Source organism: Kitasatospora sp. NPDC089509 (assembly GCF_044749365.1).
Taxonomy (GTDB): Bacteria; Actinomycetota; Actinomycetes; order Streptomycetales; family Streptomycetaceae; genus Kitasatospora.
On sequence record NZ_JBIVHS010000014.1, the window covers coordinates 1 to 219,698 of the forward strand.

Below are 219,698 nucleotides of genomic sequence, written 5' to 3' on the forward strand. Positions count from 1 at the left end.
GGAGCCATGAGAACAGGTCCCGGCAGCCGGACAGAACAACCCGAGGACAGCCCAGCAGGGCGTCAGTCAGTGGCAGAGCCACGACCACCGGAACCCGAGTATCAGCATCAATGTCAGTGGTGACCGGGATCTTCATGGGTGTTGACTCCTCGTCAGGGACCGCCCCTCGGCCCCGCCCGAGCAAGCACACCGTGCGGTCGGGTAATCACGCAAGGTCGTTTGCCGAAGATCACCTGCGTCTGGTAATGGCATGGCCCCGCCACCCCGGGGAGGGGTGGCGGGGCCATGAACTGGGGTCAGCGGGTGTCGAATTCGCCGGTGCGGACGGCGGTGACGAAGGACTGCCAGGCGGTGGCGGAGAAGATCAGGGCGGGGCCGGAGGGGTCCTTGGAGTCGCGGACTGGCATGACGCCGGCGAAGTTGTCAGCGACCTCGACGCAATTCCCGCCGCCTCCGCCACTGAACGTACTCTTCCGCCAGGACGCGCGAGTCAGGTTGACATCCATTCGAGGTTCCTCCGTACCGAGCGGAACTTTGCGACTGAGTCGGCCCGATTCATGGCCTCGATCAGCAAGTGATCGTAGTCCCCGGTCAGGGAAGAGATCGACGCTTGATCTTCACGTTGTGCCAGGGGCCGCGTTGCGCCTGGTGAAGCTCACCGATCTCCTACGCATGGCCCCGCCACCCCGGGGGAGGGGTGGCGGGGCCGTCAAGTGCGCTCAGCGGGAGACGAATTCGCCGGAGCGGACGGCGGTGACGAAGGACTGCCAGGCGGTGGCGGAGAAGATCAGGGCGGGGCCGGAGGGGTCCTTGGAGTCGCGGACGGGCATGACGCCGGCGAAGTCGTCAGCGACTTCGACGCAAGCGCCGCCGTTCGCGCCGCTGTACGAACTCTTCCGCCAGGAAGCCTCGGTCAGGTCGACATCCACTCCAGATCCCTTCTCACTGCACGCATGAAAGCCAGCGAATCAGCCCGGCCGTGGGCTTCGATCGCAAGCCGATCGTAACTGCTGTCCAGTGCGGCAACTGACTTGGTGTCGCGGTCGATGTAGCCACGCTGCTCAGTTTCTCCGTAAGCGAGAACTTTGCGGTTCTGCATGGTAAGGAGATGCGTTGCCTGCGTAAACGGTCTGTTCTCGCCCAGGCTGAATGGCGCCACCTGGATGACGATGTTGGGGCGGGTGGCCAGTTGTTCAAGGTGCAGCAACTGTTCAATCATGACGTCGCGTCCCCCGATCACCCGCCTGAGGCAGCTCTCGTCCAGCACTACATGGACGAGCGGAGGGGGAGTCCGTTCGAGGACTCGCTGACGGGCAAGCCGGAATGCGATGCGATCTTCGGCGAGTTTGTGGGTCGAACCGCCTTGCCGGACATCGCCCATCTGGATCGCCGTTGCGTAGGCCCTGGTCTGCAGAAGCCCGGCGATGAGGTTGATCTCGAAGATCCTGATTTGTTCGGCGAGAGCTTCGTAGCGCGCGTACTCCGGGAAGCCCTCCAGGATCGCCGCGTTCTTCAGCTGATACCACATCAGCAGCATGGTGCCGCCGGTGTCGAGTGCGATGTCCGCCAGTTCAGCGAGCTTGCGACTCGGCGGCCGGTGCGCAAGTTCGATGTAGGAGAGGTGCGAGGCGGAGCACTCCAGGAGCGGCGCGAGCTCCTCCTGCAGCAGGTCCCTGGCCTCGCGGAAGTTGCGAAGTTGGATCCCGAAGGGGGCCCACGGGCTCGACTCCGGGTCAATCTTCTTCTTGTTCATGGCAGTCCTCAACTTCCAAGGAACCCCGAGGCATGTAGCAGGTCGCTTCCGATGCTAGGGGGCGTCGGGCCACCATGTGCAACAGAACGTGAAACTCCCGTCGCAGAGAGTTCTATTCCCATGGCCCATGCCCAAGTCCCCCGCCTCCACGGCTACGGCGTCCTCTGGGACACCGGCGCCCGGTGCTACCGGGTCCGCAACGAGACGACCGGGGAGTGGCTGCTCGACGCCGCCACCGGCGACCGCGCCCGCTACTCCTCCTTCAACGATGCCTTCACGGCCTGGCGTTGCTTCGAGGTCCACCACCGCCCGGGGGAGCAGTGACCCTCTCCCGCATCACCGCCGAGCAGCGCCGCCAGGCCGCCGCCGTCCTGGACGACCTCACCACCGTCCTCGCCCTGGGCCGCGTCCAACTCCCCACCCTCGAAGTGGACTGGGACACCGGCCGCCAGTCCTGCGAGTACCTGCTCCACCTCACCGCCCGCCCCCTCGACCTGCTGCGCATCGTCGACCTGCTGCGCAAGGGCCTGCGCTACGAGCGCCTCACCTATGACGACTGAACTCCTCGCCCGCATCCTCTGGTGGGCCTGCTTCGCCCTCGTCCTGCTGTACGCCCTCAGAAAGTGAACCCCCCGTGCACGACCCCCGACTGCTCGCCAAGCCCCCCATCTGCCGCCTCGGCTGCCTCGTCCTGCTGCGCAACCAGCGCGGTGACGTCCTCCTCGTGGACCCCGACTACCTGGACGGCATGATCATGCCCGGCGGCCCCGGCAAGGCCAACGAGCCCCCGCACCGCGCCGCCGCCCGCCACCTGCACGCCCAGACCGGCATCATCGCGCGCCTGACCCACGTCACGGCCCTGGACTACAACCCCGCCGACCGCAACCTCGAACGCCTGGCCCTGGTCTTCGACGGCGGCACCGTGCGCGACGAACACCCCGTCACCGTCCCGCCCCAGCACCGCAGCCGCCTGCACGGCGCCCGCTTCGTGCCCGTGCGCGAACTCCCGCGCCACATGGCCCCCTCCCAGGCAGCCCGCGTCACTGAAGCACTCGCCGGCCGCACCCTGCCCATCCTCCAACACGGCCAACGCCCCGACTGAAAGACCAGGGCCCTGGAGCGCACTGGGGCGCGCTCCAGGGCCGATCGGGGGGATATCCCCATGGCGCTGACCAGCAGGATTCTGCCTATACCCTTAACTCCCTTACCCTGCAAGGAAATTGAGGGTTCTTTCGGGGTCCGCCTCAGGGTTCGCCCGGATGCCCGCCGCCGTCGGGGCGGCCGAGACTCGGGACATGCGCAGCATCACTCGGGCCGGCTGGGCCGTCATGACCGTGCTCTCCGCACTGGTCGTCCTCATCTCCGCCAGGTACCTGACCTTCAACCCGGACACCTTCTCCGGCAACCAACGCGCCACCTACCTGGCCCACGAACTCCCCCTCTACATCCACATCTTCGGCGCGATCACCGCCCTGGCCCTCGGGCCCTGGCAGTTCTCCGCCCGGCTGCGCCGGCGCTCGCCGCGCTGGCACCGCCGCATCGGCCGCGGGTACCTGCTGGGCTGCCTGGTCGGCGGGATCGGCGCGCTGCTGCTGGCGCCCCTCGCCTACGGCGGGCCGGTCGCCCAACTCGGCTTCGCCGGCCTGGGCGTGGCCTGGCTGATCACCGGCGGCACCGGACTGCGGATGATCCTGCACCGCCGGGTGGAGGACCACCGCCGCTGGATGATCCGCAGCTTCGCGCTCACCTTCGCCGCCGTCACCCTGCGGTTGATGCTGCCGGTCGGCCAGGCGGCCCACCTGGACTTCCGTACCTCCTACATGGTGATCGCCTGGCTGTGCTGGGTGCCCAACCTCCTGCTGGCCTGGTGGTTCACCCGCGCGCGCCCCGCCCGGCAGCCGCTCCAGGAGTCCCCGGTGCCCCCGGCACTGGCCGGCCGCCGGTCCTGAGGCCGGAGCCGCCGGGCCGCCGGAGGGAAAACCACGGCCGCCCGCGGATCACCGCGGGCGGCCGGGCCGTACCTGTGACGCCTACACGAACAACCGCCGGGATGGCCGACTCCGCCCGCGAACAGGGGGCGTCCTCACGGTCATCGCCGTCCCGCCGCGGAGAAGGCGTAGACCGCGGAGGTGCCCAGCCCGCTGGGCCCCCCGAGCGGCCCGGCCGCCGCCGTCGTGCCGAAGCGGCCGGTCAGTTCGTGCCAGCGGTAGGAGCCCGCCAGCGCCTCCTGGAGGGCCTCGACGAACGGCACGGCCCCCACCGGTACGGCCGCCGGGGCGGCGGCCAGGGTGTCGACCCGGGCGGTGAGCAGGTCGTCGATCAGGGTGGTGGCCTCGCCCCGGCCCAGTCCGAGCGCCACGCGGGCGACCTCCACGCCGTTGTTGCCGACCGTGCCCTCCTCCACCTCCCGGTCGTAGGACACGATGTCGTTGTGCAGGCTGACGCCGTCCACGAACGCGTCGACGGCGGTGCGCACACCCCGGTCGCGCAGCAGCTCCGGGTGCAGCTCGCCGAGCCCGTGCTCCATCAGGATCGCGGTGAACTGCAGGCCGCCGAAGTCCCGTCGCGCGCCCAGGTATTCGATCAGGTCGGCGACGGCGTGGTCGACGTGCTCCAGCTCCCACAGCACCCCCTCCAGGAAGCGCCGCACGCTGGCGGTGAACCGTTCGCGCCACAGCGGGCTCATGGTCGCCGCGGTGCCGGTCCACAGGTCGGCGAAGGCCCGCTCGACCGGGTTGTCCGGGATCAGCGGGCGCGGCAGTCCGTCCAGCGGCAGGAACTGCATCAGCCGCTCCACCTGGGCGCCGGCCGAGGCCCGGTCGTGGCCGCGGCGGTAGAGCGGCAGGAAGAGGTCGTCGACGAACCAGAGGGCGACGTGCCAGTCCGTCACCACCTCCAGCTCGCGGGCGTCGGCGTCCGGGTGGGTCAGTGCGATGAACAGCGGGAAGTCGGCCTGCTCGAACTTCTCCTCGCTCCACCGGCCGGGCCACTGCACGTACTTGGCGTCGAACATGCCCATCTTCCGGGCCCACTGCCGGGTGTGGGCGCGGGCCCGGTCGAGGTGCGGGTTGAGGCGGGCTTCGAAGGGCATGTGGAACTGCTGCCGCGATAGGGAATCCATGATCCGTTGGCTTCCCCGCCGGGGCCCCGATGATGCCGGGAATCGCGGCGGATGTCCCTTCCGGGCAGGGGAGTTCAGGTGTTCGAGGCCGGTGGGCGGGGGCCGGGGAACGCCCGGTCCCGGTGGCCGAGGAGTTTCGCCTGCTGGCCCTTGAGGTGGTCGAAGCAGTCGCGGACGTAGCGGGTCATGGCGCCCACGGGATACTCCTGCCGCAGTTCGCGGCGGGTGCCCTCGGCCCACTGCCGGGGGAACTCGACCTCGTCGACGGCGGTGAAGACGTACAACTCCAGCAGGACGCCCGGCATCTCGGGTCCGATCAGGAGGTCCGCCTTGGTGGTGAGCACCTCCCGCACGGCCCGCTGGTTGGGCAGGATGATCGCCTCCACCCACTTCCGCCACTCCGCCAGCTCCTCCCCGGTGGGGGGCCGGTCGCCCGGCCGGTCGGGGCGGTGCTGGAAGAGGTTGCGGCCGTCGTCACGGGGGTGGAGCTCGGTGAAGGCGCGGTAGGCGCGGTGGTTGGCCTCGACGAGCGCGAGGAGCGGGCCGTACAGCTCGGCCAGTTGGCGGTTGACCCGCTCCAGGCGCCGTTCGCGCTGCGACAGGCGCAGGTTGTTGACGTAGGTCGCTAGGTATCCGAAGAAGGCCACGGCGAGGGTGACTATGACGGTCGTCATACCAACCGGATCCTACGGCCCGGCAGTTCGGCCGACTCAGTCGACGCAGAACTCGTTGCCCTCGATGTCCTGCATCGAGATGCACGAATCCGTGCCGTCGTACAGCACCTGCACCCGCACCGCGCCGAGGGCCTCCAGCCGGGTGGCCTCCGCCTCCAGCACGGCGAGGCGCTCCTCGCCCACCAGGCCGGTGCCCACCCGCACGTCCAGGTGCAGCCGGTTCTTGGCGGTCCTGCCCTCGGGGACGCGCTGGATGTAGATCCGCGGGCCCTCGCCGGACGGGTCGGTGAGGGCGAACCAGGAGCCCCGCTTGTCCTCGGGCTCGGACTGCCGGAAGTCCTCCCAGCTGTCGAAGCCCTTCGGCGGCGGAGCGGTGTACCCCAGCACCTCGCACCAGAAGCGGCCCAGGCGCTCCGGCTCCGCGGCGTCGAAGGTGACTTGGAACTTCCTGATCACGGCAGACATGGTGCGCACCGTAGCAGGGGGCGTACGGGCGCTCACCGCAATATTGTCGGGTGGCCGTACCGGCCCGGCTACCGCGACCCCGTGAGCGCCTCCACGACCGCGCCGAGCCGGCCCAGCTCGTACGCGCCGCGCAACGCGTCGGCGTAGTCCCGGACATGAACGATCCGGCCCGCGCGCACCCGCAGCACGAGCAGGAACGGCAGCGTGAACGCGTGGCCCGTCCCGGTGACCACGGCCGCCGCCCGCTGCTCGGCGACGATCACCTCCGGGTCCGTCGTCTCGTGGACGACGACGTCGCGGATCTCCTCGACCCGCACCGGGGCGCCGGCCCAGGCGGCGCCGAAGCCCGCCCGGATCTCCGCCCGGCCCCGGTAGCGCTCCGGCCGGCCGGGCGTCAGCAGCGGGAACTCGTACACCGCGTCCTCGGCGTGCAGTTCGGCCAGCTCGTCGGCCGAGAAGTCCACCATCGCCCGGTGGAACGCCGCGAGCAGCTCGCGGGGACCTGCGCCGTCGTCCGTCATCGCCGCTCCCTGCCGCACTGTTCCCGGTTGCGTGTCCGACCCCAGCCTACGAGGAGTCGGAACACCGGCCCGCAGCCGGTCAGTTCGCGGCGGGCGGGGCTGCGAAGGTGCGCCGGTAGGCCTGCGGGGTGGTGCCCAGGCGGCGGGCGAAGTGGTGGCGCAGGGTGTCGATGCTGCCGAAGCCGGTGCGGTGGGCGACGGCGGCGATCGGCTCGTCCGTGGTCTCCAGGTGGTACTGGGCGAGCAGGACGCGCTGCCCGGTGAGCCACTGCAGCGGGGTGGTGCCGGTCTCCTGGCGGAAGCGGCGGGCGAAGGTGCGCGGGGACAGGTGGGCGTGGCGGGCCATCGCCTCGACGGTCAGCTCCTGGTCGAGGTTGGCCTCGATCCAGGCCAGCACGGGGGCCAGCGAACCCGTCCCGGGGCGGGGGAGCGGGCGTTCGCGGTACTGGCGCTGCCCGCCGTCGCGGTGCGGGGGTGCGACCATGCGGCGGGCGATCGCGTTGGCGACGGCGCTGCCGTGCTCCTTGCGGACCAGATGGAGGCAGGTGTCGACGCCGGCGGCGGTGCCGGCGCCGGTGAAGACCGGGTCCTCGTCGACGTAGAGCACGTCCGACTCGACCCGGGCCAGCGGGTGGCGGCGGGCGAGTTCGTCGGTGTAGCGCCAGTGGGTGGTGCAGCGCCGCCCGTCCAGCAGTCCGGCCGCGCCGAGCAGGAACGCCCCGGTGCAGATGCTCAGCACGCGGGCGCCGCGCTCGACGGCGGCCCGCAGCTCCTCGGCCAGGCGCTGCGGCTGGCGCAGCTGCGGGTCGTAGGCCGGGACGCAGATGAGGTCCGCGGAGGCCAGCCGGTCCGGGCCGTACCGGGTCCGCACCTCGAAGCCGTGCCGCATCGGGACGTCGGCGCCGGTCGCCGAGACGAGGGCGAAGTCGTAGCGGGGGAGCGCGTCGTCGCTGCGGTCGATGCCGAAGACCTCGCAGAACACGCCCAGTTCGAAGGCGTGGGCGCCGGGGAGGGCGAGCACGGCGACATCGCGGAGCACGGCTTCCCCTTTCCCTTCGCACGGTGGTGGCAGGAATTGCAGCCTACCGGTCGTTCCTGCCACTCCCGGCGGGTGCCCCCGCCCTGGCAGGCTCGCAGGCGTCTCCCACCAGCACCACGCGAACGGCCAGGCACCCCGATGACCCTGAACACCAACGACCCCGACCTCTCCGCACAGGCGGCCCAGGTCCTGCGCACCCTGGCGCTCGACGAGGAACTGAAGTGGCGCATCCCCGCCGACCCGGTGCTGGGCCCGGTGGCCCGCAAGGTCGCCCGCCGGTACGTGGCCGGCGCGACCCTCCCCGAGGCCGTCGAGCGCGCACACCGGATCCAGGCCGCCGGCCACCGCGTCAACGTCGAGTACATGGGCGAGAGCTGCCGCGATGCGCAGCGGGCCGTCGAGGAGACCGACACCTTCCTCGCCGCCGCCCGCCTCCTGCCGCCCGGGTGCTCGATCTCCCTCGACCTGTCCCACATCGGCCTCGCCGTCGACCCCGGCCTCGCCCTGGCCAACGCCACCCGCATCGCCGAGGCCACCGCCGCCACCGGACGGGAGATGATGATCTCGGCCGAGGGCTCCGACCGCACCGACGCCGTACTGGACCTGCACCGCACGCTGGGCGAGCGCTTCGACCACGTGGGCGTCACCGTCCAGGCCCGCCTGCACCGCACCGCGGACGACCTGCCGGAACTGCTCACCCGGCCCGGCCGGATCCGCCTGGTCAAGGGCGCCTTCCTCGAACCGGAGAGCATCGCCCTCCCGCGCGAGGCCCCGGCCCTGACCACCGCCTACCTGACGTACGCGCGGCAGCTGGCCGACTCGGGCCACCTGTGCTCCTTCGCCACCCACGACCGGGACCTGATCGACCGCATCGACCACCACCTCGGCGACAGGCAACGGGAGGGCGCCGCCTGGGAGTTCGAGACCCTCCTCGGTCTCGGGCCCGACCGTCTCGACGCGATGGCCGAGCGCGGCCACCCCACCCGCGAGTACGTCGTCTTCGGCACCGAGTGGTGGCTCTACGTCTGCAACCGCCTCGCCGAGGACCCGCAGCGCCTGCTCCAGGCCCTGGTCGACGCGGCTGCCTGAGCCCGGTCCGTACGGTCAGAACACCGGCTCGCAGCCGGTCAGTTCGCGGCTCGCCTCCCACAGCCGGGCCGCCGTGACCGGGTCGGCCAGGTGCTCCCACAGCGGCTCGGGCCGCGGCTCGCCGCGCAGCCCGAACGCCCGGGGGCCCCACAGCACCGGGCCGCCGCGCACCCCCGGGTCGAGCACCGCCCGCACGGCGGGCCAGGCGGCGGCGTCCTTGCCCTGGACGGCCAGGGCGAGCGGCAGGTGGGCCAGGCGCCGGCCGGTGGCGGGGGCGGGCAGGTGCGGGCGCGCGGGGGTGAGGGCGTCCAGCGCGCCGCCGGGGTGGACCAGGATGCTCAGCGTGGTGCTGCCGGCGGCGTGCAGTCGGCGGTCGAGCTCGACGGCGAACAGCATCTGGGCCAGCTTGGAGCGGGCGTAGGCGCGCTTGGGCCGGTAGTCGCGGGCGCTCTGCAGGTCGGCCAGATCCAGGCGCTCCGACTTGGCGGCGAAGCTGCCGGTGGTGACGACCCGGCTGCCCGGGGTGGCTTGGAGCAGCGGGGCGAGGTGGTGGGTCAGGGCGAAGTGGCCCAGGTGGTTGGTGGCGAACATCAGCTCGTGGCCGTGCGCGTCCGTGCGGCGCGGCGGGTGGTCGAACGCGATGCCCGCGTTGTGGACGACCGCGTCGAGGCGCTCCAGGGTGAGCGCGTGGGGGGCTGCCGCGACGGAGGCCGGGTCGGCCAGGTCCAGCGGCAGGTGCCGCACCCGGGCGCCGGGCACCCGCGCGCCGATCGAGGCCATCGCGGCCCCGGCCTTCGCGCGGTCACGGCTGCCCAGGACGACGACGGCCCCGGCGCCGGCCAGCTGCTCGGCGACGAAGTAGCCGATGCCCGCGTTGCCGCCGGTGACCAGGACGACCCGGCCGTCGGCCCGGGGCAGGCGGTGGACGTCCCACGGCGGGGTGCGGAGTGTGGAGGAGGAGGGCATGACGGGCTCCCGGTGGTTGTGCTCGGTGTGGTCCCCAGGGTTCCGTGCGCCGCTCACGCCCCACCGGCAGCCCGCTGTCCCCGCTGTCACGGGACCGGCACCGGGCCTTCACGGCGCCTCGGTGACGACCCAGTCCGCGGAGGGGGTGGTGCCGCCGGGCTGGGCGCCGAGAAGGCCCTCCTGGGTCTCCGTCAGGTAGAGGTCGTTGTCGTTGAGGTCCGAGGCCGAGCGGACCCGGGAGCGGCCGTCGTCCTCCGGGATGCGCCACGCCGACTCGGTGGCGCGGCACTGGCCGTAACGGATGGTCCAGTTGTCGCCGATGGCTACGCAGCCCCAGGCGTTCTTCTCCGGGTCGAAGTCCGCCACGTTGACCGACGTCCCCATCGGGCGCAGCTGCCACCGCTGCTCGGGCACCGCCTCGCACGGCTCCAGCCGCACCTGGGCGGTGCCGAAGGTGTGGTGCAGACAGGTGCCGGTGCGGGCGTTGCGCAGGGTATACGCGGCCGGCTCCGCCACGGCGTGCGGAGCGGCCAGCAGCAGGAACAGCGGCAGGGCGGCCGCGGCCGCCGCGCGCCAGGGGCGAACGGGCATGGGAGGGCTCTCCGTTGCGGCCCTGTGGGGGAGGGGCGTGATCGTCGGTAGGTGGTACAGCGGTTCGTACAGCGATCAACGATTCACGCCGGGCCGGGAAACGAGCCACCGGGCCCTGACATGCGAAAGCGCGGGAAGTCGGCCCGTCCGACTTCCCGCGCTGTGCGGTGGGGGTGCTACGACTGCCCGGGGACGCGGTACGGCTTGGAGGCCAGGCTGCAGGCCTCGGCTGCGAGCTCGGCGCCGACGTCGTGGCGCGTCATCTCCGAGACGCACTCCCGGATCGCCTCCTCGGTGCCGGCCTCGCCGATCCTGCAGGCGCGCTCGATGGCCTGCCCGTCACGGATCTTGATGTGGTACATCACGTCGGCGAAGCACGTTCCCGGCAGGGCGTGCGCGGCCGGGGCGAGGGCGACGGCACCGCCCAGGGCGAGGGCGAGGGTGCAGCCGGCGGCGGCCGCTCGTCGTACCAGATTCATGGTCGGTCGATCCTTTCGGCGGGCGTGGAGTTGACGACCGGGCGCGGGCATCCTTCGCCCACGAACCCGGCCGCCCGCCCATGCCTACCGGAAGGCCAGCCCTCTCCGGCCGGGCGCCGCGCCGACGCCCGGTCCGGATCACTCCCACGAGGGGCGCGCCGCCGGGGCGCGCGCTACAGCACCTCGGCCGGGTCGGCGTGGGCGTGCATCCGCACCACCCGGCCCTCGCGGACGGTGAACACGTCGGCGGCGGTGAGCTCCAGCGGGACGCCGTCCGTCTGCACGCCGCGCATGTGGTGGACGATCACGATCTCCTCGCCGCGCCGGTACGCGGTGCGCTCGGAGACGAGCTCGCTCCACATCGCGTACGCGGCACTCAGGTACTTGTGCACGGCGTCCCGGCCGTGGTGCGCACCGCCGTTGGGGAACTCCTCGGGCTCGACCCAGTCCACGTCGGGGTCCAGGTCGGCGACGGCGGCGTCGATGTCGCCCCGGGCGTAGGCGGTGTAGGCGGCGAGCACCAGGGCGACGTCGGGATCGGTGGGGTCTGCGGGAGAGGTGGTGGTCATGGGCGGGACGCTATCCCGGGCATCCGCGCCGGACGGCGCTCGTTCGTGGCACCGGCGAAGCGCGCCGGGCCGCCCGGCGTGAACGGGGTCGTGAACACCCTTGCCGGGCGCCCCTGCCCGGTCAGGGCCGCCGCGCCAGGAACACCAGCTCCCGCCCCGGCCGGTCCGGCGCGCCGCGCACCTCCTCCAGCACGAACCCGGCGGCGGCCAGGTCCCGTTCGACCTCCTCGCGCTCCCGGAAACGCAGCGTCGAGTCCGAGGTCAGCACCTGCCCGTCCGCACCGAACACGTACGTCTGACGGAACGTCACCAGCGGCCCGCGCACCTCCAGCAGCTCCACCCAGTTCTCCACCGCGCCCACGCCCGCCAACTCCGTGACCCGGTGCGAGCGTTCGCGGGTCCACTCCTCCCAGCCCCGGGCCGCCGGGTCACGGGTCTCGAAGACCAGGTGCCCGCCCGGGCGCAGCGCCCGCCGGGCGCCTAGCAGGGTGCGCCGCCAGTCCTGCGGATCGGCGATCGCCTGCGCGACGTTCGCCGTCATCGTCGCCAAGTCGACCTGCAGCGTCGGGAGTTCGTCGACGTCGCCGTGGATCCACTGCACCCGCTCGCCGCCCGGCTTGGCCCGGGCCACCTCGACCGAGGCCGCGGCCGGATCGACGCCGACCACCTCGATCCCGCGCCCGGCCAGCAGCAGCGCGAACACCCCCGTGCCGCAGCCGATGTCCAGCACCCGGCGCGCCCCGAACTCCTCGGCCAGGCCCAGGTAGGCGTCCAGGTCGGGGCGGTCGGGGTCCAGCGGGTCGTAGACGGCGGCCAGTTGCGGGTGCCCGTAGCATTCGTCTGCCATGCGAAGCAGCCTATGGTGCGCCCAGCTTCCGGCGGGCCCCGAACGCCCGGCCGAACGGGTGCGAGAGTGTGGGCATGGAGCTTGCCAACCGCACGCTGACGGCGGACGTGATCGCGGCACTGAGGTACTGGCCCGGCATCATCTGGGGAGGCCAGAAGAACCCTCCGGACCCGGTGGACATCACCGTGCTGCCCCCCTTCTTCAACGAGGTGCTGCAGGACCTTCCCTGGTGGAACCGCGACTGGAGGGTCGACCACGTCGAACCGGGCAAGCCCCTGGATACCGGTCGCGGCCGCTACGGCCTCCTGTCGACGTACGTCGAGGTGTTCGTGCCGGGCACGGTCGGCTCCTCCGGTGGCGAGAGCCTGCCCTTCGTCGCGAAGGTCGGGTTCGCGGGAGAACGACTGGTCGGGTTCCAGGCCAAGATCGGCGACGTGGTCCTCGGCCCCGCCACCGTTCCCGCCGGGCGGCCGGAGCCGCACCCGTTCGCCCGGCTGTTCACCGGGTTGATGGACCTGCGCGGGATCTCGGTCAGGGAGATGGCGCTGGCGACCGAGCGATCGATGTCCACCATCCGCATGCTCCGCGGGGGAGGCACCAACCCGGATCCGGAGCTCGTCCAGGAGGTCGCCTGGGCCCTGGGCATGACCGAAGCGGACGTCAGGGTCATCGCCGGACTCGACGGCGGCGGTACGGGCTGACCCCGTCGGCCGGCGGGGCGACCCGCGGGAGGCGGCCCGGCGCGGCGCTCGGCTGCGGCCGTGCTGTCGCCGGTTCGGGCGATTGCGGTATCCGGCCCGGTGCCGTGAAGATCCTGTCGTACGGGCGCCGTCGCCGGGCGGCGCGCCCCCATGCAACGGGAGGAACCCCATGCGTCGCCGGATCTTCGCCCCCTTCCTGCTCGCCGCCGCCGGCCTGTTCGCCGTCGCCGTCCCCGCCCAGGCGGCCACCGGGGTGCTGGTGGTCAACGGCGTGCCGCACGAGAACCCGCAGCGCGGCTGCTACCCGGTGCCCTCCTCCCCGGTGTCCGTCGAGAACTTCACCACCTCCGTGGTCCTGGTGCACTCGGCGGCGAACTGCCAGGGCCCGGTCACGGCCCAGGTCGAGCCCGGGCAGTCCGTCAAGGCCTTCGGCGGGAGCTACTTCGTCTTCTGAACCCGGCTCGTTCCGCTGACGGCGAGGACCTGCCCCACCGGCACCGGCCTCCGACCCGCCGTCCTGATCGCCGAATGCCTGCCCGTGGAAGGGTGAACTACCACCCCTGCCAGACCAGTTCGGTGTTCGAACGCTCGGCGGGTCACGGCCGGCGCCCGCCGGGCTCAGTCCGGGACGCACATCGCGAAGGACTGGATCTTGCCGAGGTCCATCTTGACGACCCAGGAGTTCGGCTTCGCACCCGAGGGCCCGTTGGTGGCCACGGTGTCGGCGTTGACGCCGTTGCCGGTGTGCACGGGCTGCGAGTCGTAGCCCCCTCCGCTCAGCTGGGTGCCGTTCGGGCAGGTCGCGTAGGCGGCCGTTTTGTCGGCGGACCAGGCGGAGGTGACGACGGTGGGCGCGGTGGAGGAGGCCTTGCTGCACATGGCGATCGCCTTGGCCTTGCCCTGGTCCATCTTGATCACCCAGGTGTTGGGCTTCGAGGCCGAGGGGGCGTTGGTGTTCACCGCGTCGGCCACCGCCCCGCTGCCCAGGTGCGCGGGCTGGGAGTCGTAGCCGCCGCCGACCAGCTGAGTGCCGCTGGGACAGGTCGCGGTGGCCGCGGCCTTGGACGCGGACCAGTCGGAGATCACGACCACCGGTGCGTCGGCCTGGGCGGCCGTCACCGAACCCGACACCCCCAGCAGTGCCGCGGAGCAGGCCAGGACCGCCGGGACGGCCAGGGGGCGGCGCAGGGTGCGCAACAACATGGGAATCTCCATCGAGAGAAGGGATGGGAACGTTCCAACGGCATGGTTTTACCGTTCTTTTGATGTCTTTTGGTCTCATGTGAAGGGGTTTCACCCGAAGGAGTTGGTGCTTGACCTCAAGTCGACTTCAACTACAACACTGGGCGGCATGCCGAACGACACCGCAACCAGCAGCCGCCCCGCCGACACCGCCGCCGCCCTCCCGCTCTCCGCCGCCGAGCTCGACCGGATCGCCGCACAACTGGCCGACGGCGCGACGGTGGTGGGCATCGGGGAGTCCACCCGCTTCGCCCGGGAGACCTCCGAGGTGCGCGACCGGCTGTCCCGCCGGCTCGTCCGGGAGCACGGCTTCCGCGCCCTCGCCGTCCAGGACGACGCCGCCGTCGGCGCCGCCCTCGACGCGTACGTGCGCGACGGCGAGGGGACGGCCGAGACCGCGCTCGCCGGAGCCTGGCGGCCGTGGCGCACCGCCGAGACGGCCGCCGCCCTGGAGTGGATCCGGGCGTACAACCGCGACCACGCCGACGACCCGGTCCGGATCTACGGCGTGAAGCCCGCCCAGGCCCGACCCGCCGACTACGACGCCGTCCTGGCCCACGTCCGCGACCTCGCACCGGAGCGCCTCGCCGAGCTGGCGGCCCACCTGGACCCGATCCGCACCGCCCACGAGGTGGACGAACATGTGCAGCGGGCCCGGGGCATCCACCCGGGCCGGCCGTTCGCCGAACACGCCCGCGACGCCCTCGCGTTGGTCGAGTCCGCCACGTCCGAGGGCGACACGCTCGCGCGGATGCGGCTGATCGCGGCCTACCACGAACACAGCGTCGCCGGCCGCGCCAACTACGCGGGCGAGGCCGAGAGTTGGGCCGAGGCCCTCGCGGACACCCAGCAGCGCACCGGCCTGCGTACCGTGTACTGGGACGGCATCGCCCACACCTCGGCCGCCCCGACCGTGCTCGGCGTGGCCCCCGAACGCGGCCCCCAGCCCACCGTCGGCAGCCTGCTGCGCGAGCGCTACGGTGCGCGGTACGTCAGCGCGGCGATCGGCTTCCACCACGGCGACCTGGGAGTCGCCGTCGTCCCCGACCCGGCCCCCGACCTGCTCGACGCCCGCCTCGGCGAGGCCGAACTGCCCGCTCGCTGGCTCGACCTGCGCGAGGCGGACGCGCGCCGGGAGTGGGCCGGCCCGGCCAAGGCCCGCGTCATCAGCGGCGTCTACACCCCGCAGCGCGACCGCGCCGAACACCTCACGGTCGCCTCCCTCCCCGAGGCCTTCGACGTCCTCGTCCACCTGCGCGAGGTCACCCCGGTGCACCGCCTGCCGTGACCGCAACTTCCCTGCTGCGCCTGCCCGTCGTCGCGGAGCGCGGTGGTCCGGCGGGCGGCCGGACCACCGCGTCCGCTGGTGTCAGCCGAGCTCCCTGGCCACTGCCGCCGCGAAGTGGTCCCACTCCTCCCGGAGCTGCTTCTCCAGGGTGCTCTCCATCAGGCCGCCGACGCCGAACACCTTGATCTCCACCGCGAACTCGATGGTCATCCGGCACCGGCCGCCGTCAACCGGTTCGATCCGGATCGCCGCCTCCTCGCGCCACTTGTCGGCCAGGGTCGAGGGGACGCGCCGCCACTTTCCGGTGCCGTCCGCCGGCGCGAACGTCCCGTCCTCGGTCTGCCGGAAGCCCGACCCGAGCAGCTTCGCCACCGGCCCCGGCAGGTCCCGTCGCGGCTGCATCGTCACTTTCCGGGTGACCTCTTCGCCGGTTTGCGTCTGCTCGATGACCTCCCACTGCGGGAAGCCGAGTTCCTCCCGGTAGAACCGCTCGTTGAAGGCGCGGTCCAGGAACAGTGCCCAGACCCGCTCGGGGGTTGCTGCGAACTCGTGTGTGGTCGTGAATTTACCCATGCGGGCACGCTAGAAGCCGCCCTGCCGCGAGGGCCTTCGCGACATGTTCAAACCACTCGAACGAGTGCCCACGGCCGATCCCAGCAGCCTTGACCTCAAGGCGGCTTGAGGTCCTAGGCTCGGTCGCATGATCTTCACCGAGGCAGAACACGCCTACCTCACCGGCCAGTTGCTGGCCCGGCTGGCCACCACCGGACCCGACGGCGCCCCGCAGGTGCGGCCGGTGGGCTTCCGGCTCAACGAGGACGGCACCATCGACATCGGTGGGCCCGCGATGGCGCGCAGCCGCAAGTACCGCAACGCCCAGGCGAGGCCCGAGGTCTCGGTGCTGGTGGACGACATGGCCCCGGCCGACGACCCGGTCGCGCCCGGGTGGGGGCGCGGGGTCGAGATCCGGGGCCGGGCCGAGGTGCTGGCCGTGGAGGTGCCGCCGGTGGCGCCCGGGCGCTTCAGCCAGGACATCATCCGCGTCCACCCGCGCCGGATCATCACCTGGAACCTGGAGGCGCTGGGCAGCCGTGCCCGCGACGCCGGGTGACGGTCCGTCAGTCCAGCGGCAGGAAGCTGCCGACGTTCGCGGTCCGGGACTCGCCCGCGCCGAGCGGGTCGAAGATGGCCGCCGTGCAGTTCTTGTCGGGGAACAGCAGGATCGTGCCGGTGGTGAAGTTGGTGATCTCGGTGCCGTCGCCGAGGCCGGTGTAGCACTGCCCGGCCTTCGGGTCGGCGATGTCGATGTGCAGCAGCGCGCGGTCCATCCGCACGTAGCCGGGGGCGGCGGAGGCGCTGGACAGGTTGACGAAGGACAGGGCGAGCACGCCGGCCGTGACGGCCAGCAGCGCGCGGGAGCGCAGGCGCATGGGGGACTCCTGGGGGGGAGGGGGAGGGATCACGGAGCGCAGGGCCCGCACCGGTACGGGCCCTGCGCTCCAGGTGACGGGTTACCCCCGCCGGGCCCCGTCGCCACGACGGGGGAAGGCGGTTCACCCGATCGGGATTCGTATGTCTACCGCTCCCGCGGCCGCTGCCGAAGCCCCAGGTCGGAGACCTCGCCCAGGTGGGCGAGCTTGTCGGGGTTGGACACGGCGTGCAGGGCTCGGATCGCGCCGTCGACGACGTGCAGCTCCAGGACGGAGACGACGCGCCCCTGCGGGTCGTAGGAGACCGCGCCGGGGCGGCCGTTGACCAGGGCGAGGCGCCGGGTGATGCCCAGTTCGCGGTTGCGCTCGAAGCCGAAGGCGAGCACCCGCAGGACGCGCTCCAGGCCGGTGACCGCCTTGCCGACCGACTGCCCCTTGCCGCCGCCGTCGCCGTGGAAGACCACGTCGGGGGCGAGCAGGCCGAGCAGCTGGGAGAGGTCCCCGCCGTCGGCCACCTCGAAGAAGCGGCGGGCGAGTTCGTCGCCCTCCGCGCGCCGCCCGGGCGCGGCAGCGGAGTCGGCAGCGGAGTCGGCAGGGGCGTTGGCGCCGGCGGCCAGGTGCTTGCGGGCCCGGGCGAGGATCTGACGGCAGTTGGCCTCGGACTTGCCGGTCAGCCGCGCGACCTCCGGGTAGCCGTAGCCGAGGGCCTCGCGCAGCAGGAACACCGCCCGCTCCACCGGGGAGAGGGCCTCCAGCATCAGCAGGAAGGCCATCGACAGCGAGTCGGCCAGTTCGGCGTGCTCGGCCGGGGCGTCGTCGGGGCGCTCGGCGAAGGCGACCACGGGCTCGGGCAGCCACTCCCCGACGTAGCGCTCGCGCCGCACCCGGGCCGAGTCCAGGTGGTTGATGCCCAGGCGGGTGACCGAGGTGGTCAGGTACGCCTTGAGGTTGGTGACGGTGGTGCCGGCCTGTTCGGCGCGGGTGAGGTTGAGGAACGTGTCCTGGACGAGGTCCTCGGCGTCGCCGACCGAGCCCGTCATGCCGTAGGCGATCGAGAACAGCAGCGGCCGGTAGCCGGCCGCCTCCGCCACATCCGTCGGACCGGCCATGGAACGCCCCTCCCTCTGCGCCGCCCCTCGCGGGGTGGCGCGCCTCACAGCGGCGGCTGTCACGGGCCGCGCTGCTGCCCTGTCCTGGAGGGCAGCAGCGGACAACGTACCGAGGAGCACGCATGAACCCCGCACTGTGGACCGTCACCGCCCTGCTGGCCGCCGCCTACCTGCTCGGCGGCGCCTTCAAGGTGCTGGTGCCGAAGGCGCGGATCGCCGCCGTCGGCGCGAGCGCCCGCTGGGTCGAGGACTTCGGCGCCGGCGCGGTGAAGGCGATCGGCGCCGTCGAAGTGCTGGCCTCGGCGGGGCTGGTGCTGCCGGGGCTGCTCGGCGTCGCGCCGGTGCTGGTGCCGCTGGCCGCGCTCGGGCTGGTGCTGCTGATGGCCGGTGCGGCCGCGGTGCGGGTGCGGCGCGGGGAGTACCCGTTGGCGGCGGTGGACGTGCTCTACCTCCTGCTGGCCGCCTTCGTCGCCTGGGGGCGGCTGGGGCCCGCGCCGTTCGCGGCCTGACCCGGCTCATCGCCCTGACCCGGCTCCTCGCCCGGGTGCGGTCAGCGGCCCGGCCACCGTTGGTCGGTGGGCGGCGGGAACGGGGCCGGGGCCGGCTGGCGCGGGGGGTGCGGCGGCGGGACCTGCGGGCCCGGGGGCTGGGGCGGGGCGCCGGTGCGCCCGGCGACGGCGGCCGCGAGCGCGAGGATCGCCTCGACCTGGGCCATCTCGACCCGGATCTCGGGGGTGATGCCGAGGACCTTCGACTGGAGCTGCGCGAGGATCGTCTCGGCCCGGGAGGCGTGGGTGTGGTAGTCGGACATGGCGGCACGGTAGCGGGTCGGCCCCAACCGCCCGCACGGCAGGGCGTTTTCGGACGGTCCGACGGCCCAGGGGCCGGGGTCAGCGCGGCGGCGGCGGTGCGTCGCCGCAGTGGGTGACGCCGTCGCCGGTGAGCAGCCAGGAGCGGCGGTGCGTGGACAGCCGCCAGGCCTCGGGTGCCTGCCGGGCCGCGCGGATCCAGGCGGCGAGCTCGGGCAGGGCGCTCTGCCGCAGGGCGTGCCGGGTGGCGGCGCGTTCGGTGCCCGGGACGGTGCCGACGCTGATCCGCACGGGGGTCCACCAGGACGGGCGGGTGCCGCTGAAGGTGTAGTTGGAGGAGGGCCGTGGTTCCCAACTGACCGTCAGCAGGGGTCCGTCACCGGGCGGGAGCGTGCCGAAGTGCACGTCGGCGGCGTCCGACTCCTGCGTCTCCGGCGCGCCGAGGGCCTCGCGCAGGTCGGTCGGGGTGAGGGGCCACGAAAGGTGGCGCGGCAGGCGGCGGTTGCGGGCGGGCACGGGCCCGAGGATGGCACGGGCCCCGGCCTCCGGGCACCCGGTTATCCGGCCCGTCCCGGACCCGGCGCCCCCGTCGCCACCGCACCCCGGGCGACGTCACCCGCACGGGTGCGGGCCCCGGCCGGGGGGTCCCCCGTCCCGGTACTTCCTGCCACCGCCCCCGGACGGTCCCCGCCTCACCCCAGCAGCGCCGCCACCGCCGCCACCGTCCAGTGCCCCGCCGCGCCCGGCCGGGTGGCGAGGTACCCGGCGGCGCGCCACGGCCCCCAGCCGTGGGCCTCGGCGAGCCCGGCGCCCAGGGTGCGCAGGTAGGCGGCGGTGGGGGCGGCGAGCCGGGCGTCGGCGAGGCCGGTGGGGGAGGTGAAGGTGAGCACCGGGCGCCCCCCGAGTGACCCGACGCGCAGCAGGGTCTCGTAGCGGCCCGGTCCGGCCCGGTCGCGTCCGGTGGCCAGGACCCGGGTGAGGTCGAGGTCGGTGCCCGGCGGGCGGTGCATCTCCTGGGCGGCGACGTCGCTGAACTGGCCGGGGGTGAGGAGGTGGCCGCGGGCGGGCACCGGCCCGGGGCCGGCCGGGTCGTAGAAGGCGGTGGCGCCGCCCCAGGTGGGGGAGGAACCCGCGAAGTAGAGGGTGCCGGGCAGGGTGAGGGCGGCGGTTTCGCGGGGCGGGCGGCGGTCGCGGCAGCCCGGGCAGCCGAGGGCCGCGCCCTCCGGACGGCCGCCGTACAGGTAGCAGGCGAAGCGGGCGGCGTGCAGGTTGGACCCGTACGCCGCGTACCAGAGGAGTGGAATCCCGCCGTCCGGTCCGGAACCGACGACCCCGGTCCCCACCGTCTTCACAGGAATGGTCCGATTGTTGGACGGCGGCTGGAGAGTCTCACACAAACGTGAGACTGACGTGAACGGGACGAGCATCCGACCAAAACCCCCCGATTCGGTAGCCAACCCCTCACTACCGGTACCGTTCCGGACGCCATGGTGTTCATCACTCTTCCCTTCGACGTCACACCCCTCCGGTTTTCACTGACTAGCCTTCACCAGCGAAAACACACGGAAATCTCCGAATCGACATTCGAATCGCATCGTCATAGGGCCGATTGGCATCGATGATGAGAATTCTCTTTGACCGCACCTTCACTGCATCCAGCAGACGCACAGTGGAGTCATGGTGAGTGGGCGCGCCCCACCACGTGACAACGACGTCACAGCACGTAGCAAGTCAAACGCGCCTCCCAAGGACAAACGGAGCCGAGGAACCCACCCCTATGGACGCACGCCACGAGATGGCTGGCCCACGCACGCTGCACCGACCCGACCCCGGGCAGGCCGCGGGCTGGCCGGTGGCCCAGCCCGCACACCCGCGCAGTCTCCTCGACGTCATCGCCGCCACGGCCGACGCGCACCCGCACGCGCCGGCCCTGGACACCGGCGACGCGGTGCTCGACTACAGAACGCTGCTGCAGGAGGTCGACGCCCTCGCCGGCGTGCTGGCCGGCCACGGCATCGGCACCGGCGACCGGGTGGGCGTACGCATCCCCTCCGGCACCGCCGACCTGTACGTCGCCATCCTCGCCGTGCTGCGCTGCGGTGCCGCCTACGTGCCGGTGGACGCCGACGACCCCGACGAGCGCGCCGAGATGATCTGGCAGGACGCCCAGGTCTGCGCCGTCCTGGGCGCCGAGCGCCGACTGGCCGCCGGCCCCGCCGCCCGCCCCTCCGGACGCCCCGCCTGGCCCACCCCGGCCGACGACGCCTGGATCATCTTCACCTCCGGCACCACCGGCCGCCCCAAGGGCGTGGCGGTCACCCACCGCAGCGCCGCGGCCTTCGTCGACGCCGAGGCCCGGATCTTCCTGCGCTCCCAGCCGCTGGGCCCCGGCGACCGCGTCCTCGCGGGCCTGTCGGTGGCCTTCGACGCCTCCTGCGAGGAGATGTGGCTGGCCTGGCGCCACGGCGCCTGCCTCGTCCCGGCCCCCCGCTCCCTGGTCAAGGCCGGCACCGACCTCGGCCCCTGGCTCGTGAGCCGCCGGATCACCGCGATCTCCACCGTCCCCACCCTGCTCGCCCTGTGGCCCCAGGAGTGCCTGGACCAGGTGCGCCTGATCATCGTCGGCGGCGAGGCCTGCCCGGCCGAACTGGTCGAGCGCCTGGCCGTGCCCGGCCGCGAGTTCTGGAACACCTACGGCCCCACCGAGACCACCGTGGTCGCCACCGCCGCCCGGATGCTGCCCGGCGAGCCGGTGCGCATCGGCGCCCCGCTGGACGGCTGGGAGATCGCCGTCGTCGACCAGGCCGGCCACCCCGTGCCCTGGTACGAGAGCGGCGAACTGCTGATCAGCGGCATCGGCACCGCCCGCTACCTCGACCCCGCCAAGGACGCCGAGAAGTACAGCCCCCACCCGGCGATCGCCTCCCCGCGCGTCTACCGCAGCGGCGACCTGGTCCGCAACGACCCCGAGGGCCTGGTCTTCCTCGGCCGCGCCGACGACCAGATCAAACTCGGCGGCCGCCGCATCGAACTCGGCGAGATCGACTCCGCCCTCCAGGCCCTGCCCGGCATCCGCGCCGCGGCCGCCGCCGTGCGCAAGACCCCGGCCGGCGCCGACCTGCTGGTCGGCTACCTGGTCGCCCAGCCCGGCACCACCCCCGACCTGGCCGACGCCCGCCAGCAGCTGCTGGAGCGCCTGCCCGCCCCGCTGGTGCCCGTCCTCGCCGTGGTCGACTCCCTGCCCACCAAGACCTCCGGCAAGGTCGACCGCAACGCCCTGCCCTGGCCGCTGGCCACCACCGGCGGCGCCGACCGACCCGCCGAGACCCTGGAGGGCACCGCCGGCTGGCTCGCCACCCAGTGGGAGCGCCTGCTCGGCATGGCCCCCGGCAGCGGCGACGACTTCTTCGCCCTCGGCGGCTCCAGCCTCACCGCCGCCCGCCTGGTCTCCGAACTGCGCACCCGCCACGGCGGCGTCTCCGTCGCCGACCTCTACGCCCACCCGGTACTCGGCGACCTCGCCGGCTACCTCGACTCGCTCGCCCCGGCCCCCCGGGCCCAGGCGGCCGCGGCAGGGCCGGAAGCCGCCGCGACCGCCGGACCCGCCCGCCGGGTGCGCCCCACCCCGCGCAGCGCCGGGTTCTGGCAGACCCTGATGCTGCTGGCCATGTTCGCCCTGTCCGGACTGCGCTGGGTCGTCGTCCTGATCGCCGTCGACAACCTCCTGGGCAGCAACATCCCCTGGGCCCCGCACAGCTCCTGGTGGCCGGTCGCCGCCGGCGCCGCCCTCTTCTTCACCGCCCCCGGCCGCACCCTGGTCGCCGCCGCCGGCGCCCGCCTGATCACCGCCGGCATCCGACCCGGCAGCCACCCCCGCGGCGGCCAGGTCCACCTGCGGCTGTGGGCCGCCGAGCGCTACACCGCCATGTTCGGCACCGGCAACCTCTCCGGCACCCCCTGGGCCCCGCGCTACGCCCGGATGCTCGGCTGCCGCGTCGGCAAGGGCGTCCAGCTGCACACCGCGCCCCCCGTCACCGGCCTGGCCCGGATCGGCAACGGCGCCACCCTCGAACCCGAGGCCGACATCGCCGGCTGGTGGCTGGACGGCGACATCCTCCAGCTCGGCCACATCGACATCGGCGAGGGCGCCAGCATCGGCCACCGCGCCACCCTGATGCCCGGCGCCCGCATCGGCGCCGACGCCGAGATCGCCCCCGGCAGCTGCGTCACCGGCACCGTCCCGCCCGGCGAACACTGGCACGGCTCCCCGGCCCGCCCCTCCGGCGAGGCCCCCACCCCCTGGCCCGCCGGCCCCGCCAAGGCCTCCCGGGCCTGGAACCCCGCCTACGGCCTCGCCTTCGTGCTCTTCGGCCTCACCCCGGTCATCGCCGCCCTGCCGGCCCTGTTCATCGTCTACCCGATGGCCGACGGCACCCGCACCCTGGCCGACGTCCTGCTCCGGGTGCTGCCGCTGACCGTCCCGCTGACCCTGCTGTCCTTCCTCTGCTACGCCACGCTGATAGCCCTGCAGATCCGGCTCTTCTCGCTCCCGCTGCGCCCGGGCCACCACCCGGCCACCGGCAAGGTCGCCTTCTGCGCCTGGGCGGTCTCCCACCTCAGCGACGGCGCCCGCCGCACCCTGTTCCCCTTCTACGCGAGCCTCTTCACCCCGGTGTGGCTGCGCCTGCTCGGCGCCCGCATCGGCCACCGCGTGGAGGCCTCCACCGTGCTCGCCCTGCCGAGCCTGATGCGGGTCGAGGACGGCGCCTTCCTGGCCGACGACACCCTGGTGGCCCCCTACGAGCTGCGCGGCACCTGGCTGCGCCTGGGCCGCGCGCACGTCGGACGCCGCTCCTTCGTCGGCAACTCCGGCATCGTCGGCCCCGACCGCTCGCTGCCGGACAACTCCCTGGTCGGCGTGCTCTCCGACACCCCCGCCCAGGCCCCCGAGGGCTCCTCCTGGCTGGGCCGGCCCGCCTTCGCGCTGCCCCGGGTGGCCGACACCGGCGGCGAGGCCCGCACCTACGACCCGCCCCGGCGCCTGATGTGGGCCCGCGCCGCCGTCGAGGTCTGCCGGCTCCTGCCGATCCTCATCGCCGCCCTGCTGGCCGACCTGATCTTCGCCGCCCTCCAGGCGATCCGGGACGACTACGGGCTCGGCACCGCCGTCGGCGCGGCCGGCCTGGTGCTGGTCGCCGCCGCCGTCGTGGCCTGCGCCATCGCCACCCTCGCCAAGTGGCTGCTGGTCGGACGCTTCCGGGTCGCCGAGCACCCGCTCTGGTCGTCATTCGTCTGGCGCAACGAGCTCTACGACACCTTCGTCGAGGAACTCGCCATGCCCTTCGGCGGCGGCGCCATGACCGGCACCCCGTACCTGAACCTGTGGCTGCGCAGCCTCGGCGCCAGGATCGGGCGCGGCGCCTGGTGCGAGACCCACTGGCTGCCCGAGAGCGACCTGGTCACCGTCGGGGCGGGCGCCAGCGTCAACCGCGGCACCGTGCTGCAGACCCACCTGTTCCACGACCGGGTGATGCGCCTGGGCCCGGTCCACCTGGGCACCGGCTCCACCACCGGGCCGCACTCGATCGTGCTGCTCAACTCCTCCCTCGGCGACACCACCACGGTCGGCCCGGCCTCCCTGGTGATGCGCGGCGAGAACGTCCCCGGCGACACCCGCTGGCTCGGCAACCCGGTCGCCGCCTGGAGCGGCGACCCCGTCCCGCCGGCCGGCCGCCGCGCGGCCCGCGGCCGCCGGCGGGCGGGTGTGAACTAGCCCACTCGGAGCAGTCGATCAGGTAGCGGTGCGGTCACGGTTCACCCCGTGACCGCACCGCTTCGTTTTGCCCGCGCTTGGCAGGACGGCGGGCATGATCACGGCAACTGTGAAGACCGCGGCCGCCGCCGGGGCGCCGGACCGTACCGTGGGAGGTGTGCAGTACCGGCCGGGTGCGGAGTTCCACGCGCTGGTGGTGGCGACCGCGGTGGTGTGGCTGGTCGCGGAGGCGCGGCAGTCGCGCCGCCGGCGGCCGCAGGCCCGCGCGGCCGCGCACGGCGGTGCCGGGGTGCTGCAGCTCCTGGGGGCGGCCGGGTTCGGCGCCGCCTACGCGCTGGCGGCCGGGGTGCCGCAGGCCGATCTCGGGCGCGGCTGGGCCTGGGCCGGGCTGGCGCTGTGGTGGTGCGGCCTGGCGCTGCGCGGCTGGTCCTTCCACACGCTGGGCCGGTACTTCACCTTCACCGTGCGCACCAGCGCCGACCAGCCGGTGATCGACACCGGCCCCTACCGCCACGTCCGCCATCCGAGCTACACCGGGCTGCTGCTCGCCGTCGCCGGAGTGGGCCTGGTGATCGGCAACTGGCTCGCGCTGCTCGCCCTGCTCGCGGCCGTCACCGTCGCGGTGGTGTACCGGATCCGGGTGGAGGAGCGCGCCCTGCTGCGCGACCTCGGCGAGCGCTACCGCTCCTACGCGCGCACCCGCAAACGCCTGGTTCCGGGCCTGTGGTGACGGGGCGTCCGAACGCGCCGGGCGGGTGACAGGGGCCGGGGCCGCCACCGGCACGATCAGGACGGGCGGCGGCCCCGGCCCCGGTCCGTGTTCCGTACGGGCGGGGCATCGACCGCGGAAGCCCGTACGGCTGCGGTCGGCACCCATTGGACGACTTCAACAGGACTTGAAGTCAAGCCCCGGTGCCCGGATGCCGTTCCCGTCCCGTTTCGCCCACCCGCCCGTCGGCCCCCGACAGGAAACCGGACACCCGCGCGGGGTAGCCTCGCTCCCGGCGGGGGCCGAGCAGGCGGAACGGGACAGGGGCGGACGGATGGCGCAGCAGCAGCGGGGCTACTGGCGGGACTCGGACGGCACGGTCGTCGCCGTCAGCCAGGCCCACATCGTGTGGACCAGGGCGGCCTACCCCGCCCTGGTGGACGTGGCGCGCCGCTACCACGCGGTGATCACCTACGCCGACCTCGCCGAGGCCGTCCAGCAGGCCTCCGGGGTGCGCACCAGCGTCAACCAGCGGCACTGGATCGGCAAGGTGCTGGCCCTGGTGGTGCGCGAGGCCCACCGGCGCGGCGACCCGCCGCTGACCGCGCTGGTGGTGCACGCCACCGACGGCATGGTCGGTGCGGGCTACCAGGACGTGCTGGCGGTGGCCGGGCAGCCGCCGATCCTGGACGAGATGGACCGCGAGCAGCACGCCGCCGCCGCCCGGCTGGCCTGTTACCGGCACTTCGGCGCCGACCTGCCCGAGGACGGCGGCATCCCGGCGCTGGCGCCGCGGCTGACGACCACGGTCACCCGCCGCAAGGCCGCCGCCGCCACCGGCTCCACCGGCGCCAGGAGCGCCGCCAAGACCTCCGCCACCGCGGCGGCGGAGCGCCCGCCGGCGATCTGCCCGACCTGCTTCCTCCAGCTGCCCGCGACCCGGGTGTGCGACTCCTGCGGGGAGACCATCCCGGCCTGACGCCCCTTCGAGCCGTCCGCCGGACCGCGTCCGTCTGACCGGGTCCGTCGGGCAGCGTCCGTCGGGCAGCGGCCGTCAGACCGCGGCCGGCAGCCGGCCGGGCATCCGCCAGCCCTCGGCCAGCCGCGAGGGGGTCAGCCGCCGGCCCTCGCCGAAGAACTCGCAGAACTTCATGATCAGCGGGTCCCAGCCGACCGGGTCCACGTAGTGGTCGCTGCCCGGCACCAGCAGGCGCTCGTCCACGTGCGCGCGCACCACGGTGACCTCGAAGGCGGTGCACCCCTCGTTGCCCGCCAGCGGCCGGGCCTCCTCCAGCCGGCACTCCAGCTGCACCGGGCACTCGGCCGCGCGCGGCGCCCGCACCAGCTCCCCGGGCAGCTCGGTCATCCCGGCGGCGCCGAACTTGTCCCGCTCGTAGCGGTAGCCCTGCGCGCGCCGGTACTCGGCGATCCGCGGATTGGCGGTCAGCAGCGCGAGCCGGTCGACCGCGTCGACCTGCGCCGCCGAGGGCAGGTTGAGCACGCACTCGCCCTCGCGGCGCAGGTTGACCGAGGTCTGGGAGCTGTTGCCCAGGCCCAGCACGCAGGTGTGGCCCAGCCACCAGGCCGAGGACATCGGCATCAGATTGGCGCCGCCGTCCTCGTTGCGCGAGCCGATCAGCACCACCGGGGTGCCGAAGTAGAGGACCTTGAGATCGGTGACCTTGTGCACGGGAGGAGCCGTCCTTGCGGGTTGGTGAGCCGGGTCGATCCGCTGTCGGCCACCGACTCTGCCCCCGCCCGCGCACCGGCGCTGGCGGGGATCGGACGTCCAGTTCCCGCCCCCGGGCCCTCGTCAGGTCCCGCGCCCGGGGCCTCAGTCCAGGCCGGGGTGCGCCACACCGCGGACGGCGACGGTACGGGCCTGGCCGTCGCGCAGCCGGTAGGACAGGCCCACCACCGCGACCCGCCCCTCCGCGACCCGGGCGGCCAGCAGCTGGGAGCGCTCCACCAGCAGGTCCACGGTCTGGCGGATGTGCTCGTCCACGATCGCGTCCGGGTCCTCGATGCCCGCCGCCCGCGCCGACAGCACGCTCGGCGTCACCCGCTCCACCACGTCCCGCACGAAGCCGCCCGGCAGCCGGCCCTGCTCCAGCGAGTCCAGGGCCGCCGCCACCGCGCCGCAGGAGTCGTGGCCGAGCACCACCACCAGCGGGCAGTCCAGCACCGCCACCCCGTACTCGATGCTGCCCAGCGCCTCCGCGCCGGTCACGTGCCCGGCGGTGCGCACCACGAACAGGTCGCCCAGACCCCGGTCGAAGATGATCTCGGCGGCCAGCCGGGAGTCCGAACAGCCGAACAGCACCGCGAACGGCTTCTGCGCCGGGGCCAGCGCCGCCCGCCGCCCCGCGTCCTGGTTGGGGTGCTCGGGGCTGCCCTCGACGAACCGGACGTTGCCCTCCAGCAGCACCCGCAGGGCCTCGGCGGGGTCGGAGATCGGGTCGGACACCGGGTCGGGGGCCGGGCCGGATATCGGGTCGGGGGTCGGGCCGGATATCGGAGAAGAGATCATGCGGCCACCCTAGATCGCCGCTGGTGGCGGCCGCAGCCGGGGGCCTGGCGGCCGCAGCCGGGGCCGACCGCGCTCAGGGGCCGCCCGCCCGGCGCAGGGCCAGCACGGTGACGTCGTCACGGCTGCGCCCGCCGCTCCACCGCCGGGCCCGCCCGTCCAGGGCCTCCGGCAGGGCCTCGGCCCCCGCGCCCGCCAGCTCGGCCAGGCCGCGTTCGGCCGGGTAGAAGGCGCCGGAGGCGTCCTGGGCCTCGGTGATCCCGTCGGTCAGCAGCACCAGCACCCCGTCCGCGGGCAGCACGAAGCACCCCACCGCGCGCGGCTCGCCGACCAGGTCCGCCAGACCCAGCGGGACCCCGGCGGGCAGCTCGACCGCCTCCACCCGGCCGTCGGCGTGCAGCAGGCACGGCGCGAGGTGACCGCAGTCCACCGCCCGCACCCGGGTCCGCCCGTCCCGGTCCCGCCGGACGCACAGCACCGTCGCGGTGACGAACCGCTCCGGCTCCCCGCCCTGTGCCGCGTAGGCGTTGTGCCGCCCCACCGCCGCCTCCAGCGCGTCCGCCACGGCCGTCAGCTCCGCCTCCCGGAACGCCGCCTCCCGGAAGGCGCTCAGCACCGCGAAGCCCGTGCCGATCGCCCGCAGGCCCTTGCCCTGCACGTCGCCCACCAGCACCCGGGTGCCGAACGGGGTGTCCGCCACGTCGTACAGGTCCCCGCCGATCAGGGTGTCCTCCTCCACCGGCCGGTACAGCCCGAACAGCTCCAGCTCCGCCGTGCGTACCGGCAGCGGGCGCAGCAGCTGGCGCTGCAGGGCCACCGCGCTCTGGCGCATCCGGAACAGCCGCCGCTCGCGCCGCACCCGCCGGGCGCACAGCGCGATGACGACGGCCTCGGCGGTCACCACCCCCAGCAGGGTGCCCAGCCGGGCCGGCAGGTCGGCGGGCGGGTACAGCGCCGAGTGCACCGCCACCACCGCCGTCACCCACACCGAGGCCGCCACCGTCTGCGCCACCGTGCCCAGACCCGCCAGCAGCGCGGGCACGAACACCAGCAGCAGCACCAGCCGCGAACCCGCGCCGCTGGCCGCCTGCGCCAGCAGCACCGGCACGGTGGCGGCCAGCACCCCCAGCGCCACCGCCCGGTTGCCGGGCGCGCGCGGGGCGGACGGTTCGTCGTCGGAGGCCACCCTCCAGGGTGGTCGGCCCCGCCCGGCCGGCGCGAGCGGGCCGCCGCCGGGCGGGGGAGGACGGTCACCGGGCGGGGCAGGCCTGTCGGCGGCGCTCGGTACGGTTGCCGGTATGCCCACCCGAGTGCCCCTCGACGACCTCGTCCGGCTGCGCCGGGCCCGCGACCGGATGGACCGCGACTACGACCAGCCGCTGGACGTGCCCGCGCTGGCCGCCACCGCCCTGATGTCCCCGGGCCACTTCTCCCGCAGCTTCCGCACCGCCTACGGGGAGACCCCGTACAGCTACCTCATGACCCGCCGGATCGAACGGGCCAAGGCCCTGCTGCGGCGCGGCGACCTGAGCGTCACCGACGTCTGCATGGCGGTCGGCTGCACCTCGCTGGGCTCCTTCAGCACCCGCTTCACCGAACTCGTCGGCGAGAGCCCCAGCGCCTACCGCGCCCGCGACCACGCCGACGGCGAACCGATCCCCGCCTGCGTCGCCAAGATCCGCACCCGCCCGGTCCGGCGGACGTGAGGGCTGGTTCCCGCTAGTTTGACGGGCATGAGCATCGAACTCGCGCAGTGCTTCATCGCCGTCGACGACCACGACCGGGCGCTCGCCTTCTACCGCGACGTCCTCGGCTTCGAGGTCCGCAACGACGTCGGCTTCGAGGGGATGCGCTGGGTCACCGTCGGCTCGCCCGACCAGCCCGGCGTCGAGATCGTCCTGGAACCCCCGCTGGCCGACCCGCACGCCTCCGAGGACGACCGCCTCGCCGCCGCCGAACTCCTCGCCAAGGGCCTGCTGCGCGGCGTCATCTTCCGCACCGACGACTGCGACGCCACCTTCGAGCGCATCCGCGCCGCCGGCGCCGAGGTCCTCCAGGAACCGATGGACCAGCCCTACGGCGTCCGCGACTGCGCCTTCCGCGACCCGGCGGGCAACATGCTGCGCTTCAACCAGCCGCGCACCGCGTAGGCCCGGTCCGGCCGGGGCGCTCAGGGGTGGTTCGCCCCGCGGCCGAGGCGGTGGAAGACCAGGCAGGCCTGGAGGGCCTGGGCCAGGGCCACGGCGGGCAGGACGGACCAGGGCAGCAGGCCGGCCAGGGCCAGCGGCGGCAGCGCCAGAGCGGCCACGGCCAGGACCGGCAGGGTGCTCGACAGGCCGACGCGCAGGCGGACACGGCGGGGGATCACGACGCGGCCCGCCGGGCGTGGTCGAGGAAGGCGCGCAGGTCGGCCCAGGCGTCGGCGGGGGCCTGGGGGTCGCCGGACAGGGCGGCCGGGTCCTCGCGCCAGGCGGTGCGTACGGCGGCGGACAGGGTGGCGTCCCCGCCGGAGAAGAGCCGGGAGAGCTCGTCCAGGCGCTCCACCACGCGCCGCACCCGGGGGTCGGCGGGGTCGGTGCCGGTGCGGCGCAGCTCCTCGGCGCGGCGGTAGAGCTGGGGCCACTCGACCTCCAGCAGGTAGTGGGCGGCCGGGCCGAGCGCGGCGGCGTGGTCGGCGAGGGCGTGCAGCTGGTCGTCGTCGAGGTGGCGGCGCAGCGCCTGGTCGGCGGCCGGGCCGGTGGCGCCGACGGCCCGCAGCAGGCGCAGCAGGTCGGCGGTGCCGGGTTCGCGTTCGGCGGCCAGATCGGTGTGCAGCCGGGCGAGGCGCTCGCGCAGGTCGTGCAGCGCGGCCAGCGAGGCGTCGGTGGCGGCCAGGTGCTCGCGCACCAGCCGCAGCGGGTCGACGCCGGCGTCCAGGCAGGTGGCGACGGTCTCCAGCCCCAGGCCCAGGCGGCGCAGCGCGAGGATCTGGTACAGCCGTACGACGTCCTGCTCGGTGTAGGCGCGGTGGCCGGAGGCGGTGCGCCGGGAGGGGGTCAGCAGGCCGATCTGGTCCCAGTGGTGCAGGGTGCGTACGGTCAGTCCGCTCGCCTCGGCGAGCGGGCCGACCTTCCAGGTCTGTTCTTCGGTGGGCATGGCACCAGGATTCCTCCTGACGCGGCGTGAGGTTCAAGTCCCCTGCTCAGCGGTGGGCGGGCAGTGGGTAGTCGGGCAGGACGATGTCGCCGGCCTTGGCGAACTGGGCGGCCAGGATCGGGCGCAGCGGCCAGCGGCCCATCCAGCGCATGGAGGCCGCGCGCAGGCGGATCATCAGGGCGCTGTCCGGGGCGTAGCCCTGCACGCCGCCGGGCGGCAGCTCCTGGGCGCGGGCCACGTAGGGGCGCATCAGCTCCTCGTAGCGGGCGTAGGCGGTGCGGAAGTCGCCCGCGGCGGCGGCGAGTTCGCCGGCCAGCAGGTAGCCGCCGACCAGGGCGAGGCTGGTGCCCAGGCCGGTGAGCGGGCTGGGGCTGTAGCCGGCGTCGCCGAGCAGGGCCACGCGCCCGCGGCTGTAGTGGTCGAGGTGGATCTGGCCGAAGGAGTCGAAGGCGAAGTCGTCCGCGCCGGCCATCCCGGTGAGCAGTCGGTCCACCTCCCAGCCGGCGCCGGCGAAGCGCTCGGCGAGCAGTCGGCGCTGGGCGGCGCCGTCGCGCCGGTCCAGGGCCAGCGGGTCGGAGCGGAAGCTCAGCGAGGCCTTGACCTCGCCGGGCAGCCGGCCCGGCCGGGCGGAGGCGACCAGCCCGCCGGGGGCGTTGTACATCAGGAACCAGCTGTCCAACTCCCGGGCGAACGCCGGGTCGTGGACGGTGAACCAGGCGTGGTAGCCGCCGAGCGGGCGGTAGTGCGCCTCCGGCCCGCCGCCGTGGGCGAAGGCCAGCCGCCGCACCGCCGAGTGCAGCCCGTCGGCGCCGATGACCAAGCCGAAGCGGCGGGCGGGGGAGTTCTCGAAGTGGACGGTGACGCCGTCGGCGTCCTCGGCCAGCGCGGTGATCGTGTCGCCGTAGCGGTACTCGACGCCGTCGGTGGCCTCCCGGAGCAGGTCGGCGAGGTCGCCGCGCAGGATCTCGATCTCGGAGACGATGCCCTCGCCCCCGAACAGCTCCACGGGCATCCGGGCGGCGTGCCGGCCGCGGCGGTCCACCAGGGCGATGCCGCGCTGCTCCACGCACAGGGCGCGGGTGCGCTCCATCAGGCCCATCCGCTCGACGACGGTGCGTCCGGCGCCGCGCAGGTCGACGGCCTGCCCGCCGGGGCGCGGGGCGGGGGCGCGCTCGACGACGACGGGGCGGAAGCCGTGGCGGCGCAGCCAGTAGGCGAGGGCGGGGCCGGCGATGCCGGCGCCGGAGATGAGGATGTCGGTGTTCTCCATGTCCGCAACCGTACGCCGTACGCGTTGGGGCCAACAAGGCTTGTACTGCGGTTATTTGGGGGTGGCGCCCTAGTGCACTAGGGCGGGTCGGGGGCGGTTCGGGGGAGGTTCCCCGGCCCTGGCGCGGGGCTTCGCGCAGGTCGGCGGCGTCCGGTGGCGTCCGGCGGTGCACTAGTGCGTGCGACGGGGGTGCGGCGGTGTCGGAGGCGGGTCGGGGTGGGATCAGGGGCGGGTCAGGGTCAGGGTCAGGGTCAGGACGTCGGGGCGGCCGCCGCCGAGGCGGGCGGGACGGTCGAGGGGGTGGCGGCGGTGGGGGAGTCGGAGGTGCCCATCAGGGTGTGCAGCAGGTCCTCGCCCAGGCCCAGGCCGGTCTGCGACTCGTCCGGCAGGTCGTAGTCCCGGTACCACTCCGAGGGGGCCTCCGGGTGCGGGCCGCTGACCGCCACCCGCCCGGCGCCGTAGGAGGCGACCACGGCCGCGGCCCGGTCGTTGGTGTAGCGGGCCAGCACGTCGGCGTCCGGGCCGTGCACGTCGAAGTAGGGGCCGTCCTGGAAGTACATCCGCTGCGGCTGCCCGCGCCAGGAGACGTCGACCAGGTGGTCCTCCTCGTCGGTGACGGTGGCGCCGTCGGAGCTGATGTACTGCCCGGAGTCGCCCGGCAGGAGGCCGTAGCCGGGGTTGCGGCCGGCCAGGTAGCCGCCCATGCACAGGCCCAGGTAGTGCCCGCCGCCGCGCACGTAGGCGCGCACCAGCTCCGGGGAGAAGCCCGGCTCGCGCTGCAGTCCGCGCCAGGCGGTGGTCACCTCCTGCCCGTTGGTGCCGCCCGGCTGCACGTACAGCGCGACGCCGGACAGCGCGTCCGGACCCCAGTGGTCCTGCTCCTTGGGGCCGATGTAGCGCACCGCGAAGCCGTCGTGCTCCAGCATGTCGTGCGCCGCCTCCGGACAGCCGTCGCAGGCCGCCGGGCCCCGGTAGACCAGGGCCAGCGGGCGGCCGTCGGGGTCCGGTGCCGGCCTGCCCCCCTGGTCGGGCGCGGCGCTGGCACGGTCCCCGCCGCCGCTCGGGGAGGGGGCCCCGCACGCCGTCGCCGTCAGCACCACCGCCGCCAGCGCCGCTGCCGCCGCGCCCCGTCCAACCCTCATGACCTGCACTCCCGCCGCCCTCCCGGGGCCGTTCACCGTCCGTCGTCCGCCGCCACGACGCTACGTCCCTCCTGTCCCAGTACGCACACCAGCCCCCCTGATCGGGTGACGAGGCGGCGGCAGTTGACGGAACCGGCGGGGAGGGAGGGCTGCGGGGAGGGCGGCCCGGGGCGGGGTGGCCCGAGGCGGGGGCGGGGTGGGGTGGCCCGGGGCCGGGGCCGCTCCGGGCGGGGGAGCGGCCCCGGTGGACGTCAGCGGACGCCGAAGTCGGCGTTCCAGGAGGCCGAGCCCGTACGGGCCAGGCCGACCTCGGTGTAGTTGCCGTCGAGCATGATGTCCAGGTGGTGCTGGGAGTTGATCCAGCCGTCGACGGCCGCGTCGATGTTCGTCGGCCCGTAGAAGGCGATCTCGCCGAAGCCCCGCCAGCTGTAGCCGAGGCCCCGCGCGATGTCCGAGGAGTTGCAGAAGTGCCCGGAGACCCGGCGCTGGTTCATCTGGTCGGCGTTGCACTGCGCGGACTGGGACAGCGTCGCGTTGAACCGCACCGGCGCCCGGCCGTACTGGGCGCGCAGGGCGTTCACCCGGTCCAGGAAGCGCTGCTGGTCGGAGGTGACCGGGCCGGTGCCCGGGTCGGTGCCGCCGCCCGTGCCGGTGATGTCGAAGCGCTGGGACATGCTGCCGTTGCAGCCCTCGACGGTGACCTCCTGGTCGACACCGTGGTAGGTCAGGCAGCCGTTGGTCGCGGCGTTGTGCAGGTAGGTGCCGCCCTCGGCGGCGTTCTCCAGGGTCCACTGCTGGTTGTCGCCGGCCCACCAGTGGATGAACTGGGTGGACCGGTTGTCCCGGCTGTCCATCTCCAGCACGCGCTCGGTGCCGTTGACGTTGCGGACGAAGTCGACCCGGCCGCCGGGCTTGTTGGAGATCCAGAACGAGGTGGAGGCGTCCTGGTAGCCGCGGGCGATGATCCGTGAGCCCTCGCCGTCGGAGCTGGCCAGCGCGTGGTGGTCCTGGTGGTCCTGGATCGTGACCATCTGCTCGACCACGTTCGCGGCCGAGGCGGGCGCGGCGCTCGCCGGCGCCGCCAGCAGCGTGGCGCCGCTCGCGGATATCGCGGTGACGGCGAGCGCCAGGGCCGCCGGCCGGGTGCGGCGGCGGGCGCCGCCGGTGGTCGGACGGGGGGTGCGGGTGGGCGTCTGGGACACGGGCATCTCCTGCGCTCGGTGGGCCGCCCGCGGAGGTGCGGGCGGACGCAGGGCAGGACATCAGCGTCCGGTTGACAACCGATCAACGCCACGTCGACGCGGCGACCGGGCCGGGCGCGGTGAGGCCAGGCCCGGCGCGACCGGGCCCGGCCCGCGCGCGCTAACCCCGCGCCGCGCCCACCACCGCCGACAGGTCCCGCTCCGCGACCGACGGGTCCGCCAGCAGCGCCCGCCGGGCCGCCGCCAGCACCGGCCCGTCGCCCGCCAGGGCGAGGTCCTTGGCCGCCAGCCGCACCGGGAAGTCCGACTCGGTGCTGCGCGCCCGGGCCACCACCCCCGCGAGCGGCCCGGCCGCCAGCACCTCCAGCGCCTCCTCCCGCGGCACGCCCAACTCCTCTGCCACCGCGACCACTTCGCCCAGCACGGTGACCGAGGCCACGATCGCCGAGATCACCACGGTCTTCAGCGCCGCCCCCGTCCCCGGGCCGCCGCAGCGCCGGACCCGGCCCAGCCGGGCCAGCACGGGTTCGGCGCGGTCCAGGTCGGCGTCCTCGCCGCCCGCGAAGACGCCCAGGTCGCCGGTGGCCGCCGGGCCCACGCTGCCGACCACCGGGGCGTCCACCAGGCCCACCCCGTCGGGCAGTCGGGCGTGCAGCCCGGCGACGGCGCGCGGGCCGATCGAGGACATCTCGATCCACAGCGTGCCCGGGGCCAGGTGCGCGGTGAACCGCCCGGCGACGTCGGCCACGGCCCCGGGGTCGGACAGCATGGTGACGACGATGTCGGCCCCCGCCACGGCCTCGGCCGGGCTCGCGGCCTCGGTGAGGTCCCCGGCGCGGCCGGGGGAGCGGTTCCAGACGGTCAGCGGGTGGCCGGCGGCGGCCAGCCGGCGGGCCATCGGCAGGCCCATCCGGCCCAGACCCAGAAAGGCGATCTTCTCCATCTTTTCCATGGCCATCACGCTAGGCACCGAGGAGCCAGGCGACAAACGAATGTCCCGCATGATAGCCATGCGTAATGGACATGGCTTGGCTGGACGTCTTCCGCACCGTCGCGCACCTGGGTTCCTTCACCGCCGCCGGGGAGCGCCTGGGCTTCACCCAGTCCGCCGTCTCCCGCCAGATCGCCACCCTGGAAGCCGAGTTGGGCGCCCCGCTGTTCGACCGGCTGGCCCGCGGGGTGCGGCTGACCGAACACGGACGGGCCCTGCTCCCGCACGCCGAAGCCCTGCTGGAGCGCCTGGACACCACCCGGCGCGACCTGGTGGCGCTCACCGAACTCAGCGCCGGACGCCTGCGGGTGGGCGCCTTCGACAGCGCCAACGCCGCACTCGTCCCCGGCGCGCTCGCCGCCTTCCACGCCGCCCACCCGCAGGTGGAGACCACCCTCACCGAGGGGCTGACCGCCGACCTGCTGGAGCGGCTCGCCGAGGGCGCCATCGACCTCGCGGTGGTCGCCTCCTACGCCGAACGCCCCGAAGACGCCTACGACACCGAACGGTTCGACCTGCACCCGCTGCTGGACGACCCGGTCCTGGTCGCCCTGCCGCGCGGGCACCGGCTGGCCGGACGGCGCCGCCTGCGACTGGCCGAACTCGCCGACGAACCCTGGATCGCGGCCCGCCGCCACCCCGAGACCACCCTCCTCGCGGCCTGCCTGCGCAGCGGCTTCCGGCCCCGGATCGAGTACGCCGTCGCCGCCTGGACCGCCAAACTCGGCCTGGTCGCAGCCGGATTGGGACCCACCCTGATCCCCTCCCTGGCCGCCCGCGCGGTGCGCCCGGACGTCGTCCTGATCCCGCTCCACCCCCAGGACACCCCGGTGCGCCGGGTCTGCACCGCCACCCGCCGCGGCCACCGGGTGACGCCCGCGGTGACGGGCTTCCTCGGCCACCTCCGGGCGGCGGCGCGCGGCTGAACACCCCGGCGCGAGGTCAGGATCACGGGACTTCTCCCAGGAAGCCCCGGCCTTCAGGGCGGGGAGGAATGGGTCCTTGACTCGAAGCCGCGAAGCGGCGGAGTTCTCTGCGTATCGGTTCTGGCCTCTCTCGTTGTCAGTGGGGTCCGGTAGGTTTTGAGTCATGACGGCACAACAGATCGCGGGAGAGGCCGGCCATGCCCGGTGGACGTTCCGCCTGCGTGTGTCGAAGACCGCTTCCGGGCTGCTGGAAGCGGAGTGGGGCCGGTGCCGGTGGCTGTGGAACGAGTGCGTTCACATGTCCCGCAGGATTCACATGGCGAACCGGAGCGGTGCTGGGAGGCGCACGTGTGGTCCGGCCGATCTTGACAAGCTCCTCACCGAGGCCCGCGGTGCGACGGCGTGGTTGCGTGAGGGTGCGTCGGTGCCGCAGCAGCAGACGATCCGGGACTTCGCGAAGGCCCGCGCGAAGGCACTCAAAGATGTCAGGGCGCGACTGCCGCATCATCAGCGGGCGGGGATGCCCCGGCCGAGGAAGAAGCGCGCTTCGCGTCCCAGTCTGAACTACTCCCGGCGCGGTTTCCGGATCAAGGACGGACGGCTGCACCTGGCGGGTGGCATCGTCCTGACCGTGGTGTGGTCCCGCGATCTGGCTGTTGATCCGTCCTCGGTGCGCGTGTTCCAGGACGCTCTCGGGCACTGGTACTGCTCGTTCGTCGTTCCCGCCACAGTTGAGCCGCTGCCGAGGACCGGCGCGGTGGTGGGCATCGACTGGGGCGTGGGGGAGATCGCCACCACCACCAGCGACATCCACGACCTGCCACACCCTCAGCACGGGAGGACCTGCGCGCAGCGGCTCGCGCACTACCAGCGACAGATGGCCCGCAGGCGTCAGCCGAAGGGGAAGGCGCAGACGCGGGGCTATCGAAAGGCCCAGCGGCAGGCCGCCAAGGTGCATCGGAAGATCGCCGACCAGCGGATCGATACCGCCCGGAAGTGGGCCAAGTCCGTCGTCCGCGACCATGACGCCCTGGCCGTGGAGGACTTCAAGCCGAAGTTCCTGGCTAAGACCACCATGGCTCGCAAGGCCGCCGACGCGGCAATCGGCGCGACGAAGACAGCACTGATCGAGCAGGCCCGCAAGCATGCGCGAAGCGTGCACCTCGTCAACCCCGCGTACACCACGATGGATTGCGCGCACTGCGGTGTGAGAGCCAAGCACCGTCTCCCCCTGTCCGAAAGGATCTATACGTGCACCGCGTGCGGAGTCTCGTCGCCCCGCGACAAGAACTCCGCCCGCGTGATGCTCGTCCGGGCTGGTCTCAACCCGGCTGGTGTTGATCGTGGAAGCCCGCACAGTCCGATGGACGTTGCGGCAGCGTGAGCCAGGAATCCCCGTCCTTCAAGGCGGGGAGGATGTCAAGTCAGGAAGACCTCGGCCACCGACGGCCGTACGGCTCGCTAAGGTGCAGGACGGGACGTCATCCGCCCACGAAGCAGAAGGAGCCACCGGTGGACCCGACCCACGACCAGAACGGCCCGGCCCGGACGGCCACGACCCCCGCCGCCGTCTCCTTCTTCTCGCGCAGGCGCCGGCCGCCGGGCGGCCCCCGACGGCCGGGCACCCGCCGCCCGCCCGGCATCCGCCGACGCCCGAGCGGGCGTACCGGGGCTAACTCGGTGGCGGGAGCGGCCCGTTGCGGGTGAGGATGCCCGGATGACCACTGAGCGACCCGAGCGCTGGACCCAGGCCACCGTCTACCCCGACATGTGGGCCGACCCGGCCGACGACCCCCGCAACAGCGAAGGCCCCTCCCCGGACGGCGAAGCCGCCACCCTGGAGGACTACCTCACCAACTACCGCCACACCCTGCGGATGAAGTGCGAGGGCCTGGACGCCGAGCAGCTCGCCCGCCGCTCCGTCCCGCCGTCCACCATGTCCCTGCTCGGCCTGGTACGCCACCTGGCCCGCGCGGAACGGGACTGGCGCAACTGGATCACCGACGGCGAGCCGCTGCCCAAGCTCTACGGCGCGCGCGACGCCGACTTCGACGGCGCCCTGCCCGACCCCGCCCTGGTCGAGGCCGCCTGGCAGGACCTGACCCGCGAACAGGCCGCCCTGGACGCCGAGTTGGCCGCCCACCCGGACCTCGGCGAGCGCCTCGGCGCGCAGCGGCTCTCGGTCCGCGAGGTGCAGGTCCACCGCATCGAGGAGTACGCCCGCCACTGCGGCCACGCCGACCTGCTGCGCGAGTGCGTCGACGGCCGCGTCGGCCAGTAACGGGCGCCCGTGACGTGCCAGGGGGTGCGGGCCGCGCGGCCCACACCCCCCGTGTCACACGCCCGCCCGGCTCAGCAGGAGGCGTCGGCGCCCGGCAGCGTGCCGTCCGACAGGTAGGCGTCCACCGCCCGCTGGGCGCAGTCGCTGTACCCGTTGAGGACGACGGTGTGCACCCGGCCGGGGACGGTGAGCAGCCGGGAACCGGTCAGCCGGGCGTGCAGGGCCAGGGCGCCCGGGTACGGGGCGTGGGTGTCACCGGTGGCCTGGATCTGCAGCGCGGGCACCGCGTTGTGCACCCGGACGAACGGCTCCTGCGGGGCGCTGCGCCAACTCGCGCACGGGGTCGGACCGTTGAACACCGGACCGAACACCGGCTCGGCGGGCAGAGCGCGTTGGACGGCGGCGCGGTACCACCCGGGCGAGCGCGGCGCGGCGACGTCGTCGCACAGGTAGGCCATCGCGCCCGCCAGATCGGCCCCGGCGCCCGGGTCGGGGGCCAGCACGCTCGTCAGCAGCTCGTGCAGCGCCGGCGACACCTGCACCGGCTTGCCGTCGGCCGCGTCCAGCAACTGCCGCAGCACGTCCGCGTAGTCGGCGCTGTCCCGGTCGTCCCCCTGGCAGACCGAGAGCAGGAACGGCAGCAGCGCGCCGTCCAGCCGGAAGCCGTCCACCGCGATCGGCGCCGCCGAGGCCCGGCGCACCAGCCCCTCCACGGTGGCCCGCACCGCGGCCGGGTCGGCGCCCAGCCCGTACGTGCCGTTGCGCGGCGCCGCCCAGGCGGCGAAGTCGTCCAGCGCCCGCTCGTTGGCCGCGCCCATGTCCTGGAACGCCCCCACCCCGAACCGGGCCGGATCCAGCGCGCTGTCCAGCACCAGCCGGTCCACCCGCTGCGGGTACAGCTGGGCGTACACCGCGCCCAGCAGCCCGCCGTAGGACTGCCCGAAGAAGGAGGTGCGCTGCTCGCCCAGGGCCGCGCGCAGCACGTCCATGTCCCGGGCGGTGTTGCGGGTGGTCAGCTGCGGCAGCAGGTCCGGGTACTTGGCCCAGCAGGCGTCGGCGTCGGCCTTGGCCAGCCGCCAGGCCTCCGGGAAGCCGGACAGGTCGCCGCCCACCGAGCGCAGCCAACTGCCCCGGTTCAGGCCGCAGTCCAGGCCGCCGCTGGCGCCCACCCCGCGCGGGTCCATGCCGATCAGGTCGTAGCGGGCGGCCGCGGCCGGTGCCAGCCGGGCGCGCAGCGCCACCGGCAGGTCCAGCCCGCGGTTGCCCGGCCCGCCCGGGTTGGTCTGCAGGATGCCGCGCCGCCCGGCCGGGTCGGCGGCGCGGATCCGGGAGACGGCGAGCGCGAGGGTGCGGCCGTCCTGCGGGGTGCGGTAGTCCAGCGGGACGGTGAGTGTGGCGCACTGGGCGCCGGCGGCGGCCAACTGCGCATCCTGGCACGGGGACCAGGTGAGGTTCTGGTGCTGGAAACGCTCCAGCGGGTCGGGCGCGGGGGAGGCCGCGGCGGCGGCGGGAACGGCGGCCGAGGACAGGGCCAGGGCGGCGGCGAGGGCCAGGGCGGGCTTCATGCCGCCCACCCTAGAGACCGCCCCAAGGGCGCTGCACCGCAGGGTCGTTGGTGTGCTGTCCGCCGCTGCCTTCTCCTGGCTGTTGCTGCCTGCTCCTGCCCGCCTTCGCGGCCACCGACCGGTGGCCGGCGGCGCGGCAGCTCCCCGCCGGTGATCATCGGGCCGGTTCGCCGGGGCGGGGTCGTCTGCCGGGGCGGGGCCGTCCGTCGGGGCCGGTGCGGGGCCCGGTGCGGGGCCCGCTCGACGGGCCGGGACGGGCGGGGTGTGGAACGGTGGAAGACCGGGGGAGACCCGGGGAGCCTCGGGGCCGGTTGCGAGAGGAGTCGCCATGTCGTCGAAGCGCCGCCGCAAGAAGAAGGCCCGGGCCAGGCGCGGGGCCAACCACGGCCGCCGCCCCCAGTGCTGAACGGCTGACCCCGCCCGACCGTACGGCTCTCGCGGCCCCGTACGGTCAGGCGGGCCCGTGCCCGCTGTTCCCACTGTTCCCGCTGTTCCCGCTTTGGTTCCGCCCGCGCCAGGCCGGGCCGCCGCGCCGCACCGTGTAGTACGTGCAGGCCGCGCGCCAGTCGGTGCGCAGGTCCAGCTGCAGGACCAGGCCGCGCCCGCCGGCCCGGGCGGCGCGCAGCAGTTCGGCCGCGTCCGCCTCCGGCGGGCTCTGCTCGTTGCCCAGGCGCACCCGGCTGCCGACGCGCTCCCAGCGCGGGTCCGGGCGCAGGGTGGCGGAGTCCCTGAGGTCCCAGTGCAGGGCGGCGTCCGGGCTGCTCAGGTGGGGGCCGGTCATCCGCCAGCCGTCGGGGTCGACCCGCCAGCCGTCCTCGGCGCGCTCGGCGCCCTCCCAGCGCAGCGCGTACTCGACGGTGCCGGTCCGCTCGCCCGGGGAGCCCCACGCGGCCAGGCCCGCGTCCAGGCCTGCGGCCTCGATCCGGGGCAGCAGCACGGTGAGGTCCTCCCGGGTGGCGAAGTAGGCGCTCGCGCGCATCCGGCAGACCAGGGCGAGGCGCCCCTGCGGGCCGGGGGCGTGGATGTCGAAGGCCTGCGGCCGGTCGCAGTGGTCGCTGATCCGGGTCAGCAGGTGCTCCACCCCCGCCACCGCCCCCAGCGCCGCCACCGTGCGCTCGATCCGCCGCCGCTCCGCCTCCCGTGCGGCCCGGGCCGGCGGGGAGTCCGCCAGGGCGCGCAGCCGCCGGTCGGTGGGCCAGGCCCGGCGGGTCGCCTCCAGGGCCTTGCCGGGCAGGCTCAGCAGATGGCCCAGGACGTACGTGAAGCTGTTCACCGGCCGGTGGGTCCTCTCGGTCCTTACGCGGGGGTTGCGGGATCGCGGTGCCGGACCACACCCTGGCCCGGCACCGCTGCGCCCCGCAATCCGCTCCCGTACTCAACTCCCGTGCGTCGCCGTCCGGTTACCCTTCGGCGTCGAGGGCGGCGGCCTTGCGCAGCAGCACCGCCCGCTCGCGCCCGTTGCGGCACAGCCGGGCGGCGAGCTCCAGCTCGGCCTGGGCCTCGGCGGTGCGCCCGAGCCGGGTCAGCAGCTCCCCGCGCACCCCCGGCAGCAGGTGCGAGCCGGACAGCCGGCCGGAGACGACCAGCTCGTCGACCAGGGCGAGCGCCGGCCCCGGCCCCTCGGCCATCGCGACGGCCACCGCCCGGTTGAGCTCGACCACCGGCGAGGGCGCCACCCGGCCCAGCGCCTCGTAGAGCAGCACGATCCGCTCCCAGTCGGTGTCCGCCACCGAGGCCGCCCCCGCGTGGCAGGCGGCGATCGCGGCCTGCAGCCCGTACGGCCCCAGGCCCCGCCCCAGGGCGGCGGCCCGGCCCAGCGCGGCCAGGCCGCGGCGGATCGCCGAGCGGTCCCAGCGCCGCCGGTCCTGGTCCTCCAGCAGCACCGCCTCCCCGTCCGGCCCGGTGCGGGCCGGGAAGCGCGAGGCGGTCAGCTCGAACAGGGCCAGCTGCCCGTGCACCTCCGGCTCGGCGGGCAGCAGCGCGGCCAGCATCCGGGCCAGCCGCACCGCCTCGTAGGCGAGGTCGGGGCGCAGCAGGTCCTCGCCGGCCGTCGCCGTCGAACCCTCCGTGAAGATCACGTACAGCACGCTCAGCACGGCGCCCAGCCGGGCCCGCCGCTCCCGCGGGGGCGGCAGCCCGAAGGGCACCCGGGCGGCGGCGATGGTCTTCTTGGCGCGGGTGATCCGGGCCTGGACGGTGGGCACCGGCACCAGGAACGCCCGGGCGACCTCCTCGCTGGACAGGCCGCCCACCACCCGCAGGGTCAGCGCCACCCGGGCCTCGGGGGAGAGCACCGGGTGGCAGGCGGTGAACATCAGGGCCAGCACGTCGTCGTCCACCCGGTCCGGGTCGAACGGCAGGTCCGGCGGGCCGGCCGGGGCGCCCGCCGCGCCGGTGCTGAACTCGCCCTCGGCCAGCGGGCCGGCCAGTGCGGCGTAGCGCTCGCCCAGCGCCGAGGAGCGGCGGAAGGCGTCCACGGCCCGGCGCCGCGCCGTCGCCAGCAGCCAGCCCACCGGGCTGGCCGGGACGCCGTCGCGGGCCCAGCCGACCAGGGCCTCCGCCAGCGCCTCCTGGGCGACGTCCTCGGCCAGCGCGAAGTCCCCGGTCCAGCGGGCGAGCGCGCCGACGATCCGCGGCGCCTCGATCCGCCACACCGCCTCGACGGCCCGCCGGGCGGCCTCCGCGCCCGGCGGGCCGTCAGTCGGTGTGGGCATCAGAGCTGGCCGGTCCGCTCGCGCCAGGCCCGCTCCTTGACGATCCACTCGTTGTCCTGCGGGAACTCCTCGATGCCCGGCACCCGGCGGATCTCGCACTTGGAGCCGGGGATCGCGGGCATCCGCCGGGCCCACTCGACGGCCTCCTCCTTCGAGGCGACGTCGATCAGGTAGAAACCGCCGAACAGCTCCCTGGTCTCCCCGTACGGGCCGTCGGTGACCACCGGCGTCTCCCCGCTGTAGTCGACCACCACGCCCTGCGACGGATCGTCCAGCCCCTCGGCGGCGACCAGCACACCGGCCCGGATCAGCTCCTCGTTGAACCGGCCCACGGTCTCCAGCATCTCCTCGAACGGCGTCGCCATCATCGTCGCCGTCGACTCGTCGGTGCCCCGCATGATGAGCATGTACTTCGCCATCTCGACCTCCTCGACGGGGCCGCCTGCCGGCCCCTTCCACTCCAAGGTCGAACGGCGCGGCGCCGGATCGACACGGTGGACGAGGACGGACGATATTCCCCTCCTCCGACAATCCCGCCCAGCCCCGCCGACGTCCCGTCGCCGGGCGTCCCGCCGGCTAGCCTCCGCAGGTCAGGTCCTTCGCGGGCAGCCGCCCGGTGGTCAGGTAGCGGTTGACGCTGTCGTCCGCGCAGGACGGGCCCGCCACCACCACGCCGTGGCCCTCGCCGCCGGCCACCGTGACCATCCGCGCGCCGTGCAGGGCCCGCCGCATGCCCCGGGCCATGGCCAGCGTCGCCTGCGGGTCCCACTCGTTCTGCACGATCAGCGCATTGACCTCGTTGTCCACCACCGTGGCCGGCTCGGCGGCCGGCCGCTTCCAGAACGCGCACGGCTGGACGGTGGCCCCCAGGTCGCCGGCCAGCGGGTACCTGGCCCGGTCCCGGACGGCGTCCCGCCGGTACTGCTCGGGGTCGCGCGGCCAGCTGCGGGTGTCGCCGCAGAAGAGGGCCCAGGTGACGGAGGCCGCGTTGTCCGAGGCGACGCCCGCCGGCACCGCCGGGGCCGCCGGCCCGCCCGCCGCCGCTGCCCTCAGTGCGACGATCCAGTGGGTGGCGGCCTCGACGTGCACGAACGCGGCGTACCCGGACCGGATGGCGTCGCCGTCCAGCGCCGTCCCGTCCGCGGTCGGCACGGGCGTGCGGTCGGCGCGGGCGACCAGGTCCCAGTACGCCGTGCGGACCTGCGCCGCCGTGGCGCCCAGCCCGTACGAGGCGTCGCGGGCCGCGACCCACTCCGTCCAGCGGGTGAAGGCGAGTTCGGCCCCCGCCGACCACCCGCGGAACGACTCCCGCCAGGCGAGCGCCGGGTCGAGCGCGCTGTCGAGCACGAACCGGTCCGCGCGCCGGGGGAACATCTGGGTGTAGACGGCGCCCAGGTACGTGCCGTACGAGTACCCGAAGTAGGAGATCCTCTTCTCACCCAGGGCGGCTCTGATGACGTCCATGTCCCGGGCCGTGTTGCGGGTGGTGATGTGCGGCAGCACGTCCCCCGCCTTGGCCCAGCACTTGTCGGCCACCGACCGGGCCCGCGCCACGTCCTTCACGAACGTCCCTGCCGCGTAAGGGTGTTGGACGCCGCGCTCGTCCTCCGTCAGGTCACAGCCGATCGGCGCGCTGCGCCCGACCCCGCGCGGGTCGAACCCGACCAGGTCGAAGCGCGCCCGCACCTGCTCCGACAGCAGCGGCTCCATCTCCACGGGCATGGTCAGCCCCGGGCCGCCCGGGCCCCCGGGATTGATCAGCAGCGCGCCGTGCCGCTCCTTCGCGCTGCCCGCCCTCACCCGCGACACCGCGATGTCGATCGTCCGGCCGTCGGGGTCGCCGTAGTCCAGCGGCACCGTGACCTTCGCGCACTCGAACGCCGCCGGGTGCTCCGCATCGCAGCGCTCCCACCGCAGTTGCTGCCGCGCGTACGCCTGCGGCGGTTCGTCCGCCGCGAACGCCGTCGCGGGGGTGAGCGCCGCCAGCACGGCGGCCACCGCCCCGGTCGTCATCACGGAAGTCGCTCGCCCGTCTCGCAGAACCATGCCAGTCCTCTGTCGTCAGTGCCTCGGAGTGCCTCCAGTCTCTGGTCCTGCGTACCCGCACCACGTACGGCCCGGGAACGGGATCAAGATCCAACCTGCGAAGGACGGCCAGGCCCCGACGCGCCGCCGGAACCCCAATTCCCCCCTAAGGCCCGGCCCCCGCTGAACCCCCGTCCGCCCCCGGCCCGTTCGCCGAGGCTGCCCCATCGACCCCGTGCGGGGACGCAGTGCAGCCGAAGACGAAACCACGCCCAGAACTCCGAGCCGCCCGAGGGAGCGGCGAGGAGGTCATGCAGGAACCAACGAATGATCAAGATGGGCAGGCCCCCGCCCAAGGTCGCGGGCCTGCCCACCCACCCCTCTTCTGGGAAGCGCAAAGCAACGGCGGCCCCGGCCAAGGTTGGCCGGAGCCGCCGAAGCAACAGCAATATGACCCGGATCTTCTGCGCAGGAAGTCGGCCGGGCCGACTTCCTGCGCAGAAGCGGTCGAATCTTCGATGTGAAGAGCTGGCAGTCCTGCAACGATGTGCGTTTGCCCGACTACCGTGCGCTCTTGACGGTTTGCCAGTCCACGCGTGAGGGTTCAGGCGCAACTGTGTGCAACTGGGTTGATGCGGGAGGGCGCCATGGAGCTAGATTTCATCGGAATCGACCCCGAGACCGGCAAGGACGGCTCGCCGGCCGTCCCGCACGACCGATACGCCGTTTGACCGCTGAGGCACTGAGCAGGCACTCCATGGCCGTATCCCCGTCCTCCAGCGCCCAAGCGGCTCGGGCCGCCGTAGCCACTCGCCTGCGTGACCTGATGCTGGATGCCCGGATCGACGGCAAGGAGCTTTCCGCCCGGTGCCAGTGGCATCCGTCGAAGACCTCGCGGATCCTGAGCGGGAAGTCCGTCCCTTCCGAGGGCGACATCCGCTCGTGGTGCGCGGCCTGCGGCGCCGACGGGCAGGCCGCGGACCTGATCGCCGCCTCGCGCGCGGTGGAGCTGATGTACCAGGAGTGGCGCAAGCTCCACCGCAACGGAATGCGCCAGGTGCAGGAGGACTCCCTGGCCCAGTACACGAGTACGGCGACATGCCGGGCCTACGTCTCGAACGTGGTGCCCGGCTTCCTTCAGACCGAGGCGTACGCGACCGCACTCATGCGCAGCATCACGGACTTCCAAGGCACGCCGGACGACGTCGCCGACGCGGTGGGGCCCGCCTGGAGCGCGGCAGGCTGCTGCACGAGGGCAACCACCGCTTCGTCGTGCTGGCCGAGGAGGCGGTCCTGCGCTACCGCATCGGCGACCCGGAGACCATGGCCGGCCAACTCGGCCACCTGCTCGCGGTGATGCCGCTGCCATCCGTCTCCCTCGGCATCATCCCGTTCACCGCGCGGCGCCGGATCTGGCCGTTGGAGGCGTTCTACCTGTTCGACGGCCAGGAGGCGTCGGTCGAGACGCTGACGGCGGGGATCAACGTCGTCCAGCCACGCGAACTCGCGGACTACCACCGGGCTTTCGCCGAGCTGGCCAAGATGGCGGTCCACGGGGCCCGGGCCCGCGCACTGATCGCCTCCGCGATCGCCGCACTCGGCTGACGGCCCGCAATCACCCGCAATCGCGTTGAGCGTCCACGTGCTCACTCCCTACCGTCGAACCACCCGGTCGTCCACCCCTCCGTGTGACCGGCCGATTCGAACGAGGGAGCACAGCATGAGCCCCGTGAGCACCGAACGGATCGCAGGACGAGCCCTGGTCGACGACGCCCTGTTCGGGCGCCTGGCCCACCGGGTCGCCCACGACCAGGCCATGGAGCAGCAGCTCGCGGAGCGGGTCGTGGACCAGGCGCTCGCGTTCCTCGCCACCTGCGCCGCCAACCCCGCGGCCCGGCTCGCGCCGTCGCGGCTGGTCGACCACGGGTGGCACGCCTTCCTGGCGTACACCCGCGAGTACGCCGGGTTCTGCGACCGCGTCGCGGGCAGGTTCCTCCACCACAATCCGGAGGACGGCGACCACCAGGTGAAGGGCACGAGCGTCGCCGCCACCATGGCGGCGCTCGCGGAGGTCGGCTACCAGGTGGACGCCGAGCTGTGGGCCTCGGCCGCCGACTGCTCCGAGGGCAGCGGCGGCGACGGATCCGACAGCAGCGGAAGCGGCAGCTGCTCGCAGTGCCACCAGGGTTGCCACAACTCCAACTGACCTCCGGCCGGGGCGGACGGCTCGTCCGCCCCGGCCCGATCCTGAGGAAGCGCCATGCGCCACCAGTGGGCCGACCTGCCCGCCGAAGTCCGTGACCTGATCGGCGGGCGCTGCGGCACCGTCACCAGGGTGACGGTGCCGGACGCCGGAGAGGTCGCCGAGTTCGCCGCCGCCCTGGAGGCCGACACGGGCCGCCTGTTCGTGAAGGCCGCGCGGCTGGACAGTCCGAACCTGTGGATGGCCCGCAAGGAAGCCCAGGCCGCACCGGCGGTGAAGGGGATCGGCGCGGCGTTGCTGTGGCAGGAGGAAGCCGACGGCTGGCTGGTCACCGCGTTCGAGTACGTACCCGGGCGGCACGCCGACCTGTCCCCGGGCTCGTCCGACCTGCCGATGATCGCCGGAACGCTCACCGGCCTCGCAGACCGGCTGACCCCGGCGCCCGCGCTGAAGACGTTCAGCCTCGCGCGACGGTGGGCGGGGTCGGCGCTGTGGTCCGAGATCGCGGCCACCGGCGGCCTGACACCGTGGCAGGCCGAGCACCTGGAGCGACTCAGGGAGTTGGAGAGCCGGGTGTCGGACGCGGTGGCGGGTGAAACGCTGGCCCACACCGACATGACCGGCCCGAACATCCTGGTCGACGGCGCCCGGGTGCGGGTCATCGACTGGTCCTGGCCGGCCCCGGCCGCTCCCTGGGTCGACACCGCCTCGCTGGTGCCCCGCCTGATCGCCGCCGGCCACAGTGCTGCGGGGGCGCACCGGTGGGCGACGACGGTCCCGCACTACGCCGCCGCCGACCCGGTGGACCTGGCCGCCCTGGCGGCCGTCATCGCGGCCCGCTGGCGGCTGCGCGCGCTCCGGGACGGCGGCGTGTGGGATGCGCTGTCGGCGGCGGCCGAGGCGTGGGTCGCCGATCTGCTGGGAGTCAGTGCCCCGGGCGGAGGTCTCCCGCGCGAACGGCGGCGATGAATGCCGCCCAGGCGTCGGCGGTGAAGTGGAGGGCAGGCCCCTGCGGGTCCTTGGAGTCCCGGACGGGAAGCACTCCCGGGAACCCGTCCGCGACCTCGACGCAGGCCCCGGTCTCCCCACTGAACGAGCTCTTTCGCCAGTTCGCACCACTGAGATCGGGAGTGGACACCTTCAGTACCTCCGGTTGGCACGGCTACAGCTCTCGTATGACCCGGGTGAGCAGGTCGAGGCTCTCGGAGGAACTCAACGCACTCGAACACAACGAGTCGAAGGTGAGCGTATAGGCAGACGTCTCCTCGGGCTCCTCCATGTAGATCATGCCTGCTTGGTGCTCCACGCACGCCACATCGGAGAAGGCCGTGGTGGAGAAGCCGAAGAGTACGAACGAGCCCATGATCCCGGCATGGGCTCCCGCACTGAACGGCAGAACCTGCAGCTCGATGTTCGGGCGGTCGCCCAACTCCCGTAGATGGTCCAACTGTTTCCGCAGGACATCCACGCCGCCTACGTGCCCTCGAAGCGCGGCTTCTCCCAGGATCACGCTGAATCGCGGGGGCTCGGCGCGATCCAGCACCTTCTGCCGTTCCAGGCGAACGGCCACGAGCTCCTCGATGCGCTCCCGGGAGATGTCGAACGGCGATGCCCGGTACACGGCTCGCGCGTAGTCCGCCGTCTGCAACAGCCCTGCCACCATCATCGGTTGGAACGAGCGGATGTGGCTGGCGCTCTCCTCGTAGTCGATGTAATCGACGTACGACGGTGGCGTGATGTCGAACCGTTGTGCCCAACCGCGCTCGGAGCAGAGGCGGTTGAGCGCGACCACTTCCTCCACGTACGTCGGATCGTCCACCCCGTAGAACGTCAGCAGATCCCGCAACTCGCTGCTGGAGACCGGAAGCCAGGCGTTCTCGACCCGACTGATCTTGGATCGATGGCAGTCGATGCGCAGCGCGGCTTCGTCCGGCGTCTTGCCTGCCGCCTCGCGGTGGCGGATGAGCAAGCTCGCAACGCGGCGACGGCGGACCGAGGGGCGCGGTTGGCCCATGTGATCAACTCCACGTGATGGAAGCGGAACTGATGCCACATTACTCGTGAATCAAGATCGGAAAATGTTCCGCAGAGAAATCTTGCTAACGATCTTTCGCTGGGCGCATGCTACTCACGGTCGATGAGATGAACACTCTCCGCTATCGACTGCCGGGCATTCCTTTGCCCGATCCCCAACCCCCATCGGAGGTCTCTCCGCCATGCCTGAAACCGACGAGCCCGCCGGCCCCAGCGTCGCCCGGGGCTGCTGGTTCCCGCGTTCCCACCGTTCTCCCTTGCTCGCGCGGCGGATGCTGCGCGAACTGCTCGCCACCGTGCCGGAGGGCCACCGCTACCGCGAGGTCGGCGAGTTGCTCACCTCGGAGCTGGTCGGCAATGCCGTCCTCTACTCGGGTCTGCCCGGGCGGCTGATCTGGGTGTCCTTCGACCTGAACGCCATCCGGTTGCGCATCGAGGTGCACGATGCCGGCGACCGGCCGCCCGTTCCCCAGCGGCCCGACCCCGCCGCTACGCGTGGGCGCGGGCTGCTGCTGGTGGAGGCCCTGGCTGCCGGGTGGGGGCACTTCCCGCGACCGGGCGGGGTCGGCAAGGTGGTCTGGTGCGAGTGCGCCCCGGCGCCGACGCCGGAACCGTTCGGTGTGAAGGCGTGAGCGCGATACGCCCGAGGGCGGGGCCGTGGATCCACGGCCCCGCCCTCTGCATGAGAAGTCGGCCTGGCCGACGTCTGCGCGAGTGCTTCCCTGGCAGCCGGTTCAGGCGCCGTCGGCGTCCAGGTGCTCGGCCGAGTCGAGCATGTACGCAGGCAGCTTGGCGCGGGCGTCCAGGATCTCGATGCCGATGAGGCGGCCCTGGTCGTCGAAGTCGAGGTTGATCATGCCGTCGACCGCCACCGGATCGCAGGGGTACGTGTGCGAGGAAAGGGCCTGGACCTGCGGATCGGTGAAGTAGACGTACGCGGCGTCCGCCGTCGCGTCGTAGGTGACTTTGAGATCTGCCACCGCTGGCATGCCCCCTTGGTGAGTTCCGTTCCGGCGCGAAGAGGATCTTCGACCACGGAGATCCTGCCAGGCCGGTCAGGCCTGGGCCGCGTCCTTTTCCAGGGCGGCGCCGAGGGCGGTGGCGTCGGCGGCGATGCGTTGGAGTTCGGCGAGGTGGGAGGCCAGGGCGTGGCGGCCCTCGGGGGTCAGGCGCAGCCAGGTGCGGGGGCGCTTGCCGACGTAGCCGCGGCGGATCCGCAGGTAGGCGGCGGCCTCCAGGGTGGCGGCCACCTTGCTCAGCGCCGACTCCGACACCCCGCAGCCCTCCCGCACCGCGCGGAACTCCGCCTCGGCGCAGCCCGAGAGGAAGGCCACCACGGCCAGCCGGGTGGGCTGGTGGATCAGTTCGTCGAAGGCCGGGACCACCGGCCGGTCGGCGCTCATCTGGCACCCGCCCGCGCCCGCTTGCGGCGCAGCACCAGGAAGTGGACGAGGCCGCCGGTGGCGCCGAGGGCGAGCAGGAAGCCGGCCCAGCCGAACGGCAGGGCGAGCGCCCCGGCGGCCGGCAGTGGCAGCAGGTGGACGGCCGGGGACGGGACGGCGGGGACGATGCCGGGCCGGTGCTCGACGCGTCGGCCGAGCGCCACGTGGCCGACCAGGAGCAGCGCCGCGGCCAGCTGAAGGGTCGCGGCCGGCAGCCAGAGCTGCTCCGGCAGCAGTGCCGACAGGCCGAGCAGTACGAAGCCCGCCCCGAACAGCCCGGCGGCCGTGGCCGGGTACCAGGGCGGCAGCGGGCCGGGGTGGCGGGCGGCCGCCCGGGCCCGGGCGGCGGTGCGCAAGGACGCGAGGGCGTCCTCGGGGGCGATGTCGTGGACGGTCACCTGGTGCTCCAACTCCCCGGTCCCGGAAGGCTCCTGACAGCACCGGAGATCCTGGCATTTACTTTCCCGCCCGGCAAGTACTAGCGTGGCGGGCATGTGCAAGGGGGAGGCAGAGACATGACCGTGACACCGACGCCGCAGACCACCGCGGCCGACCGGTCCGGAAGCGAACGACCCGGGGCGGGACCGGCGATCCTGACCTCCGGGCTGCGGATGCGCTACGGCAGCCGGGACGTCCTGGACGGCCTGGACCTGAGGGTCGAGCGCGCCGAACTGTTCGCCCTGCTCGGCCCCAACGGCGCCGGCAAGAGCACCACCATCGAGATCCTGGAGGGCTACCGGCTGCGCTCCGCCGGCGAGGTCTCCGTCCTCGGCCGCGACCCGGCCCGCGACGACCCCGCCTGGCGCGCCCGGGTCGGGATCGTCCTGCAGTCCAGCCGCGACCACGGCCGCTGGCGCGTCGCCGAACTCCTCGGCCACCTGGCCCGCTACTACCCCGACCCCTACGAGCCGGCCGAACTGCTCGAACGGGTCGGCCTGACCGGCCAGGCCGACCGCACCGCGGCCACCCTCTCCGGCGGACAGCGCCGCCGCCTCGACGTCGCCCTCGGCCTGGTCGGCCGCCCCGAACTGCTCTTCCTGGACGAACCGACCGCCGGCTTCGACCCCGAGGCGCGCCGCGACTTCCACGCCCTGCTGCGCGAACTGCGCGACGAACGCGCCACCACCATCCTGCTGACCACCCACGACCTCACCGAGGCCCAGCAGTTGGCCGACCGGATCGGCATCCTGGAGGCCGGCCGGCTCACCGCCTGCGGCACCCTGGCCGAACTCGCCGAGGCCGCCCGGGCCGAGTCCGAGGTGCGCTGGAGCGAACCCGACGGCACCCCGCGCAGCCTGCGCACCGCCGACCCCTCGCAGACCGTGTGGGAACTGCACCAGCGGATCGGCGGACCGATCCCCGACCTGGAGGTGCGCCGCCCCAGCCTGGAGGACACCTACCTCGGCATGGTCGGCACCACCCCTGCGACGAACCCGGCGGAGGCGTCGTGAAGCCCGTGAACCCGTACGTCCTCGGCCTGCGCCGCGGTGCGATCGAACTGCGCCAGATCCTGCGCAGCCGCAAGGACCTCTACTCCTACCTGACCACGCCGCTGGTCTTCCTCGGCATCTCCTACTGGCGCTCCAGCTCCTCCGGCGGCGACGGCGGCCTGACCCAGCTGAGCCTGGCCGGCGGCATCGCCTCCACCGTCTTCATGTTCGGCCTGCTGACCGTCCCCCAGTTCCTCTCCGGCGACCGCGAGGACGGCACCCTGCTGCGACTGCGCGGCGTACCCGGGGCGATGCCCGCCTACCTGGTCGCCAAGGCGCTGTTCGTCCTGGTCACCATGGGCGCCTCGATCCTCCTGCTGCTGTTCGGCGGCGCCCTGCTGCTGCACGCCGACCTGCCCGCCACCCCCGGACAGTGGCTCACCCTGGCCGGGGTCCTGCTGCTCGGCACCGCCGCCGTCGTCCCGATGGGCGCCGCGATCGGCGCACTCCTGCCGCCGGCCCGCGAGGCACTCGCGCTCTACATGATGCCCATGCTCGGGCTGATGTTCATCTCCGGCGCCTTCGCCCCGCTGCGCAACCTGCCCACCGCCCTGCAGATCCTCGGCTCGGTCTTCCCGCTGCGCTGGATCGCCCAGGGCGTGCGCTCCGCGCTCCTGCCCGACAGCGCCAAGGCCCTTGAGGTGTCGGGCAGTTGGCAGTACCTGCCGACCATCGGCGTGCTGCTGTGCTGGGCCGTCGCGGGCTTCCTGCTGGCCCCCGGGCTGCTGCGCCGGATGGCCCGCCGGGAGTCCGGCTCCAGCCTCTCCGAGCGTGAGCGCAAGCGCCTGGCGAAGACCGCCTACTGACCTCGAAGACCCGAAGACCCGAAGACCCGAAGTCCGAACACCGCACCGCGATCAGAGAAGAGTCGACCACCGTGTTCAAGTCGCTGTCCGACACCCCGAAGCCCTCCGACCTCGACGTCCTCAGGACGGCCCTGCAGACCGCACTGGACACCGCCGCCGAGGAGGAGCGCCCCGGCCTGCGCCGCGCGCTCGGCCTCGTCGAGGACTTCGTGCCCGGCGTCGGCCCCGACGGGGTGGCGCGGACCCGCACGCTGCTGGCGGCCGCCGGCATCGACCCCCGCACGGCCGAGGTCAAGGCGGTGCGGGAGGTGCGCAGGGCCCACCCCGGGCTCAGCCTCCAGGAGGCGGTCGACCTGGTCCGGCTGCTCGTCGCCCAGGCCGGCTGACCTGCGGGGTCACGGCTGCGCGAGGTAGCCGGCGACGAAGCCGTCCAGGTCGGTGAGGGCGGCCGCCAGGTCCGCCCGGGAGAGCTGCTTGGCAGCGGCGCCGGTCGCCAGCAGGTGGCCCAGGGCGGCCTGGCAGAGCGGCACGGACGCGGCGGACGCGGGGACGGTGCAGCTGATCTCCTGGGCCGGGCCGCCGGGGGACTGGAAGGTGACCAGCGCGACGGTGCGGTTCGGCCCGCCGGTGGTCGGCAGGTTGGGCTCACGGGTGTTCGCCGGGACGCCGACGGCGGTCAGCAGCAGGCCCGGGGCCCGGGTGGGTACGGCGTGCACCCGGGTCGCGGGCAGCCGGGCCGGGGCGTCGCAGGTGTTGGGGGCGGCCCCGGCGGCGGGGACCAGACCGCAGGCCAGGTCGACGTCCGTCTGCGCGCCGCCGCTCACGAAGACGGCCCGCACCACCGCGTCGAAGCGGGTGTCCGCCGGGTCGGCGGCCGGGGCGCCGGGGTGCACGTAGGCCTGCTGGCCGCCGTCCCCGGCGAAGAACACGGTGTCGCAGGTCCAGCCGGCCGGCGCGACCAGGAAGTACGTCTCGCCCGGGTACCGGGCGCCGTACACCGCCGCCGTCGCCGGCACGACCACCCCGTCCGGCACCGCCACCGCGGCCGGTACGGCGCCCGGCGGCGGCAGCCCCGGTGCGCTCGCCCGCGCGGGGCAGGCCCGCACCGGCGCGCTGCCGGCCGCCACGGCCGGCCCCGCCCCGGACGTGAGCGAACCGCCCGCGACGAGCAGCCCCACCGCCGCCAGCACCCCCAGCCGTCCGGGACCGGCCGTGCCGTGCATGCTCCACCTCCAGGCACACCGCGCAGGACCCCCGGGGCCGCGTCCGAGACCCCGCCGCACCCCTCCCACCAGCCTAGGTCCGCCGTCCGGCCCCGGCGCGGCGGTCAGTCCTCCGGTTCGACCCGGTGCGGCAGCGCCGTCCAGCGGGGGAGCCAGTCCGCCGCCACCCGGCCGGTCAGCGCACGGTGCAGCCAGTCGCCGAACTCCAGGTCGGAGTCGTACCAGTGCTCGGCGTCGAGGCGGCGGAACGCCGACACCGTCCACCTCCCGTCGGGCCGCGGCACCAGGAAGAACTGGTCGCCGTCGATGGTGTTCCCCCACAGCAGGGCACCGCCGGCGGCCGGCAGGACGCGGTGGGGCACCGGCCCGGCCTGCTCCAACACCCCGCCCATCAGGGCGGCGTACGAGCGCAGGCTGCGGGCTCCGCAGAGGAAGAGCCGCTCCGCGACGGCCGAATCGCCGTACGCGCCGACGATCGCGACGAAGTCCTCGGGGAACGTCACCGACCAGGCCGCGCCGACCTGCGCCACCAGCGGCCCCTCACCCGTGCGTACGGGCGGTCCGAGCAGCGGAACGAAGTCGCCGACGGTCCTCACCAGTTTCTCCTTCCCCAACGGTCGGGACGGAGGTTAACCCGGGGTACCGACACTCGCCCCCGCGCAGTGTCGGTGCGTACCCCTACCGTGGGCAGGTGATCGATTCCCAGCTCCTCCGTGACCTGCGCCGACGCTTCCCCGACCGCAGCGCCGAGCGCCGTCCGGCACCGCCGCTGCCGGGGCGTCAGGTGACGCCCGGGCTGTGGGTGAGCGACGGGCCGGCGCCGAAGGGGGCGTGGCAGCGGCTGCACCGGGAGCACGCGGGGTCGGGGCTGTGGCCGCTGCTGCTGGCGCCGGGGCGGGACGTCCCGGCGCTGGAGGAGCGGGACCTGGGCTTGGAACCTGCGGGGGAGACGGCGCCGGACGGGTACGACCCCGGGGCGCTGCTGCGCGCCTGGTGGGAGAGCGCCGTGCTGTGGTGCCCGGGCGGCGACCCGCAGGACCAGGCGGAGCTGCTGGCGGAGCTGGCGCCCTTCGGCGCCGAGTGGCCGGGCCCGGCCCCGAGCCCGGCCCCCGCCCCGGACGCGTCGCCGCGCCGGGATCCGGAGGACTGCGCAGACGCCCTGGCCCGGGCGCTGCTGCGGGCCCGGCCGCGCCTGCGGATCGGGCTGGTACGCGCGGAGGACGGCGCGCAGGCGCTGGCCGCCTGCGGCTGGAACGGCACCAACGGGCACGGCGACAGCGGTGAGATCGCCGCCGTCGTGCGCGACTGGCAGCGGCGTTTCGGCGCCCGGGTCGTCGAAGTCGGGGCCGCCACGCTGGGGTTGAGCGTCGCCGAGCCGCCGGCCTCCCGGTCGCAGGCGCTGCGGGTGGCGGCCGAGCACGCGGCGTTCTGCCCGGACAACGTCTTCCAACGCGGTGAAGGGGGTTTGTCCGGGTACGCGGAGGAGCTGGTCGGTGCGAACAACTGGGGCTTCTGGTGGGACTGATGGGCCGCCGCTAGCCTGGGCGGCCGTGAGCACGGACATCTACGGCGGCATCGAGTACCGCCACCCCGGCGTCGGCGGCGACTACTACGAGGGCGAGCCGTGGATCGCCACGCTCGACCTGTGGCCGCTGTACGACCAGGTCGACTACGCGGCGTTCGGCTGCCTGTTCGGGGTGCGCAACAACGCCGGCTTCCGTCCTCTGGCGGCCGGGCGCGGACTGCCGGAGGACGTGTCGAGCCGGCTGCGCGAGCAGCTGGAGCCGTGGCTGTCCAACGGCGGTCTGGTCGAGGCGAGTTGGGTGACCTGGGCCGAGCTGGCCGGGCTGGATCCGACGACCCGCTCGGAGCGGTTCGCGGGGCGGCTGAGCTGGTCGACGGCATCCCCGGGGCGGACGTCGCAGCGCTACGTGCCCGCCGACTGGCCCGCCGAGGTGACCGACCAACTCGGCGCGCCGCCGCACGGGTTGGCGCAGGCCGAGAGCCCGGTGGAGTGGACGGCGGGGGAGTACCGCTGCCGCTACGAGCCGCTGACCGTCGGCACCGTCCTGGGGGAGGGGACGGGCTGGCCGCACGTGTTCGCGGTGATGAAGGCGCTGGCGGACCGCTTCGGGGACGAGGCCGTACGGCTGGTCGTGGCCTTCGGCTGACCTGCCTGCGGTGGAACCGCCGTCGGGTCGGCGGCCCGGCTCAGCTGAGTGCCCCCTGAGCCACCTGGGCGCGGGCCCGTTCGGCGCGGGCGCGGGTGCGGACCTCGGCGACGGCCGGGCAGGTGGCGTAGACGAGGGCCAGTTGGGCGAGGTGGTCGGCCTCGCCGTCCATGGTGTCCGTCGTGGTCGTGGTCGTGCCCGTGGGGGGCGCGGGGGCCTCGGCGGAGGTGGCGTCCGGCTCGGGGTGGGCGCCGGCCGCGGCCAGTTCCAGGGCGGCGGCCAGGGCGGCCGCCTCGGCGGTGGCGGCGGCGTGGGCGGAGGGCGGCGGGAAGCGGCGGGTGGCGCCGTCGAGCCACTGCGCGGTGCGCGGGTCGAGGTGCTGGCGCAGGATCAGCCGGGCGTCGTGGATCTCGATGATCCGCCGGTAGAGCGCGAACCGCGGGTCGCGCGGGGGCAGCGGCAGGCGGCGGGCCGGGTCGAGGGCGATCTCCGGCAGCACGGTGTGCAGGTCGCGCCAGAGCGGGGTGAGCGCCCGGTAGCGGCGGTGGGCGCGCAGCCAGCCGCGGACCGCCCCGGTCGCCGCGGGCCACAGGGTGCTGCCCAGACCCGCCGCGATCAGCGCCGCGCACAGCCCGCCCAGGACGGCGCACAGCAGGTCCTCGGGGCCGTCCTGGCTGCCGGTGACGGCCGCGCGCAGCACGTCGTCCACGCTCCAGGCGTTCCACAGCAGCCCGGCCACCAGTCCGCCGGTCAGCAGCCGCAGCCCGGTGCCCAGCCGCCCGGGGCCGGCCGCGCGGGCGCGCCGCACCAGTTCGCGCAGCAGCGCGGTGAGGCACACGGTGATGTGGAGCATCCCCACGGCGGTGTACCCGGCGAGCGCCAGGCGTGCGGACAGCGTGGGCCCGACGACCAGGTCCCCGCCGGTCAGGCCCGGCGCGGCGGCGGTGATCAGCGCCAGCCGCAGGCCCAGCACCCCGGCCAGCAGGGCCAGTCCGCCGCGCACCTCGCGCCGCAGGAACTCCGAGAGGGTGGGCCCGGCCCGTCCGGCCTGCCCGGCGTCGGCCTCGCGCAGGGCCGGGGCCAGCAGCCGCATCGCCGCGGCCGCGCCGTCGCGCAGCCCGTCGCCGAGCACGATCACCAGCACCGCCAGCACCGGCATCCCGGTGTCCTGCACCGCCCCCACGGTCGGCGGGGCGAGCACCAGCAGGGCGGCGCCCAGCAGGGCCGTGCCGTAGCAGGTGAAGCGGGCGGCGGCGCGGGAGTCGATCCGGCTGCGGGCGAAGTGGAAGGCGCTCAGGACGAAGAACAACCCGACGGGGTAGAGGGCGAGTTCGCTCACGGCCGGCCGTCCTTCCGTGCGTCGTCCCGCTGTTCGTCCTCTCCGGCTCCTGTTCCGGTTCCGGCTCCGGTTCCGGCTCCGGTTCCGGTTCCGGCTCCGGACTCGGATGCGGACCCGGGCGAGGTCCCCGCCCCCAGCAGGAACCCCAGTGCGTCCAGCGACCCGCGGGAGGGCGCCGGACCCGGCAGGCCGGCCGCGTCCTCCCGCTCCGCCCGGCTCAGGATCAGCGAGGCCAGCAGCTCCGCCTCCCGCTCCTGCGGCTCGTCGTAGCTGGTGCGCCCGAGCACCCGCTGCACCAGAGCGGGGGAGAGGTTGGGCAGCAGCGCGGCGGCCGGGGCCAGCGGCGCGGAGCCGGCGTGGTCGAGCAGCAGGTGCGCGATCTCGTGCACCAGGATGTGCCGCTGGTGCAGCACGCCGGTGTCCGCCGCGTACAGGATGTAGTCCGCCGCCACGGTGGAGACCAGCAGCCCGCAGGGGGCGTGCGGACGGGCCGGCACCGGCAGCAGCTCGATCGGCCGTCCGCGCCGCGCCGCCAGCTGCTCCAGCAGCACCACCGGGTCGAACGGGCTCGGCAGTTCCAGCTGTTCGGCCATCCGGCGACAGCGCCGCAGCGTGGACCGGTAGTCCCGGCCACCCCTCAAGTCACCCCACAAGCCGATGCTCCTATCCCCGCTGCACCCCAACGGTTCCACCGCCGACGCATCCGCACGTGCGTCCGGCGGTCCTGTGCCCCGCGCGTCCCGCCCGCCCGTCGGCGGTCACCGGGGCCCGAAGGTCCGGCTGTCCGGCCGGCCCGGCGCTCAGGGCGAGGGGCGTTTGCGCGCCGAGTCCCGGCGGGCGATCACGTCGACCAGCTCGCTGACGGTGTCCAGGCCCTCCGGCGACAGGCCCACCGCCCGCAGCGCCAGGCTGCGCACGCCCGCGTCGCGCAGCGCGCCGAGCAGGGCCAGCTCCTTGGCGATCTCGGCGCCCTGCCGCTCGTCGAAGAAGTACGCGGGCGGGACCTGGAAGAACTGGGCCAGCGCCTCCAGGTGGCGCTTGGTCGGATTGTCCCGGCGCCCGGTGCGCAGCTGCCACAGGTAGGTGGTGGAGAAGGACTCCCCGGTCGCCTCACGGCAGGCCCGGGCCACCTCCTCGTTGGTGTACTGCTCGCGGTCGGGACGGCGGACGGTGTGGAACAGCGCCTCGATCCGGGACGCCAGCCCGCTCGCCTCGGCGCCCCCGCCGTCGGGCTGCCCGTCCGGGTGCTCCTGGCCGTCCGGGTACTCCTGGCCGTCCTCGGGCCCGCCCGGCTCGCCACCCGGCTCGCCGCCCGGACGTCCGTTCAGCTCCGGTGAAGTGCCCACCGGTTCCATCTGAACGTCGTCCCCCGTCGACTCCGTCATTCCCCACCTTCCTCACACCCGGGCCCTCCGCGCCGCGACCTCGACGGACGGGGCAGGGCCGGCCAGGTCACGATAGCCGAACGGCATCAGCTGGCGTGGATCCGAAGATACCCGTAATCAACGCCAGTTGACCCGCGTAGCGTCGGCTGACATCCTGGACCGGCAGGCCCGCAAGCGCCGCCGAGCCGATCTGACGCGCCCTCACACCACATCGCCCCGGCAGCGCCCGACGTTTCCGCCGGACCGTCCGAACGACCTCGGCGCCCCGGCCGGCAGGGCCGACTCCCGTGAGACCGAACGGCGTCGACACACCGCACCGGACCCTGGCACCCGCAGCACACCCACGACACCCGGCCGCACCGTGTCGCACCGCCGTACCGCCACCCGGCGGGGACGGCCCGACCGGCCGGCACCCCCGACGGCACGACGCGAGAAGGGGGCACCCGTGGACACCACACCGCCACGGCACACCGCACCGCCACGGCACACCGTGCAGCTCGGACACACCGCGCAACTCGGGCCCACCGCACAGCCGGAACACCCCACCGGGCCGCAGACCGTACGACTGGCCTTCCTGTGGCGCGCCGCCGGAGCACCCGTCGGCTGCGTCCTCGCCCTCGCCATGGGCATCGTGCTCGCCCAGACCGGCGTCGCCGGCCGCCTCGGCGCCGTCCCCGCCCTGCTGCTGTCCGGCACCGCCGTCCTCGGCATCGCCCTGCCCGTCCCGTACGGCTTCTGGCTGCGCGCCGACACCGACGGCCTCACCCTGGTGCGGGCCTTCCTCCCGCGCCGCTACCGCTGGCAGGACATCGTCGCCCTCACCATGGAGGCCGACGAGGACCCCGACTCCGGCGCCGCCCGGCTGGTCCTCCTGCTGCGCCTGGTCCCCGCCCGGACCGTCCGGACCGCCCGCACGGCCCGGACGGTCCGGACGGCCCGCTCCGAAACCGCGGAGCGCGCGGACCGCGTCCACGGACCGGTCCTCGGCATCCTCGGCACCACCCCCGACGGACTGCCGCGCGGCACCGAACCCCGGCACCTGGCCGAGCTGTTCGACCTGCTGCGCCGCCACGGCATCCCGCTGGAGGACCCGCGCTACGCCGACCTCGTCCTGACCGCGCACGGCTACCCGGCCCTCGCCCCCGCCTCCGCTCCCGTCTCCGCCCCTGCCTCCTCTCCGGCCCCGGTGCGGCCCGGAGCCACCCGGCCGACCTCCGTCTGACCGGGAGAGCGGACGCTAAAGTCCCAGGTGAGCACCCCCGCACCTGCCCGAGGAGACCCCGCCGTGCCGATCGAACCCGCCACCCCGGCCCCCGAGTCCGCGTCCGCGTCCACGTCCGCCGGCGCCGCCCGCCCGCACGCCGCGCGCCTCGGCCTCGGTACCGCGGCGGTCGGCCGGCCCGGCTACATCAATCTCGGCCGCGCGGGCGACCTGCCCGCCGAACGCACCGTCGAGGCGCTGCGCGAGCGCACCCACACCCTGCTCGACGCCGCTTTCGCGGCCGGCGTGCGCTACTTCGACACCGCCCGCTCCTACGGCCGCGCCGAGGAGTTCCTCGCCCAGTGGCTGGCCGAACACCCCGAGGCGGCCGCCGAGGTGACGGTCGGCAGCAAGTGGGGCTACACCTACACCGCCGACTGGCGCACCAGCGGCGTCACCGCGCACGAGGTCAAGGAGCACTCCACGGCGGTGTACGACCGCCAGCTCCGCGAGACCCGCGCCCTGCTCGGCCCCCGCCTGGACGTCTACCTGGTCCACTCCGTCACCCCCGACAGCCCCGCCCTCACCGACCCCGCCCTGCACCGGCGCCTGGCCGCGCTCGCCGCCGAGGGCGTCCGGGTGGGCCTGTCCACCAGCGGACCCGCCCAGGGCGACACCATCCGCCGGGCCCTGGCCGTCACCGTCGACGGCCGCCCGCTGTTCACCGCCGTCCAGGCCACCTGGAACCTGCTGGAGACCTCCGCCGCCCCCGCCCTGGCCGAGGCCCACCGGGCCGGCTGGCTGGTCGTGGTCAAGGAGGGCATGGCCAACGGCCGCCTGGCCGGCCGCAACGCCACCGGCCCCGACACCACCGCCCTGCGCACCCTCGCCACCCGCACCGCCACCACCCCCGACGCCCTCGCCCTGGCCGCGGCCGCCGCCCAGCCCTGGGCCGACATCGTCCTCTCCGGCGCCGCCACCCTCGACCAGCTCACCTCCAACCTGGCCGCCGAGCACATCCCCCTCACCCCGGACGACCTCGCCACCCTGGCCCCCATGGCCGAACCCGCCGAGGCCTACTGGAAGACCCGCACCGCCCTGCCCTGGGCCTGACCGGCGCTCACCTCGCCCCGGCCGGCGGTCGGCTGCCTCCGCTGCTGTCGTACTGCGGTTCGTCGAAGCGGACCCAGGAGGCCGGCTCGTCGCCCTCGGCCGCTTGGACCCTGTATTGGCCCGTCCCAGGCCGGGTCACGGACCACCGTGACCCGGCTGTTGGGCACCAAGCGCGCCCGTCGGCCAGAGCTGGTCCAAGGGGCGGCCCAGGACCCGTTCGACGGCTTCCCGGTCCCGGGCCCGGGCCGGATCGGAATCGGAAGACGACTCAACGACCATGGGCCAGCTTCCACGGGCCGACTCCGTGAAGCCACTGGGGTGAGGCCCAGACCCATACCTGCGCAGGAAGTCGGCGGGTCCGACTTCCTGCGCAGGTGCGCGGGACGGCTCAGCCGCGGTGCACGACCTCGTGCTCCCAGGCCTCCCGCGGCTGGGTGTGCAGCCGCCAGTAGTGCTCGGCGATGACGTCGGGGTCGAAGGCCGTGCCCGGTGCGACCGGCCCGTCCACCGTCACGCTCGCCGCGTGGACGCCCGAGGGGCCGTACGTCTGGTCCAGCAGCGTCACGAGCGCGCGCACGCCGGCCTTGCCGAGGGAGAGGCTGACGTACGCCGGCTTGGGTTCGGGCATGCCGCCCGTGATCAGGACCGTGCCCCGGCCGCGCTCGGCCATCCCCGGGGCGACGTGCGCGGCGGCCGTCAGCGCACCCACCACGTTGACCGCCCAGGCGTCCAGGTGCTCGCGCGCGGACAGCTCTCCGACGGTGTCCGGCCGGATCAGCGCCGCGTTGTAGACCAGGACGTCCGGCGGCCCCAACTCCTGCGCCAGACCGTCGAGGGCGGCGCGCAGGGCGACCTCGTCGGTGCTGTCCGCCGTACGGGCCGCGACCGCGCCCCCGCCGCCGGCACGCAGGACGGCCTCGGCGGCGGCCCCGGCCGTCGCGTCGGTGCGGGCGACGACCCCGACCGGCAGCCCCTCCCGGGCGAAACGGCGACCCACCGCCTGCCCGATCCCCGGCCCGGCCCCGATGACCACTGCTCCCGCCATGACGCTCCTCCTCGACCCCGCCGCGCCGTCCTTCGACACGACCACTTCCGGACGAACGAACAGCCGTGCACCACAAGCGCATTCCCCTGCCCCACCGGACGCGTCCGGTGGGGCAGGGGCGGCGGAGTGGGAAGTCGGCGGGTCCGACTTCCTGTGCGGGGGCGACCGGCTACGCAGAGGGCGGCGTGCTGTACCGGGCCAGGGTCTCGTCGGTCGTGGACCTGTCGAGGAGCCGGAGGTCCCAAGGGCCGGTGTTCACGTCGAACTCCTTGCCGAAGCCGACCCACTGGCCGGCCATGCGTCGGCAGGTCGGATCGACCAGCAGCTGAAGGGCGCCGTGGTAGCGGGCGCCCTGGTAGTAGCCGTCCTGTGCGGTCTGTTCGACCCAGGTGCCGGTGACGATGCTCCGGTCGACGGTCAGGTCGAAGGAGAGCGGGGACTCGGGGTTGGACGACGCGTCGGGCAGGGAGCGGCCCGTGATGCGGTTGCCGTGCTGGGTGAGGACGACGTGGTGCAGCCCGGTGAAGGTGCTGTCGCGGCCGCTGCTGAAGAACTCGTAGCGGCTCAGCCACACCCCGGAGTGGTCCTCGCCCGTCGGGGCGGGATCCACCTGCACCGGTACACCCGGCTTGCCGTTGGCCATGTCGTGCCCTCCTGGGGGAGTGGGAAGTCGGCGGGGTCGACTTCCTATGCGTGGGCTGGGGTGGGGTGGATGTCGCCGCCCCGGGACCAGAGTTCCTCGATGTGCTCGGCGAAGCGGAAGACGGACACGTGGAGCGGGCGCCGCTGCCCCGGGCCGGGGCAGCGGCGCCGTTAACTGCGGTCAGTGGGTGTCGAATTCGCCCGTGCGGATGGCGGTGATGAACGCCTGCCAGGCAGGCGATGAGAAGGTGAGGCGGGGACCGTCTGGATCCTTGCTGTCCCGGACGCGACCCGGACGGGCATCGTCCACCTCGACGCACATGCCGCCGTCGTTGTTGCTATGACTGCTCTTGCGCCAGATGACGGGTGTTTCGTTGTTCATGGGAGTCCCTCCTGATCGGGCAGGGGAGTAGGAAGTCGGCGCGGCTGACTTCCTATGCGCGGGCCGGGGAGGAGTGGATGTCGCTGCCCCGGGACCAGAGTTCCTCGATGTGCTCGGCGAAGCGGTCGAACATTCCGCCCTCCCCGCTGCGCCGCAGGTGCATCAGCGGGGAGTCGTGGCCGACCGAGCGGGCCAGGTGCGGGGTGACCAGGGCGTGTTCGTCGAAGCGGAAGACGGACAGGCCGACGTGGTTCGGGCCGTCCTCGGGGGCACTGAACCGGGCTTGGACGCCGTCCGTGCCGGAGAGCTCGGCCAGGTTCTCCAGCGTGACCCTGATCCGGGTGGACACGGTGAGGGCCACGTCCTCGATCTGCTCACGCTGACGCGTCGTGTCGGATGCCGGGTCACCGAGGAGGAAGCGAACCCGGCAGCCGCTAGCGGCCTTGCGCCGCAGGGTCTGCACGAGCGCGGGCTGCTCCAGCCAGACGAAGTAGTTGGTGTACCCGGCGAGGAAGACCTCGGACCGCGCCTCGGCGATCAGCTGCGCCCACACCGACCGGGGGCAGGCCGAACGGTACGGGTAGATGGCGAACACCTCCCGGTCGTGCCCGGTTTTGACGTTCGACTGGAGGAGGGAGGGCAGGAGCACGGTTCACCAACCCTGGTCTCGGTGTTGGAGGAGCTGGAGATGGCGCTGCCGCCCCGGCTCGGGGCGGCAGCGCCGTCAACTGCGGTCAGCGGGCGTCGAATTCACCGGTGCGGACGGCGGCGACGAAGGACTGCCAAGCCATGGCCGAGAACCTGAGGCGGGGACCGTCGGGGTCTTTGCTGTCTCGCACGCAGCCGGGGTGCGCATCGTCCACTTCGACACAGGCGCCACCGTCGTTGTTGCTATGACTGCTCTTTCGCCAGCTCTCGTGCTGGTTCACATGCACGGCCCTACTCCTTCGAGATGCGCCTGATCATCGCCCGGGAGTCTCTGGGCGACCGGGCCATGGCCCTGAGTAGATCGTATGACTTCCGGCGGGCCGCTACGCCCTCGGCATCTTCGATGAGTTCACCACTGCGAGCGCCTTCTTCCCAAGCCACCAACGGACGTCCGGGCATCGAATAGAGAAAGAGCGACCCACCCATCTCGGCATGAACTCCTGCGGAGAATGGAAGGACCTGCACGGTGATGTGCGATCTCCGGTCCGACGTGATGGCTTCGAGTTGACGCATCATCACTGTCGCGTTCCCGACCGGCCTTCGGAGAGTCGACTCGTCAAGAATGAACCAGCAATGTGGAGGGGCTGACGAGTCCAGCCGCTTCTGGCGCTCGAGACGCGTTGACACCAGCACTTCGAGCTCTTGCGGGGTGGCGTGTGGATGACCGGCGAGTAGGGAGAGGCGTGCAACCTCGGGGGTCTGGAGGAGCCCCGGAATGGTGGCCGCCGAGAACTCCTCAATGATCTCAGCCTTGGCCTCGATCTCGGACCATTTCCGATACTTGCCCGGGAACTTCTCCTTCTTGGCGAGTAGGTAGATGCGGCCGAAGCGCCCGTCGGTGCCGAACGCGGCATCGAGCTTGGGTGGGAGTTCCGGCGGCGGCATTGACTCGGCCCGCTCGATCCTGGCCAGGTGTCCCTTCGAGAAACAGCCGAGGATCTCGGTCAGTTGATCAAGCGACATGGAGCCGGCGAGCTCCCGGTGATTGCGCATCTCCCAGCCGAACAGGTCGCGGGCCGAACGCCCGGGGTCCAGCTTGTTGGGCTTGAAGACCATGGAGCCCCTCCGGTGTGTCCAACTGCGATGTGGCACACGTCCACGCTGGTCAGCCTAGCTGCGGTGAGCGACGCTTGAGACACGGAAAGTGAAGTCGGTCGTCAATCGACTCGCGTGACTGCGGATTCGAGTGGAAGGCGGTCAGACATGACCGTGAAGTTGCTGCAGCCTGCCGAGCTGCATGGCTACGGCGTCCTCTGGGACACCGGCGCCCGGTGCTGCCGGGTCGCCAACGAGATGACCGGGGAGCGGTGATGGGCGGCACCCTCTCCCGCATCACCGCCGAGCAGCGCCGGCAGGCCGCCGCCGTCCTGGACGACCTCACCACCGTCCTCGCCCTGGGCCGTGTCCAGCTCCCCACCCTCGAAGTGGACTGGGACACCGGCCGCCAGTCCTGCGAGTACCTCCTCCACCTCACCGCCCGCCCCCTGGACCTGCTGCGCATCGTGGACCTGCTGCGCAAGGGCCTGCGCTACGAGCGCCTCACCTATGACGACTGAACTCCTCGCCCGCATCCTCTGGTGGGCCTGCTTCGCCCTCGTCCTGCTGTACGCCCTCAGAAAGTGAACCCCCCGTGCACGACCCCCGACTGCTCGCCAAGCCCCCCATCTGCCGCCTCGGCTGCCTCGTCCTCCTGCGCAACCAGCGCGGCGACGTCCTCCTCGTGGACCCCGACTACCTGGACGGCATGATCCTGCCCGGCGGCCCCGGCAAGGCCAACGAGCCCCCGCACCGCGCCGCCGCCCGCCACCTGCACGCCCAGACCGGCATCATCGCCCGCCTCACCCACGTCACGGCCCTGGACTACAACCCCGCCGACCGCAACCTGGAACGCCTGGCCCTGGTCTTCGACGGCGGCACCGTACGCGACGAACACCCCGTCACCGTCCCGCCCCAGCACCGCAGCCGCCTGCACGGCGCCCGCTTCGTGCCCGTACGCGAACTCCCGCGCCACATGGCCCCCTCCCAGGCAGCCCGCGTCACCGAAGCACTCGCCGGCCGCACCCTGCCCATCCTCCAACACGGCCAACGCCCCGACTGACAGGCAGGTGTCAGTGCCCGCTCCTACGGTGGGCGGCATGACCTGGCCTTTCGACGTCGCCCCGCCCGTTCCGTTGCCGCCCGGCCGTCCCGTCCTCGCCGACGAGGGGCCGTTGCTGTGGATCAGTGACGGGCCCGCGCCCGCCGGGCTGTGGGAGCAACTGCACCGCGCGCACCCGCAGAGCGGGCTGTGGCCGCTGCTGTTGAGCCCGCTGGGCGACGCGGACCCGGCCTTCCGGCCGTGGCTGTCCGGGGAGTTGTACCCCGCGCAGGCCTCCGACTTCGAGTGGTACGACCCGGCCGCCCTGCTGCGCACCTGGTGGGAGACGGGTGGCGAGGAGGACGACGGGTACGGCTGCGACGACGAGGAGTTGGCCGAGGCCCTCGCCCCGCACGGCCTCCAGTGGCCCGGCACCGCCGCGGCCCTCACCCTCCCCGACGGCGCCGCCGACACCGAGGCGCGCGGACTGGCCGGGGCGCTGCGCTCCGTCAAGGACGTGCGGCTGGGCCTGGTACCGGCCCGCAGCGGGGCCGAGGCGCTGGCCGTCTGCGGCTGGAGCGGCCCGGCCAACCATGTGGGCGACACCGCCAAGATCTCCGCCGTCCTCGCCGACTGGGAGCGCCGCTTCGGCGCCCAGGTCGTCGAAGTCGGCTTCGACACCCTCCAGTTGAGCGTCCCCGTGCCGCCCGCCACCCTCGCCGAGGCCCTGCCCCTGGCCGCCGAGCACATCGCCCTGTGCCCCGACCAGATCCAGCACGGCGCCCCCACCCTCACCGCCTACGCCGAACTGCTGGTCGACTCCCACCAGTGGCACTTCTGGTGGGACTGATGGCGGCGGGACCGACCGGAAAGGCGGACGGATGAGCAGCACCCTCGGCCGGCTCGGGGAGCTGATGGGCGCCCCGGGGCGGGAGCGCGTCCAGGTGCCGTGGGAGAGGTCCGTCGAGCGTCTCGGCGTCGAACTTCCCGCGGATTTCCGGGAGTTCGTGGAGCGGTACGGGCGGGTCGAGTACTCGGGTGATCTCCTGGTGGTGACGCCGTCGCTGAGGGACGGGGTTGCGGACGGGGAGAGGTTCGACGGCCTCCACCAGTTCAACAAGGACGTCGGGGAGATGCTGGAGGAGTGGTACGGCTGGGACGGGGTGGACGGTCGTCCGTACGAGCCGTTTCCGGCGAAGGGGTGTCTGCTCGCCTGGGCGAACAACACCTCCTCCGACTACTTCTGCTGGGACACCTCTGCCGGGGAGCCCGATCAGTGGCCGGTGGTGGTGTGGCGTTTCGGCATCAGTGAGTGGGTCCGTTTCGACGGTGGGATGGCCGAGTTCCTCGCCGCTGTCCTGACGGGCGAGTTCCCCGACTCCGACGAGCTGATCGACCGGTCGATGAGCGCCGACGCGTGGCTCTCGCGCTCGCCCTGAACGGTCCGGGAAGCGGAACCGGCGTTTCCGCGGGGCCCGAGCCGGAGGGGAGGATAGGGCCCATGGCAGCCACATTCGACATCGATGGACTCCTGGAGCTCATGCCCCCGCACGAGGGCGCCGGTGAGGCCGGTGACTGGGCGGTGGTGGAGCAGGCGTGGGGCTTCCGGTTCCCGCGTGACTACATCGAGTTCATCACCCGGTACGGGCAGGGAGGCATTGAGGACTGCATCTCGGTCCTCGCTCCTGACGAACTGGTGCCACCGGATGCCCCGCAGCCGGGCATGCGCGGCATGACGGAGGAGGCGCGCTGGCTGTTCGAGGAGGACGGCGAGCCGATCGACGAGGTGAGGTCGGCCGAGCAGATCGTCGCCTGGGGAGGTTCCTGCACCGCGGACACCCTGGGCTGGCTGACGACCGGTGACGACCCCGACGCGTGGCCGGTGCTGGTCCTCGGCCGGAACGGCGGCGCACCCAGGGTCTATGACATGGGGATGGTGGAGTTCCTCCGCGCGATGCTCAGAGCGGAGATCGACCCGTGCCCCGTCGGCATCACCGACGCCTGGGGTTGTGCGTCCCCCCGGTTCGTCCACTGGCGGCTGGAACGGCAGCGGAGGCGCGACAGGCTCGACCCGCTGACCGGCGCGCCGAGGAACTGACACACCCCGGAGCCGCCCTTCGGCGCCAGGGGAGCGGGACATGACCGCCGATACGATCATCCGGGTCCGGTGAGTTCGAGGGGATTCGGAGGGGGCGACCCCACCAGGTCGTCAGAAGGAACATGAGTGTGGAGCTCGTCTGTCTGTCGGAGATCCTCGGGGAGCCGGTGCGAAGGCCTGCCACGACCCCCTGGGAGCGGTCGGTCGAGGAGGTCGGCTTCGCCTTCCCCTCGGACTACCGGGAGTTCGTGGACCGTTACGGGTGCGTGCGGATCAACGGCGAGCTGTCCGTCGCGGTGCCGACTCTGCGTTCCTACGACGGTGGGGCGGTCGTCGGTTTCCCAGGTTTTGTGTCCAGGACCACGGAGGGCCTCGCCGCGGAACTGGCTGCCGATGAGGACTGCCCCTATCCCGTCCACCCCGAGCCGGGCGGACTCCTGTCCTGGGGCTCGAACCTGAATGCGGACCAGTTCTTCTGGCTGACCGAGGGCGACGATCCGGACGCCTGGCCGGTGGTGGCGTTCTACCGGAGCCTGGAGGAGTGGGACCGCTTCGACGGCGGCTTCGCGGCCTTTCTCCTCGCCGTCGTCGACGGTACGTACGCGTACGCGGACGAAGTAGCGCCGCCCGGCGCCGATGAGCCGCTGTTGCGTTGCCAGGGTGACTGGAACTGGGTGGAGTAGCAGCCGGCTGCGATGCGGAGAGGAGCGGCGAAGATGACGAGCAGTATCGGCAGGCTCGTGGAGATCATGGGTGATCCCGGGCGTGGGCGTGTCGAGTTGCGGTGGGAGGGGGCCGTCGAGCGGCTCGGCGTCCGGCTGCCCCAGGACTACCGTGAGCTCGTGGAACGGTACGGCTACCTCGAATTCGGCGGAGACATCAGGGTCTCGACGCCGGTGCTCGAACCAGGAGGTCCGGAAGAAGAGACCTTCAACGGCCTCTACTACTTCAACAAGGACGTCGGGGAGATGCTCGACGGATGGTACGAGTGGAATCCAGAGTTCGGCCGCCCGTACGAGCCTTTCCCCAAGGAGGGCTGTCTGCTCGCGTGGGCCAACAACACCATGTGTGACTACTTCTGCTGGGACACTTCGGTCGGAGACCCCGAACAATGGCCGGTGGTGGTGTGGCGCTTCGACACCAGTGAGCTGATCCCCTTCGACGGTGGCATGGCCGATTTCCTCACCGCTCTCCTGACGGGCGAGTTTCCGGATGCCGATGAGCTGATCGACCGGTCCATGGACCCCGACGTCTGGCGCTCGCTCTCGCCGTGAGGCTGGGCCTGTACTGAGGAGAGGTTCATGGAGAGCGGTTCTCGGCTCGATGTCATTCGTCGCATCATGCCGCCGGGGTCCGGTGTCGTGGCGGATGAGCCGTCGATGCCTGATCACCTCGGGGGGCGGCTTCCCGGGGACTACCTGGAGTTCATCGCGGTCTACGGCGGGGGCGCCGTCGACGACTGCCTGGAGGTGGCCGTTCCGGGAGAGGATGCTTCGCCGGGGGGTGCGCCGTTGCCGATCTCCAGAGTGACGATGGAAGCCCACAAGGCGTGGGAGTTCGAGAAGGTTGGCGGGGAGCTGATCGGCGGCCCCGACTCGATCCTGGCGTGGGGCATCGACTCCAGCGCCGACCTCCTGTGCTGGGTCACCTCGGAGGCCTCTGCGGATTCGTGGCCGGTTGCCGTTTTCAATCGGGGGAAGGCCCGGTGGAGAGTCTACGAGTGCGGAATGGTGGATTTCCTGGTCGGCGTTTTCCAGGAAGAGTTCGACGAGTGCCCCATCGGCGAGGTCTCGCTCTGGGGTGCGCGGGAGCCGCGCTTCCTCAACTGGCGTGAGGAGAAGCGCCTGATCGCTTCGGGGATCCACCCCTGGAACGGCGGGTCCCTCCAGACGTTCTGAGAGCTGGGCTGGGTGTTCTAGCCCGTTGTTCGGTGCGGAAGGGCGGCAGGCCGGGGGGCGGGTGCCGTCGGTCGGCGCCCGCCCCCGGGTGGTCGGTCAGTGGTGGTGCGCCGTCGGGGTGGTCAGTTCCACGGGTTGGCCGGCTGGTCGTCGATCGCGGTCCAGAAACGGGTCTGGGTGGGCAGGGTGCCGTTGGCCCACAGGCCCCAGCCCGACGCGTCGTGGAACTCCGCCATCCGGAAGCCCGCCCCGAAGGAGGTGGCGCACAGCTGGTCGGCGGTGGCCCGGCTGCTCAGCTGGGTGCCGGGCACCGGCGCGGTGGCCTTCACCTCGCCGCCGGCCCAGCTGTGGAAGCCGCTGGTGGGCACGCCCGCCGGGGCGGGGCGGCCGTCCTTGCGCAGGCACAGTACCGGCAGCTGGGTGCCGGCCGGGGTGTCGCCCTGGTAGGCGTTGCTCGACGCGTCGTTGCCGACGTGCACCACGTTGTCGGCGCGCTGCTCCAGGGTCGCCCAGGTCATGCCCTTGTGGGCGCCGACCGGGCCGAACAGGGCCTCGTAGCTGCTGCGGTAGACGTTCCACTGCTGGTAGGCGCCGTCGTTGCAGCCGAACATGTAGAGCTTCCAGCCGCCGAAGTTCTTCGCGGTGTTGTCCAGGCACAGCGAGCTGGACACGTTCTGGATCCGCACCCCGACCATGTCGTACTTCGCGGTCTGGCCGGCCGCCGTGTACGGGGTGATCCGCCACAGCTGGCTGGTCTGGTTCGCGAGGCACTGGTAGCCGTTGGGGCGGCTGTCGGAGGCGGTCAGGCACGAGCGCCGGTCGGCCTCGTTGTTGATCGTGTAGACGCCGCTCCAGCCCGGGACCGGCGTGAACACCCACTTGCCCGGGTTGTTCGAGGGCGCGCAGGGGTGCATGTCCTGGGTGTCCCACACCGCGCCGTCGGGACAGCGTTCGGAGGCCTGGTTGAACAGGACCGTCGCGGGGGTGTCGGCCGAGGCGGCGCCGGGGGCGAGCGCCAGGCCGCCCAGGGCGAGCGCGGCCGAGAGGACGATCCGTCGGATGAGCGAGCGCACGGGGTCTCCAGATCGAGGGGAGGGGCAGGGGCGGTACGGCCGGCCGACCGACCCCCAATCTGTCAGGCCCCTGCCACCCGCCGGTATCCGAGCTTTCTCGGATCCGCCCCGCACCCTCCCCCGGCGGCTACGTCACCCGCTACCGATACGCGACGGATTCGGCCGGGCCCTGCCGACGCCTACCGTCGGAAAGGTCAGCAGGAACCCCTCGACGACACCACGGGAGCAGCACATGACCGCCTTCGCCCTCGCCCAGGTCCACTCCGCCGAGATGTGCCCCGACATCGTCGAGTACCTGGAGCGGATCGACGCCACGCTTGACGAGTTCGACGGGCGGTTCGTCGTCCACGGGGGGAAGTTCGAGAACCCGGAGGGCAGTTGGGGCCCGCTCGGGCTGATCCTGATCGAGTTCCCCGACTACGGGCGGGCCCGGGCCTGGTACGACTCGCCCGCCTACCGGGAGATCCTGCCGCTGCGCACCCGGCACATGGTGGCCGACGTGGTCATCGCCGAGGGCGTGCCGGCCGGGTACCGGGGTGCGGACGCCCTCAAGGGGCACTGAGCCCGTGGGGCTCGGGGGCTGACCTCCCTGATGTGCGGCAGGCGGTCCACGATGTCGTTGCCGTCCAGGAGTCGGTCCGTCGCCCGTCCTCCCTCAGGCCGTCCGCTCGCGCCACCAGGCGACGGTGGCGGCGAGTTGCTCCTTCAGCGGGGTCGCCCGGACGGTGAACGCGGCCTGGTAGGCGGTGGAGTCCATCACGAAGGGGCGGTCGAACTGGTAGCGGACCTCGCGCAGTTCGCGCACCAGCGGGGAGAACAGCCCGCCCACCGCCAGGACGGCGGGGGAGAGGCGGCGCACCCCGACCGGGCCGGTGCCGGCCTCGGCGGCCAGGCGCTCCACCATGGTGCGCACCGGCAGGGCGGGGGCGGTGGGGACGTGCCAGGGCCGGCCCCAGGCCCGTTCCTCGGTGGCGACCTCGACCATCGCGCGGGCCACGTCCGGCAGGTAGGTCCAGCTGTGCGGGGCGTCCGGGTCGCCGAGGACGGCGATCGGACGGCCCTTCAGCAGGCCGGGCAGCACGCGGGAGGCCAGGTGGCCGCCCTCGGTGACGCCGGGGCCGAAGAAGTCGGAGGCGCGCACCTCGACGGCGCGGATCCGCCCGGCCTCGTGCAGGGCGCGGGCCTGCTCCCAGGCGGCGGCCCGGACCCGGCCCTTGGGGCCGGTCGCGGCGAGCGGCAGGTCCTCGGTCATCGGGCGCACGACCGGCCCGTAGCCGTACAGGTTGCCGAGCATCACCAGCACCGCGCCGCTGTCCTCGGCGGCCGCGCACAGCGAGGCGGCGAGGGCGGGCCAGCGCCCGGCCCACTGGGGCAGCGGCGGTGCGGCGCAGCCGTGGATGGCGGTGGCGCCGCGGGCGGCCTGGGCCAGCCGGGCGGGGTCGGCCGCGTCCAGGGCGAGGTGCTCGACGCCGTCGACGGGCGGTCCGGCGGGGCGCCCGGTACGGGTGGCGACCCGGACCTGGTGGCCCTGTTCGGCCAGCAGGCGGGCGGTGGCGGCCCCGGCGGGCCCGTGTCCGACGACCAGATGAAAGCTCACCCGGCCCACCCTAGGGGGTGGTTCTGACAGGGCGTGACATGCCCCCGGAGGGCGTCCCGGGAGTCCCGGGTGGGGTGGCAAATATCTGGTATGGCGAACGTAAAAAAGGATCTATGCTGTCGGGCGTTCATGATCTCTTCACAACAGGAAGACGCAGGTCTCGCTGCATGAAGCTGCCCAAGGTGTCCGCCGTCGTCGCGGCCGCCGTCCTGGCCCCCGCCGTGCTGTTCCCCTCCTCGGCCTCGGCCGCCGACGCCCCCCAGCCGAGCGGGGTCACCGGTCCTGACACCGCCTCCGGCTCCGCGCCGGACGCCGCCCCCGCCGGAAGCACCGGCGGCACCGGCACCGAGGCGGACGGGCAGGAGCAGCGCGACCGGGCCGAGATCCAGAAGATCCTGGCCGACAAGGACTCCAGCCGCTACGTGCGCGAGGGGGCCGAGGAGGCACTCAAGGGCAGCGCGGCCGATCTGCGGAAGTTCCTGACGGTCGGCCTGCCCAGGATCCGGATGGACGACCTGCGGGTGAAGGTCGCCCAGGCCCTGAACGGCGGTCCGGCCGTGCGTGCGGCGGCCAGCAGGGCGCTGGACGGCGGTGACGCGGCAGTCCTGAAGTTCTTCGCGGAGGACCTGGCCGCCGCCCAGGCCGAGGACGCCGACCGGGCCGCGATCGAGAAGATCCTGGCCGACAAGGACACCGGCCCCGGGGTGCGCGCGGCGGCCGAGAAGGCGCTCAAGGGCGGGGCCGCCGAGCTGCGGCACTTCCTGGAGGTGGACCTCGCCAAGAACCGCGGCGACGACAACCGGGTGAAGGTCTCCCAGATCCTGGCCAACGGCGGCCGCGAGGCGCGCGAGGGCGCCCAGAAGGCGCTGGACGGCAGCGACGCCGACGTCGCCAAGTGGCTCGCCGAGGGCTGGCCGGCCGCCAAGGCCTCGGACGACCGCGTCGCGGTGTTCGTCGCCCTGGCGGACAAGAACACCGGCCCGCGCGTCCTGGAGGGGGCCAAGAAGGCGCTCACCGGCACTCCGGCCGACGTCGCCGCCTTCCTGGAGGAGCTGCCCAAGCTGCGCGCCTCGGACAACCGGGTGAAGGTCTCCCAGCTGATGGAGACCGGCGGCCCGGCGGTGCGCGCGGCGGCCGGCAAGGCGATGGAGGGCAGCGACGCGGACATCGCGAAGTTCCTCGCCGAGGGCTGGGCCACGGCCCGCGCCGCCGACGAGGCCGCCGGGAAGTCGACGGACAAGCCTGCCGACAAGCCCGCCGACCAGGGCGCCGGGCAGCAGGGCCAGGGCGCCCAGCAGCCGCAGACCGTCCAGCCGGCCGCGCTGACCGGTAGCACCGGCACCACCGGTACCACCGGCACCACCACGGCCGTCACGGGCACCGGCGCCGGCTCGCTCGCCGCCACCGGCGCCGAGGGCCTCGGCTGGGAGGCCGGCGGCGCCGCCGCGGCCCTGGCCGCGGGCGCGGCCATGGTGGTGGCCTCCCGCCGCCGCTCCGCCGAGCGCTGACACCCGGGCGCTGACATCCGGGCGCGTCCCCGGCCGCCGTGGCACCCCACGGCGCCGGGGACGCGCCGCGTTCCGGCCCGTCAGTCCCCGGGCCCGGCGAGTTTGCGCGCGAGCTCCTCGCGCCACCGGGCCGCGTTGCTGCCGTCCAGCTGCCCCGCGAAGGTCCGGCGGGCGTCCGCCACCAGCTCCTCCCGCGAGCGCGGACACGCGCCGTGGCCGATCGCCGCGTCGTACACCGCCCACAGCGCCCGGTCGGTCGGGTCGTCCAGGCCCAGGCAGTCCGGCACGCCGCGCCCGGCCAGGGCGTCGGCCAGCGCCGCCTCGAAGACCCGCCGCAGCCGCTGCTCCTCCGTCACGAGTCCCCGCCGCCGCTGCCGCCGCTGCCGCTGTCGCCGCCCCCGCCCCCGCCGAGGAACGGCGGATCCCGCCGCTCCCTCCGACGCCGGCTGCGCGCCGCGCCGCGCAGCAGCTCGCCCGCGCCGAGCGTGACGGCCGCGGCCGCGCGCGCCCAGCGCGGCCCGCCCCGCGCGGCCCACACCACGCACCCGCACCCCGCGAGCACCAGTACCAGCAGCCCGACCAGCACCGCTCCGACCACCACGGCCACCCCTTCCCGTCCGCCCGGCGGCTCAGCCCGGCCGGTTCGGCTGCGAATCATCCCATGTGCCAGGATGCCGTCCGACCACCGCAGCAGCCGCTACGAAGAAGGAGACACCCGTGGCCAACGCCCGGTTCGCCATCCTGCACACCACCGCGGGCCCGATCCGGCTGGAACTGTTCCCGTTCCACGCACCGAAGACGGTCCGCAACTTCGTCGAACTCGCGGAGGGGGAGCGGGAGTACACCGACCCGCGCACCGGCGGGGCGGGCAGCGGCCCGTACTACGACGGCACGACCTTCCACCGGGTGGTCAAGGGCTTCATGATCCAGGGCGGCGACCCGACCGGCACCGGCACCGGCGGCCCGGGCTACGCCTTCGCGGACGAGTTCCACCCGGAGCTGTTCTTCACCAGGCCCTACCTGCTGGCCATGGCCAACTCCGGCCCGGGCACCAACGGTTCGCAGTTCTTCATCACGGTGGGCACCCCCGCCCACCTCAACCGCAAGCACACCATCTTCGGCCAGGTCGCCGACGCCGCCTCCAAGGCCGTGGTCGATGCGATCGCCGCCACCCCCGTGGAGGGCGAGCGCCCGGTGGAGGACGTGGTGATCACCAGGGTCGAGATCACCGGCGCCTGAACCGTGGATGCCGGAGTCCGGGCCTTCCCGCCCCGCCCGGTGCGTGGGGTGCGCGCCCGCTACGTCCGCCAGGGCGGCTGCCCGGGTGCCGTCGCGGATGCCGTGGTCGACTTCGAGCCGTGGGAGGAGGGCGTGCACCTGGAGGTCGCCGCCGGTGCCACCGTGCTCGGCGGGCCGGCCGACGGGGAGGGGCTCGCCCGGTACCACGCGGCGCTGGCCGAGGGCGTGCGCGCCGAGCTGGCCGAGCAACTGCCGGGTACGGCCGTGGCGTTGGCGTTGGTGGTGCACCGCACCGTGGTGCACGAGGTGGACACCAGCGAGTACGCGTACCGCGAGGCCGGGCGGGCGGCGGTGCGCGAGGTGCTCGCGCTGCTGGAGCGGGAGCGGCGCCCGGGGCGGGCGTGACCGGACCGCCGCCGCCCGGCTGAACGTGCGGCGGCGGCCCGGGGATCGACGATGGATCAGGTGCAGCTGGTGAACGTCGGGCTGGTGTTGGCGACGTAGAGGGTCGGCCCGGCGTTCGGGTCCGAGGTGACCGGGACGGTGATGGTGTCGTCGGCGGTCCAGGGCAGGCCGTGGGCGTCGAAGGTCCAGGTGCCGGTGACCTGGCGGGCGACCTCGGCCAGCGTCACCCAGCCGTACTGCTGGGGCGGCACGGAGACCACCACGGCGTTGTTGACGCTGCGGGAGCCGTGCCACTCGTTGGTGAAGGACAGCGAGGTGCTGACGGTCGCGGTCAGCGGGCTCACGGCGCCGGCGCCCATGGTGGTGCCCATGCCGGCGCCGATGGTGTTGGCCCAGCCGCTCTCGTCGGTGACCGAGAAGGACTGCTGGACGGTGCCGGAGGTGTTGTTGAACCAGACCGAGGAGACGCAGGAGCGCGGCAGCGGCGCGGCGGGGGCCTCGGACTTGACGGCCCAGGAGCAGCTGGAGGTGTCCTTCTCGCACTGCTTGGCGGCGTGGTCGACGGCCAGGTTGCGGGCGGCGAGCGGGAAGCCGGTGGACCACTGCTGGTTGGCGGTGCCGTTGCAGGTGGACTGGTCGGTCCAGGCGTCGTCGTAGTTGCCGCCGAGCAGCAGGTCCAGGCAGGTGTTGTCGCCCTGGTGGCGGATCATGAACGCGTCGCCGGAGTTCGTGGCCGGCTGGAGGAACCAGCGCTGGCTGGCCTGTCCGGCGCAGGTCTGCTGGCGCAGCGCCGGGGTGAAGAAGGCCAGGTCGATGCACTTGCCGGTGTCGTTGTTGACGATGGTGAAGGAGTAGTCGGAGGAGTCGACGCTCAGGTGCCAGTTCTGGTGGTAGCCGGGCGCGGAGTTGGTGACGATGTACACGCCGTCGCCGGTGTTGCCGTTCTGGACGTCGAGCTGGCGCCCGTTGCTGAGCGAGGTGATCGTCAGGCACTGCTGCGGCGAGGCGCAGGCGGCGGACGCACCCGGTGCGGCCGGCGCGGCGGACGCGGCGGAGGCGGCCGGGGCGGCGGCCAGGCCGAGCGCGACGCAGCAGGCCGTCAGGACGGCGGCCAGCAGCCGCAGCCAGGCCGGTGCCGCTGCTGTCCGCGTGGGCGGGGGAGTGGCGGGTGGGAGAGTGGAGGGCACGGTGGTGGTCCTTTCGAAGAGTGGGGCGGGGTGCCGTCAGCCGGCGGCGGCGAAGGCCGCCTCCAGGCGCGGGACGTAGTCCACGAGGTCCTGCGCCCAGCAGCCCGCGGTGTGGCCGCCCTGGCAGTCGGTGCCCCAGCCGGCGCCGTTGCCGTAGTCGACGTAGCGGTACGGCAGGCCGGCCGCGTCCAGGGCGTCCTTGAAGCGCTTGGCGGTGCCCTCGGCCCAGAACTCCATGTCCCCGCTGTTGCCGTTGCCGTTGCCGGTGTAGACGGCGATGCCGGTGTGGGCGAGCAGGGCCGCGCGGGAGCCGGGGTCGGCGGCGTTCCAGCGCCAGTCGGCGTTGAGCACCGGGTAGGGGCTGCCGAAGATGGCGTCGCTGGAGACGGCGGGGCCGTAGTTCCAGCCGCAGGGGTGGCCGTCGCTGGGCCCGCACAGCACGGTGCCGGCGTCGGTGAGCATGGCGACGACGGCGCCGCGGATGATCATCTCGTTGGCGGACAGGTCGTTCGCGCCGGACATGGTGAGCACCTGGCCGAACAGCTCGGGGTGGTCCTGGGCGTAGTGCAGCGCGCCGAAGCCGCCCATGGACAGGCCGCCGACGGCCCGGTGGGCGCGGTCGGTGCGGGTGCGCAGGTTGGCGTCGACGAACGGGAGCACCTGGCCGAGGTGGAAGGTCTCCCAGTTCTGCGCCCCGGCGGCGGTGCCCTGGTCGAGCCAGTCGGTGTACCAGCCGCGCAGGCCGCCGTCCGGGATGACGGTGATCATCGACTGGGCGGCGGTCAGGGCGGGGTAGGCCAGCTTGGGGTCGTCCGGGCCGTCGTCGGCGCCGTGCAGGAAGTAGAACACCGGGTAGCGCTTGTCCGGCCGGGTGGCGTAGTCGGCGGGCAGCAGGATGCGGATGGTGTGCGTCCCGGCGACCTGGGGCGTGGTGACGGTGATGGTGAAGTTGGTGGCGCTGCCGGTGGCGGTGCCGACCTGGGTGAGCCCGAAGCCGTCGGTCAGCGGCGGCGGCCCGGGTGCGTCCCCGCGCACGGCGGGCGTGGCGGCGGTCGCCGGTGCGGCGGCCGCGGCGGCCACGGCGGCCGGGGTGGCGAGCGGGACCAGGCAGACGGCGGCCAGGGCGGCGAGGGCCGCGCGGGCGCGCCGGGGCCGGGCGGCGGGTGCGAACCGGGCGAAAGGTCTGAACCAGCCGGAAGTGCGGGGCCTGGCAGGGGGCATGGGCGTCCTCGGTCGTCGGCGTGCGGGCTGTGCGGGACGGGCTGTGCGAGACTCAGCTCTCTGTCTGAGCATCGACAACTGTCGTCATACGGCCGGGCCACCGCCAGAGCGTCCGGCGGCCCACCTGGGCCATTGGCGCAGGTACGCCGCGGCTCCGGACGGACACCCCCGGCCCCGCCCGGTGCCGGGGCCGGACACGACACCCGGGGGGGCGCCGTGCACGACGTGCTCGATCCCGACAGCGAACGCGGCCGCGTCTACCGCAGCCTGGTCGCCCGTCGGCGCGCCCACCCGCACGAACTCGCCGCCGAGACGGGCCTGGACCCGGACACCGTCCTCGCGGTGCTGCGCGACCTCGCCGACGAGGGCGCCGCGGTCGCCTTCGACCCCACCCGCAGCCCCGACGACCGCGACCACACCTGGGAGGCGCTGCCGCCGGAGCGGGTGGTCGAGGCCGTCCTCCAGCGCGACGCCGTGCGCCGGGCCGCCGCCCGCCGGGCCGGCGCCGACCTCGAACGCCTCTACCGCTTCGCCCGGCGCGACCCCGGCAGCTACGGCGCGCTGGAGGTGGTGGAGGAGCGCGCCGAGGTGCTGGCGGCCAGCAACCGCCTGCAGCTGGCGGCCCGTCACCAGGTCCGGGTGATCGACGTGCCGCCCTACTCCGGCAACAGCGCCCACTACCTCGACCAGGAGGCCCTGCAGCGCCGCCGGATGGCCGCCGGCGTGGCCTACCGGGTGATCTACCAGGGCTGCGCCCACGAGGACCCGGTCGCCGGACCGAACATGGCGCGGATGATCGCGGCCGGGGAGCAGGCCCGCAGCCTGGACGAGCCGCCGCTCAAACTCGCCATCGGGGACGACGACCTGGCCATCGTCACGCTGCCCGCCGACGACCGCGAGGGCGTCGTCTCCCTGCTGGTCCGCCCCTCCGGCCTGCTCACCGCCCTGACCGCGGTCTTCGAGACGCTGTGGCGCCTGGCGGTGCCGGCCACCGTGGCCGGCGTCGACCTGCGCATCGACGAACGCGACCGCCGCATCCTCGCCCTGATGGCCTCCGGCGCCACCGACGACGCCATCGCCCGCCGCCTGGGCCTGGGCCGGCGCACCGTGGTGCGCCGGGTCTCCGCCCTGCTGGCCCACCTCGGCGCCACCACCCGCTTCCAGGCCGGCGTCCAGGCCGCCCGCCGCGGCTGGCTCTGACCCGGGCGGCCACGGACGGGCGACGGCGGCGGGGACGGGGCCGCGCGGTCAGCCGCCGGACAGGGTGATCCCGAGCATCCGGGCGCCGCTCTCGGAGCGCGGCCGGTGCCGGCTGCCCGGCGCGAACACCACGTAACTGCCCGCCGGGTGGCGCTCCTCGCCCTCGATCACCTCGCCGCTGAGCACGTAGTAGCGCTCCTCGGCGTGGTGCAGGTCGACCTCCGGCCACCGGCTGCCCGGCGCGAAGTCGATCAGCCAGGCGCGGGCGTGCTCGGTGGAGGTCAGTCGGCGCCGCACGATCCCCGGGCCCACCGGGACCGGCTCCACGTCGTCCACCAGCAGGACCGTCTTCAGGGGGTCGTTCTCCGGGGTGCCGCTCTTCGGGGTGCCGCCGGCACCCAGCGTGTCGTCGTTGCTCATGGCCCCACTGTGGCCGCCCGGACCGGGGCCGCCCCAGTGTCCGGAAAGGCATCCTCGGGTACATTCCTGCCATGGACGCCCCCGCCCCCGCCGAGGCCGTGAGCCCGCCCCGCCACCGGGTGGTCGCCCTGCTCGGCGCACCCCAGGCGCCGTTCGAACTCGCCTGTGCCGCCGAGGCCTTCGGCACCGAGTGGCCCGGACTGCCCGCCCACTACGAGCTCACCCTGTGCACCGAGCACCCCGGCCCGCTCCCCACCACCCTGGGCGTCCCGCTGCTGCTGGAGCACGACCTGACGGCCCTGGAGCGGGCGGACACCGTGGTCGTCCCCGGCTGGCAGCCGCCCGGCTCCCCGGCGCCGCCCGCCGTCCTGGACGCGCTGCGCGCCGCCCACGCCCGCGGCGCCCGGATCGTCTCCATCTGCACCGGCGCCTTCGTCCTGGCCCAGGCCGGACTGCTGGACGGGCGCCGCGCCACCACCCACTGGGCCCGCACCGCCCAACTCGCCGCCCAGTACCCGGCCCTGGAGGTCGAGCGGGACGTCCTGTACGTCGACCACGGCGACGTCGCCACCAGCGCCGGCTCCGGCGCCGGCATCGACCTGTGCCTGCACCTGCTGCGCCGCGACCACGGCGCGGCCTACGCCGCCCAGGTCGCCCGGCACATGGTGCTGCCCCCGCACCGCGAGGGCAGCCAGCTGCAGTACGCCGCCGCCCCGGTGCCCGCCCGCGCCGACGAGTCGCTGGCCCCGCTGCTGGAGTGGGCCGAGCAGCACCTGGGGGAGCGGCTCACCCTGGACGGCCTGGCCGCTCGCGCCGGACTCTCCGCCCGCACCCTGGCCCGGCGCTTCGCCGAACAGCTCGGCACCAGCCCCGGCCAGTGGCTGCTGGCCCGGCGCATCGACGCCGCCCGGGCCCTGCTGGAGCGGACCGACCTGCCGGTGGAGGCCGTCGCCGCCCGGGTGGGCCTGGCCTCCGCCGTCAACCTGCGCCGCCGCTTCCACGCCGCCCTCGGCACCACCCCCGGCGCCTACCGCCGCACCTTCGGAGGCGTCAACTAGCCCCTCCGGGAGGGCTGTTCGAGGAGTCGGTCGAGGGCGAAGGCGAACCGCCCGTCGAAGTCCTCGCCCTCCATGTGCCGCACCGCCCGGGCCAGCGCCGGGTAGGTGCCGTCGGCCAGCGCCCCGGCCAGGGAGTGCTCGCCGTCCTGGGCGGCCAGCGCCTGCTGCTCCTGGGTCAGGCCGAGCGCCAGGTACTGGATGCTCCAGAACGTCCAGGCCGCGCGCCGCTCGTCCAGCCCGCCCTCCAGCAGGGCCGCCAGGACGGTGTCGGCGTAGTGCAGGGTGGCCGGTTCGGCGGCGTACGTCCCGGCGACGATCAGCGCGCCGTCGCGGCGGGCCAGCAGGGCGCGGCGGTAGCGGTGGGCCAGCTCCTCCACCCGCTCGCGCCACGGTCCGGGCAGCGCGTCCAGCCGGGCCCCGGCGACGATCTCGTCGGCCATCAGCTCCAGCAGCCGGCCCTTGGTCTTGGCGTGCCACAGCACGGTGTTCATCCGTACGCCCAGGCGTTCGGCGACGCCGCGCACCGACACCGCGCCGGCGCCCTTGTCGTCGAGCAGGTCGAGGGCCGCGCGCACCACGGTGGCGGTGTCGAGTCCGGCCGGTGCGGTCGGGGCCGCTTGCTTCTTGGTCACTGACCTAGTCTACTGGAGGCAACGCCATTGGTCAGTGACCAAGAACTTGTGGAGGGGACACCCATGCACCAGGTCGTCATCGCCGGCGCCGGACCCGTCGGACTCTGGCTCGCCGCCGAACTGCGCCTGCACGGCACCGAAGTGACCGTTCTGGAGGAGCGCACCGCACCCGACCCGCACTCCCGGGCTACCTCCCTGCACCCGCGCACCCTGGAGATGTTCGACTCCCGCGGTGTGGCCGGGCCCTTCCTCGCCGAAGGCGTCCGCATCCCCGGCGGCCACTTCGCCGCCCTGCCCGCCCGCCTCGACTACAGCCGCCTCGACACCCCCCACCGCCTCACCCTCGCCCTGCCCCAGGCCCGCACCGAGGAACTGCTCGCCGACCACGCCCGCGCCGCCGGCGCCGACCTGCGCCGCGGCCACCGCGTCACCGGCCTGACCCAGGACGACGAAGCCGTCACCGTCCACGTCGACGGCCCCGACGGCCCCTACCGGCTGCGCACCGCCTACCTGGTCGGCTGCGACGGCACCCGCAGCGCCGTACGCCAAGCCGCCGGCATCGACTTCCCCGGCACCGGCGCCACCTTCTGGGCCTGGATGGGCGACGTCGTCCTCGACAACCCGCCCCGCACCCCCGCGCTCACCAACGAGCACGGCAGCCTGATGGTCTTCCCGCTGCCCGGCGGCATCCACCGCGTCGTCGGCAACGACACCGCCACCAACCGCACCCGCCCCGACGGCCCGCCCACCTTCGAGCAACTGCGCACCAAGGTCCGCCACATCGCCGGCACCGACTACGGCATGCGCGACCCCGGCTGGCTCTCCACCTTCGGCAACTCCGCCCGCCAGGCCGCCCACTACCGCCTGGGCCGGGTCCTGCTGGCCGGCGACGCCGCCCACACCCACTTCCCGGCCGGCGGCCCCGGCCTCAACGTCGGCCTCCAGGACGCCTTCAACCTCGGCTGGAAGCTCGCCCGCGTCCTGCACGGCACCGCCCCCGACGCCCTCCTCGACAGCTACCACGCCGAACGCCACCCCGTCGGCACCGACCTGCTGCGCAGCACCCGCGCCCAGAGCGGCCTGATGACCGACCACAGCCGCGAGACCCTCGCCCTGCGCGACCTGCTCGCCGAACTCATCGACGGCGTCCCCGACTTCTGCGACGACCTGGCCGCCCGCTCGGCCGGCCTCGCCGTCCGCTACCCCGCCGCCGACCCCGACGCCCACCCGCTCACCGGCACCCGCGTCCCCGACCTCCACCCGGCGGGCACCACCCTGTTCACCCTGCTGCGCCCCGGCCACCCCGTCCTGCTCGACCTCACCGGCTCCACCCGCCTGGACCACCTCGCCCGCCCCGGCCTCACCCTGCACAGCGCCCCGCTCACCCGCCCCCACCCCGGCTGGGACACCGCCACCGCCGCCCTGGTCCGCCCCGACGGCCACCTCGCCTGGCGCACCGACGCCGACACCGGCACCGACGCCGACGCCGACGCCGACACCGGCACCGGCGACGGGCTCGGCGACGCGGCGGCCGCCGCCCTGGCCGCCTCGGGCCTGGTCGCCGCGGCCCTGGCGGCCTGAGCACACCCCGCCCGGCCGGACGCGGCGCCCTACCCCGCCGCGTCCGGCAGCAGCGCCGGACACGTCCCGCCCGGCGTGGTGCGCAGTTCGAAGTGCCATATCTCGTTGCCGTACACCTGGCACAGCCCGTACTTCGCGCCGTGCTGGATCAGCCAGTAGTCGGCGTTCGTCGGGCCCAGGTCCACCGCCTTGCCCGCGACGTGCGCCGACTTCTCCGGGGTGTTCACGAACCGCCGGGCCTGCTCCAGGCTCCCGTACGTGCCCACCGCCTTGTCCAGCAGCTGCTGCTGGTAGGCCTTGCTGCGCCAGCCGGAGGTCACGTGCATCTCGATGCCCTGCGCCCGCGCGTCACCGGCCGCGCTGCGCACCGCCGCCAGCAGGGCCGGGTCCAGGTTGCGCACCGCCGGGGCCTCGGTGTCGAAGGGGCTGAGCGTCACGCCGTCGGGCACCCGGCCGTCCGCCTCGGAAACCCGGGACGGGGCGGGGGAGAGGGCGTCCGCCCCGGAAGTCCGGGACGGGACGGGGGAGAGGGCGTCCGCCAGGCCGGTCGGCGTGGCCGCGCCGGCCAGCGCCAGCACCACCACCGCCCCGGCGCCCACGGCCAGCCGCCACTTCGCCGTGCTGCTCAACCTGCTCATCCGCTTCACCACTGCCTCCCGGCGTCCGTCCTGCCTTGCCGGACCATTGGAGGAAAGACGGTGTTGCGAGGACGTCTGCGCAGGTCGATACGTTTTCGATAGGCCCCGTCGGGTCCAATGGAGACAGTCGGCGGCGTCCGGCGACGGCACACACGGACAAGGGCAGGGAGAACAGCGCGTGCGGGTCCTGGTGGTGGAGGACGAGATCTACCTCGCCGAGGCGGTCCAGGCCGGCCTGCGGCTGGAGGCGATCGCCAGCGACATCGTCACCGACGGTGACGCCGCCCTGGAACGCCTCGCCGTCCACGACTACGACGTCGTCGTCCTGGACCGCGACATCCCCGGCACCCACGGCGACGACGTCTGCCGCGCCATCGTCGAACAGCGCCTGGGCTGCCGCGTCCTGATGCTCACCGCCGCCGCCCGCCTGGGCGACAAGGTCGCCGGCTTCGAACTCGGCGCCGACGACTACCTCACCAAACCCTTCGACCTGCCCGAACTCGTCGTCCGGCTGCGCTCCCTGGCCCGCCGCCCCGCCCAGAGCACCCCGCCCGTCCTGGAACACGCCGGACTGCGCCTGGACCCCTTCCGCCGCGAGGTCTACCGCGACGGCCGCTACGTCGCCCTCTCCCGCAAGCAGTTCGCCGTCCTGGAAGTCCTGATGACCGCCCGCGGCGGCGTCATCAGCGCCGAACAGCTCCTGGAACGCGCCTGGGACGAGAACGCCGACCCCTTCACCAACGCCGTCCGCATCACCATCTCCGGCCTGCGCAAACGCCTCGGCGACCCCTGGCTGATCCACACCGTGCCCGGCGTCGGCTACCGCCTGGACGACGAGACGCCCCGATGAGCCGCACCCCGCGCCCGCGCCGCCTCACCGCCCGCTGGCGCCTCACCCTCAGCTACGCCCTCTTCGCCCTCGCCGCCGGCACCCTCTCCCTCGCCGTCGTCTACGCCGGCATGAAGTACGTCCCCAACTACCCGCTCACCTCCGCCAACCCCCGCTACCGCTCCGACGCCCCCTCCCGGCAGGAGATCCTCGACTCCCTGCTCACCGCCGGCGGCTACGCCCTCGCCCTGCTCACCGCCGTCGGCCTGGCCGGCGGCTGGCTGATCGCCGGACGCGTCCTGCGCCCCCTCCAGGACATCACCCGCGCCGCCCACCGCGCCGCCGACGGCGCCCTCGGACACCGCGTCGCCCTCACCGGGCCCCGCGACGAGTTCACCGACCTCTCCGACGCCTTCGACGAGATGCTCGAACGCCTCCAGCACTCCTTCGAGGCCCAGCAGCGCTTCGCCGCCAACGCCTCCCACGAACTGCGCACCCCGCTCACCATCACCCGCACCATGCTCCAGGTCGCCGCCGCCGACCCGGCCGGCCAGGACTGGGCCACACTCGTCACCCGCCTCCAGGACACCAACCAGCGCGGCATCGAGATCAGCGAAGCCCTCCTCCAACTCGCCGACCTCGGCCACACCCCGCCCGAGACCGGCCCCACCGACCTCGCCACCACCACCGCCCAGGCCCTGGCCGCCGTCCACGACGAGGCCCGCACCCACGGCATCACCCTCACCACCGACCTGCGGCCCGCCCCCACCACCGGCAACCCCGTCCTGCTGCGCCAGGCCGCCGTCAACCTGCTGCACAACGCGCTGCGCCACAACCTGCCGGCCGGCGGCCACGCGACCGTCACCACCGGCACCGACCCCGCCACCGGCGCCGCCCGGCTGACCGTCACCAACACCGGCGCGCCGCTCACCCCCGAGGCCGTCGCCACCTTCACCGAACCGTTCCTGCGCGGACGCGGCCGCACCGCCCAGCGCGACCCCGCCCGCCGCGGCCACGGACTGGGCCTGGCCATCGTCGCCGCCGTCGCCGAGGCCCACCACGGCGACCTGCACCTCACCCCCGACCCCTCCGGCGGCCTGCGCGCCACCCTCACCCTCCCGGGCCCGCCCGCGCACTGAACGGCGGCGGCCCGCACCGGTTGCGGTGCGGGCCGCCCACCTGCCGGGCAGGGCCCTCCGGTCACGGCCGCTTCGCGTGGCCCGGCCGGGTAGGGGCCTCGTCCTCGGCGCCGGCCACCCACTCGGGCAGCGGCTCGCGCTTGGCGAGCCAGGGCGCGGCCGGGCCGCCCACGCCGGTGCGGGCCGCGACCACGCCGCCGGTGATGGCGCAGGTGGTGTCCACGTCGCCCAGGCCCTCGGCGGTGGTCCACAGCGCGTCGGTGAGGCTGTCCAGGTGGTGCGCGGCCGACCACAGGGCGAACGGCACGGTGTCGCCCGCCCGGACCTGCTGGCCGTTGCCCAGCAGGTCCGCGGCCCGCCAGGGTTCGGTGTCGGCCGGCAGGTCGGCGGGCCGCTCCAGCCCGTCGCGCACCGGGCCGTCCGGCGTGCGCCCGGCCACCTCGGCCAGCAGCCCGGCCCCGGCCGGCGCCGCGGCGCCTGCGCGCCCGCGGGCGGCGAGCGCGGCCGCCAGGGCCACCGCCACCGCCCCGGCCACCCCCTCCGGGTGGGCGTGGGTCACCTCGGCCGACAGCGCGGCCTGCTCCGCCGCCTCGTCCAGGTCCGCGTGGAACCAGGCCCCCAGCGGCGCCACCCGCATCGCCGCACCGTTGCCCAGGCTCCCCTGGCCGTCGAACAGCCTGCGCGACTCCTCGCGCCAACTCGACGGCCGCTCGGCCAACTTGGGCAGCAGCAGGCTCATGCCGTTGCCGTAGCCGCGGTAGGCGTCGGCCAGGTACGTCGCCCCGAAGGCCTGCGCCAGCCGCTCCTGGTGCACCGCCTCGTACGCGGTGAGGATCCCGTACACCGACAGCGCCATCGCCGTGTCGTCGGTCCAGTGCCACGGCGCCTCCGGCGGCACCTGCCGGGCCCGGATCTGAGTGAACGCCAACTTCGGCCTGCGGAAGAGCGGGAACCACCGCTCCCCGAAACCGTCCCCGAGCGCCAGGCCCTCCAACGCGTCACGTGCAGCGGAAAACGTCATGGCCGCATACTCGCACCGGCCCCGCCCCGGCGGAGCGCCCGGGCCGCCACAAGTTGATCAAGATGTGATCGTTCACGGACCGGATGTGTCAGTCCTGTTCACTACCGTACGTCGGTATGCGAAACGACGATCCGGGTCGAGGCCGGGACAAGTCCGATGACGAGCAGTGGGACGAGCTCGTGAAGACCATGGCCGCGGAGCGGGAGGCGCAGCTGAGGGCCGACGAGCCGCAGCCCAGGCGGGTCTGGCCGCGCAACGCCGCGCTGGCCCTGGGCGCCGCCGCCGTGACCCTGGTCGGCGCCGAGCTCCTGCAGCCCGCCCCGGACACCACCGCCGCGCCGGCTGCCCCGGCCGTCTCGGCTGCCCCGGCCATCTCGGCCGCCGCGGCCTCCGTCGCCGCCCGTATCGCCCCCGTCCCGACCGCGGGCACCCCGACCGCCTACAACCCCGCCGCCGGCCGTCCGCAGATCCCGCTGGACCAGGTCTTCCCCGCCGAGGTGAAGTCCGCCGACGGCGCCGTCTACACCAAGGTCGCCTCCGCGGCCCTGCCCTCCTGCACCGAGGCGGACTCGGTCGGCCCCGGGCTGATCGCCATGATCAAGGCGGGCAAGGGCTGCGTGGGCGAGGAGGTCGCCCTCTACAAGGACGCCCGGAACAACCAGTACAACCTGGCCCTGTTCACCATGCAGGACCCCCTGGAAGCCCTCCACATGGTCACCCAACTCACCATGGACTACCAGAACTTCGAGGTCGGCGCGCAGGCCCCGCCGCCCGCCTCCGGACTGCCGACCCTCCCGCCGGACAGCGGCATGGTCCAGGGCTTCACCGGCACCGGCCGCGCGATGCTCGTCGGCCTCGGCCAGTGGTCCGACGGCCGCGCCACCGACCGCCAGCAGCTCGTCGACCTCCTGACCCCGCTGCAGCAGGCCGTCGGCAAGTCCGTCCTCGGGTACGAGTCCAAGCCCTGACGCCGGTCGCGGCGCTCGCGACGGGGCGCCTCAGGCCGGCGTGACCGGGAGCAGGCCGCGCTCGGCGAAGACCTTCTTGGCGACGAACGTCGCGTTCAGCGCCTTGGGGAAGCCGCAGTACACGGCCGCGTGCAGCAGCGCCTCGGTGATCTCGACGGGCGTGAGGCCGACGTTGAGGGCGGCGTTGAGGTGGACCTCCAGCTGCGGCTCGCAGCCGCCCAGCGCGGTGAGCATCCCCAGGGTCACCAACTGGCGGTCGCGCGGGGCGAGTTCGGGGCGGCTGTAGACGTCGCCGAAGCCCCAGGCGACGACCTGGTGGGCCAGCTCGGGGTTGATGTCCGCCAGCGCCTCGACCACCCGCTGCCCGCCCTCGCCGTCGACCCGGGTGAGCGTCTCCATGCCCCGGTCGAACCGCTCCTGCCGCAGCGCGGCCTCGGTGGTGGCGGTCGTCGTCCCGGTCGCGGTCATGGTCATGGTCATGGTGTCGGTCCTCTCCTGGTGCCCGTTCACGTGCCGTGGCCCCGCCGCCCGGCGGTGACCACGACGAGAACCGTAGGAGTTGGAGTGCACTCCAACTCAAGCCCGGGCCGGACGACGCCCCGTCAGGGCCGGGGGGGGCGTCCAGCCCGGCGGGGTTAGGGCGTGTCTGACAATTCCCGCCGGGCGCGCGACGCCGGGGCACGCACCTCGCCGCGTTGTCGTCGGTCGCCGATGCTCCGCATGGACTCCCTCCTCCGCCTTGCGATGCACGCACCCCGACGCCGCGCGCTGATCCGACGCGAATTGTCAGACACGCCCTAGCCCGGTGTCCGCCAGGATCCGGGCCACCGTCCCGGCCAGCGGACTCTCCTGCGGGACCACCCGCTCGACCCCGCCCGCCGGCAGGTCACGCCCCCGGTACCACCCGGCCATCGCCTCGGGCGAGAACTCGGCCGCCTGCGGCCGGGTGGCGTGGCGGCGCACCGTCTCCGCGAAACCGACGTCCAGGTAGGACAGCCGGCTGCGCCCCCGGTGGTCGGCCACCAGCTCCGCCACCAGCACCGTGCCCCGGCTCCCCGTCACCCGGTCACGGTAGCGCCGCCGGCCGGGAGCTGACGCGCCTTCCCGGAGGGCTCCCGTTCCGCTTCGGGCCGCCCGCCTGTTGCGGTTGGATCACGGAGTGTCCGATTCGCCGGACATTGGGCGGGAGTGCGGTGATTGATTTTGTTGGCATGCAACTCACCGAACTCTCATAATGCCTGCTGAGACACGTGATGGACGGTCCGGGAACGCCGCAGGGGGAGCGGATTCCGACAGCGACCCGCGTGCGAAATCCTGCAATTCCTTTCCCTGGGGGAGTCCTTTGTCCGCGCCCGAGAACGAGAGCGCCGCGTTCACCGAACCGCCGCCGGAGCCGGTTGCCGCGCCCGCGCCGGTTGCCGCACCCGAGCTGGTTGCCGCACCCGCGCCCGCCGCTGCGCCCGAGCCCGCGGCCGACCCGGCCCCGCGCCGGCTGCCGCGCGCCGTCGGCATCGTGCTGGCCACCGCCGGACTGCTCGCCGTCACGGCCGCCAGCGCCGCGGTGACCGTCGCGGTCGGCAAGCCGGACGGCCACCCGGCCGCCGCGCCCGCCCCGCGCGCCACCGCCACCGCCGCCGCCTCGACCGGTGCGAGCGCCACGCCCTCCGCCACGCCCGTCCCGGTGCCGACCGTCGTCCCGACCACGCCCGCCCCGGCCAGCACCGTCAAGGGCACGGTCAGCGGCGGCAAGCACGAGGGCGACCTGCGCTACTTCCTGCTCCCCATCCCGGCCGGCGGCGAGTCCTACGGACCCGCGGACGGGATGCCGATGACCCGCGACGACGTCGCCGAGATCTTCGGCAAGCCGGACGACATCGACACCATCCTCAACCGGCTCGGCTACCGCGACGGCGCCGTGCGCACCTACCGGACCGCCGACGGCAAGGCCCAAGTGACCGTCACCCTGCTGCACTTCGGCTCCACCGACATGGCGAGCCGGTTCGTCCAGGGCTACACGGTCAAGTCGGCGGAGCCGATCGACATCGACGGCGACCCGGGCGCCCACGGCTTCCGCCAGAAGCCCAAGCACGAGGCCTACACCGGCTCGATGACCGGCGTCTCCAGCCAGGGCGACGTCCAGTACACCGTCGACGTCGAGGTCAAGGGCACGCCGGACGCGGCGCTGCTGAGCGACCTGATGAAGCGCCAGCGCGAGTGGCTCGCCTCCGGCGGCTGAGCCCGCGCCCGCCCCACGCCGTCGTCCTCCTCCCTCCTCCTCAGGAGCCACTTCTGTGACCACCGAATCCGAGCAGCCGCCGTCCGCGGCCGCCGAGCCGCCGCCCCCGGCCCCGCCGACCCCGCCCGCGCCGCCCGCACCCCCGGTGCCGCCGGTGCCGTTCGCAGCGGTCGAGCAGGACCCGACCGCCGGGCCGACGCCGTACCAGAACCCGTACGCCGACGTCCTGTCGGCCGGCCCCGAGGCCGCCCCGCGCGCCCCGCGCCGCCCCCGTCCGGTGCTGCTGTCCGTCTGCGCCCTGGTCGCGGGCGCCGTGGCCGGCGTCGGCGTCGGCTACGGGATCCAGGCCCAGCGCCCGCCCACGCCGCTGCCGCCGCTGCAGGTGGCGCTGCCGGCCTACCCGGCCGCCGTGGTCGACCCCACCGCCTTCGCCGCCGGCCAGCCCGCGCCGCCCGCCATCGAGGGCGACCTGACCAAGCTGCTGGTCAGTGCCCCCGCGGGCAGCGCCGGCTGGGGCGACTACCCGGACAAGCCGAGCTGGATGTCGATCGGCGAACTCGCCGAGCGCAAGAGCGACGCGGCGTACGTCTTCAAGAACCTGGCCAGGACCGGCTTCCGGCGCGCCGCCGAGGTGGACTGGATGAAGGACGACATCCGCTGGCGGGTGACGCTCACCCAGTACACGCCCGACCACATCGACAAGGCCGAGGCCGCCTTCGGGAAGCCCTTCGCCGACGACGCCAACGGCGGCTACTGGGTGGAGAGCGAGCCCAGCCACTGGTCCGACACCAACGAGCCGTACTACTACGGGAAGGCGTCCGCCCAGCGCGGCACGGTGCTGATGACGGTGGAGGTCTTCAGCCCCAACCCGGTGGACTCCGGGGGCCTCAAGTCCCTCGCCAAGCAGCAGTGGGAGCGGCTGGTATGACCGACGACTCCATGACCGCGACGCCGTCCACCCCGGACGCCCCGACCCCGGTCGCCCCGGTGACGCCAGCCGCCTCCGAACTCGGCCAGCCCGCACCGCAGTTCACCCCCGATCCCGGAACCGAGCCCGGCACCGAGCCCGGCCCCGAGGGCGCACCCGCCGCGCCGCGCCCCGCCCCTCGCCGCCTGCTGCGCGCGGGCGCCGCGACGGTCGCCGCCGCACTGGTGGGCGTCGTCATCGGCGTCGGCATCATCAAGACCCAGTACGACGACCCCGGCCCGGCCACCGCCGCCGGCCCGGCCGGCGCCCCCGCCCCGAGCGCGACCCCCACGCCGTTCGGCGCCAAGTCCAACGGCAGCCACTTCGGCTCGCTGCGCGACCTGCTGCTGCCCGTCCCGGCCGGTTACGAACCCGGCCCCGACGAAGGCGGCTACGGCAACGACAGCGAGCTCGGCGCCGGACAGATCTCCGACGAGCTGGACGCCGAACTCCAGCAGATCCCCAAGGACAAGCGCGACAAGCTGCGCTCCTACTGGGAGGGCATGCACGTCAAGGGCACCGGCGTGCGGACCTACCGCAACAGCGAGAACAACGTGGTGGTCGGGCTGCGGCTGCGCCAGTTCAACCAGCAGGAGGTGCAGCGGATCAACGAGTACACGGCGGTGTTCACCGGCGACACCGGCATCTTCCGCTCCGGCCCGCAGATCCCCAACCACCCCGAGGCGCACTGCTACCTGATGCCCGCGCCGCCGTCCGCGCCGATCGACTACCTGGAGTGCTCGGCCGCCGAGGGCGACCTCCTGGTGATCATGAGCGTCGAGGGCGTGGCCCCGCTGCCCAAGGACAAGATCGTCGCCCTCTACGCCATGCAGCTCGACCGCCTCGCCAGCCCCGGAGCGTCCGTATGACCGACCACGCCGCCGCGCCCCAGCCGCACGACCCGGCAGCCGGACCCGCACCCGACGAGGCCCCCGCGCCCGCCGGTGCCTCCGCGCCCGCCGGTGCCTCCGCGCCCGCCGCCGACGCCGCCGCGGAAGCCCTGGCCGCTCAGGCCGCCGTCCCGGCCGAGACCGAGGAGGAGCGGGCCGCCCGCCGCACCCGCCGCCGCAAGGCCGCGGTGCGCTGGAGCTGCGCCGTCCTGGTGTTCGCCCTGGCCGGCACCGGCACCGCGCTGGCCGTCACCGCCCCCGACCGCACCGACATCCCCGGCCTGGCCACCGCGAGCGACGGCCGCTACACCTTCCCGCCGCTGGCGCTGCCGCCGCTGCCCTCGGGCAAGGCCGCGCCGGACCTGAAGGACAAGAGCACGGACAAGGGCGCGGACCAGGGCAAGCACTCCCACCAGGCGGACCTGCGCCACCTGCTGCTGCCCGCCCCCAAGGAGGCCGGCGGCTCGCTCAACCCGCCGGTCTTCCCGGCCCCCACCGCGCCGGCCTCGGCCTCGGCGTCCGCCACGGCCGCGCCCTCCGACACCCCCTCGGCCGGCCCGACGGCCTCGGCCACCGCCTCGGCCTCCGCCGCCCCCGCCGGGACGGCCCCGGCCGACTGGGTGCCCTGCGACGCGATGACGGGGGAGCTGCAGAACCCGGCCCGGCTGCGCGAACTGCTGCTGCAGTACGTGTGCCGGGGCGCCACCGTCCGGGAGTGGACCGCCTCCGACGGCACCAGCACCCGGATCCGGCTGCTGCGCTTCGCTTCGTCGAGCGAGGCCTGGAGCACCTTCTCCCGGGTGCGCTCGGAGGTGCAGCTCAAGGTCGCGCCGGACGCCAGGACCGTGCAGTACGGCGACTGGGGCATCCCCGAGGGCGTCGAGCTGACCAGCAAGGAGTCCCGGGAGACCGTCGGCAAGGACGTGCCGACCACCCGGGTGGCGTATGTGTCGGCCTCCGACGTGATCGCGGTCGTCACCATGACCAACCCCCACGGCGTGCCCGCCGCGGCCTTCCGCCAGGTCGTCACCCTCCAGTCCGACCTGCTCGGCTGACCCCGCCCCACCCCGGGCCCCTCACCCCCACCGGAATTCGAGCCAGGGGGTGAGGGGCCCTTGTCACGCCCTCCCGGACGTCCGCGCCCTCCCGGACGTTCACGCCCTCCCGGACGCCGGGGCGGGCGTCGGGACGATCCAGAGCTCGGCGGGGCCGTTTATGATCACGGACTCCAGCCGGGCCGGCGGCGGGCCGTCGGGGTCCAGGGCGGTGTCGGGGTGGGCGCCGAAGAGGCAGGCCAGGGCGACCTCGGCCTCCAGCCGGGCCAGCGGCGCGCCGAGGCAGAAGTGCGGGCCGTGCCCGAAGGCGAGGTGGTCCTTGTCGGGGCGGGTCGGGTCGAAGTCGTCGGGGTGGTCGGGGTGGGCCTCGGGGTCGCGGCCGGCCGCGCCGAAGCCCATCAGGATCGGCTCGCCGCGTCGGATGACCACGCCCTCGCCGAGGTCGATGTCCTCCAGCGGGTAGCGCAGCGGGATGTGCATCACCGGGCTCTCGTGGCGCAGGGTCTCCTCGACGACGTCCGTCCAGCGCAGGGTGCCGGCGCGGACGGCGGCCAGGTGGTGGGGGTGGGTGAGCAGGGCGAGGACGGCGCTGGTGATGAGGTTGACGGCGGTCTCGTAGCCGGCGCCGAGCATCAGGAAGAGGATGTCGCGGGACTCCTGCTCGGTGCGGCCGCCGTCCCGGCCGGTGGGCAGGGCGGCCACGTCGCTGGCGAGGTCGGGCCCGGGCTCGCGGCGTTTGAGGGCCAGCAGTTCGGCCAGTACCGCGTCCATCTCGGTCCGGGAGGCCACCATCTGCTCGTTGGCCGCGGTGGTGGTCAGCAAGGCGTCCATCGCGGTGCCGATCCGGGGCCGCAGGCCGGCCGGGACGCCGAACAGGTCGCAGATCACCGTCATGGTCAGCGGGAGGGACAGGGCCCGGCGGACGTCGACGGCCTCGCCGGGGGCGAGCGTGCGGAAGGCGCCGACGAGGGCGGCGGCGGTCGCCTCGATCCCGGGGCGCAGCGCCAGGACCCGGCGGGGCGAGAAGGAGGGCGCCATCAGGCGCCGGGCCGAGCGGTGCTCCTCGCCGTAGAGGTTGAAGAAGTTCTGCTGGAAGGCGATCGGGCCCATCGGCCAGCCGTCGGGCACCTCGGCGAGGCCGGGCCAGTGCTTGCGCGGGTCGCGGGAGACGCGGGGGTCGCCGGTGAGGGCGCGGATCACCGAGCCGCGGGTGACGGACCAGGCGAGGATGCCGTCGGGCAGTTCGACCCGGACGGCGGGTCCGGCGGAGCGCAGGTGGGCGTTCTGCTGGTGGAGGGTGCGGGCGGTCACGTCGAGCACGGGGCAGTGGGGTTCGTCCGGAGCCATGGGATTGCTCCTCGGGTTCTCGCGGGGGTGCCCCGGTGGGGGTCGTGCGGGCGGCCGTCGGCGGTCACCGCGTCCGGGGTCTGTGCTCCGTTCTAGAGGGGGCCGGGGCGGCCGTCAACGGGTCGTCACCGCAACGGCCCAGGGCCGCCGCCCGGCCGGGCGGTGACAGAACGGTGACGAATTCCTGATGAAACCCATGCGGAATCCGGTGCCCGGCGGATCTACGATCATCGGCGCGCCCGGTGACCACACCATCGGGTCACCACACGTGAGGGATCGACGGATGAGCACACCGGCACCAGGCGGGTTCGGGGTCAACCATGACGCGCTGGACAAGGCCCACACCACGCTGACCAACCTGGCCCACGACTGCCCGGGCGCGGGCGGGGTCGCCAACGACGCCACCGGGACGGCCGTCGGCGCGCTCAAGGGCTGGGACAGCTCGGGGGCGCTGAAGGAGTCGCTGGACGAGTGGCACCAGCAGGTCCAGGCGCTGACCGGGCGGCTGAACGCCAACGCCGCCGCGATGCAGGGCACCGGCGCCAACTACCGCAGTACCAACCTGTCCGTCGTCCAGTCCCTCCAGGTGCCGTGACCATGCTCGGATACGAAGACGTCATCAACGCCAATCCGGACGCGCTGACCGCCGCCGCCACCCAGTGGCGGGCGATGGCCACCCGCTTCCACACGATGCAGACCACCATGGAGCAGGACGTCCTGGGCGGCAGCGGCACCACCACCGGCATCGGCGGCAACGGCCTGTTCCCGCCCGGCAACGGCCTGGGCGGCAACGGCCTGGGCGGCGGCCCCTGGTGGACCGGCACCACGGCGAACCTGGCGAACGCGGCGCTGCTGGGCACCAAGGGCCAGATCGTCGACGCCCAGACCGAGGCCAACGCGATGGCCTCGCTGCTGGACGAGGCGCACACCGACTTCGCGGCCGCGCAGAAGCAGACCCGGGACGCCGCCGACGGCGCGGTCAAGGACGGCTTCAAGGTCACCGGCACCGGCACCGCCGTGTTCGACGAGACCACCCTGGACCCGGCGACCCGCCAGGCGCTGCACCACGACCCGGAGGCCCGTCAGTCCTACCAGGACGCGGCCGACAAGTGGACCAAGGCGATCACCGCCGGCGTCCAGGCCGCCACCCGCGCCGACCAGCGCATCGCCGCCGCCCTGCGCGGCGCCTCCAAGGCCGGCACCCCGCTGGACACCACCTTCAACGGCCAGGCCGTGGGCGGCGGCGACGGCGGGGACGCCCGGCGCGCCGCCGACCTGGCGCTCCACCTGGACGACCTCACCCCGGACCAGCTCACCCAGCTGCGGGACCTGATGACGGACAAGGCCGACCACCCGGCCTTCTCCCAGGCCATGCTGGACCGGCTCGGCCCGGACGGCCTGCTCAAGCTCTCCCAGAAGCTCAGCAGCCCCGGCGACGACAAGAAGGCCGCCTACACCGACCTCCAGGGCGGCCTCACCCACGCCCTGGCCTCGGCGACCCAGGACACCAACACCGACTTCTACCGCAACTGGCGCAAGCGCGTGCAGGACGTCGGCTACAACAACTACGGCTCCAACACCGACCCGGTGTACGGCTACCAGGTCCTCACCACCCTGATGACCAAGGGCGACGCCAAGTACTCGGCCCCGATGCTCGGCGACCTCGCCGACGACATCACCAAGACCGAGCACGATCACCCCGACGCGTGGAGCTACAAGGCCGGCCACAACGGCGGCGCGCTGGGTGCCGACCCGCTGGACAACGTGCTCGCGATCATGGGCCGGGAGCCCGACGCCGCCACCGCCTACCTGGACCCGAACTCCGGCGGCGGCAACCAGCACCTGCACTACCTGCTCAAGGACCGCAAGTGGCCGGACGGTTGGATCGCCAACCCCTACGCCGGCGTGGTGAAGATGCCCGACCCGCTGTCCCAGGCCGGCCTGGGCGCCGCCCTGGAGGCCGCGACCACCGGCCAGCCGGCCGGCGCCCCGCACAGCGGCCACCACACCGAGGCCCAGGCCCGGATCATGCACGACACCGTCACCACCCTGGACGAGGGCCAGGGCGGCAACAAGATCAACGCCAATCTGCGCCAGCCGCTGGCCAACGCCCTGGCCGACTACACCGACGACAGCCACGAGATCTTCAACGGCCGCAACTCCCAGTACCTGGACCACGGCAGCGCGGTGTGGACGGACGCGGGCGGCACCGTGCACATGGGCGTCGGCGAGGACAGCCTGGTGCGGGTGATGCGCGGACTGTCCGACAACCCCGACGCCTACGCCACCCTGCACCAGGCCGAGAGCGCCAAGGTCGCCCAGGAGCTGTCCTCGCTGGGCCCCAACCCCTCGCAGAACGACATCCAGGACGTGATGAACAAGGGCGCCGCGGGCCTCGGCGTCTACGACGCGATCCGCGCCGACGTCTCGATGGACAAGCGCGACGACGCCAACACCCTGGCCGACTGGAAGTCCAAGGTCGCCGACCACATCATCGGCGCGCCGCTGACCCCCATCCCGTGGGTCGGCGACAGCGCCCAACGCCTGGTCGACACCTGGGCCTTCGACTGGGACAACCAGATGAAGAACGCCAACAACAGCGTCGCCAACGCCCAGATCTCCGACACCTACCTGGACGCCAACAACGAGATGACCCACCTGGTCAGCGGCTGGGCCAAGGACCGCGGCATGGACCCGGACAGCAGCATGATCCACGTCGTCGAGGACGGCTCGCACGACCGCCGCTCCACCAGCGCCACCACGGCCGGGCACTTCCTGGGCCGCGGCAACTCCTGACGCACCGTCAACAGCCGGACACCGCAGCCCTTTTACGGGGTGGCGGTGTCCGGCTGTCGCGGTTTCGGGGTGCCGTCAGGCGGCTCAGGCGCGGTGGTACTGGATCGGGGAGTGGACCTCGCCGCCCAGGGCGCCGGCGGCGTGGCGGGCCCAGAAGGGGTTGCGCAGCAGCTCGCGGCCGATCAGGACGGCGTCGGCGCGGCCGTCGGTGAGGACGGCCTGGGCCTGGGCGGGCTCGGTGATCAGGCCGACGGCCGCCACCGGCAGGCCGGCCTCGTTGCGCACCGCCTCGGCGAAGGGCACCTGGAAGCCGGGCGCGGCCTCGATCCGGGCGTCGGGCACCAGCCCGCCGGTGGAGACGTCCAGCAGGTCCACGCCGTGCGCCTGGAGCTCCTTGGCCAGCCGGACGGTGTCCTCGGAGGTCCAGCCCTCGCGGGCGTCCTCGGGGTTCTCGGTGAGCCAGTCGGTGGCGGAGACCCGGAAGAACAGCGGCAGCTCCTCGGGCCACACCGCGCGCACGGCGTCGACGACCTCCAGGGCGAAGCGGATCCGGCCCTCGAAGGAGCCGCCGTAGCCGTCGGTGCGGCGGTTGCTCTGCGAGGAGAGGAACTGGTGGATCAGGTAGCCGTGGGCGCCGTGCAGTTCGACGGCCTGGAAGCCCGCCTCCAGGGCGCGAGTGGCGGCGTCGGCGAACTGCCGCACGATGGACTGGATCTGATCGACCGTCAGCTCGTCCGGGGTGGTGTGGTCGGGGGAGAAGGCGACGGCGCTGGGGGAGACCGGGGTCCAGCCGTGCTCCTCCTCGGGGGCCAGGGCGCGCCCGCGCTCGACCCAGGGCCGCTCGGTGGAGGCCTTGCGTCCGGCGTGGCCGAGCTGGATGGCGGGGACGGCGCCCTGCTCCTTGAGGAAGGCGGTGATCCGGCGGAAGGCGTCGCGCTGGGTGTCGTTCCACAGGCCCAGGTCGTACGGGCTGATCCGCCCCTCGGGGCTGACGGCGGTGGCCTCCACGATGATCAGCCCGGTGCCGCCGGCGGCCCGCGCCGCGAGGTGGGTGTAGTGCCACTCGTTGGGCACCCCGGCGTCCGGGCCGGCCGGCGAGGCGCTGTACTGGCACATCGGCGGCATCCAGACCCGGTTGGGGACGGTGAGCTCCCGCAGGGTGTACGGGGTGAAGAGGGTGGTGCTCATGGCGGACTCCCCGGTGGGGTGGGCGGCGGCCGGTCGCCGCCGGGAGGGTCCGGCGGCGGGCGGCGCGCAGCTGATTGCGGATGACCTTTATGCACCTCCACAATAGTTGCGCACAGATTAAGTTGCAAGAGCCGTATATTTCGCCGGTGTGCTATCCGCCGAGGCCGCCGTCCAGCAGGGCGCGGGCCCGGGCGGCCAGGCCGTCGGCGCCGCAGCGCACGGCCAGCTCCAAGCCCTCGGCGAGCACGGCGCGCGCCCGCGGGGCGCGCTCCAGCGCCGTGCCGAGATCGACCAGGGCCAGGGCGTGCTCATAGCGGGCCGGTGAGCGCTCCAGGCACTGGACCGCCTCCGTCAGCAGCCCGACCGCGCGCGCAGGCCCGTGCACCGCGGCGCACAGCCGCAAGGCGCTGCCGACCCCCGAGTCCGTCCGGGATTCCCGGGCCCGGCGCACCCCCTCCTCGGCGAGGTCGCGGGCCCGCTCGGGGCGCTCGCCGGCCACCGCGCGGGCCAGGTGGCCCAGCCACGGCGCCCACACCGTGTTGCGCCACCCCCGCGCGTCCAGGGCCGCACCGGCGGCGGTCAGCACCTGCGCCGCGCCCGGCGCGTCGCCCCGGGCCAGCAGCAGACGGCCGTACAGCGTGGGGGCGTCGGGCAGCACCATCACCGTCGGGAACGGCGGGCCGAAGGCGTGCTCGCGGGCGAGTTCCAGGGCCTCCTCCAGCCGGCCGCGCGCGGCCAGGGTCTCCGCCAGCGCCCCGACCGCGTCCCAGTGCAGCGGATTGCCCGGGCCTATCCGCACCGCGCTGCGCAGGGCGCGGCGCAGGTAGTCCTCCGCCTCGACGAGCGCGCCGCAGCGGAACCGCAGCATGCCGGTCAGCAGGTAGGCGAAGCCGAGGTGGCCGCCGCTCCACCCGGCGACCTCGTAGGCGCGCACCGCCTCGGTGAACAACTCCTCCGCCCGGTCGACACGGTCCGCGTAGAGGTAGCTGAGGCCCAGGACCCCCGGCAGCTCGAAGCCCCAGGTGGTGTTGGTCCAGCCGAGGCTGCGGGGCAGCCGGCCGTCCGGCAGCGCGGACTCGGCCAGCGCGAGCGCCGACGCGTGGTCGGCGCCGCGCAGCGTGAGGTCCCAGCAGCGCAGCACGGCCACCGCGTGGGCCAGGCCGTCGTGTTCGAACACGGCCCCGCCCGGGACCCCCGCGTCCGCGTCGACGTCGGTGAAGGCCAGCCCCACGGTGTCCAGCATCCGGTGGAACTCCGCGAGCCGCCGGGAGCGGCCCGGGCCGTCCGCGTCCTCGGACTGGAACGTGGCGAACATGAAGTGGGCGACCTCCAGCCGCAGCCGCCCCGGACCGGGCCCGGTGAGCGCGGCCTCCTCGGCGCACAGCGCGGCGGCCTCGCCCAGCCGGTTGCTGTGGGCGAGGGCCTGGGCGAGCCGGAAGGTCGCGTCCACCCGCAGCCCGGGACCCAGCCCGTACGGGTCGGCGAGCGCCAGGCGCAGCTGGTTGACCGTGGTCGCCGGGTCGGTGAGCAGGGCCGAGCAGCCGAGCTCGTAGAGCAACGAGGCCCGGTCCTCGTCGGCGGGCGGTTCGCTGATGGCCCGGCGCAGGCAGCGCTGCGCCGCCTCGGGTGCGCCGATGGCCAGGTGTTCGCGGGCCGCCAGGCGCAGCTTGGCGACGATGCGGCCGTCCCCTTCGGGCAGGATCTCCAGCAGGTGCCGGGAGGCCGCGAGCAGGCCGAGGCCGGCGTTCTCGATCTCCACGGCGGCCACTCCGTGCATCCCGGTGCGGGTGGCGGGCGGCATCGACTGGTAGACCGAGGTGGCGACCAGCGGGTGGACGAACTCCAGCCGGCCCGCCGGGGTGCCGGTCAGCACCCGGTGCCGGCGCAGTTCCCGGACCGACTGGGCGGCGGCCTCCGGTCCCTGCGCGCAGATGACGGCGGCGAGTTCGGGGCGGATGTCGGTGTCCAGCACCGACGCCGCCCAGGCGAAGCGCAGCGTGGTGGGCCCGAGCCGGTCCAGCCAGTGCCGCAGCGTCATCCCCCGGGCGGTGGCGGCGATCTCGCGCAGCAGGCCGGTGCTCTCCTCGACCGGGTCGAGCCGCTGGTCGGCCACCTCGCGCAGCAGGGCGGCGGTCTCGTACGGGTTCCCGGCGGTGACCGCCCAGACGTGACGGCAGAAGGCGTCCTCGGCCTGCGCGCCCAGCGCCGCGCGGACCAGGTGCGCGACCGAGTCGGGCTGGAGCGGGCGCAGTTCGTGCCGGCGGTCGGCCCGCTCCGCGAGGCCGCGCTGCAGGGCCAGCGCGTCGTCGGGGAACTCGTCGCGGCAGGCGAGCACCAGCAGGGCCGGCAGCTCCCGGGCGCGCACCGCGAAGCCGGCCAGCCAGCCGAGCGACTCCGGGTCGGCCCAGTGCAGGTCGTCGACCAGCACGGCCAGCGGCGAACGCAGCTGCACGAGACGGGTGAGGACGAAGTCCAGCCCGTCGCGCACCCCTTGCGGGTCCAGCTGCCCGCCGGGCGGCAGCAGGCCCGCCGCGGGGCCGACGACGTCCGCCCACGGCCCGAAGACCCTCGCCCGCTCGTCGTCGGACAGCGCCGACAGCACCGGCCGCACCAACTGGCGCACCACGTGGAACGATTCGTGGCACTGCCGCTGCCCGCCCCGGGCGAACAGCACCGTGCAGCCCGCGCGCTTCGCCGCCCGCCGCACCTCGGTCAGCATCGCGGTCTTGCCCAGCCCGGCCGCGCCGGTGTACAGCAGCAGTTCCCCCACGCCGGTGCCGGCGGGCCGGGTGAGCGCCCCGACCGCCCTTGCCGCGGAACGGAGTTCGGCCTCGCGTTCGTGCAGTGGCTCCCCGTCCCGCCCGGCTCCGCCGCTGCTCCCGGCCTTCCCCTCGGCCACCGCCGCCTCCCGTTCGCCCGCCAGGGCCGTTGTCGCAGAGGGCCCGAGGCTACTGCCGATCAGCCGGTCCCGGTACGGACTTGACAACACCGCCCGGCAGCCCCGGGCGGGCGGGGCGGGCCGGGGGCGGCCCGGCCCGGAAAACCCGTTGGCCGCGGCCCGCGCGGACGGCGATACTCGCCGGTCGGCGGTGCTGATGACGGGGGAACGGGCGGGCGTGGAGGTCTTCGAGTGCAGGGGGTGCGGCACGGCCCTCACCGCGCCGCTGTCGCGGGTCGCGTTCCCGCTCTACGCCGGCATCCCGTACGGCAACGGCGTGGCCATGCCCGTCCTGATGGCGTCGGGCACCTACGGCCTCGACGAGGACCCCGACGGGCGGGCGCGCTCGATCGTGATCGCCCCCGGCGACGCCCACGGCACCGACCTGGTCCAGCGGCGTGAACCCGGCGCCTGCTGCGGCATCGACGGCCGCTACGGCCCGAACGTCACCTGCGCCGGCTGCGGCCGGAAGGTGGCCACCAGGGTCGACGCCTGCTCCGTGTGGCAGGCCACCTGGCTGGTGCCCGCCGCCGTGCGCCCCGTCCCGGCGGGCCCGGACCGCCCGGTCGAGGACTGGGCCACGATCACCCAATGGTGGTGCGCCACCGCGCCGTTGGGGGCGGACGGCAGGTGGGACATCCGCTGGGAGATGGAGGTCTCCGCGGCGCTGGCCCACCTGGTCCACGCCGCGCAGGGCGCGCCCGTCACCTTCGCGAGCACCCCACTGGCCGAGGCCTTCCGCGCACTCCTCGACCGGCACGCGCCCCCGGCGGTGGGCCCGGCCCGGCACGCGGCCCTGGCCGGACCCGGCCTGCCACTGTCCGACCCCCTGCCGGACATCGCCGTGGTCCCGTACCACCTCCGGACCGGCGAACGCTGGCCCACACCCCCGGGCGTGGCGGTGGTACCACTGGCCGTCGACTTCTGGACGTACCTGGCCCGGCACGCCGAGCGCCTGCTCAGGCCCGTCACCGGCGGACTGCCCCCGGGCGTCGAACGCGACGACCCCCTCCCGCCCCACCCGTTCCGCCTGGATTTCGAGTGGGGCGTCTACAACCGGGTCCTGGAGCGCCTGAACGCCGTCCCGGGCCAAGGCGCCGGCGGTTGGTGAACCGAGAGCGGCGCCGCCCGGGGACACACCCCGGACGGCGCCGCTGCTCAGGTACCGGTCGTCAGCGCACCGTCTGCGGGACGCGCTGTGCCGGGACGCCCGGCGCCTTGGCCGTACCGGGCGCCGCGGCCGGGGCGGCGCCCAGCGCGGTGCCGCGGGTCTCCTCCGCCCACAGCACGCACACCAGCAGGCCCAGCGCCGTCACACCGGCGGCGATCAGCATGGTCGGCCCGGTGCCCAGGCCGGTCAGGGACAGCGGCAGCAGGTAGGTGCCGATGGCCGCGCCGATCCGGCTGACCGAGGTGGCCACCCCCACGGCGGTGGCCCGGATCTCGGTGGGGAACAGCTCGTTGGGGTAGGTCCAGTCGAGCACGTTCGGCCCGCCGCACAGGAAGGCGTACGCGCACAGCGCGGTCAGCGCGATCGCGGCCGGGGCGGTGGGCCACACGCCCAGCAGTGCCAGCGGGACGGTCATCAGCGCGAAGGACCAGATGATGACGGGCCGCCGGCCCTTGGTGTCGATCAGGCGCAGCGCCGGGTAGCAGCCGAGCAGGAAGACCAGGCTGATCAGGCCGGTGCCCAGGGTCTCCATCACGGTGCCGCCGGGCATGCCGAAGGAGGAGAGGATCTGCGGGCCGAAGGTGAGCATCGCGAACAGCGGGCCGACCTGGCAGAGGAAGAACAGGCCGCAGAACAGGGTGCGGCGCCGGTAGGGCGGGGTCATCAGCAGGCGCAGCCCGCCCGCGCTGCGGGCGCGTGCGGCCGGGTCGGGCATCAGCTCGCGGCCGTCGACCCGCACCCCGAGGTGCTTCTCCACCACGCGCACCGCGTCGCCGACCCGCCCGTTGGCGGCCAGCCAGCGCGGCGACTCCGGGGAGCCGCGGCGGATCACCAGGAACACCACGCACAGCACCGTCGAACTGGCCAGCATCCACCGCCAGCTGCCCGGTCCGGCCAGCTCCAGGAACAGGTAGCCCACGATGTAGGCGAGCACCGAGCCGGCGTACCAGGCGACGATCTGCTGACCGAGCAGCCGCCCACGGTGCTTGGTGGGCAGCCACTCGGCGAGCAGGGAGGTGGCGATCGGGTAGTCGGCGGCGACGGCCATGCCGAGCACGAAGCGCAGCACGGTGATCGCCCACACCGAGTCGACCCAGAACGAGAGCACCGAGCAGGCGACCATCACCAGCAGGTCGGCGGTGTACATCACCTCCCGGCCGATCTTGTCGGTCAGCACGCCGAACAGGGCGCCGCCGACGAACATGCCCACCAGGGCGGCGGCGCCGATCAGGCTGACCTCCGCGGTGGACAGGCCGAGGTCGGGGCGCATCCCGATCAGGGCGACGCCGACGATGCTCAGGATGTAGCCGTCGAGCAGCGGGCCGCCGGAACAGGCGAGCGCCAGCCGGCGGTGGAAGGCGGTATACGGGGCGTTGTCGATCGTTTGGGACATGGGCTTCGGGGTCCTCCGGAGCGTACGGCCTCGCGCTCTTCACGCGTGCCGTGCGCCGGGTAGACGGCAGGGAACGACGCCGCCCACGCTGAGCGGCGCCATCGCCCGGTCACACCGGGCGACCGTCCACGGTTGCCCGGGTCCGGCGTGGTGACCACCGGGTCGAAGGTCGGCCGGATTCATGACCAAGGTCCCGAAGCGGACAGGACCTCGGCCCGTGCCCGTCGGCGCCCTTCCCAGTTCTCACGGGCCGGGCCGCCGTTCGCCGCCGCGCGGGGCCGCCGGGGGTGACCCTGGTCACGTTCGGGGCTTTCGGGTGTGTGTCCCGCCACGTTTCGGCGTGCCGGTCCGGACCGCCGGCCCCGGTCCGGGGCGCCGGGTCAGGAGCCGGGCGGCGGGTTCAGGAGGCGGGCGGCGGGTTCAGGAGGTGGGGCGGGCCTCGCGCAGCCGGGCGATGCCCAGGTCCAGGGCGGCCTCCAGATGGGCGGTGGAGCCCGTGACCAGCAGGATCATCACACCGCCCTGGATGCCGGCCAGCAGCGCCGCGGCCTCCCGGTCGGCGTCCAGCTCCGGGGCGGTCAGGCCGGTGGCCTGCAGATGGCGGACGCCCGCGGCGAGCTGCTCCTGCCACCGCTCCATCAGCCGGACCGCCACCGTCCGCGCCGCGTCGGTGGCCGGGCTCAGCTGGGACAGCGCCGTCTGCAGCGGGCAGTGCACACCCTGGGCGCGGTAGCGGGCGACGACCGTGTCGCGCCACTGCCGCCAGGCCTCCCAGGAGGTCAGCGAGCCCAGCTCGGGCTGCTGGTCGGCGAGGATCCGGTCCGCCTCGTGCTGGGCCACGGCCAGCAGCAACTCGTCCTTGCCGCCGGGGAAGTAGTGGAACAGCTGGCTCTTGCTGGTCGCGGTGCGGGCCATGACGTCCTCCAGCCGCAGCGCGAAGACGCCCTCGTCGCGGATCTGCCCGGCCGTGCCCTCGACGATGCGCAGCCTGGTCGCGGCGCCCTTGCGGGTCAGCGTCATGAGTCCCTCCCCGGTACGGCTGACGGTGTCCGCCGACGCTACCCGGTGTCCGTGCGGCGGGTCGGCGGCGTACTTCGGAGTGCTTCTGGCATGCTTCCGGCGAAACACTGTTGTGATAATAATGCAACGCGGTTGCGCTAGAATGGGCCGGTGACCCAGCCGAAGTTCGAACGCGCCCGCAGTGCCGAGGCCAAGCGCATCCGCGAGACCGCGATCCTTGAGGCCGCCGCCCGCCTGGCCACCGAGCACGGCGTCCGCGCGGTGACCCTCACCGACATCGCCGCCGCCGTCGGCATGCACAAATCGGCGATGCTGCGCTACTTCGAGACGCGGGAGGAGATCTTCCTGCGACTGGCCGCCAGCGGCTGGCAGGAGTGGTCCCGGGAGGCCCGCGAACGGCTCGGCCGACTGACGGAGGAGAGCGCGGACGACCCGGAAGGCCGGTTCGCCGCGGCCGCCGGCGTCCTCGCCGGGACCCTGGCCGCCCGCCCGCTCTTCTGCGACCTGCTCGCCCACACCCCCCTCAACCTCGAACGCGGCGTCTCCTTCGACGCCGTCCGCGCCTTCAAGGTCATCGCCGTGGCCGAGGTCGCCGCCGTCGCCGCCGCCCTGGGCGAGGCCCTCCCGCTCACCCCCCACCAGGGCGGCGACACCGTCGCCACCGCCACCGCCATGGCCGGCGCCCTGTGGCAGATGGCCGCGCCCGGCACCGAGCTGCGCCGCTTCTACCAGTCCACCCCCGAGCTCGCCCACGCCGTCGTCGACGTCGAACCCCGCCTCACCGGCATCCTGACCGCACTCCTGCGCGGCTACGCCGTCCACGCCGAGGCCTGAGCGGCTCCGGTCACGGCAGGAGGAGCAGTTTGCCGGTGCTGCGGCGGGACTCCAGGTCGGCGTGCGCCCGGGCGGCCTCGGCGAGCGGGTAGCGGCCGGTGATCCGCGGGGTCAGCCGCCCGGCCAGGATCAGGTCGAACAGCTCGCCGGTGCGCCGCAGCAGGGCCTCGCGGGTGGGGACGTGGTGGTGCACCAGCGGGAAGGTCAGCAGGATGCTGTTGGGCAGGTCGGTGGGCCGCAGCGTCGGGACCCCGAGGACGGGGCCGTAGTAGGCGTGCACGCCGTGCGGGCGCAGGGCCAGCTGGGAGGAGGCGAAGGTCTCGGAACCACTGCCGTCGTAGACGACGTCGGCCCCGCGGCCGCCGGTCAACTCCCGTACCCGCTCCTCGAATCCGGGCCCGGAGTGGACCAGGACGTGGTCGGCGCCGGCCTCCTTCGCGGCGGCGGCCTTCTCCTCGCGCGAGACCAGGCCGATCACGCTGCCGCCGCGGGCCTTGACGAACTGGGTGAGCAGCAGGCCCACCCCGCCGGCCGCGGCGTGCACCACGGCGGTGTCACCCGGGCCGACCGGGTAGGTCTCGATGCTCAGATGACTGGCGGTCAGCCCCTGGAGCAGCACGGCGGCCGCCGTCCCGTCGTCGATCCCGTCGGGGACCGGCACCAGCTTCTCGGCCGGGATCGCCAGCAACTCGGTGTAGCTGCCCTGGTGGTAGAACCAGGCCACCCGGTCGCCCACCGCCAGGCCCGTCACCCCCGCGCCGAGGGCGGTGACCCGGCCGGCGCCCTCGACGCCCAGGACCGTGGGCGCCGCCCAGCCGAACCCGCCCCGCGCGCGGGCGCCGATGTCCAGGAAGTTCACCCCGGCCGCCGCCACCCGCACCACGGCCTCGCCGGGGCCGGGGACGGGGTCGGGCAGTTCGGTCCAGCGCATGACCTCGGGGCCGCCGTGCTCCTCGATCCGGATCGCGTGCATGTCGGATTCCGCCTTCCTGTTGTCGTGAGGGGTCGTTCGGGAGGGGTGTGCCTCGCTGGGGCCCGAGGGCTCAGGGAAGGAGGAGCAGCTTGCCGGTGGTGCGGCGGGACTCCAGGTCGGCGTGCGCCCGGGCGGCCTCGGCCAGCGGGTAGCGGCCGGTGATCCGCTGGGTCAGCCGCCCGGACCGGACCAGGTCGAACACCTCCGCGCCGCGCCGCAGCAGGGCCTCGCGGGTGGGGACGTGGTGGTGCACCACCGGGTAGGTCAGCAGGATGCTGTTGGGCAGGTCGATGGGCCGCAGCGTCGGCACGCCCATGAACGGGCCGTAGTAGGCGTGCACGCCGTGCGGGCGCAGGGCCAGCTGGGAGGAGGCGAAGGTCTCCGCGCCGCCGCCGTCGTAGACGACGTCGGCCCCGTGGCCGCCGGTCAACTCCCTTACCCGCTCCTCGAATCCGGGGCCGGAGTGGATCAGCACGTGGTCGGCGCCGGCCTCCTTCGCGGCGGCGGCCTTCTCCTCGCGGGAGACCAGGCCGATCACGCTGCCGCCGCGGGCCTTGACCAGCTGGGTGAGCAGCAGGCCCACCCCGCCGGCCGCGGCGTGCACCACGGCGGTGTCACCCGGGCCGACCGGGTAGGTCTCGGTGCTCAGGTGGTTGGCGGTCAGACCCTGCATCAGCACGGCGCCGGCCGTCTCGTCGTCCACGCCGTCCGGGACCGGCACCAGCTCGTCGGCCGGGATCGCCAGCAACTCGGCGTAGCTGCCGGGGTGGTAGAACCAGGCGACCCGGTCGCCGACGGCCAGACCGGTCACCCCCGCGCCGAGGGCGGTGACGTACCCCATGCCCTCGGCGCCGAGCACGGTGGGCGCCGCCCAGCCGCCGCCGCCCTGCGAACGGGCGCCGACGTCCATGTAGTTGACGCCGGCCGCGCCGAGCCGCACCAGTGCCTCGCCGGGGCCGGGGACGGGGTCGGGCAGTTCGGTCCAGCGCATGACCTCGGGGCCGCCGTGCTCCTCGATCCGGATCGCGTGCATGGGGGTGCCACCTTCCTGCTGTACGGGCGGGGTTCGTTCGGAGGGAACGTCCAGCACGCTAGGCAGTCGAAAATGGACCCACAAGTCCAGAACCCGGGGGTGCGGACCGGGCGCGGGCAGAGCAGGGGTCAGTGCGCCGGGACCCTGGCGAAGACCTGGTAGTCCGCCGGCTCGGGCGGGCCGCTCCGGCCCGCCACCAGGTTGCGGCTGGAGGACTCGAACAAGGCGGTGCGGCCGTGCGCGTCCACGTGCGGGGTCATGGAGTCGCCGTTGCCGGGCGAGCCGTCCGCGGCGTCGGTGATCCGCTCGATCCGGCCGGTGTGCAGGTCGTAGCGGTACACGTCCCAGTGGTCGTGCTGGGCGCCGGGCACCAGGTTGGCGGCGGAGGAGTCGAAGTACACCCAGTGGTCGTCGCCGGTCACCTGGGGCTCGCCGGAGGTGGCGGTGGAGACCGTGCCGGGCAGACCGGCCGTGAGCGGGAGCAGGGTGCCCTTGTGCAGGTCCCGGGCGAAGATCTGGTCCTGGTACTGGTTACTGCCGGGGGCGCCGACGGGCACCGTCAACTCGTAGACCGCGTAGCGCCCGCTCGGGCTGAGCGTCGCGTCCAGGCTCGCGTCGAAGGTGACGTGCCCGGTGAGGTCGTAGCTGACCGGGACGATGGTGCCGGAGCGCACGTCGTAGGTGTAGTAGGTGCCCGCGCGCATCTTCCCGCCGGGCAGCGGCGGGGCCGCCTCTGCCCGCTGCCCGGGGGTGTAGGTGACGCCCAGGTCGTTGGCGTCGGAGCTGAAGCCGACGGTGCGGCCGTCCGCGCTGATCGTCGGGTTGACGGACTGGCCCTGGGAGGCGGTGCCCTCGAAGGTGGCGGACACCACCCGGGTGGTGTGGGTCCACAGGTCGGTGAGGTAGATGTTCGAGTCGAAGTTCGGGCGGCTGAGCTGCTCGCCGCTGTTGGTGTCGTTGGCGGCGGGCGTGGCGGGTGCGACGAGGTCGGTGCGGTTGGAGATGTAGGCGACGTAGCGGCCGTCGGCGCTCATGGACGGCGCCGAGGTGCTGTGGCTGGTGACGGGGTCGGGGGTGCCCTGCGGGGCGCTGACCAGCCGGGTGTGCCCGGTCAGGCGGTCGCGGACGTAGATGTTCGCCCGGCCCGGGGCCGGGCCGCCGGGGACGACGTTCGCGGCGGTGCTGTCGAAGGCGACGTAGCGGCCGTCGGCGCTGACCGCCACGCCGACGGTGACGCCGTCGAGCGCGGAGCCGTCGTCGGCGAGGTCGACGCGCTCGGTGCGGCCGTCGCGGAGGTCCCGCAGGAACGCGTCGTAGCCCCCCTTCGACGGCTGGGCGACCAGGTTGGTCGCCGGAGACGTGAACACCGCGAAGCGGCCATCGGCGCTGACGGCCCCCGACTGGGACTGGCTGTTCGCCTCGGCGCCGCCCGGCGCGAAGCTGACCGGGACGGTCTCGAAACGGCGCGCGTCCTGGCCGGCTTGGGCCTGCGCGGGGGCGGCGGTCAGGGCCAGCGCGAGGGCGGCCGCGAGGGCGGTGGCGGGGCCGGCGAAGCGGCGTTTGACGGGATGCATGACGGAGTGTCCTCCCCGGGACGACCGCCCGCCGCTTCCGGACGGCGGGCACCGGGGAGAGCCAATCGCCGGGCGGTGCGGGCGGTCAACCGAGGTCCTGGGGAGGGGCGTAAATTACGCCAACCTCCGTATTTGGTAGGGAAGTTGGGGCTCATGAAGGGGTGGCGTGACTCCCGTGCCGAGGGCCGGGGAACGCGGCGGAAAACCTTGGTGAGGGTGCTGTCGCCGCCCGGCGGTCGGGTTGTCAGCCGATCGGCACCGGGACGCCCCGGATGAGGAGCGGGAGGCCGGCGCCGTGCTCCCAGGCGTCCCAGGCGTCCTCGGCGCGGTGGTACTGGTCCTCCGCCATGACCTCGCGCAGTCCGGACCGGGGGATCCAGTGGAGGCCTCGGATGTCCGGCGGAGGCTGGTGGCGGTCGACGGCGTCGGCCTGGCGGTGGGTGAGCAGGCCGCCCGCGTAGACGAAGTTGACGCCCTCGGGGAACTCGGCGGCGGGGACGTAGTCGACGGTGAGGATCGTGCGCAGGGCGAGCACGAGCCCGGTCTCCGTTTCGAGGTGGCGCCGCGCGGCGAGGTGGGGGAGTTCGTCCTGCTCGGCGCTGCCGCCGGGCAGGGTCAGGCCCTCCCGGTAGGCGGGGTCGACCAGGAGGACGGCGAAGTCGTCCGCCCGGTCGGGGTCCTGGCGCAGGACGAGGGCTTGATGGCCCGAACGGCGGGCGGGGGGACGGGCCATGAGGCGGGTCCTGCTCAACTCTGCTCCTGGGGTGGGGGAGTGGGGACGGTCGGTCACAGCGGCCGCCGACGCGGCTGCCCGCAGGTGCCGGGCGCGGTCTCCCTGGGGGAGAGGGGTCGGAGGAGGGCCGGGTCGGCCCGCCACTCGGGCCCGGTCTCCCCGAGCGGCCGGAGTACCACCTTCCCGAGCATCAGCTCGACGAAGACACCTTCGCGGGGTTTCCCGTCCTCCAGGTGGCCGAAGTCACGGACGACTTCGTGGAGTTGGAAGGGGAGGAGGGGGGTCTGCGCGTCGGGCATGGGGTCTCCGCAGGTTGCGCTGTGCGTCTGGTGGATTACCAGGTGTAGCCATGCTCCCGTGTGGGCCTCTACGATCGGAAGGGTTTCAAATCTCTAGTCCGGTCAGTTTTAAAAGAGGACAACCTTGGCTCGTCGCACACTTGATCCAACATCATCTCCACTGGACGCGCTGGCTGTTCAAATCGGCAGGTCACGCCGGGCCAAAGGCATGACTCAGATCGAGCTCGGCAAGCGAGTTGGATACTCCAACGTCTACATCTCGAACGTGGAGCGAGCGAAACAAGCGCCGTCTTTAAAGTTCGTAGAGCGGGTAGACGATGCTCTCGATGCTGGCGGCGCGCTGACGGGGTTGTGGTGGAGCTGGAAGAACGGCGCCTTGTTGCCCGGGTTCTCCGAGTACCTTCGCCGAGAGCGTGAAGCGATTGCGGCCAGGTTGTTCGACACGGACATGGTGTCAGGCATACTTCAACACCCGGACTACAGCGCGGCCTACGAAGCCGGCATTGTCCGACGTGGGGAAGCGACTCGGGAACAGGCTGACGGACGGCTCAGTTTGTTGGTTCAACGTCAACGTATGCTCGACAGAGGCACAACGGTCCATGTCGTTCTGGATGAGGGGGCTCTGTGCCGGCCGATCGGCGGTCGGGAGATCATGGCCATGCAGCTCCGTCATCTGGAGAGTCTTGCCGAGCGCCCCAACGTCATCATCCAGGTTGCCCCGTACCGCCTTGCTGAGGATCGGCCGTTGTCGCATCCCGTCACGCTCTTGACCCTTCCGAATCGGTCTCTGGTCGGGTACACGGAGACGCTTCAACGGGGCTATCTCGAACGAGATGCCGGGACAGTGGCTCGATGGGTCGAAAGATACGATCGACTCCAGGTCAACGCGCTCAGCCAGCCGGACACCTTGGCCAGGATCCGGGAGGCGTGGAAGGAACTGGACCATGCATGACCCAACGGGCGCCAAGTGGCGCAAGAGTAGCTACAGCAATGGTGGGGGCGGCTGCATCGAGGTCGATGACGCGTCTCCGGGCAGGGTTCGTGACTCTAAGGATCCCCAGGGCCCGGCTCTCGTCTTCCCCTCCGAGGCCTGGAAGTCGTTCGTCGCGGCCGTCCGCGGCGGGGAGTTCGGCGACGTCTGAGGACACCAATAGGCCCGGACCGCAGCCACTGCGGTCCGGGCCTATTGCTGTCTTCACCCTCTACGAGCCGGCGGTGGCCGTCTCCAGGGTGGTCGCCATCACCGGGCTGGTGAACGTGTTGGTCGCGTCGCCCGGGTTCTGGTGGTAGGAGCCCCACTTCAGATAGTTCCGGTCGCCGTCCCAGGTGGTGCCCTCGAAGGTGTCCGAACCGGTGTTGAACGTCTGCTTCTCGCCGTCGAACCAGAAGTCGATCGTCCCGTCGCTGCGCCCCAGGTGGATCTTCAGCGCGTACTTGTGCCACTCGCCGTTCTTCACCGGCGCCGTCCACAGCGCGTGTGCCACGTGGTCGGTGTCCCATTCCTGGAGCCGCACCCGGGCGTTGGTGATGTCGATCTCGATCGGGTGGTTCGCCGTGTCGGTGCTCGGCGAGCACTTGAGCTGGAACACGTAGCGGTCCGCGTCGTCGCCGATCTCCACCTTGGACGACCAGCCCAGGTAGAACGTGTCGCCCTCCGTCAGGTTGGGCCCGACCGTCTCACAACGCTCCTGGTTCGCGGCCTGGAAGGCCTTCCATACCTGCCCCTTCACCGGGTCGTCGACGACTCCGAAGGTGCTCGGCGCGGCGCACTGGACGCCGAGGAAGGAGGACGGGCCGGTCTGGGTGTTGGGGGTCCACAGCACCGTGCCGGCCTCCGCCGGGGAGGCGGCGGGGGCGCCGGTGTTGGTGCTGGCGGTGGCCGACGTGCAGGAGACCGAGGACAGGGCGAGGGCCAGGGCCACGAGGGCGAGCCTGCGGTGGTGGGGGAGGAGAGACATGCCGCTCCCAAGCGAGAATCGGGTGGTCGGATCGCTGGGAGCGATTCGACCACCCGACGGTCCGTCTGGCCAGGCGGAACGACCGGCGGAAGTACCCCTCGGTCATGTCCGGGTCAAATCCGCCTGTTCCGGCCCCCGGCCCCCGGCTACGGGGCGGGCCGCTCCCCTTCGCCGGCCGACGGCTCGTCGTAGGAGGAGGTGCCCTCGTCCAGCAGCGGTTCCTGGGTCTTGAGGTGCTCGGGAGCCAGTGCGCGCAGCGTGTGGTAGCCGGTGATGACCACCAGCGTGCCCAGGGCGATGCCGCTGAGGCTGAAGGTGTCGGTGAACTTCAGCGTCACGTTGCCGATGCCGATGATGATGCCCGCGGCGGCCGGCACCAGGTTCAGCGGGTTGCGCAGGTCGACCCCGGACTTGATCCAGATCTGCGCGCCGAGCAGGCCGATCATTCCGTACAGGATGACGGTGATGCCGCCGAGCACCCCGCCGGGGATCGCCGCCACGACGGCGCCGAACTTCGGGCAGATGCCGAACAGCAGGGCGAAGCCGGCCGCGGCCCAGTAGGCGGCGGTGGAGTAGACCCGGGTGGCGGCCATGACGCCGATGTTCTCGGAGTAGGTGGTGTTGGGCGGGCCGCCGAGTGCGGTGGAGAGCATCGAGCCGACGCCGTCCGCCGAGATCGCGGTGCCCAGCTTGTCGTCCAGGTTCGCCCCGGTCATCTCGCCGACGGCCTTGACGTGGCCGGCGTTCTCCGCGACCAGCGCGATCACCACGGGCAGTGCGACCAGGATCGCGGACCACTGGAAGGACGGGCCGTGGAAGGCGGGCAGGCCGATCCAGTCCGCCTTGCCGACGCCGGACAGGTCCAGGCGCCAGTGGTCGGTCAGGTGCCCGCCGCCGTCCACCGAGTGGATCTTGCCGAAGACCCGGTCGAACAGGAAGGAGATCCCGTAGCCGAAGAGCAGGCCCAGGAAGATCGCCACCCGCGACCAGAACCCGCGCAGGCACACCACCGCGAGCCCGGTGAACAGCATCACCAGCAGCGCCGTCCACTGGTCCTGCGGCCAGTACGTCGAGGCGGTCACCGGGGCCAGGTTGAAGCCGATCAGCATGACGACGGCGCCGGTGACGATCGGGGGCATCGCCGCGTGGATGATCCGCGCCCCGAAGTACTGGACCGCCAGGCCCACCAGGAACAGCGCCGCGCCGACCACGAGCACCGCGCCGGTCACCGTCGCGCTGGTGCCGCCCTGGGCCCGGATCACCGCGGCGACCCCGACGAAGGACAGCGAGCAGCCGAGGTAGCTGGGGATCCGGCCGCGGGTGGCCAGCAGGAAGATCACGGTCGAGACGCCGGACATCATGATCGCCAGGTTGGGGTCGAGCCCCATCAGCACCGGGGCCACGAAGCTCGCCCCGAACATCGCGACCACGTGCTGGGCGCCGAGCCCCGCCGTCCGGGGCCAGGAGAGTCGTTCGTCGGGGCGGACGACCGCTCCCGGTGCGGGCGTCCGCCCGTCACCGTGCAGCTTCCAGCGCACGCCGAGATCCATGTGGGGGTTCCTTCTTCTGAACTTTCGTGGGGACTGTCCGCACCATTCTCATGGTCGTCCGGCCTCCCGCGCGCCACCGACCCCGCTCCTGACCTGCGCACTCGCGCGGGGGAACGGGGTCGGGGCGGGGCCCGACCGGGCCCGACGGACGGTCAGCCGCAGTCCTCGGCGGCGGCCTTGAGGTCGTGCAGCCACCCGTCCAGGCCCTGACGCAGGATCGCGGTCGCGGCCGGGACGTCCGCGTCGACCTGCGGCCCGCGGTGGGTCTCCTCGGTGCGCACCAGGACGCCGCCGGGCACCGGGGTGAAGGTCCACACGTGGACGCCGTCGATGTGCAGCCCCTCGGCCTCGGCGGGGCCGGTCCAGCGGATGCAGGAGCCCGGCTTGAGCTGCTGGACGGTGGAGGTGATGTCCAGGCTGGTGGCGGTGGTGGCGGGGTTGGGCGGCAGCGGGGTGGTCCAGTGGAACGCCGAGCCGGCCCGCAGCGGGCCGTCGTCCAGGCGCTCGGCGCTCGCCACGGTGGCCTGCCAGGAGGGCCAGCGGGCCACGTCGGTCTGCAGCCGCCAGACGGTGGACAGCGGGGCGTGGATCACGGCCTCGGTGCGGTAGCGGATCTGGGCGGCGGGGTCGACGCCCCGGCCGCGGCAGGTCAGCGGGGCGGGGGCGGCGGGGGAGTGGGACGCGGCCTGGGCGGGTGCGGCGACGGTGCCCAGCAGGGCGGCGGCGAGCGCGGCGGCGGACAGGGCGGTGCGGACGGCGCGGGTGCTGCGGATGCCGGACATGGTGGTCCCCTTCGACTCCGACGAAGAAAGCGCTAGATGCTCCTTCTTTCGTTAGAAGTTGTAACTCCTCGATCCGGTCCGGGTCAACAGGTTCAGTGATAGCCTCTAACTAATTCTTGAAGCTGTAGCCGAAGCGGCGCGGAAGGCGGTCGGAGCATGGCGCAGGCGGACGGCGGGACCCCGAGGGAGCGCTACCGCGCCCAGGTGCGCGAGGAGGTCAAGCGGCACGCCCGGGAGCAGATCGCCACGGCCGGGGCCTCCGCGCTCTCCCTCAACGCCATCGCCAAGCAGATGGGCCTGAGCGGGCCCGCGCTCTACCGCTACTACGCCGGCCGCGACGAGCTGATCACCGAACTCGTCCGGGACGCCTACCGCAGCCTCGCCGACGTCCTGGCGGTGGGCGCCGAGGGCGGCGCCGACCTGCCCGCCCTGGCCCACGCCCTGCGCCGGTGGGCCCTCGCGGACCCCCAGCGGTACTTCCTGATCTACGGCACCCCGGTGCCCGGCTACCACGCGCCACCGGACACCACCGCGATCTCCGCCGAGATCATGACGATCCTGCTCGATGCCTGCGCCGCCGCCCTCGCCGACCAGGTCCCCGACCAGGTCCCCGGCCAGGAGCCCACGGCGCTCGCCGCCCACCTGGCCGACCACCGCGACTGGGCCTTCGGCAACCCCGCCCCGCCCGAGGCGCTGCACCGCTTCCTGACCCTGTGGACCCGCCTGCACGGCGTGCTGTCCCTGGAACTGGCCGGCCACTTCACCGGGATGGGCTTCGACCCCGCCCTGCTCTACGAAGCCGAGGTCGCCGACCTCACCACCCCGCGCGGCTAGGGGTCAGAGCAGCTCCGCCCGGGCCGCCTGGATGCCCGCCTGGAACCGGGTCCGGGCGCCGAAACGGTCCATCAGCTCCCGCACCCAGCGCTGCACCGTACGCGTCGACACCCCCAGCTGCCGGGCGATCGACTCGTCCGTCAGCCCGGCGGCCAGCAGTGTCAGCAGCTGCCGGTGCCGGTCCTCCGGCGGTTCCTCGGACGGCTCCGGCAGCCGCATCGCGTGCGCCCAGTACAGCTCGAACAGTCCGGCCAGCGCGTCCAGCAGGGTCGAGGGCCGGATCAGCAGCACGCTCTCCAGCTCGGTGCCCGCGCTGACCGGCAGCAGCGCCCACCGGTCGTCCAGCAGGGCGAGCTTCAGCGGCACCTCGGTGTGCACCCGGGCCTGCTCCCCGGCCGCCGTGAAGGTGCGGATCTCCGCCAGCCGCTCCGGATCGCGCAGCACCCGGCTGTGGTACACCACCCGGGTCGTCACCCCCCGCCCCAGCAGCGCCAGTTCGGTCTGCGGGTCGGAACGCTGGACGTACGGCGGCCGGTCCAGCACCCGCAGCCGCTCGCGCACCCCCAGCTGCAGGGTGCGCCACAGGTCGGCGATCGAGCGGCGCCCGCTGATCACCTCCACCGGCCCGGCCGCCTCCGGGTCCGGGCGGCCCTGCCGGTAGGTGCGCATCAGCTCCCCGATCCGGCCCCGGGCGCGGCGCAGTTCCACCTCGCGCCGCAGCAGCAGCTCCTCCAGCGCCACGTCCGGCGGCACCGCCGTCCAGGCCCCCGCCGCGCACGCCTCCACCAGCCCCAGTTCGGCCAGCACCGCCAGCGCGGCCACCACGATCGAGGCCCGCAGGTTCAACTGGCTCGCCAGCAGCTGCGGATCGGCCGCAGGGAGGCCCAGCAGCCGCAGGTAGAGCTGCTCCTCCAGCGCGCCGAGCCCGAGCCCGCCGAGCATGCCCGTCCCCGGCACGACACCCTCCTCGCGTCCCGCACCGGCAGCGGAACAGAGCGACTGTGCGCCACCGGGTGGCCGAAATCAAGGGGTTGACGCCTTGACATGTTTACGCCATGTCGGGTTCCTGTCCCCACGCTTCCCTTCCCGGCCCGGCCGCGGCGCCCCCAAGCTGGGCGGCACCCCCACAACGCCCAACCAAGGAGCCCCCCATGGCCCTTTCCCGCACCGGCCGCCTCGTGCTCGCCGCCGTGCTGGCCCTGCCGGCCGCCGCGGTCGTCGCCCCCGCGGCCAGCGCCGCCCCCGCCCACGCCACCCACGTCTACGGCGCCCACCACTACGGCCACGGCGCCCGCTACGACGGCGGCGTCTGGGGCGGCTACGTCGCCCAGGGCAACGGCTTCCAGAGCGTCTCCGGCTCCTGGACCATGCCCACCGTCCAGTGCAACACCTCCAACGACCTGTTCGCCCCCTGGGTCGGCATCGACGGCTACGGCTCGCAGACCGTCGAGCAGACCGGCGTCCAGGTCGACTGCTCCAGCGGCTCCCCGGTCTACTCCGCCTGGTACGAGATGTACCCGGCCCCGCCGCAGTACTTCAACGACCCGGTCGACGCCGGCGACAGCTTCACCGCCTCGGTGGTCAACAGCGGCGGCTCCAACTACACCCTGCAGATCACCGACACCACCAAGGGCTGGAGCGAGAACACCGTCCAGCAGCTCAACGGGCAGAACGTCAGCGCCGAGGCCGTCATAGAGTCCCCGAGCCAGAGCTACCCGTCCTTCAGCCGACTGGACTTCTCCGGCGTCACCGTCAACGGCCAGGTCTTCGACAGCTACTCGCCGCAGTCCATCAACAGCGGCCCGTACACCCAGACCCCGCTCAGCAACGGCGCCTTCGCCATCGTCCCCGCCTGATCCGGCGGCACCCGCTCCACCCGCTCCACCCGCTCCAACTGGTCAGTCCCACCTGGCCGGTCGAGCACCCACGCGTGTGAACACCGCCCGCCCCGGACCGTACCCGTACGGACCGGGGCGGGCGCACGCCGGGGGCGCACGGCCCCCGCCCCACCCCGACCCGCCCGCGTCGAACCCCCGCCGCCCGCACCGCCGTTGCGCACAATGCAACGGACCGTGTACGTGCGACAAGCCGCCCGGGGCCCGTCGCGATCCCCCCGCGAGCGCACCGCCCCCGGCACCGGAAAGGGGACGGCGCCATGGAAGGCACCTCCGCCACGACCGTGCTCGCCGATGTCGCGGTGGTCCTGCTCGCCGGGGTCGCCCTGACCCCGCTGCGCACCCGGCTGCGCCAGCCCGTGGTGATCGGCGAGGTCGCCGTCGGCGTGCTGCTCGGCCACGGCGTCCTCGGCCTGCTGCCCGGCGACCCCACCGAACGGCTCTTCCCACCCGCGGCCCGCGCCCACCTGTCGGTCATCGCCCAACTGGGCATCGCACTCTTCATGTTCGCCGCCGGCTGGGAACTCGACCTGCGCCGGCTGGCCGGCCGGGTGCGCACCGTCCTCGCCGTCACCACCGCCTCGGTCGCCCTGCCCTTCGCCCTGGCCGCCGCCGTCGCCGCCGTCCTGCTCGCCCGCCACCCCGCCCTCGCCGGACCGGCCGCCACCCCGGCCCTGTTCACCGTCTTCCTCGGCATCGCGCTGTCCGCCAGCGCCCTGACCGTCCTGACCCGCATCGTCGAGGAGAACCGGCTGCAGGCCGACGGCACCGGAGCACTGGCCGTCGCCTGCGGCGCCCTCACCGAAACCGCCCTGTGGTGCGCCGTCGCCGCGCTCAGCGCCGCCACCCACGGAGCCGCCGACGGTGGCCTGCCGCTCGCCCTCGCCCGCATCGCCGGCTACGCCGCCGCCCTGGCCCTGGTCGTCCGCCCGCTGCTGCGCCGCCTGCTGCGCGGCCCGGCCCAACGCGCCCTCGCCCACCGCCCGTTGCTCGTGCTGCTCGCCCTCGCCAGCGGCGCCCTGCTCTCAGCCTGGGCCGCCTCCCTGCTCGGCCTGCACGCGGTGATCGGCGCCTTCGCCTTCGGCCTGGCCATGCCCCGCGACACGGGGGAGGAGCTGCGCCAGGCCGTCCACCTGCCGCTGCGCAACGCGGGCGCCCTGCTCGTGCCGGTGTTCTTCGCCCTCACCGGCCTGTCCGTCGACCTGCACGGCCTCGGCACCGGTGGTCTGCTCGCCGCGGTGGCCCTGCTCGGCATCGCCTGGGGCGGCAAGTTCGCCGGCGCCCTGCTCGCCGCCCGCCTCACCGGCGTCCCGCGCCGCGAGGCCGCCACCGTGGCGGTGCTGCTCAACACCAAGGGCCTGGGGGAGGTGCTGATCCTGACCCTCGGCCGGGACCTGGGCATCATCGGCGAACGGTTCTTCACCATCCTGCTGCTGACCGCGCTCGCCGCGACCCTCCCGGTCAACCCCCTCATCCACCGCCTCACCGGCCGCGCCCCGGTCCCGGCGCCCCGCCCCCTCCTGGAAGCCCCGGCCTCCGCCCCGGCCCCGGCCCCGGGCACGCCCGGCGGCTGATCCGACGGGCGGCCGGGCGGCCCGGGGCCCAGGGACGGGGACGGGGACGGGGACGGTTCAGCGCAGGCCGGCGAAGAGGTCCTTCTCCGGCAGGTCCGCGCCCGTGGTGTCGCGGACGCGGACGAAGGTCTCCGTGCCCATCAGGTCGGTGAAGCGCTCCTTGCCCATCCGCAGGAAGAAGATGTTCTCGCCCTGGCTGGCGTGGGCGGCCAGGGCGTCGAACTTCTGGCTTCCGTAGGCGTGGGTGTCCACCCAGGTGGTGACCTGGTCGTCCGGCAGGCCGATCGGCGGCAGCTCGGGGGCCGCGGGGGCCTCGCCCTCCGGCGCGGCGGAGGCGGTGGAGTCGGAGGGCTCGTCCCAGTCGGCGCCGAACTCCCGCATGGCCTCGCCGAAGCGGCGCATCGCCGAGTGCGGCGCGGTGGTCCAGTACACCTTGGGCGTCAGGCCGGGGGCCAGCTCCAGGGCGGCCATGGTGATGCGGTTGGCCTGGATGTGGTCGGGGTGGCCGTAGAAGCCGTTCTCGTCGTAGGTGACGACGACGTCGGGCCGGTAGTGGTGCAGCAGTTCGGCCAGGCGGGCGGCGCCGTCGGCGACCGGGGTGCTCCAGAACGAGCCGGGGGCGTCGTTGGCGGCCCAGCCCATCATCCCGGAGTCGCCGTACTCGAGGAGTTCGAGGTGGTCGACGCCGAGGACCCGGCAGCTGGCCTCCAGCTCCTTGCGGCGCAGCGCGGCCACCGCCGCCGGGTCGTGCCCGTCCTCGCCGGGCTTGACGCCGCCGGGGCCGTCGCCGCAGGCGCCGTCGGTGCAGGTGACCAGGACGGTGCGGATGCCCTCGGCGGCGTAGCGGGCGAGGACGCCGCCGGTGCCGGTGGCCTCGTCGTCGGGGTGGGCGTGCACTGCCATCAGGGTCAGGGGCCGTTCGGCCATGGAGTCCGTCCTCGGTTCGCTCGGGTGTCCGCCCCCAGTGTGCCCGGGGGGTCCGACAGCCGGGTCGGTCAGGGGGTGCCCAGGCCGTCCAGCAGGGCGGTCAGGCCGGTGCGGAACTGGCTGTCGGCGGGGGCGCGGCCGAGGTGGTCCCCGGCGGCGTGCAGCAGCGGGTAGTCGTCGGCGGGCAGGTCGGCGAGGGTGTGGCGCCACCAGGCGGCGTACTCGGCCCGCTGGTCGGCGCCGGTGCGCGGGAGTTCGTAGAGCACCGCGCCGAGGGTGTGGGTGAGGACCAGGCGGTAGGCGGTCACGGCCTGTTCCAGGGTGCGGCCGTCGGCGGTGAGTTCGGCGAGCACCCACTCGACGAGGTCGGCGACCTCCGGGCTCCACAGCTTGCGCTGGGTCAGCAGGTGGGCCAGGGCGGGGTGCTGCAGCATCCGCCCGTGCAGGGCGAGGGCGAAGCGGGTGAGCGCCTCGCGGCCGCCGATCCCGTCGGCGCGCTCGGCCTCCAGGCCGCCGAGGACGCGCGAGCACAGCAGGCCGAGCAGCTGGTCGCGGCCGTCGACGTGGCCGTAGATGGTCATCACGCCGCAGCCGAGGTGTCGGGCCAGGCGGGGCATGGAGAGCGCCTCCAGGCCTTCCTGCCGGGTGATCTCCAGGGCGGCGGTGACGATCAGGTCGGCGGTCAGGGCGCCGCGGGCCCGCCTGCCCCCGGTGCGGCCGGCGGTCGCCGGATCTGTGGAGGCCATCGCCCACCAACTCCCTTGCGTCGAGTGCGGCGCCAGCCTACCGTAAGGGCGACCGTAAGGCTTACGGTAAATCTTACGGAGAGAGGGGGCGCACCATGCCCGACGAGGAGAACGGCCCTGCGGACGGCTCCACGAGCAGCCCTGCGGACGGCCTTGAGGGTGACCCCGGGAACGGCCCCGGGAACGGCCCCGGCGGCGACGCGCCGCTGGCCGGCCTGCGGGTGCTGGACGCGGCCACCCTGTTCGCCGGCCCGCTCGCCGCGAGCCTGCTCGGCGACTTCGGCGCCGACGTCGTCAAGATCGAGCACCCGCGCGGCGACCCGGCCCGCGGCAACGGCGCCCAGGTGGACGGCGTGTCGCTGTGGTGGAAGACCGTCGCCCGCAACAAACGCGCCGTCACCCTGAACCTCGCCGCCGACCAGGGCCGCGAGCTGTTCCTCCGACTCGCCCGCGAGGCCGACGTCGTGGTGGAGAACTTCCGCCCCGGCACCTTCGAACGCTGGGGCCTGGACCCGGCGACCCTCGCCGCGGCCAACCCGCGCCTGGTCCTGCTGCGGGTGACCGGCTTCGGCCAGGTCGGCCCGATGCGCGAACGGGCCGGCTTCGGCACCCTCGCCGAGGCGATGAGCGGCTTCGCCTACAGCACGGGGCAGCCCGACGGCCCGCCGACTCTGCCCCCGTTCGGCCTGGCCGACGGCATCGCGGGCATCGCCGGGGCGTTCGCCGTGCTCGCCGCGCTGCGCGCCCGCGAGCGCACCGGGCGCGGCCAGGTGATCGACCTGTCGCTGCTGGAGCCGATCCTGGCCGTCCTCGGGCCCCAGCTGACGGTCTTCCAGCAGCTCGGCCTGGTCCAGGAGCGGGTCGGCAACCGCTCCGTCAACAACGCCCCGCGCAACACCTACCGCTGCCGGGACGGCCGCTGGGTGGCGGTGTCCACCAGCGCCCAGAACATCGCGGAGCGCGTCCTGCACCTGGTCGGCCGCCCCGACCTGGCCGCCCGGCCCTGGTTCGCCGACGGCCACGGCCGCGCCGCCCACGTCGAGGAGCTGGACGCCGCCGTCGGCGCCTGGATCGCCGAGCGCGACGGCCCCGAGGTGATCGCCGCCTTCGAGCGGGCCCGGGCCGCCGTCGCCCCCGTCCAGCACGCCGGCGACCTGCTCGCCGACCCCCAGCTGCGGGCCCTCGGCGCGATCGTCCACCTGGACGACCCCGAACTCGGCGACCTCGCCCTCCAGGGCCCGCTCGCCCGGCTGTCCGAGACCCCCGGCCGGCTGCGCTGGGCCGGGCGCCCCAGCGGCGCCGACAACGCCGAGGTGTACGGGGCACTGGGGGTCGGCGCCGAGCGGCTGGCCGAACTGCGCCGGCTCGGGGTGGTCTGAATGCCCGCCCCGACGCCCGATCCGCTGCTCGACCCGCCGCTCGGGCCGCGCAGTTGGCTGTACGTGCCCGGCGACCGCCCCGAGCGCTACCCCAAGGCCCTGGCCGCCGGCGCCGACGCCGTCGTCATCGACCTGGAGGACGCCGTCGCGCCCGCGCGCAAGGAGTACGCCCGCCGCAGCGCCGCCGCCTTCCTGCGCGAGCAGCGCCCGCACGGCGTCCACGTGCGGATCAACCCGCTGGCGGACGGCGGCCGCGAGGACCTCGCCGCGCTGGCCGGACTCGCCGGTGAAGGCCTGGCCGGCCTGCGCCTGCCCAAGGTCGAGTCCGCCCGGCAGGTGCGGGCCGTCGCCGGGGCCGCCCCCGGGGTGGGCCTGTGGCCGACCGTGGAGAGCGCCCTCGGCCTCGAACACGCCTACCGGATCGCCACCGCCCACCCCCGGGTGCGCGGCCTGCTGTACGGCACCGGCGACCTCGCCGCCGACCTGGCCACCACCGACCCGGACGTGCTGGCCGCCTGCGCCGTACGGGTCCTGGTCGCGGCCCGCGCCGCCGGACTGCCCCGCCCGCCGCTGAGCGTCCACCCCGACCTGCACGACCCGGCCGGCCTGGCCGCCGACACCCGCCGGGGGCGCGAGCGCGGCTTCCACGGCCGCTCGGTGATCCACCCCGCCCACGTGCCCGTCGTGCACGCCGTCTTCGCCCCCACCGCCGCCGAACTGGCCGCCGCCCGCGCGGTGGTGGCCGACGCCGAGGCCCGCGGCACCGGCGCCCGCACCGGCCCCGACGGGCGGTTCACCGACGCCGCCGTGGTGCGCCGCGCCCGGGCCGTCCTGGCCGCGGCCGCCGAGGACCGCGCCGACCGCATCGGCCACGCCGAGCCCCCGACCCGCTGAGAGGACCCCCGACCGTGCGACTGCTCGACGCCCTGACCGCCGGCACCCGCGTCTACGACCTGGCCCAGCCGCTGGAGAACGGCATGCCCTGCTCGCCCAGCCACCCCGGCTTCCACTTCGCCCTGATCCGCCGCCACGGCGACCGCCCCACCCCCGACGGCGGCTCCGGCTCCAACGAACTGATCACCCTGGGCGGCCACGTCGGCACCCACATCGACGCCCTCGCCCACGCCGCCCACGACGGCCGCCTGCACGGCGGTCTGGACGCCGCCGCGAACACCGTCGGCGGCCGGCACCGCGCGCTCGGCGTCGACACCGTCGCCCCGATGCTCTGCCGCGGCGTCCTGCTCGACATCCCCGCCCTGCACGGCACCGGCCGCCTCGCACCCGGCTGCGGCATCACCCCCGACGACCTCGAAGCAGCCCTGGACGGAGGTGAGTTGAACCCCGGTGACGTCGCCCTGGTGCGCACCGGCTGGCCCCAGCTGTACGCCGACCCCGCCGCCTACGTCGGCCACGCCACCGGTGTGCCCGGCCTCACCGGCGAGGCCGCCGACTGGCTCGCCGCCCGCGGCGTGCGCGCCGCCGGCACCGACACCATCGCCTTCGACCGCATCCTGCCGGGCCTGGGCCACACCCGGATGCCCGCCCACCGCAGCCTGCTGGTCGAGCACGGGGTGCACATCGTCGAGGTGCTCGACCTGGAGGAGCTGGCCGCCGACGGCGTGCGGGAGTTCCTCTTCGTCCTCGTCCCGCTGAAGATCCTCGGCGCCACCGGCTCCCCGGTCCGCCCGCTCGCCCTCGTGGAGGCGTGAAGTGCCCACCCTGGTCACCGAGTTGGCGGACTTCGCGCATCACCACCACCGGCACGGCCTGCCCGCCGCCGTCGAGGGGCGCGCCGAGCTCGCCCTGCTCGACACCTACGGCTGCATCGTGGCCGGCGCGGCCACCGGACCCGCCCGGGCCGTCGCCGGCCACCTCGCCGAGCAGCACCCCGGCCGGCCCTTGCGCGAACTGCCGCGCCAGGACACCGCGTTGTGGCTGGGCACGGCCGCCCACGCACACGACTACGACGACGCCCAGCTGCCCACCATGGTCCACCCCAGCACCGTCGCCGTCCCCACCGCCCTCGCCAACTCCTCCTCCGGGGACTCCACTTCGCTGCTGCGCGCGGCCGCCCTCGGCGCCGAGACCGCCCTGCGCACCGGCGCCGCCGCACTGGACGGCGCCGACTCCGCGCTCTTCGAGCGCGGCCTGCACATGACCTCGCTGTGCGGGACGCTCGGCGCCGCCGTCACCGCCGGACTGCTGCGCGGCCTGGACCCCGAGCGCCTCGCCCACGCCCTGGCGATCGCCACCAGCCTGGCCTGCGGCCTGCTGGAGGCCAACCGCACCGGCGGCACCGTCAAGCCCGTGCACGCGGGCTGGGCCGCCGCCGCCGGAACCACCGCGGCCTCCCTCGCCGCCCACGGCCTGACCGGCGCCCCCACCGCCCTGGAGGGCCGCTTCGGCTACCTGGCCGCCTTCGTCGGCCCCACCGCCCGCCCCGAGGCGCTCACCGAGGGGCTCGGCGAGCGCTGGCACTACCTCGACACCGTCATCAAGCCCTACCCGACCAACGGCTTCACCCACCCCGCCGTCGAACTCGCCGTCCTGCTGCGGGCCGAGGGCATCGGCCCCGACCGGATCGACCACATCCGCCTCGACCTGCCCGGACCGACCCTGCGCACCGTCGCCGAGCCGCCCGAGGCCAAGGCCGCGCCCCCCGACGGCTACGCCGCCCGCTTCTCCGCCCCCTTCGCGGTGGCCGTCGCGCTGCGCGGCGGGGGAGGGCTCGGCGTCGCCCTGGAGGACTTCCCCGACGCCGCCGCCCACGACCCCGGCCTGCTCGCCCTCGCCGCCCGCGTCCACTGCCGCGCCGGCGTCCGGGAGAGCGCCGCCTTCCCCGGGCACCTCGGCGCCACCCTGCACGCCGTCCTGCGCGACGGCACCACCCGCACCCTGCACGTCGCCGACACCCTCGGCTCCCCGGCCCGCCCGCTGACCCGCGCCCAGGTCGAGGCCAAGTTCACCGCCAATACCGGCCTGCCGCCGCTGGCCCGGCCCGTCGACCCGGCCGCGCTGCTGGCCGCCCTGGAGCCCGCGTTCACGGCGGCCGCCGCCCCGACCACCGTCCCGACCACCGGAGGTGAGCTGGTGTGAATTGTTTCAGGACAAGTCATTCACAACAGTTGACGTGTCCTCATATCATCACTCACGCTGGGCGACACCAACCACACCATCCACACATCCGGTTGGGCCCCGTCGATCCGAACGGACCCCTCGTATGCGCCTGCGACGAACCCTCGCCGCCCTCTTCACCGGCCTGATCGCCCTGGTGGGCGTCGCCGTCCTGCCCTCCGTCGCCCAGGCGGACTCCCCGGGCAACTGCTCCACCATGCACAGCGGCCCGGTCGCCTCCGCCTACTGCAACAACGTGCCCAACGGCACCATCTGGCGCGCCCAGGCCGTCTGCTTCTACGCCGTCGGCACCACGCCGATCAACTACTGGGTCAACGGCAGCATCGTCACCGGCAACGGCACCTCCCAGGCCTTCTGCAACCCCGGGAACTACGCCACCAGCACCATCACCACGCAGGTCCTCGGCATGCAGGGCCAGCAGGGCCGCCTGGTCGGCTACGGCGGCAAGTGCGTGGACGTCGCCCACGGCAGCGACAACCGCGGCACCCCGGTGCAGATCTACGACTGCAACGGCACCGCCGCCCAGCAGTGGACCCTGGGCGTCGACAACTCCGTGCGCGCCCTCGGCGTGTGCCTCAACGTCACCTACGGCACCGCCGACAGCCCCAACGGCACCAAGGTCGAGGTCTACACCTGCGTCGGCAGCGCCGGCGAGCAGTGGCTGCCCCAGCCCGACGGCTCGCTGAAGAACGTGCTCACCGGCAAGTGCCTGGACGAGCTCGGCTTCGACACCTCCAACCGCGCCCAGCTGGGCATCTGGGACTGCAACGGTCTGGCCAACCAGAAGTGGGTCCTCACCCCCTGAGCGACCCCCGCGAGCAGGTGCCGGCCTCGACCCCCGTTCGGGACCGGCACCGTGGGACCCCGCACCGGGTGGCCCGCACCACCCGAACGGGTATCCGACCGGGGCCCACCTGAGTACCCGTACTCAGGTGGGCCCCGGCGTGCGCCCCGCAGCATGAAGCCATGCACCCAGCAGCGACCCCGAGGATCGGCATCACCGCCGTCGGCTCCCACCTGCCCGCCCGCCGCCTCACCTCCCAGCAACTCCAGGACGAGATCACCGCCGGCGCCGAACTCGCCCTGCCCGCACGGATGCTGGAGAAGGCCACCGGCATCCGCACCCGCCGCTTCGCCGCCGAGGACGAGTACGCCTCCACCCTCGCCGTCGGCGCCGCCCGCCGCGCCCTGGCCGCCGGTCGGCTGCACCCCGACGACATCGACCTGCTGCTCTTCGCCTCCGCCACCCGGGACCTCTGCGAACCCGCCACCGCCCACATCGTCCAGGCCGAACTCGGCACCCGCGCCCACGCGCTGGACGTCAGCAACGCCTGCAACAGCTTCCTCAACGGCATCGACCTGGCCCGCGCGATGATCCTGGCCGGCCGCGCCCGGCGCGCCCTGGTCGTCACCGGCGAGACCCCCAGCCGCGCCATGCGCCGCGACCCCGCCGACACCGCCGCCCTGCGCGAGGGCTTCGCCGGCTACACCTTCGGCGACGCGGGCGCCGCCGTCGTCGTCGAAGCGGTCGAACGCGGCGGCATCCTCGACATCGCCGCCCGCACCGCCTCCGAACACTGGCAGGCCGGCGGCATCCCCGGCGGCGGCTCCCGCCACCCGCGCGGCGACGAGTACAGCTACTTCCGCGGCGGCGGCAAGGAGTTGCGCGGCATCTTCGAACAGATCGGCCCCGCCGCACTGGCCGACCTCGCCCACCGCACCGGTCTCGGCTGGGACGACTACGCCCGGGTGCTGGTGCACCAGGTCACCGTCCCCTACCTGGAACGCTTCGTCGAACTCACCGGCGCCCCCGCCGACAAACTGGTGCTCACCGTGCCCGAACTCGGCAACATCGCCAGCGCCACCCTCGGCGTCCAACTCGACCGCGTGAAGCCGCAGCTGAGCCCGGGGGAGCGGGTCCTCATGATCGGCCTGGGCGGCGGCGTCAGCCTGATGACCATGGTCTGGGAGGCCTCATGACCGCGCTGTGGGTGATCATCCCCGCCTACCAGGAGGAAGCCCGCATCGACGGCGCCCTCAACGCCCTCGCCGCCCAGCACGACCGCGACTTCACCCTCCTGGTCGCCGACAACGGCTCCACCGACGCCACCCTCGCCACCGTCCACGCCTTCGCCGCCCGCGCCCCCTTCCCCGTCCACACCCTCACCGAACCCGAGAAGGGCGTCGGCAGCGCCGTCGACACCGCCTTCCGCCACGCCATCGCCCACGGCGCCACCCTGCTCGCCCGCACCGACGCCGACTGCCTGCCCGCACCCGGCTGGACCGCCGCCGCCCGCGCCGCCCTGCTCACCGGCGACGCACTGGTCTGCGGCCGCGTCACCGCCCGCCGCGACGAACACGGACCCGCCGGCCGCGCGCTCTTCCGCACCCTGGTCGCCCTCGGCGCCCTCTTCGGCCGCATCCGCCCCGCCCACCACCGCCGCCACGGCTACCTCACCCCCTACCGGATGCACGCCGGCAACAACATGGCCATCACCGCCGCCCTCTACCAGGCCGTCGGCGGCATGCCCCGCCGCCCCTCACCCACCGACCGCGACTTCCTCAACCGGGTCCGCCGCCACACCACCGCCGTCATCCGCAGCCCCGACATGGTCGTGCAGAACTCCACCCGCCGCATCCGCGCCTACGGCCTGCTCGGCACCGCCCGCTGGTACCTCGAACGCGGCCCCGGCCCCCGCCCCACCGACATCCGCTGACCCCCGCCCATCACCGCGCCCCGGAAGGACGGCCCGCCGTGCTCGACCGCCTCACCCACGCCCTGCGCACCCACCACCCCGACCGCCCCGCCGTCCTGCACCACACCCGCACCGGCACCACCCGCACCCGCATCCGCCGCGGCGACCTCGCCGACCTCGCCGACGGCTACGCCGCCGCCCTGCACGCCCGCCGCCTCACCCCCGGCGCCACCCTTGGCCTCGCCCTGCGCCCCGGCCCCCGCGCCCTCGCCGCCCTGCTCGCCGCCCACCGCCTCGGCCTGCGCACCGCCGTCCTCGACCCCACCGTCGGCCCCGACGTCCTCGCCGCCCACCTCGCCCTCGCCCAACCCGCCCTGATCCTCGCCGACGCCACCGCCCAGGCCGCCGCCGGCTGGGCCGCCCCCCTCGCCCGCCGCGCCGACCTGCGCCTGCCCCCGCTGCGCACCCTCGGCCCGGTCGCCACCCTCGGCCCCCGCCTGCCCGGCTGCGCACCCCGCCTGCGCCCCGCCACCACCCCCGCACCCGCCCACCACCCCGACCCCGACACCGACGCCGTCATCGTCTTCACCTCCGGCACCACCGCCCGCCCCCGCGCCGTCGTCCACACCCACGCCGGCCTCACCGCCGCCCTGCACACCGTCACCGAACTCGTCCGGCCCCGCCCCGACAGCACCGTCCTCGGCGGCACCTTCTTCGTCCTCGCCCCCGCCCTCGCCGCCGGCGCCACCGTCGCCCTGCCCGCCCGCACCCCCACCGCCCTCGCCCGCCAACTCACCCGCCTCACCCCCGCCCACACCTACCTCACCCCACCCCAGCTGCGCGCCGCCCTCGCCGCCGGCGCCCACCTCGGCGGCACCCTGTGGACCGGCTCCGCCCCCGCCGACGCCGCCCTGCTGCGCCGCGCCAAAACCGCCGGCGCCCACCAGGCCTGGAGCGTCTACGCCCTCACCGAACTCTTCCCCGCCGCCGCCGTCGAAGAGGCCGACAAGAGCGCCCACACCGGCGACGGCGACCTCGTCGGCCACCCCCTGCCCGGCATCCGCACCCGCCTCGCCGACGACGGCGAACTCCACCTCACCGGCCCCGGCGCCCGCCACCGCTACCTCGGCCGCGAACCCGACCCCTGGATCCGCACCGGCGACCGCGCCACCCTCACCCCCGACGGCCGGATCGTCCTGGCCGGCCGCCTCAAGGACATGGTGCTGCGCGGCGCCCGCAACATCTACCCCGGCCTGTACGAACCCGCCCTGCACATCCCCGGCGTCGAACTCGCCCTGCTCGTCGGCGTCCCCGACGGCCACGGCGACGAACGCCTCGTCGCCCTCGTCCAACCCGCCCCCGGCACCGACCCGCACACCCTGCGCACCCGCCTGGACGCCCCGCTGCAACGGATGGGCGCCGCCCGCCCCGACGCCCTGCTGTTCGGCACCGTCCCGCTCACCGGCCGCTCCCGCAAACCCGACCGGGCCGCCGCATCCGCCCACTGCGCACGGGAGTTGACCCGATGACCCCGCCGCCCGCCGCTTCGCTCGCCTCCGGCCGCCGGGCCCGGCGCCGCGACCGCACCGTCTACCTGCGCAGCCACCCCCTGCTGTTCGCCCTGCTCTGCGCCACCCGCCACCGCCCCGTACTGCGCCTGGGCCGCACCCTGCTCGTCCACCACCCCGACGCCTACCGCGAAGCCCTCACCCGCCTCCCGCTCGCCCGCACCGCACCCGGCACCACCGGCGGCACCGCCGCCCGACTCACCGGCGGCGGCCTGCTCTTCGACCAGGACGGCGACGAACACCGCACCGCCCGCCGCACCCTGGACCTCGGCACCACCGCCGTACGACGGCTGCGCCCGCACTGGCGGGCCCTGCTCGCCGAACGCGTCCCCGCCCTCGCCCACGGCCCGCTCGAACTCGTCGACCTCGCCACCGAGTTGGCCGGCACCGTGACAGCCGAACTCACCGGCTGCACCGCCCCGCCGCGCCAACTCGCCCACGCCGCACGGCAAGCCGCCGCCGCCACCGCCCGCGACCACCTGCCCGGCCCGCACCGCCCCGCCCGCCCCGGCCGCACGGCGGCCGACGCCGTCGCCCGCCTCACCGCCCTGCTGCCCGACCCCGGCCAGGCCATGCTCGCCGTCGCCGCCGTCAACACCACCGTCGCCGCCCTGCCCCGAGCCGTCGCCTGGTGCGCCGACACCCGCGCCTGGCCCACCGTCGACGAGGACTCCGCACCCGCCCTCGCCGCCGAACTCCTGCGCCTGACCGCCCCCTCCCCGCTGCTGCCCCGCGCGGCCGCCGCCGACGCCGTCCTCGCCGGACACCCGGTACGGGCCGGCGACCGGCTGATCCTGGTCGCCCGCCACGCCGCCCACGCCCACCGGCGCACCGCCCCCACCGACCCGGCCGCCACCCAGGCCGTCTTCGGCACCGGACCGCACGCCTGCCCCGGCGCCGCCCTCGCCCGCGCCCAACTCGCCGACCTGCTCCTCGCATTGGCCCCGCACCACCCGCACGTCCTGCACTCCCGGGCGGACCGCCGCGCCGCCCTGCCCGGCTACGCCCACCTCACCCTGCGCCGAGGAACCCGGTGACCCCGCGCATCGCCGTCACCGGCGCCACCGGCTTCTGCGGCGCCCACCTCGCCCGCGCCGCCGCCCGGCTGGGCCTGGACGTCACCTGCCACGGCCGCCGCCCCGGCCCGGTCGGCCGCCACCTGCCCTGGGACGCCACCCGGGACGACCCCGACCTCACCGGCGCCGACCTCGTCGTCCACTGCGCCGCCGCCGTCACCGACCTGCCGCCCGGCCACCCCGCCGAGGCCCACCAGCACGCCGTCAACGTCACCGGCACCCGGCGCGTCCTGCGCGCCGCCGCCGGCCGCCCGCTCGTCCACGTCTCCAGCGCCAGCGTCTACGACCCGCGCACCACCGCCACCGTCCTCACCGAGGACCACCCCACCGACGCCGGCCACCTCAACGCCTACGGCCGCAGCAAAGCCGCCGCCGAACACCACGCCCTCGCCGCCGGCGCCGTCGTCCTGCGCCCCCGCGCCGTCTACGGCCCCGGCGACCCCCACCTGCTGCCGCCCCTGCTCGCCCGCGCCCGCCACGGCCTGCTGCTCCTGCCCGGCCCGGACATCCCGCTCAGCCTCACCGCCGTCGCCAACCTCACCGACGCCTGCCTGGCCGCCCTCGGCCTCACCGGCACCCCGCCCTGGCCCCCCGGCGCCTACAACATCGCCGACCCCACCCCCTACCGCCGCGACACCGCCCTGCGCCACGTCCTCACCACCCACCGCCTGCCCGCCCGCATCGCCCACCTCCCCACCCCGCTCGCCCGCCTCGCCGCCCGCACCGGCCGCATCCCCGGCCTCACCCCGTACACCGTCGACCTGCTCACCCGCGGCGTCGTCCTCGACCTCACCCGCGCCCGCACCCAGGGCTTCCACCCCCGCCACACCCTGGCCGACTACCGCCCCTGAAACCGGCCCCGGTGGCGCGCCGGACGCCGGGACCCGGGAGGATGCGGGTGCCGGACGCAGTCCACGGGAGGGGAACCCGCCATGCTGATCGCCGACTTCGACCGGTACGGGCGGTGCGCCGACTTCGACCCCGCCACCGGGCGGCTCGGCCCCGGGCGGGCCGTCGCCCCCGGGGAGAGCACCCACGGCCACTACGGCCGGCTCGGCCGCACCCCGGTGGTGTTCTACCGGGGCGCGGACGGGCTGCGGCTGCGGGCGGGGGAGCACGACGTCCTACTGGACGCGGCGACCCCGGTCCGGCACCGGATCGCCGAACCGGAGTGCGTCCTGACCGTCGGCCAAGGCATCGAGCTGCGCTACCCGGTGCCGCCGGAGTGGTACGGCCTGGCCGACGACCCGACCCCGTTCGTCGAGCCCGACCACTTCGACCTCGGCCTCTTCGTCGCCAACGTCCTCGCCCACCCGGACCGGGGGGCCCGGCTCTACCGCTGACGCCCGCCCGGCGCCGCGCCCGCCCGCAGGGCGGCCAGGGCCGCGCGGGCCGCCGACTCGCCCTCGCCGTACTGGTGGAGGCGCGCCGCCCGCAGGGCCGCCTCCAGGTGGTGGGCGGCCTCCTCGGGGTGGCCGGTGGCGGCGAGGGCACGCCCGTAGAGGGTCTGGAGGACGACCCGGCGGGCGGCCGGGAACGGGGGCTCGGCGAGGGCGAGGCCGCGGGCCGCGTGCCGGGCGGCCTCCTCGGGGGCGCCGTCGGCCAGGCAGGTGTCGGCGAGGTGCTGGCGGGCGAGGGCGACCAGGTCGGCCCGGCCCGCCCGTTCGGCCAGGGCGAGCGCCCGGCCCAGCAGCTCCCGCGCCCGGGCCGGCGCCCCGTCCCCGCCGTGCCGGGCGAACGCGGCGGCCAGGTTGACCAGGGCGACGGCCTCGGCGCTGCGGTCGCCGGCCAGGGCGGCCAGGCCGGGGGCCCGTTCCAGGTGGACCAGGGCCTCCTCCGGCCGGCCCTCCTCCAGCAGCACCCACCCCAGCAGCGCCCGGGCCCGGGACTGGGCGCCGGGGGCGAGGTCGGCCTCGGCGGCCGCCAGCCCGTGCTCCAGCAGCGGCACCCAGCCGTCCCGGACCTGCCACACGATCAGCGGCCACTGCAGCAGCACCAGGCGCCACGCCCGGTCGTGCCGTCCGGCGGCGACCGCGGCCAGCGCCGCGCCGCGCAGGGTGTCGCGCTCGGCGGCGTACCAGGCCAGCGCGCCCGCCCGGTCCGGGAAGGGGCGCACCCCGACCGGGCGCCGGGCGTCGGCGGGCAGCTCGCAGCAGGGCTCGCTGCCGGGCTCGGCGGCCGCGCTCGCGGCCAGCAGGGTGCGCAGCAGGTGGTCGAGCAGCCGCAGCAGCGCCTCGTCCCCGCCCGCCCCGGCGGGCAGGCTGCGGGCGTAGAGGCGGACCAGGTCGTGCAGGGTGTAGGCGTCCCGGCCGATCTCGACCACCAGGTGGGCCGTCGCCAACTGCTCCAACGCGCCCGCCGCCTGCGGCAGTGCGCAGTCGGCCAGCGCGGCGGCGGTACGGCTGTCCAGGGTGGTGCCGGTGTGGGTGCCCAGCTGGCGGAACAGCCGGCGGGCGGGCACGGACAGGTGCTGGACGGTCAGCGCCAGGGCCGCGGCGACACTGGTGTCCTCCACCTCCAGCAGACCCAACCGGCCCTGCTCGTCCGCGAGTTCGTCGGCCAGGGCGGCCAGGCCCAGGCTCGGGCAGGTGGCGATGCGGGCCGCCGCCAGCCGCAGGGCGAGCGGCAGCCCGTCGCACAGCCGGGCGAGCCGGGCCGCGGCCTCCGGTTCGGAACCGACCAGGTCGGGCCCCAGGTCCGGGCCCAGGGTGGTGGCGAGCAGGGTGACGGACTGCGGGGCGGACAGCTCGGCCAGCGGCACCGGCCGGGCGGCGTCCGTGGCGACCAGCCCGCCGAGCCGGTCGCGGCTGGTCACCAGGGTGACGCAGTCGTCCCCGTCGGGCAGCAGCGGACGGACCTGCTCGGACCGGCGGGCATTGTCCAGCACGATCAACATCCGCCGCCCGTACGTCAGTTCGCGGTAGCGGGCGGCCAGCGCCGCGGGGGAGGAGGGCATCTGCTCGGCGGGCAGGCCCAGGGCGAGCAGCAGCTCGCGCAGCACCGCACCGGTGGGGCGCTCGGGCAGCTGGCTGTGCCCGCACAGGTCGACGAACAGCTGGCCGTCGGGGAACTCCGCCCGGTGCAGGTGCGCCCAGTGCACGGCGAGCGCGGTCTTGCCGATCCCGGCCCCGCCGGTGACGACGGCGATCGCGCCGGGGGAGCGGGCGGCCCGGTCGAGCGCGGCCAGTTCGCCCTCCCGCCCGGAGAACCCGCGCGGCCGGCGCGGGAAGGGCCCCGGCGCGGGCGCCGCCACCGCCGGTCCGGCCGCCGTCGCCGGGGGCACCGGCACCGGCACCGGCGCCGGTACCGCTACCGGCCCGGCCTTCGGCGCCGCCTCGCTGCGCAGCAGCACCGCGTGGGCCTCGACCAGCTCCGCCCCGGGGTCGATCCCCAGCTGCTCGGCCAGCGTGCGGCGGGTGCGCCGGAACCACTCCAGCGCCTCCGAGCGCCGCCCGGCCCGCCCGAGCGCCAGCATCAGCGCGGCCACCAGCGACTCCCGCAGCGGGTTCAGCGCGGCCTCGACCGCCAGCACCCCGGCGGCCGCGCCGTGGTCGCCGAGCCGGCCGTGGGCCCGGGCCAGCTCCTCCACGGCCGCCAGCCGCAGCTCCTCCAGCGACCGGGCGGCGCACAGCAGCGGCAGGCTGGGTTCCGTCCCGGCCAGCGCGGGCCCGTGCCACAGCGCGAGCGCCTCGCCCAGCGCCGCCACCGCGGCGCCCGGCTCCCGGGCGGCGCGGGCGGTGCGCAGGTACCGCTCGAACCGCCCGGCGTCCACCGCCGCCGCGGGCGCCCGCAGCAGGTAGCCGCTGCCGTCGGTGGCCAGTTCGACCCCGGCGGCGGCCGCCCCGTGCGCGGCGAGCAGCGCCCGCAGCCCGGAGACGTGGTTGTGGATGACGGTCCGGGCGTGCCGGGGCGGCCGTTCGTCCCACAGCGCCTCGGTCAGCCGGTCGACGCCCACCGGCAGGCCGGGGTGCAGCAGCAGCATCGCCAGCAGGCTCCGGCGCTTGGGCGATCCGACCGCGAGCTCCCGCCCGTCCGCGGCCACCACGGCCACCGAGCCCAACAACCGGAAATCCACCCGTTCCCCCACCCTGACCAGCCAATACGACAAGCATATGACAGTAGGCGATCTCTCCGTGACGCACGGTTCGCCCCCACCGGGGAGCCCACTGGGGTGCCCGCCCGGGGTCCGCCCGGGGTCCGCCCGGGAGTCCGTCAGGAGGCCCGCCAGGGACCCCGCCCGGGAACGTACCCCGCACCACGCCCCGGCGCGCACGCCGGAGCGGCCCCCTGGACGGACCCCCACCCGACCGGATCCAATACCACTTCCGGGCACCGAGGGAGGGAGACCCGATGCTGACCGACACCTCGACCAGTGCGGGCCGGGCGATCCTGCTCCACGACCGCTACCCCACCCTCGACGAACTCGCCGACACCGCCCGCCACCTGGCCGCCCGCCACCCCGACCGCTGCCGGCTGCGCACCCTCGGCACCTCCCGGGCCGGCCGCCCCCTGCAACTCCTGTCCATCGCCCCCGACGCCCCCGCCCCCGACGCCCCCGCCCCCGACCCCCGCACCCCCGACGCCGACAACGTGCTGGTCGTCTCCGGCGCCCACGCCGACGAGTTCTCCGGCCGGGCCGGCATCGTCGAACTGGCCCACCGCGCCCTGGCCCGCCCCACCCCGTCGACCCCGGCCCCGCCCCGGCCGAGGACCTGGCACTTCCTGCTCTGCCTCGACCCCGACGGCGCCCACCTGGCCCGCGGCGGCCTGCTCGCCCGCACCCTGCCCGCCTACTTCGCCGGCTACTTCCGCCCCGCCGCCGACGAGCAGCCCGAATGGGCCCCGGCGATCGGCGGCCGCCTCCCGGAGAGCCGGATCCTGCTCGACCTGATCGACGAACTCCGCCCCACGCTCCAACTCTCCCTGCACACCGCCGACGTGGGCGGCACCTTCCTCCAGGCCACCGCCGACCCGACCGCCCTGGCCGAGCCCTTCGCCCGCTCCGCCGCCGCCCTCGGCATCCCGATCGAGACCGGCTCCTTCGACACCCACCGGCTGCCCGCCGCCGGACCCGGCGTCTTCCTGATGGAACCGCACCACATCGACACCCAGGAGAACACCACCGGCATGCTCGCCCCCGGGCAGCAGGCCCCGGCCGGCGCCCGGGCCGCCACCTGGTTCGCCCCCCGCCGCCACGGCGGCCGCACCGTCGTCGTCGAGGTGCCCGCCTGGACCAGCGACCGGCTCGGCGACCCCGCCCCCGCCGGCGACGACGCCCACCGGCACCTGCGCGCCGGCGCCGACCGGCTGCGCGAACGCGGCAGCCGGCTCGTCGACCTGACCGCCGCACTCCCGCCCCACGACACCCCGGTGCTGCGCGCCGTCCGCACCCAGCTGACCGCACTGCACCAACTCGCCGACGCCTGGGACCCGGCCACCGCCGACCGGCCCCACCCGCCACCGCCCCTGCCCACCCGCGCGCACCTGGCCGGCGTCGACCTGTGGTCCCACCGCATCCCGGTGCGCGCCGCCGCCCTGCTGCGCCGCGCGACCCCCGTCCTGGGCCCCGGCCCCACCGAGCTCCTGCACACCTGGTGCACCCAGTACCGCCGCCGCTTCCGCCCCACCTGGCTCCCCGTCGCCCGCCAGGCCGCCCACCACGCCAACATCGCCGAGGCCGCGGCGGCGGTGGCGGAGGCGGCCGGGGTCGTCGACCGGCCCCGCTGACCCGTTCCGTTGGCCCGTCCTGCCGGCCGGTGCTGCGGCCCGGGTCGGACCCAGGCCCGGGTCGGACCCAGGGCCCGGGGTCAGATCCAGCCCCGCTCGCGGGCGAGCAGGGCCGCCTGGAAGCGGTTCGAGGCGCCGAGGCGCTGCATCAGCATGGCGACGTACTTGCGGTAGGTGCGGACGGCGATGCCCAGGTCCCGGGCCCCGTTCTCGTCCTTCTCGGCGTCGAACAGGGCCTGCAGGATCCGGCGTTCCATGGCGGTGAGGTGTTCGGCGGGTCCGTCGCCGGCTTCGTCGGGGGGAAGCTCCTGGGCCGTGTTCCACATCCGCTCGAACAGTGAGGCGAGGGCCGCCACCAGGCCCAACTCCCTTATCAGCAGGGCGCCTTTGGCCGTGTGGGTGGGGTCGATGGGGGTGAGGGCGGCGGCGCGGTCGCAGATGATCAGCCGCTCCAGGGGTTCGGCGGAGATCCTGATCTGGGCGCCCTTGGAGATCAGTTCGCGGGCGTAGGCCATCGTGGCCGGGTCGTCCAGCGCGGCCGCGCCGAGCAGGGTGCGCATGTGGACGCCGCGGCGCAGGATGCGCTCGTCGAGCGGGCGGGCGTGCGCGATGGTGTCCGGGCTCAGGACCCCGCCGGGGTTGGTGGTGAGGCTCTCGGTCCAGGTGAAGAAGGTGAGTTCGTCGATGGTCTCCCGGACGGCCGCCATCCCCTCCAGCCGCTGGATCATGTCGAGGGCGCGGTTGCCGTCCGTGTTGCGGGTCAGGGCCTCGCGTTCGGCGAGCAGGGAGTCGACCGTGCCGCTGGCCGAGACCCGGGCCTCCAGCCGCGACCGCAGCCGGCCCGCGGCGTCCTCGACCAGGTACTCCACGGCCCGGGCGGGGGAGACGGGGTGCAGGACGCCGTCGCCGCTCTCGCGGGCGAGGCCGAGACCGGTGAGTCTTCTACTCAACAGTTCGCCGTCCCGGGCGAGTTGGCGGGCGAGGTCGTCCCGGCCCGCTTCGCCTCTGCGGAGCAGGATCCGGTAGGCCTCCTCGTCCTCGGCGGAGACTTCCAGGAATCCCAAGCTGTGCTGTTGCATGCCTACCCCCGTGGCGACCCGGGACCAACCCTGGCGTGCGCCTGACAGCACCTCACTGGCACTGCATGGCACCGACAGTGTCCCTGTGTTCGATTCTATCCTCCGGTCCCATCCGTGGGTACAGAGAAGAGCACGGTGCCGGGCGCCGGGCGACGGGTGCCGAATGCGGCACGTTCACGTGCCGCAACATGCGCATACCAGGGCTCGATCGGTTTTCGAGCCCCCGGCAAGGTGTACCCCGAGAGGCGCGGATGCGCCGACATCGTCTTAGGGGGAAAGACCATCATGCGTGACATCACACGGATCGAGAAGACCACCGCCCGGTCCTGTCGCCGGCTCGGCCGGACCCTCGGTCTCGTCCTCGCGGCGGGCGTCGTGCTGGGGCCGGGTGCGGGCGCGGCGCTCGCCGCGGCCCCGGCCGCACCGGCGGCCGGCGTGACGGCGGACGCGACGGCCGGCGGCCCGGCCACGGCCCGTCCCGCGGCCGCGCCGGTCAACCCGAACGTCCACGACTGGGGGTGACCCGGCCCGGCGCAGGCCCCGCGCCGTGGGCCGCCACCCGCTCGCCCCGCCCGCCCGGGTGCCCGCCCCCCGGCCGGGCGGGGCGGTTCATGCCGATGTCCCGAGTCTTGTGAGGACCTGCCGTGCCCGACGATCGCCCCGAGGAAAGCACCGAACTGCACTTCGTCCGGATCGAGTTGACCGATGCCGCGCCGGCCGAGGCCGCTCCGGAGACCGCGGCGGTGCGGGTGATAGCCCTGCTGTCCGGGCGGTGGCGGGTGTCCCTGGTCGGCGTCTCGCCGACCACGGCGACGCTGTCGCTGACCGCTCCGGGGACGGTGCCGGCGGCGGCGGTCGAGGAGGCCGTCGACGAGGTGCTGGCGCGGCCCGAACTGCGCGGCTGGGTCCGCGCCGACCGCTGACCCGGTACACCCGCCGACCCGGTCCGACCGCCGGCCCGGTTCGACCGTCGACCCGGTCCGTCCGCAGATTCGGTTCATCCGGTTCATCCGGTTCATCCGGAGCCCGGCCGCCCCGTGCGGGCGGCCGGGCTCCCGTCCCGCATCCCGCCCGAAAGGCCGAACCATGCTGTCGCCGTTCATCCGTTCGAGGGTGCAGAACCTAGCGAAGCCGCACTCCGTCCTGTGGTGGGAGTTCGCCTCCCGCCTCGCCCTGACCCGTCGGGACCCGTTCCTGAAGGGCGCCGCGCTGTCCGTCGTGCCGTTGCTCCGGCTGGCCGCGGCCCGCGGTCGCGGGCCGGCCGGTACGGCGTCCGAGGACCGGTAGGCCGGTCGAAATGGAGGTCTGTCGAGAAATGGGGTCGAGGTGCCGCGTCCACCCGTAATTCCCGCGAACAAGAAGGCCGAGATCATTCTCGCGATCCTGTCCGGCGAGATGACCGCCGCGGAGGCCGCCCGGACGCTCGGTGTGTCGGGCCAGGCGATCAGCAACTGGAAACGGTGCTTCCTCAAGGCGGGCTGCGAGGGCCTGGAATCGGGGACGGGCCAGCAGACCAGGCGGGAGGCCGAGTTGATGAAGGAGATCACCGTCCTGAAGAGCGCCCTGGGGGACTCCTACCTGCAGCTCCAGGCGATCAGGTCGCGCCTGCGCCCCGCGGCGGCGCCCCGGGTCGGCCGGCCGGTGCCGGTGGGGGCCGGCCAGCGCCCCCGGGCCGCCATCTGACTCCTGACCCGCCCTCGGACGTGCCGTCACACGCCCCGGGATCGTCACGGCCCGCCGGACCCGGCGGGCCGTTCGCCGTCCCCGGCTCCGAGGGCGGACCCCGGCCGTCAAGCTTCGCGAACGGTTGCGTTTCCGCCGGATAGTCCGAGGTGAGGGCGCTGCCCGTGAATTCACCGCAGGATTGCCGATCGACCGGCTGTCGGGCCGCGTGCTGAAATCTTCTCAAGCGAGCGGAACAAACCCGAGAGGGGCCGGTCGCGAAATTCACCCGAGAATTCCTGTCGAGGAGGAACTCTTATGAACGAGAAGCTCATCGCCGGCTACGCCGCCTACACCACCACCGAGGAGTACGCGGGCGGTGCGGTCGGCGAGGCTCCGGCGACCAGCCCGGTCTGCACCTTCCTCATGTCCGCGGCGCTCTCCGCGAACACGGTCACCCAGCACTGCTGAGCGACTCCCCGTCGGTCAGGGATATCCGGGGGATCCGGGAAATCCGAGTCCTCCGGAATCCCTGACAAGCTCCGTCACCCCCGACGCCGATTCCGGCGTCGGTACCAGGAACGTCATCACCACTAAGAGGAAGAGGAATCATCATGATCACCAACGAGAAGCTCGTCGCCGGTTACGCCGCCTACACCACCACCGAGGAGTACGCCCTGGGTGCGGCGAACAGCCCGATGGGCTCGATCGAGTCGGTCAGCTGGCTGGTGTCGGCCGCCGCCTCCGGCGCCGTCGTGAGCGCCAGCGTCTCCGCCACCGTCAAGGCCGGCTGCTGATCACCTGATCGCCTGATCACCCGATCGCCGTGTGACCTTGGTTCCGCACTGGGTGCGGCCGTCCTTCTCCCCGGGGGGCGGCCGCACCCCGGCTGCGTTTGGCCCGCGGCCCCGGGGTGCCTCATGCGTTCCTGGCGTGCCGGCTCGCCTCCTCGGCGATGGCGCTCAGGGCCGCCAGGTGTCCGGCCAGGGCCGTACGGCCCTCGTCGCTGAGCGCCAGCCAGGTGCGGGGGGTCCGGCCGACGCGGCCCTTGCGGACCGTCACGTAGCCCAGCTCCTCCAGTCCGGAGACGTTCTTCGACAGGAGGGAGGGCGACAGCTGGCAGTAGTCCTGCACCGCCCGGAACTCGGCCTCGTCGCAGGCGGACAGGAAGGCCGAGATCCGCAGCCGGGTGACCGACCGGAACGCCTCGTCCAGGCCGCCCGCCGGATCATCCGTCAAGAGGTCACCTTCTTCCGCAGGGCCAGCCACGCCGCCACCCCGGCGACGACGCCGAGACCGGCGTAGACCAGCCGGGTCTCGGGCATGGCGCCGAGGCCGAGGACGACGTACACCGCGGCGCAGGTCGCGAGGTCGACCACGGTGCTGCGGGCCCGGCCGCGGATCCCGTGCAGGCCCTGGCGGACCCGGATGCGCCACAGCACGGCGAGGGCCAGGGCGGCGAGGAGCGCGCCGCCCGCGATGGCCGCCAGCCGCAGCAGGGCGTCGTCGGGGGCGAGCCCCGCCATGGTGATCGCGCCGGCGACGAGCAGGCCGCACAGCGGGGGAGCCCAACCCGGCAGGGAGGGCTGGGTTCCGGCGTCGTAGGAGTGCTGTGCCTGGGCGAGATGGTTCTGCGCTTCGTTGGCATCCATGGTTGAAATTCTGGCAACTACTTCCCTAAAATTCAAGTAGATACCGAACAGGAAACTCCGCGGCTCGCGCCGCCACGGCAGGCCCGGCCTCGCCCACACCGACAGGAGCCCCTGTGAAACCGCTGGTCATCGACACCCTCGTCAAGCGCTACGGCGACCGCGTCGCGCTCGACGCCCTGTCCTTCACCGTCTCCCCGGGAGAGATCTTCGGGTTCGTCGGCGGCAACGGCGCCGGCAAGACCACCACCCTGCGCATCGCGGTCGGCGTGCTCTCGCCCGACAGCGGCGTCGTGCGCTGGGGGGAGACGCCGGTGGGGCGGCCGGAAGCCGCCCGGTTCGGCTACATGCCGGAGGAGCGCGGCCTCTACCCGAAGATGACGGTCGCCAAGCAGCTCGTCTACCTCGGGCGCCTGCACGGACTGACGGCCCAGCAGGCCAGGGAGTCCATGACCCGCTGGACCCGGCGCCTGCACATCGAGGAGCACCGGGACAAGCCGGTCGACTCGCTCAGCCTCGGCAACCAGCAGCGCGTCCAGCTGGCCGCCGCCCTCGTCCACGACCCCGACGTGCTCGTCCTCGACGAGCCCTTCTCCGGCCTGGACCCCCTCGCCGTCGACGCGATGAGCGCCGTCCTGCGGGAGAAGGCCGAGCACGGCGTCCCGGTGCTGTTCTCCAGTCACCAGCTCGACCTGGTCGAGCGGTTGTGCGACCGGGTCGGCGTGGTGCACGAGGGACGGCTCACGGCCTGCGGGTCCCTGGCCGAACTGCGCGCGCCCCGGGCGGCCCGGCACCTGTTCCTGAAGGTCGACGGAGCCCCCGGGCACTGGCCGGCCGACACCCCCGCCGTCGCCTCCTTCCGACCCCAGGACGACGGCGTCCTGGTCGAGCCGGCGCCCGGCAGCACCGAGAACGACGTGCTGGCCGCCGCGATGCGCCACGGCACCGTCCGCCACCTGTCCTGGCACCAGCCGACCCTCGCCGACCTGTTCCGCGACCTCGTCGAGCCCGCGAAGGAAGACACCCCCGCATGAACACCACCCCGAAGCACCGCTCCTGGGCCGGCACCCGGCTCGTCTACCGGCGCGAGATCGAGGCCCGGATGGCCACCAAGGGCTTCCTGATCAGCATGGTCGCGCTGGCCCTGGTCATGTTCGGCCTCCTGGTCGGGCTCGGCTTCGCCACCGCCCCCAAGACCTCGACCGTCGCGGTCTGCGGCGCCCCCGCGGAGGCCTTCGGGCCCCCGCCCCCCGGCATCCGCCTCCAGCCCTGCGACGACCTGGCCGCCGCCCGCACCCGCACCGGCGACCAGGACGTCGACGCCGCCGTCGTCGCCCAGGGCGACCGCGTCACCGTCCTGGTCCGGGCCGACACCGGCGACCAGGCCAAGGCCGCCGCCACGGCGCTGGCCCACGGCTGGGCCACCGAGCGCGCCTACCGCCAGCAGCACGTCGACACCGCGCTGCTGGAACGCACCGTCGCCGGCTCCGGCCCCGCCCTGCTGACCGTCGGCGACGGGCACAGCGTCGTCCAGGTCGGGGCCGCCGTCAGCCTGGTCATCATGCTGTTCATGCAGATCATCGGCCAGGGCTCGGTCATCGCCCAGGGCGTGGTGGAGGAGAAGTCCACCCGCATCGTCGAGGTCCTGCTGGCCACCGTGACACCCCTGCAGCTGATGGTCGGGAAGGTCGCGGGCATCGTGACGGCCGCCGTCGTCCAGGTCGGCGCCATGATGGGCGCGGTCGTCGCGGCGCGCGCCGTCATGGGCGACCAGTCCACGACCCTGCCGGGGACGGGCGCCCTCGCCGCCACCGTGCTGTGGTTCCTGCTCTCCTTCCTCCTGTTCGCCGGCCTCTTCGCCGCCGCCGGATCCCTGGTCTCCCGCCCCGAGGACCTGCAAGGGGTCCTGATGCCCGTCGTCCTGCTGGCCATCGCCCCCGTCGGCCTGGCCGCCGCGGCGGCGGCCTCGCTGAACGCCGGCTGGGTGCAGGTCCTCCAGTACGTGCCGCCCTTCTCCGGGCTCCTGATGCCCCTGCAGTCCGCCGTCGGCAACGTCTCCCTGGCGCAGCAACTGGCCGCGGCCGCACTGACGTTGCTGGTCACCGCCGGCTGCCTGACGCTGGCCGCCCGGATCTACCGCAACTCGATCCTCAAGGTCGGCGCCGCCGTCCGCTGGCGCCACGCCCTGACCGCCTGACCGCCCCGCGGCCCCGGCCGCGCCACCGGCCCGCCCTGGCACCGCGCCAGGGCGGGCCGCAGTCGTGCCGGCCGCAGCCGTGCCGGCCACCGGGGCCGACCCGGCGCCGTTCGCGGCAGCAACACGGCTCCGACACAGGACTGTTGACGATCCATCAGGGTGCCATGGGAGCCGCTCGCACACGGCCGTCCGGCCCCCGTGGCCCCCGCGGGCAGCGCGAACGCCCGGCGGCTGCGGGAGCCACCGGGCGTTCGGGGGACGGGCGTTCGGAAGAAGGGGGTGCTCAGCCGGGCGACGGGCCGTCGCCGCTGTGCAGGTGGTGGCAGCGCAGCACGGCGCCGGCCACGTCCGCGGACACGGCCGGCCCGCTCCGGGCGCAGGACGGGCCGTCCGCGCAGCCGCCGGCCGGGCGCCGGGGGAGCGGGGTCCGGTGCGGCACGGCGACCAGGACGGGGCCGCCGGTCCCCGCCGGCGCTGACGCGGCGGGGACCGGCGGTGCTGCTCGGCGACGCGGCACGGTCTACCGCGCTGCCGTCGGGACCGCGAGGTCCGCGACGTCCGTGAGGTCCGTGAGGTCCGCGACGTCCACGGCCTCCGCGACGTCCGTGAGGTCCGCCGCCCCCGCGACGTCCACGGCGTTCGCCGCCTCCGCCGCCTCCGTGACGTCCGCCGCCTCCGCGGCCCGGTTGCGGATGGCGTCGAGCATGCCCTCCTCGCCCATCGGGTCGAAACTGACCACCTCGGGCAGCGACTTGATCCCGGAGATCAGGGTGATGAAGCCGACCTGGGAGTTCTCGGTGTAGGTCCGGCCGATCCCCTGGGCGCGCTCCATGTACTCCTCGCGCAGCCGGGTGGGGTCCATGAAGAACCGCACGTAGGCCAGGATGTCGTCGTAGAGCTGGCGGTAGACGGCGCCGAAGGCGTCCAACGCCTGCTCGCCCGCGGCCGGGTTGGCCAGCGCCGCGTCGATCGCCCGGGCGGCCAGCCAGGCGCCGGAGGTGCCGAGCCAGACCCCGGAGGAGAACAGCGGGTCGATGAACGCGGCCGCGTCGCCGACCGCCACCCAGCCCGGGCCGTGGAAGCGGTGGCTGATGTGGGACCAGTCCCGGGTGGTGCGCAGCTCGCCGTCGTGCCGGGCGTCCTCGACCATGGTGCGGGCGATGCGGCTGGAGGCGAGCCCCTCCTCGAACACCTCGCGCTGGGAACGGCCCTCCCGGGTCGCCCGGGCCAGCTGCTCGGCGGGCAGGACGTAGCCGAGGCTCAGCTCGGTGTCGGACACCGGGATGCCCCACATCCAGCCGCCCTGGGCGAGGGCCTCGACGAGGATGTCGCCGGGGAACTCCAGCGGCCGGTAGTCCGAGTAGTAGCCCCAGACGGCGACGTTGCGCAGGTCCTCCTGCCAGGTGACCTCCGTCAGCTTGCGGGTGAGGGTGCGGCTCTGGCCCGAGGCGTCGACGACGAAGGCGGCGGTGGCGCGGTGCTCGGCGCCCCGGTGACGGTACGACACACCGGTCACGGTGCCGGCGTCGTCCGTGAGCACGCCGGTGACCTGGGCCTCCTCGTGGACGTCGGCGCCGAACCCGCGGGCGGCGTTGAGCAGCAGCTCGTCGAACTCCGCGCGCCGCACGTGCCAGGAGTACGGGTAGCGGCCGCCGGTCTGGCTGAAGTCCGAGCGCCAGGGCTGGGGGTCCTGCCCCCACACCAGGTTGATGCCGGTCTTGCGCTGGAAGCGCGCCTCCAGCTCCTCGACGACCCCCAGCTCCTCCATCACCGGGATCATGCCGGTGATCAGCGACTCGCCGATGTGGTAGCGCGGGAAGCGCTCCCGTTCCAGGACCAGGACCCGGCGGCCCTGCTTGGCCAGCAGGCCGGCGACGGTGGACCCGGCGGGGCCGCCGCCGACCACCACGACGTCGTACGCGTGCGTCTCGGACATGCGAGGAACCTTTCGTTCGCGGGGCGGTCAGTAGCCGCGCAGCACGTCGGCCACGGGGGAGGAGAGGTTGCGGGCGGGCACCGCGGGGTCGATGTTGGCGTCGATGAACGCGGCCGCGACGACCTGCTCGACGGGCTCCTGCTCGCCGTCGGGCAGCAGGGCGTGCCGGATCAGCGCGTCGGCGAACACCTGGGTGCGGTGCTGGCCGAAGCTCTGCTCCCGGCGGGCGGGCCGCTGGTCGTCCGGTTCGAACGCGCAGCCGACCGACTCGGTGATCGGCTGGGTGAAGGGGGAGGTGCCGCCGCCCAGCAGGCCGGTGCCCTGGAGCAGGTCGGCGCAGGCGCGGGCGATCCGCCAGCCGGGCCGGGGCAGGTAGACCACGACGGCGTCGTTGCGCGGGTACAGCACCCGCGAGGAGGAGATCTTCGCCCGCCAGGGGACGCCGCTGTCCTCCAGGAACGCCACCAGGGCGCCCCACACCCCGGGCGCCGCGTCCGGGGTGTCCAGCCGGGCGTAGAGCCGCAGCGTCGCGCCGCCGCCCGGGCCCCGGCCGCGGCCGGAGGTGACGTAGAAGAAGCCGGGGGACAGGCCGGGACGCGCGCTGGGCAGCTGGATCCTGGCGGTGCCGTCCTCCCGCCCGAGGACGTGCTCGTCCGGGACGTGCACCCGCAGGCCGTCGACCAGCGCGTGCACGCCGCCGGCGGCGACCGGCGCGGCCTGGACGTCCAGCGGGGTGCGGCGGGCCCCGGTCGCCTCGTCCAGCAGGGCGTCGAAGGCCGGGTCGCGCCAGGTGCGCTGGGCGCTCTCCAGGGGCTTGGCCCGTCCGGTGTGCAGGGTCTGGTAGAGGACGCCGCCCAGGACGTGGGCCAGCTCCTGCGGGTTCTGCGCCTGGTAGGTCTCCCCGGCGGTCTCGGCCTCCAGCGCCCCGGGGGCCACCGTGACCAGGTCGGTCAGGGCGGCGACGGCGCCGGCGAGTTCGAGCTGTCCGAGCATCTCAGGCCTCCAGGCCGAGGGAAGAGGTGAAGTCGGCGGGGGAGAGCAGCACCGTGCGCCCGATGCCGGCCGCGGCCTTGTTGACCGGGGAGAGCACGGCGCTGGACGCGGCGGCGGCCAGCATCCGGTCGACCATGTGCCAGCCCGCGTACGACGCGGCCCGCACGGCCAGCTCCGCGTCCGCGCGCACGGCGGCCGGCGCCGCGCCGAGGTAGGCGCGGTAGAAGCCGCGCACCAGCGGGGCGTGCCGCTCGATCTCGGCCACCCCGGTCGCGATGATCTCCTCGTGGGTGGCCACGTGGCCGAACGGCGAGGCCTCGGACAGCTTGGCGGGGATGCCCGCGACGGCCTGGAAGAGCCACTCGCCGGCGAAGGCGCCGACGTCACGCGCCGGGTCGCCGACCCGGGCCTCCTCGAAGTCCGTCAGGTACAGGTCGGTGCCGTTCCACAGGAACTGGTCGAGCCGCAGGTCGGCGTGGATGGGGCCGCCCGAGGCGACGCCGGCGGCGTCCGCGGCGCGCAGCGCCCGCAGCGCCTCGACGACCGGCCCGTCGGCCTGCAGCAGGCGCCACATGGCGAGTTCGGCGGCGGAGGCCCCCGTGTAGTACTCCAGCGGCAGCGCCTCGAACAGCCCGATCGGCGGGAGCGGGTGCGCCTCGGCGTCCAGGCCGTCGGCGGCCATGCCGTGCAGCGCCGCCAGCACCGTGCCGGCGCGGGCGCACAGCGCCTCGTCGAAGTCCCCGTCCGAGGCCAGCACGGCCCCGGACCGGGCGTCGGGCACGTACTCGAAGACCAGCAGCCCGTGGTCGGGGTCGGATCCGATGAGCCGGGGCGTGTCCAGGACCCGGTGGCTGGCGCTCCAGGCGGCCTCGGTGCGCCGCAGCCGGTCGGCCCGCCGGCCGCCGGCCAGCTGTTTGACGAACACCGCGGCGCCCGTCTCGGTCGTGCCGGACCAGTTGTCGTTGCGTCCGTTCGTCCCGCTCATCGTGGCCGGATCGAACGGCCCGAGCCCCAGCCGGACCAGCAGCGCCTCGACCTGGGGGGCGTTCTCGAGACTTACCGGCTGAAATCGCGGCGTCTTTCCCCGTTCTCGGAATTTAACCATGTCAGGACAGTAGGTCCGGGTATCCGCGGGCGGCAACGCTCAACTTTCCGCAATATTTGACGGACTTCCCGGCGGACCGCCCCCGACCTGGCCAAATACCCCTCCGGCGGCAACTAATGATTGACCGTCACCAGCCACCGTGGTCTGATCCTCGGCATGGCGGAGGAAATCCATCGAACAACTCTCGACAACGGTCTCGAAGTTGTCGCCCAACACATTTCCGGAGTCACCGGCGCGGCGATCGCGGTGAATTACCGGGTCGGATTCCGGACCGAACCGCGGGACCGCTCCGGTTTCGCCCACCTCTTCGAGCACATGATGTTCCAGGGCTCGCTGAACGTGCCCGGCGGCGACCACTTCGCGCGGATCCAGGCGCACGGCGGATTCGTCAACGGCAACACCTTCCAGGACGTGACCGACTACCACCAGGTCGTGCCCGTCGGCGTCCTGGCGGAGGTCCTCGCCCTGGAGGCGGACCGGATGGCGCACCTGTCGGTGACGGAACGCAACTTCACCACCCAGCGCGACGTGGTGAAGGAGGAGATCCGCCAGCAGGTCACCGCCCGCCCCTACGGCGGCTTCCCCTGGACGACGCTGCCCGCGGTGCTCTACCGCCGCTGGGAGAACGCCCACAACGGCTACGGCGAGACCGCCGACCTGGACGCCGCGACCGTCGCCGACTGCGCCGACTTCTACGCCCACGGCTACGGCCCCGGCAACGCCGTCCTGGCGATCTGCGGACAGGCCGACCCGCACACCGCGCTGGACGCGGCCCGCCGGGCCTTCGCCGCCGTCCCCGCACGGACCCGGACCACACCCCCGGACCTGGGCGAACCGCTCGCCGACACCCCGCTGCACGGCACCGTCCGGGACCCGCTGGCACCCCGCCCCGCGCTCGCCCTCGGCTGCCGGCTGCCGGACCCGGCGGCCGACCTCGACGCCTACGCGGCCTTCCTGGTGCTGTCGAAGCTGCTGACCGGCGGCTCCAACGCCCGGCTGCGCCGCGCGCTGGCCCCCCTGCACGCCCAGGTCGACTCCTCGGTGGGCTTCTTCGGGCCGCTCATGGCCAGGGACCCGGACACCTTCCTGATCGTCTCCCACCACCCGGACGGACAGGCCGAGGCCGTGCTGGAGGCCGTCACCGGACAGTGCGCCGACCTCGCCGCCGGCGGCTGCCCCCCGCAGGAGGCCGAGCGCGCGGTGGCCGCCGCCCTCACCGACCACCACCAGCAGCTGGACTCCCTGCTGCACCGGGCCCGCTTCCTGGCCCGCGGCACCCTGCTGTTCGACCGCCCGGGCATCGTCGACGACCTCGCCGCCGCCCTGACCGCCGTGACCCCCCGCGCGATCGGGGCCGCCGCCGCCACCGTGGCCCGGCCCGCCGGCCGAGCCCTCGTCACCCTCCTGCCCGGGAAGGCCGCATGAACCCCCACGCAGCGGAGGTGGCCATGCCACCGGTGGAGACCCGCACCCTCGCCCACGGCGTCCTGGCCGCCGTCTCCGCCCTGCCCACCGTCCCGCTGGTCCAGGCGCACCTGGCGATCGACCTGCGGCCGCGCACCGTGCGGGAGCTGGCCGTGCTCGACGTGCTGGCCGCCTGCTGGCCGGCCCTGCCCGCCTGCGCCCGGTTCGAACAGCACGGCGGCGTGGTCACCGTCACCCGCCAGGGCCGCTGGCTGCTGCTCTCCCTCACCGGCCCCGCCGAACGGCTGCCGCTGATCACCCGGGCCTTCGCCGCCGCCGTCCACGCCCGCTACGACGACGCCCAGGTGCGCACCGCGGCCTCCCGGGCCGCCCAGCAGGCGGCCCTGGCCGAGGCCCAGCCGGCCGCGCAGACCACCCGGCTGCTGTGGCAGGAGTACTACGGGCACCTGCCGGCCTTCCTCGCCCCGGCCCCCGACCCCCGGGACGTCCTGGCGGTCACCGTCGCGGACGTGACGGCCGCCCACGCCCGCACCCTGACCCCGCGCCACTGCGTCGCGGTCCTGGTCGGCGACCTGGACCACCGGGCCGCGCTCGACGGCCTGGAGGAGGCCCTCGCCGACTGGACCGCCGACCCCGCCGCCCGCCCGTACCGCTACCGGCAGCCGCCGCGCCCCGCCCTGCGCCGGATCACCACCCGGGCCCACCCCGGCCTGCCGCAGAGCCACCTGCGGCTGGCCGGCACCTCCCCCTCCCGGCGGGACCTGGCCGACTTCGCCGCCGGCCAGGTCGCCGCCCTGGTCCTGGGCGGAGCCTTCTCCGCCCGGATCAACCGGGTGCTGCGCGAGGAACGCGGACTGGCCTACCGCACCACCGCGCTGGTGACCGACCACCTGGACGGCGACGTCCTCGTGGTCGAGGCGGACGTGCGGCCCTCGGCCACCGCCGAGGCCACCGACACCCTGCTGCGGATCCTCGCGGACTTCGCCGACCACGGCCCCACCGAGGCCGAGCTGCGCGCGGCCGTCGGCAACATCACCGGCAAGTACGCGCTCAACGTCGGCGCCCAGAGCACCCGCGCCGCGCTGATGCTGTCCTTCCTGACCCTGGGCATCCCGCTCGACGCCATCGCCCGCTTCCCCGCCCACGTCGCCGCGCTCAGCCGCGAGGACGTGCACCGGGCGGCCGCGCTCCACCACCCCGACCGGCTGACCGGCATCGTCCGCACCGACCCCGCCTAGCCAGAGCCTGTCCGGCGGTGGCCCTGACACCGCGCCCCGACCACCCACACCACCACGAGAGGGACCAGGGCCATGCCCACGACCAGCATCTTCTACCCCGTCATGCCCGCCGAGATGGGATCGGTGGCCACCTACGCACGCCTCGCCGAGGCCACCTCCAGCCGGCGCCTGTGGATGGGCCAGTCGCTCAACATCGAGACCCACCACGTCTTCGCCGCCCTCGCCGGCATGGGCATGGACCTCTCCTACGGCACCGCGGTCACCGTGATGCCGCTGCGCCACCCGCTGACCGCCGCCGTCAACGCCCGGTCCGTGGCGACGGTCTCCGGCAGCCCCTTCATCGCCGGCATCGGACCCGGCGCGGCCGCCCTGCAGACCAACATGCTGGGCGCCCCCTACCGCCGGCCGATCGCCGCCACCCGCGCCTACGCCACCATGATGCGCACCCTGCTGGACGGCAAGGCGGCCGTCCAGCCCGACGGCGAATGGGCCACCACCGGCCTGGAACTGCCCGAAATCGCCTCCCCGCCGGTGGAGTTGGGACTCGGCGTGCTCCGCGAGCCGATGGCCCGCCTGGCCGGGGAACTGGCGGACTGGGCCATCACCTGGCTCACCCCGCCCGCCTACCTGCGCGAGCGGCTGACCCCCGCCATGGCCGAGGCCGCGCGCACCGCCGGCCGCACCCCGCCGCGCACCGCCGCCGTCGTCCAGTGCGCCGTCCGCCGCCCCGGCCGGGACCTGGCCGAGATCGCCTTCCACGCCGCCCGCAACCACCTGTCCACACCGCACTACACCGCCATGCTCAACCAGGCCGGAGTGCCCGTCGACCGGCACGACCCGCGCACCGGCGCGGCCCTGCTCGTCGAACACGGGGTGGTCGTCACCGGAACCCCGCAGGAGATCGCCGAACAGCTCGCCCGCTTCCACGCCGTCGGCGTCACCGAGGTGGTCGTCAACGTCGGCGGCGTGCACATCGCCGAGGGACCGGGCGCCGCCGCCCGCGACCTCACGGCGATCCTGGCCGCGGCCGAGGAGCGCGGCCTGTGACGACCGCCACCCCCGCGCCCGCCGCGGACACCCCGCCGCCCTTCCGCGCCCGCCGCCTGCTCTACGTCGCCACCGGCGGCATCCAGGCCATGTTCACCCCGATGTGGCTGTCCTGGCTGCGCACCGGCTACCCCGACCTGGAGGTCCGCACGGTCCTCACCGCCGCCGCCCGCCGCTTCGCCGGCACCACCGCCATCGCCGCCGCCGGCGGCCGCGGCCTGCCCACCATCGACCAGTGGCCCGCCGAACCCGACCGCGCGCTGCACGTCGAACTCGCCGACTGGCCCGACGCCGTGGTGGTCCACCCCGCCACGATGAACTTCGTCGCCCGGCTCTCCCAGGGCCTGGCCGACACCCCCGCCCTGCTGGCCCTGCAGTGCACCGCCGCCCCCATCGTGGTGTGCCCCGCCCTGCCGCCCGGCGGCACCCGCAACCCGGCCTACCGCCGGCACGTCCTGGAACTGTCCGAACGCGAGAACGTGAGCGTGCTGCCCCCCGTCCACGGGGTGAGCCTGTCCACCGGAGCCGCCGACATCGGCACCGCCGCCCTGTTCCCGCACGCCATCGCCGCCCTGGAGGACCTGCGCGCGGCAACGGAGGCCACCGCATGACCACCGCCCACCGGCCCCGGCTGCTGGCCCAGTTCGGCACCGGCCGCCAGCTCACCCGGATCACCGAGACGGCCCCGGACACCGTCCGCTGGCAGCGCACCCCCGGCCCCCAGCACCCCGACCCCTACCGGCCCGTGCCCGCCGACGTCACCGCCGCGCTGCACGCCGCCGACGGGCCGCCGGTGGCCTTCGCCACGCCGGACACCGCCGAACCGGACCGGTACGCCTGGGACGTCAACGGCCGCCGCTCCCTGGGCGAGCTGGTGGAATCCGGCCGGGCCGGGCAGCACACCGACCTGCTCCGGGACACCGCCGGACACCTCGGCCGCCACCTGCGCCGCCTGCACGACCACGCGCACGGCCGCGACTGGTCCCACCACCCGCGCCCCGGCGGCCCGCTGCGGCTCGCGGCCTGGCTGCGCACCGGGCGCGGGCCCCGGGCCGCCACCGGCTTCCGCCACCTGCTGCACAGCCGGCTGGGCCCCGCCGCCTTCGCCCGGCTGACCGAGCACACCGACCGGCTCCTCACCCCCGACCCGGGGCGGGACACCCTGCTGCACGGCTGGTTCTCGCTGGGCTCCGTCGTGCTGGCCGACACCCCGGACGCCCGGCCCGCCGCATCCGTCCTCTCCGGCCCCGAGGCCGCCGTCGGACGGCCCGAGACGGACGCGGCCTGCCTGCTCGGCGAACTGACCGAGTACCGGATGGCCGCCCACCGCGCCGGACTCGACTGGTCCTGGCTCGACCCGGTCGGCGCCGCGTTCCTGGCCGGCTACGGCGAGGGCCTGGACCCCGGCCTGCTGGCCGCCGCCGTCACCGTGCGGGTGGCCACCCACGCCTGCGACTTCGCCTGCTACGTCGGCTGGGACGCCCAACTGCACGGCTACGTCCCGATGCTGGCCGAACTCCTCGACCTCCCGGAGGCCGGCGCGGCGGCCCGCTGAAACGCCCGTGCCGGACCCCGCACCAGACCAGCCACCCCGAGCATCCGGAGGGCCGTCCGTCCATGCCGCGCCAACCCGTCGTCCCCGCCGAAGCCAAGGTGCAACTCGTCCTCGACCTGCTCGCGGGACGCACCACCCTGTCCGCCGCCGCCCGGCGGGCCGGGGTGTCCGCCCAGGCGGTCTCCATGTGGCGCCGCCAGTTCATCGCGGCCGGCCGGGACAAGCTGCAGCCCGCCACCGGCCCCTCCCGGGCCTCCCGCCGCGAACGCGAACTCCTCGCGGAGATCAGCGGGTTGAAGACCGCGCTGGGGGAGGCCCACCTGGCCCTGCGCACCCCCGGCCCGCGCCGCCCGCCGCTCGTCTGACACCCCCGCCGCTGGAAAGACCGTCGCTGACACCCCCGCCGCTGGAAGGCCCGCTGTTCGAGAGCCCGCCGCCCGCCCCGGCGCCACCGCCCGCCCCGAGCCCGGAAGAGGAACCCGCCATGCCCCGCAACCACGCCGCCGACCCGCCGCGCACCCCGCCGCACCCCGAACGCGCGATCCGCCTGCGCCGCGAACTCCTGGCCGGCCGCGGCCAGTTCGCCGCCGCACTGCTGTTCGCCCTGATCGCCACCGCGGCCGCGCTGTCCGTCCCCCTGCTGGTCCGGGAGATCGTCACCGACTTCGCCCGGCACGAGTCACTGGTGACCCCGGTGGTGTGGATGTGCGTGGCCGCCGTCGGCGGGGCCATCGGCCAGGCCGTGGCCGGCTACCTGATCTCCCGCACCGGCGAGCAGCTGGTCATGCGGCTGCGCACGCGCATCATGGAGCACACCCTGCGCCTGCCGCTGTCCACCGTCCGCGCCGAGGGCGCCGGGAACCTCACCACCCGGATCACCTCCGACGCCCTGCTGCTGCGCCAGGTCGTCGACGTCGGCGCCCAGGTGCCGCTGGCGGCCCTGACCGTGCTGTTCACCCTGGTGGTGATGGTGTGGATCGACTGGGTCCTCACCCTGGTGACCGTCGGCGCCCTGGGGCTGGTGTCCATGGTCTTCACCGTGGTGCTGTCCCGGATGCGCGCCAACTTCGCCGTCCAGCAGACCGCCATCGGGCAGATCACCCAGCGCTTCACCGCCGCCCTGCTCGCCCTCACCACGATCAAGGCCTACCGCGCCGAGCCGATCACCGCCCGCTCCCTGGAGCAGGAGGCGGACGACCTGCGCAAGGTCGCCCTGAAGGGCTCCCGGCTGGAGACCCTGGTGCCCTCCCTCACCGCGCTGGCCAACCAGGCCGCCATGATCGCGGTGATCCTCACCGGCGGCTCGCGGATGGCCTCCGGCCGGCTGGGGATGGCCGACTTCGCGGCCTTCCTGCTGTACCTGGTGCAGACCCTGGCCCCGGCCACCGCGCTGAGCACCGCCTTCGGCCGCCTCCAGGCCGGCCTGGCGGCGCGCGACCGCTGCAACCAGCTGCTGGCCCTGGCGCCGGAGGCCGAGGCCTCGGCCGGCCTGCCCGTCCCGCAGACCCGCCCGCACGCCCCGGGCCTGGTGTTCGACCGGGTCTCCTACAGCTACGACGGCGCCACCGGCAGCACCCTCGACGAGGTCTCCTTCACCGCCGAACGGGTCGGCCTGACCGCCCTGGTGGGGGCGTCGGGCGCCGGGAAGTCCACCGTGCTCGCCCTGACCGGCCGCTTCATCGACCCGTCGGCCGGCACCGTCGAGGTGCTCGGCCACGAACTGGCGGCCTGGCCGCTGGACGCCCTGCGCACCAAAGTGGCCTACGTGGACCAGGAGTTCACCCTGCTGGAGGCCACCGTCCGGGAGAACCTGCAACTGGGCCGCACCACGCCCGCCGACGACGGCGAGCTGACCGCCGTCCTGGAGGCCGTCGGCCTGGCCCAGGACGTCGCCGCCCTGCCCGAGGGGCTGGACACCCCGCTCGGCCGGGAGATCAACCTCTCCGGCGGCCAGCGCCAGCGGATGGCCCTGGCCCGGGTGCTGCTCTCCGAGGCCGACATCGTCCTCCTCGACGAGCCCACCAGCCAGCTCGACGGCCTCAACGAACAGCGCTTCCGCGCCCTGGTCGACGACCTGGCCATGACCCGGGCCGTCATCGTCGTCGCTCACCGGCTGTCCACCGTGCAGCACGCCGACCGCATCGTCGTCATGGGCGCCGGCCACGTCGTCGACGCCGCGGACCACGCCACCCTGGTCGACCGCTGCCCCGGCTACCGCGAACTCGTCGCCGCCCAGGCCATGTCGGCCCCCGCCCCGCTGCGCACCCCGCTGCCCGTCGGCTGACCGCCGCACCGCGCCGCCCCGTCCCGCACCGCCCCGTCCCGTCCCGCGCGCCCCGCCCGCTCCGGCGACGGGGCGCGCGCGGGGTTCAGGACCCGCCGGCGGGCACCCGGTGCGCCGCGGCCGTCCCCGCGCCCGCCGTCCCCTCCACGCCCGCCGCCTCCGCCGGCCCGTCCGCCGCCGGGGGAGTGCCGTCCTCAGCGAGCATGGTGCTGCGCACCCGGTGGACGTAACGGTCGATCAGATGGTTCAGCACGCCGACCGTCGCGGCGACGTCCGGCTCCGGAACACCGTCCAACGCGCTGGAAAGGCCGATGATGTTGGCCTGTTTGAATCGGTCGAGCATCGCCCGCCCGTCGGCCGTGAGCGCCACCTGACGGGCCCTGCGGTCCTGCGCGTCCGGGGTGCGCGCCACCAGCCGCTGGCTCTCCAGCCGGTCGATCTGCCGGGTGACGTGGGAGGGCTTGACCATCAGCCGGGCGGCCAGGTCGCCCACCCGGCTGGCCCCGTCCGCCTCGGCCAGCGCGCGCAGCAGGTACACGTCCGAGCGTGCGGCCGTGATGCCGGCCCGGGCGGTGCGGCGCTCGTGCTCCTGGGAGCGGGTCAGCAGGTAGGCCAGCGAGGCCAGGACGGCCTCCAGGTCAGCGGTAGCGGTCCGATCATCTGCGGTCCGATCGTCTGCGGAATCGTCTGCGGCGTCCGACATGGACGAACTGTAGCGAGCCGGTGCGCGCCACCGCTGCGGGGCCGGGGGAGGGCCGGGTTTCGGACAGATTCGCCGTCCACCCGGTGGGGCCTTTCGCCGACACGGACCGAGAGTTAGCGTGACGGTGAGTTAGTTGCTTTTGGCACATAAATTCCCCGGGCCTGCGCCACCACACCGCACGCCCGCACGGCACCGCACACCCGCACGACCCCCACATGCCGCACAGGCCCGCCCGTACGGCACCGCACACCCGTACGGCACCCGGCAACCCCGGCACCGCCAGCACCCCCAGCTCCGCGAAGGGAGCCCCTGATGGCCACCGCCGCACAGACCCCCCGCTTCACCCACCCCGCCGACCGCGGCACCTGCCCGTTCGCCCCGCCGCCCGCCTACGAGCAGGCCCAGCAGGAGGAGCCGATCAGCCGCATCTCCCTCTGGGACGGCTCCACCACCTGGCTGCTCACCCGCCACCAGGACATCAAGGCCGTCCTGGCCGACCCCCGCTTCAGCTCCGACGCCACCCACCCCGGCTTCCCCTTCCTCAGCGCCGGCGCCCGCCAACTGGCCACCGGCCAGCCCACCTTCATCCGAATGGACGACCCCGAGCACGCCCGGCTGCGCCGCATGCTCACCGGCGAATTCATGATCAAGAAGGTCGAGGCGCTGCGCCCCGAGATCCAGCGCATCGCCGACGAGCTGATCGACAAGATGACCGCCGACGGCCGCACCCACGCCGACCTGGTCCGCGACTTCGCCCTGCCGCTGCCCTCCCTGGTCATCTGCCTGCTGCTCGGCGTCCCCTACCAGGACCACGACTTCTTCCAGGAGTGCAGCCGCGTCCTGCTGCGCCGCGAGTCCCCGGCCGACGAGGTCGCCGCCGCCCAGGCCCGCCTGGTCGACTACCTGAACCGCCTCACCGAGACCAAGCGCACCCACCCCGACGACGGCATCCTCAGCCGCCTGGTCGAACGCGGCGAGCTCAACACCGAGGAGATCGGCGCGATGGGCCGGCTCCTGCTGGTCGCCGGACACGAGACCACCGCCAACATGACCGCGCTGTCCGTCCTCGCCCTGCTGCGCAACCCCGACCAGCTCGACCACCTGCGCCGCCACCCCGAGGCCGTCCCCGGCGCGGTCGAGGAACTGCTGCGCTACCTGACCATCATCCAGTCCGGCCTGACCCGGGTCGCCACCGAGGACGTCGAGGTGGCCGGAACGACGATCCGGGCCGGCGAGGGCGTCATCTGCATGGTCAGCACCGCCAACCGGGACGAGAACGAGTTCCCCGGCGGCGACGCACTCGACCTCACCCGCGACGCCCGCCGCCACCTGGCCTTCGGCTTCGGCGTCCACCAGTGCCTGGGCCAGCCCCTCGCCCGGCTGGAACTGCAGATCGCCCTCGACACCGTGCTGCGCCGACTGCCCGAACTGCGCCTGGCCGTACCGTTCGAGGAGATCCCCTTCCGCGCCGACATGCTCATCTACGGCGTCCACGAGCTGCCCCTCGCCTGGTGACCCCCGGGCCCGGCGCGGGCCCGCACCCGACCCACCACCGCGGGCCCGCGCCGCGCCCCCCGGGCGTGCCCGACACGCCCCACCCACCACCGGGTTCGCCCCACCACCGTCCGCCCCAACCGGCACCCTCCGAAGGGAACCCCCATGCTCGTCCGCATCGACCAGGACAAGTGCTGCGGCGCAGGATCCTGCGTGCTCGCCGCCCCCGACGTCTTCGACCAGCGCGACGAGGACGGCATCGTCGTCCTGCTCGACGCCCGCCCGCCCGCCGAACTCCACCAGGCCGTCCAGGACGCCGCCGCGGTCTGCCCCGCCGCCGCGATCACCCTGGAGCAGGTGTGACCGCTGTGCGCGAGGTCGCCGTCGTCGGCGCCGGCGCGGCCGGACTGCACGCCGCCGAGGCACTGCGCCGGGCCGGCTACGACGGCCGCCTCACCCTCATCGGCGCCGAGGGCGAACTCCCGTACGACCGGCCGCCGTTGTCCAAGCAACTGCTCGACGGCCAGTGGCAGCCCGGGCAGCTGACGCTGCGCACCCCCGAGGCGCTCGCGGAACTGCGGCTCGACCTGCGCCTGGGGGCGGCGGCCGAACGCCTGGACCGCGCCACCCGCACCGTGCACCTCGCCGACGGCGGCCGGGTGCGCTGCGAGGCCGTCGTGCTGGCCACCGGCGTCCGCCCGCGCCGGCTGCCCGGCGCCGAAACCCCCCTCCCCGGCGCCCACGTGCTGCGCACCCTGGCCGACGCCCTCGCCCTGCGCGCGGAACTGCGCCCCGGCGTACGGCTGTTGGTGGTCGGCGGCGGTCTGCTGGGCGCCGAGGCGGCGGCCACCGCCGTCGGCCTCGGGGCCGAGGTGACCTGGCTGGTCTCCGCCGCCGCCCCGCTGGCCGCCGTGCTGGGCACCGACACGGCCGCCCTGCTGACCGGCCTGCACCGCGACCACGGGGTCCGGATCCACCGGGGCGCGGCCGCCGCGGTGGTCGAGCGGGGCGGCCGGGCGGTGGGCGTGCGGCTCGCCGACGGTTCCGAACTGGCCGCCGACGCCGTGCTGACGGCGATCGGCTCGCGGCCGGCCACCGAGTGGCTGGCCGGCAGCGGGGTGCCGCTGGAGGCGGACGGCGGCGTGGCCTGCGACGCCCACTGCGCCGCCGGCCCCGGCGTCTGGGCGGCCGGCGACGCGGCCGCCTGGCCCGACCCGCGCACCGGCCGCCGCCGGCGCCTGGAACAGCGCACCAACGCCACCGAGCAGGCCCTGTGCGCCGCCCGGAACCTGCTGGCCGGCCCGGACGGCGCCCGCCAGGTCTACGACCCGGTCCCGTACCTGTGGAGCGACCAGTACGGCCTGCGGGTGCAGGCCTTCGGCAGCCCCGGCGGCGCCGATCGGTTCGAGGTGGTCGACGGCAGCCTCGCCGAGCACCGCTTCGCCGCCGCCTGCGTACGGGAGGGCCGGGTCACCGGCGCGGTGGGCATCGCCGCCGCCCGGGCCCTGCGCGCCCTGCGCGCCCGGGTCGCGGCCCACGACCCCTGGCCGCCCGCCGACCGGCCGCAGCCCGCCGCGGCCCTCAGCTGACGGGTCGTACGCCCTCCCCGCCCCCGTCCGGGAGGGCGTACGACCCGTCCGACCCGTCCGGCCCGTCGGCCGGGGCGTACTGGGCCAGCCCCTCGCCCAGCGACCAGTCCGCCGGGCCGTTCTCCGTCAGCACCACGAACACGTTGCGCGGCTCGGTGCCCGCGTACTCCCGCGCGAGCTCGGCGATCCGGCGGTACAGCGCCCGCTTCCGCGCGTCCGTGCGCCCGGCCCGCAGCGCGACGGCCACGTACACGATGCCCTCGTCGCGCCGCACCCCGAGGTAACCGCCGTAGCGCAGCGCGCCGTTGACGCCGTCGTGGTCGGTGAGCACCTGGAAGTGGTCGTCCGGCGGGATCCCGAGCGCCTCCACCAGCGCCTGGTGCACGGCGCGCCCGAGGGCGTCCAGCCGCTGCGGGCCGGCCCCCCACGTGTCGATGCGGACGAACGGCATATCCCGACTCCCTCCGAGAACCCCAACTGTACCTACCAGTAGGTACAGTCTCGGGTGACCCTGGGGCAAGGGCTGGTCCGGCGAGCTGGTGTACAAATCGCTACATTGGGGACATTTGGCATCTGTGCCAGGCACCGTGCGTCCACGCAAAGAAGGCCGAGCGCCTTCGGAAAGGGTCCCCATGCACCCCGCCCTCAGCCCCGCCGTCCTCGCCGAACTGCGCCGGCCCCGGCCCTACCCGGCGGTGTCCATCCTGATGCCCACCCACCGCCGCGAACCGGACAGCACCCAGGACCCGGTGCGGCTGCGCAACCTGCTGGCCGAGGCCAAGGAGCGGATCCAGGCCGACCCCGAGGTCTCCCGTGCCGACCGGATCGACGTCGTCGGACAGCTCGACCGGGCCCTCGCGGAGGTCGACCTGGTGCACGCCGAGGACGGCCTCGCCATCCTCGCCGCGCCCGGCGAGCACCAGATCTGGACCTTCGCCCGCACCGCCCCCGCCCGGGTGGTCCTGTCCGACACCTTCCTCACCCGCAACCTGGTCTCCGCCCAGGCCGCCGAGCGCCCCTACTGGGTGCTCGCCGTCGCCGCCGACCGGGCCGTGCTGTGGGGCGGCAACCAGGAGCGGGTCACCGAGGAGAAGATCCACGGCTTCCCGCTGACGCGCACCTTCGACAACCCCGACCCCGAGCGCCGCGAGCGCATCGGCGACACCCCCAGCACCTTCCGCGACGAGGAGACCAAGACCTTCCTGCGCCAGGCCGACACCGCGATCGGCAAGGTGCTGGCCGCCGACCCCCGCCCGCTGTACGTGGTCGGCGACGCGCCCGCCCTGGCCCTGCTGGACGCGGCCGGCCCGATCACCAAGGAGGCCACCGCCCAGATCCCGCACGGCGGCCTGGCCCAGGCCGACGTCGAGACCGTCCGCAAGGTGGTCGAACCCGCCGTCCGCGCCCACGCCGAGCAGGAGGTCACCGACACCCTCGCCCAGCTCGACAAGGCCCGCGGCCGCCAGGAGTTCGCGGCCGGCCTCGACGAGGTCTGGCAGGCCGTCGGCCAGGCCCGGATCGCCCGCCTGGTGGTCGAGGAGAACCACCGCGCCACCGTCCGCGACGACGGCGAGCACCTCGTCCCCGCCGAGGCCGGCGAGACCGGCGCCCGGGAGGACATCGTCGACGAGGTCATCGAACGCGCCCTGGACACCGGCGCCAAGGTCACCTTCGTCCCCGACGGCACCCTCGCCGACACCCACGGCATCGCCGCCGTCCTGCGCCACTGACCCGGGGCCCCGCCGCGCCCGGGCCCGCGTTCACCGCCCGGGCGCGGCGGCCTCCAGCTCCTCGACGCTGCCGGACATCACGGTCCGCAGACGGCGCGTCAGGTGCTCCACCGGCCAGTCCCACCACGCGACCGCCAGCAGCCGTGCCACCTGCTCCCCGTCGTAGCGCATCCGGAGCACCCGGGCCGGGTTGCCGCCGACGATCGCGTAGTCGGGGACGTCGGAGGTGACCACCGACCCGGCCGCCACGATCGCCCCGTGGCCGATCCGCACCCCCGGCATCACCGTCGTCCGGTACCCCAGCCACACGTCGTGGCCCACCACCGTGTCCCCGCGCCCCGGCAGCCCGGTCAGCAGGTCGAGGTGCTCGGCCCAGGCCCCGCCCATGATCGGGAACGGGAAGGTCGACGGCCCGTCCATCCGGTGGTTGGCCCCGTTCATCACGAACCGCACCCCGGTGGCGAACGCGCAGAACTTCCCGATCACCAGCCGCTCCGGCCCGTAGTGGTAGAGCACGTTGCGGGTCTCGAACGCCGTCGGGTCGTCCGGGTCGTCGTAGTACGAGTACTCGCCCACCTCGATCAACGGCGAGGTCACCAGCGGCTTGAGCAGCACCACCCTCGGCTGCTCGGGAAACGGGTGCAGCACCCCCGGATCGGGCACGACGGGAACCACCGGGCCACCTCCTCCTGTTGAACGGACTCCTGCGGGCGAAGACGTCGGGACCGACGCCGGACCATGATCCACCATGCCCCGCGCGGAGCTTGACGCACCCTCATGATCCACCGCTCCACCGTCCGTGCGAAGCTTCGTGCATGGCCGTCCACGAACCATGCCCCCGTCCCCGCCGCACCGCCCTGACCGCCGCCGTGCTCGCCGCCGCCGTGCTCCTCACGGGCTGCTCCACCGGCGGCTCCGCCGACACCGGCGCGCACTTCGTCACCGAGAAGGGCACCAGCATCGGACGGGCCGGTGCCGCCGAGCGCCGGGGGGCGCCCGACGTGTCGGGGCGGACGCTGGGGGAGAGCCCGGCGAAGCTCTCCGACTACCGGGGCAAGGTCGTCGTCCTCAACATCTGGGGCTCCTGGTGCGGCCCGTGCCGTACCGAGGCGGGCTCCCTGGAACGGCTCTGGCAGGCCAACCGGGACAAGGACGTGCAGTTCCTCGGCATCAACACCCGCGACCAGGACATCGTCAACGCCCAGCAGTTCGAACAGGAGCGGGGCGTGACCTTCCCCAGCATCTTCGACCCGGCCGGCACCCAGCTGCTCAAGTTCCCCCCGGGCACCCTCGACGCCCAGTTCCTCCCGACCACCCTGGTGGTCGACCGTCAGGGCCGCCTCGCGGCGCGCGCCTTCGGCGGCCAGAGCTACGACGCCCTGGAGTCCATGCTGCAGCCCGTCCTCGCCGAGCGGTAAACCGGTTGGGCCGTAAACCGGTTGGGCCGGTGCGCCGGGGGCTGCTACGGTCTGCGCAGCCGTGAGAGAAACGCGAGGAGGTGAGACCCATGAAGGCTGGATCCGGGTGGGTGCTCCCCCTTGTCGTCACGGTGGGCGATTGACGTTGGTGTCGCCCGGGAGCGCCTCAGACAAGGCACTTCCGAAAGGCAACACCGTGAACTCCGCGCATTCCCCCCGGGGCGACCACGCCCCCGCCGCCGTCACGCGCGTCTCGGACACCGAGTGGCAGGCCGTCGCGGACGGCCTGGTGGTCGGCCGCGGCGACGCGTCGCGCCGGCCCGACGGGCGGCTGTTCGTCAGCGTCGACGCATGGCAGGAGACGGTCTTCGACCGGCTCGCCGACGCGATGCGGGCCGACCTGCCCGAACCCCTGCACACCGTGGCCGACGAGGCCGACACCGAGGCGGTGTCCGCCTGGCGGCGGGCCGGCTTCACGGCCGCGCGCCGCGAGTGGGTCCACCTGGTGCCCACCGACCCGCAGGTCACCGGACTGGCCCGGACGCGGCCCCCGGAGGGCGTGGTGATCCTGCCCGCCGGCCGGGCCGAGGAGGGCCCGCTGCGGGAACTGGAGCACGTCGTCCGGGCGGAGGTGGAGGCCGGCGCCGGCTGGCCGGCGATGCCGGCCCAGGTGCTGCCCCGCCCGGCCGGGGCCCTGGTGGCCGACCCCTCGAAGTACGCGGTGGCCCGTCAGGGCGGGCGCTACGTGGGCCTGATCCGGGTGTCACCGCCGCGCCGGCCGCGGATCGGCCTGCTCGCGGTGCGCGCCGAGCTGCACCGCCGCGGCATCGCCCGGGCGCTGCTGGCCCACGCGCTGGAGGAGCTGCACCGCGGCGGCACCGCGACGGCCTGGGCCGAGGCGGCGGAGTCCAACGGGGCCGCCCTGGCGCTCCTCGAAGGCATCCACGCCCGCCGTACGGGCAGCATCCTGGAACTCGTCCGCCACTGACACCGGCCGCAGCCGACCGCCGCAACCGAGGCAACCGCCGCAACCGAAACAGCCGAAACAGCCGAAACAACCGAACGAAGAGGTCGAGGACCATGACCAAGACAGCGAACGGCATCGAAGTGGAGGGCACCGTCATCGAGTGCCTGCGCAACGCCAACTTCAAGGTGGAACTCCCGAACGGGCACATCGTGCTCGCCCACATCAGCGGGAAGGTCCGCAAGAACCACATCAAGATCCTCCCGCACGACCGGGTGCTCGTGGAGCTCAGCCCCTACGACCTCAGCCGTGGCCGGATCCGCTACCGCTACCGCGGCTAGCGGTCGGCGGCTGACAGTCGGCCCCGATGGCCCGGCACGCTCCCCCGTGGCGTGCCGGGCCACCGGCACACCGCCGCGCCAGGTCGAACGGCCCTGGCGTATCGCGGTGTACCTCGTGGAGGATGCCAGGACGGCGGCCCGCGGTGTTGGCACTGCGTCTCCGCTTCCTTGGCATTGCGTCCACGGCCCGTCACGCGCCGCCCGGACGGCCGCCGGCCAGGGCCTGTTGCCGGTGTTCGCGGGGTGAGAGGCCGTAGGCGGTGCGGAAGGCGCGGCTGAAGTCGTCGGCCCGGGCGAAGCCGCAGCGGGCGGCGACGGTCTGGACGGGGGTGGTGCGCCGGGTGGGGTCGGCGAGTTCGCGGTGGGCCTGTTCCAGGCGTCGTTCGCGGATCCAGGCGGCCAGGGTGCGGCCCTGCGACTGGCAGGTGAAGACCCGGTGGAGGTGGCTGACCGAGACGTGGTGGGCGGCGGCGATCACGGCCGGGGTGAGGTCGGGGTCGTGGAGGTTGCGGCGCACGAAGGCCCGGACCTCCTGGGCCAGGGCGAGGTGGCGGGCCTCTTCGGGCAGGACGGCCTCGGCCTCCAGCTCGCGGGCCAGCCAGGCGGCCACCAGGTCGACCGTCACCGCGCCCATCCGGGCCGCCTCGTCCGGTCCCAGCGCCGCGGCCTGCCGGTCCAGCCCGAGCAGGAACTGCGACAGCAGCGCCGCCGAGCCCGCCCGCACCGAGAACCCCAGGCCCAGCACCTCGCGCAGCCGCTGCGGCGGCAGCGGCAGCAGCGCGGCGGGGAAGTCGATGCCCACGGCCTCGGTCCGGCGTTCCGGACGGCCCGGGGCCGGCACCCCGAGGGCCCGCACGTCGTACGGGGTCGAGCTGTCGACCAGGTACAGGTCGCCGCGCCCGAAGGTGCGGGTCCGGTCCCCGGCGCCGCGGGTCAGCGCCAGCCCGCCGTCCAGCGGCATCGTCAGGTGGTACACCTCCGGGTCCGTGCGCCGCACCAGGGCGGCGGTGCGCCGGAAGCGCGTCGGCGGGAACGAGGACCGCAGCAGGGTGACCGGCCCCAGCTCCAGGCGCCGCATCTCCGCCCGGAAGTCGTCGGCGTGGACGCTGGTCATGTCGCTGGCCCGGGTGCGCGCGAGCAGCTCCCGCCAGCAGTCGAACCGTTCCCTCACGGGCACGCCCTCGCCCCGGAACACGCTGCCGATCGTCGCGGCTCCCGTCGCTGCGGCCACCGTCCGGCCCTCCCTCGCACTGATCCCCTGCCCCGCCCCGGCACGGCCGGACCGTCGACCGTAACCGATCCCGCCGCGCGGCCCCCCGCCGGGCCCCGGGGCGGGCCCGACGGCGGACGGGGCCGACGCACCGCTTTGCGAACCCTTTGCTAGCATCCGCCGCACCGAAGAAGTGGATCAAGGGAGCAGCGGTGGAGCAGGACCGGACGGAGCTGGCGTACACGCCGACGGGGGAGGACTTCCGGGAGGCCTTCGCCGCCCAGGCGCGGCACACCACCGTGGGCCGCGCGGTGCGGATCGCCTGGTGGGCGGCGGCCGGCTTCGCCGTGCTCGGCTGCGCGACGGACCTGGCGGACGGCCGGGTGGAGGCGGCGAGCGCGCTGCCGGCGGTCGTGCTGGTGACGCTCGCGGCGCTCGCCCCGCGGCTGCAGGTGCGGTCGGCGCGGCGGCGGGTCGCCCGGCGGGGGCCCCGCACGGTGCTGGTGGACGGCACCGGGGTGAGCGTCGTCGACGGGCGCGGCACCGTGGCCCTGCCCTGGGCCAGGGTGCCGCGCCTGCTGGAGACGGAGAACCTGTTCCTGGTGCTCAACCGCAGCGGCTCGTGCCTGATGGTGCTGCCCAAGCGCGCCGCCGCCGACCCCGCCGCGCTGCGCGCCCTGCTCGCCCGGCACACGACCGCGGTCCGCCCGCCCGCGCACCTGGGCACCGACGCCGGGGCGGCCGGGCCCGGCAGGCAGGGGAACTGACGCCCGCTACGCCCGCTCGCCGGTGCCCTCGGTGTCGATGTGCGGCAGGATCCGGTCCAGGAAGCGCGGGGTCCACCAGGCGGCCGGGCCGAGCAGCGTCAGCACCGCCGGGACCAGCAGCAGCCGCACGATCGTGGCGTCCACCAGGACGCTGACGGCCAGCCCCAGGCCCATCATCTTGATCACCACGTTGTCGCTGACGATGAACGCGGCGAACACGCTGACCATGATCAGCGCGGCGCAGGTGATCACCCGGGCGGTGATCTCCAGGGCGTGCGCGACGGAGTCCTGGCTGTGGCCGGTGCGCAGCCAGGCTTCGTGGACGCGCGAGAGCAGGAAGATCTCGTAGTCCATGCTCAGCCCGAAGACGATCGCGAACATCATCATCGGCACGTAGCTCTCGATCGGGACGGTGCCCGCCACGCCGAGCGCCGGCCCGCCCCAGCCCCACTGGAAGACCGCCACCACGACCCCGTACGAGGCCGCGATCGACAGCAGGTTCAGCACCGCGGCCTTGACGGCGACCAGCAGGCCGCGGAAGACCACGAGGATGATCAGGAACGCCAGCGCGACGACCACCGCGATGATCAGGACCAGCCGGCCGGAGACGATGTCCAGGAAGTCGACCTGGGCCGCGGTGGTGCCGGTGACGTAGGTCTTCGCGCCGGTGCCGGCCACCGCGTCCGGCAGCACGGTGTCCGACAGGCGGTCCACCAGCTCGGTGGTGGACCGGTCCTGCGGGGCGCCCGCCGGGATGACGGTGGCGAACAGCACCGCGCCGTCCGGGCTGGTCTGCACCGGCGTGCTGGAGGCGGCGCCGGGCAGGTGGGCCAGGGCCTGCTGCACCGCGCCCTGCACGCCCGCCCGCGCCCCGGCGGGCACCGCGCTCTGGTCGACGACCGCGGTCAGCGGCGCGTTGGCGCCCGGGCCGAAGGCCTGGGCGACCAGGTCGTAGGCGCGCCGGTCGGTGAAGCCGGTGGGGTCGGCGCCGTCGCCGATGTGGCCCAGCTGGATCGAGAACAGCGGGATCGACAGCACCCCGAGCGCCACCACCCCGGCGACCAGGTACCGCCACGGGCTCGCCTCGACCCGCCGGGCGTAGCGGTGCCAGCTGCCGCCGCCCTCCCCGCCGCCCCCGGCCTCGGCGATCGGACGGCGCACCGCGAAGCGGTCCATCCGCGTCCCGATCAGCCCCATCAGCGCGGGCAGCAGGGTCAGCGCGCCGAGCACCGCCGAGACCACGGTGACGGCCGCCGCCGCGCCGAGCTTGGCGATGAAGGAGATGCCCGACACCGACAGCCCGGACAGCGCGATGATCACCGTGCAGCCGGAGACCAGCACCGCCCGCCCGCTGGTGGCCACCGCCTGGCCGGCGGAGGCGACCGGGTCCACGCCGTCCATCAGGTTCTGCCGGTGCCGGGTCAGCAGGAACAGCGCGTAGTCGATTCCCACCCCGATGCCGATCATGGTCGCCAGGGTCGGCGCCACGGTGGCGAAGGTGGACAGCGCCGCGACCAGCCCCAGCACCCCCAGCCCCACCACCGCCGCGATCAGCGCCGTCAGCAGCGGCAGCCCGGCCGCGATCGCGCTGCCGAAGCCCACCAGCAGCACCACCACCGCCACCGCGAAGCCGATCACCTCGCTGGAACGGTCGTCCGCCGGCGGACGCGCCAGCTCGCCCAGCGGGCCCCCGTACTCCACCTGCACCCCGGCCGCGCGCAGCGGGGCGACGGCGGCGTCCACCCCGCCCAGGTAGTCACGGCCCAGCAGCGCGGGCATGGTGTCGAAGCGCACCGTGATGTACCCGGTCAGCCCGTCGGGCGCCAGCGGCCCGCCCGGCACGGCCCCCTGCCCGGGCGGCGGCAGCGGGCTCTGCACCGACAGCACGTGCGGCAACTGCTGGAGCGAGGCCACCGCCTGGGCGATCTGCGGCTGGAACCCGCCCAGCTGCGCGGCGTCGTGCAGCACCACCTGCGAACTGGTGCCCGCGGCGGCCGGCTCGTGCGCCAGCAGCACGTCCCGGCCCTGCTGCGCCTGGGTGCCGGGCAGCGAGAAGTCGTCCGAGTAGGTGCCGCCGAAGGCCCGGTTCGCGGCCTGGACACCGGCCAGGGCGACGATCCACAGCACGACGACGACCAGGCCGTGGCGCGCGCACCACTCGCCCAGCCGGCGCAGGCCCGAGCGCCGGGCGGGCGGCGGCGCGGAAGCCGGGAGGACGCGGCGGGCGGACGGCGGCATGGACGGCTCCCGGGGTCTCCTGCGCGGCGGTGCGCCGAACCGGCGCAGTGTTCCCGCGGGTATGGGCCCACCCGGCCGTACCGGCGGGTAGTCGCCCCGACGGCCCCGGGCGCCGTCCCCGCCCCGGGACGGGTCAGCCCCCGCCGAGCCGGGGCGCGGCCACCGGCGCGGCCGCCCCGACCAGGACGACCAGCTCGTGCCCGCCCGGATTGGCGGGAACGGGGACGGTGCGCCAGTTGTTGGCCAGCCAGACGTTGCCCGAAGGGTCGATCTGCACACCGGTGTTGCGTTCCAGCCCGTCGCTCGTGTACCCGGTGCCGGGCGGCGAGATCGGCTCACCGGTGCGCACCCCGGGCGGACACGCGGACAGGTTTACCCCGCACAGCCGGGCGACGCGGTGGCCGCCGAAGTTGGCCACCCACACGGTGTCGTCCCCGTCGACGGCCACGCCCCAGGGCAGGAACAGGCCGCCGCCGGTGAAGGGTTCGGCGGGCGTGCTCCCGTCCGGCCCGATCATGGTCACCGAGGCCCCCGGACGCGGGCCGTCCTCGCCGGCCAGCGCGGCCGCGAGGTCCGCCGCGGTGCTGTCGCCGCAGGGCACCGGCAGGATGCCGCTGTTGCCCACCCAGGCGTTGCCCCGGCTGTCGGTGGCCACCGCGAGCGGGCGGCGCAGACCGGCGCCGGTGACGGTGCGCTCCACGGTCCCGTCGGGGGCGAGGACCTGGACGCTGTCGCTGCCGTTGCCGGTGACCCACAGCCGCCCGGCCGGGTCGACGGCGGCGCCGAAGGGCTTGTGCAGCCCGGGAGTCGCGATCTCCCTGGCCTGGGTGGCGTCGCCGTCCGGGATCCGGGCCACGCCGTCCGTACCGCAGTTGGCGACCCACACGGTGCCGGCCCGGTCGGCGGCCATCCCCTGGGGCTGGACGATCCCGGCGCCGCGCCAGCCCTTGGGCGGGGACAACGGGGTGCCGTCCGGGGCGAACTGGGAGACGCTGCGCTCCAGCGGCTTCGGGTCGACCGGGCAACCCGTGCCCTGGAAACCGAAGTTGGCGACCCAGGCGGTGCCCCGGGCGTCCACGGTGACGCCGAATCCGGCGCCGTACAGGCCGCCGCCCCGGTAGGGGGCGCCGGGGGCGTCCCGCCCGTCGGGGGTGAACCTGAGCACGGCGTCGCCGCCGCAGACCGGGACGCCCGGGTCCGGGCCGTAGCGGTAGTTGTTGCTGACCCAGGCGTTGCCGTCGGCGTCGAAGGCCAGGTTGCCGGGGCCGTCCAGCTCGTGGCCGTCGCCGTCGTAGCGTAGCGCCACGGTCCAGGCGTCGGGGGCGGCGGACAGTGCCGGCCGGTAGCGCTCGGCGGTGCCGGCCAGCGCGAACAGCGCGGCCACGTCGTGGCCCGGGTCGCGGGCGATGTCCACGGCGGCCCGCAGGGTGTCGCGCGGCCGCTCCCGGCCGGGGCGCCGGGCCAGGTCCAGCAGCCGGTCGCAGGAGCCGCCGGTGGTGTCGTCGACACAGGAGGCCAGCAGGTTCGCCAGGGTGTTGAACTCGGCCAGGGTGGAGGTGAGTTCACCGTTGGGCGGGGCGGCGAGCAGCGCGGCGACGCCGCCGGTGCCGGTGTCGGCCAGGTTGTGCGCGACGGCCGCCGCGTTCGGCAGCCCGGGGGAGGGGCCGGCCACCCCGTCCGGGCCGGTGAACCGGGCCAGGGCGTAGGCCGCGGCCACGGTGGTGCGCTCGTTGACGACGAGTTCGGGCGGGGCCCCGGCACCGCTGAGCACCGCCGCGAGCGCCACCGGCCCGTCGGCCTCCCACCCGCCCGCCCCGTCCGGAGTCCGACGCTCGCCGCCTGCCCCGGCGCCGCCCGCCCCAGGGCCGACGCCGGCCAGCACGTACAGCACCGCCCGCGGGTCGCGCGGACGCCGGTAGTCCAGGACGAACCGCCCGTCCGCCCCGCCGCGCGCCCGGGCCAGCACCCGAGGCCGCCCGCCCTCGCCCTGCCCGGCCTGGTACAGCGTCACCTCGGCCCCGCCGAGCGGGACCTCACCGCTGCGCACCACCCCGCACTGCCCCTGCGCCTCCCACCCGGCGGGGAGCGCCGGGGCGGCGCGCGAGGGCCCGGCGACGGGCAGGGCCAGCAGGGCGGCGGTCAGCAGGACACCGCGGCGTCGGCGCACGGGGACTCCGTTCGGCGAGGGGGGAACCGAGGGGGAACTCCTGACTGCCACATCCCCGCGCCACCCGCACGCGACCTGCCGCCCGACGCGACGGAAGATGCCCGGTACGGCCGAGCCCCGGCCCTCGCCCTCGCCCCCGTCCCCCGTTCCCGCCCCCCGGCCCGGAGGGGACCTCGGCCGTCTTCCCGCGCCCCACCGACGAGTTGGCTAGACTGCCCCGGTCCGATGATCTGATCACGAAGGGGCGCGGATGAGCACGGAAGACGCCGGGGCGCAGACCTGGATGACCGCGACCGGGCCCGACCCCGACGAGCCGCCCGCGCCGCAGATACGCCAGGACATCCCGCACAGCGCCCGGATGTACGACTACTTCCTCGGCGGCAAGGACAACTTCGCCGTCGACCGCGAAGCCGCCGAGCGGGTCCTGACCGTCTTCCCCACCATGCGCACCGCCGTGCGGGCCAACCGCACCTTCATGCACCGCGCCACCCGCGCCCTCGCCCGACGCGGCCTGTGCCAGTGGCTGGACATCGGCACCGGCATCCCCACCTCGCCCAACCTCCACGAGGTCGCCCAGAGCGTCGAACCACGCGCCCGGGTCGTCTACGCCGACAACGACCCCGTCGTCCTGGCCCACTCCCGCGCCCTGATGACCAGCACCCCCCAGGGCCGCACCGCCTACGTCCACGGCGACGTCCGCGACCCCGCCTCGATCCTGGCCACCCCCCAGGTCGCCCAGACCCTCGACCTCACCCGCCCGGTCGTGCTGTCGATGGTCGCCCTGCTCCACTTCGTCCCGGACCTCGACGACGCCCACGCCATCGTCAAGCAGCTCCTCGACCCGCTGCCGGCCGGCTCCGCCCTGGTCCTCTCCCACGCCACCGCCGAACTCGACCCGCCCGGCGCCACCAAGGTCCAGGAGATCTACAACCAGGCCGGCACCTCCCTGAAGCTGCGCCACAAGGCCGAGTTCGCCACCTTCTTCGAAGGCCTCGACCTCCTCGACCCGGGCATCGTCCCCGCCCACCGCTGGCACCCGGACGGCACCGACGACGACACCACCGGCCTGCTGCCGGACAGCGTCACCGACGCCCAGGTCTCCTTCTACGCCGGGGTCGCCCACAAACGCTGACCCGGCCACGGCGCCCGGCCCCGCGTCAACACCCCGGCCGGCCCGGCCTCCCGTCCGGGTGACACCGGGGCGGTTCCGCCCCCGGACCCGGCCCCCGTCCGCTCTCCTGGAACGGCCGACGGAACCCGCCGTCGCCACGCCCCGGAGAAGGAGCCCCCGTGTCCTCGCCCTGCGACCCCCAGTACGCTCCCGCCGGCGACGTGAGCGCCGCGCTCATGGTCATCGACTCCCGGCTCAAGGCCCTCTACGACGGCCGCACCGGGACCGACCCCGAACACCGCGAGATGGTCGACTACCTCGTCGCGGCCACCGGCCCGGAGGAGTTCGCCGCCCTGCTGGAAGGCGCCTGCACCCTCGTCTACCTGTACATGAACTGGCTGCGGGCCGCCCACGAGGAACACGGCAAGGACGTCATCGAGTACGTGGTCCCCACCCTGGTCGCCACCATGCGGATGATGCCCAGGACCTTCCGCCCCGAGGTCGTCCCCACCATGGCCGGCCTGCTCGTCGCCGCCGGCACCGGCCTGAGCCCCAGCCTGTGGCGTGCCCAGTACGGGCCCTGGACCGAGGAGGAGATGAACCCCCTGGAAGCCACCGCCACCCTGGTCGCGGAGTACGTCAACCGGGTCGCCGGCGGCGACCAGGAGTTCGCCACCCGCCTGGTCACCGACGCCCTCTCCCTGGCCGACGAGCAGTGACCCCCGCTCAGCCCGCCGAGGGGTGAACCGCCCGGTACGCCGTCACGGCGGCGGGCAGGACGGCCTCCACACCGGCCAGCGGCTTCTGGTCGACCACCTTGTGGACCGTCAGGATCACATCGCCCTCCCGGACGAAGGCCACCTCACTGACGAACGGATCCGTACCGCCGGGGAAGAGTGAGGCGACCCGCAGCACCAGGCCCTCGTCCCCCGGCAGCCCCGGATCCTCCGTGGACAGGGTGTCCTGCTCCGAGGTGCCGTCCGGGAAATCCGTGGTGTAGGTGGGGCAGCGCCGCACCGCACCGCGCAGGTCGGCCATCGCGGCGGCCGCCTTGCCGGGGCCGTACCGGTCCAGTGTCTCCTCACCGAACCAGTCGATGCCGTCGGCGTCGGCGGCGGGGCCCTTCAGGCCGACCGACACGTGCTCCTGGCTCGGGGTGTGTGTCGGCAGCAACTGCGTCACCGTGAGCTCCGTGCACGGCATCGACGCGATCGGCTCGCCGGGCGCGCGGCGGCGGGGTGCGGGGGAGACGTCGGGCAGCAGCTCGAAGCCGGCCGGCAACCGGGCGGCCGTCAGCAGCGCGTCGTGCAGCGTCGGCAGCGGAGTCGGCGCCGCACCCGCCGGACCACCGCCCGCCGGACCGCCACCGGAACACCCCGCCAGGGCCGCCCCCACCGCAAGACCCACCACCAGCGCGACAGCACGAAGACGCACCGGACACCCCCCTCGACCGTTCGTGAACCCGCGCATCCTCCCATACGGCGCACCGCCCGCCGTCGCCGGACGACCACCCGGTACGGACCGCCGCCCCGACGCATTGTCAGTGCCCGCCCGTAGAGTGGAAACCACGCTGAAGGGAACGCCGAAAGGCCCCGCGAAAAGCACCGCGCAACGCACCGCGTAATCCATTACGCAATGCACCGCGAAATCAGTGTGGAATCACCGCGAATTGACGCCGGAACCAGGGGAGAGCCATGTCCGTGAACAGGATCAAGCACAAGGTCAACCACGTCTCCCTCGTGGTCGACAGGTCCGGCTCGATGCGCCAGCACCAGTCCCAACTCATCCGTGTCGTCGACGAGTTCGTCAAGGGGCTGCAGGAGGAGTCGGACCGCCTCGGCCACGAGACCCGGATCAGCCTCTACGCGTTCGACCACGAAGTGCAGAACCTGGTCTGGGACATGGACGTCAAGCACCTGCCCTCGCTGCGCGGCCTCTACCAGGTCGACAACGGCGCCACCGCCCTCATCGAGGCGGCCGTCAAATCCGTCGACGACCTCAAGAACATCTGGGAGGGCTACGGAGAGCACTCCTTCCTCCAGGTCGTCGTCACCGACGGCGAGGAGAACGCCTCCGGCTTCTCCCAGAACGGCCAGATGCACATCCGGATGAACGCGAGCCAGGGCACCGCCGTCCTGTGCGGCTGGATCGGGCGCATCCGCGACGCCATGGACGCCCTGCCCGACCACTGGACCTCCGCCATCCTGGTCCCCAACTCCCTGGCCAAGCGCACCGCCCAGGAGTACGGCTTCCCCGCCGGCAACATCGCGATCTGGGACGCCGACTCCAGCAAGGGCGTCGAAGAGGCCATCGGCACCGTCAAGTCCGCCGCCACGAGCTTCCTGCGCGGCCGCGAACAGGGCGTGCGCGGCACCAGGAACCTCTTCGCCATGGGCCAGGACCTCAGCACCGCCGACGTCAGCGCCAACCTCGACGCCCTCGACGCCGGCAAGTACATCCTGGTCCCGGTCGACCAGGCCACCCCCATCCGCGAGTTCGTCACCAGCGCCGGCCACCCCTACAAGACCGGCTGCGCCTTCTACGAGCTCTCCAAGCGCGAGAAGATCCAGGGCAACAAGCAACTCGCGGTCGCCGAGAAGGACCCGGCCACCGGCCGGATGACCGGCCGGGTCTTCTCCGGCCCCGCCGCCCGCCGGCTCCTCGGCCTGCCCGCCGCCGAGGCCACCGTCAAGCCCGGCGACAACGCCGCCTACACCGTCTTCGTCCAGTCCACGTCCGTCAACCGCAAGCTCGTCCCCGGCACCAAGCTCCTGGTCATGCTCTAGGGACCGGCGCCCGGCCCGCGGTCCTCAGCCGAGGTCCCGGCGCACCGCCGTCAGGACGTCGGGCGGCAGATGCGGCCCGCCCTCGGCGACCAGCCACCGTTCCAGGACCCGTCCCGGGTCGCGGAGACGGCGCGGCGGGCCGTCCGGGCGGCGGACGCTCACCAGTCCGCCGGCGACGGTGATCGCGGCGTCGGCCTCCTCCGGCGAGGTCCGCACCAGCAGCCCGCGGTAGCCGAGCCCGCCGTCCGCCGGCCCGCCGCCCGGCGCCGGGGCCGGGGTCAGGGAGGCGATCCGGCGCCCCAACTCCGCGGCCGCGGCGGGTGTCAGCGGGTAGCGGGGGTTGGGGCGCCCGCTGTAGAGGTCGACCTCGACGGTCGCAGCGGGCCGGCGGGCCGTCAGCGGATCCGCCGGCGCTGGCTGTCGCAGCCGTAGAAGTAGCCGCAGAAGATGGTGTACGGCCCCCGGTCGGCCTTCTCCGGGTCGTAGATCACGTGCCCGCTGTTGTCGACGTTGCGGGCCGGCGTCGAGCCCGGCTTGTGGCCCCAGAAGCCCTCCTTCTGCTTCCGGTACCAGTGGAAGTCCCCGCCGCCGGGGATCACCACCAGCGCGGTGAGGTAGCGCGGCTTCGCGGTGTCGGGGAAGCAGTCGAAGCGGTGGTGCATCCCGTCGCACAGCGAGGCGCGGGTCATCTCCTCGCAGGTGATCCGGCTGTACATGTGGCCGCAGCCGCGGCCGGGCTGGGCGAAGGTGTTGGTGCGCCAGTTGCTGGCGTAGTTGTAGCAGTTGTTGTGGGCGCGGACGTTGGCGTCGTCGTTCCAGAAGCCGGGGTTGAACGCCCCGAACTCGATCTGGCAGGTGACCTCGGGCTGTTCGGCCGCGGTCCCGCCCGCCGGCTCGGCCCGGTCCGCGGCCGAGACCCGGCCGCCGCCCGCCAGCTGCCCGAGCAGGAAGTCCCGGAAGGACTCCTCGACCGGCGGCGTCTGCCCGGCGAACCCCTCGGGGGCCGCCTGCCAGGGCGCGAGGGTGATCAGCCGCTCGGCGACCTCGGCGGTGCGCCCGGCGGGCGCCTGCGCGCCCGCCGGGAGGTAGAGGCGGGAGCCCAGGCCGAAGTCGCGCGCGAGCTCGTCGTCGAAGGCCTCCAGCCAGAACCCGCGCAGGCCCAGTCCGCCCGTCGGCGCCTCGGCGGGGACGGTGAACAGCTCGCGGTCCCGGGTCAGTTCGCGCAGGGCCGCCCGGGCCCGGGCCTCGTCGGTGAGGTCCGCGACCGGGTCGGGCCGGCCGGAGAAGACGTCCGCGGTGATCCTCAGCATGGGTCCCGTTCTCCTTGTCTACCGGTACTGGTTCACGGCAACTCGCTTACAGGAACTCGACGAAGAACGGCCCGCCGTTGGTGGGGAAGCTCCTCGTCGTGTGGGGCTCCATCGAGGTGAAGAGGACGTGGCACCCGAAGGAGCGGTACAGGAACGCGGGGGTGTCCGTCTCGTTGTCGACGAACGAGGCCCCGTTGGAGATCGGCAGGCAGCGGCCGTTGGGCGGGTCGAAGATCTCGCCGTTGGTCCCGTCCTGCGAGACGAAGGTGAACGCTCCGGTGGCGGCCTGGGCGCTGGTCGCCGTGCCGGTGAGCAGCAGGAAGGCCGCGGTGACGGTCACCGCCGCCCGGCCCACGTGGGTGAGTGCGCGCATCGTGCACTCCTTTCCGCCGCCTCGGTGCCCCCGGTTCCCGGGGGCGGAGGACCGCTGCGGCCACCCCATGCTGTCGGCGGCCGGGGGAGGAGGGGGTTCCCGAACCGGCGGAAGCGGCGCAGAACCGCCTGAACAGCCGCCTGAACGGCCTCCTGAGCAGTCGCCCGCCGGCCCGCCCGCAGGCGCGGCCGGGCCGACAGGGCGCGGGTGGGCGCGGGTCAGCGCACGGTCACGGTGAACACGGGCGAGGCCGTGGCGCCGCTGACGATGCGCAGCTCGTTGAGGCCCTTGATGCCGAGCTTGACGCGCAGCGCGTAGGAGCCGTTGTGGGCGGTGCGCACGGAGGCGGGCAGGCTGACCCACTTGCCGTGCTGCTTCTGCTGCAGGGTCACCGTGCTGCCGGCCTTGAGGCCGGTGGTGGTGCCGGTGACGTGGAAGTCCTCCCAGGCCCGGACGGAGGTGACCGAGGGCTTGGCGGTGATGGTGGCGTGTGCGGCGGCCTGCTGCCCGGCGGACGCGGCGGACGCGGAGACGGTGGGGGTGGCGGCCACGGCGGTGCCCGCCAGGCCGAGGGAGAGCACGCCGAGGGTGGCCACGGCGGCCAGACGCAGGGAGTTCCGCTTGGAGACGATCACAGGAGTACCTCTTCCACGGGGAGGTGCCTGCCCACGCGGCCCGGCCGGTGCCGTGTGGGCGCTGTCCCTCTCAAGGACGTTCTCATCCCGCTCTCAGGTTGTGGACGGATCGTCACCATCCTGTAACAGCAGGCGATCATCGTACGGTCACCTGTTCGTCGATCGGATTGTCACCGGCGTCGGCTAGCCTGCCCCGGCACCACACACCGCACGTTCCATGAGGGGGAACCGATGTCCCGCACGACCACCCGCCGCACCGCCGCCACCGCGGCGGCCACCGCCGCCGCGACCCTGCTCGTCCTGAGCGGCGCCACCGCTGCCACCGCCGCCGTGGCGGACGCGCCGCTGTCCGGCGCGGAGGCGACCGTCGCCGTCGGCGCCCGCGGCGCCGTGCCCGTGGTCAGCCCCGACGGCGGCACGGCCTACGTCGCGGTGACCGAGGCCGACAACACCTCCACCGTGAAGGCGGTGGACACCCAGTCCGGCGCCGTCACCGCGCGGCTGGCCCTGGGCACCCTCCAGTGGAGCGCCCACCCGGCGCTCAGCCCGGACGGCTCCCGGCTGTACGTGCTCGACGGCCAGCGCCTGAGCGTGGTGGACACCGCCACGCTGACCCTGCGCGCCACCCTCACCCTGCCCGACCAGCCCCGCCCGGCCGGCTGGGCCGCGGGCTCGACCTCCGGACTGGCCTTCAGCCCCGACGGCTCCACCCTGTACGTCTCCCAGAGCGGCCCGACCGCCTACCGGCAGAACGGCCAGAGCCGGATCCTGGCCTTCGCCACCGCCCAGCAGGCGTTCACCACCTCGGTGCAGATCCCGGCCCCCTACGTCGGCGCCCCCGCGGCCCGCCCGGGCACCGCCGACGTGTACGTCGGCACCAGCCAGGGCGTGGTGCACGTGAGCGCGGCCGGCACCGCGCCCGCCGTGGCCGCCACCGTCCGGGGCACCGCCACCAACCTGGACTACAACCTGGCGTTCACCCCCGACGGCAAGCGCCTGTTCGGCCTCGCCGAACTCGGCACCGGCGCCAGCACGATCATCGACCCGGCCACCGACACCGTCACCTCCACCTTCCAGGCCGCGGGCAGCGGCGACACCCTGGAGAACCCGCAGGTCAGCGCCGACGGCACCCGGCTCTACCTCGCCGACAGCAACTACGGCACGACCACCGCCTCGGTGCTCGCCCTCGACACCGCCACCGGCGCCCCCGTCCCCGCGGACGGCGCCGGCAACCTCGACGAGGACAGCCTCACCGGCCTGGCCCTGGGCCCCGACGGCCACACCTTCTACGTCGGCGGCACCGTCGGACAGACCGCCAACCTGCAGATCATCGCCCACTGACCGCCCCCCGCCGGGTCCGCCCGCCCTCGCCCGGGCGGGCCCGGCGGGGCCGGCCGCGGCTCCCGGGCGTGCCGCAACCCTGGACAGCGGCGGGGGAGTCGGCCACTGTTCACCACCATGGACGTGCCCCTCCCGCAGCACCGGCCCGGTGCCCCGCGCACCGCGCTCCTCAAGGAGGTGACCGCGGTCGGCGACGAGGCCCTCGCCCTGCTCGCCGGCTGCCGCGGCGACACCCCGGTCCCCGGATCCGAGTGGACGGTCGCCGAGGCCGCCGCCCACCTGGCGATGGCCAACGAGCTGATGGCCGCCCTGGCCGCCGGCGAGCAACGGCCCTACGGGGACGGCACCCCGGCCTCGCTGGCCGCCGCGAACGCCGCCTCGCTGGCCGCCCGGCCCGAGCGCGACCCGGCCGTACTCGCCGCCCAGATCGCCGACCGGGCACGGGAGTTCACGACGGCGTCCGTCCGGCGCGAGGGCACCGAAGCGGTCCGGACCCCGCTCGGCCCGATGGACCTGGACACCCTCGGCGCCTACCTGCTCACCCACATGCTGGCCCACCTCTACGACATCGCCCGCGCCCTCGGCCGGCCGCACCCGCTGGACCGGCACCGGGTCGCGCTGACGACGCCGTTCCTGCGCACGGCCATGCCCTGGGTGGTCGACGCCCGCGCCGCGGCCGGCCACAACGCCTGCTACCGGGTGCGGCTGCGCGGCCTGGAGGAGTTCGCGGTGACCTTCACGGACGGCGCCGCCACGGTGGACCGGGAGGCGCCGCGCCGCCCGGACTGCACGATCCTGCTGGAGCCGGTGGCCTTCTTCCTCATCGCGCTGGGCCGCTCCGGCGCCACCGAAGCCCTGCTGCGCGGCAAGGTGCTCGCCTGGGGCCGCCGCCCCTGGCTGGCCCCGGCCTTCCCCCGGCTCTTCGTCGCCCCCTGACCCCTGACCCCGGCCCGGCCTCGGCCCCGGGCCGCCCGCCAGCCCGCGCCGGCACCCGCCCCCTACGATGCGGTGCCATGATCCTTGAAAGCGCTCTGCTGGACGTCCGGCCCGGGCGGGAGGACGAGTTCCTCGCCGCCTTCGCGCAGGCCAGGCCGCTGATCTCGGTCCAGAAGGGCTTCCGCTCACTGGAGTTGCGCCGGTGCGTGGACGAGGGGGAGGGCTCCCGCTTCCTGCTGCAGGTGGAGTGGGAGACGCTGGCCGACCACACCGAGGGCTTCCGCCGCTCCGCCGAGTACGAGCGGTGGCGGGCGCTGCTGCACCACTTCTACGCGCCGTTCCCCACGGTCGAGCACTACGGGGAACCGCTCCTGACGGCGTGAGCGCCTTTCCCCCTCGGCCCAGCTCAGCCGAGGAGCAGGAAGGCGTCCCAGTCCGGGGCGGTGGCGTCGGGGTGGAGGTGGGCGTGCAGGGCCAGGGCCGCGCCGGCGGTGCCCTCCAGGAGGGTGGCGGGCTCGTCGGCGGCGAGGGCGGCGGCGAGGTCGCGGGCGGTGGCCGCGGCGAGGGCGGGCAGGTGGGCGGCCAGAGTGGCGGAGCCGGAGTCCTCGGCGGTGCGCTGGACGATCCGCAGCAGGCCGCCGGTGCCGTGGCAGAGTCCGGGGCCGGCCAGGTGCCAGCCGGCGGGCTCGGCCAGGGCGTCGGCGAGCGCGGTGACGGCGGTGGCGCGCCAGTCCTGGCGGCCGAGCGCGGTGCCGGCCAGGAAGAGGGCCCGGGCCGCGCCCGGGGTGCCGTAGCACCAGGCCGCCCGGGTCGGCGCGTCGGCGGGCGGGCGGCCCGCCTCCACGTCCTCGACGCGCAGGGTCATCGGCCAGCCGCCGTGGGGCAGCCGGTGGGTGGCGAGCCAGTGGGCCAGCGCCTCGATCGCCCCGTCCTGGCCGGGCACCCGTACGCCCTGCAGCCGGGCCAGGGCCAGCAGTGCGAGCGGGCCCGGGAACCCGTGCGCCAGACCGAGGTTGACGTGACCGCGGGGGTGGTCCGGGTCCGCGCCGGGCAGCCCCGGCCCGCCCGCCGTCCACCAGCGCGGCAGCGCCCCGCGGCCGGGTGCGGCCAGTTCCACCAGGGCGGCCAGCAGGTCGGCCAGCGCCGCTCCCCCCGGCTCCAGGGCCAGCAGCAGCCGGCCCAGGCCGGCGGCCCCCGAGACCGCGTCGAAGGTGTGGGCCCGCAGTCCGGCGCCGGCCGCCAGATCGGCCCGCAGCGCGGCCGTGCGCCCGGCGGCGGCCTCGCCCACCCGGGGCGTCAGGGCGTCGAGCAGCCCGCGGTACTCGCCGGGGGCCCGCGCCATGGTGCGGGCGGCGAAGGCCACCGCGGCGGCGCCGGAGTGGAGGCCGCCGGTGCGCATCGCGCCGGGGGCGCGGACGGCGGCGGCGAGCCGGGCGTGGGCGGCCCGGCGCGGCTCCGGGTCCGGCCCGGCCAGCACGGCGAGGGTGAGCGCGGTGCCGCTGAGTCCGGCGCCGAGCCCGGGGGAGGGGGCGGCGGCGGGGTCGGCCTCGGGCCGGGTGAGGCGGGCGGTGACGGCCAGGAGGGCTTCGGTGGGGGTCATCGGCCCTCGCCCGGGGTGGTGGGGCGGGCGCGGTGGGCTGCCAGGGCGCGGTGGGCTTCGAGGGCGCCGCGGGCGAGGGCGTAGGCGCGGCGTTCGGACTCGCGGTCGATGCCGATGAGGCGGTTGTGGCCCATGTGGAGGACGGAGGCGAGGGCCGGACCGGCCGAGGGCGCGGTGAGGTGGGGCGCGTAGTCGGCGAGCCGGGCGGCGCGCTGGTGCCAGGCGGCGGTGAGGGCGGGGTCGGCGGGCAGCAGGCCGCCGGCGGGGGTGGTGGGGCCGTCGGGGCCGATGGCGCGCAGCGCGGCGGCGCGGTGGGTGCGGAAGGCCTGGTGGTGGGCTTCGGACTTGGGGTAGGCGGCGGCGATCCAGGTGCCGACGGTCGGCGGGGCGGGGCGGGCGGTGAGGAAGGCCCGGGCGGTGGCGGTGAGGTTGACGGCGGCGAGCAGGTCACCGGGCGCGGTGCGGGCGGCCCGGGCCAGCCGCAGGGCGGCGAGGGCGACCAGGCTGTCGGCGTGGAAGACGCGCTCGGCGTGGGCGAGCGCGTCCGGGCCGCCGTAGCGGTCGGTCTCGGGGAGGTAGCCGTCCAGCCGCAGGTCGGCGGCGAGCCCGGCCCGGCGCAGCTCGTGGGCCCAGTCGTGGAGGAGGGGCAGCAGGCCGGCGGCGAGGACGGACGGGGTGCCGTGGAAGCGCAGCCGCAGGTGCGGGGCGGGGTCGCGGTAGCGGATGAAGAACCAGCGGTCGACGTCGCCGGGCAGGGCGGCGAGCAGCCGGGGCAGGTGGTCGGCGAGGATCTCGTCGTGGCGGGCCTCGGTGGCGGCGAGGCGGGCGAACAGCCAGGGGCCGCCGGGGAGTTCGGGGGTGCGGGGGTACGCGGCGGGCAGCGGCCGGCGCACCGCGGGGGCGGCCGGGTGGGCGGCGCGGCGCAGCGGGACGACGATCTCGGTGGCGTGGGCGCCGCCGGGGCCGTGCAGCCAGCCGCCGTCGCCGTCCCCGTCGCCGGTGAGGTCCTCCTGGAGCACGGCGGGCCGCTCGGAGCGGGAGCGGCTGTGCAGCAGGCGGCGGTGCCAGGGGTCGTCCAGGTCGAGGCTGATCCGCTGGTCGCCGCTGAGCAGTTGCACGGCGGCGGGGACGCCCCAGCGGCGGCGCCAGCGGTCGAGGCCCTCGGCCCACTGCCCGTACGGGGCGTCGGCGCCGGGGACGGGGGCGGTGAGCCGCCAGGTGGCGGGGGCGAGGACGACCCGGCCGCGGCGGACCCGGGGCAGGGCGGGGGCGCTGCCGGCGGCGCCCCAGTCCCAGGGCTGCCAGGGGCGCCGTCCGGTGAGCGCGACCTCCTGGAGGAAGCGGGCCGCGTTGGGGGCGCCGGTGCGCAGGTTGAGCGCGTGGTGGGCGGTGGCGCGGACCTCGCGGCCGAGGCTGCGGGAGTGGACGCTGAGGCGCTCGGCGTCGGCGAGGACGACGAGGTCCTCCAGCGGGAGGGCGGCGGGGCCGCCGGGGTCGGGGAAGGCGCTGACGGCGACGCGGTGGCCGAGCCAGCGGGGGGTGAGGGCGATGTTGGCGTGGCGGGGGCGGTAGGGGGTGAACTCCAGGTGGGCGTCCAGGACTTCACCGTCGCCGCACCCCTCGCCGGCGCCGGTGGCGGCGGCGAGCAGGGCCCCGCTGTCCGGCCCGGCGAGGTGGGCGGCGAAGCGGCCGAAGGTGGCGCCGGCGCGGTCGCTGCCGTTGGTCGGGGAGAGCACGAGGCGGAACCGCCCGGCGTCCAGGGCCTCGACGGAGTCGGCGGCGAGTTCGGCGTACAGCTCCAGGGAGTCGGGCGGGGTGTCGGCGGCGTCACCGAACGCCTCCCGCGCCTCCCGTGACTCCCGCGGTTCCTGCGCCGGGACCAGGCGGGCGAGCAACTCGTCGTCCAGGACGACCTCGGGCAGCGGGGCGCCGGGTTCGCGGTCGGCCAGGGCGCCGGCGGCGAGTTCGGACAGCACCCGGTCACGGGCCGCCTCGGCGTCGGTGCGGGCCCGGGCGGGCTGGGGGTTGGCCGCGCCGCGGGGACCGGCCGGGCGCCGGTAGCCGGCCGGCGGGCCGAGGCCGGTGTCGGGGTCGAGCAGTTCGGCGAGCGGGACGGGGCTTTCGGTGCCGTACCGTTCGAGGAACTCCAGGTGGTAGGCGCGCAGGTGCTCGGGGGCGGTGGCCGGCGGGGAGAGCCGCCACAGCAGGGTGGCGGTGTGCTCCAGCTCGGTGCGGACCTGTTCGGGCAGGACCACCTCGGCCGTCAGCGCGAGGTCGGCGTGCAGGGGGCGGTCGGCGGGCGCCAGGCGGGTCATCCGGCGGCGCGCCTCGCCCAGCACGGCGGTGGCCCGCCCGCGCGGCAGGGCGGCGGCCTGCGCCAACAGGTCCCGTACGGTGGCGAGTTCGGCCCGTACCGGGTGGCCGTCGGGCAGCCGGTCCAGGACGTGGCCGAGCAGGTCGGTGCTGTCCGGCGGGGGCGTCAGGTCGGTGAGCAGGAAGCCCTGGGCGACCAGCGTGCGCACGAGCGCGGCGATCGCCTCGGCCGGGGCGGCGGGGAAGTCGGCGGCCAGGGCGGCGAGCAACTCGGCGTGGCGCAGCGGGCGGCCGGCGTGCCGGACGGCGGCGCGGACCACGGCGGTGGCGCGGACGGTCCGCTCGGTGACGGGCTGCGCGCCCGCCTCCCCGGCGCCGGTCCCGGCCTCGGACGTGGCGCCGGTCCCGCGCCCGGCCGGGGCGGTGCGCGGTTCGGGCAGGTACGGCAGGACCAGCCGGTCGCCGCGCGGCACGATCTGCTGGTCGGCGGCCAGCCGCAGGGCGGGCAGCACCCGCGGGTCGGTGCGCAGCCGCTCCAGCAGCGGGAGGAGCCAGCCGAGGTCGGGGCGCAGGGCTCGGCGTTCGCCGCCGTCCCAGCGGACCTCGGCCCGGGGGCCGAAGCGGGCCGGTGCGACGGCGGCCATCAGGCCGAAGGGGGTGGGGCGGGTGGCCATCCGCAGCCGGTAGCGGCCGACGGCCTCGACCGCGCGGCGCAGCGCGGCCGGGCGGGGGTCGTCGCCGGCGGCGGCCGCGGCCACGGCCTGGTCGAGCTGGTCGGCCAGCGAGGGGCTGGAGACCTCGATCGCCTCGCGCAGGACCGGATCGGCGGCGGCCCCGGCGAGGTAGGCCAGGGGATCGCCGCTCCCGGGCCCGTCGGCGTGGCGCTCCTTGCGGGCCAGCGCGGGTGCGCGCAGCAGGACGGGGCCGGTCGCGGTGAAGAGCGCCTCCCGGTGTGCCGCGTGTGTCTTCTTCCCCACCGTGCCCCCCGTGCCGCCGTGTCGCCGTGTCGGGTCGTTCTATCCCGGTGACCGAAAGCTGTCCATGTTTGATCAGAAGTCATCAATAGTTGGCCGAATCCGTCTATCCGTCCGCGCACAGTCGTTGTCGGGCCCCGAGCGGGTGCCTAACCCTTGCAGCAGTCCGCCGCGGCCAGTCGCGGCACCGACGAAAGGAGGCCCCATGGCCACCGACATGCAGGAGCTGTTCGACCTCGACGTGCAGGACCTCGTCGCCGCCGAGACCGGCGAGCAGGAGGACGCCGCGTTCAGCTTCTCGTGCGAGGGGTCCTGCACCCGTCCGTGGTGCATCTGACCGTAGGGCCGGACCGGCCGCTCGGATCGTTCTGATCCGGCACCGGTACGGGTACGACCGGGCGCGGTTGCCCGGACCGTGTGAACGGTCCGGGCAACCGCGCCCGCTGTGCGTCCGCCCCGCCCCGCCGCCCGGCTGTTCAGCCGCCCAGCGGCCCCGGCCCCGGCGGGGTCCCCGGCGCGGGTTCGGGCAGCGGCCCCCGGGCCAGGCGCAGCAGTTCCTGCGGGGTCAGTGCGGCCAGGCGCTCGCGGCTGAGCCGCAGCACCTCCGCGGCCGCGGCCAGCACCTCGGCGGCCGTCCCGGGGTTCTCGGGCAGGCCGTGGTCCCGGCCGGAGGCGGCCAGGTACTCGCCGACCGCCGCGTGCAGCTGCCCGGTGCCGGCCTCCCGGACGGTGAACGACAGGTGCACCGACAGCCCCTGACGGCCGGTCGCGGCGTGCGGGGCGCCGCGCGGCACGTACAGCACCTCGCCCGGTGCGAGCACGGTGTGCAGCGCCACCGGCCCCGGCTCCGGGGCGGGTCCCGGGCGCCAGCGCCCGTCGGCGGGCGCCTCGTGGACCGTCCACTCCTTCTCCCCGGCGAGCTGGACGACCAGCACGTCCGCACCGTCGCGGTGCACGTCCAGGCCGCGCCGTCCGGCGCCGGTCGCGAAGCAGAACGCCTCGGTGCGGCGGCCCAGTTGGCGGGCGATGTCGGCGGCCAGCGCCCGTACCGGGGCGTGCCACTGGTCCAGCTGCGGCAGCAGCAGGGTGGCGCCCCCGGCCAGCAGCGCGCCGATCCGCTCGGGGGCGGCCCACCCGCCCTCGCGGCGCCCGGCCACCGTGCGGGTGGTGCAGAAGCGCTCGGGTGCCACGACCGCGCCGTCCTGCACCATCTCCACGTACGGCACCCGCAGCAGGCCGCCGTGCAGCACGGCGTCCAGCTCGTCCGGCCGGGGCAGCCCGGCGGGCCACTCCCCGGTGCGGAAGACCTGCGGCCGCTGCTCCTCCAGCGTCTTGGCGAAGGCGTCCGCGTCCCCCACCAGGCGGGCCAGTGCTCGTCCCATCGGCTGTCCCCTCTCGTCCGGTCCCGGCCGGCGCCCACGCTCCGGCGTCCGCTCCGGTGTTGCGGTCGGCGGCTCACCGGCAGCCGACCGTCCCATGACAAACGGATGAACGGGGGAGACCGGTTGAATCACGACTTCCGCCGGAGCGGGGAACCGGCCAGCTTGCCCCGCCCGGCCCCCGCCCACCGCACGCGCCACGACCGCGCAGGTCACCGGGGCCCCCGACCGGCCGTCACCCCGCCCGCCCCGGGCCGGGGGAGGGGCCGCGGCGGACGGAATCCGGCGGGTGTGGGATGGATCACACCCGCCCCGCCGGTCCGTCCACCGCCCGCCCCGATTGGGCCGTTCGGGTGAGCGCGGGGTTCGGCGGTGCGGCACGGTGGGCAGAGCCAGCGACATGACGACACCCGTGACCAGGCGCCGCCACCGCGGCCGTTCCGCCACGCCCGCCTCCGCCGCCCAGGCCCGGACGGCACGGCAGCCGGGCCCGGCCGCGCCGGGCGGCCGCTGCTGCCGGACCTGGTCCAGCGAACACCTCACCCGCAGCGGCGCGGCCGTCCGCACCACCTGGCACGAGCCCGCCTGCCCGGCCCGGGCCCGGCCGTGACCCCCGCCGGCCGGCACTGATCCCGCACCGGGCGCCCGCCGCGGCCCCCACGCCTCCGCAGGGGCGGAGGCCACCGCCGCCCGGCCGGACGTGCGAGAGGATGCGCGGGTGGCCCGGACACCGGGCCCGGCAGCCGCGGGAACCCGCACCGCTGCCGACGGACGTACGCCCGCCCGATCCATGGACGGGGGCAGGCGTGGAGGCGGGGGCCGGGATGCAAGCGAACGGTGAACCGGGCGTGGGACTCGCCCCGGCGGAGACGGCCGCCCTCCTGCTGGAGCGGATCCGCCGGGGCAACGACTACGCCCGTACGAGGAAGCAGCGCTTCCGCCGCCGCGCCTCGGCGATCAAACTGCTGACCCTGGCGCTGTCCGCGGCCTCCACCATCCTCCTGGGGCTGCGCCTGTGGGCGAACCTGGCCTTCGCGCTGGTCGCCCTGGTGACCACACTGGGCGCCGTCGAACCCTTCTTCAACTGGCGCTCCCGATGGGTACTGATGGAGGAGACGCAGTACCGCTTCCAACGCCTCGCCGACGACCTGGAGTACCTCCTCGCCTCCACGCCCGCCGACGAGCTGACGCACAGCCGGCTCGACGCCGTCTTCGCCAGGTACCAGGCCGTCTGGGACGACCTGGGCCGCACCTGGCTGGAGCACCGCCGCGACCCGGCGCCGTCCCCGAACTAGGGCGTATCCGACAATTCGCGCCGGATCAGCACGCGGCGCCCGCCCCCGGGGGCCACCTGCGAAGTCTCATTTGGATGTCATGACCAAGTCTCACTGGTATGCCAGAGGCGTGTAAGGCAGTGCGCTGGAAGGGATTATGGCGCCTCTCAAGTTTTGTCATCATGTGAGATCTGCGTATGACAGGTCACGAGAATTCCGAAGTCAGCTTGGTGAGACTTGAAATAGCGATGGGCGTCTGACCTGTTTCTACAGGATCTGTATGCGAAGCGATTTGGCATTGGCTGAAGGCAGGAGTTCTGGCCTGGCAGGCGGGAGAGTGTCTCGTCATGGGGGACGGGGATCATGACAGGGAGGGGAAGGTCGGCCCTGCGTGTGCGGGGACGAGGTGCAGATCCCCCAGTCCGACCTCGGCGGGTACGTGTCAGCCCTGCATGTGTTGGGACGAGCATCCCATGGCGTCGACCGCTGAGCACACGATGGTGTCAGCCCTGCATGTGCGGGGACGAGGAGGTCTCGGACCAGGCCACCGCCGACTGGTCCGTGTCAGCCCTGCATGTGCGGGGACGAGTGGAAGTACTGTTCCTGGGCGGCGATGGGCTGCGTATCAGCCCTGCATGTGCGGGGACTAGGTGCAGATCCCCCGGTCCGACCTCGCGTCGTTCGTGTCAGCCCTGCATACGCAGGGACGAGAGGGCGAGGGTGACGTGCCAGTCCTCGATTCGAGTGTCAGCCCTGCATGCGCGAAGGCCTGATCTTGCTGAACTTTGATTGTAGTAGCAGGGGTCGCCATGTTGTGCCGGTTTAGCGGAACTCCGAGGACAGATTGGCAGAGCGATCTTCCTGAACTCGTGGTCCTGTTTGGCTGTCAGAGTGGGTCGGGAACGTGATGGGCAGACGTCAACCGTCTTGAGTGAGACCGTGGTGGTGGCGGAAGGCCGTTTCGGCGGGATGCCGTTGCAGCCGTGGGGGAAGTTCGACAAGGCGGACCAGGTCTTCTACGGGCTGCTCTTCCACCTGCTGGACACTGCGGCGATCGCGTTGGAGCTGTGGGACAACTACCTGACTACCAGCCAGAGAACGTTGATCTCGGGTGGTCTGGGCGCGGATGAGGCGATGGCGCGTTCGTTGACGGCGTTCTTCGTGTCCTTGCACGACATCGGGAAGCTGACGCCGTGGTGGCAGCGCTCGGTGCAGGCCGGGTGGGCGCGGCTGGGGGAGGAGTTGCAGGCGGACGCGGGCCCGTTGGTGCATGTCCCTCATGACCGGGCGTCGATGCACCTGCTGGTGGGCTTGTTGGAGGACCTGGGCTACGACGTGTCGTGCAACGACGCCCCCGGGGTGCGAGTGGCGCAGATCGCCGGGGGTCATCATGGCCGGTTCCTGCAGGTGGATCTGGCCGGCGCGGCAGCGGGCGCCCGGGTGCGGGCGGCTCTCGGCGGGCCGGTGTGGCAGCGGCTGCGTCGGCGCTACGTGGCGCAGTTGCGGCATCTGACCGGCGCGGATCGGGTCCCGGGGCGGGTGTCGGTGGAGGCTGCTGTGGCGATCTGCGGGCTGGGTATGGTCGCGGACCGGCTGGCGAGTCGTCGCGCGGTGTGGTTGGGCAAGGCGCACGCCCCTGCCTACGGGGCGCGGGAGCACTTCGCCTGGTCCAAGGCGATGGCCAGGGAGGTCGTGGCCGACTCGGGCCTTTCGCGGGAGGTGGTGCGTCCGCTGCCCTTCGAGATGACGCACGGGCTGGATGAGCCGAACGCTCTGCAGGCCTCGGTGATGGAGCAGTTGCCGCCGCTGGCCGGAGCGGGGCGGGCGGCGATCCTGGCGGTCACCGATGCGACGGGCACCGGCAAGAGCGTCACCGCCCTGGAATCCGCGCGCATTCTGAATCAGGCCTACGGAACGAGCGGCGTGTGCTGGCTGACCCCGACGACAGCGCTGGCGGACGCCACTTTCGACACGCTTCATGCGTGGGTGCGGGCGCACCGCCTCGGGGACGTCACGGTCGGCCTGGTCCACGGCCACAGCTGGCACAGTGCCGCGGTCACCGACCGCCAACTGATCGCGGACGAGGTCGTGGTGGACGACGCTGATGCGGACGGAGCCCACGAGGACGGCCCGGCCGGCGGCGCCTTCGCCGGGCAGAAGCAGCAGGAGCCGGCGGCAGGGACGGACGGCAGGCTGGCGGGCTGGGAGCAGGGCCTGCTGGCCCAGTTCACCGTCGCCACCGTCGACCAGGCGCTTATGGCCGTCCAGCCCGTGCGGTACAACGCCCTGCGCCTGCTGGCCCTGTCGGGGCGCACCGTCGTCATCGACGAGGCCCATGCCCTGGAGCCGTTCAGCGAACTGCAGCTGCGCCGCCTGCTCACCTGGCTGGGAGGGCTCGGTAGCCCCGTGGTCCTGTTGTCGGCCACCATGCCCCGGAGCAGGTGCGACGCGCTGCTGCGGTCCTACCTGCTCGGCGCGGGCCTGCCGGGCCGCGCGCTGCGGGAGCACGCGTACACGCCCGCCTATCCGGGCTGGCTGTTCGCCGACACGGCCACCGGTCTCCCGCACCGGATGGACGAGGGACCCAGGCGCCACCACGCCCGCGAGCACGCTCGCACGGTCCGCGTGACGGTCCGCCAGGTCCCTGCCTGGGGTGCCCGCCGCGCCGCCTCGGACGAGGAGGCCGGAGCCGCGCATCTGGACGCGGTCACCTCACTGCTGGCGCCTTTCGCTGACCGCGGTGGCTGCGCGGCGGTCGTCAGGGCGAGCACGGCCGACGCCCAGGCGACCTACCTGCACCTCAAGGAGGCCTGGTCGCATGCCCGCCGGGATGTGGTGCTGTTGCACGCCCGCCTGCCCAACGCGCAGCGCCAGCGGGTCACCAGCAGGGTGCGCGCCGCTCTGGGGCCCGACGGCCCGCGCCCGCAGCGGATGATCGTCGTGGCGACCAGCGTGCTGGAGCTGGGTCTGAACCTGGACCTGGACGAGATCGTCAGCGATCTCGCCTCGCTGGCCAGGCTGCTGCAACTGACAGGACGCCTGCGCCGCTTCGAGAACACGTGGCGGTGCACGCCACACCGCAGAGCCGCATGGCTGCGCGACCTCGCCGCGAGCCTGACCGTCCTCGTGCCGACCGGTGCGGACGGCACCGTCGTGATCCCGCCGCACTGGCGCCCACTCGAACCGGCCTTCCTCCTGCACGAGACCGCCGCCCTCCTGCAGCGTCTTCACCAGGAGGACATCGAGATCCCCGGTCATGTCCAGGAACTCCTCGAAGCCGTCCACGGCGAGCCCTCTACTTTCCACCGCGCCACCTGGGACCTTGAGCAGCGTTTGGCCGGACACATGGCGGGCGTCAGCGGCCAGGAATACCTGAGCGCCCTGCACCTTGTGCCCCCGCCCTCGCGGGTCTCCTCCCTGGCCGACCTCCACCGCCAGCACCTGACCGCGGCCCAGGCTGCCACCCGCCCCGGCACCATGCCCAGGCGCCTGCTGCCGTGCCACTCCCGGCCGGGAAGCCGGGTCCTGAGCCTGGACGCGGCCGGCGAGCACCCGCTGCCCCTGACAAGCCGGCCCACCGCCGCGCAAGTACGCGCCATCATGCAGCACACCCTGCCGGCCCCCCGTACCTGGATCCCGTACGTGCCCGCACGCAACGCGGCCCCGGCTGCCTGGAGAAGCCACCCACTGCTGGCCGACATCGTGCTGCTGCCCGGTGACGGCTTCCACCGGTTCGGAGGGAACCGGCTGCGCGTGGACCCCGAACTCGGCCTGATCCGCGAACGGGACTGACTGACCGGCCTGCTGCCGTCCGGGGCAGGCCTGCGGGCCGTGCCACCGCTTCGGGAGTGGCAACCGAGTCCCGGACTTGCCGCAGGGGCCCGCATGCGCGTGGCCGGGAATCCGTGGCCTGCGTACGTCGGAACGCCGGCGCGGCCTGTGCAGGGCAGGGCGGACCCTACCCCACGCTGCGACCGTAAGTCACATTATTCTCACTGACTGTACACGGCTACAGTCGTCATGATTGGCTGACGTGGCAGGCGCAACCCAGCCCGGCGGCAGCCCTCGCGACCATGAAACCCTTCCTGGAAACCGTATATGACGGTCCACCAGGAACCGGCGGAGTGCGCGTCGAACCCGTCCCGGACGCACGGCATCTCCGCTACACGCAGTCACTCCCGCGCCTGCAACCGGAACCCGACACCGGCAGGCCAGCGGCACCTGAACACCAGCTGCGGCCCGCCGACGACCAGCATCCCCGACCCTTGGAGCCGCCCAGCTCCCGAGACCCCGCACGCCCACGCCCGCTCTCCCGCCGCGCCCCCGGGCCGACGTGTCCATGGAGTTGCCCCGTGCCCAGCGGCACCGAACCCGCCCCACCGTCCTTCAGCGTCGCCGACCAGCCCTGGATCCCGGTGCGCACCGGCACCACCTACCAGCACGTCGGACTGCGTGAACTCCTCCTGCGCGCAAACGAGTTCGACGACCTGGCCTTCGCGATCCCACCGGTGGCCTCCGCCACCCTGCGCGTGGCGACCGTCATCGCCGCCCGCGTCTGCGGCCTGGACGACCCGGAGCTGAGCGCGGCCCAGTGGAACAGGCTGCGCCGCGACCTGCTCCAGGACACCAGCGGGTTCGACCCGAAAGAGGTCAACGCCTACTTCGACCGGCACGAGGACCGACTGGACGCCCTCCACCCCGGCCGACCCTGGCTGCAGGACCCGCGGCTGGCCCAGCAGAGCCCCGAACCGGCCGGCATCAACGCCCTCGTCTTCGGCCGCGCATCGGGCAACAACTTCGCCTGGTTCGGCCCCCACAACGACGCCGCACCCCACCCCCTCCCCACCGCCGAAGCCATCCAGCACCTGCTGCTCCACCACTTCTACGGCCGCTCCGGCGCCGCCAAGCCGCGCACGGTGGGCACGTACCGGAACAACAAACTGACCAGCGGCCCACTGCGCCGCAGCGTGTCCTTCCACCCGCTGGGCCGCAACCTGTTCGAGACCCTGCTGACCGGCATCCCGGCCTTTCGCGGCGACAGCCAACCAACACCCGACCTGTGCCCGTGGGAGGACGGGGAACTGCCGGACCCGATGGCCCCGCCGGCCCCGGTGACCTGGCCCGGCCGGCTGCTGACCGGCCGCTCCCGCCACGCGCTCCTGCTCGTCCCCGGCCCTGACGGCACCACCGTCACCGACGTGCACCTGGCCTGGGCCACCCGCCACCCCAAGCTCGAGGCAGTCGACCCCTACATCACCCTGTCCATCAACCCCGACGCCAAAGACGTCGCCAAACGCCACACGATGCGCGGCGCGGACACCAAACGGGCCTGGTGGCGCGAGCTGGAAGCACTGCTGCTGGCCCCCGACGAGAACGCCCGCACCCGACGGCCGCACGTCTTCGACACCCTCAACGACCTTCCCCCCGCGATCCGCGACACCCTGCGGGTGAGGGTCCACGGCTTCCACCAGGACCACCAGTGCATCGACTACGGCTGGTACACCGCGCTGACCCCGCCGCTCGTGGCATGGGCCCAGGAGAACGACCCCGAACGCGCCCAGCGCATCGCCGACTGCTGCCGCAGTGCGGAAGACACCGCCCGCACCCTGGCCACCGCCGCCAACCAGGCCTGGAAGGACACCACCGGAGCGAAGAGGAACAGCCGCCCAGGTGACCGGAGCCGCTGGGCCACCCGTGCCTGCGCCGCGTACTGGCCACTGGCCGAGAAGACGTTCTGGCGCCTGCTGCAGGACACTGACCACCCGGTGGGCCCCGCTTTCGCCCGCGACGCGGTCACCGCCCTGCGGCAGGCCACCGACAGCGCAGTCATCCAGCACGGCGGCGCGGCCCGCGCCCGTGCCACCGCCACGACCACCCTGCGCCTCGCCGGCGCCCGCACGCCCAGGAGGAGCTGATGGCCGCCGCACCCGAACACCGCCGCCACTGCCAGGAGTTCGTCACCCAGATCACGGACCTGTGCACCCGGCCCGCCGTACGCACCGTCCTGAAAAAGGGCCGGGGCAGGCCCGTTGAGGACTGCCTCGGCCTGACACCCCACCTGAGCCGGCTCACCCGCGGCCACGGGGCACGCCGCGCCCACTACACGGTCGCCAGCCTCATCGCCCTGACCACCCCCACCGTCCCCGGCACCGCCGACCCCTTCGACGAGGAGACCACCTCCGCCCGCCCGCCCGACGCGGGGGAGGAGTCCTACCAGACGGCCGTATGGCGACGGCGCGCCGACCTCGGGACCACCCTCGCCACCGCCATCCACCACGGCAGCCTCAACCCCGGCCCCACCGAGGACCGCCTCAAGATCCTTGTCCGCCTGGGAGACGACCAACTCCACCGCCGCCTGCCCACGCTGGTCGAACACCTCGCCGCCGCGGGCACGCGCCCGGACTGGGCCGTCCTGCTGGACGACCTGGCCCTCCGCGCCTACGCCCCCGGACAGGTCGGCACCCGCTGGCTCGACAACTTCTACCAGCGCCTCGACACCGTGAAGGACCCCGCCTGATGCGCCACCGCTTCCTCGACCTGCACATCCTGCAGGCCATACCCGCCGCCAACCTGAACCGCAACGACGCCCAGGAGCCGAAGACCATCGAAGTCGGCAACACCATCCGGTCCATGGTCTCTAGCCAGGCCTGGAAACGCCCCATCCGCCTGGACATCGAAGAAGAACTCCGGGAACCAGCCGCCCGGACCCGCAACCTGCCCCTCGTCCTCGCCGAGCACCTGCGCACCCAAGGCTGGCCCGCGGACCTGGCCGCCTTCGCCGGCGCCCAGGCCGCCCGCAGCGCCACCAAGGACGGCCTCAAGACCGACCCCGCCAACGACGGCCGCACCCAGGCACTCGCCTACGTGCCCGCCGACATCACCAACGCCCTCGCAGACCTGTGCGCCGAGCACCGCACCGCCCTGGAAGAAGGCCACGCCGAGTACACCGCGGCCGCCAAGAAGCCCGCGCTGCACCCCCTGCTGCCCACCAAGAAGGTCGCCGAAATCCTGGCCCGCCGCACCGACAGCATCGCCCTGCTGGGCCGCATGCACGCCGAACTACCGGGCGCCCACGTCGAAGCGGCCCTGCAGATGGCCCCCGCCTACACCGTCCACAAAGCCGACCTGCAGCCCGACTACTTCACCGCCGTCGAGGACTGGCCCCAGCCCGGCGAACGCGGAAGCGCCCACCTGCAGACCGCGTTCCTCACCACCGGCCTGTTCTACCGCTTCGCGACCGTCAGCCTGACCGAACTCCTCAACAACCTCAACGGCGACACCAGCCGGGCCCGGCGCCTGCTCACCGCGTTCACCGACGCGTTCATCATGACCCTGCCCCAGGCCAAGAAGACCGCCACCGCCCACCACAGCCTGCCCGACCTCATCCACTACACAGTCCGCGAGCGCCGCCCCGTCTCCTACAGCGCCGCGTTCGAACAACCCGTCACCGCCCACCCCCGCGGCGGCTACACCCAACCCGCCCGCGACGCGCTGGCCTCCTACGCCACCGCCGTGGACCGCCTCATCGGCACGAAACGCCGCCTCGCCCACGGCCACACCGGCGCCTTCGACACCCCCATCACACCACTGGGCACCCACCACACCACCTTCGAAGACCTCACCGCCGCCGCGACCACAGCCGCCTTCCCCCACACCCAGGACACCGCGTGAGCGGCCTGCTGCTGCGCCTGGCAGGCCTGTGGCAGGCCTGGGGCCAGCACGCCGTGTTCGCGCACCACCGCGACACCGCCCTGCACCCCACCCGCTCCGGCCTGATCGGCCTGATCACCGCAGCCCAGGGCCGCAGCCGCGAACACGCCCTGACCCCCTACCAGCACCTGCCCGGCCGGCCCAGCCACCACGACCTGACCTTCACCATCCGCGTCGACAACCCCGGCACCCCGCACGAGGACTACCACACCGTCGGCGGCGGCCACCCGCCCGAGAAGCGTCTGCCCCTGGCCGACGGCAAGAAACGCAAATCCGAAACATCCACGCTCGTCTCTCGCCGCCACTATCTCGCCGGTGCCGTCTTCACCATCGCCGTCAGCGGCCCCGCCCCGCTCATCGACAACATCGCCGACGCCCTCGACAACCCCGCCCACGCCCCCTTCCTGGGCCGGCGCGCCTGCATCCCCGACGAACCCCTCCTCCTCGGCCCACCCGTGCGCGACCCGGTCACCGAACTGCTCACCCGCGTCCCGGTCAGCTGGCCCGCACCACCCGCCGACGCCACCGCCCCCGTCACCTGCTGGTGGGAGACACCCCCCACCAGGCACCCCCACACCCCTCCCGACAGCGAACTCGCCGCCGAACCCCTCGACTGGAGCACCGAACACCGCACCTACCTCGCCCGCCCCCTGTGGCGCACCACCGAACACCTGCCGGCCGCCCTGTACGCCGGACCGCGCCCCATCGACACCCTCACCGCCTACCTCCACCAGGACCCGACATGGCCGCCCACACCCTGACCCTCATCCGCCTCAACCTGCGCCACAACGCCGCCCGCGCCGACCTGCGAGCCGCCGACAGCCTGCACAAGACCCTTATGCGCCTGATCCCCGGCCGCAGCGGACCCAGCCCCCGCAAAGCAGCGGGGTTGCTCTTCCGCCTCGACGAAGACGACACCCCGTGCCTGCTCGTCCAGACTGCAGTGCGCCCCGACCTCACCGCACTGCCCGACGGCTACGGCACCTACGCCACCAAAGACCTCACCCCCATGCTCCGCGCCCTCACCCCGGGACTGCCCGTCCACTACCGCATCACCGCCAACCCGATCGTGCACCGCATGAGCGAGCACGTCCGCAACGGCACCGCCAAACGCGGCACCCTCACCGCCCTGCACGGCGACGACGCCCTCGCCTGGTGGCACCGAAAAGCCGCCCACGCCGGACTCGGCCTCCGCACCGCCAACGCCACCCGCCGCCGCTTCCGCCGCGACTACGACACCCCCGGCCCCCACCACGCCCTCACCCAGTTCGACGGCACCGCCCTCATCACCGACCCCGGCCTTCTGCACACCGCCCTGACCGACGGCATCGGCCGCGGCAAGGCCTACGGAGCGGGCCTGCTCACCCTCGCCCCCGCCTGACCACCCACACACCAGCCGACAGAAGCCCCACCAGTGAACCCACCACTGCCCCCGGCCGCTCCAAGCACCGACGAGCTGCGTGCCGCCGCCGTGCGCCGCCTCCTGCAACTGCACACCGACCAGGAACTGACCTCCTCCCACCTCAGCCTGGTCGCCACCACCTTCAACGTCACCGAGCGCACCGTCCGCCGCTGGATCGACAACGCCCGCGCCCACCACGGCCACTACACCCCCGCCACCCGAGACCGGTTCACCCTCACTCCGGACATGCACACCGCCGTCGCCCGCCACCGCGGCAACGTGGCCGCCGCCTACCAGGAACTCTGCGACGAAACCCCCGAAGACGCACCGCCCCCACCCTCCAGAGCCACCTTCTACCGCGCCGTCGAACGCGACATCCCCGCAGGCCAGCGCGCAGGCCTCAGCGGCGGCGAACAAGCAAGACGCCGCTACGACATCCACGGCACCCGCCCCCGCGGACACCGCAACCAGTACTGGGAAACCGACCACGTCGAAGCCAGCGTCCGCGTCATCATCGACGGCCGCATCATCCGCAAACCCTGGATCACCTGGTTCGTCGACGCCGCGACCTGCGCCATCTGCGGACTCGCCGTCAGCCCCCAGCACGGCAGCAGCGAAAGCATCCTCGTCGCCCTGCGCGACGCCCTCCTGCGCACCGAAGGCCACGGCCCCTTCGGCGGACTGCCCGGCCGGGTACGCGTAGACGGCGGCAAGGACTTCCTGTCCGAGGCGGTCGGCCAGGCCCTGGGGGCGTTCGGCGTCGAGCTGATCGAACTGCCACCCCGGCGCCCCGACCTCAAACCCCACGTCGAAGCCGTCAACGGCGCCGTCAAGGACATGCTCTTCAAGGGCCTGCCCGGCTACACCCACGGACCCGACCAGCGGCCCAAGAACAAGGAACCCGAACACCTCCTCACCCTGGAGTCCTTCGTCCTCAAGCTGCGCGAGTGGGTCACCGGGTGGAACACCGGGCACACCATTCCCACCCTGGGCGGGCGCACCCCAGCCCAAGCCTGGAACGACGACCTCTCACCCGTCTGGGACGTCAGCCCCCGCGACGTGCACACCTTCACCCTCGCACGCCACGGCAAGGCACTGACCATCCACCCCGCCGGCGTGCGATGGCGCAACCGCGACTACACCGCCCCCTGGATGCACACCCCCACCACCCAGGTGGGCCGCAAAGTCCACCTGCGCTACATGCCCCACCACGAAGACGAGATCGAACTCTACGACGCCGCCACCGGCCGGCACCTCGGCCAGGCCCACCCGGCCGACCAAGCCACCCCCAAGGAAGTCCGCGCGCTCCTCAACGCCCGCTCACGCGAAGCCGCCCGCCTGCGCAGCCGCCTCGACAAGGCGGAGAAGAGCAGAAGAGAACGCTTCGCCGCGCTCACCCAGCCGGCCCCGCCCAAACAACTGCTCACCATCACCCGCGAGGAAGCCGCCCGGCAACTGCGCGAACTCAACGGCCGCGACACGGCCGACGAAGCCCTGCCCGACTACATCCCCCTGCCCGAGCCGTCCGCCCACTGGACCACCCCGATCGGCCCTCCGCACGTTCCGAACCCGGCCGACGCAACCACGAACGAGGACTCGTGAACGACCATCCCGCAGCGCGCCCCAGCCTCCTGCCCGAACCGCGAGACGACCACTACCTGCGCCTGCCCGAAGCCAGGGCCGTCGCCACGCACGCGGTCCGCAGAGTCAGGATGCAACTGGAGAAGGTCATCGCGGCCGGCGCCATGATGGGCATCCACGGCGAAGTCGGCCTCGGCAAGACCTTCGCCATCCACGCCACCCTGCGCGAACTCGCCCCCGACACCACCATCCGCCTACAGGTCTACCTGGGCATGAAGATCGGCGACATCCACACCGGCCTCGCCCGGGCCATGGAGCTGCCCCCCGACACCACCTACGACCACCTCACGCAGACCCTGGCCGGCACACCGCACGTCCTGCTCTGCGACGAAGCCCAACACCTCAGCACCACAGCCTTCGAATACCTGCGCACCCTGTGGGACCGCACCCAGAAACCCCTCGTGTTCGTCGGCGCCGACAGCACCCGCAAGAAACTCAAGGACCGCCGCGCACTGGCCTCACGCATCCACGACTGGGAGCAGTTCCGCCCCCTCACACCAGCCGACGTGCTTACCCACATCCCCGCCTTCCACCCCCTGTGGCAGAACACGGACAGCGACCTCATCATGTACACCGACGACTACATCTGCCACGGCAACTTCCGCAGCTGGGCCAACGTCACTTACCACGCACGCGACGAGATCGCCCGTACCCCCGGCCTCGTACTCGACAAGAAACTCATCCGCTGGATCATGAGCCGGCTGGACAGCACCACACCGGACCGCTGACGCGAAACGCCACACCCCGTCGGTGAAGCCACGCTGCCGCCACCACGGCCGATCCAACCGGCCGGGGCCACAGACAGCGAAGCCCCACACCCAGGCCCCGACGGCCGGACCTCCGCCAGCCGCCGAGGACACCCGACCGACGCGCCCAAGGCAGGTCCAGGGGGAACCTAACCGGCCCCCGGCGGCACATGGGCGACGATGAGCCCGGCCGGGGCCGGCAGCCAACGGCTGAGCACGCCTGCTCCGCCGACCTCATCGAGCGCCTCCCCGAACGCCGCCACGCTGAGCCCACACCCACGCGCCGCGGATTCTGCGTCCAGGACGACAGCAGCCTCCGGCCCCGTCCGCCAGGCCGCAACGGTCAACGCAACCAACCGAAGCGGAACCCCCAGCGCCGCCACCCGACGATCCCCGAGCGTCCTCAACGCCCAATGCCCCGCCCGTAACCGCCACGGTCGACCAACCAGCTCAGGAAGGAACACCGCCGGCGAATCCCCCAGGACCCGCACATCACGCAACCAGCCGACCTCCAGCAGCTCCTGCACGGCATCCCACGGAGCCGCCAGCCGCAACGCCCGCACCAGACCACGCGGTAGCGAAGACACCCCCGAACGACGCACCCGCAGCGTGCACACCACCGCCAGCAGCCGCGCTTCGGCACTGACCGACGGGTCCAGCGACGCCGCCGTGTAGCCGAGAGCCGCCCTGGCGGCCAACCGCTGCTCCTCCACCGTTCGCGCCTCCCCTCCTCCCCGCCGCCGGCGTACCGGCGGGGGAGAAGGCGGCAGGGGCCCACCGACACCGACGGGAACCTCAGCCGCTCCCGCGATCGCCCGGGCACACCCTTCACACACGTCGGCCAGATGCCACATCCGGCCCTGACGCCGGAACAGCACGAGCACGATCCGCCCGGCGCAGCCGCGGCTGTGAAGGTGCCAAGGGCAGCCGTTCGTACGGCACTGACAACTTCGCAGGTGCAAGGGCAACTGCTCACGGACCGCGTGCCCGCCGAGGTGGGAGACCACGGCCCGCCGCAGCTCCACCGGTGTGCTCAACGGCTCCGCCTGCTGCCGACGGCACCCCGGTGACCAGCAGCTCCACGACCGCTGCTGCGGATCCGCGATCACCGACCAGACACCACCAGCCACCAGAGCCCCGCCGCCGTCACCATCCATGCCGTCCTTCCCCGCCTGCCCGTCCCTCGTACTTGGCCCGCCGAGTCAAGAAGCCCGGCCGGAGCGGCGGCCACCCTAGTGCAGACCCCTGCCCTGCCCGACGGCCGCCGAAATAGGCAGAAATAGGGCAGAGGTCTGCACTGACAGGGCAAGGGTCTGCACCGTGCGATAGCACAGTGATCATCCCGCCGCCCGAACCCAACCTCACCGCGCTGCGCCTTGAGCTCGCGCGACTGCGGGCCGACCGCGGCTGGTCCTACGACGAACTGGCCGCCCACAGCAGCCTGTCCCGCCGCACCCTCATCGAAATCGAAGCCGGCCGCACCATCGGCACCCTTGCCACCTGGCACGCCCTGGCCCACGCCTTCGACGTCTCCTTCGCCGACCTCACCGCGTCCCTGTGCGAAGGCCACACTCCACCCGGGGTCGAGCCCGGCACCGGCTGACAGGCCGACAAGTCCGTCACCCGAACGGGCAGCACAACTCGAACAACAGTGCCCGCGATGGCTGCCCCTGCGAACCGATGCGTCCGAACAGGCGACCTGACCGCCGCCCGTCGGCGCGCCGGACCACACCGCATGTGATCTTCACGCGCATGGCACGCGCATCCTTCACCCCCGGCTACCGCTGGGACGGCACTCACCGAGGGCCCAACACCACCAGAACCCTGCGCATCGACCGGGACAGCCCCACCCGCATCGTCCGCACAGCCCTCATGGGCACCTGCCACCACTGCGGAAACCCCGCCGAGTGGAGCTACACCGCCCACCACGACTACATCCCGCTCCACCCCGCCGAACTGCCCACCCGCCACATCCCCCCACCTCTGCGCTGGCACACCGTCTCCGGCATCGCCTACCCCACCGCAGCAGGATCCCCCTGGTGCCGGATCGCCCACCCCGACCTCTGCCCCGCCACCCGTCCCCGCCCCCGCCACCCCACCACCCCCGAACTCGACGAACTCCGCCGCACCCTCGCCCTGCGAACCCGCCTTCTCGCCGACCGGGGACTCCAACCCCGCCACCCCGACACCACCACCGCCCCCCTCAGCCCCACGCCACCGCCACGCCCCGTCGTCCACCTCCTCCAGACCAACTACCTCGCCCGCCATCCCGTCTCCGAGATCCGCTGCGTGGCCCAGACCCGCCGCGGCCACCGCTGCCACAACCCCGTTGACACCGCCACACCTTCCGGTCACTGGACCCTCGTGCCCCTCGGTGCCGACAAGACAGCCCCCGACGACCACAAGAATCCACCCCTCATGGCCGTCTACCACCTCAGCCACCTGCCCCACGTCGAACTGCTGCGCTGGCGGGCCCAGCACTGTGCCCGGCACACCACAGGCCGCTTCGCCGACGTAGCCCTCCCGGAGTGGGAGGTCCTCCACTCTGCCCGTCACCGCCAGCACATCCACACCACCCTGCCGACCCCGCAGACCGCAGGGGACCGGCATGCGTGACACCCGCATCCTGGTGTGCGGAAGCCGCCGCTGGCCGTGGCCCGACACCATCGAAACCGTCCTCGACCGCCTCGCCGCCCGCTACGGGGACCACCTCGTCATCATCGAAGGCACAGCCACCGGCGCCGACCGCGCCGCTCACCGATGGTGCACACACCGAGCCCTGCCCGCCTGGCGCCACCGCTGCTACCCCGCGGCCTGGGACGCCGAACGCACCCGCCGCCCCCACACCTGGCACATCGGCGCCGGCGACCGGTACCTGCACATGCTCCTCGACGAAGAGCCCGGCCTCCTGATCGCCTTCCACGAAGACCTCACCCCCACAGGCACCACCGGCGGCACCTGCCTGTACGCGGCCCTCCTCGGAATCCCCGTCTGGCTTGTCCCCACCGCCTCACCCGACCTCGGTAGATGGCTCACCACCGCCGACTACCCACCCGGTCAGACCGCACGCGGCACCGCCCAGCTCGAAGCCGCCCGCAGTAGGCGCGCGCTCGCCACCTGACACCGACTCGCGAAACCGGTGCCGCCAGTACCCCCACGGGGGGTGGCGGACCGGCGAACGGATTGCCGGTGCTCGAGCCCATGCCCCCCAGTCAACCCGCCGGCACCGGCGACCGGCCTCATGTCACCGATGCCCCGGCAGTACTCACCCAGGACACACGAGATGAATGATCAGATCACGACCGTCGAAGGCGTGGTCGAACGGATCCTGTTCGTCAGCAGCAACGGATACACCGGGCTGAGGCTAGCCCTGGCCAACGGCACCAGCATCACCGCAAAAGGCGAGAAACTCCACGGCACCCAGCCAGGAGAAACACTCCGCATCACCGGCCGAACCAGCCACCACCCCGCCTACGGGACCCAGCTCCACGCGGAGAACTGCCGCTACACCGAGCCCGCCACCATCCACGCCATCCGCACCTACCTCTCCTCAGGCCTCGTGAAAGGCATCGGCCCCAGGCTCGCCGAAGCGATCGTGACCGCATTCAAGGAGGAAACCCTCCAGATCATCGACACCACTCCGCACCGGCTCCTGGACGTTCCCCTCATCGGCCCCACCCGCTACACCGAGATCGTCACCTCATGGCAACAGCACCAGGAGATCCGCCAGTTGATGATCCTTCTCCAGAGCGCCGGAATCCCCACCACCCACGCGCCCCGCATCGCCCGCCACTTCCGCACCGAACAGCGGCACTCCGAGGATGCCACCGACATCCTCGGCATCATCCGGGACAACCCCTACCGCCTCACCGAGGTTTACCGCATCGGATTCAAGCTCGCCGACAAGCTGGCCCTCTGGCTCGGACTGCCTGAACAAAGCCCCCAGCGCCTCCAGGCCGCTCTCCTTCACACCCTCGAGACCGCCGCTCTCAGAGAAGGCCACTGCTTTCTCTACGAACGCCAGCTCTACGCCAGAACCACCAAGATCCTCGGCGACCGCAACCTCGCAGACCTGCTTCCAGCCCAGCTCGCTTTCCTGCGAGTCCGGCAGCGTGTCACCGTCCAGCCCCTTCTGGACGGCGACCACCGCAGCACGGCGGTCTTCGCCCCACAGTTGCACGCTGCCGAGATCTCCATCGCCCGGCGCCTCGCCGGCCTGCGCTCGGTCAGAACATTCCTTACCAGGATGGGGGAGTGGCGTACGGCGCCACTCTTGCCGGCGGACAGCATCACTATGCTGGCCAGCGCCCAGGACGCCGCCGTGAGGATGGCTCTCAGCGAGCCCGTCTCGGTCCTGACCGGCGGACCAGGCTGCGGAAAGTCTTTCACGGTCAAAACGATCGTCGACATCGCCGAGGCATCCGGTGCACAGGTCAGCCTCGCCGCACCCACCGGCCGCGCCGCGAAACGACTCAGCGAGCTCACCGGCCGCACCGCCACCACCATTCACCGGCTCATCGCGAAGAGACCACAGGACGACAGGACACGCAGCCCCCTCGAAGCGCACGACCCACTGGACGCCGAGCTCATCGTCATCGACGAAGCCTCCATGCTCGACCTCGCCCTCTTCGAACGGCTGCTCGGCAAAGTCGCACCCGGCACCCACCTGCTCCTGGTCGGAGACGTGCACCAACTCCCAAGCGTCGCCGCCGGCCAGGTCCTGCGCGATCTTCTCGCCGTCCCGGGGATCCCGCGCACCGTGCTCACCGAGGTCTTCCGCCAAGGTGAGGGAAGCGCCATCACCACCAACGCCCACCGGATCAACGCTGGCCAGAGCGTCCACAGCACAAACGACTTCTGGTTCATCGAAGTACCCGGAGCGCACGACGTCCCCGCCGCAGTCCTCGACATCGTCACACGGCGCCTCCCCGCCGCCTACGGCATCACACCGGGCGACATCCAGATCCTGGCTCCCAGCACCAAAGGACCGGCCGGCACCCGCGAACTCAACCTCGCCCTCCAGAACGCCATCAACCCCCACCGCAAAGGCGAACCCCAACACTGGCACGACGGAAGACCCTTCCGCCCCCACGACCGTCTCATCGCCGTACGCAACGACCCCCGAAAAGGCATCCTCAACGGCACCACCGGCACAGTCACCACCCTCGACACAGACGAACGCCAACTCCACCTCGCACTCGACGACGGCGACACCGCCGCCTACGGCTTCGACGAACTCGACGAACTCCTCCACGCCTACGCCATCACCGTCCACCGCGCCCAAGGCAGCGAGTACCCCTTTGTCGTTGTCCCCCTCACCACGACTGGCCCCGCCTACCTACTCCTGCGCCGCAACCTGCTCTACACTGCCGTCACCCGCGCCCGCCGCATGCTCATCCTCGTCGGCGACGAAAGCGCACTCGCCACAGCGATCAGACAGCCCGCCACCCCCCGCAACACCACCCTCGCGGCCCGCATCCACGCAGCTCTCACCGGTACTGTCGTCCTTCCGTACCCCGTTCGCCCGTACGACGGTCAGGCAGCCCTGCTCTGAGCTGGCTGACGCTGATTCGACAGGGCAGAGGGGTCCTCGAGGATGCGACTGGGCTTCCGTACCGACGGCCGCATCGGCCGAGCTCCGGACGCGGACACCCCGCGCCTGGCCCGGATCAATGGCTTGGCGGGTGTCAGGGTGCTTGTCGATTCCAGCCGGAACCACCAACCACTTACGCAGGTCCAAACTTGGACCGTAACCGGTGGGCCAGGAAAGCCGACAAAGCCATCCTGTGCCGCCCCATTACCCGTTGCCCAGCGAGGGAAGGCCGGCCGCGCCAGGAACTGTGCGAAGAATACTGGTCTCGACCTGGGGTGATGCCGCTACGTCGAGGGGGCATCAGAGCGGGCGGAAGGTGCCGGAGTCGGACTGCCAAGCAAGAGTCTCGCCGGTCTCGACGCGGTAGAACCACGCATGGAGACCGACAGCCCCGCTGGCGAGGCGCCGCGCGACTACTGGGTAGGTGCGAAGGTGCCCAAGCTGGAGCAGCAGGTGCTGCTGGGCACGTGCCGAGAGCGCGGATGTCCCCGGTGGTACTGGCAGCCGCGGGAGAGGGGTTTCGTCGGCTGCCTGATCGAGCCATCGCTTGACCATGGGCATCATTCTGACGGTGTCCTGATAGATCAGACCGCGGACGGTGCCACAGTGCGAGTGCCCCCAGACGACGATCTCGGGGACGGTGAGCTCTTCGAGGGCGTACTCCAGCGTCGCACCGACAGCGCAAACCGCGTCCGGCCGGTGGGCAGGAACAATGTTGCCTGCCGTGCGTAGTTCAAGAACTTGGCCTGGCCTGGCACCGGTGATCGACAAGGGTTGTACACGCGAGTCCGCGCAGGATATGAACAGCGCCTGCGGACGCTGGTCGACGGCAAGCCGCCGCAGCTCCTGCCGGTGCTCGACCACGGCTTCGGGGAAATGGCGGGCTTCGTCAATGAGTGCAAGCATGCTCTCTCCTGGGAACTCGAACTGAACAACTATCCGGTTAGTTGCGACATCTGGCAGATCCCAATGCCACTAGAAGGTCCTGACGGAAGCTGCTACGGGTGTGTCTGCTGAGCCCGGTACTCGTTGGTCTGTGGGGGGAGGAGGGTGTCTCGTCCGTGGGTCGTGTCGGGCCAACTGTGGGGACCGGTAGCCCCGTTGCTGGCGCCGGAGCTGAGGCCGGGACGGCCTCGGGTACCGGGCCGGCAAGCCCTGTCCGGGATCCTGTTCGTGCTGCACACCGGTATCCAGGGTGAGTACCTGCCCCAGGAATCCGGCCACGGCTCGGACATGACCTGCTGGCGTCGGTTCGCGGCGTGGAACGAGGCCGGTGTGTGGGACCGCTCCACATCGTCCTGCCGCGGAAGCTGTGGTCCGCCGACAGCTGGACTGGTCCCGTACCGTGATCGACTCCAGCCACGCACGAGCCGCCCGGCGGGCCCCACAGCCGACCGAGCCCGGCCGACCACCGCGACCAGGCAGCAAGCGCCCCGTCCTCGTCGACGGCCAGGGTATCCCGCTCACGGTGCCGCCGACCCGCGGCAACCGCAACGACATCACCACGCTGCTGCCTCTGCTCGCGCTGGTCCCCACCGTGGCCGGCCTGGTCGGCCTGCCACGACAAGGCCCGATGCCCTGCTCGCCGACCGGGGCTACGACCACGACAAGTACCAGCGCCCGGTGTAGAAGCAGGGCATCAAACCGCTGATCACCCACTGCGGAATACCCCATCGTTCCAACCTGGGTGCCTACCGCCGGGAGGTCGAGCGCACCATCGCCTGACTCCACGCCTTCCGCCGCCTGCGCATCCGCTGGGAACGACGCGACAACATCCACGAAACCTCCCTCAACCGCACCACCTGCCTGATCACCACCCACACGGCCAACGCCTTCGCTAAGACCTCTAAGACGCGGGTGGAGACGGAGGAGCAGAGTCAGGACACGCCGGTTTCTTACCGGTGGACTGGCGTGGGTAGCGGCAGGCCTCGTTCTCCCACTGGTGACGGGGGAGGGGACTCACTGGGAGCTCACCCCGGAGGCTGACGAGCCACTTGCCTTGTCCGAGGGCGCGGCCGTTCGCGCGATGGGGGACACCAAGTCCATGAATCGAGCAATGCTGTCCAACTTCCTTATGGTGCCGACCAGAACGACGAGGTTCATGGTGAACACCGATAGAACCGAAAGCAGGCTGGAGGCCAAGCCAGTCATGCAGCCCTCCACGAGGAGTACCTCAAGAGTTTCTTCACCGTCGCCGCTCTGGGTGCAGGCGGCGGCGGGCTTCCGTTGACAGCCGCAGCGATCCCTCTGGCAGGTAGTTCTCTGGGCGGGCTTGAGCGGTTCAGGGCTAGAGCCGAGAATGCTGCGTGGTTGCGCTGTACCAGTGGGATTGTTCGGGGAGGCCAGCGATGCGCTGTCCGAGTGAGCCCGGGTGTGCCGGGCAGACGTCGACCGGAGCGCTATCACCTAGAGGCTGCCCGCACAGCTGGGTATGGCCAAGACCTCAGGGTGCTTCACCGCCCGTCCGGAGGTGAGCCCGACGCCGACGCGCATCGGATCCCACCTCCGGACCTCAATCCACCCCCGGGGTGCCTGCACGAGGCCGGCGACCCGACGCCGGCGCCCGTACCCAGGCCGGTCACTCAACAGTCCCGCGCGCTGTCGTTCGGCTTTGGGGGGTGTGGCGCCCCGCCACAATGGCCCCGCAACTGCCGACGGACCGGCTCAATGAGCAGGCAACAGGGCCTATCTGGGTCCTCCTCTCCGTCGACGAGGCCTGCTGCGACCCACCCCGGACCAGAACAAGCGTCGCCGTGCGGAGCGGCGATATCCAGGAGGTTGCGGAATCCGCCAACACTCTGTGGCTGTTTGTTGCTCCACGACGAACCACCGGCAGCAACCAGATCGTGCAAGACTCAGCGAAGCCCAGCTCAACCCCGTCCCGCTCGCACGCCCTGCGGGAGTTCGGACCGTGGCCAGCCCCCTTGGCCGGCACACGACCGCACTTCCGAAGCGCCCCTGCTCGCCTTGGCTGCCCTGCCAGCGATTGGCAGGCTCGGATCAGCCTTCGTGTGGCATGTGCAGTCCAGGCGCAGCACTTATCGAGCATCACCACTGGACTTCAACTCGCTTCATCGCATCCGCCCGGCGCTGCACAGGATGGCCGTCGACACCTTGGTCCCCGTTCAGGACCGGAGCGTGGGAGCTTCGAGCGGCAACCTCTATCGGTCTCGGCGAACGTGCAGGTGGCCATCGGCGCGGACACCCACTTGGTGGTCGCCGTTGCTCGCTCGGCCCCGGGTAACAGGGCCCGACCCTCATGTCGGGCGGGCCTCCGACTTGCCCGCCGCACGTGTCGGCGGACGGACCCTACCTGAACACCGGCCTGATGGTCCCGCACCGCCGACGAGTCGGCCGCCCGCTCCTGCGCGCTCAGGAGGAGGGCGCCGGACACCGACGCGTGCGCGCTGGCGTCAAGCACACCTTCGTCCGCATGAGGAACTACAAGATTCTCCGCGGCTGCCGGCAGAAAGGCGACGGCCTGCACAAGGCAGTGCAGGCCGTCGCCAACATGTACAACCTCAGCCGAACGATGTGAACCAGCGGGCCAGAACGCACACCGACCTGCCCGGACCAGCCTTCGGCAACAAGCGTTAGATCAAGTTTTGGACGTTGAGCAGGCCGAAGCCCTTCGGCTCGTCCTTGCGGCTGCGGTAGATCAATCGGGACCGTTCACCGGGCTTGTGCTGAACTTGGTTGGGTGATGTTGGAGCCGTTTGTCTGACAGCGGTGCTTTGGTTTCGGTAGCTCTGGCTTCGTGAGGTACCCGCAGGGGGCGGGCTGACCGAAACCGCGAGGCCGCGGGGGCCGACAGGCTGTCGATCGTTTCGAGGGCGGCGAGAGAAGCCGGGAGATCGCCGTCGTGCTGCAGGTGGGAGAGCGGTCGGTGGAGCGGTGACGCCCCCGGTCGATCTACCGGATCCGCGAGTACCGGGGCGTAAGGACGAGCCGAAGGGCTTCGGCTGGCGTGACTTCCGAGTCCTGATCGTTCGCGCCCGGACCCAACTCGGCGGGCCCGATGGTCCTGGTCTGGGACAACGTCCACCTCCACCTGACCAAGCCTTGAGGGAGGTAATCGAGATCCGGCCAACTCACCGCCCACTCAGCGCTGAGCCTCAACCTGCAGCATATTGTCTGACCACTGGTCAAACACCGACAGCATCGCTTTGACCTGCGGACTCATGTGCTCGCACGGCCCTCTGCCGAAGTGGCTCTCAATCAGTCTGTCGAAAAACAACCATTACATGCAGCTGTCGGTCTCATCAGTTCCATCAAGGCTGCCGGAGGCGCCCAAACCGGCATTCTCATCAGGGCTGACCTGGGGATCAACCCCGACTTCCCTCCAGGCAGCGACGACGGCGTCCGCCACGGTTCGGTTGCTTTGGAAGCGCCTGGTAGCCGCGGTTACGGTGGCGCTGGCGAAGGCGCCGAAATCAGCATTGCTCGCGAGCAATCCGTTGGTCAGGGTGTCATACCATATCTGCCCGGCTATTTCCCAGGCGTTTCCTCCGAGTCGAGTGGCCAGCAGGTAGAAAGCATGGTTAGGAATTCCGGAGTTGGTGTGCACCCCGCCGTTGTCGTCCTCGGTCTGGAGGTAGCCGCTCATATTGGCTGGTTGCGGATCCCTGAGGCCGGTTGTCGGGTTGGTCCATGCGGTGCCGGGAGCCCGCATCGAGCGTAGGGCAATGCTGTCGAGGGCCGTCCCGACCATCTCGTCACCGATCAGCCAGTCGGCCTGGTCGGCGGTCTGGCCGAGCTTCCACTGCTTGACCAGAGAGCCGAAAACGTCCGAGACCGATTCACTGAGGGCTCCGGACTGACCCTGATAGTCAAGCCTGGCGGTGTACTGCATCACGCCGTGAGTGAGCTCGTGTGCGATGCAGTCAAGGGATAGTGTGCCATCCTTGAGTGACTCGCCGTTGCCGTCGCCGAAGATGATCTGATTTCGCTCTGGAAGCCACTTTGGGTCGAGGGTCTCGACGTGGACGGAGGCGATCAAAGGCATGTAAGCGTTGTCGATGGAATTCCGCCCGTATACCTCACGATAAAAACGAAGGGTGTCACCGAGGCCGTCAAAGAGACGATTGGCAGACTGGTCATCGATCGGCTCGGAGTCCTCGTTGCGTACAAGGCGGCCCGGCAAGTCATCCGGGTTCGCGGTGTGACCGGCATCGTAGACGAGCCGAGTGAGTCGGTGTGGAACGGCCAGCTCTGCTTCGGTCGTTGACCGAGCGACGCGGGCTGCACGGGCTGTACGAAGCGTGGCCGTGAGAGCCAACGTGGCCTTAGCGGACTGATCACCCTGCCGGGCCAGGTCCTCGAGCAGGATGGGCGGAACGACGCCGCAACCAAACGGAGAGTTTCGAATCATGCCTTGAGAGTATTTTGACTCATCGTCAACGGCAGGGTAAATTATAAGTATTTGACAAGATTTCCTATCGGCTTCGTCATTCAACTTAGAGGTCTTAGCGAAGGCGTTGGCCGTGTGGGTGGGTGATCAGGCAGGTGGTGCGGTTGAGGGAGGTTTCGTGGATGTTGTCGCGTCGTTCCCAGCGGATGCGCAGGCGGCGGAAGGCGTGGAGTCAGGCGATGGTGCGCTCGACCTCCCGGCGGTAGGCACCCAGGTTGGAACGATGGGGTATTCCGCAGTGGGTGATCAGCGGTTTGATGCCCTGCTTCTACACCGGGCGCTGGTACTTGTCGTGGTCGTAGCCCCGGTCGGCGAGCAGGGCATCGGGCCTTGTCGTGGCAGGCCGACCAGGCCGGCCACGGTGGGGACCAGCGCGAGCAGAGGCAGCAGCGTGGTGATGTCGTTGCGGTTGCCGCGGGTCGGCGGCACCGTGAGCGGGATACCCTGGCCGTCGACGAGGACGGGGCGCTTGCCGCCTGGTCGCGGTGGTCGGCCGGGTTCGGTCGGCTGTGGGGCCCGCCGGGCGGCTCGTGCGTGGCTGGAGTCGATCACGGTACGGGACCAGTCCAGCTGTCGGCGGACCACAGCTTCCGCGGCAGGACGATGTGGAGCGGTCCCACACACCGGCCTCGTTCCACGCCGCGAACCGACGCCAGCAGGTCATGTCCGAGCTGTGGCCGGATTCCTGGGGCAGGTACTCACCCTGGATACCGGTGTGCAGCACGAACAGGATCCCGGACAGGGCTTGCCGGCCTGGTACCCGAGGCCGTCCCGGCCTCGGCTCCGGCGCCAGCAACGGCTCGACTGGTCCCCACAGTTGGCCCGACACGACCCACGGACGAGACACCCTCCTCCACACACAGACCAACGAGTACCGGGCTCAGCAGACACACCCGTAGCAGCTTCCGTCAGGACCCTCAAGGCAGGCCTGACCGGCTGTCGGCCACCTACACGCGCCCATGGCGTCACCTACTTCCACGGGCTGCCAACCCGATTGGCGAGTACACCCTCTGAGGCGTCAAACGACGCTGCGGAAGGCCTGCGAATACGCTCCGCGCTAAGGTCGATCCGGCTGTCCAGCCGGACGGCGTTCCCGTCTACGTCATCCTGGATAACGTCTCCGCCCGCAGCGACAGAAAAGCTCCGGAGCTGAGCGAAGAACAACAACGTCCGCCTGTCCTTCACTGCAACCAACGCCTTCTGGAACGCCCCGATCGATGTGCAGTTCGGACCCTGCGGCAGTTCACCCTCGCCAACTCCGCACACCCCAATGACACTGTCCAGACCCGCGCACTGCACGCTACCTGCACTGAAATGCCAACGCCCGCCTCCTCGACGTCTTGGTCACCCGATGTCGGGAACGCGCCCGCATCCGCAAAGAGAGCAGAACCTGCTGGGCGGCAGACCATCCCTCACCACATGAACCAGCAACCCGGCGTACCGATGATGCGGTCAGGCAACTGGAGATCGCCAACAGGAGCAGGAAGCTTGGTCCTTTGGTCTGGATCCGTAGGGTGCACTGACGACCCGGACGAGGCGTTGCGGCTCGGTCGGTAGCGGGGTAGAAGCAAATGGCTCGGCTGCGGTTCGACGACTACTCCCTTCGATGGCGGCCTGGCCGAGGCGACTTATCGCCTCGCATGCGTCCGGGCAGAGTCAGCAGGGTGCCTGCGAAGCGCAGATAAAGCGCAAAGCGAGCCTTGTAGCGTTGGACTGTCCTTGCTGATGGTTCCGCACCCCTCTTCCGGCAGCGCCGACCGCGACGCTCACGGTTTGGCAGGGGAGCCGGCTACCCGCCCGAGGTGTGAGCCGAGCCGCGTCGGTCCGGGGTATTTCGAGTGACCACGGTGTCTCGTTGTCGACAGTAGCGTGAGGGTCAAAGAACGGCGAGTCGTTGCTCGACCGCAGCTGCGGCCTCCGTCTGCCGTGCTTCTCGGAGGACGGTGGCCAGCTCCGATCCGAGCGGCCTGCTCTGGGGCCAGCTCGTGTCCAGCTGAAACCAGCTGGCCTGCGCGTTCTGGAGGGCGGTTCGCACGGCTTCCGAACCCGGAGGCGACCAAGCGGTGCGGTGCTGCGCCGTCTTGATCCACAGCTGAGTGGCCCGAGTTGCGTCCCCGCCCCTGGCCGCTATCACGGCTTGTGTCTCGAGGACGTCACCCATGGCAGTGCCCTCGTGGCCCTGGTCGCGGGTGACCTGATGCTCCCACTGGGTTGCCATCCGAGCCGCAGTGCCGAAGTCTCCGGAGTTCATCGCATGGGTGATGGCCGACCGGAGATCCTTTCCCACTGGCCGGGCGGTCGTAGCGGGGAGTGGCCCTGGCGGTTGCGGGTTCGGCCACGCCGACAGTGCGGATGGTTGTGCCGGCCGGTCAGCCTCGCGGGGGGCCGCTGGAGCCGGTGCGGCCGCGGGTTCCCCGAGAACCACGGTGCTCGGGGCGAGCCCTGCTGCCTCGACGGCCATGGCGTGGACTTGCGACAGATGCCCCGCCCCCGGGGCGGCTAGCAGTCTGGCCAGGGCCTTTGAGTACGCCGGAGTGGTTCCACCCGCGAAGCGGCCCTTGGGCATGGTGACAACTCCCCAACGGGCGACGTGTGGTGGGAGCTGGAGATCGATGGGTCCCATCGGGACGCATGACTGGTCGGCCTGAAGGTCCACGATCAGATGGGTGGTGTTCGGTGGGCGTCGTGACAGCTCCAGGTCGATCCAGCCCCACGGCAGGGAGGTGTAGCGTTTGGTGCTCTCGGTGGTCTTCGCCAGGATGATGTGTAGTTGTTTCTGGCGGCGGTCCCGCGTTACCTGGCCGCAGAGATAGATGACCAGAGGGCCGGCGGCGATGGCTGCCGCATGGATGCGCGCGAGCACCGATTGAGGCTCTCCGGGGTTGACGACCTGCGCGATATCGACGGGGCCGTTCCATCCCCGGAGCATCATCTGCGGGGTGATCGCCGCCATGGCCGCCACGCCGAGTTCGGTGTCGAACTCGTGGTGGCGCTGTTTGGAAGCGGTGGCAAGAAGAAGAACATGCCCGCGGGCATCGCCCTGAGAAGTCGTCATAGGTAACCGCCTTGGCGTAAGCCGGTGCCCCGGTTGCCCGGAAGCGGGCACCGGGCAAGGCAGCCGGCTCCGAAGGAGCACTGTGCGTGGTGAGTACGGAAAGCCTATGGCGGTGCAGCGGGTTGTTGCGGTGCCTCTGCCGTGCCTTCGGGCCGCCGTGCGGTAGAGAGCGAGAGCTCCCACTCCCGCTGGTTCTGGGGCCTCAAGCTCCACCTGGTCTGCACGCCAGCCGGGCTGCCCGTCACCAGAGCCCTGGCCAGCCCGAAGGTCGATGAGCGCGAGGTCCTGGCCGCGCTCGTTGAGACCGAACCCGCCCTCGTGCGTGAGCACGCCGGCCTGCTGATCCTCACCGACAAGGGCTACGTCTCCGCCGAACTCGACCGCTTCCTCGACCAGTACGGAGTCCAGCTGCTCCGGCCGTCCTACCGCAACAACGCCCCACGCCCGGGCTAGGGCCTGCTGAAGTCTGTCCGCCAGCTGATCGAGTCCGTCAACGACACCCTCAAAGGTCAACTCGGCCTCGAACAACACGGCGGCCGCATCATCGAGAGCGTTGCCGTCCGGGGCGGCCAGCGACTGCTAGCGATGACCTGCGTGACCTCGCACAACCGCACAACCGGCCAATCCGTCACCCGCTCACTGCTCGCCTACGATCACCGACCAACTTGGGAACCACTAGTCCAGCCGGTTCCGGGGAGTCCACAGCCCTTCACGGAAACGGTGGGACGGCGGGAACGTCAGATGTTCTGCTGTTTGGCAGTTCTGCCGGTGGCGCCGACAGGTAGGTACGGGCGGGATTGGTGCGCAGACGAGCGCCGGGCGGAGAGCCTCTTTGGGTTGTGGGGAGGTACACGAGCCTGCGGAGTAGTACGCCTGTTCGGGGAGTGCCTCGTGAGTGCCTACGTGGCGTTCTGTCATGACTTGGCTAGAGGCGCCTCTTTAGCATCAGCAGGCAGTGCGCGATCGGTAGCTCATTGATGAACATCAGAGGCGAGAAGGCGGTGAATCCCGCGGTATGGTGCGGCATCCCCTAACAAATCTGCGGATCTCTCTCGGGCACTCGCAGTTGGCATATTCACGGTTGGTGAGCGAGGCTCACGCGATCCTGGGATTCGGAAGGATCGCCTCCCGCAGAGAGAAGGTTGCACGCTGGGAATCGGGAACGGTGGTGCCCGATGTGCAGACCCAGTACGCCATCGCGCACCTTCACAAGGTGGCGCACCAGGAGGTGCACCGCCTGGGGTGGCCGCACTGGCTCCACCTGGGTGCTACGGATCCAGAACTCCGCGCCACGCCACATGTTCCGGACGATGCGGGGGTGGCTCTGAGGCACGCTTGGCGCGACGGCAGGGCCTCACCGGGGGCGTACGTCTCCGTGACTGGGCAGCGGCTCTCGACCTTTGTCCGGTCGCTGTGCGCGCAGTGTCCTGCCACGCCGCGATGGCCACAGCAGGGCCAGTTCTCCTGGGAGCGTACAGGCTACTACGTGGCGCTTGTTGGCTCCTTGGAGGGACTTGCACCGGAGGTGAGTCCGGCGGCTTTGCTGCCGGCTGCACGTGCTGACCTGGGAAATCTTACGATGCTGCTGTCCTGTTCCGCGCTGGACCGGGAGGCCAAGGCGGAGCTCGCGGTACTGGCGGCCCGAGTCGCCGACCTCTGCGGGCGATTGTCGATGGCTGTCGGAAGGTGGGTTGATGCCGAACGGTACTTCCTCGGTGCGGCGCGTGCCGCGGCTACGCAGGGCCGGGCTTCGTTGGTGGCCGGTTCTCTTTCGAATCTGGCTGTATGTCATATGCAGGTTGGTGAGCCGAGGGATGGTCTGCTGCTGGTCGAGACTTCGAGCTCTCTCACTGGTAACAGACCATCAAGTGTGTCGGCCCTGAGAAGTTGCAGGGAGGCCATCGGCCTCGCCCGACTCGGGGACGAGGTCGGCTCGGCTCGCGCACTCGAACGGGCCGCTGACATGATCTCGGTCCAATCTGAAGACGAAGACGTTCCGACCGGAATGGTCGTCAACGAGGAGTGGCTGAGTATCAGCAGTGGGATCGTTTGGACCGACTTGGGGAAGCCGCGGAAGGCGCTGGTAGATTTCTCCCCGATACTCGGTCCGGAGATTCCCGCCAAGCCCTTCCGAATGCCGTCGTGGGTTGTAGTTCAGGTTGTTCGGGCGCACCTTGAGGCTGGCGAGCCGGAAGAGGCAGCTCGCCACGCCGGGCGTGCGCTCTCCTTCTTTGGCGGGTTCTCCCTCCTTCTCGCCGCCCAGCTACGAAGCGAGTTCACTCCCTTTCGCTCGGTTCCCGCGGTGGCAGCCCTTCTGGCTGAGCTCAGGGCGGCGGTACTGTCCTGACGGATCGTCCGGTCATCGACGGTTCCGTCGTACGGGGGCCCAACGGTGTCACCCTTTTGAGAGGAAGAACTGGTCGTGACCGGACACCCGTTGGCGTTCCTTCGCGGGACGCTCGGCCTGAGTCACCCTGCCTACGCTCAGCTCATCGCGCAGACCCATTCTGATCTGGGGTACGGCCAGATGGCAGCCAGAAGGGAGAAAGTCTCGCGGTGGGAATCCGGCCGGATCGTCCCGCACCTCACTACTCAGTTGGCGATCGCCCGGATCCATGGAGCTTCCCCGGATGATGTCCTGCGGCTCGGCTGGCCTGCCTGGCTCCACTCGGTCAGCCGAGAGGCTGTGCTGACCCTACGGCCGTGGAGCTTCGAGGGAATGCTTGGCGTCCTTGAGGCGCTGAGCCAGTCTGTCTGTGACGAGGGCAGGCGGGAGCTCACCTTTACCGGCTTCACTCTGGCGGCCATGGTGAAGAGTGCCATGGCCGCTTTGCCCGGCGCCGAGGTGCCTGCCCGGGCCGGTAGCCATCTCGGTCCTGGAGTCGCAGCCGCAGTCGAGGCAAGAGTGGCTGCGCTGGAGTCGATGCGCACCTGGGCGTGGCCGACGGTCCTGTGTCCAGCGGTGGTTGGCGAGCTGCAGTTCCTCGCTTCCTTGCTGGCCGGTGCCGAGTACGACGGCCGGATTGGTACTCGGCTCCTCGTGCTCGTCGTTCGCGTCTGCGATCTTGCCGCGGCTCTTCGAAGGAAGCTGGGTGACTACTCCGGTTCAGAGAGGTACCTCCACCTCGCAGTGCGTGCCGCCGTAGCCGGGCGGGCCGTCTCGCCGGCCGCAGACTGCTTCGAAGTACTGGCCCGGTTACACGATTGTGCGGGAGACCCCGAAGATGCGCTGCTGCTGCGCACAGCTGGCCTGGCCCTGAGGAACCTGTCCTGAGTTCTGCCGCAAAGGTCTTCGTGGCCACCGTTCGGCGGGGCGACGCGTTCGTGGCTGGGCAGGCAGCTGGGGGCCGGCGTTAGCATTTCGCGCACACCTCGCCACCATCTGTTGTTCAGATGCCCACGGCGATTGGGAAGCGCCGTCGGGCGACTTACGCTCGTTCCATCGACCCGCAGGATCGATATTCAATCTCAAGTTCTTGCGCATGGAGAGGGGATTGCGATGGCTGAACTCCCCAAGGCAAATTTATCTGGAAACGTCGTACGGGCTGCGGGTTTGACCATGGTGTTGATCGCCGGTGCCCTTGTTTCGTGTTCCACCACAGAAGAATCGACAGCTCCCGTGGGGCCCATCGTGAACTCGCAGGATCTGAGTACGATCAGCTGCCCGGATGTTGCGGGCGACCTGAAGGGTTCCTCCGTCGATGTTCCAGCTGTGCAGGAGCGCCTCGGACTCCTTGACCAGCAGTGGGCAGACGCCTACCAGAGCCTTGCGAACGCCGGGGCCGATCCAAAAGCTGTCGGGGCCACACTCGAGAACCTGGCCAAACAACGGCGGCAGACCATCGCCGAAATCTCGGACTCCCTTCACGTTGCCCCAGGAGAGCGGTCTGCGATGTTGGACATGGCAGCATGCTCCGTCAAGGAGGAGCCGGGTGGTTTCGTTTCCGGTGAGGAGATCACCACACTCAAGGGCCGAAACGGGAAGGACGGCCAGCGCGAGGGAAACGGACTGACCCGGAGGGACTTCATCGACATCACCAAGGTGCCGTCCAACGCCCCTGCCCGCGACAGCGGAAAGCGGGGGGCGACCGGGACTTTCAGATCGAAATGCGGCAACAACGCGAACCAGCGACACCTCAACGCCGACAACGTCGTCGTCTCCCCGGGGGAGAAGGCGGCCGCGCATCACGAGCATGACTATGTAGGCAACACGAGCACGGACTTCCGCTCGACCGTGAAATCCCTGAGCCAATCCGGCACAACCTGCGCGAACAAAGACGATCTTTCCACCTACTACGCCCCGGTGGTACGTCAGTTGGACAGTCCCCCCGATAGAGACGCTAACCGTCCGGGAGGGGGTCGGGATCTGAATAGCGGCAGCATCGTCACCCCGGACGGCTTCGATATCACTTTCGAGGGTAATCCTGCAGGAACTGTAGCCCCGATGGAGTTCGGCACCAAAATAATCACCGGCGATGCAAAAGCCTTCACGAATGGTCCCAAGAATGCCAGAGCGCTGTGGAGCTGTACGGGATTCGAACAGGTCCAACTGAAAGACAAGTACCCGCTCTGTCCGCTCGGCTCAAAAGTTGTTCGTTCACTGAATTTCCCGAACTGCTCGAACGGGCAGACGGACAGTGCGAACCATCGAACGCACACGGCCTTCGCAGACGGTCGCGGAAAATGCCCGAGCGGGTTTCGGGCGATACCGCAGCTGGTCATGAAGATCACATACTCCATCCCCGTGGGGAAGTTCTATGCCGTAGACACCTTCCCCGAGCAGCTCCACAAGGCAGTGACCGACCACGCCGACTTCATTGATGTCATGAGCAAGAGCCTCATGGACCAGGTCGTCCGCTGCATCAACTCTGGTCAGAATTGCTGATCCCGGAGATCCCTGAACGAGCGACAAGGAGCGTGACTGTGACAGGTGTCCCGCCGGTCTGCCGGCTGTCGGTGGAGAGCATCAGGACACTGCCCTGCACAGCGGCGTCCCTCCGTCTGTTCTTCCCGCAGCAGGAGAGCAACGACGCCTTGCGGCCCACACGCCAAGAGCAGCGGGCGCTCGCATACTGTGCGCGCTGCCATCCCCGAGTGAGGGAGGTGTGCCTGGAACGGCAGATGGCCTTCGGGATCACTGGGCAGAGCGGGATCTCAGGCGGGGCGACTGCAGTGCAGCGCCAGGCACTGATTCGGCTGCGGGCCGCCGGCGAGGGTGACAGCGCTCCGTTGATCCGGGCGATCGGCCAGCAGCTCGAGGCCGTGTCCAGGACGGCAGAGGTATAGGCGATGGCACGCTTCACGATGCCTGCCACGCGGCGTGTCCTGCGAGACGGCAGCAGAAGTCGGGTGCTCCGGCAGAGCGTAGCTGTCGTCCTGTCGGTTTCGGTCCTGGTCACTGCGACGGCGTGCGACACCGATGGCATCCTCTCAGGCACCGACGACCAGCCGGACCTACGGCAAATAGCGAACTGGTCAGAGGCTGAGTGGGAGCGGTGGGCTCAGCAGACGGGTCTGGGAGCCGCCATGAACAGCCGGTCGTGGAGCCCGGAGGAGATGCGCGGGGCGGCCAAAGGCGCTACCCCATCCCTGCAGGGCACGGCCGGTAATGCGAACAACGATCCGCTGCCTGCGGCGATACCCGCACACCCGGCGCCCCGCGACCGCTCGCTCGCGGTATTCGGCAAGGTCTTCCTGCGAAACTCGACGGAGGCACTGGTTTGCTCCGGAACGGTGATCGCCGATCCGGTGCATCCCGGGAAGAGCAACCTGGTGTGGACGGCTGCTCATTGCCTTCACGAGGGCAAGAACGGCAAGGCGATGAGCGACGTTGTCTTCGTGCCATCGTTCGACGGTACGGCCTCCTCTGAACAGCAGGTCCAGCCGTTCGGCGCCTGGGCGGGGCTCAGGTACATCGTCGCGCCTCAGTGGGTCGCCGAGGGTGGCGAACGCGGCGGACCGGTAAGCCAGTTCGACTTCGGAGTCGTGCGGGTCGCGCCTCCGGCCGGGGCACGGTCCCTGGAGGAGACGGTGGGCGGTTCGATCCCCGTGCGATTCGAAGTGGCGCGCGAGCAGCTGACATCTATGGCCGTCTTCGGTTACCCGGCTGCAGCGCCCTTCGACGGACGACGGCTCGACTTCTGCGAGTCGCCGGTCCGGCCGACCCGGCTGTCGTTCGACGCTGCGCGGCCCACGATGCTCGTGGTCGGCTGCACGATGACGGGCGGGTCGAGCGGTGGGGGCTGGGTCGTCAAGTCCCCCGGGGGCGCCAGGTTCCTGGTAAGCAACACGTCCATCGGGCCGACTCCCGCCCAGTGGTTGGCGGGGCCGGCCCTGGGGGTCGAGGCGCGGCAGGTCTTTGACTTCTTCGACTCGAAGGTGCAGTCGGGCTAGTCGTCGCCATCGCCGGTTCGGGTACGCGACGGAGGATCCGACTGTGCCGATCCTCTCGGTGACTCGAGCGGGGACGGACGGGACGGACGGAAATGCGGAACAGTACGGCAGCAGGACCGAATCCTGTGGACTGGAGAGGACATTGCTATGGCCTTGGGCCGGGAGAAGGGGCGTGCCCCTTCCGGTGCACGATTCATGAGAATGGGCCTGATCAGCACCATTCAGGTCTCGAGAGGCGTGGTCACCGGAGGTATTGTCCTAGCTCTGTCCGGGACGATCGCGTCGTTGGCGATCCCCGTCAAGCTTTTCGGTGAATCACGCCGTACACCTGCCCCGCCCGGGGTAGGCCAGCTCCTCGGCGCGGACACCCCACCAGGGTTTGTCGACGACGGCGAAGGTGTGCAGGAGACCCCCTATGGTCCGCTCACGGCGATCGATCGAGACTTCGTTCGCAGGGTGAAGCTGGCCGGACTCTGGGAGGGTCCTGCCGGCCAGAAGGCACAGAAGGTCGGCGGGACACCTCAAGTCAAGCAGGCCGGGAAGCACATGGTCGACGGCCACCTCGACCTGAACGTGAAAGACGCCCGTGCCGCACAGCTGCTGAAGGTGGACCGGATGCCGAACGAGCCGAACGACGAGCAGAAGGGCTGGCTGTCCCAGATCCAGTCCGCGTCGGCGAATCAGTTCGACCGGACGTTCGTGAACCTGACCAGGGAAGCGCACGGAAAGGTGTTCCAGGTCCTGGCCTACACCCGGGCACACACCCAGAACAGCCAGGTGCGCGAGCTCGCGCAGACCGCGGACGTGACCGTTCGCGACCACATGACCATGCTCGAGCTGACCGGGCTCTGGACGGGCGAGGCAACCCAATGAGAAACAGTACACCGGAGGGTTACGTGATGATCCGTCAATTCATTCGTCTTGCGTTTGCCGGAACCGTGGCCGCCGTCGTCCTGACGGCGTCGGGCTGCGAGAACCCGAAGAGGGACGAGGCGAAGCAGAACGATGCGGCGAATTCAGGGTCGATCCAGCACGAGGGCGATTCTATGCCGGACATGTCCACATCGGGGTCGCCGGGTGCTGGGTCAGGCGGGCTTAAAGTGAACAACAAAAATGACCAGGTGGAGGACTTTCTGACCGATGCCTTAGGGAACTCCCTGTACGTCTTCAACAAGGACACCGCTGACCCGCCGAAGTCCAACTGTTCCGGAGACTGTGCCCAGACGTGGCGGCCGCTGCCGCCGGCGGACGCCACGCAGCAGTGGCCGGGCGTGACAGGCAAGGTCGGGGTCGTGACACGGGACGACAAGAGCCAGCAGCTCACCATAGGTGGCCATCCCGTCTACACCTACGTGAGGGACACCGTTCCTGGCGAAATCAACGGTAACGGCGTGAACGGCGCCTGGAGCCTCGCAGCCCCGGACGGGACGAAGGCAGCCAAGCGCGGTTCGGGCGGCAAGGATCAGGGCGGCAAGGACAGCAAGGGAGGGGAACAGAACCGTCAGAACGATGGCGGCAAGCAGCGGGACAACGGGCGGGAACAGGTGAACCGGCGTGGCGCCGACGCGAACCTGACCGTTGTTGTCGTCCCTGTTGTCGGTGAGGTCCTTTCCCTGAACCAGCGGGTGATCTTCCTGAACGGAGACGGTATCCGCCTGGGTGGCCAACGCGGGTGCCGCAGTGACTGCCTCAGGCAGTGGCGTCCGCTCAAGAGGTCCGACCTCGGGAGCGTCGACCGTACGAAGGTCAACGTGCAGGTCGGTGAGGTCACCAACGAGGACGGCAGCGTGCAGCTCACGATCAACGGCCAGCGTGCGTTCACGTTCGTCGGTGCCCAGGGGCCGAACGACACCAGTGGAATGGGCGACCACGGTTGCTGGTGGCCGTTCTCCGCGGGCGGCGGGGCGGCCCGGCCGCCCCAGGGCAAATGACGTCACGGTAGGGGACGAGCACATGCCTCCTATCCGACGAATGCTTCGGGACTGGTACCTCGTCGTGTCGGCCCTGACGGTGGTCGCAGTCCTTGGCCTGGAGACGGTCGATCTGGCGCGAAAGGAGCAGGACTCGGCGGCGGAGCGGATGCAACGGGTGTCCGAAAGGCTGAACTGTGCACTGGACACCTCGGTGAACACCGAGGCATTTACCGAGTCCGACTGTGCCGGCGGCGGCGCGCACTACCGCGTGCTCACCTTCGCCGAGGCGAAGGACCAGAGGCAGTGGCTCGATCTGGCCAAGGATTACGGCGGTACCTACGTCAGCGGAGACCGATGGGTGGTCGTTCCGTGGCCCGACAGCGAGACCCCCCAGGTCTGCCAGAAGCTCGGCGGCGTGCTCGAGAACGGTGACTCCCATATGGGCATGACCGGCCCGGTGCACGCGATGGGTACGGGAGCCGGCTGACCAGCGAGCACAGCACACACCCCTCCAGTTGAACTGATCACGGAAGGACGACCAGTTATGCCTCCCCAAGGGCGTTCCCAAGCAGGGACCAGGCGCAGTCGCGGCACCGGCTCCGCAACCGCAGCACAGGTCTCGAAGGAGAACACGGGCCCGTTCGGCAACCGTCGCCTGGTGGTGCGCGTGGTGCTCGGCGGATTCTTCGCCGCGGCGTTTGTCGCCCTCTACGCGGGCGCGATCCGGCTATCGAGTGGAGTGCAGCAGTTTCTCGATTTCGGCGCCGGGGTTTTCGCCCTGGTTTGCCTCAG

General features: G+C 73.4%; 228 protein-coding genes and 5 pseudogenes (1 of these 233 running past the window's edge). 128 read left to right on the top strand and 105 right to left on the bottom strand.

The annotated features are described in order from the left end of the window. Nucleotides 1-296: 296 nt before the first annotated feature. The 3 genes from ACIP4P_RS26200 to ACIP4P_RS26210 all read right to left on the bottom strand — a co-directional run bounded on the left by ACIP4P_RS26200 (nt 297) and on the right by ACIP4P_RS26210 (nt 1,753). Complete coding sequence (locus tag ACIP4P_RS26200; protein WP_400922336.1) at nt 297-506, bottom strand: DUF397 domain-containing protein; 210 nt, start codon at nt 504-506, stop codon at nt 297-299. Between the two features lie 213 nt (nt 507-719). Beyond that, nucleotides 720-929 carry a DUF397 domain-containing protein gene (locus tag ACIP4P_RS26205; protein ID WP_400922339.1) on the bottom strand — a complete coding sequence of 70 codons (210 nt, stop codon included), beginning with the start codon at nt 927-929 and terminating at the stop codon, nt 720-722. Further along, the gene (locus ACIP4P_RS26210; protein WP_400922341.1) at nt 914-1,753 is read right to left on the bottom strand and encodes a Scr1 family TA system antitoxin-like transcriptional regulator; all 840 of its coding nucleotides are present in this window, start codon (nt 1,751-1,753) and stop codon (nt 914-916) included. Before ACIP4P_RS26210 ends, ACIP4P_RS26205 begins: the two co-directional genes overlap by 16 nt. Before the next feature lie 120 nt (nt 1,754-1,873). On the opposite strand from ACIP4P_RS26210, the gene ACIP4P_RS26215 reads away from it, so the two are divergent. The 4 genes from ACIP4P_RS26215 (at nt 1,874) to ACIP4P_RS26230 (ending at nt 3,702) form a co-directional block, all read left to right on the top strand. After that, nucleotides 1,874-2,077: a hypothetical protein gene (locus ACIP4P_RS26215; protein ID WP_400922343.1), complete on the top strand. Its 204-nt coding sequence runs from the start codon at nt 1,874-1,876 to the stop codon at nt 2,075-2,077. After that, complete coding sequence (locus tag ACIP4P_RS26220) at nt 2,074-2,313, top strand: hypothetical protein (protein ID WP_350517842.1); 240 nt, start codon at nt 2,074-2,076, stop codon at nt 2,311-2,313. The genes ACIP4P_RS26215 and ACIP4P_RS26220 overlap by 4 nt, the downstream gene beginning before the upstream one ends. Nucleotides 2,314-2,387: 74 nt before the next feature. Beyond that, nucleotides 2,388-2,855 carry an NUDIX domain-containing protein gene (locus tag ACIP4P_RS26225; RefSeq protein ID WP_400922346.1) on the top strand — a complete coding sequence of 156 codons (468 nt, stop codon included), beginning with the start codon at nt 2,388-2,390 and terminating at the stop codon, nt 2,853-2,855. A gap of 193 nt (nt 2,856-3,048) precedes the next feature. After that, nucleotides 3,049-3,702, top strand: a complete 654-nt coding sequence (locus ACIP4P_RS26230) for a DUF2306 domain-containing protein (RefSeq protein WP_400922348.1) — start codon at nt 3,049-3,051, stop codon at nt 3,700-3,702. 140 nt (nt 3,703-3,842) lie between these two features. Here the strand turns inward: ACIP4P_RS26230 and ACIP4P_RS26235 are convergent, their stop codons facing one another. From ACIP4P_RS26235 to ACIP4P_RS26255, 5 genes are all read right to left on the bottom strand, one after another. Beyond that, nucleotides 3,843-4,874, bottom strand: a complete 1,032-nt coding sequence (locus tag ACIP4P_RS26235; RefSeq protein ID WP_350517838.1) for a terpene synthase — start codon at nt 4,872-4,874, stop codon at nt 3,843-3,845. A gap of 74 nt (nt 4,875-4,948) precedes the next feature. Next, nucleotides 4,949-5,548 carry a hypothetical protein gene (locus ACIP4P_RS26240; protein ID WP_400922350.1) on the bottom strand — a complete coding sequence of 200 codons (600 nt, stop codon included), beginning with the start codon at nt 5,546-5,548 and terminating at the stop codon, nt 4,949-4,951. 36 nt (nt 5,549-5,584) lie between these two features. Next, nucleotides 5,585-6,013 carry a VOC family protein gene (locus ACIP4P_RS26245; RefSeq protein ID WP_400922352.1) on the bottom strand — a complete coding sequence of 143 codons (429 nt, stop codon included), beginning with the start codon at nt 6,011-6,013 and terminating at the stop codon, nt 5,585-5,587. A 68-nt stretch (nt 6,014-6,081) separates the two neighbouring features. Continuing rightward, the gene (locus ACIP4P_RS26250; RefSeq protein ID WP_400922354.1) at nt 6,082-6,534 is read right to left on the bottom strand and encodes a nuclear transport factor 2 family protein; all 453 of its coding nucleotides are present in this window, start codon (nt 6,532-6,534) and stop codon (nt 6,082-6,084) included. A gap of 79 nt (nt 6,535-6,613) precedes the next feature. Continuing rightward, nucleotides 6,614-7,573 carry a GlxA family transcriptional regulator gene (locus tag ACIP4P_RS26255; protein WP_400922356.1) on the bottom strand — a complete coding sequence of 320 codons (960 nt, stop codon included), beginning with the start codon at nt 7,571-7,573 and terminating at the stop codon, nt 6,614-6,616. A gap of 138 nt (nt 7,574-7,711) precedes the next feature. Here ACIP4P_RS26255 and ACIP4P_RS26260 point away from each other — a divergent pair, with 138 nt between their 5' ends. Then, a complete protein-coding gene (locus ACIP4P_RS26260) occupies nt 7,712-8,662 on the top strand; it encodes a proline dehydrogenase family protein (protein ID WP_400922358.1) in 951 nt (316 codons plus the stop codon). Between the two features lie 15 nt (nt 8,663-8,677). Here the strand turns inward: ACIP4P_RS26260 and ACIP4P_RS26265 are convergent, their stop codons facing one another. The 5 genes from ACIP4P_RS26265 to ACIP4P_RS26285 all read right to left on the bottom strand — a co-directional run bounded on the left by ACIP4P_RS26265 (nt 8,678) and on the right by ACIP4P_RS26285 (nt 12,114). Beyond that, on the bottom strand, nt 8,678-9,628 hold the full coding sequence (locus ACIP4P_RS26265; protein ID WP_400922360.1) for an SDR family NAD(P)-dependent oxidoreductase: 951 nt from the start codon (nt 9,626-9,628) through the stop codon (nt 8,678-8,680). Between the two features lie 108 nt (nt 9,629-9,736). Beyond that, nucleotides 9,737-10,219, bottom strand: coding sequence for a hypothetical protein (locus ACIP4P_RS26270; RefSeq protein WP_400922362.1), 483 nt, complete (start codon nt 10,217-10,219; stop codon nt 9,737-9,739). Between the two features lie 176 nt (nt 10,220-10,395). Beyond that, nucleotides 10,396-10,698 carry a hypothetical protein gene (locus tag ACIP4P_RS26275; protein ID WP_400922364.1) on the bottom strand — a complete coding sequence of 101 codons (303 nt, stop codon included), beginning with the start codon at nt 10,696-10,698 and terminating at the stop codon, nt 10,396-10,398. Between the two features lie 173 nt (nt 10,699-10,871). Beyond that, nucleotides 10,872-11,267 carry a nuclear transport factor 2 family protein gene (locus ACIP4P_RS26280; protein ID WP_400922366.1) on the bottom strand — a complete coding sequence of 132 codons (396 nt, stop codon included), beginning with the start codon at nt 11,265-11,267 and terminating at the stop codon, nt 10,872-10,874. Between the two features lie 121 nt (nt 11,268-11,388). Further along, a complete protein-coding gene (locus ACIP4P_RS26285; protein ID WP_400922368.1) occupies nt 11,389-12,114 on the bottom strand; it encodes a class I SAM-dependent methyltransferase in 726 nt (241 codons plus the stop codon). Between the two features lie 74 nt (nt 12,115-12,188). On the opposite strand from ACIP4P_RS26285, the gene ACIP4P_RS26290 reads away from it, so the two are divergent. Together ACIP4P_RS26290 and ACIP4P_RS26295 are read left to right on the top strand one after the other, a co-directional pair. Next, nucleotides 12,189-12,815: an XRE family transcriptional regulator gene (locus tag ACIP4P_RS26290; RefSeq protein ID WP_400922370.1), complete on the top strand. Its 627-nt coding sequence runs from the start codon at nt 12,189-12,191 to the stop codon at nt 12,813-12,815. Nucleotides 12,816-12,984: 169 nt separating this feature from the next. After that, entirely contained in the window at nt 12,985-13,269 is a 285-nt protein-coding gene (locus ACIP4P_RS26295; protein WP_400922372.1) for a hypothetical protein, read from the top strand. A 164-nt stretch (nt 13,270-13,433) separates the two neighbouring features. On the opposite strand, the gene ACIP4P_RS26300 is transcribed toward ACIP4P_RS26295, so the two are convergent. Then, a complete protein-coding gene (locus tag ACIP4P_RS26300; protein ID WP_400922374.1) occupies nt 13,434-14,018 on the bottom strand; it encodes a hypothetical protein in 585 nt (194 codons plus the stop codon). A 148-nt stretch (nt 14,019-14,166) separates the two neighbouring features. Here ACIP4P_RS26300 and ACIP4P_RS26305 point away from each other — a divergent pair, with 148 nt between their 5' ends. Next, a complete protein-coding gene (locus ACIP4P_RS26305; protein ID WP_400922377.1) occupies nt 14,167-15,345 on the top strand; it encodes an erythromycin esterase family protein in 1,179 nt (392 codons plus the stop codon). Between the two features lie 81 nt (nt 15,346-15,426). On the opposite strand, the gene ACIP4P_RS26310 is transcribed toward ACIP4P_RS26305, so the two are convergent. Then, on the bottom strand, nt 15,427-15,918 hold the full coding sequence (locus tag ACIP4P_RS26310; RefSeq protein WP_400922379.1) for a DUF2505 family protein: 492 nt from the start codon (nt 15,916-15,918) through the stop codon (nt 15,427-15,429). A gap of 127 nt (nt 15,919-16,045) precedes the next feature. Here ACIP4P_RS26310 and ACIP4P_RS26315 point away from each other — a divergent pair, with 127 nt between their 5' ends. Continuing rightward, nucleotides 16,046-16,456, top strand: a complete 411-nt coding sequence (locus tag ACIP4P_RS26315) for a PPOX class F420-dependent oxidoreductase (protein ID WP_400922381.1) — start codon at nt 16,046-16,048, stop codon at nt 16,454-16,456. 7 nt (nt 16,457-16,463) lie between these two features. Here ACIP4P_RS26315 and ACIP4P_RS26320 read toward each other — a convergent pair whose 3' ends face one another. Beyond that, nucleotides 16,464-16,775 carry a hypothetical protein gene (locus ACIP4P_RS26320; protein WP_400922384.1) on the bottom strand — a complete coding sequence of 104 codons (312 nt, stop codon included), beginning with the start codon at nt 16,773-16,775 and terminating at the stop codon, nt 16,464-16,466. A gap of 146 nt (nt 16,776-16,921) precedes the next feature. Further along, a complete protein-coding gene (gene sigJ, locus ACIP4P_RS26325) occupies nt 16,922-17,884 on the bottom strand; it encodes an RNA polymerase sigma factor SigJ (RefSeq protein ID WP_400922386.1) in 963 nt (320 codons plus the stop codon). A gap of 122 nt (nt 17,885-18,006) precedes the next feature. On the opposite strand from sigJ, the gene ACIP4P_RS26330 reads away from it, so the two are divergent. After that, a complete protein-coding gene (locus ACIP4P_RS26330) occupies nt 18,007-18,393 on the top strand; it encodes a DoxX family protein (RefSeq protein ID WP_400922387.1) in 387 nt (128 codons plus the stop codon). A gap of 41 nt (nt 18,394-18,434) precedes the next feature. Here the strand turns inward: ACIP4P_RS26330 and ACIP4P_RS26335 are convergent, their stop codons facing one another. The 3 genes from ACIP4P_RS26335 to ACIP4P_RS26345 form a co-directional block, all read right to left on the bottom strand. Further along, nucleotides 18,435-18,695: a hypothetical protein gene (locus ACIP4P_RS26335; protein WP_400922389.1), complete on the bottom strand. Its 261-nt coding sequence runs from the start codon at nt 18,693-18,695 to the stop codon at nt 18,435-18,437. A gap of 79 nt (nt 18,696-18,774) precedes the next feature. Then, complete coding sequence (locus tag ACIP4P_RS26340) at nt 18,775-19,209, bottom strand: hypothetical protein (protein WP_400922391.1); 435 nt, start codon at nt 19,207-19,209, stop codon at nt 18,775-18,777. A 176-nt stretch (nt 19,210-19,385) separates the two neighbouring features. After that, nucleotides 19,386-20,045 carry a histone deacetylase gene (locus ACIP4P_RS26345; RefSeq protein WP_400922393.1) on the bottom strand — a complete coding sequence of 220 codons (660 nt, stop codon included), beginning with the start codon at nt 20,043-20,045 and terminating at the stop codon, nt 19,386-19,388. A gap of 425 nt (nt 20,046-20,470) precedes the next feature. Between ACIP4P_RS26345 and ACIP4P_RS26350 the strand changes: the two genes are divergently transcribed. The 3 genes from ACIP4P_RS26350 (at nt 20,471) to ACIP4P_RS26360 (ending at nt 26,154) form a co-directional block, all read left to right on the top strand. After that, nucleotides 20,471-24,466, top strand: coding sequence for a Pls/PosA family non-ribosomal peptide synthetase (locus tag ACIP4P_RS26350; protein WP_400922395.1), 3,996 nt, complete (start codon nt 20,471-20,473; stop codon nt 24,464-24,466). 94 nt (nt 24,467-24,560) lie between these two features. After that, the gene (locus ACIP4P_RS26355) at nt 24,561-25,196 is read left to right on the top strand and encodes a methyltransferase family protein (RefSeq protein WP_400922397.1); all 636 of its coding nucleotides are present in this window, start codon (nt 24,561-24,563) and stop codon (nt 25,194-25,196) included. 313 nt (nt 25,197-25,509) lie between these two features. Next, the gene (locus ACIP4P_RS26360) at nt 25,510-26,154 is read left to right on the top strand and encodes a hypothetical protein (protein ID WP_350517814.1); all 645 of its coding nucleotides are present in this window, start codon (nt 25,510-25,512) and stop codon (nt 26,152-26,154) included. 75 nt (nt 26,155-26,229) lie between these two features. Here ACIP4P_RS26360 and ACIP4P_RS26365 read toward each other — a convergent pair whose 3' ends face one another. From ACIP4P_RS26365 to ACIP4P_RS26375, 3 genes are all read right to left on the bottom strand, one after another. Further along, nucleotides 26,230-26,865 carry a flavin reductase family protein gene (locus tag ACIP4P_RS26365; protein WP_400922400.1) on the bottom strand — a complete coding sequence of 212 codons (636 nt, stop codon included), beginning with the start codon at nt 26,863-26,865 and terminating at the stop codon, nt 26,230-26,232. 144 nt (nt 26,866-27,009) lie between these two features. Beyond that, nucleotides 27,010-27,705 carry a carbonic anhydrase gene (locus ACIP4P_RS26370; RefSeq protein WP_400922402.1) on the bottom strand — a complete coding sequence of 232 codons (696 nt, stop codon included), beginning with the start codon at nt 27,703-27,705 and terminating at the stop codon, nt 27,010-27,012. A gap of 73 nt (nt 27,706-27,778) precedes the next feature. Next, complete coding sequence (locus ACIP4P_RS26375) at nt 27,779-28,888, bottom strand: PP2C family protein-serine/threonine phosphatase (protein ID WP_400922404.1); 1,110 nt, start codon at nt 28,886-28,888, stop codon at nt 27,779-27,781. 112 nt (nt 28,889-29,000) lie between these two features. Between ACIP4P_RS26375 and ACIP4P_RS26380 the strand changes: the two genes are divergently transcribed. Together ACIP4P_RS26380 and ACIP4P_RS26385 are read left to right on the top strand one after the other, a co-directional pair. Then, the gene (locus ACIP4P_RS26380) at nt 29,001-29,408 is read left to right on the top strand and encodes a helix-turn-helix transcriptional regulator (protein ID WP_350517810.1); all 408 of its coding nucleotides are present in this window, start codon (nt 29,001-29,003) and stop codon (nt 29,406-29,408) included. Nucleotides 29,409-29,435: 27 nt separating this feature from the next. After that, nucleotides 29,436-29,852 carry a VOC family protein gene (locus tag ACIP4P_RS26385; RefSeq protein WP_400922407.1) on the top strand — a complete coding sequence of 139 codons (417 nt, stop codon included), beginning with the start codon at nt 29,436-29,438 and terminating at the stop codon, nt 29,850-29,852. Nucleotides 29,853-29,872: 20 nt separating this feature from the next. Here the strand turns inward: ACIP4P_RS26385 and ACIP4P_RS26390 are convergent, their stop codons facing one another. From ACIP4P_RS26390 to ACIP4P_RS26415, 6 genes are all read right to left on the bottom strand, one after another. Continuing rightward, on the bottom strand, nt 29,873-30,070 hold the full coding sequence (locus ACIP4P_RS26390) for a hypothetical protein (protein ID WP_400922409.1): 198 nt from the start codon (nt 30,068-30,070) through the stop codon (nt 29,873-29,875). Beyond that, nucleotides 30,067-30,837, bottom strand: coding sequence for a MerR family transcriptional regulator (locus tag ACIP4P_RS26395; protein ID WP_400922411.1), 771 nt, complete (start codon nt 30,835-30,837; stop codon nt 30,067-30,069). The genes ACIP4P_RS26390 and ACIP4P_RS26395 overlap by 4 nt, the downstream gene beginning before the upstream one ends. 46 nt (nt 30,838-30,883) lie before the next feature. Continuing rightward, a complete protein-coding gene (locus ACIP4P_RS26400) occupies nt 30,884-32,107 on the bottom strand; it encodes an FAD-dependent monooxygenase (protein WP_400922413.1) in 1,224 nt (407 codons plus the stop codon). A gap of 251 nt (nt 32,108-32,358) precedes the next feature. Then, on the bottom strand, nt 32,359-33,249 hold the full coding sequence (locus ACIP4P_RS26405) for a BPL-N domain-containing protein (RefSeq protein ID WP_400922415.1): 891 nt from the start codon (nt 33,247-33,249) through the stop codon (nt 32,359-32,361). Between the two features lie 251 nt (nt 33,250-33,500). Continuing rightward, on the bottom strand, nt 33,501-34,451 hold the full coding sequence (locus ACIP4P_RS26410; RefSeq protein ID WP_400922417.1) for a CAP domain-containing protein: 951 nt from the start codon (nt 34,449-34,451) through the stop codon (nt 33,501-33,503). A 160-nt stretch (nt 34,452-34,611) separates the two neighbouring features. Then, nucleotides 34,612-35,403 (bottom strand): NAD(P)-dependent oxidoreductase, encoded by a 792-nt coding sequence (locus ACIP4P_RS26415; RefSeq protein ID WP_400922419.1) that lies wholly within the window; start codon nt 35,401-35,403, stop codon nt 34,612-34,614. A 65-nt stretch (nt 35,404-35,468) separates the two neighbouring features. Here ACIP4P_RS26415 and ACIP4P_RS26420 point away from each other — a divergent pair, with 65 nt between their 5' ends. The 3 genes from ACIP4P_RS26420 (at nt 35,469) to ACIP4P_RS26430 (ending at nt 38,649) form a co-directional block, all read left to right on the top strand. Beyond that, nucleotides 35,469-36,368, top strand: coding sequence for a LysR family transcriptional regulator (locus tag ACIP4P_RS26420; protein ID WP_400922420.1), 900 nt, complete (start codon nt 35,469-35,471; stop codon nt 36,366-36,368). Nucleotides 36,369-36,531: 163 nt separating this feature from the next. After that, on the top strand, nt 36,532-37,752 hold the full coding sequence (locus ACIP4P_RS26425; RefSeq protein ID WP_400922422.1) for an RNA-guided endonuclease InsQ/TnpB family protein: 1,221 nt from the start codon (nt 36,532-36,534) through the stop codon (nt 37,750-37,752). Nucleotides 37,753-38,085: 333 nt separating this feature from the next. Continuing rightward, the gene (locus tag ACIP4P_RS26430) at nt 38,086-38,649 is read left to right on the top strand and encodes a DinB family protein (RefSeq protein WP_400922424.1); all 564 of its coding nucleotides are present in this window, start codon (nt 38,086-38,088) and stop codon (nt 38,647-38,649) included. 71 nt (nt 38,650-38,720) lie between these two features. On the opposite strand, the gene ACIP4P_RS26435 is transcribed toward ACIP4P_RS26430, so the two are convergent. The 5 genes from ACIP4P_RS26435 to ACIP4P_RS26455 form a co-directional block, all read right to left on the bottom strand. Further along, on the bottom strand, nt 38,721-40,214 hold the full coding sequence (locus ACIP4P_RS26435; protein WP_400922426.1) for an alpha/beta hydrolase: 1,494 nt from the start codon (nt 40,212-40,214) through the stop codon (nt 38,721-38,723). 451 nt (nt 40,215-40,665) lie between these two features. After that, nucleotides 40,666-41,487: a hypothetical protein gene (locus ACIP4P_RS26440; RefSeq protein WP_400922429.1), complete on the bottom strand. Its 822-nt coding sequence runs from the start codon at nt 41,485-41,487 to the stop codon at nt 40,666-40,668. Between the two features lie 127 nt (nt 41,488-41,614). After that, a complete protein-coding gene (locus tag ACIP4P_RS26445) occupies nt 41,615-42,928 on the bottom strand; it encodes an RNA polymerase sigma factor (RefSeq protein ID WP_400922431.1) in 1,314 nt (437 codons plus the stop codon). After that, complete coding sequence (locus ACIP4P_RS26450; RefSeq protein WP_400922433.1) at nt 42,928-43,347, bottom strand: YciI family protein; 420 nt, start codon at nt 43,345-43,347, stop codon at nt 42,928-42,930. The genes ACIP4P_RS26445 and ACIP4P_RS26450 overlap by 1 nt, the downstream gene beginning before the upstream one ends. 157 nt (nt 43,348-43,504) lie before the next feature. Beyond that, entirely contained in the window at nt 43,505-44,941 is a 1,437-nt protein-coding gene (locus ACIP4P_RS26455) for an alpha/beta hydrolase (protein ID WP_400922436.1), read from the bottom strand. Nucleotides 44,942-45,779: 838 nt separating this feature from the next. Between ACIP4P_RS26455 and ACIP4P_RS26460 the strand changes: the two are divergent. The 3 genes and pseudogenes from ACIP4P_RS26460 to ACIP4P_RS26470 all read left to right on the top strand — a co-directional run bounded on the left by ACIP4P_RS26460 (nt 45,780) and on the right by ACIP4P_RS26470 (nt 48,125). Beyond that, nucleotides 45,780-46,558: pseudogene (locus ACIP4P_RS26460) on the top strand (DUF5753 domain-containing protein). Between the two features lie 115 nt (nt 46,559-46,673). After that, nucleotides 46,674-47,159, top strand: coding sequence for a glycine-rich domain-containing protein (locus ACIP4P_RS26465; RefSeq protein ID WP_400922438.1), 486 nt, complete (start codon nt 46,674-46,676; stop codon nt 47,157-47,159). A 54-nt stretch (nt 47,160-47,213) separates the two neighbouring features. Continuing rightward, complete coding sequence (locus ACIP4P_RS26470; protein WP_400922441.1) at nt 47,214-48,125, top strand: hypothetical protein; 912 nt, start codon at nt 47,214-47,216, stop codon at nt 48,123-48,125. Here ACIP4P_RS26470 and ACIP4P_RS26475 read toward each other — a convergent pair. Together ACIP4P_RS26475 and ACIP4P_RS26480 are read right to left on the bottom strand one after the other, a co-directional pair. Then, complete coding sequence (locus ACIP4P_RS26475; protein WP_400922443.1) at nt 48,082-48,294, bottom strand: DUF397 domain-containing protein; 213 nt, start codon at nt 48,292-48,294, stop codon at nt 48,082-48,084. The genes ACIP4P_RS26470 and ACIP4P_RS26475 overlap by 44 nt on opposite strands. A 24-nt stretch (nt 48,295-48,318) precedes the next feature. Beyond that, nucleotides 48,319-49,170, bottom strand: a complete 852-nt coding sequence (locus tag ACIP4P_RS26480; protein WP_400922445.1) for a helix-turn-helix domain-containing protein — start codon at nt 49,168-49,170, stop codon at nt 48,319-48,321. A 202-nt stretch (nt 49,171-49,372) separates the two neighbouring features. On the opposite strand from ACIP4P_RS26480, the gene ACIP4P_RS26485 reads away from it, so the two are divergent. Then, nucleotides 49,373-49,822: an ATP-binding protein gene (locus ACIP4P_RS26485; protein WP_400922447.1), complete on the top strand. Its 450-nt coding sequence runs from the start codon at nt 49,373-49,375 to the stop codon at nt 49,820-49,822. Nucleotides 49,823-49,924: 102 nt separating this feature from the next. On the opposite strand, the gene ACIP4P_RS26490 is transcribed toward ACIP4P_RS26485, so the two are convergent. From ACIP4P_RS26490 to ACIP4P_RS26500, 3 genes are all read right to left on the bottom strand, one after another. After that, nucleotides 49,925-50,170: a DUF2283 domain-containing protein gene (locus tag ACIP4P_RS26490; protein ID WP_400922449.1), complete on the bottom strand. Its 246-nt coding sequence runs from the start codon at nt 50,168-50,170 to the stop codon at nt 49,925-49,927. Between the two features lie 75 nt (nt 50,171-50,245). Beyond that, entirely contained in the window at nt 50,246-50,593 is a 348-nt protein-coding gene (locus ACIP4P_RS26495; RefSeq protein ID WP_400922451.1) for a transcriptional regulator, read from the bottom strand. Continuing rightward, the gene (locus ACIP4P_RS26500) at nt 50,590-51,030 is read right to left on the bottom strand and encodes a hypothetical protein (RefSeq protein WP_400922453.1); all 441 of its coding nucleotides are present in this window, start codon (nt 51,028-51,030) and stop codon (nt 50,590-50,592) included. The genes ACIP4P_RS26495 and ACIP4P_RS26500 overlap by 4 nt, the downstream gene beginning before the upstream one ends. A 117-nt stretch (nt 51,031-51,147) precedes the next feature. Here ACIP4P_RS26500 and ACIP4P_RS26505 point away from each other — a divergent pair, with 117 nt between their 5' ends. The 3 genes from ACIP4P_RS26505 to ACIP4P_RS26515 all read left to right on the top strand — a co-directional run bounded on the left by ACIP4P_RS26505 (nt 51,148) and on the right by ACIP4P_RS26515 (nt 53,314). After that, complete coding sequence (locus tag ACIP4P_RS26505; protein WP_400922455.1) at nt 51,148-52,083, top strand: ABC transporter ATP-binding protein; 936 nt, start codon at nt 51,148-51,150, stop codon at nt 52,081-52,083. Then, nucleotides 52,080-52,928, top strand: coding sequence for an ABC transporter permease (locus ACIP4P_RS26510; protein ID WP_400922457.1), 849 nt, complete (start codon nt 52,080-52,082; stop codon nt 52,926-52,928). Before ACIP4P_RS26505 ends, ACIP4P_RS26510 begins: the two co-directional genes overlap by 4 nt. Before the next feature lie 71 nt (nt 52,929-52,999). Beyond that, complete coding sequence (locus ACIP4P_RS26515) at nt 53,000-53,314, top strand: hypothetical protein (RefSeq protein WP_400922459.1); 315 nt, start codon at nt 53,000-53,002, stop codon at nt 53,312-53,314. Nucleotides 53,315-53,323: 9 nt separating this feature from the next. On the opposite strand, the gene ACIP4P_RS26520 is transcribed toward ACIP4P_RS26515, so the two are convergent. Then, nucleotides 53,324-54,151: a hypothetical protein gene (locus ACIP4P_RS26520; protein WP_400922461.1), complete on the bottom strand. Its 828-nt coding sequence runs from the start codon at nt 54,149-54,151 to the stop codon at nt 53,324-53,326. Between the two features lie 104 nt (nt 54,152-54,255). After that, a complete protein-coding gene (locus ACIP4P_RS26525) occupies nt 54,256-54,747 on the bottom strand; it encodes a hypothetical protein (protein ID WP_400922463.1) in 492 nt (163 codons plus the stop codon). 95 nt (nt 54,748-54,842) lie between these two features. On the opposite strand from ACIP4P_RS26525, the gene ACIP4P_RS26530 reads away from it, so the two are divergent. Together ACIP4P_RS26530 and ACIP4P_RS26535 are read left to right on the top strand one after the other, a co-directional pair. Then, the gene (locus ACIP4P_RS26530) at nt 54,843-55,676 is read left to right on the top strand and encodes a DUF4253 domain-containing protein (RefSeq protein WP_400922466.1); all 834 of its coding nucleotides are present in this window, start codon (nt 54,843-54,845) and stop codon (nt 55,674-55,676) included. Nucleotides 55,677-55,701: 25 nt separating this feature from the next. After that, nucleotides 55,702-56,322, top strand: coding sequence for a hypothetical protein (locus tag ACIP4P_RS26535; protein ID WP_400922468.1), 621 nt, complete (start codon nt 55,702-55,704; stop codon nt 56,320-56,322). Nucleotides 56,323-56,362: 40 nt separating this feature from the next. Here the strand turns inward: ACIP4P_RS26535 and ACIP4P_RS26540 are convergent, their stop codons facing one another. The 3 genes from ACIP4P_RS26540 to ACIP4P_RS26550 all read right to left on the bottom strand — a co-directional run bounded on the left by ACIP4P_RS26540 (nt 56,363) and on the right by ACIP4P_RS26550 (nt 59,007). Then, nucleotides 56,363-57,661 carry an MAB_1171c family putative transporter gene (locus ACIP4P_RS26540; RefSeq protein WP_400922470.1) on the bottom strand — a complete coding sequence of 433 codons (1,299 nt, stop codon included), beginning with the start codon at nt 57,659-57,661 and terminating at the stop codon, nt 56,363-56,365. Continuing rightward, nucleotides 57,658-58,254 carry a ParH-like protein gene (locus tag ACIP4P_RS26545; protein ID WP_400922472.1) on the bottom strand — a complete coding sequence of 199 codons (597 nt, stop codon included), beginning with the start codon at nt 58,252-58,254 and terminating at the stop codon, nt 57,658-57,660. Before ACIP4P_RS26545 ends, ACIP4P_RS26540 begins: the two co-directional genes overlap by 4 nt. Before the next feature lie 207 nt (nt 58,255-58,461). Continuing rightward, nucleotides 58,462-59,007, bottom strand: coding sequence for an XRE family transcriptional regulator (locus ACIP4P_RS26550; RefSeq protein WP_400922474.1), 546 nt, complete (start codon nt 59,005-59,007; stop codon nt 58,462-58,464). Nucleotides 59,008-59,491: 484 nt separating this feature from the next. On the opposite strand from ACIP4P_RS26550, the gene ACIP4P_RS26555 reads away from it, so the two are divergent. After that, nucleotides 59,492-60,268, top strand: a complete 777-nt coding sequence (locus ACIP4P_RS26555) for a hypothetical protein (RefSeq protein ID WP_400922476.1) — start codon at nt 59,492-59,494, stop codon at nt 60,266-60,268. Nucleotides 60,269-60,331: 63 nt separating this feature from the next. Next, nucleotides 60,332-61,360: an aldo/keto reductase gene (locus ACIP4P_RS26560; protein ID WP_400922478.1), complete on the top strand. Its 1,029-nt coding sequence runs from the start codon at nt 60,332-60,334 to the stop codon at nt 61,358-61,360. 388 nt (nt 61,361-61,748) lie between these two features. On the opposite strand, the gene ACIP4P_RS26565 is transcribed toward ACIP4P_RS26560, so the two are convergent. The 6 genes and pseudogenes from ACIP4P_RS26565 to ACIP4P_RS26590 form a co-directional block, all read right to left on the bottom strand. Further along, nucleotides 61,749-62,405: an SDR family NAD(P)-dependent oxidoreductase gene (locus ACIP4P_RS26565; protein ID WP_400922479.1), complete on the bottom strand. Its 657-nt coding sequence runs from the start codon at nt 62,403-62,405 to the stop codon at nt 61,749-61,751. A 169-nt stretch (nt 62,406-62,574) separates the two neighbouring features. Then, a pseudogene (locus ACIP4P_RS26570) lies at nt 62,575-63,060 on the bottom strand (XRE family transcriptional regulator); the annotation flags it as partial. A 168-nt stretch (nt 63,061-63,228) separates the two neighbouring features. Further along, the gene (locus ACIP4P_RS26575; protein ID WP_400922481.1) at nt 63,229-63,429 is read right to left on the bottom strand and encodes a DUF397 domain-containing protein; all 201 of its coding nucleotides are present in this window, start codon (nt 63,427-63,429) and stop codon (nt 63,229-63,231) included. A gap of 52 nt (nt 63,430-63,481) precedes the next feature. Beyond that, nucleotides 63,482-64,078, bottom strand: a complete 597-nt coding sequence (locus tag ACIP4P_RS26580) for a DUF5919 domain-containing protein (protein WP_400922483.1) — start codon at nt 64,076-64,078, stop codon at nt 63,482-63,484. A gap of 85 nt (nt 64,079-64,163) precedes the next feature. Then, on the bottom strand, nt 64,164-64,364 hold the full coding sequence (locus ACIP4P_RS26585) for a DUF397 domain-containing protein (RefSeq protein ID WP_400922485.1): 201 nt from the start codon (nt 64,362-64,364) through the stop codon (nt 64,164-64,166). A 4-nt stretch (nt 64,365-64,368) separates the two neighbouring features. Beyond that, on the bottom strand, nt 64,369-65,193 hold the full coding sequence (locus tag ACIP4P_RS26590; protein ID WP_400922487.1) for a Scr1 family TA system antitoxin-like transcriptional regulator: 825 nt from the start codon (nt 65,191-65,193) through the stop codon (nt 64,369-64,371). Nucleotides 65,194-65,447: 254 nt separating this feature from the next. On the opposite strand from ACIP4P_RS26590, the gene ACIP4P_RS26595 reads away from it, so the two are divergent. The 8 genes from ACIP4P_RS26595 (at nt 65,448) to ACIP4P_RS26630 (ending at nt 70,210) form a co-directional block, all read left to right on the top strand. Then, a complete protein-coding gene (locus ACIP4P_RS26595) occupies nt 65,448-65,693 on the top strand; it encodes a hypothetical protein (protein WP_400922489.1) in 246 nt (81 codons plus the stop codon). Nucleotides 65,694-65,767: 74 nt separating this feature from the next. Next, the gene (locus ACIP4P_RS26600) at nt 65,768-66,235 is read left to right on the top strand and encodes an NUDIX domain-containing protein (RefSeq protein ID WP_350517841.1); all 468 of its coding nucleotides are present in this window, start codon (nt 65,768-65,770) and stop codon (nt 66,233-66,235) included. Between the two features lie 37 nt (nt 66,236-66,272). Continuing rightward, the gene (locus ACIP4P_RS26605) at nt 66,273-67,064 is read left to right on the top strand and encodes a DUF4253 domain-containing protein (protein WP_400922491.1); all 792 of its coding nucleotides are present in this window, start codon (nt 66,273-66,275) and stop codon (nt 67,062-67,064) included. Between the two features lie 31 nt (nt 67,065-67,095). Next, nucleotides 67,096-67,653, top strand: a complete 558-nt coding sequence (locus ACIP4P_RS26610) for an SMI1/KNR4 family protein (protein ID WP_400922494.1) — start codon at nt 67,096-67,098, stop codon at nt 67,651-67,653. A 62-nt stretch (nt 67,654-67,715) separates the two neighbouring features. Continuing rightward, nucleotides 67,716-68,312: an SMI1/KNR4 family protein gene (locus tag ACIP4P_RS26615; protein WP_400922496.1), complete on the top strand. Its 597-nt coding sequence runs from the start codon at nt 67,716-67,718 to the stop codon at nt 68,310-68,312. 122 nt (nt 68,313-68,434) lie between these two features. Then, nucleotides 68,435-68,995, top strand: coding sequence for a hypothetical protein (locus tag ACIP4P_RS26620; RefSeq protein ID WP_400922498.1), 561 nt, complete (start codon nt 68,435-68,437; stop codon nt 68,993-68,995). Nucleotides 68,996-69,028: 33 nt separating this feature from the next. Next, complete coding sequence (locus ACIP4P_RS26625) at nt 69,029-69,586, top strand: SMI1/KNR4 family protein (protein ID WP_400922500.1); 558 nt, start codon at nt 69,029-69,031, stop codon at nt 69,584-69,586. A gap of 27 nt (nt 69,587-69,613) precedes the next feature. Next, on the top strand, nt 69,614-70,210 hold the full coding sequence (locus ACIP4P_RS26630; RefSeq protein ID WP_400922502.1) for a hypothetical protein: 597 nt from the start codon (nt 69,614-69,616) through the stop codon (nt 70,208-70,210). Nucleotides 70,211-70,332: 122 nt separating this feature from the next. Here the strand turns inward: ACIP4P_RS26630 and ACIP4P_RS26635 are convergent, their stop codons facing one another. Continuing rightward, nucleotides 70,333-71,283 (bottom strand): hypothetical protein, encoded by a 951-nt coding sequence (locus tag ACIP4P_RS26635; protein ID WP_400922504.1) that lies wholly within the window; start codon nt 71,281-71,283, stop codon nt 70,333-70,335. A 232-nt stretch (nt 71,284-71,515) separates the two neighbouring features. Between ACIP4P_RS26635 and ACIP4P_RS26640 the strand changes: the two genes are divergently transcribed. After that, nucleotides 71,516-71,845: a DUF1330 domain-containing protein gene (locus ACIP4P_RS26640; protein ID WP_400922506.1), complete on the top strand. Its 330-nt coding sequence runs from the start codon at nt 71,516-71,518 to the stop codon at nt 71,843-71,845. 93 nt (nt 71,846-71,938) lie between these two features. Here ACIP4P_RS26640 and ACIP4P_RS26645 read toward each other — a convergent pair whose 3' ends face one another. Next, nucleotides 71,939-72,880 (bottom strand): NAD-dependent epimerase/dehydratase family protein, encoded by a 942-nt coding sequence (locus ACIP4P_RS26645; RefSeq protein ID WP_400922508.1) that lies wholly within the window; start codon nt 72,878-72,880, stop codon nt 71,939-71,941. Between the two features lie 167 nt (nt 72,881-73,047). On the opposite strand from ACIP4P_RS26645, the gene ACIP4P_RS26650 reads away from it, so the two are divergent. After that, the gene (locus ACIP4P_RS26650) at nt 73,048-74,388 is read left to right on the top strand and encodes a hypothetical protein (RefSeq protein ID WP_400922510.1); all 1,341 of its coding nucleotides are present in this window, start codon (nt 73,048-73,050) and stop codon (nt 74,386-74,388) included. Between the two features lie 80 nt (nt 74,389-74,468). On the opposite strand, the gene ACIP4P_RS26655 is transcribed toward ACIP4P_RS26650, so the two are convergent. Both ACIP4P_RS26655 and ACIP4P_RS26660 read right to left on the bottom strand, forming a co-directional pair. Next, on the bottom strand, nt 74,469-74,744 hold the full coding sequence (locus tag ACIP4P_RS26655) for a hypothetical protein (protein ID WP_400922512.1): 276 nt from the start codon (nt 74,742-74,744) through the stop codon (nt 74,469-74,471). Then, nucleotides 74,741-74,989, bottom strand: coding sequence for a hypothetical protein (locus ACIP4P_RS26660; RefSeq protein ID WP_400922514.1), 249 nt, complete (start codon nt 74,987-74,989; stop codon nt 74,741-74,743). The genes ACIP4P_RS26655 and ACIP4P_RS26660 overlap by 4 nt, the downstream gene beginning before the upstream one ends. A 116-nt stretch (nt 74,990-75,105) precedes the next feature. On the opposite strand from ACIP4P_RS26660, the gene ACIP4P_RS26665 reads away from it, so the two are divergent. Together ACIP4P_RS26665 and ACIP4P_RS26670 are read left to right on the top strand one after the other, a co-directional pair. Next, nucleotides 75,106-75,627 (top strand): peptidylprolyl isomerase, encoded by a 522-nt coding sequence (locus tag ACIP4P_RS26665; RefSeq protein WP_350513852.1) that lies wholly within the window; start codon nt 75,106-75,108, stop codon nt 75,625-75,627. A gap of 3 nt (nt 75,628-75,630) precedes the next feature. Then, complete coding sequence (locus tag ACIP4P_RS26670; RefSeq protein ID WP_400922516.1) at nt 75,631-76,032, top strand: hypothetical protein; 402 nt, start codon at nt 75,631-75,633, stop codon at nt 76,030-76,032. A 56-nt stretch (nt 76,033-76,088) separates the two neighbouring features. Here the strand turns inward: ACIP4P_RS26670 and ACIP4P_RS26675 are convergent, their stop codons facing one another. Next, nucleotides 76,089-77,219 (bottom strand): RICIN domain-containing protein, encoded by a 1,131-nt coding sequence (locus tag ACIP4P_RS26675; RefSeq protein ID WP_400922518.1) that lies wholly within the window; start codon nt 77,217-77,219, stop codon nt 76,089-76,091. A gap of 36 nt (nt 77,220-77,255) precedes the next feature. Then, the gene (locus tag ACIP4P_RS26680; RefSeq protein WP_400922520.1) at nt 77,256-78,440 is read right to left on the bottom strand and encodes an alpha/beta hydrolase; all 1,185 of its coding nucleotides are present in this window, start codon (nt 78,438-78,440) and stop codon (nt 77,256-77,258) included. 216 nt (nt 78,441-78,656) lie between these two features. On the opposite strand from ACIP4P_RS26680, the gene ACIP4P_RS26685 reads away from it, so the two are divergent. Next, entirely contained in the window at nt 78,657-79,640 is a 984-nt protein-coding gene (locus ACIP4P_RS26685; protein ID WP_400922522.1) for a hypothetical protein, read from the top strand. A 48-nt stretch (nt 79,641-79,688) separates the two neighbouring features. Here the strand turns inward: ACIP4P_RS26685 and ACIP4P_RS26690 are convergent, their stop codons facing one another. Continuing rightward, nucleotides 79,689-80,060, bottom strand: a complete 372-nt coding sequence (locus tag ACIP4P_RS26690; RefSeq protein WP_400922524.1) for a cupin domain-containing protein — start codon at nt 80,058-80,060, stop codon at nt 79,689-79,691. A 71-nt stretch (nt 80,061-80,131) separates the two neighbouring features. On the opposite strand from ACIP4P_RS26690, the gene ACIP4P_RS26695 reads away from it, so the two are divergent. Then, nucleotides 80,132-81,118: a helix-turn-helix domain-containing protein gene (locus tag ACIP4P_RS26695; RefSeq protein ID WP_400922526.1), complete on the top strand. Its 987-nt coding sequence runs from the start codon at nt 80,132-80,134 to the stop codon at nt 81,116-81,118. Here ACIP4P_RS26695 and ACIP4P_RS26700 read toward each other — a convergent pair. Then, nucleotides 81,115-81,750: a TetR/AcrR family transcriptional regulator C-terminal domain-containing protein gene (locus ACIP4P_RS26700; protein WP_400922528.1), complete on the bottom strand. Its 636-nt coding sequence runs from the start codon at nt 81,748-81,750 to the stop codon at nt 81,115-81,117. The genes ACIP4P_RS26695 and ACIP4P_RS26700 overlap by 4 nt on opposite strands. A 63-nt stretch (nt 81,751-81,813) precedes the next feature. Here ACIP4P_RS26700 and ACIP4P_RS26705 point away from each other — a divergent pair, with 63 nt between their 5' ends. After that, on the top strand, nt 81,814-83,331 hold the full coding sequence (locus tag ACIP4P_RS26705; protein WP_400922530.1) for an FAD-dependent monooxygenase: 1,518 nt from the start codon (nt 81,814-81,816) through the stop codon (nt 83,329-83,331). 29 nt (nt 83,332-83,360) lie between these two features. On the opposite strand, the gene ACIP4P_RS26710 is transcribed toward ACIP4P_RS26705, so the two are convergent. Next, nucleotides 83,361-83,969 carry a M15 family metallopeptidase gene (locus ACIP4P_RS26710; protein WP_400922532.1) on the bottom strand — a complete coding sequence of 203 codons (609 nt, stop codon included), beginning with the start codon at nt 83,967-83,969 and terminating at the stop codon, nt 83,361-83,363. A 178-nt stretch (nt 83,970-84,147) separates the two neighbouring features. Between ACIP4P_RS26710 and ACIP4P_RS26715 the strand changes: the two genes are divergently transcribed. Together ACIP4P_RS26715 and ACIP4P_RS26720 are read left to right on the top strand one after the other, a co-directional pair. Further along, nucleotides 84,148-84,819 carry a response regulator transcription factor gene (locus tag ACIP4P_RS26715; RefSeq protein ID WP_400922534.1) on the top strand — a complete coding sequence of 224 codons (672 nt, stop codon included), beginning with the start codon at nt 84,148-84,150 and terminating at the stop codon, nt 84,817-84,819. Then, complete coding sequence (locus ACIP4P_RS26720) at nt 84,816-85,937, top strand: sensor histidine kinase (RefSeq protein ID WP_400922536.1); 1,122 nt, start codon at nt 84,816-84,818, stop codon at nt 85,935-85,937. The genes ACIP4P_RS26715 and ACIP4P_RS26720 overlap by 4 nt, the downstream gene beginning before the upstream one ends. Nucleotides 85,938-85,998: 61 nt before the next feature. Here the strand turns inward: ACIP4P_RS26720 and ACIP4P_RS26725 are convergent, their stop codons facing one another. Then, nucleotides 85,999-86,958: an ADP-ribosylglycohydrolase family protein gene (locus ACIP4P_RS26725; protein ID WP_400922538.1), complete on the bottom strand. Its 960-nt coding sequence runs from the start codon at nt 86,956-86,958 to the stop codon at nt 85,999-86,001. 116 nt (nt 86,959-87,074) lie between these two features. Here ACIP4P_RS26725 and ACIP4P_RS26730 point away from each other — a divergent pair, with 116 nt between their 5' ends. Continuing rightward, a complete protein-coding gene (locus ACIP4P_RS26730) occupies nt 87,075-87,926 on the top strand; it encodes a hypothetical protein (protein ID WP_400922539.1) in 852 nt (283 codons plus the stop codon). A gap of 30 nt (nt 87,927-87,956) precedes the next feature. Here ACIP4P_RS26730 and ACIP4P_RS26735 read toward each other — a convergent pair whose 3' ends face one another. Beyond that, a complete protein-coding gene (locus tag ACIP4P_RS26735; protein WP_400922541.1) occupies nt 87,957-88,406 on the bottom strand; it encodes a carboxymuconolactone decarboxylase family protein in 450 nt (149 codons plus the stop codon). Nucleotides 88,407-88,712: 306 nt separating this feature from the next. Continuing rightward, on the bottom strand, nt 88,713-88,988 hold the full coding sequence (locus ACIP4P_RS26740; RefSeq protein WP_400922542.1) for a hypothetical protein: 276 nt from the start codon (nt 88,986-88,988) through the stop codon (nt 88,713-88,715). Nucleotides 88,989-89,268: 280 nt separating this feature from the next. Between ACIP4P_RS26740 and ACIP4P_RS26745 the strand changes: the two genes are divergently transcribed. From ACIP4P_RS26745 to ACIP4P_RS26760, 4 genes are read left to right on the top strand one after another with little or no spacing between them, the layout of a single operon-like run. Next, on the top strand, nt 89,269-90,162 hold the full coding sequence (locus tag ACIP4P_RS26745; RefSeq protein WP_400922544.1) for a hypothetical protein: 894 nt from the start codon (nt 89,269-89,271) through the stop codon (nt 90,160-90,162). A 55-nt stretch (nt 90,163-90,217) separates the two neighbouring features. Then, on the top strand, nt 90,218-91,090 hold the full coding sequence (locus ACIP4P_RS26750) for a hypothetical protein (protein WP_400922546.1): 873 nt from the start codon (nt 90,218-90,220) through the stop codon (nt 91,088-91,090). Further along, on the top strand, nt 91,087-91,998 hold the full coding sequence (locus tag ACIP4P_RS26755; RefSeq protein WP_400922548.1) for a hypothetical protein: 912 nt from the start codon (nt 91,087-91,089) through the stop codon (nt 91,996-91,998). The genes ACIP4P_RS26750 and ACIP4P_RS26755 overlap by 4 nt, the downstream gene beginning before the upstream one ends. Continuing rightward, nucleotides 91,995-93,074: a hypothetical protein gene (locus ACIP4P_RS26760; protein ID WP_400922550.1), complete on the top strand. Its 1,080-nt coding sequence runs from the start codon at nt 91,995-91,997 to the stop codon at nt 93,072-93,074. The genes ACIP4P_RS26755 and ACIP4P_RS26760 overlap by 4 nt, the downstream gene beginning before the upstream one ends. A 99-nt stretch (nt 93,075-93,173) precedes the next feature. Here the strand turns inward: ACIP4P_RS26760 and ACIP4P_RS26765 are convergent, their stop codons facing one another. Further along, nucleotides 93,174-94,421, bottom strand: a complete 1,248-nt coding sequence (locus ACIP4P_RS26765) for a cytochrome P450 (RefSeq protein ID WP_400922552.1) — start codon at nt 94,419-94,421, stop codon at nt 93,174-93,176. Between the two features lie 283 nt (nt 94,422-94,704). On the opposite strand from ACIP4P_RS26765, the gene ACIP4P_RS26770 reads away from it, so the two are divergent. Further along, nucleotides 94,705-95,016 (top strand): hypothetical protein, encoded by a 312-nt coding sequence (locus ACIP4P_RS26770; RefSeq protein ID WP_350513830.1) that lies wholly within the window; start codon nt 94,705-94,707, stop codon nt 95,014-95,016. A 2-nt stretch (nt 95,017-95,018) separates the two neighbouring features. Further along, entirely contained in the window at nt 95,019-97,217 is a 2,199-nt protein-coding gene (locus tag ACIP4P_RS26775; RefSeq protein ID WP_400922555.1) for a hypothetical protein, read from the top strand. A gap of 84 nt (nt 97,218-97,301) precedes the next feature. Here the strand turns inward: ACIP4P_RS26775 and ACIP4P_RS26780 are convergent, their stop codons facing one another. Together ACIP4P_RS26780 and ACIP4P_RS26785 are read right to left on the bottom strand one after the other, a co-directional pair. Then, nucleotides 97,302-98,405: an NADH:flavin oxidoreductase/NADH oxidase gene (locus ACIP4P_RS26780; protein WP_400922557.1), complete on the bottom strand. Its 1,104-nt coding sequence runs from the start codon at nt 98,403-98,405 to the stop codon at nt 97,302-97,304. Nucleotides 98,406-98,556: 151 nt separating this feature from the next. After that, nucleotides 98,557-101,304 (bottom strand): ATP-binding protein, encoded by a 2,748-nt coding sequence (locus tag ACIP4P_RS26785; protein WP_400922559.1) that lies wholly within the window; start codon nt 101,302-101,304, stop codon nt 98,557-98,559. Nucleotides 101,305-101,494: 190 nt separating this feature from the next. Here ACIP4P_RS26785 and ACIP4P_RS26790 point away from each other — a divergent pair, with 190 nt between their 5' ends. Then, nucleotides 101,495-102,454, top strand: coding sequence for a hypothetical protein (locus ACIP4P_RS26790; RefSeq protein WP_400922561.1), 960 nt, complete (start codon nt 101,495-101,497; stop codon nt 102,452-102,454). 61 nt (nt 102,455-102,515) lie between these two features. On the opposite strand, the gene ACIP4P_RS26795 is transcribed toward ACIP4P_RS26790, so the two are convergent. After that, on the bottom strand, nt 102,516-103,907 hold the full coding sequence (locus ACIP4P_RS26795; protein WP_400922564.1) for an MFS transporter: 1,392 nt from the start codon (nt 103,905-103,907) through the stop codon (nt 102,516-102,518). Between the two features lie 420 nt (nt 103,908-104,327). Further along, nucleotides 104,328-104,927, bottom strand: a complete 600-nt coding sequence (locus ACIP4P_RS26800) for a TetR/AcrR family transcriptional regulator (protein WP_400922566.1) — start codon at nt 104,925-104,927, stop codon at nt 104,328-104,330. A 150-nt stretch (nt 104,928-105,077) separates the two neighbouring features. Here ACIP4P_RS26800 and ACIP4P_RS26805 point away from each other — a divergent pair, with 150 nt between their 5' ends. After that, on the top strand, nt 105,078-105,761 hold the full coding sequence (locus ACIP4P_RS26805; RefSeq protein WP_400922568.1) for a TetR family transcriptional regulator: 684 nt from the start codon (nt 105,078-105,080) through the stop codon (nt 105,759-105,761). A 10-nt stretch (nt 105,762-105,771) separates the two neighbouring features. On the opposite strand, the gene ACIP4P_RS26810 is transcribed toward ACIP4P_RS26805, so the two are convergent. From ACIP4P_RS26810 to ACIP4P_RS26830, 5 genes are all read right to left on the bottom strand, one after another. Next, nucleotides 105,772-106,734, bottom strand: coding sequence for a quinone oxidoreductase (locus ACIP4P_RS26810; protein ID WP_350513822.1), 963 nt, complete (start codon nt 106,732-106,734; stop codon nt 105,772-105,774). A gap of 70 nt (nt 106,735-106,804) precedes the next feature. Next, a complete protein-coding gene (locus tag ACIP4P_RS26815; protein ID WP_400922570.1) occupies nt 106,805-107,767 on the bottom strand; it encodes a quinone oxidoreductase family protein in 963 nt (320 codons plus the stop codon). 128 nt (nt 107,768-107,895) lie between these two features. Then, nucleotides 107,896-109,341, bottom strand: a complete 1,446-nt coding sequence (locus ACIP4P_RS26820) for a TolB family protein (RefSeq protein WP_400922572.1) — start codon at nt 109,339-109,341, stop codon at nt 107,896-107,898. Between the two features lie 244 nt (nt 109,342-109,585). Further along, the gene (locus ACIP4P_RS26825) at nt 109,586-110,074 is read right to left on the bottom strand and encodes an NUDIX domain-containing protein (RefSeq protein WP_400922574.1); all 489 of its coding nucleotides are present in this window, start codon (nt 110,072-110,074) and stop codon (nt 109,586-109,588) included. 53 nt (nt 110,075-110,127) lie between these two features. After that, entirely contained in the window at nt 110,128-110,373 is a 246-nt protein-coding gene (locus tag ACIP4P_RS26830; RefSeq protein WP_400922576.1) for a hypothetical protein, read from the bottom strand. A 124-nt stretch (nt 110,374-110,497) separates the two neighbouring features. On the opposite strand from ACIP4P_RS26830, the gene ACIP4P_RS26835 reads away from it, so the two are divergent. Then, nucleotides 110,498-111,325: a helix-turn-helix transcriptional regulator gene (locus tag ACIP4P_RS26835; protein WP_400922578.1), complete on the top strand. Its 828-nt coding sequence runs from the start codon at nt 110,498-110,500 to the stop codon at nt 111,323-111,325. Continuing rightward, nucleotides 111,318-111,515 carry a DUF397 domain-containing protein gene (locus ACIP4P_RS26840; protein ID WP_400922580.1) on the top strand — a complete coding sequence of 66 codons (198 nt, stop codon included), beginning with the start codon at nt 111,318-111,320 and terminating at the stop codon, nt 111,513-111,515. The genes ACIP4P_RS26835 and ACIP4P_RS26840 overlap by 8 nt, the downstream gene beginning before the upstream one ends. Nucleotides 111,516-111,575: 60 nt before the next feature. On the opposite strand, the gene ACIP4P_RS26845 is transcribed toward ACIP4P_RS26840, so the two are convergent. From ACIP4P_RS26845 to ACIP4P_RS26855, 3 genes are all read right to left on the bottom strand, one after another. Then, nucleotides 111,576-112,331, bottom strand: coding sequence for a heparin lyase I family protein (locus ACIP4P_RS26845; protein WP_400922582.1), 756 nt, complete (start codon nt 112,329-112,331; stop codon nt 111,576-111,578). 146 nt (nt 112,332-112,477) lie between these two features. Continuing rightward, complete coding sequence (locus ACIP4P_RS26850; protein ID WP_350513807.1) at nt 112,478-113,881, bottom strand: solute carrier family 23 protein; 1,404 nt, start codon at nt 113,879-113,881, stop codon at nt 112,478-112,480. A gap of 152 nt (nt 113,882-114,033) precedes the next feature. Continuing rightward, nucleotides 114,034-114,663, bottom strand: coding sequence for an SRPBCC family protein (locus ACIP4P_RS26855; protein WP_400922584.1), 630 nt, complete (start codon nt 114,661-114,663; stop codon nt 114,034-114,036). 156 nt (nt 114,664-114,819) lie between these two features. Here ACIP4P_RS26855 and ACIP4P_RS26860 point away from each other — a divergent pair, with 156 nt between their 5' ends. Next, nucleotides 114,820-115,497: a TetR/AcrR family transcriptional regulator gene (locus ACIP4P_RS26860; RefSeq protein WP_400922587.1), complete on the top strand. Its 678-nt coding sequence runs from the start codon at nt 114,820-114,822 to the stop codon at nt 115,495-115,497. 3 nt (nt 115,498-115,500) lie between these two features. Here the strand turns inward: ACIP4P_RS26860 and ACIP4P_RS26865 are convergent, their stop codons facing one another. Further along, nucleotides 115,501-116,454 (bottom strand): LuxR C-terminal-related transcriptional regulator, encoded by a 954-nt coding sequence (locus tag ACIP4P_RS26865; RefSeq protein ID WP_350513804.1) that lies wholly within the window; start codon nt 116,452-116,454, stop codon nt 115,501-115,503. Nucleotides 116,455-116,648: 194 nt separating this feature from the next. Between ACIP4P_RS26865 and ACIP4P_RS26870 the strand changes: the two genes are divergently transcribed. Together ACIP4P_RS26870 and ACIP4P_RS26875 are read left to right on the top strand one after the other, a co-directional pair. Further along, complete coding sequence (locus tag ACIP4P_RS26870) at nt 116,649-117,353, top strand: G1 family glutamic endopeptidase (protein ID WP_400922589.1); 705 nt, start codon at nt 116,649-116,651, stop codon at nt 117,351-117,353. A 299-nt stretch (nt 117,354-117,652) separates the two neighbouring features. Further along, complete coding sequence (locus ACIP4P_RS26875; RefSeq protein ID WP_400922591.1) at nt 117,653-118,966, top strand: cation:proton antiporter; 1,314 nt, start codon at nt 117,653-117,655, stop codon at nt 118,964-118,966. 57 nt (nt 118,967-119,023) lie between these two features. Here ACIP4P_RS26875 and ACIP4P_RS26880 read toward each other — a convergent pair whose 3' ends face one another. Together ACIP4P_RS26880 and ACIP4P_RS26885 are read right to left on the bottom strand one after the other, a co-directional pair. Then, nucleotides 119,024-119,893, bottom strand: coding sequence for a PIG-L family deacetylase (locus ACIP4P_RS26880; RefSeq protein WP_400922594.1), 870 nt, complete (start codon nt 119,891-119,893; stop codon nt 119,024-119,026). A gap of 68 nt (nt 119,894-119,961) precedes the next feature. Beyond that, nucleotides 119,962-120,639 (bottom strand): TetR/AcrR family transcriptional regulator, encoded by a 678-nt coding sequence (locus ACIP4P_RS26885; RefSeq protein WP_400922596.1) that lies wholly within the window; start codon nt 120,637-120,639, stop codon nt 119,962-119,964. Nucleotides 120,640-120,734: 95 nt separating this feature from the next. On the opposite strand from ACIP4P_RS26885, the gene ACIP4P_RS26890 reads away from it, so the two are divergent. The 11 genes from ACIP4P_RS26890 to ACIP4P_RS26940 all read left to right on the top strand — a co-directional run bounded on the left by ACIP4P_RS26890 (nt 120,735) and on the right by ACIP4P_RS26940 (nt 131,836). Next, nucleotides 120,735-122,018: a CaiB/BaiF CoA transferase family protein gene (locus ACIP4P_RS26890; protein ID WP_400922598.1), complete on the top strand. Its 1,284-nt coding sequence runs from the start codon at nt 120,735-120,737 to the stop codon at nt 122,016-122,018. After that, on the top strand, nt 122,019-122,912 hold the full coding sequence (locus tag ACIP4P_RS26895; RefSeq protein ID WP_400922600.1) for an HpcH/HpaI aldolase/citrate lyase family protein: 894 nt from the start codon (nt 122,019-122,021) through the stop codon (nt 122,910-122,912). 14 nt (nt 122,913-122,926) lie between these two features. Then, nucleotides 122,927-123,727, top strand: a complete 801-nt coding sequence (locus ACIP4P_RS26900) for a cyclase family protein (protein WP_400922602.1) — start codon at nt 122,927-122,929, stop codon at nt 123,725-123,727. A gap of 1 nt (nt 123,728) precedes the next feature. After that, nucleotides 123,729-125,114: an MmgE/PrpD family protein gene (locus ACIP4P_RS26905; RefSeq protein WP_400922604.1), complete on the top strand. Its 1,386-nt coding sequence runs from the start codon at nt 123,729-123,731 to the stop codon at nt 125,112-125,114. Nucleotides 125,115-125,238: 124 nt separating this feature from the next. Continuing rightward, nucleotides 125,239-125,958, top strand: coding sequence for a ricin-type beta-trefoil lectin domain protein (locus ACIP4P_RS26910; protein ID WP_400922606.1), 720 nt, complete (start codon nt 125,239-125,241; stop codon nt 125,956-125,958). 161 nt (nt 125,959-126,119) lie between these two features. After that, the gene (locus ACIP4P_RS26915; RefSeq protein WP_400922609.1) at nt 126,120-127,133 is read left to right on the top strand and encodes a 3-oxoacyl-ACP synthase III family protein; all 1,014 of its coding nucleotides are present in this window, start codon (nt 126,120-126,122) and stop codon (nt 127,131-127,133) included. Then, on the top strand, nt 127,130-127,870 hold the full coding sequence (locus tag ACIP4P_RS26920) for a glycosyltransferase family A protein (protein WP_400922611.1): 741 nt from the start codon (nt 127,130-127,132) through the stop codon (nt 127,868-127,870). The genes ACIP4P_RS26915 and ACIP4P_RS26920 overlap by 4 nt, the downstream gene beginning before the upstream one ends. Before the next feature lie 38 nt (nt 127,871-127,908). Then, nucleotides 127,909-129,378, top strand: coding sequence for an AMP-binding protein (locus tag ACIP4P_RS26925; RefSeq protein WP_400922613.1), 1,470 nt, complete (start codon nt 127,909-127,911; stop codon nt 129,376-129,378). Next, a complete protein-coding gene (locus ACIP4P_RS26930; protein WP_400922616.1) occupies nt 129,375-130,454 on the top strand; it encodes a cytochrome P450 in 1,080 nt (359 codons plus the stop codon). The genes ACIP4P_RS26925 and ACIP4P_RS26930 overlap by 4 nt, the downstream gene beginning before the upstream one ends. Continuing rightward, complete coding sequence (locus ACIP4P_RS26935) at nt 130,451-131,344, top strand: NAD-dependent epimerase/dehydratase family protein (RefSeq protein ID WP_400922618.1); 894 nt, start codon at nt 130,451-130,453, stop codon at nt 131,342-131,344. The genes ACIP4P_RS26930 and ACIP4P_RS26935 overlap by 4 nt, the downstream gene beginning before the upstream one ends. Nucleotides 131,345-131,425: 81 nt before the next feature. Further along, nucleotides 131,426-131,836 carry a hypothetical protein gene (locus ACIP4P_RS26940; RefSeq protein ID WP_400922621.1) on the top strand — a complete coding sequence of 137 codons (411 nt, stop codon included), beginning with the start codon at nt 131,426-131,428 and terminating at the stop codon, nt 131,834-131,836. Here the strand turns inward: ACIP4P_RS26940 and ACIP4P_RS26945 are convergent. After that, nucleotides 131,827-134,601 (bottom strand): AfsR/SARP family transcriptional regulator, encoded by a 2,775-nt coding sequence (locus ACIP4P_RS26945; RefSeq protein WP_400922623.1) that lies wholly within the window; start codon nt 134,599-134,601, stop codon nt 131,827-131,829. The two genes, ACIP4P_RS26940 and ACIP4P_RS26945, sit on opposite strands and share 10 nt — an antisense overlap. 242 nt (nt 134,602-134,843) lie before the next feature. On the opposite strand from ACIP4P_RS26945, the gene ACIP4P_RS26950 reads away from it, so the two are divergent. Further along, complete coding sequence (locus tag ACIP4P_RS26950) at nt 134,844-136,220, top strand: M14 family zinc carboxypeptidase (protein ID WP_400922626.1); 1,377 nt, start codon at nt 134,844-134,846, stop codon at nt 136,218-136,220. Between the two features lie 80 nt (nt 136,221-136,300). Here ACIP4P_RS26950 and ACIP4P_RS26955 read toward each other — a convergent pair whose 3' ends face one another. Further along, nucleotides 136,301-137,299: a LuxR C-terminal-related transcriptional regulator gene (locus ACIP4P_RS26955; protein WP_400922628.1), complete on the bottom strand. Its 999-nt coding sequence runs from the start codon at nt 137,297-137,299 to the stop codon at nt 136,301-136,303. A gap of 285 nt (nt 137,300-137,584) precedes the next feature. On the opposite strand from ACIP4P_RS26955, the gene ACIP4P_RS26960 reads away from it, so the two are divergent. The 6 genes from ACIP4P_RS26960 to ACIP4P_RS26985 all read left to right on the top strand — a co-directional run bounded on the left by ACIP4P_RS26960 (nt 137,585) and on the right by ACIP4P_RS26985 (nt 139,758). After that, nucleotides 137,585-137,821: a hypothetical protein gene (locus ACIP4P_RS26960; RefSeq protein ID WP_400922631.1), complete on the top strand. Its 237-nt coding sequence runs from the start codon at nt 137,585-137,587 to the stop codon at nt 137,819-137,821. 122 nt (nt 137,822-137,943) lie between these two features. Further along, nucleotides 137,944-138,222, top strand: coding sequence for a hypothetical protein (locus ACIP4P_RS26965; RefSeq protein WP_400922634.1), 279 nt, complete (start codon nt 137,944-137,946; stop codon nt 138,220-138,222). Between the two features lie 190 nt (nt 138,223-138,412). Continuing rightward, nucleotides 138,413-138,586, top strand: coding sequence for a hypothetical protein (locus ACIP4P_RS26970; protein WP_400922636.1), 174 nt, complete (start codon nt 138,413-138,415; stop codon nt 138,584-138,586). Between the two features lie 39 nt (nt 138,587-138,625). Continuing rightward, entirely contained in the window at nt 138,626-138,982 is a 357-nt protein-coding gene (locus ACIP4P_RS26975; RefSeq protein ID WP_400922637.1) for a helix-turn-helix domain-containing protein, read from the top strand. Nucleotides 138,983-139,279: 297 nt separating this feature from the next. Continuing rightward, nucleotides 139,280-139,432 (top strand): LxmA leader domain family RiPP, encoded by a 153-nt coding sequence (locus tag ACIP4P_RS26980; RefSeq protein ID WP_400922640.1) that lies wholly within the window; start codon nt 139,280-139,282, stop codon nt 139,430-139,432. Nucleotides 139,433-139,575: 143 nt separating this feature from the next. Further along, the gene (locus ACIP4P_RS26985) at nt 139,576-139,758 is read left to right on the top strand and encodes a hypothetical protein (RefSeq protein ID WP_400922643.1); all 183 of its coding nucleotides are present in this window, start codon (nt 139,576-139,578) and stop codon (nt 139,756-139,758) included. A gap of 121 nt (nt 139,759-139,879) precedes the next feature. On the opposite strand, the gene ACIP4P_RS26990 is transcribed toward ACIP4P_RS26985, so the two are convergent. Next, nucleotides 139,880-140,200: a transcriptional regulator gene (locus tag ACIP4P_RS26990; RefSeq protein ID WP_400922646.1), complete on the bottom strand. Its 321-nt coding sequence runs from the start codon at nt 140,198-140,200 to the stop codon at nt 139,880-139,882. Continuing rightward, nucleotides 140,197-140,613 (bottom strand): hypothetical protein, encoded by a 417-nt coding sequence (locus ACIP4P_RS26995; RefSeq protein ID WP_400922649.1) that lies wholly within the window; start codon nt 140,611-140,613, stop codon nt 140,197-140,199. Before ACIP4P_RS26995 ends, ACIP4P_RS26990 begins: the two co-directional genes overlap by 4 nt. Nucleotides 140,614-140,726: 113 nt before the next feature. On the opposite strand from ACIP4P_RS26995, the gene ACIP4P_RS27000 reads away from it, so the two are divergent. Both ACIP4P_RS27000 and ACIP4P_RS27005 read left to right on the top strand, forming a co-directional pair. Further along, on the top strand, nt 140,727-141,644 hold the full coding sequence (locus tag ACIP4P_RS27000; RefSeq protein ID WP_400922651.1) for an ABC transporter ATP-binding protein: 918 nt from the start codon (nt 140,727-140,729) through the stop codon (nt 141,642-141,644). Then, the gene (locus ACIP4P_RS27005; protein ID WP_400922654.1) at nt 141,641-142,807 is read left to right on the top strand and encodes an ABC transporter permease; all 1,167 of its coding nucleotides are present in this window, start codon (nt 141,641-141,643) and stop codon (nt 142,805-142,807) included. Before ACIP4P_RS27000 ends, ACIP4P_RS27005 begins: the two co-directional genes overlap by 4 nt. Before the next feature lie 283 nt (nt 142,808-143,090). Here the strand turns inward: ACIP4P_RS27005 and ACIP4P_RS27010 are convergent, their stop codons facing one another. From ACIP4P_RS27010 to lxmK, 4 genes are all read right to left on the bottom strand, one after another. Next, entirely contained in the window at nt 143,091-143,246 is a 156-nt protein-coding gene (locus ACIP4P_RS27010; RefSeq protein WP_400922656.1) for a hypothetical protein, read from the bottom strand. 81 nt (nt 143,247-143,327) lie between these two features. After that, on the bottom strand, nt 143,328-144,743 hold the full coding sequence (locus tag ACIP4P_RS27015; protein ID WP_400922659.1) for an NAD(P)/FAD-dependent oxidoreductase: 1,416 nt from the start codon (nt 144,741-144,743) through the stop codon (nt 143,328-143,330). A 27-nt stretch (nt 144,744-144,770) separates the two neighbouring features. Continuing rightward, a complete protein-coding gene (locus ACIP4P_RS27020; protein ID WP_400922662.1) occupies nt 144,771-145,736 on the bottom strand; it encodes a T3SS effector HopA1 family protein in 966 nt (321 codons plus the stop codon). Between the two features lies 1 nt (nt 145,737). Beyond that, nucleotides 145,738-146,841: a class V lanthionine synthetase subunit LxmK gene (gene lxmK, locus ACIP4P_RS27025; protein ID WP_400922665.1), complete on the bottom strand. Its 1,104-nt coding sequence runs from the start codon at nt 146,839-146,841 to the stop codon at nt 145,738-145,740. 156 nt (nt 146,842-146,997) lie between these two features. Between lxmK and ACIP4P_RS27030 the strand changes: the two genes are divergently transcribed. The 7 genes from ACIP4P_RS27030 to ACIP4P_RS27060 all read left to right on the top strand — a co-directional run bounded on the left by ACIP4P_RS27030 (nt 146,998) and on the right by ACIP4P_RS27060 (nt 154,390). Further along, nucleotides 146,998-148,266 carry a M16 family metallopeptidase gene (locus tag ACIP4P_RS27030; RefSeq protein ID WP_400922668.1) on the top strand — a complete coding sequence of 423 codons (1,269 nt, stop codon included), beginning with the start codon at nt 146,998-147,000 and terminating at the stop codon, nt 148,264-148,266. Further along, nucleotides 148,263-149,504, top strand: a complete 1,242-nt coding sequence (locus ACIP4P_RS27035; RefSeq protein WP_400922671.1) for a M16 family metallopeptidase — start codon at nt 148,263-148,265, stop codon at nt 149,502-149,504. The genes ACIP4P_RS27030 and ACIP4P_RS27035 overlap by 4 nt, the downstream gene beginning before the upstream one ends. Nucleotides 149,505-149,576: 72 nt before the next feature. Beyond that, nucleotides 149,577-150,551, top strand: coding sequence for an LLM class flavin-dependent oxidoreductase (locus tag ACIP4P_RS27040; protein ID WP_400922674.1), 975 nt, complete (start codon nt 149,577-149,579; stop codon nt 150,549-150,551). After that, nucleotides 150,548-151,162: a flavoprotein gene (locus ACIP4P_RS27045; RefSeq protein WP_400922677.1), complete on the top strand. Its 615-nt coding sequence runs from the start codon at nt 150,548-150,550 to the stop codon at nt 151,160-151,162. The genes ACIP4P_RS27040 and ACIP4P_RS27045 overlap by 4 nt, the downstream gene beginning before the upstream one ends. Further along, on the top strand, nt 151,159-152,106 hold the full coding sequence (locus tag ACIP4P_RS27050) for a hypothetical protein (protein WP_400922680.1): 948 nt from the start codon (nt 151,159-151,161) through the stop codon (nt 152,104-152,106). The genes ACIP4P_RS27045 and ACIP4P_RS27050 overlap by 4 nt, the downstream gene beginning before the upstream one ends. A gap of 62 nt (nt 152,107-152,168) precedes the next feature. Continuing rightward, complete coding sequence (locus tag ACIP4P_RS27055) at nt 152,169-152,471, top strand: transposase (RefSeq protein ID WP_400922683.1); 303 nt, start codon at nt 152,169-152,171, stop codon at nt 152,469-152,471. Nucleotides 152,472-152,590: 119 nt separating this feature from the next. Continuing rightward, nucleotides 152,591-154,390 carry an ABC transporter ATP-binding protein gene (locus ACIP4P_RS27060; RefSeq protein ID WP_400922686.1) on the top strand — a complete coding sequence of 600 codons (1,800 nt, stop codon included), beginning with the start codon at nt 152,591-152,593 and terminating at the stop codon, nt 154,388-154,390. 85 nt (nt 154,391-154,475) lie between these two features. Here ACIP4P_RS27060 and ACIP4P_RS27065 read toward each other — a convergent pair whose 3' ends face one another. Further along, nucleotides 154,476-155,093, bottom strand: coding sequence for a MarR family winged helix-turn-helix transcriptional regulator (locus ACIP4P_RS27065; RefSeq protein WP_400922689.1), 618 nt, complete (start codon nt 155,091-155,093; stop codon nt 154,476-154,478). A 312-nt stretch (nt 155,094-155,405) separates the two neighbouring features. Between ACIP4P_RS27065 and ACIP4P_RS27070 the strand changes: the two genes are divergently transcribed. The 3 genes from ACIP4P_RS27070 (at nt 155,406) to ACIP4P_RS27080 (ending at nt 158,176) form a co-directional block, all read left to right on the top strand. Beyond that, nucleotides 155,406-156,608, top strand: coding sequence for a cytochrome P450 (locus tag ACIP4P_RS27070; RefSeq protein WP_400922692.1), 1,203 nt, complete (start codon nt 155,406-155,408; stop codon nt 156,606-156,608). Nucleotides 156,609-156,752: 144 nt separating this feature from the next. Beyond that, the gene (locus ACIP4P_RS27075) at nt 156,753-156,950 is read left to right on the top strand and encodes a ferredoxin (RefSeq protein ID WP_350513784.1); all 198 of its coding nucleotides are present in this window, start codon (nt 156,753-156,755) and stop codon (nt 156,948-156,950) included. Continuing rightward, nucleotides 156,947-158,176 (top strand): NAD(P)/FAD-dependent oxidoreductase, encoded by a 1,230-nt coding sequence (locus tag ACIP4P_RS27080; RefSeq protein WP_400922696.1) that lies wholly within the window; start codon nt 156,947-156,949, stop codon nt 158,174-158,176. Before ACIP4P_RS27075 ends, ACIP4P_RS27080 begins: the two co-directional genes overlap by 4 nt. Here the strand turns inward: ACIP4P_RS27080 and ACIP4P_RS27085 are convergent. Further along, entirely contained in the window at nt 158,169-158,627 is a 459-nt protein-coding gene (locus tag ACIP4P_RS27085; protein WP_400922699.1) for a tautomerase family protein, read from the bottom strand. The genes ACIP4P_RS27080 and ACIP4P_RS27085 overlap by 8 nt on opposite strands. A 181-nt stretch (nt 158,628-158,808) precedes the next feature. Here ACIP4P_RS27085 and ACIP4P_RS27090 point away from each other — a divergent pair, with 181 nt between their 5' ends. Further along, nucleotides 158,809-159,906 carry a chemotaxis protein gene (locus ACIP4P_RS27090; protein WP_400922701.1) on the top strand — a complete coding sequence of 366 codons (1,098 nt, stop codon included), beginning with the start codon at nt 158,809-158,811 and terminating at the stop codon, nt 159,904-159,906. A gap of 30 nt (nt 159,907-159,936) precedes the next feature. On the opposite strand, the gene ACIP4P_RS27095 is transcribed toward ACIP4P_RS27090, so the two are convergent. Next, a complete protein-coding gene (locus ACIP4P_RS27095; RefSeq protein WP_400922704.1) occupies nt 159,937-160,581 on the bottom strand; it encodes a CatB-related O-acetyltransferase in 645 nt (214 codons plus the stop codon). A 140-nt stretch (nt 160,582-160,721) separates the two neighbouring features. Between ACIP4P_RS27095 and ACIP4P_RS27100 the strand changes: the two genes are divergently transcribed. The 3 genes from ACIP4P_RS27100 to infA all read left to right on the top strand — a co-directional run bounded on the left by ACIP4P_RS27100 (nt 160,722) and on the right by infA (nt 162,629). After that, complete coding sequence (locus ACIP4P_RS27100) at nt 160,722-161,324, top strand: TlpA family protein disulfide reductase (protein WP_400922707.1); 603 nt, start codon at nt 160,722-160,724, stop codon at nt 161,322-161,324. Nucleotides 161,325-161,520: 196 nt separating this feature from the next. After that, the gene (locus ACIP4P_RS27105) at nt 161,521-162,312 is read left to right on the top strand and encodes a GNAT family N-acetyltransferase (RefSeq protein ID WP_400922710.1); all 792 of its coding nucleotides are present in this window, start codon (nt 161,521-161,523) and stop codon (nt 162,310-162,312) included. Between the two features lie 92 nt (nt 162,313-162,404). Further along, a complete protein-coding gene (gene infA / locus ACIP4P_RS27110) occupies nt 162,405-162,629 on the top strand; it encodes a translation initiation factor IF-1 (protein ID WP_350513777.1) in 225 nt (74 codons plus the stop codon). 190 nt (nt 162,630-162,819) lie between these two features. Here the strand turns inward: infA and ACIP4P_RS27115 are convergent, their stop codons facing one another. Next, the gene (locus tag ACIP4P_RS27115; protein ID WP_400922822.1) at nt 162,820-163,833 is read right to left on the bottom strand and encodes an AraC family transcriptional regulator; all 1,014 of its coding nucleotides are present in this window, start codon (nt 163,831-163,833) and stop codon (nt 162,820-162,822) included. 218 nt (nt 163,834-164,051) lie between these two features. Here ACIP4P_RS27115 and ACIP4P_RS27120 point away from each other — a divergent pair, with 218 nt between their 5' ends. Further along, nucleotides 164,052-164,606: a YcxB family protein gene (locus ACIP4P_RS27120; RefSeq protein WP_400922714.1), complete on the top strand. Its 555-nt coding sequence runs from the start codon at nt 164,052-164,054 to the stop codon at nt 164,604-164,606. Nucleotides 164,607-164,612: 6 nt separating this feature from the next. Here the strand turns inward: ACIP4P_RS27120 and ACIP4P_RS27125 are convergent, their stop codons facing one another. Together ACIP4P_RS27125 and ACIP4P_RS27130 are read right to left on the bottom strand one after the other, a co-directional pair. Continuing rightward, the gene (locus ACIP4P_RS27125; protein WP_400922717.1) at nt 164,613-166,844 is read right to left on the bottom strand and encodes an MMPL family transporter; all 2,232 of its coding nucleotides are present in this window, start codon (nt 166,842-166,844) and stop codon (nt 164,613-164,615) included. Nucleotides 166,845-166,977: 133 nt separating this feature from the next. Then, nucleotides 166,978-169,011, bottom strand: a complete 2,034-nt coding sequence (locus ACIP4P_RS27130; protein WP_400922720.1) for an NHL repeat-containing protein — start codon at nt 169,009-169,011, stop codon at nt 166,978-166,980. A gap of 250 nt (nt 169,012-169,261) precedes the next feature. Here ACIP4P_RS27130 and ACIP4P_RS27135 point away from each other — a divergent pair, with 250 nt between their 5' ends. After that, complete coding sequence (locus ACIP4P_RS27135) at nt 169,262-170,143, top strand: SAM-dependent methyltransferase (RefSeq protein ID WP_400922723.1); 882 nt, start codon at nt 169,262-169,264, stop codon at nt 170,141-170,143. Between the two features lie 158 nt (nt 170,144-170,301). After that, nucleotides 170,302-170,841, top strand: a complete 540-nt coding sequence (locus tag ACIP4P_RS27140; protein WP_400922726.1) for a hypothetical protein — start codon at nt 170,302-170,304, stop codon at nt 170,839-170,841. A gap of 7 nt (nt 170,842-170,848) precedes the next feature. On the opposite strand, the gene ACIP4P_RS27145 is transcribed toward ACIP4P_RS27140, so the two are convergent. Next, complete coding sequence (locus tag ACIP4P_RS27145; protein WP_400922729.1) at nt 170,849-171,556, bottom strand: hypothetical protein; 708 nt, start codon at nt 171,554-171,556, stop codon at nt 170,849-170,851. 260 nt (nt 171,557-171,816) lie between these two features. Between ACIP4P_RS27145 and ACIP4P_RS27150 the strand changes: the two genes are divergently transcribed. Beyond that, nucleotides 171,817-172,908, top strand: a complete 1,092-nt coding sequence (locus tag ACIP4P_RS27150; RefSeq protein ID WP_400922732.1) for a VWA domain-containing protein — start codon at nt 171,817-171,819, stop codon at nt 172,906-172,908. Between the two features lie 24 nt (nt 172,909-172,932). On the opposite strand, the gene ACIP4P_RS27155 is transcribed toward ACIP4P_RS27150, so the two are convergent. From ACIP4P_RS27155 to ACIP4P_RS27170, 4 genes are all read right to left on the bottom strand, one after another. Beyond that, nucleotides 172,933-173,211 (bottom strand): hypothetical protein, encoded by a 279-nt coding sequence (locus ACIP4P_RS27155; protein ID WP_400922735.1) that lies wholly within the window; start codon nt 173,209-173,211, stop codon nt 172,933-172,935. A 92-nt stretch (nt 173,212-173,303) separates the two neighbouring features. Beyond that, a complete protein-coding gene (locus ACIP4P_RS27160) occupies nt 173,304-174,218 on the bottom strand; it encodes a hypothetical protein (RefSeq protein ID WP_400922738.1) in 915 nt (304 codons plus the stop codon). A 46-nt stretch (nt 174,219-174,264) separates the two neighbouring features. Further along, a complete protein-coding gene (locus ACIP4P_RS27165) occupies nt 174,265-174,591 on the bottom strand; it encodes a hypothetical protein (protein WP_400922739.1) in 327 nt (108 codons plus the stop codon). 218 nt (nt 174,592-174,809) lie between these two features. Then, a complete protein-coding gene (locus ACIP4P_RS27170) occupies nt 174,810-175,226 on the bottom strand; it encodes a hypothetical protein (RefSeq protein ID WP_400922741.1) in 417 nt (138 codons plus the stop codon). Nucleotides 175,227-175,457: 231 nt separating this feature from the next. On the opposite strand from ACIP4P_RS27170, the gene ACIP4P_RS27175 reads away from it, so the two are divergent. From ACIP4P_RS27175 to ACIP4P_RS27185, 3 genes are all read left to right on the top strand, one after another. Further along, complete coding sequence (locus ACIP4P_RS27175) at nt 175,458-176,567, top strand: YncE family protein (RefSeq protein WP_400922743.1); 1,110 nt, start codon at nt 175,458-175,460, stop codon at nt 176,565-176,567. A 117-nt stretch (nt 176,568-176,684) separates the two neighbouring features. Continuing rightward, nucleotides 176,685-177,503: a maleylpyruvate isomerase family mycothiol-dependent enzyme gene (locus ACIP4P_RS27180; protein ID WP_400922745.1), complete on the top strand. Its 819-nt coding sequence runs from the start codon at nt 176,685-176,687 to the stop codon at nt 177,501-177,503. Nucleotides 177,504-177,580: 77 nt separating this feature from the next. Next, complete coding sequence (locus ACIP4P_RS27185; protein ID WP_400922747.1) at nt 177,581-177,886, top strand: antibiotic biosynthesis monooxygenase family protein; 306 nt, start codon at nt 177,581-177,583, stop codon at nt 177,884-177,886. Between the two features lie 23 nt (nt 177,887-177,909). Here the strand turns inward: ACIP4P_RS27185 and ACIP4P_RS27190 are convergent, their stop codons facing one another. Both ACIP4P_RS27190 and ACIP4P_RS27195 read right to left on the bottom strand, forming a co-directional pair. Then, on the bottom strand, nt 177,910-179,103 hold the full coding sequence (locus ACIP4P_RS27190; protein WP_400922750.1) for a lanthionine synthetase LanC family protein: 1,194 nt from the start codon (nt 179,101-179,103) through the stop codon (nt 177,910-177,912). Then, the gene (locus ACIP4P_RS27195; RefSeq protein ID WP_400922752.1) at nt 179,100-182,393 is read right to left on the bottom strand and encodes a lantibiotic dehydratase; all 3,294 of its coding nucleotides are present in this window, start codon (nt 182,391-182,393) and stop codon (nt 179,100-179,102) included. Before ACIP4P_RS27195 ends, ACIP4P_RS27190 begins: the two co-directional genes overlap by 4 nt. Nucleotides 182,394-182,595: 202 nt before the next feature. On the opposite strand from ACIP4P_RS27195, the gene ACIP4P_RS27200 reads away from it, so the two are divergent. Next, the gene (locus ACIP4P_RS27200) at nt 182,596-182,727 is read left to right on the top strand and encodes a hypothetical protein (protein WP_400922754.1); all 132 of its coding nucleotides are present in this window, start codon (nt 182,596-182,598) and stop codon (nt 182,725-182,727) included. Between the two features lie 139 nt (nt 182,728-182,866). Here the strand turns inward: ACIP4P_RS27200 and ACIP4P_RS27205 are convergent, their stop codons facing one another. Further along, a complete protein-coding gene (locus ACIP4P_RS27205) occupies nt 182,867-183,772 on the bottom strand; it encodes a JmjC domain-containing protein (protein ID WP_400922756.1) in 906 nt (301 codons plus the stop codon). Nucleotides 183,773-184,169: 397 nt separating this feature from the next. Between ACIP4P_RS27205 and ACIP4P_RS27210 the strand changes: the two genes are divergently transcribed. The 10 genes from ACIP4P_RS27210 to ACIP4P_RS27255 all read left to right on the top strand — a co-directional run bounded on the left by ACIP4P_RS27210 (nt 184,170) and on the right by ACIP4P_RS27255 (nt 196,524). Beyond that, nucleotides 184,170-184,379, top strand: a complete 210-nt coding sequence (locus ACIP4P_RS27210; RefSeq protein ID WP_400922758.1) for a hypothetical protein — start codon at nt 184,170-184,172, stop codon at nt 184,377-184,379. A gap of 238 nt (nt 184,380-184,617) precedes the next feature. Beyond that, nucleotides 184,618-185,064, top strand: a complete 447-nt coding sequence (locus ACIP4P_RS27215) for a DUF4231 domain-containing protein (RefSeq protein WP_400922760.1) — start codon at nt 184,618-184,620, stop codon at nt 185,062-185,064. Nucleotides 185,065-185,970: 906 nt separating this feature from the next. After that, a complete protein-coding gene (locus tag ACIP4P_RS27220) occupies nt 185,971-188,835 on the top strand; it encodes a CRISPR-associated endonuclease Cas3'' (protein WP_400922762.1) in 2,865 nt (954 codons plus the stop codon). A 560-nt stretch (nt 188,836-189,395) separates the two neighbouring features. Next, nucleotides 189,396-190,958, top strand: coding sequence for a type I-E CRISPR-associated protein Cse1/CasA (gene casA, locus ACIP4P_RS27225; protein WP_400922764.1), 1,563 nt, complete (start codon nt 189,396-189,398; stop codon nt 190,956-190,958). Then, complete coding sequence (gene casB, locus ACIP4P_RS27230) at nt 190,958-191,560, top strand: type I-E CRISPR-associated protein Cse2/CasB (RefSeq protein WP_400922766.1); 603 nt, start codon at nt 190,958-190,960, stop codon at nt 191,558-191,560. The genes casA and casB overlap by 1 nt, the downstream gene beginning before the upstream one ends. Further along, nucleotides 191,560-192,714, top strand: a complete 1,155-nt coding sequence (gene cas7e / locus ACIP4P_RS27235) for a type I-E CRISPR-associated protein Cas7/Cse4/CasC (protein ID WP_400922768.1) — start codon at nt 191,560-191,562, stop codon at nt 192,712-192,714. Before casB ends, cas7e begins: the two co-directional genes overlap by 1 nt. Next, nucleotides 192,711-193,514, top strand: coding sequence for a type I-E CRISPR-associated protein Cas5/CasD (cas5e, locus tag ACIP4P_RS27240; RefSeq protein ID WP_400922770.1), 804 nt, complete (start codon nt 192,711-192,713; stop codon nt 193,512-193,514). Before cas7e ends, cas5e begins: the two co-directional genes overlap by 4 nt. Further along, the gene (gene cas6e / locus ACIP4P_RS27245; protein WP_400922772.1) at nt 193,496-194,134 is read left to right on the top strand and encodes a type I-E CRISPR-associated protein Cas6/Cse3/CasE; all 639 of its coding nucleotides are present in this window, start codon (nt 193,496-193,498) and stop codon (nt 194,132-194,134) included. The genes cas5e and cas6e overlap by 19 nt, the downstream gene beginning before the upstream one ends. A gap of 33 nt (nt 194,135-194,167) precedes the next feature. Then, nucleotides 194,168-195,757, top strand: coding sequence for a Mu transposase C-terminal domain-containing protein (locus ACIP4P_RS27250; RefSeq protein WP_400922774.1), 1,590 nt, complete (start codon nt 194,168-194,170; stop codon nt 195,755-195,757). A gap of 110 nt (nt 195,758-195,867) precedes the next feature. Beyond that, nucleotides 195,868-196,524, top strand: coding sequence for an AAA family ATPase (locus ACIP4P_RS27255; RefSeq protein ID WP_400922776.1), 657 nt, complete (start codon nt 195,868-195,870; stop codon nt 196,522-196,524). Nucleotides 196,525-196,691: 167 nt separating this feature from the next. Here the strand turns inward: ACIP4P_RS27255 and ACIP4P_RS27260 are convergent, their stop codons facing one another. Further along, nucleotides 196,692-197,255, bottom strand: coding sequence for a hypothetical protein (locus tag ACIP4P_RS27260; protein ID WP_400922778.1), 564 nt, complete (start codon nt 197,253-197,255; stop codon nt 196,692-196,694). 620 nt (nt 197,256-197,875) lie between these two features. On the opposite strand from ACIP4P_RS27260, the gene ACIP4P_RS27265 reads away from it, so the two are divergent. The 4 genes from ACIP4P_RS27265 to ACIP4P_RS27280 all read left to right on the top strand — a co-directional run bounded on the left by ACIP4P_RS27265 (nt 197,876) and on the right by ACIP4P_RS27280 (nt 202,096). Next, a complete protein-coding gene (locus ACIP4P_RS27265; RefSeq protein WP_400922780.1) occupies nt 197,876-198,145 on the top strand; it encodes a helix-turn-helix transcriptional regulator in 270 nt (89 codons plus the stop codon). A gap of 149 nt (nt 198,146-198,294) precedes the next feature. Beyond that, complete coding sequence (locus ACIP4P_RS27270; RefSeq protein WP_400922782.1) at nt 198,295-199,158, top strand: DUF6083 domain-containing protein; 864 nt, start codon at nt 198,295-198,297, stop codon at nt 199,156-199,158. Further along, on the top strand, nt 199,151-199,663 hold the full coding sequence (locus ACIP4P_RS27275) for an SLOG family protein (RefSeq protein ID WP_400922784.1): 513 nt from the start codon (nt 199,151-199,153) through the stop codon (nt 199,661-199,663). Before ACIP4P_RS27270 ends, ACIP4P_RS27275 begins: the two co-directional genes overlap by 8 nt. 162 nt (nt 199,664-199,825) lie before the next feature. Continuing rightward, entirely contained in the window at nt 199,826-202,096 is a 2,271-nt protein-coding gene (locus tag ACIP4P_RS27280; RefSeq protein ID WP_400922786.1) for an ATP-dependent RecD-like DNA helicase, read from the top strand. 339 nt (nt 202,097-202,435) lie between these two features. Here ACIP4P_RS27280 and ACIP4P_RS27285 read toward each other — a convergent pair whose 3' ends face one another. After that, a complete protein-coding gene (locus ACIP4P_RS27285; RefSeq protein ID WP_400922788.1) occupies nt 202,436-203,041 on the bottom strand; it encodes a carbonic anhydrase in 606 nt (201 codons plus the stop codon). Between the two features lie 144 nt (nt 203,042-203,185). Here ACIP4P_RS27285 and ACIP4P_RS27290 point away from each other — a divergent pair. Together ACIP4P_RS27290 and ACIP4P_RS27295 are read left to right on the top strand one after the other, a co-directional pair. Next, a pseudogene (locus ACIP4P_RS27290) lies at nt 203,186-203,926 on the top strand (IS5 family transposase); the annotation flags it as partial. Nucleotides 203,927-205,246: 1,320 nt separating this feature from the next. Beyond that, nucleotides 205,247-205,673 (top strand): annotated as a pseudogene (locus tag ACIP4P_RS27295) (IS5/IS1182 family transposase); the annotation flags it as partial. 702 nt (nt 205,674-206,375) lie between these two features. On the opposite strand, the gene ACIP4P_RS27300 reads toward ACIP4P_RS27295, so the two are convergent. The 3 genes and pseudogenes from ACIP4P_RS27300 to ACIP4P_RS27310 form a co-directional block, all read right to left on the bottom strand. Continuing rightward, nucleotides 206,376-207,506 carry a M4 family metallopeptidase gene (locus ACIP4P_RS27300; protein WP_400922790.1) on the bottom strand — a complete coding sequence of 377 codons (1,131 nt, stop codon included), beginning with the start codon at nt 207,504-207,506 and terminating at the stop codon, nt 206,376-206,378. 94 nt (nt 207,507-207,600) lie between these two features. Further along, nucleotides 207,601-208,404: pseudogene (locus ACIP4P_RS27305) on the bottom strand (IS5 family transposase). A 1,017-nt stretch (nt 208,405-209,421) separates the two neighbouring features. Continuing rightward, nucleotides 209,422-210,600, bottom strand: a complete 1,179-nt coding sequence (locus ACIP4P_RS27310; protein WP_400922792.1) for a hypothetical protein — start codon at nt 210,598-210,600, stop codon at nt 209,422-209,424. Between the two features lie 141 nt (nt 210,601-210,741). On the opposite strand from ACIP4P_RS27310, the gene ACIP4P_RS27315 reads away from it, so the two are divergent. The 10 genes from ACIP4P_RS27315 to ACIP4P_RS27360 form a co-directional block, all read left to right on the top strand. After that, complete coding sequence (locus ACIP4P_RS27315; RefSeq protein ID WP_400922794.1) at nt 210,742-211,053, top strand: transposase; 312 nt, start codon at nt 210,742-210,744, stop codon at nt 211,051-211,053. 631 nt (nt 211,054-211,684) lie between these two features. Beyond that, a complete protein-coding gene (locus ACIP4P_RS27320; protein ID WP_400922796.1) occupies nt 211,685-212,947 on the top strand; it encodes a hypothetical protein in 1,263 nt (420 codons plus the stop codon). Nucleotides 212,948-213,022: 75 nt separating this feature from the next. Continuing rightward, nucleotides 213,023-213,874 (top strand): hypothetical protein, encoded by an 852-nt coding sequence (locus ACIP4P_RS27325; RefSeq protein ID WP_400922798.1) that lies wholly within the window; start codon nt 213,023-213,025, stop codon nt 213,872-213,874. Nucleotides 213,875-214,099: 225 nt separating this feature from the next. Continuing rightward, nucleotides 214,100-215,485 carry a DUF1996 domain-containing protein gene (locus ACIP4P_RS27330; RefSeq protein ID WP_400922800.1) on the top strand — a complete coding sequence of 462 codons (1,386 nt, stop codon included), beginning with the start codon at nt 214,100-214,102 and terminating at the stop codon, nt 215,483-215,485. Nucleotides 215,486-215,556: 71 nt separating this feature from the next. After that, nucleotides 215,557-215,886, top strand: a complete 330-nt coding sequence (locus ACIP4P_RS27335; protein WP_400922824.1) for a WhiB family transcriptional regulator — start codon at nt 215,557-215,559, stop codon at nt 215,884-215,886. A 240-nt stretch (nt 215,887-216,126) separates the two neighbouring features. Beyond that, a complete protein-coding gene (locus ACIP4P_RS27340; protein ID WP_400922802.1) occupies nt 216,127-216,993 on the top strand; it encodes a trypsin-like serine peptidase in 867 nt (288 codons plus the stop codon). 201 nt (nt 216,994-217,194) lie between these two features. After that, nucleotides 217,195-217,866, top strand: a complete 672-nt coding sequence (locus ACIP4P_RS27345) for a DUF4142 domain-containing protein (protein ID WP_400922804.1) — start codon at nt 217,195-217,197, stop codon at nt 217,864-217,866. Nucleotides 217,867-217,892: 26 nt separating this feature from the next. Then, the gene (locus tag ACIP4P_RS27350; protein ID WP_400922806.1) at nt 217,893-218,924 is read left to right on the top strand and encodes a hypothetical protein; all 1,032 of its coding nucleotides are present in this window, start codon (nt 217,893-217,895) and stop codon (nt 218,922-218,924) included. 40 nt (nt 218,925-218,964) lie between these two features. Then, nucleotides 218,965-219,393, top strand: a complete 429-nt coding sequence (locus ACIP4P_RS27355) for a hypothetical protein (RefSeq protein ID WP_400922808.1) — start codon at nt 218,965-218,967, stop codon at nt 219,391-219,393. 171 nt (nt 219,394-219,564) lie between these two features. Next, on the top strand, nt 219,565-219,698 hold the start of the coding sequence (locus ACIP4P_RS27360; protein WP_400922810.1) for a hypothetical protein. 640 nt of this gene lie beyond the right edge of the window; only the first 134 of its 774 coding nucleotides appear in the window; its start codon is at nt 219,565-219,567; its stop codon lies off the right edge, out of view.

Bases quoted from the DNA above. Each gene is read 5' to 3' on its own strand.
- ACIP4P_RS26755 (WP_400922548.1), top strand. From the start codon at position 91,087: ATGACCGACGACTCCATGACCGCGACGCCGTCCACCCCGGACGCCCCG.
- ACIP4P_RS26980 (WP_400922640.1), top strand. From the start codon at position 139,280: ATGAACGAGAAGCTCATCGCCGGCTACGCCGCCTACACCACCACCGAG.
- ACIP4P_RS26710 (WP_400922532.1), bottom strand. From the start codon at position 83,969: ATGAGCAGGTTGAGCAGCACGGCGAAGTGGCGGCTGGCCGTGGGCGCC.
- ACIP4P_RS26895 (WP_400922600.1), top strand. From the start codon at position 122,019: ATGCCCGCCCCGACGCCCGATCCGCTGCTCGACCCGCCGCTCGGGCCG.
- ACIP4P_RS26760 (WP_400922550.1), top strand. From the start codon at position 91,995: ATGACCGACCACGCCGCCGCGCCCCAGCCGCACGACCCGGCAGCCGGA.
- ACIP4P_RS26610 (WP_400922494.1), top strand. From the start codon at position 67,096: ATGAGCAGCACCCTCGGCCGGCTCGGGGAGCTGATGGGCGCCCCGGGG.
- ACIP4P_RS26330 (WP_400922387.1), top strand. From the start codon at position 18,007: ATGAACCCCGCACTGTGGACCGTCACCGCCCTGCTGGCCGCCGCCTAC.
- ACIP4P_RS26830 (WP_400922576.1), bottom strand. From the start codon at position 110,373: ATGCCCGACGCGCAGACCCCCCTCCTCCCCTTCCAACTCCACGAAGTC.
- ACIP4P_RS27070 (WP_400922692.1), top strand. From the start codon at position 155,406: ATGGCCACCGCCGCACAGACCCCCCGCTTCACCCACCCCGCCGACCGC.
- ACIP4P_RS27340 (WP_400922802.1), top strand. From the start codon at position 216,127: ATGAACAGCCGGTCGTGGAGCCCGGAGGAGATGCGCGGGGCGGCCAAA.
- ACIP4P_RS26995 (WP_400922649.1), bottom strand. From the start codon at position 140,613: ATGGATGCCAACGAAGCGCAGAACCATCTCGCCCAGGCACAGCACTCC.
- ACIP4P_RS26620 (WP_400922498.1), top strand. From the start codon at position 68,435: ATGAGTGTGGAGCTCGTCTGTCTGTCGGAGATCCTCGGGGAGCCGGTG.
- ACIP4P_RS27210 (WP_400922758.1), top strand. From the start codon at position 184,170: ATGACGACACCCGTGACCAGGCGCCGCCACCGCGGCCGTTCCGCCACG.
- ACIP4P_RS26870 (WP_400922589.1), top strand. From the start codon at position 116,649: ATGGCCCTTTCCCGCACCGGCCGCCTCGTGCTCGCCGCCGTGCTGGCC.
- ACIP4P_RS26695 (WP_400922526.1), top strand. From the start codon at position 80,132: ATGGACGCCCCCGCCCCCGCCGAGGCCGTGAGCCCGCCCCGCCACCGG.
- ACIP4P_RS26950 (WP_400922626.1), top strand. From the start codon at position 134,844: ATGCTGACCGACACCTCGACCAGTGCGGGCCGGGCGATCCTGCTCCAC.
- ACIP4P_RS26885 (WP_400922596.1), bottom strand. From the start codon at position 120,639: ATGGCCTCCACAGATCCGGCGACCGCCGGCCGCACCGGGGGCAGGCGG.
- ACIP4P_RS26335 (WP_400922389.1), bottom strand. From the start codon at position 18,695: ATGTCCGACTACCACACCCACGCCTCCCGGGCCGAGACGATCCTCGCG.
- lxmK (WP_400922665.1), bottom strand. From the start codon at position 146,841: ATGGTTAAATTCCGAGAACGGGGAAAGACGCCGCGATTTCAGCCGGTA.
- ACIP4P_RS26360 (WP_350517814.1), top strand. From the start codon at position 25,510: ATGGCGCAGCAGCAGCGGGGCTACTGGCGGGACTCGGACGGCACGGTC.
- ACIP4P_RS26795 (WP_400922564.1), bottom strand. From the start codon at position 103,907: ATGTCCCAAACGATCGACAACGCCCCGTATACCGCCTTCCACCGCCGG.
- ACIP4P_RS27040 (WP_400922674.1), top strand. From the start codon at position 149,577: ATGCCCACGACCAGCATCTTCTACCCCGTCATGCCCGCCGAGATGGGA.
- ACIP4P_RS26840 (WP_400922580.1), top strand. From the start codon at position 111,318: ATGCATGACCCAACGGGCGCCAAGTGGCGCAAGAGTAGCTACAGCAAT.
- ACIP4P_RS26940 (WP_400922621.1), top strand. From the start codon at position 131,426: ATGCTGATCGCCGACTTCGACCGGTACGGGCGGTGCGCCGACTTCGAC.
- ACIP4P_RS27175 (WP_400922743.1), top strand. From the start codon at position 175,458: ATGTCCCGCACGACCACCCGCCGCACCGCCGCCACCGCGGCGGCCACC.
- ACIP4P_RS26730 (WP_400922539.1), top strand. From the start codon at position 87,075: ATGCGAAACGACGATCCGGGTCGAGGCCGGGACAAGTCCGATGACGAG.
- ACIP4P_RS27350 (WP_400922806.1), top strand. From the start codon at position 217,893: ATGATCCGTCAATTCATTCGTCTTGCGTTTGCCGGAACCGTGGCCGCC.
- ACIP4P_RS27030 (WP_400922668.1), top strand. From the start codon at position 146,998: ATGGCGGAGGAAATCCATCGAACAACTCTCGACAACGGTCTCGAAGTT.
- ACIP4P_RS27035 (WP_400922671.1), top strand. From the start codon at position 148,263: ATGAACCCCCACGCAGCGGAGGTGGCCATGCCACCGGTGGAGACCCGC.
- ACIP4P_RS27330 (WP_400922800.1), top strand. From the start codon at position 214,100: ATGGCTGAACTCCCCAAGGCAAATTTATCTGGAAACGTCGTACGGGCT.
- ACIP4P_RS27085 (WP_400922699.1), bottom strand. From the start codon at position 158,627: ATGCCGTTCGTCCGCATCGACACGTGGGGGGCCGGCCCGCAGCGGCTG.
- ACIP4P_RS27180 (WP_400922745.1), top strand. From the start codon at position 176,685: ATGGACGTGCCCCTCCCGCAGCACCGGCCCGGTGCCCCGCGCACCGCG.
- ACIP4P_RS27125 (WP_400922717.1), bottom strand. From the start codon at position 166,844: ATGCCGCCGTCCGCCCGCCGCGTCCTCCCGGCTTCCGCGCCGCCGCCC.
- infA (WP_350513777.1), top strand. From the start codon at position 162,405: ATGACCAAGACAGCGAACGGCATCGAAGTGGAGGGCACCGTCATCGAG.
- ACIP4P_RS27160 (WP_400922738.1), bottom strand. From the start codon at position 174,218: ATGCTGAGGATCACCGCGGACGTCTTCTCCGGCCGGCCCGACCCGGTC.
- ACIP4P_RS27310 (WP_400922792.1), bottom strand. From the start codon at position 210,600: ATGACGACTTCTCAGGGCGATGCCCGCGGGCATGTTCTTCTTCTTGCC.
- ACIP4P_RS26240 (WP_400922350.1), bottom strand. From the start codon at position 5,548: ATGACGACCGTCATAGTCACCCTCGCCGTGGCCTTCTTCGGATACCTA.
- ACIP4P_RS26960 (WP_400922631.1), top strand. From the start codon at position 137,585: ATGCGTGACATCACACGGATCGAGAAGACCACCGCCCGGTCCTGTCGC.
- ACIP4P_RS26280 (WP_400922366.1), bottom strand. From the start codon at position 11,267: ATGACCACCACCTCTCCCGCAGACCCCACCGATCCCGACGTCGCCCTG.
- ACIP4P_RS27020 (WP_400922662.1), bottom strand. From the start codon at position 145,736: ATGCTCGGACAGCTCGAACTCGCCGGCGCCGTCGCCGCCCTGACCGAC.
- ACIP4P_RS26595 (WP_400922489.1), top strand. From the start codon at position 65,448: ATGGGCGGCACCCTCTCCCGCATCACCGCCGAGCAGCGCCGGCAGGCC.
- cas7e (WP_400922768.1), top strand. From the start codon at position 191,560: ATGCGCCACCGCTTCCTCGACCTGCACATCCTGCAGGCCATACCCGCC.
- ACIP4P_RS27190 (WP_400922750.1), bottom strand. From the start codon at position 179,103: ATGACCCCCACCGAAGCCCTCCTGGCCGTCACCGCCCGCCTCACCCGG.
- ACIP4P_RS26845 (WP_400922582.1), bottom strand. From the start codon at position 112,331: ATGTCTCTCCTCCCCCACCACCGCAGGCTCGCCCTCGTGGCCCTGGCC.
- ACIP4P_RS26210 (WP_400922341.1), bottom strand. From the start codon at position 1,753: ATGAACAAGAAGAAGATTGACCCGGAGTCGAGCCCGTGGGCCCCCTTC.
- ACIP4P_RS27050 (WP_400922680.1), top strand. From the start codon at position 151,159: ATGACCACCGCCCACCGGCCCCGGCTGCTGGCCCAGTTCGGCACCGGC.
- ACIP4P_RS26305 (WP_400922377.1), top strand. From the start codon at position 14,167: ATGCCGAACGACACCGCAACCAGCAGCCGCCCCGCCGACACCGCCGCC.
- ACIP4P_RS27185 (WP_400922747.1), top strand. From the start codon at position 177,581: ATGATCCTTGAAAGCGCTCTGCTGGACGTCCGGCCCGGGCGGGAGGAC.
- ACIP4P_RS26565 (WP_400922479.1), bottom strand. From the start codon at position 62,405: ATGGCGGGAGCAGTGGTCATCGGGGCCGGGCCGGGGATCGGGCAGGCG.
- ACIP4P_RS26705 (WP_400922530.1), top strand. From the start codon at position 81,814: ATGCACCAGGTCGTCATCGCCGGCGCCGGACCCGTCGGACTCTGGCTC.
- ACIP4P_RS26315 (WP_400922381.1), top strand. From the start codon at position 16,046: ATGATCTTCACCGAGGCAGAACACGCCTACCTCACCGGCCAGTTGCTG.
- ACIP4P_RS26400 (WP_400922413.1), bottom strand. From the start codon at position 32,107: ATGGAGAACACCGACATCCTCATCTCCGGCGCCGGCATCGCCGGCCCC.
- ACIP4P_RS26880 (WP_400922594.1), bottom strand. From the start codon at position 119,893: ATGGCCGAACGGCCCCTGACCCTGATGGCAGTGCACGCCCACCCCGAC.
- ACIP4P_RS26405 (WP_400922415.1), bottom strand. From the start codon at position 33,249: ATGAGGGTTGGACGGGGCGCGGCGGCAGCGGCGCTGGCGGCGGTGGTG.
- ACIP4P_RS27165 (WP_400922739.1), bottom strand. From the start codon at position 174,591: ATGCGCGCACTCACCCACGTGGGCCGGGCGGCGGTGACCGTCACCGCG.
- ACIP4P_RS27300 (WP_400922790.1), bottom strand. From the start codon at position 207,506: ATGATTCGAAACTCTCCGTTTGGTTGCGGCGTCGTTCCGCCCATCCTG.
- ACIP4P_RS27355 (WP_400922808.1), top strand. From the start codon at position 218,965: ATGCTTCGGGACTGGTACCTCGTCGTGTCGGCCCTGACGGTGGTCGCA.
- ACIP4P_RS26820 (WP_400922572.1), bottom strand. From the start codon at position 109,341: ATGCATCCCGTCAAACGCCGCTTCGCCGGCCCCGCCACCGCCCTCGCG.
- ACIP4P_RS26435 (WP_400922426.1), bottom strand. From the start codon at position 40,214: ATGAAGCCCGCCCTGGCCCTCGCCGCCGCCCTGGCCCTGTCCTCGGCC.
- ACIP4P_RS26380 (WP_350517810.1), top strand. From the start codon at position 29,001: ATGCCCACCCGAGTGCCCCTCGACGACCTCGTCCGGCTGCGCCGGGCC.
- ACIP4P_RS26455 (WP_400922436.1), bottom strand. From the start codon at position 44,941: ATGACGACCGGGGCGGTGGCCGCCGTGCTGGCGGCGCTCACCCCCGCG.
- ACIP4P_RS26650 (WP_400922510.1), top strand. From the start codon at position 73,048: ATGAAGCTGCCCAAGGTGTCCGCCGTCGTCGCGGCCGCCGTCCTGGCC.
- ACIP4P_RS26350 (WP_400922395.1), top strand. From the start codon at position 20,471: ATGGACGCACGCCACGAGATGGCTGGCCCACGCACGCTGCACCGACCC.
- ACIP4P_RS26470 (WP_400922441.1), top strand. From the start codon at position 47,214: ATGCGCCACCAGTGGGCCGACCTGCCCGCCGAAGTCCGTGACCTGATC.
- ACIP4P_RS27255 (WP_400922776.1), top strand. From the start codon at position 195,868: ATGCAACTGGAGAAGGTCATCGCGGCCGGCGCCATGATGGGCATCCAC.
- ACIP4P_RS26415 (WP_400922419.1), bottom strand. From the start codon at position 35,403: ATGGAAAAGATGGAGAAGATCGCCTTTCTGGGTCTGGGCCGGATGGGC.
- ACIP4P_RS26855 (WP_400922584.1), bottom strand. From the start codon at position 114,663: ATGTCCGGCATCCGCAGCACCCGCGCCGTCCGCACCGCCCTGTCCGCC.
- ACIP4P_RS26910 (WP_400922606.1), top strand. From the start codon at position 125,239: ATGCGCCTGCGACGAACCCTCGCCGCCCTCTTCACCGGCCTGATCGCC.
- ACIP4P_RS26985 (WP_400922643.1), top strand. From the start codon at position 139,576: ATGATCACCAACGAGAAGCTCGTCGCCGGTTACGCCGCCTACACCACC.
- ACIP4P_RS26615 (WP_400922496.1), top strand. From the start codon at position 67,716: ATGGCAGCCACATTCGACATCGATGGACTCCTGGAGCTCATGCCCCCG.
- ACIP4P_RS26235 (WP_350517838.1), bottom strand. From the start codon at position 4,874: ATGGATTCCCTATCGCGGCAGCAGTTCCACATGCCCTTCGAAGCCCGC.
- ACIP4P_RS27205 (WP_400922756.1), bottom strand. From the start codon at position 183,772: ATGGGACGAGCACTGGCCCGCCTGGTGGGGGACGCGGACGCCTTCGCC.
- ACIP4P_RS26775 (WP_400922555.1), top strand. From the start codon at position 95,019: ATGCTCGGATACGAAGACGTCATCAACGCCAATCCGGACGCGCTGACC.
- casB (WP_400922766.1), top strand. From the start codon at position 190,958: ATGGCCGCCGCACCCGAACACCGCCGCCACTGCCAGGAGTTCGTCACC.
- cas6e (WP_400922772.1), top strand. From the start codon at position 193,496: ATGGCCGCCCACACCCTGACCCTCATCCGCCTCAACCTGCGCCACAAC.
- ACIP4P_RS26270 (WP_400922362.1), bottom strand. From the start codon at position 10,219: ATGCCCGTTCGCCCCTGGCGCGCGGCGGCCGCGGCCGCCCTGCCGCTG.
- ACIP4P_RS27280 (WP_400922786.1), top strand. From the start codon at position 199,826: ATGAATGATCAGATCACGACCGTCGAAGGCGTGGTCGAACGGATCCTG.
- ACIP4P_RS26285 (WP_400922368.1), bottom strand. From the start codon at position 12,114: ATGGCAGACGAATGCTACGGGCACCCGCAACTGGCCGCCGTCTACGAC.
- ACIP4P_RS26605 (WP_400922491.1), top strand. From the start codon at position 66,273: ATGACCTGGCCTTTCGACGTCGCCCCGCCCGTTCCGTTGCCGCCCGGC.
- ACIP4P_RS26445 (WP_400922431.1), bottom strand. From the start codon at position 42,928: ATGCCCACACCGACTGACGGCCCGCCGGGCGCGGAGGCCGCCCGGCGG.
- ACIP4P_RS26520 (WP_400922461.1), bottom strand. From the start codon at position 54,151: ATGCACGGCACGGCCGGTCCCGGACGGCTGGGGGTGCTGGCGGCGGTG.
- ACIP4P_RS26295 (WP_400922372.1), top strand. From the start codon at position 12,985: ATGCGTCGCCGGATCTTCGCCCCCTTCCTGCTCGCCGCCGCCGGCCTG.
- ACIP4P_RS26575 (WP_400922481.1), bottom strand. From the start codon at position 63,429: ATGAACAACGAAACACCCGTCATCTGGCGCAAGAGCAGTCATAGCAAC.
- ACIP4P_RS26680 (WP_400922520.1), bottom strand. From the start codon at position 78,440: ATGCCCCCTGCCAGGCCCCGCACTTCCGGCTGGTTCAGACCTTTCGCC.
- ACIP4P_RS26230 (WP_400922348.1), top strand. From the start codon at position 3,049: ATGCGCAGCATCACTCGGGCCGGCTGGGCCGTCATGACCGTGCTCTCC.
- ACIP4P_RS26245 (WP_400922352.1), bottom strand. From the start codon at position 6,013: ATGTCTGCCGTGATCAGGAAGTTCCAAGTCACCTTCGACGCCGCGGAG.
- ACIP4P_RS26640 (WP_400922506.1), top strand. From the start codon at position 71,516: ATGACCGCCTTCGCCCTCGCCCAGGTCCACTCCGCCGAGATGTGCCCC.
- ACIP4P_RS27015 (WP_400922659.1), bottom strand. From the start codon at position 144,743: ATGTCCGAGACGCACGCGTACGACGTCGTGGTGGTCGGCGGCGGCCCC.
- ACIP4P_RS26630 (WP_400922502.1), top strand. From the start codon at position 69,614: ATGGAGAGCGGTTCTCGGCTCGATGTCATTCGTCGCATCATGCCGCCG.
- ACIP4P_RS26825 (WP_400922574.1), bottom strand. From the start codon at position 110,074: ATGGCCCGTCCCCCCGCCCGCCGTTCGGGCCATCAAGCCCTCGTCCTG.
- ACIP4P_RS26290 (WP_400922370.1), top strand. From the start codon at position 12,189: ATGGAGCTTGCCAACCGCACGCTGACGGCGGACGTGATCGCGGCACTG.
- ACIP4P_RS26725 (WP_400922538.1), bottom strand. From the start codon at position 86,958: ATGACGTTTTCCGCTGCACGTGACGCGTTGGAGGGCCTGGCGCTCGGG.
- ACIP4P_RS26495 (WP_400922451.1), bottom strand. From the start codon at position 50,593: ATGAGCGCCGACCGGCCGGTGGTCCCGGCCTTCGACGAACTGATCCAC.
- ACIP4P_RS27270 (WP_400922782.1), top strand. From the start codon at position 198,295: ATGGCACGCGCATCCTTCACCCCCGGCTACCGCTGGGACGGCACTCAC.
- ACIP4P_RS26505 (WP_400922455.1), top strand. From the start codon at position 51,148: ATGACCGTGACACCGACGCCGCAGACCACCGCGGCCGACCGGTCCGGA.
- sigJ (WP_400922386.1), bottom strand. From the start codon at position 17,884: ATGGCCGGTCCGACGGATGTGGCGGAGGCGGCCGGCTACCGGCCGCTG.
- ACIP4P_RS27275 (WP_400922784.1), top strand. From the start codon at position 199,151: ATGCGTGACACCCGCATCCTGGTGTGCGGAAGCCGCCGCTGGCCGTGG.
- ACIP4P_RS26485 (WP_400922447.1), top strand. From the start codon at position 49,373: ATGCCTGAAACCGACGAGCCCGCCGGCCCCAGCGTCGCCCGGGGCTGC.
- ACIP4P_RS26770 (WP_350513830.1), top strand. From the start codon at position 94,705: ATGAGCACACCGGCACCAGGCGGGTTCGGGGTCAACCATGACGCGCTG.
- ACIP4P_RS26800 (WP_400922566.1), bottom strand. From the start codon at position 104,927: ATGACGCTGACCCGCAAGGGCGCCGCGACCAGGCTGCGCATCGTCGAG.
- ACIP4P_RS26425 (WP_400922422.1), top strand. From the start codon at position 36,532: ATGACGGCACAACAGATCGCGGGAGAGGCCGGCCATGCCCGGTGGACG.
- ACIP4P_RS26815 (WP_400922570.1), bottom strand. From the start codon at position 107,767: ATGCACGCGATCCGGATCGAGGAGCACGGCGGCCCCGAGGTCATGCGC.
- ACIP4P_RS26310 (WP_400922379.1), bottom strand. From the start codon at position 15,918: ATGGGTAAATTCACGACCACACACGAGTTCGCAGCAACCCCCGAGCGG.
- ACIP4P_RS26920 (WP_400922611.1), top strand. From the start codon at position 127,130: ATGACCGCGCTGTGGGTGATCATCCCCGCCTACCAGGAGGAAGCCCGC.
- ACIP4P_RS27345 (WP_400922804.1), top strand. From the start codon at position 217,195: ATGGGCCTGATCAGCACCATTCAGGTCTCGAGAGGCGTGGTCACCGGA.
- ACIP4P_RS26275 (WP_400922364.1), bottom strand. From the start codon at position 10,698: ATGAATCTGGTACGACGAGCGGCCGCCGCCGGCTGCACCCTCGCCCTC.
- ACIP4P_RS26370 (WP_400922402.1), bottom strand. From the start codon at position 27,705: ATGATCTCTTCTCCGATATCCGGCCCGACCCCCGACCCGATATCCGGC.
- ACIP4P_RS26465 (WP_400922438.1), top strand. From the start codon at position 46,674: ATGAGCCCCGTGAGCACCGAACGGATCGCAGGACGAGCCCTGGTCGAC.
- ACIP4P_RS27285 (WP_400922788.1), bottom strand. From the start codon at position 203,041: ATGCTTGCACTCATTGACGAAGCCCGCCATTTCCCCGAAGCCGTGGTC.
- ACIP4P_RS26320 (WP_400922384.1), bottom strand. From the start codon at position 16,775: ATGCGCCTGCGCTCCCGCGCGCTGCTGGCCGTCACGGCCGGCGTGCTC.
- ACIP4P_RS26780 (WP_400922557.1), bottom strand. From the start codon at position 98,405: ATGAGCACCACCCTCTTCACCCCGTACACCCTGCGGGAGCTCACCGTC.
- ACIP4P_RS26720 (WP_400922536.1), top strand. From the start codon at position 84,816: ATGAGCCGCACCCCGCGCCCGCGCCGCCTCACCGCCCGCTGGCGCCTC.
- ACIP4P_RS26215 (WP_400922343.1), top strand. From the start codon at position 1,874: ATGGCCCATGCCCAAGTCCCCCGCCTCCACGGCTACGGCGTCCTCTGG.
- ACIP4P_RS26850 (WP_350513807.1), bottom strand. From the start codon at position 113,881: ATGGATCTCGGCGTGCGCTGGAAGCTGCACGGTGACGGGCGGACGCCC.
- ACIP4P_RS26430 (WP_400922424.1), top strand. From the start codon at position 38,086: ATGACCACTGAGCGACCCGAGCGCTGGACCCAGGCCACCGTCTACCCC.
- ACIP4P_RS26860 (WP_400922587.1), top strand. From the start codon at position 114,820: ATGGCGCAGGCGGACGGCGGGACCCCGAGGGAGCGCTACCGCGCCCAG.
- ACIP4P_RS26690 (WP_400922524.1), bottom strand. From the start codon at position 80,060: ATGAGCAACGACGACACGCTGGGTGCCGGCGGCACCCCGAAGAGCGGC.
- ACIP4P_RS26890 (WP_400922598.1), top strand. From the start codon at position 120,735: ATGCCCGACGAGGAGAACGGCCCTGCGGACGGCTCCACGAGCAGCCCT.
- ACIP4P_RS27065 (WP_400922689.1), bottom strand. From the start codon at position 155,093: ATGTCGGACGCCGCAGACGATTCCGCAGACGATCGGACCGCAGATGAT.
- ACIP4P_RS26385 (WP_400922407.1), top strand. From the start codon at position 29,436: ATGAGCATCGAACTCGCGCAGTGCTTCATCGCCGTCGACGACCACGAC.
- ACIP4P_RS27200 (WP_400922754.1), top strand. From the start codon at position 182,596: ATGGCCACCGACATGCAGGAGCTGTTCGACCTCGACGTGCAGGACCTC.
- ACIP4P_RS26955 (WP_400922628.1), bottom strand. From the start codon at position 137,299: ATGCAACAGCACAGCTTGGGATTCCTGGAAGTCTCCGCCGAGGACGAG.
- ACIP4P_RS27150 (WP_400922732.1), top strand. From the start codon at position 171,817: ATGTCCGTGAACAGGATCAAGCACAAGGTCAACCACGTCTCCCTCGTG.
- ACIP4P_RS26355 (WP_400922397.1), top strand. From the start codon at position 24,561: ATGATCACGGCAACTGTGAAGACCGCGGCCGCCGCCGGGGCGCCGGAC.
- ACIP4P_RS26590 (WP_400922487.1), bottom strand. From the start codon at position 65,193: ATGGTCTTCAAGCCCAACAAGCTGGACCCCGGGCGTTCGGCCCGCGAC.
- ACIP4P_RS26545 (WP_400922472.1), bottom strand. From the start codon at position 58,254: ATGGCCGAACAGCTGGAACTGCCGAGCCCGTTCGACCCGGTGGTGCTG.
- ACIP4P_RS26480 (WP_400922445.1), bottom strand. From the start codon at position 49,170: ATGGGCCAACCGCGCCCCTCGGTCCGCCGTCGCCGCGTTGCGAGCTTG.
- ACIP4P_RS27090 (WP_400922701.1), top strand. From the start codon at position 158,809: ATGCACCCCGCCCTCAGCCCCGCCGTCCTCGCCGAACTGCGCCGGCCC.
- ACIP4P_RS27135 (WP_400922723.1), top strand. From the start codon at position 169,262: ATGAGCACGGAAGACGCCGGGGCGCAGACCTGGATGACCGCGACCGGG.
- ACIP4P_RS26420 (WP_400922420.1), top strand. From the start codon at position 35,469: ATGGACATGGCTTGGCTGGACGTCTTCCGCACCGTCGCGCACCTGGGT.
- ACIP4P_RS27075 (WP_350513784.1), top strand. From the start codon at position 156,753: ATGCTCGTCCGCATCGACCAGGACAAGTGCTGCGGCGCAGGATCCTGC.
- ACIP4P_RS26300 (WP_400922374.1), bottom strand. From the start codon at position 14,018: ATGTTGTTGCGCACCCTGCGCCGCCCCCTGGCCGTCCCGGCGGTCCTG.
- ACIP4P_RS27060 (WP_400922686.1), top strand. From the start codon at position 152,591: ATGCCCCGCAACCACGCCGCCGACCCGCCGCGCACCCCGCCGCACCCC.
- ACIP4P_RS26765 (WP_400922552.1), bottom strand. From the start codon at position 94,421: ATGGCTCCGGACGAACCCCACTGCCCCGTGCTCGACGTGACCGCCCGC.
- ACIP4P_RS26450 (WP_400922433.1), bottom strand. From the start codon at position 43,347: ATGGCGAAGTACATGCTCATCATGCGGGGCACCGACGAGTCGACGGCG.
- ACIP4P_RS26625 (WP_400922500.1), top strand. From the start codon at position 69,029: ATGACGAGCAGTATCGGCAGGCTCGTGGAGATCATGGGTGATCCCGGG.
- ACIP4P_RS26265 (WP_400922360.1), bottom strand. From the start codon at position 9,628: ATGCCCTCCTCCTCCACACTCCGCACCCCGCCGTGGGACGTCCACCGC.
- ACIP4P_RS26915 (WP_400922609.1), top strand. From the start codon at position 126,120: ATGCACCCAGCAGCGACCCCGAGGATCGGCATCACCGCCGTCGGCTCC.
- ACIP4P_RS27005 (WP_400922654.1), top strand. From the start codon at position 141,641: ATGAACACCACCCCGAAGCACCGCTCCTGGGCCGGCACCCGGCTCGTC.
- ACIP4P_RS26930 (WP_400922616.1), top strand. From the start codon at position 129,375: ATGACCCCGCCGCCCGCCGCTTCGCTCGCCTCCGGCCGCCGGGCCCGG.
- ACIP4P_RS26875 (WP_400922591.1), top strand. From the start codon at position 117,653: ATGGAAGGCACCTCCGCCACGACCGTGCTCGCCGATGTCGCGGTGGTC.
- ACIP4P_RS26200 (WP_400922336.1), bottom strand. From the start codon at position 506: ATGGATGTCAACCTGACTCGCGCGTCCTGGCGGAAGAGTACGTTCAGT.
- ACIP4P_RS26260 (WP_400922358.1), top strand. From the start codon at position 7,712: ATGACCCTGAACACCAACGACCCCGACCTCTCCGCACAGGCGGCCCAG.
- ACIP4P_RS26250 (WP_400922354.1), bottom strand. From the start codon at position 6,534: ATGACGGACGACGGCGCAGGTCCCCGCGAGCTGCTCGCGGCGTTCCAC.
- ACIP4P_RS27100 (WP_400922707.1), top strand. From the start codon at position 160,722: ATGGCCGTCCACGAACCATGCCCCCGTCCCCGCCGCACCGCCCTGACC.
- ACIP4P_RS26735 (WP_400922541.1), bottom strand. From the start codon at position 88,406: ATGACCATGACCATGACCGCGACCGGGACGACGACCGCCACCACCGAG.
- ACIP4P_RS26810 (WP_350513822.1), bottom strand. From the start codon at position 106,734: ATGCACGCGATCCGGATCGAGGAGCACGGCGGCCCCGAGGTCATGCGC.
- ACIP4P_RS27055 (WP_400922683.1), top strand. From the start codon at position 152,169: ATGCCGCGCCAACCCGTCGTCCCCGCCGAAGCCAAGGTGCAACTCGTC.
- ACIP4P_RS26395 (WP_400922411.1), bottom strand. From the start codon at position 30,837: ATGCCCACCGAAGAACAGACCTGGAAGGTCGGCCCGCTCGCCGAGGCG.